The organism is Sphingobium sp. LF-16 (assembly GCF_003711185.1).
GTDB lineage: Bacteria > Pseudomonadota > Alphaproteobacteria > Sphingomonadales > Sphingomonadaceae > Sphingobium > Sphingobium yanoikuyae_A.
The window spans coordinates 1,985,001-2,212,441 of record NZ_CP029335.1 but is presented as its reverse complement, the minus strand read 5'-3'; the positions used below and the strand labels follow the sequence as shown (position 1 = coordinate 2,212,441).

Sequence of the window (227,441 nt, the reverse complement as noted above, 5' to 3'; positions counted from 1 at the left end):
AGCCTCGATCCGCGCGCTGACCAAGAAATGCCTCCAGATCGAAATCCTCTGCGGCGTCGAATATGACGGTTGGGGCTGCGAGGCGCAGGCGGGGGGCGTGCATTGATGGCAAACCGCGATCAGATCGAACTGGCGAAGGAAACCTTGAACGTCTTCGCTGATCGACGCGAAGATTTCGGCGATGCCCGTCATGTCCTTCATTTTATGGACGGCGGAAACTTCGAAGCGTTAGGCGCTTCGCTCCGTGAACTAGGTTACGCGGTAAAGCCGACAGTCAATGCAGATGGTATTATCGCCGAGCGACATGAAGCCATCGGCGAAGAATGGCGAACTACGACTCTGGCAGCGCTGTGCGACCTCTGTGACAGCTACGGCGTTGAATATGATGGCTGGGAGGCTGCAATGATGCGTCAACCTCCAGCGCCCGAACCATCGAAGCCAATCGGCTTTTTCCCCAAGATTTTTGGTAAGAAGAAATAAGATGCCCAAACGCACCGACATCTCCTCCATCCTCATCATCGGCGCTGGTCCGATCATCATCGGCCAGGCGTGCGAGTTCGATTATTCGGGCACGCAGGCGGTCAAGGCGCTGAAGGAAGAGGGCTATCGCATCATCCTGGTGAATTCCAACCCGGCCACCATCATGACCGACCCGGAATTTGCCGACGCGACCTATGTCGAGCCGATCACGCCCGAAATCGTGGCGAAGATCATCGAAAAGGAGCGGCCCGATGCGGTGCTGCCGACGATGGGCGGCCAGACCGCGCTCAACACGGCGCTGGCGCTGTTCAACGACGGCACGCTGGAGAAATACGGCGTCCAGATGATCGGCGCCGACGCCGAGGCGATCGACAAGGCGGAGGATCGGATCAAGTTCCGCGACGCCATGGACAAGATCGGCCTGGAATCGGCCCGCTCGCGCATCGCCCACACCATGGAAGAGGCGATGGAAGCGCTGGAGTTCACCGGCCTTCCCTCGATCATCCGTCCCAGCTTCACCATGGGCGGCACCGGCGGCGGCATCGCCTATAATCGCGACGAGTTCATGAACATCGTCCGCGGCGGCCTGGATGCTTCGCCGACCACCGAAGTCCTGATCGAGGAATCGCTCCTCGGCTGGAAGGAATATGAGATGGAAGTCGTGCGCGATCGCAACGACAATTCCATCATCATCTGCTCGATCGAGAATGTCGATCCGATGGGTGTCCACACCGGCGACTCCATCACCGTCGCGCCGGCGCTGACGCTGACCGACAAGGAGTATCAGATCATGCGCAACGCCAGCCTGGCGGTGCTGCGCGAGATCGGCGTCGAAACCGGCGGGTCCAACGTCCAGTTCGCGGTCAATCCCAAGGATGGCCGTCTGGTCGTCATCGAGATGAACCCGCGCGTGTCGCGCTCCTCGGCGCTGGCGTCGAAGGCGACCGGCTTCCCGATCGCCAAGGTCGCGGCGAAGCTGGCCGTCGGCTACACGCTCGACGAGATCGAGAATGACATTACCGGTGCGACCCCGGCCTCGTTCGAGCCGACCATCGACTATGTCGTGACCAAGATCCCGCGCTTCGCCTTTGAAAAGTTCAAGGGCGCCGAGCCGCTGCTGGGCACCGCCATGAAGTCGGTTGGCGAAGTCATGGCGATCGGCCGCAACATCCATGAATCGATGCAGAAGGCGCTGCGTGGTCTGGAAACCGGCCTGTCGGGCTTCAACCAGGTCGATCATCTGGTCGGCGCGCCCAAGGACGACATCATCGCCGCCCTGGCACAGCCGACGCCCGATCGTTTGCTGGTCGCTGCGCAAGCCCTTCGTGAAGGTCTGACCGTCGCGGAAATCCACAATATCGCCAAGTTCGATCCCTGGTTCCTGGAGCGCCTCAAGGAAATCGTCGAGGCGGAGAATGAGGTGCTGGAACACGGCCTGCCGCGCGATGCGGACGGCATGCGCCGCCTCAAGGCCATGGGCTTTTCCGACAAGCGTCTCGCCTGGCTGGCGCTCAAGTCCGCCAATCTGCGCGGCAATGAGCGCGGCGTCGCCCGCGGCAGCGGCCTGATCCACGATGCCGTCGTTGCCATGACCGGCGGCGTGACCGAGGATGAAGTGCGTAGTCTGCGCCACAAGCTGGGCGTGCGTCCGGTGTTCAAGCGCATCGACACCTGCGCCGCCGAGTTCGAGGCGAAGACGCCCTACATGTATTCGACCTATGAAGCCCCGATATTCGGCGAGCCGGAGAATGAGGCGCAGCCCAGCGACCGCAAGAAGGTCGTCATCCTGGGCGGTGGTCCCAACCGCATCGGCCAGGGCATCGAGTTCGACTATTGCTGCGTCCATGCCTGCTTTGCGCTGAGCGAAGCCGGCTATGAGACGATCATGGTCAACTGCAACCCGGAAACCGTGTCGACCGACTATGACACGTCCGACCGCCTCTATTTCGAGCCGCTGACGGCCGAAGACGTGCTGGAAATCTTGGCAGTAGAAATGTCGAAGGGGACGCTGGCGGGCGTGTTGGTGCAGTTTGGCGGCCAGACGCCGCTCAAGCTCGCACAGGCGCTGGAGGATGCCGGCATCCCGATCCTGGGCACCAGTCCGGACGCGATCGACCTGGCCGAGGATCGCGAGCGTTTCGCCGCGCTGATCGACAAGCTGAAGCTGCGCCAGCCGGCCAACGGCATTGCCCGCAGCCGCGAGGAGGCGATCGCGGTCGCCAATCGTATCGGCTATCCGGTGCTGATGCGTCCGTCCTACGTCCTTGGCGGTCGCGCCATGGAAATTGTCGACGGCCAGGCCCAGCTCGAAGAATATATCACTACCGCCGTGCAGGTGTCGGGCGACTCCCCGGTGCTGATCGACCAGTATCTGCGTGATGCGGTCGAGGTGGACGTGGACGCGCTGTGTGACGGCGACGATGTGGTCGTCGCCGGCGTGCTGCAGCATATCGAGGAAGCCGGCGTTCACTCCGGTGACTCCGCCTGCTCGCTGCCGCCCTACAGCCTGTCGGACGAGGTGATTGCCGAGATCGAGCGTCAGACCGAAGTGCTGGCCCGTGCCCTGTTGGTCCGTGGCCTGATGAACATCCAGTTCGCGGTCAAGGACGGCATCGTCTATCTGATCGAGGTCAATCCGCGCGCCAGCCGGACCGTGCCCTTCGTCGCCAAGGCGATCGGCACCCCGATCGCCAAGATCGCCTCGCGCGTCATGGCCGGTGAGAAGATCAAGGATCTGCCCAAGATCGATCGCAACGCGATCGACCATGTCGCGGTCAAGGAAGCCGTCTTCCCGTTCAACCGCTTCCCCGGCGTCGACCCCGTGCTCTCGCCGGAAATGAAGAGCACCGGCGAAGTCATGGGCATCGACAGCAATTTCGCCACCGCCTTTGCCAAGGCGCAGCTGGGTGCGGGTACCGTGCTGCCGACCAGCGGCACCGTCTTCGTCTCGGTCAAGGACAGCGACAAGCCGGTGATCCTGCCGGCGGTGCAGAAGCTGGCGGGCATGGGCTTCACCATCATCGCCACCGGCGGCACCGCCACCTATCTGGAAGGGCAGGGGATCGCCGTCGAGCATGTGAACAAGGTGGCCGAAGGCCGCCCGCACATCGTCGACCGGATCACCGATGGCGACGTGCAACTGATCTTCAACACCACCGAAGGCTGGCAGTCCCTAAAAGACAGCAAGGCGATCCGCACCAGTGCTCTACGCGCAAAGATTGCAAGTTTCACCACCGCGACCGCCAGCGTCGCTGCGGCGGACGCAATCGAGGCTTTGCGGGACCGCGCCCTTGAAGTGCGCTCGCTCCAGTCCTATTATCCTGGGTCGCACGCCTGATCCCCTTCACCAGGAAGCATGCTGCGGGTGGCGCCACGTTCGGCGCCGCCAAAGGGAAGTTTTGACGAAGGATTTGCAATAATGGCGACCGTCGAGAAGATGCCGATGCTGCAGGTGGGCTATGACAAGCTCAATGCGCAGCTCCGCGAGCTGAAGGCCGAGCGCCCTCTGATCGTGGACGCCATCGAGGAAGCTCGTGCCCACGGCGACCTGTCGGAAAATGCCGAATATCACGCCGCCAAGGAACGGCAGGGGCAGGTCGAGGCAACGATTTCCGACCTGGAAGACAAGCTGTCGCGCGCCCAGATCATCGATCCGACCACCCTGTCGGGTAACAAGATCGTGTTCGGCGCGACCGTGACCCTGCTGGACGAGGACGACAAGCCGGTCAAATATCAGATCGTGGGCCAGGCCGAGGCGGATGCCAAGGCGGGCATGATCAGCTATAACAGCCCGCTGGGCCGTGCGCTGATCGGCCGCGAGGTCGGTGACGAGGTGGAAGTGTCGGTCCCGTCGGGCGACAAATTCTACCTGGTCGACAAGATCGCGTTCATCTGATCCCGTGAAACTGCCTGCCGGACGCACGACCAACGCGATCGCGCTGGTCACGTTCGTTCTGTTCCTGTTGCTGCTGGCAACCGGGCAGATCGACAATGCGGCCTTGCTGGGCGGGTTCATGCCCGCCCGCATTGGTAACCCCGGCTTGCTGGACGGCATGGCGGCGGTGCCGTGGTGGCTGACGCCGCTCAGTTGCACCTTCGTCCATGCCGGCTGGCTGCATGTCGGCTTCAACCTGCTGATGCTGCTTTTCTGCGGGCGGCAGGTCGAACATGTGCTGGGCCGCACCGGCACGCTGATCCTCTATGTCGCCGGCGCCTATGCCGCCTGCTTCGCCCAATGGGCGATCACGCCGGAATCGATCAATCCGATGGTCGGGGCGAGTGGCGCGATTTCCGCGATCATCGCCACCTATGCGCTGCTTTACAGCCAGCAACAGGTGCGGCGGATCGGGCCGTTGTCGGCCAATTTCGTGCGGGTGCTGTGGCTGGCGGCCGCCTGGATCGCGATCCAGTTGATGATCGGCGTGGCGACGGCGGGGGGATTGGGCGATCTGGGTCAGATCGCGATTGCCGCGCATATTGGCGGCTTCCTGGCAGGGCTAGCCCTGACCCGGCCCTTGCTGCGCTGGCGGTTCCGCAAACGGCCCCAGGCTATCAATTGATCGTTCGATAATATGTGTTCGGGCGAAACCGGGGCATGATCCGGTCTCGCCCGAAACGGGTCATCAGGCTGCCGGCAGCTCAGGCTCCAGCAGGCGGTGCAGATGGACGATCACATAGCGCATTTCGGCGTCATCGACGGTGCGCTGCGCCGCGCCGCGCCAGGCCTTTTCGGCCGAGGCATAGTCAGGGAAGACGCCAACCAGGTCGACCTTGCTGAGGTCCTGGAATTCCAGCGTCTGCGGGTTGGTTACGCGGCCGCCCATCACCAGATGCATCTTGCTCATGGCGTTATATGTTCTCCTTTGACTGATCGCGGTGCCTTAGCATCGTCCCTGCGATCCGCCAAGGAAAGCGGCCTTTGTGTCGATTGCGTTTGCGGCAATCGCGATTAGCTTTTCGGCAATCGCGCCTTGATCGCGTCGCCCAGCGCCTCGACGCGGGTGGAAACGAGCGCGACCAGTTCGTCCGCCAGCTTCGATGCCTTGCCGCCAAGATCGGCCGATGCCGCGGCGTCACGGGCCGCTGCAGCGGTGTCGCTTGCGCTTTCCTTGGCGCTCGACAGCGCATGGCTGGCCGTTTCGCGGGCCTTGCTCAGCACTTCGCCGGCATTGTCCCGCGCACTCGCCAGTGCTTCGCCAGCATTATGGCGCAGCGACTCGCTATTCTCGCTCGCGGCGGTGCGGGCAGTGGCGGCCGCCTCCAGCACGCGGGCGCCGGCGGTGGCGGCCAGACCCGGCAACGCCTTCATCACCTTACGGCTCTTGGGGAACATCCAGGCGATGACCGCGCCTGCCGCCACCGCGCCGGCCACAGCCGCAACCGGATGCTCCTGAATGATCTCGTTGGCGCGGGCAGCGACACGCTGGCCCCGGTCGCGCGCGTCGCCATAGGCTTCACTCGCCTTGTCCTTGCCGGTCTGGATCAGTTCGCCGGCGCTTTCGCGCGCCTTGCCGGTGCTGTCCTTGATCATGTCGGTTGCGCTGCCGGCGGCGTCATTGGCCGCTTCGCGGACGCGGGTCAGTTGGGCGCGGATGTCAGCCATCATCAATCTCCGAAATTTCCGTGTTACGGTTCCTCAGTCGAACGAACAGGCGTCCGAAAAGTGCCGTGAGGGGGCGGCGGAAGAGAAACAGGACGATGCCGGTTGCCGCCGCGCCGGTTGCAACCGGCCGCTGGCGCACCTTGGCACCGACATAGGCGACGCCGTCGAGCGCAGTCGTCGTGATCTTCGCCTCGAAATCGGCCTTCAGCCGATCGGGTGCGATCCGCGCCTGGGCATCGGCAAGGCTCAGGACCGCCTTGCTGCGCAGATGCACCGCGCGTTCGGTCGCTTCGCGATAGGCCTGTTCCCGGCTCATGACTTGATCGTCTTCAACATATGGCTGATCTGTCCCTTGGCCAGCAGCAGCAGCAGGACGGCGATCAGTACAGCGCCGCCGAACACCGCCAGCGTTGCCCAGAGCGGCCCGATCGTCGCTGACAGCGCAATCACCAATCCGATCAACAGGGTCACGATCGCTGCGAACAGCAGCATCAACGCCACGATCCCCAGGATAGCGGCATTGCGGATGCCGGCGCCAGCAATGCCGGCGCGCAGCTTCTGGCGCTCGACCTCCGCCTGCGCATAGGCGCGGCCATCGGTGTAGAGGCGGGCGAATGTCGCGCGGACAGACTCCTCATTCCCCTCGGTCTGCGGCGTTGCCACCGTATCCGCTGGTTCCTGCGTCAATTGCCCCTCCGCCCCGTGAACCGGGGCCTGCGGTTAGCCGTCACGATAATCCTGTCTTGCGTTCGTCAGGCGTCGCTGTCGGACGATCCTTTGGCAAGGCGCATCAGCACAAAGCCGACCACGGCGGCCGCGCCGATGGCAACGGCCGGGCTCTTGCGCACGAAATCACGCGCCTCGGTCATCAACTGGTCCACGTCCTTGCTATCCAGCGTATCTGCAGCACTGGCCACCGATTCCGCTGCCTGGCGGGCATAATCGCCATATTGCGGGCCGAGCTTCGCATCGACCGTGCCGGCGGTGTCTGCAATCAGCTTCGACAGGCTCTGCATGGCCGAACCGGTCTTGTCCTTGGCACTGCTCGCCGCAGACTTTGCGGTCTTGCCGGCCTGCTCCTTGATCGGGTCGATATGCGCCTTCCAATCGACCGAATTGATCTTGTCGGTCGCGGCCTTGGCGGCCTTTTCGGCTTGCGCCTTGATCGGGGCGATCTGCGCGAACCAGCCATGGGTGGCCCCGTTTCCGGGCTTTGCGGGCGCCTTGCGGGTGGCGGCCTTCTTCACCGGCGCGGCCTTGACGGCCGGGGTGGAGGCCTTGGTCGACGCCGGCTTCGCCTTGGCGGCAACCGCCTTCTTCACGCGCTTGACGGGCGGGGTTTCCGGGTTGTCGGCCATTGTCCAAAGTCTCCCTAAAGCTCAACCTCATGGTCCCGCGCGGGGCGGGCTGTCATGATCCTAATGCTTGGCGGCGGCCTACAGTTCCGGCGCCGTTACTATTTTGAGCATCGGCATTTTTTGTCCGATGGCAAGTCCCCCGGATTGCCAAGTTTGGGGCTGCTGGCTAAGCGGGGCCGCGAAAAGGCCGCCCGGCGCGTGTCCGGGCCCAGATCAGGGAGCGATCATGACCGCCATTCTCGATATCCACGCCCGCCAGATTCTCGACAGCCGCGGCAATCCGACCGTCGAAGTCGACGTGATGCTGGAAGATGGCAGCTTCGGCCGCGCCGCCGTGCCGTCGGGCGCGTCGACCGGTGCCTATGAGGCGGTCGAAAAGCGCGACGGCGACAAGAGCAAATATCTGGGCAAGGGCGTGCTTCAGGCCGTCGCCGCCGTCAATGACGAGATTGCCGAGCAACTCATTGGCCTCGATGCCGAGGACCAGGGCGAAGTCGATGCTGCGATGATCGCGCTCGACGGTACCGAGAACAAGTCGCGTCTGGGCGCCAACGCGATCCTGGGCGTGTCGCTTGCCACTGCCAAGGCAGCCGCCGACGCGCGCGGCCTGCCGCTCTATCGCTATGTCGGCGGCGTGTCCTCGCATGTTCTGCCGGTGCCGATGATGAACATCATCAACGGCGGCGAGCATGCCGACAACCCGATCGACTTTCAGGAATTCATGATCATGCCGGTCGGTGCGGAGAGCATCGCCGACGCCGTGCGCATCGGTTCGGAAATCTTCCACACGCTCAAGAAGGGGCTGCACGACAAGGGTCTGGCCACTTCGGTCGGTGACGAGGGCGGCTTTGCCCCCAACATCGCCTCGACCCGCGATGCGCTCGACTTCATCATGCTGTCGGTCGAAAAGGCCGGCTACAAGCCCGGTGACGATGTCGTGCTGGCGCTGGACTGTGCCGCGACCGAATTCTTCAAGAACGGCAAGTACGAGATTTCGGGCGAAGGCCTGTCGCTCTCGCCGGTCGAAATGGCCGATTATCTCGCCGCGCTGGCCGCCGACTATCCGATCAAGTCGATCGAAGACGGCATGAGCGAGGATGATTTCGAGGGCTGGAAGGCGCTGACCGACAAGATCGGTGACAAGGTCCAGTTGGTCGGCGACGATCTGTTCGTCACCAACCCGGCCCGCCTGTCGATGGGCATCGGCAAGGGGCTGGCCAACTCGCTGCTGGTGAAGGTCAACCAGATCGGCACGCTGTCGGAAACGCTCGCCGCCGTCGATATGGCGCATCGTGCCCGCTACACGGCGGTCATGTCGCACCGTTCGGGCGAGACCGAGGATTCGACCATCGCCGACCTTGCCGTCGCCACCAATTGCGGTCAGATCAAGACCGGCTCGCTCGCCCGTTCGGACCGGCTTGCCAAGTATAATCAGCTGATCCGCATCGAAGAGGAACTGGGCGACATGGCGGTCTATGCCGGTCGTTCGATCTTCCGCTGATCCACGGCTAATTTCAGGTTAGGGATTCGGCTGGTCGCATCGGGCATATTTTTGCTTGCGACCGGCCGAATCCTGTGATTCAAGCAGTTCATGGCGCATATCGCGAAGCTCCGCATGCTATTGATGTCGGCCCTCGGGCCGGCAATCGCGGTGCTGTTGCTGCTGTTCTTCGCCGGCTATGTGGTGCTCGGCTCCAATGGCGTGCTCGCCTGGGGCGATTATTCGCGCCAACTGCGCGATGCGAAGGCTGAGCTCAAGATCGTCCAGCTGCATCGGCAGGAGTTGCGCAACCGGGTGGACCTGCTCAATCCGCGCCGCGTCGATCCCGATCTGTCTGACGAACTGATCCGTCGCCAGCTCGGCGTGATTCACCATGATGAAGTGATCGTTCCGCTGAACTGATCCGCGCGTCGATAGGGTGCGCTTTCCATTTATTTGGTAAAATCCTGTCGCGGCAACATTTTGTTGCCGGTCGTTCGCGACCCGTTTTCGACAGCGTTGTCATGGATTGTCGTTTTTGCACTCGGGACATTCATTATGCCGGGATTCCGTGGGGTCCGCCGTTGCAATCTATGCAACTCTGACGCATATCGGGCTTCCTTCCATCCTACCCACGCAAAAGGATAATAGCCTTGGCGAAACCAACCACGCCGCGCGCCGACAGCGCAAAGGCAAAGGCCGCAGTGCCGGCCGGTGCGGACCATAATCGTCCGCGCCCCGAAACGCCCACCGACTACAAGGCCAGCAAGGAAGAGCTGCTGGAATTCTATCGGCAGATGGTTCTGATCCGCCGCTTCGAGGAAAAGGCCGGCCAGCTTTATGGTCTGGGTTTCATCGGCGGTTTCTGTCACCTCTATATCGGCCAGGAAGCGGTTGCGGTCGGCATCCAGTCGGCATTGAAGCCCGGCAAGGACAGCGTGATCACCGGTTATCGCGACCATGGCCACATGCTCGCTTATGGCATCGATCCCAAGGTCATCATGGCCGAACTGACCGGCCGCGAAGCCGGCATTTCGCGCGGCAAGGGCGGTTCGATGCACATGTTCAGCGTCGAGCATAAATTCTATGGCGGCCACGGCATCGTCGGCGCCCAGGTGTCACTCGGCGCGGGCCTGGCCTTCGCCCACAAATATAACGACGATGGCGGCGTGTGCGTTGCCTATTTCGGCGACGGCGCGGCCAACCAGGGCCAGGTCTACGAATCGTTCAACATGGCCGAACTGTGGAAGCTCCCGATCATCTTCGTGATCGAGAACAATCAATATGCCATGGGCACCAGCGTCAACCGCGCCTCGTCGGAAGACCAGCTCTATCGCCGTGGCGAGAGCTTCCGTATCCCCGGCATCCAGGTCGACGGCATGGACGTTCTGGCGGTGCGCGGCGCGACCGAGGAAGCGCTCAAGTGGGTCCAGGGCGGCAATGGCCCGATCCTGCTCGAAATGAAGACCTACCGCTATCGCGGTCACTCCATGTCCGACCCGGCCAAATATCGTTCGCGTGACGAGGTTCAGGCGGTGCGCGACAACAGCGACCCGATCGAGGGCGTGAAGAAATATCTGATCGACGCCGGCGTCAGCGAGGACGAGATCAAGGTCATCGACCAGGATATCCGCAAGATCGTCGCCGAAGCGGCCGATTTCGCCGAAACCTCGCCCGAACCTGAGATGCATGAACTCTATACCGACGTGCTGGTGGAGCAATATTAATGGGTATCGAAATCAAGATGCCGGCGCTCTCGCCGACGATGGAAGAGGGCACGCTGGCCAAGTGGCTGGTGAAGGAAGGCGATGAAGTGAAGTCCGGCGACATTCTCGCCGAGATCGAGACCGACAAGGCGACGATGGAATTCGAAGCCGTCGACGAAGGCAAGATCGGCCAGATCGTGATTGCCGAAGGCACCGAGGGCGTGAAGGTCGGCACTGTCATCGCGACGATGGCGGGCGAGGGCGGGGAGGCTGCTCCGGCACCTGCGCCCAAGGCTGAAGCCCCCAAGGCCGAAGAAGCGCCCAAGAAGGCGGAAAGCGGTACCTCCAAGCTGGCGTCGGAAGCCAAGGCGACCGTGCAGGATCCGGACCTCCCGGCCGGCACCGAGTTCGTCAAGACCACCGTGCGCGAAGCGCTGCGCGACGCCATGGCCGAGGAAATGCGGTCGGACCCGCGCGTCTTCGTGATGGGCGAGGAAGTCGCCGAATATCAGGGCGCCTACAAGGTGACCCAGGGCCTGCTCGACGAATTCGGTCCCAAGCGCGTCATCGACACGCCGATCACCGAATATGGCTTTGCCGGCATCGGTTCGGGCGCGGCCATGGGTGGCCTGCGTCCGGTGATCGAGTTCATGACGTTCAACTTCGCCATGCAGGCGATCGACCACATCATCAACTCGGCTGCCAAGACCAACTATATGTCCGGTGGCCAGATGCGCTGCCCGATCGTGTTCCGTGGTCCCAACGGCGCGGCCAGCCGCGTCGGCGCACAGCACTCGCAGAACTACGGCCCCTGGTACGCCGCGGTTCCCGGCCTGATCGTCATCGCGCCCTATGACGCGGCCGACGCCAAGGGCCTGCTCAAGGCCGCGATCCGCTCGACCGATCCGGTCGTGTTCCTGGAGAATGAACTTCTCTATGGTCGCAGCTTCGACGTGCCCAAGGTCGACGATTATGTCCTGCCGATCGGCAAGGCGCGCATCATGCGTCCGGGCAAGGATGTTACCCTGGTCAGCTACTCGATCGGTGTGGGCCTGGCGCTCGACGCGGCCGAGCAGCTTGCTGCCGAGGGCATCGATGCGGAAGTGATCGACCTGCGCACGCTGCGTCCGCTCGACACCGCGACGGTTCTGGAGAGCCTCAAGAAGACCAACCGCCTGGTGGTGGTGGAAGAAGGCTGGCCGACCTGCTCGATCGCGTCGGAAATCGCCGCCGTCGTGATGGAAAAGGGCTTCGACGATCTCGACGCCCCGGTCCTGCGCGTCACCAACGAGGATGTGCCGCTGCCTTATGCCGCGAACCTCGAAAAGTTGGCGTTGATCGACGCGGCCCGCGTGGTCGAAGCGGCCAAGAAAGTCTGCTACAAGTAAGAATGAAAAAGGGGCGGTCCGATCGGATCGCCCCTTTTTTAATCAGACCTATGGTGGCCGGCTATCAGGAGCAGGTTGCCGTCTGCGAGGTGGACAGGTTGCCGGCATTTTTCATCGCCTGGTCGGTTCGCTCGCGCACGTTGAACGCGCTGGTGTAGCGGATCGTCTTCTCGCCGAAGATGCTGTTCGAAATGAGCGGCTGATATTTATAGGCGACTTCGACGAACATCACCGCCGTGCCGTTACCGGCGCTGATTTTTCGGTTGGTCGGTCCCATGCCGTCGACCATGCTGGCATCGGATGCGCCATTGCCTGTGGTGCCATAGGTGGAGGTAAAACTGCCGCTGCCATAGCAGCGCTGCCAGCGGATATATTGGCCTGTATTGGGCGCATCCTGCCTGTTCGGCTCCAGGTCCGACAGGAAGATTTTGCCATTGGCGGCGAAATTGAGTCCATTGGCGGAGAGCGCTGCGCCACTGAATATCTCGTTGATATCTGCCTCGTCGATCGAGGCACGCACGCGTGAGGCATTGTCCGCGACCAGCATGGCCAGCTGGCTCAGCTTCATATGGGTAATGGCCAGATTGGCGACTTCCAGCCCGCCTAGCGTCAATGCCAGCAGGACGGGCAGCGAATAGGCGAACTCGATCAGTGCCAGGCCTGATTGATCCTGCCGCAGCCGGCGCAGAAGGGGGTGCGAAGGCATGCGCATGTCAGGTGCAGACTTTCGTCGGGCTGATCTGGTTGGACCAGGGCTGGTTGCGAAGAATGACCGATGATGTGGCGGTCTGCGTCGCTGACCAGCCAAGGATTTTCGCCATGGGAAATAGACGCGGCATGGTGACCGTGACCTGATAATAGACGACGTCGTCGGCGCTGCCGAGGCCGGTCGCGCCGGCGCTCGTGTCATAGATGCCGTTGCCGTTGCTGTCTTCGAAACAGTCGCCCGCATTATAGGTGCCCAATGGCGCGGTATCGGTCAGGATCTTCTCGGGCTTCCCGATCCGCGAAAAATTATAATAGCTGGTCTTGGTGATATCCACGCTGCCCTTTTTCGACACGATGGGGGCCATGCGCTGATTGATATAGGTATCGATCTGGGCCGACGTCATCGTGCCGACCGAGGCTGCGCGGGCAGCCTGGTCCAGCACGCCCTTGGTGACGGCGTTGAGATAGCTTTGATATCCCAGGTCGGCGATGCCCATGATGATCAGGCAGAGCGGCCCTATGACGAAGCCGAACTCGACCAGCGTCGCACCGCGGCTGTCAGTCGCAAGGTTGCGGACAGGCAGGAGGCGCGCGATCATTGCGAGAGCCTCAGCCCGCCGATATTCTGGGCAATGGTGGTGAATTGGGTGGTCAGCGCGGCTGCGTTGGTGGACACGGCGACATGGTCGGTGCTGGAGGCGCAACTATTGAGCGTGGCATTGGACGCGCTGGCGAAGACGATCACCCAGATGGTGATACCCCTGCGCTTGGCGGCTTCGCAGGCAATCGAGAAGCGCTTGTTCTGGATCGTCACCAGATCATCGGTGCTGGTGCCGGTCGGGGCAATGCGGCCATCCAGCCTGTTGATGCCCCAGCCGTCATAATTGCCGTCCGATGCGGTCATCGCACCGTCCGTCATGAAGATGACGTGTCGCGAAATGGTGAAGCCATTGGGGGCTGCGCCGTTATTGGCGGCAAAGATCCCGTTTGGCGACATCATACGGGCACCCCAGACCATCCCGGTGGTGTGATTGGTGAAACCCCAGGGTTCCAACGAGTTCACATAGGTATTGAACGATGTGGCGCTGGGATCGTTGCTGGGCGCCGCATCCCGCGATGTATATTCCGCCAGCGGTCGTGCTGGGGCCGGGCAGGCAGCCTGATCGCCGCCCCAACTGCTCCAATAGGGCGAAGTGGCAGGCGTCGAGGTGCGATACCAGGATACGTCCGGCCAGAATGGGCGCCAGCGGGTCGCGTTGGAATCTGGGATCAGGTCGATATTCAGGTCGTTCGCGCCGGTTGGGACGGAACTGGACGAGGTGCTAGAATTGATCGTGTTGATCGTATCCGGCTCCTCGATGCAGCCGCCCCAGGTCGACGTCGTGCCGTCATTATAGGCAGGATTTGGAATGGCCGTGCCACGGACATAGTCGGAAACCGTGAGGTTGATCTTGTTATAGGACCATTTGTCGAGCGACGTATTGCCGGTGCCACCGGTCACATTGCTCGTATGCGTGGTCGTCACTTCCTGGCGAACACATTTCTTGTTGTTGTTGCCAGAAGATGGGAAGGGCGTGGTCCCATCCCACGAATAGGCGGAATAGGTGACCCTGGTGATCGTGTTGGGATAATTGCCGCTAATCGAGGTGGCGGCCTGCGCCCATGATCTGCAGGCGGCGAGGTCCACATTGCTGGAGTCGCTCTGGGCACTCCCTGAACTTGTACGGCAGTTATTGCTTCCGCTGCTCTTGTAGCCCCGATAGCAGGTGCTGGTCGAAGCCGGCGTATCATTATAATAGGTCATCTGGCGGCTGTTATAGCCCCAGGTGTCGCCAGCGTTTCCACCGACCAATGCCGTCGTGGGTAACAGGCGTCCGACATTGACGTTGCTGGCATAGGGCATGAAGCCATAGCGCACCCGCCCGGTATTGGTGTTGCCGGGGCCAAGCGTGTCGTAGAAGGCGCGCACGGCCTGTCGCAGCGCGGCGATACGTGTCGTCGTTCCGTTATTGCCGTCGCTGATATTGCTGCTCATCGAACCGGTGGTGTCCAGCACCAGCATCACATCGGTATTGCCGATGTCGAATTTCGAGCTGCAGGACACCGACAGATTGAGATATTGGAAGCCCAATATCCGCATGATCGTGGTCGGGATGCGCGTGTCGGCGGAGACCAGTACGGTTGTCGTCAGGCTCGGATCGCTGCGGATGTTCGGTGCAAATTCGTCAGTCTGAAAGGTTTTTTGCGGGAAGTTGAAATCGAAGAATTTCTTCGCTTCGTCAATGTCGGTAGAAGTCATCGCCGAGGTCGTCATGGAGCGTCGGCCAGCCAGCGCGCCAGCGTCACAGGCTTGCTGCAGACGGGCCTTGGCCATATAGGCGCGGCTCATGTCGACGCCGCCGCCGATCAGCGCTGCGAGCGGAATGACCGCTGCGGCCACCATGGCGAGCGTGTTGCCCGCCTGGTTGCGCCGAAGCCGGCCAAGGAATGTCATCGCGCGCTTGATCTGCTTGCCCATGTTCCGCATTCACCCATGTCGCCCGTTTCCCCCCAGAAATCTGGACAGGGCCATCGTCGGCTATGCAACGGGACTGGTTAGGGTCTCTATGCGAAGTCTGGTTAAAGGATTGATAAGCCATTTTTAGATCGGGATCGAAATGATGGATCGCACGGACGATCTGGCGCCGCTGGCGCGCCTGCTTTCCGGGCATGCAGGGCGCTTTGCCGAGCGGCATCGGGCGCTCTGGGCGCTGGATCAGCGCTTTGCGCAAATTGCGCGAACCACCAGCGATCCAGCGATCGGGCAGATGCGCCTCGCCTGGTGGCTGGGCGTCGTCAGTGACGAGGCGGGCGTCAAGGGACAGGGCGAGCCTGTGGTCGACTGGCTGCGCGCGATTGGTGCGCTGGCCGCGCCCGGTATCCCGGCGATGCTCGACGGTTGGGAAGTGCTGGTGGTGGAGCCGGAGATCGACCTCACCGGCCTGCGCGACTATGCCGCCGGGCGCGGCGGCGGGCTGTTCCAGGCGCTGGCCGATGTGGCCGATGCACCCGACTGGCTGATCGCGGCGGGCAAGATCTGGGCCTTGTGGGACCTGTCTGCCCATAGCGGCGACGAGGCACTGGCGGATGCGGCCATCGGTCTGGCCCGCGACCTGTTGCCGCAGGTGGGCGATCCGGTGTGGCCCAGCGCGTGGAAGCCGCTGCGCATCGCCTATCTGCTGGCACGGCATGATGTCGAGCGGGGACAGCGGGCGCCGGTCGGGCTGACGCGGAACATGGCCTGGCGACTGATGCGGATCGCGCTTGTCGGGCGCTAGTCGATCGCGATAGGTTCGCTGCCGTCACGAAGGGGGGAGCGGGCGATGGGACGGTTGCTGGCAGGTGGCATGGGGGCGTTGCTGCTGGTCGCGGCCGGCCTGTTCTGGTGGCAGGGGCGGGCGACCAACGAGCCGCCGCCCAAGGCTTTGCTCGCGCCACCGCCACCGCCAGCCAACGAAGCCCTGCCCGAAGGCGATCCCGACGCGGTAGGCGAGCCGCCGCCGATGCCCGGCGAGGCCAGTCCGCAGAGCCGCGAGGAAAAGCGCTTTGCCCGTTATGACCGCAATCGCGACGGCATCATCAGCCGGATCGAGATGCTGGGCAGCCGCACTGCCGCGTTCAAACAGCTCGATACGAACAAGGATAATCTCCTGTCGTTCGAGGAATGGGCGGTGGCCACCGCGGATCGTTTTGCCGGGGCCGATGCCGACAAGAACGGCAAGCTGACCCCGGCCGAGTTCGCCACCACCGCGCCGAAGCGGGCGGCGAAACCGCGCTGCAAATGCTGAGCCTGTCCCGGATGGATCAGGCCGGTTCCACCACCTCACCCAGCCAGCGACCGAAGGAGGCGCGGGCGCGGGCGGTATAGGCTTCCTTGCGCTGCTTCTTCTTGACGTCGTCCAGCGTCGGGAACAGGCCGAAATTGACGTTCATCGGCTGATAGTCGGCGGTCTCGACATTGCCGGTGACATGGCCGAGCAGCGCGCCCAGTGCCGTGTCGGCGGGCGGCGGCGCCAGGTCCTGGCCCAGTATCTCGGCCGCGGCGAAACGCCCGGCGATGAGGCCGATGGCAGCGCTTTCGACATAGCCCTCGCACCCGGTCATCTGCCCGGCGAAGCGGATATGCGGCGCACTTTTGAGGCGCAGCGTCGGGTCGAGCAGCTTCGGGCTCTGGATGAAGGTGTTGCGGTGCAGGCCGCCCAGCCGCGCGAACTCCGCCTTTTCCAGCCCCGGAATGGTGCGGAACAGCTCGACCTGGGCGCCATGCTTCAGCTTGGTCTGGAAGCCGACCATGTTCCACAACGTGCCCGACGCATTGTCCTGGCGCAGCTGGACCACGGCATAGGGCCAGCGGCCGGTCTTGGGATTGTCCAGCCCCATCGGCTTCATCGGGCCATGGCGCAGCGTTTCCGGCCCGCGCGAGGCCATCACCTCGATCGGCATGCAGCCCTCGAAATAGGGGGTGCTCGACTCCCATTCCTTGAACTCGGTCTTCTCGCCGTCGAGCAGCCCCTGGACGAAGGCCTGATACTGCTCCTTGTTCATCGGGCAGTTGATATAGTCCTTGCCCTCGCCACCGCCGGGGCCGATCTTGTCCCAGCGATTGGCCATCCAGCATTCTTCCATGTCGATGCTGTCGAAATGGATGACCGGCGCGATCGCGTCGAAAAAGGCGAGATGCTCCATGCCGGCGGCTTCGCCGATGCTGCTGGCCAGCGCGGCGGCGGTCAGCGGCCCGGTGGCGACGATGGTCATGCCCTCCGTCGGCAGCGTGTCGATCCGCTCGCGCACGATCTCGACATTGGGATGTTCGGCGAGTGCGCGGGTAACGCCGTCGGAAAAGACATGGCGGTCGACCGCCAGGGCAGAACCGGCCGGCACCTTGGCCGGTTCGGCGCGGTCCATGATCAGCGAGCCGAGACGCCGCATTTCCTGATGCAGCAGACCCACGGCATTCTTGTCCGCATCATCGGAACGGAAACTGTTGGAGCAGACCAGTTCGGCCAGGCCGTCGGTCTGGTGCGCCGGGGTCATCTCTCCGGTGCCGCGCATTTCCGACAGGCGGACCTTGATACCGGCCTGGGCGAGCTGCCAGGCGGCTTCCGAACCGGCGAGACCGCCGCCGATGACATGGATCTGGTGATTGGACATATTTCGCTTAACTTCGCACTTTTCCCGCACATTCGGTAATTTCCGAACGCCAGTGGGACATATTGTTATGAGATGCAATCAGTATAGCGGGGCATGGTTCAATAGGACAGGGGCGCGGAAATACTATTCCGGCGTGTAGGCCAGCCAGCCGCTGAGGCCGCTGGTTGCGATCAGGGCAAAGCTCAAATCAGGGAATTCCCCCAATAGGTCGCAGCCATAAGCCACGCCGAAGCCGACGGCGGCACCGGCGAGCAACCAGAAGGCGCGGGGGGCAAAAAGGGGACAATGATATGCCAGGACGCGCATCGACGTCGTCCCGATGATGATCGGGATGGCGGCAACCAAGGGGCCGAAGATCAACGCGAAGAGCAATATGAGGGGCAGGATGATGAGGATTCCCAGATCCACCGTAATGGCATCGGGTATGCGGCGATAGAGATCGGCGGCCAGATAGAGCGTCACGAACAACGGGCCGGCGGTCAGGATCGCGCGGGCGCCGCCGCGAAGATGGGCAGGATCGGCATGGGACATCGGAACCTCCCGGAAAGGGGGAAGGGTGGGGCGCACCCTTCCGGCTGGCGATCAGGCGGCCTGGGGATGGCCGTCGTGCAGCCAGCCATTCACCTTGCGGCCGAAATGGGCGATCGCGCCCATGTTGAAGAAATGCATGCCGCCCAGCACCAGCACGGCGAGGCCGATCTTGGCGCTGAGGAAGCGGATCGTTTCGGCATAGCTGGTCGGTTCCTTGCCCAGGCTGAGCGTCAGGGTGATGAAGCCGATATTGACGAGGTAGAAGCCGACGACGAGCAGATGGTTGGTCGATCGGGCCAGTTGCGCATCATGGCCGAAACATTGGATCAGGAAGACCTCGCCATTTTTCGACAGGGTGCGCGCGACCCAGATGGTGATGGCGAGCGTGATGACCAGATAGAGGGCATAGGCGGTTTCAACCATGGTTCATCTCCTTTTGGCAGTCAGAGGATGGCGGGCGCGACCGGCCGTTCGGCGCGCTGCTTGATGAGGACGAGCAGGTTCTTTTCGATGTCGCCCAAGAAAATTTCGCCCCACAGCCGGGAATAGCCATTGACCGGGGTCTGCATCCAATAATGGGTGTCGATGATGACGCGAGTGCGGCCGGGGCCGGCCGGTTCCATGCGATAGCCGCCGGTCGTCACCTTGAAATAGGCGCTGTCGGGCATCAGGTGCCGGTCGGTGAACTGCCAGGCGTCGAGCCCGCGAAAATCGAAGCGCCAGCCGATGCTGCGGCCCGGTTGCCAATCGATGATATGTTCGCGAAACCGCACCTGCCGGCCCCAGTCGGCCATGCGGACTGCGCCGATCCCGTCACCCAGCATATGGGCGCCGAGCGGCCGGGGTACGCCCAGCACATCCTGGGTGAAGGTCCATGTTCCGTCGCCCGGTCGGACATCGGGAATGCCGCGCAGCAGCGGCCAGATCCGGTCCGGGCTGGCCTCGACGATGATCGAGCGGCTGACGGTGGCGGTGGCGTCGGGCAGGGGGATCATCGGTTCGACCTGCATCGCGATCAGCGGCATGGCCAGCACCGCCATGCAATAGCTGGTGCCGCGATCGCCAGCACGGCCGCGCAGCCGATAGGTGGCATAGGCGCCAGCCAGCCCGCTGGCGATCCAGAGCGGGGCGAGCATGACGATGCAGATCACCCCTTCCTTCAGCACCGGGACGGACAGGAGGATGGTCGCGCCCAGCAGCCAGAGCGGCATCGTCATATAATAGCGGCGCGACCGCTCCGCCCAGGGATCGCCGACATAGGCAACGAAGGCGGTGAGCGCGGCGGGCAGGAGCAGCAGGAAGGTGAAGCTGACAAGGCCGTTCACGCGGGTGGCGTCGAGCAGCAGATAGACGCCGATCGCAAAGGCCATGGCCAGCGCGACGGCCGATGCAATGCGCAGCGGGGCCGATCCGGCGCGAACGGGCGGGGCGATGGGATCGGGATTTTCGTCGTTTTTGTCAGACATTTCTGTAAACTCCGAAATAGCTGGGTGCGATCGGGCGTCAGGGCGCATCGATTAGCAGCGACTAGTCCTTGCTCTTGCCGGTAGGAATGAAGCGGGCGACCTTGTTGCCGAGCTTCATGAGGGCGATCAGGGTCGACTTGGGCAGCTTGTTGACCTGCTCATACCAGTTGCCAAGCGTCGACATGAATTCATGCATGCGGGTGATGCGCTCGCGTACATGGGGCGGGCAGCTTTCATCCCTGGCGAGCCGCTGGGCGAGGTCGTTCAGCAGGGCGATGGTTGGGTCGATCTCGCGCCGCTTGCGCTCGGCAGCGATGCGGGTGAGCATTTCCCACAGATCGGATTCCGCGACGAAATGGTCGCGCCGGTCGCCCTCTACATGGACCCGGCGGACGATCGCATAGGATTGCAGTTCCTTGAGCGCGGTCGAGACATTGGAGCGGGCAAGGCCGAGCTGGTCGACAATCTCGTCGGCGGGCAGGGGATGGTCCGACAGATAGAGGAATGCATGGACCTGGCTGACCGACCGGTTGACGCCCCATTGCGTGCCCATCTCACCCCAGTGGAGCAGGAACGCCTTGGCATCGGGATGGTCGAGAAGTGGCATGACATTCCTTTCTGTAAAAACAGAAATAACGGAATGAAAAGAGTCGGGCAAGGGGGCGGTGACGGCGGAGGAAAAATCGTCGGAATTCGTCGAGCCCGTTGAAAAGCCGCCGCATGTCGGCAATCTGCGGGTCAGCAACGGAGCCTCTTATGTCTGCCTTTTCCGACGATCCCTTTCCCCTCGATAGCTTGTCGACGCCTTGCCTTGTGCTGGATGCCGACCGGATGGATCGCAATATCGCGCGGCTGCGGGCACATCTGGACGGGCTGGGCGTAGGGATGCGGCCGCATCTCAAGACCGCCAAGTCGGTCGAGGTCGCGCAGCGGCTGATGCCGACGGCGCAAGGACCGGCGACGGTATCGACCTTGCAGGAGGCGCGCCGCTTTGCGGCGGCCGGGGTGCGCGACATTCTCTATGCGGTCGGCATCAGTCCAGCCAAGTTGCCCGAGATACTTGCGCTGCGGGCGCAGGGCGTGGACCTGGCGATCGTGCTGGATTCGGTCGAGCAGGCAGAGGCGGTCGCGGCCGCATCGCGCGCGGCGGGCACGGCCATTCCGGCCCTGATCGAGATTGATTGCGACGGCCACCGGTCGGGCGTGCAGCCCGACGATGCGGCGCGGCTGCGGGCGATCGGCACGGCGCTGGCGCAGGGCGGCGCATTGCGCGGCGTGATGACCCATGCCGGCGGCAGCTATGGCGCGCGCGGCGCGGCGGAACTGCGCGCCTGCGCTGACGCCGAGCGGGATGCCGTGGTGTCGGCGGCGCGGGTCTTGCGGGAGGCGGGACATGATTGTCCGATGATCAGCGTCGGATCGACCCCGACCGCGCATCACGCCACGGACCTGAGCGGCGTGACCGAGGTGCGCGCCGGCGTCTTCGTCTTCTTCGATCTGGTGATGGCCGGGATCGGCATCTGTTCTGTGGACGACATCGCCCTGTCGGTGCTGGCGACGGTGATCGGGCATCAGCGGGACAAGGGCTGGATCTTGGTCGATGCCGGCTGGATGGCGATGTCGCGCGATCGCGGCACGGCGAAACAGGATGTCGATCAGGGCTATGGCCTGGTCTGCGACCGGGACGGGCGGCCCTATGGCGATCTGATCCTGGTCGATGCCAATCAGGAATATGGCATCATCGCGCTGCGGCCGGGGGCATCCGGCGCGCTGCCGGACCTGGCGGTGGGCGATCGGGTGCGAATATTGCCCAATCACGCCTGTGCCACCGGCGCGCAGCATGATCGCTATCATGTGGTGCGGGACGGCAGCGATATGGTGGAAGCGGTCTGGCCGCGATTTGGAGGATGGTGATGGACGTGCAGCGGATCGAGACCGACAAGGCGCCGGCGCCCGCCGGCCATTATGCGCAGGCGACGATTGCGAATGGCTTCGTCTTCGTGTCGGGGCAATTGCCGGTGGTGGCGGGGCAGGGGCCGCGTAGTGACCTGTCGTTTGAGGACCAGGCACGGCTGGCGATCGGCAATATGCTGGCGATCCTGGCAGAGGCAGGATGCGGGCCGGAACGGATCGCGCGCGTCACCGCCTATATCGTGGGCGTCGAGAATTGGCCGCGTTTCAACGGTATCTATGCCGAGATGATGGGGGACGCCCGGCCGGCGCGCACGGTAGTGCCCGCACCCGAACTTCATCATGGCTGTCTGGTCGAAGTGGACGCGATCGGCCTGCTACCGGGCTGATTACGACCATGGGAGCGCTATCTTTCCGTCGCCGCCTGTCCTAGCGATAGGCGAGTGAAGGAGGCAGGCGGATGAGAAACAAGGTCGGGGCACTCATCGCCCTGATGGCGCTGTCGGTGCCCGCAGCGGTGCGGGCGGAGGACCAGTATAAGTTGCTCGTCCTCGCCATCCCGAACAAATATCATTATGAATATATACCGATCGCGCGGGACAGTCTGGAGAATCTTGGCAAGCTGCATGATTTCAGCTTCACCTGGGCCAACAACACGTCCGTCTTCGATGGCGATCTCAGCCAATATGCGGCGGTGATGTTCCTCAATACGCCGGGCGAGGAACTGAACCCGGCCCAGCGCGCCAGGTTCGAGGCCTATATGCGGGCGGGCGGCAATGCCATCGTCGTGCATCGCGCGCTCATCACGCCGCCGGGCGAATGGGCCTGGTACGAGAAGATGGTCGGGCGCAGCTTCGTCATCCATCCGATGGTGCAGACGGCGGTGGTGACGCCGACCGACAAGGGTTTTCCCGCCACCTATGGTCTGCCCGATCGCTGGATCTGGACCGACGAATATTATGTCACCGCCAACCCCTATAAGGTGACGATCCATCCGGTGCTGAATGTCGAGGAAAGCAGCTACGACCCGACCAAAATCTGGCTGGGGCAGGTGGCAAGGCCGATGGGGCGGGAGCATCCCGTCGCCTGGTATCATGCCTATGAGAAGGGGCGGGTGTTCGTCACCACGCTGGGCCATAATGGCGAGATGTATCGCGATCCGCGCTATCTCGACCATCTGATGGGCGGCATCTACTGGACGGCGACCGGGCGCGGCCAGCTGCCCTGACGGCGGCGCGGAACGCCCGCGCCGCCCGGTTTTCGATCAGGCGGCGACCAGTTCGCCCTCGCCATAATAGGCGCTTTCGTCGAGAATGCCCTCGCGCTTGGCGACGATGACGCCCACCAGCACCTGGCCCGCAACGTTGACGGCGGTGCGGCCCATGTCGAGGATCGGGTCGATCGCCAGCAGCAGGCCGGCGCCTTCGAGCGGCAGGCCCAGCGTCGAGAGGGTCAGCGTCAGCATCACGATCGCGCCGGTCAGGCCGGCGGTCGCGGCCGAGCCGATGACCGAGACGAAGACGATCAGCACATAGTCGATGAAGTGCAGCGGGATGCCATAGAAGCCCGCGACGAAGATCGCTGCCAGTGCCGGATAGATGGAGGCGCAGCCGTCCATCTTGGTGGTGGAGGCGAGCGGGATCGCGAAGGCGGCATAGCCCTTGTCGACGCCCAGCCGCTCGGTCACGGTCTCGGTCACCGGCAGGGTGCCGACCGACGAGCGCGAGACGAAGGCGAGCTGGATCGCCGGCCAGGCCTTGGCGAAGAAAGGGCCGGGCTTCAGGCCATTGGCGATCAGCAGCAGCGGATAGACCACCAGCAGGACGAGGCCGAGGCCGAGATAGATGGCGGCGGTGAAGGTGCCGAGCTGCGCCAGTGCGCTCCAGCCATAGGTGGCGATCGCGGTGCCGATCAGCGCGGCCGAGCCGATCGGCGTCAGGCGGATGACCCAGCCCAGGATCGCACGGACGACGGCGAGCAGCGAGCGGACGAAGGAGAGGAAGGGCTCCGCCTTGTCGCCGACCTTCAGCGTGGCGAGGCCGACCGCGATCGTGATGACCAGCAACTGCAGGATGTTGAACGAGATGCTGGTGCTGGCGCTGCCGTCAGTGATCTTGGTGCTACCCGACAGGGCCAGGCTGTTGCCGGGGACCAGACCCTTGAGGAAATCGAGCCAGCCGCCGACCGAATCCGCCTTGCCCATGGCGAGCGCGGTGCCGTGCAGGCCCGCGCCCGGCTGAACGATCAGGCCGATGGCGAGGCCGATGCTGACCGCGATCAGTGCGGTGATCGCGAACCAGAGCAGGGTCTGGCCGGCGAGACGGGCGGCATTGTCGAGCGCGCGCAGATTGGCGATCGACGCGACAATCGCGGCGAAGACCAGAGGTGGAACGATCGCCTTCAAGAGCGAGACGAAGATCGATCCGACCGTCTTGAGCGTGGTCGCCAGCCAGTTGAGGTCGCCATCCGGACCGGCGCCAATCTGGCGCGCGACGAGACCGAGGGCAAGGCCCACGACCATGCCGAGCAGAACCTGGAAGCCGAAGCTGCGATAATTGAGGGCCATGATGGCATTTTTCCTTTGGACGACCGGCGCGCTATATCGGATGGCATCTATCCGATTGCGCGCAAGCAATTCTTTCAAGGGGTTCAGTGCGGATAAGGTGGCCCTCTTTCCGCGCGCCGTCCGATCAAACGCATGGAACGGCGCGATCCGCTATGCCACAATCGTCGCTCGGGTCCATCAGGGAGTATAAATATATGCAATTGCGGGGGATATTGCTGGCAGGGGCGATGCTGGGAGTAGGGGGGCTGGCAATGCCAGTCGGGGCGCAGGCGGCAGCGGATGCCGGCGCGGCCAAGGAGATATTGAAGCGATCGGTCGCGTTCAAGACGGTCGAGGGGGCGGGGCAGGTGCCCGCGCTCGCGACCTATTATGCGTCGGTGCTCAAGCAGGCGGGCTTTGCCGATGCCGATATCGTCATCACCCCGATGGGCGAGACCGCGACCCTGGCGGCGACGATCAAGGGGCGGGAACCCAGCCTCAAGCCGATGCTGATGATCGGTCATATGGACGTGGTGGCCGCCAACCGCGCCGACTGGACGCGCGATCCCTTCGTCCCGGTCGAGGAGGATGGCTATATTTTCGGGCGCGGGTCGGAAGATAATAAATATGACGTGGCGATGATGGTTGCGACGCTGGCGCAGCTCAAGAAGGAGGGCTGGACCCCGCGCCGCAGCGTCATCCTGCTGTTGTCGGGCGACGAGGAGACCAACATGGTCACCACCAAGGCGCTGGCGGCCAAATATAAGGATGCCGAACTGCTGCTGAACGGCGATGGCGGCGGCGGTCTGCTCGACGAGAGTGGCAAGCCCGTCCTCTACCAGTTGCAGGCGGGCGAGAAGACCTATGCCGATTTCGAGATCGGCTTCACCGATCCGGGCGGCCATTCGAGCGCGCCGACGCCAGGCAATCCGATCTATCGGTTGGCCAAGGCGATCGACCGGATCGCGGCCTATCAGTTCCCGCCGATGATCAACGAACTGACCAAGGCGTCGCTCAGCTTGTCGGCGCAGCGGATCGGCGGCGATGTGGGGGAAGCGATGCGCCTCTATGCCGCGACCCAGGATCCGGCCTCTGCGGAACTATTGTCGAGCCGGCCCGAATTTGTGGGGCAGGTGCGCACCACCTGCGTCGCGACCATGCTGTCGGGCGGCCATGCGCTCAACGCCCTGCCGCAAAGTGCCAAGGTCAGCGTCAATTGCCGCATCTTTCCCGGCGTGAAGATCGACGATGTGAAGGCGCAACTGATCAAGGTGGTGGATGATCAAAGCGTGACCTTCACCACGCTCAACGACCCCACTGGCAGCGACGCCTCGCCGTTGCGCGACGATGTGGTGAAGGCGGTGGCGGCCGCGATCAAGGCGCGCTCGCCCGCGATCACGGTGATGCCGGGGATGTCGGCCGGCGCGACCGACAGCCTCTATTTCCGCGCGCTGGGCGTGCCCAGCTATGGCGTATCCAGCCTGTTCATGAAGGCGCAGGACGGCTTTGCCCATGGCCTCAATGAACGGGTGCCGGTGGCGGGCATCGCCGCCTCGCTGGCCCAGTGGGACAGCGTGGTCCGGGCGCTGGCGAAGTAAGGTTTATCCTTAATTCGTTTGGGCTGAGCGAAGTCGAAGCCCGACACTGAGCGAAGCGAAGTGGCCTCCCGATGGTCGGCCGTGCCCTTCGACTTCGCTCAGGGCGAACGGATGGATATCAGCCTCGCACGGCCACCGCATTGGCGGCCGAGAGGACGGCCTTGACCGATGCGGTCGCGACGTCGCTGTCGGTGCCGATGCCGAAGACGGTGCGGCCGTCGGCGGTGCGGCATTCGACATAGGCGGCGGCGTTCACGTCGGTGCCGGCGCCGATGGCGTGCTCATTATAGTCGGCAACCTCCAGCACCACGCCCAGTTCGTCGCGCAGCGCAGCCAGCACCGACGAGATGAGGCCGTTGCCGCGACCCGAGATCGAGCGTTCGCCGCCTTCATGGACGATCTTGCCGGTGAAGATGCGGTCGCCCGCGCTGCCGCTCTCATGATAGTCGATCAGGCTATAGGCCTGGTCGCCGGTCTGATGATAATAGTCGTCGAACGCGGCCGAGATGTCGGCGGCGTTGAGTTCGCGGCTCGACTGGTCGGCCAGCGCCTGCACCACCTTCGAGAAGTCGGCCTGCATCCGCTTGGGCAGCTTATAGCCCTTGTCCTGCTGCAGCACCCAGGCGACGCCGCCCTTGCCCGACTGCGAATTGACGCGGATCACCGCCTCATAGTCGCGGCCCAGATCCTTGGGGTCGATTGGCAGATAGGGGACGTTCCAGAACAGGTCGTTGCGCGCTTCCTGCGCGGCAAAGCCCTTCTTGATCGCGTCCTGGTGGCTGCCCGAGAAGGCAGTGAACACCAGTTCGCCGGCATAGGGGTGGCGCGGGTGGACGGGCAGCTGGTTGCAATATTCGACGGTCTGGATGACTTCGTCGATGTCGCTGAAGTCCAGCTCCGGATCGATGCCCTGTGTGTACATGTTGAGCGCGACGGTCACCAGGTCGCAATTGCCCGTGCGTTCGCCATTACCGAACAGGCAGCCTTCGACGCGGTCGGCGCCGGCCATGATGCCCAGTTCGGCGGCGGCGACGCCGGTGCCCCGGTCATTATGGGTGTGCAGCGAGATCACCACGCTGTCACGGCGCGAGATGTTGCGGCAGATCCATTCGATCTGGTCGGCATAGATGTTGGGGGTCGCGCACTCGACGGTGGCGGGCAGGTTCAGGATCAGCGGCCGATCCGGTGTCGGCTGCAGGATGTCCATCACCGCCTCGCAACATTCCAGGCTGAAATCCAGCTCGGCGGTCGAGAAGGTTTCGGGGCTATATTCGAAATGCCAGTCGGTGTCGGGCATTCGCGCCGCATTGTCGCGCAGCAGCTTGGCGGCGTTGATCGCGATCTGCTTGATTTCCGGGCGTTCCATCTGGAACACGATGTTGCGCCAGGCCGGCGAGATCGCGTTATAGACATGGACGATCGCCTGCTTCGCGCCACGCAGGCTTTCGAAGGTGGTGGCGATCAGATCCTCGCGCGCCTGGGTCAGCACCTGGGGCATGACATCGTCGGGGATCGCGCCTTCCTTGACCAGGCCCGAAATGAAGTCGAACTCGGTCGCGCCGGCGGCGGGGAAGCCGACCTCGATCTCCTTGACGCCGACCTTGACCAGCAGGTCGAAGAAGCGACGCTTCTTTTCCGCGTTCATCGGGTCGATCAGCGACTGGTTGCCGTCGCGCATGTCGGTCGACAGCCAGCGGGGCGCCTTGGTGATGACCTTGGACGGCCATTGGCGATTGGGCAGGTCCACCTGGGGGAAGGGGCGGTATTTCTGCGAAGGATCGGTCAGCATCATGGGATCAAACTACTTCCTGGCTCGGGACGCTATTGCGCGCTCCGGGGTACGACTTGACTGTGATGAATGCCCTTAGGCGGATCGACGCTGCCCTTAGCCGGAAGGCAGCACAAAAGCCACGCCTAAGGGCGTGTAAGTCGTAGCAGGGTAAGAAGCGCGACGCTCTGCATGATGCTGTCCCATAAACGCGGACAGGAGGAGCGTAAAGCCGTTTCTTGCGAAAGGGGCGTCAGGCGCGACGGAAAATTGCGTCGATGGTCAGGTCGACCTTGTCCGACACGAAGGGGCGGCCAAAGCCCATGCCATAATGGCTGCGCTCGACGCTCATGCTGCCGGTGAAGTGCAGGATGGCGATCCCAGGCGCTTCGTCGGGCGTGACGCCGGTCAGCCGGACCGACAGGGTGACCGCGCGGGTCTGGCCATGCATGGTGAGTTCGCCCGGAATGATCGTCGCGCTGTCGCTGCCGGCCAGCGGCGCGTCCCTGGCGGTAAAGCGCACGGTCGGGAAATGGACCATGTCGAAAAAGCTCTCGCCTTTCAGTATGGCGTCGGTCGAAGGATCGCCCGTGGTCATCTTCTCGACCGGGAAGCGGATATCGACGTCGGCCCGCTCGGGCCGGGCGGGGTCGATCATCACCATGCCCTCGGGCTGGGTCAAATCGCCTTCATAGCCGCCAACCAGCGCCTTCACATGGAAGTGGACTTTGGTCGCTGCGCCATCCACCAGATAGCGGCCCGGCGCATAGAGCGCAGGGCCGCCATCCGGACTGGCCACCGCCGGCCCGCACGCGATCAGGCTCAGAAGCAGGATCGCGCGGGCCGGGCGGGGGATCATCGCATCACTTCTGGAAGGCGACGATGATCTTCAGTTCGACATTGTCGCCGACGACGGGGACGAAGCCGCCCATGCCGAAATCGCTGCGCTTGATCGTGCCGGTCGCGACGAAGCCGACATTTTCCTTCTTGTTCATCGGGTTCGCACCGGCGCCATAGAATTCGGCATCCAGCTTCACCGGCTTGGTGATGCCCTTGATGGTCAGGTTGCCGGTGATGTCCGCGCCGGTCGCGCCGTCGGGCTTCACGCCGGTCGACACGAAGGTCGCGGTCGGGAATTTGGCGGCGTCGAAAAATTCGGGCTTGGCGAGATGCTCGTTCAGCGCCGGGATGCCGGTGGTGAGGTTGGCGATCGGCAGGGTGATCGACACCTTCGATGCCGAGAGATTGGCCTTGTCCAGTGTCAGCGTGCCGGTCGGCTGGGTGATGACGCCCATATTGTTGGTGAAGCCCATATGGTCATAGGCGAAGACGATCTGGGTGTGGCTGGGCTCGACGCTGTAGGTACCGCCGGTGACCTTGGCGACATCCTTGCTGCCGGGGACGGCCATCGGGGCCTGGGCGATGACGACAGTGCCGCCGGCGACCGCGATCAGGGCAGCGGCAGAGATCAGATATTTGCGCATGGGAAACGCTCTCCAAAAGCATTCAAGGGACGCGGCACAGAATATGCCACGTCCCTCGATTGTTCCAGAGGCGTAACCGGAAACGGATCGTTCCGTTTCCGGTGCGCGAAAGGGCTTAGTTCTTGTCCTTGTTGACCAGCTTGTTGGCGCCGATCCAGGGCATCATGGCGCGCAGCTGCGAACCGGTCTTTTCGATCTGGTGGGCGGCAGCCTGCTTGCGGCTGGCCTTGAGTTCGGGCTGACCGGCGCGGTTGTCGAGGATGAAGTCCTTGACGAAGCGGCCCGACTGGATGTCGGCCAGAACGCGCTTCATTTCCTTCTTGGTTTCCTCGGTGATGATGCGCGGGCCGGTCTTGATGTCGCCATATTCGGCGGTGTTCGAGATCGAGTAGCGCATGTCGGCGATGCCGCCTTCATACATCAGGTCGACGATCAGCTTCAGCTCGTGCAGACATTCGAAATAGGCCATTTCCGGGGCATAGCCGGCTTCGACCAGGGTTTCGAAACCTGCCTGGACCAGCGCGGTGGCGCCGCCGCACAGAACGGCCTGCTCGCCGAACAGATCGGTTTCGCATTCCTCGCGGAAGTTGGTTTCGATGATGCCGCTGCGGCCGCCGCCGACGCCCGAGGCGTAGGACAGGGCGATGTCATGGGCGTTGCCGGTCGCGTCCTGATGGACGGCGATCAGGCAGGGGACGCCGCCGCCGCGCTGATATTCGCCGCGCACGGTGTGGCCGGGGCCCTTGGGCGCGATCATGATGACGTCGATGTCGGCGGGGACCTCGATCAAGCCGAAATGGATGTTGAGGCCATGGGCGAAGGCGAGCGCGGCGCCGGGGCGCAGATTGCCCTTGATGTCGGCTTCATAGATGGCGGCCTGATGCTCGTCGGGCGCCAGGATCATCAGTACGTCGGCCCACTGGGCGGCTTCCTTGTTCGGCAGCACCTTGAAACCGGCGCCTTCGGCCTTCTTGGCGCTGGGCGAACCGGGGCGCAGGGCGATGGCGACTTCGGCAACGCCGGAGTCGCGCAGATTCTGCGCATGGGCGTGGCCCTGCGAGCCATAGCCCAATATGGCGACCTTCTTGCCCTTGATCAGGCCGATGTCTGCGTCGCGATCGTAATAAACCTTCATTGGAAAACCCCTTCTCGTCCCCCCATGCAGGGGGCGTTAGACAATAGTGGTGGAAAGAAACGCCGCCTGTGACGGCGCGGAATGGAATATCAGGCCGGCTCCTTGCCGCGGATCAGGCCGGCTACGCCGGTGCGACCGACCTCGACCAGGCCGATCTGGCGCATCAGGCCGACGAAATTGTCGATCTTCTCGGTCGTGCCGGTGATCTCGAAGATGAAGCTCTCGATCGTGGTGTCGACCACCTTGGCACGGAACACGTCGGCCAGGCGCAGCGCCTCGATCCGGTCCTCGCCGGTGCCGGCGACCTTGACCAGCGCTAGTTCGCGCTCGACGAACGGGCCGGCGTCGGTCAGGTCGGTGACCTTGTGGACCGGCACCAGCCGATCGAGCTGGGCGATGATCTGGTCGATCACCTTGGGCGGGCCGTTGGTGACGATGGTGATGCGGCTGATCGCATGATCGTCGGTAATGTCGGCCACGGTCAGGCTGTCGATATTATAGCCGCGCGCGGTGAACAGGCCGGCGATGCGGGCCAGGATGCCCGCCTCGTTCGACACCGTCAGCGACAGGACGTGCCGCTCGCTCTGTTCTTCGTGGATATGCATCAGATGCTGTTCCCGTCTTCCATTTCTTCGCGCTCGGGGCGCGGCGAGATCATGCCGATAAAGGCATAGTGCCAATCATCGTCCTGCGGGTGGGCGAGGCGGACGGGAAAGGCCGTCACCGCGTCGAACATCCGCAGAAGATGTTCGCCCACATAGCGTGGGCCGGCCAGCAGCCGATCGACCTGCAGGCCATGATATTCGAACCCGCTATCCAGATGCACTTCCCATTCCTCATTGTCGGGGTCAGCATGGTCGCTGGTCCAGCCGGTGAGTTCGGTCGTGCCTGTGATCCGTTCGAAATCCCAGGGTTCGGTCACGAAAATGCGGACCTTGGCGGGGGTGGTCACACCAGTGCCTTTGCCTCGTCCGACATGACGCCTTCGATCTGGTTGGGATCGAGCAGCATTTCGGTATGGGCCGCACCCGACGGGATCATCGGGAAACAGTTGGACAGCTTTGCCACGCGGCAATCGACGATCACGGGGCCGTCGGTTTCCAGCATCTGGCGGATGCCGGCCTCCAGTTCCTGCGGTCCTTCGATGCGGATGCCGGTCCAGCCATAGGCTTCGCCCAGCTTCACGAAGTCGGGCAGGCTGTCCGAATAGCTGTTGGAATAGCGGCTTTCATAGGTCAGTTCCTGCCACTGGCGGACCATGCCCATATATTCATTGTTCAGGATGAAGATCTTGACCGGCAGGCGATACTGGCTGGCCGTCCCCATTTCCTGGATGTTCATCTGGATCGAGGCGTCGCCGGCGATGCAGATGCTGATGCTGTCGGGATTGCCCATCTGCGCGCCGATGGCGGCGGGGAAGCCATAGCCCATGGTGCCCAGGCCGCCCGAGGTCAGCCACTTGTTCGGTTCTTCAAAGCCGAAATGCTGGGCCGCCCACATCTGGTGCTGGCCGACTTCGGTGGTGATGATGATGTCCTTGCCGGTCGCGCGGGTGGCCTTGTAGAGGTCTGCGATCGCCTTTTGCGGCATGATCTCGCTGCCGCTTTCGGGGTAGGACAGGCTCTTCTTGGCACGCCATTCGGCAATCCGCGCCCACCAGGCCGACAGGTCCGCCTTTTCATGGCCGCGCTGCTTCCACAGGGCGATCATGTCCTCCAGCGCGCTGCCGACATCGGCAACGACCGGGACGTCGACATCGACGATCTTGTTGATCGAACTGCGGTCGATATCGATATGCACCTTGCGGCTGTTGGGCGCGAAGGCGTCCAGCCGGCCGGTGACGCGATCGTCGAAACGCGCGCCGATGCACAGGATCAGGTCCGCCTGGTTCATCGCCCAATTGGCTTCATAGGTGCCGTGCATGCCCAGCATGCCGACCCACTGGTCGGACGACGCGGGGAAGGCGCCCAGGCCCATCAGGGTCGAGGTGACGGGCGCGCCGGTCATCGCCGCCAGTTCGCGCAGCAGGGCGCTGGCCTGCGGACCCGAATTGATGACGCCGCCGCCTGTGTAGAAGATCGGCCGCTCGGCCGCGGCCAGCATTTCGACCGCCGTATCGATCGCGGCGGCATCCGCCTTGGTCTGCGGATGATAGCTGGCATGGACCTTCAGTTCCGGCCGGGCATAGGGCGCGGTCGCGATCTGGACATTCTTGGGAATGTCGACGACGACCGGGCCGGGGCGGCCGGTGGTGGCGATATGGAACGCCTCATGGACGATGCCGGCCAGCTTGGCCGGATCCTTCACCAGATAATTATGCTTGGTGCAGTGGCGCGTAATGCCGACCGTGTCCGCTTCCTGGAAGGCGTCGGTGCCGATCAGTTGCGTCGGCACCTGACCCGTGATGACGATCATCGGGATCGAATCCAGCAGCGCGTCGGTGATACCGGTGACGGCATTGGTCGCGCCGGGGCCAGAGGTGACCAGGACGACGCCGGGCTTGCCGGTCGAGCGGGCATAGCCCTCCGCCATGTGGGTCGCGCCCTGCTCGTGGCGCACTAGGACATGCTTGATCGTGGGGTGATTATAGAGCGCGTCATAGATGGGCAGCACGGCGCCGCCCGGATAGCCGAACACAACTTCGACGCCCAGATCAACCAGGCACTCGACCAAAATGTCCGCGCCGCTCTTTTCGGCCACGATGAAACTCCTCTTTTTTAAGATGCTGGCTCGCGGGTCTGCGCCGTCGCGCCCGCATTGGCAAGGCGCCAGCGTCTAGAGGACATAAAATGCGTGGTCAACCCCTATTGTTGTAATTTAATTGCTAATTCATTGGCAATTTCAGCATCAATCGATCTCTTTTCGCGATGCCAGTCCTGCGGCGGCTGGTTGGAGAACCAGGTATATTGGCGTTTGGCATATTGGCGCGTGGCGAGCTGGCCACGCGCCATCATCGTGTCACGATCGATGTCACCTTTGAGCCAGGCGGCGATTTCGGGCACGCCGATCGCCCGCATCACCGGTAGGTCGGGGGTGAGGTTGCGGGGCAGCAGCGCCTCCACCTCGGCAACGGCACCCTGATCGACCATCTGTTCGAACCGCCGGTCGCAGCGTTCGATCAGCCAGTCGCGGGGCGGCAGCAGGATCATCGGGGACAGGTTGATGCGGTCGGCGATGCCGCCCTGCTTGTGCTGCTGCCATATCTTCAGCGGCTTGCCGGTCGATCGCACCACTTCCAGCGCGCGGGCGACGCGGGTGGTGTCGGCCGGGGCGAGGCGGACGGCGGCTTCCGGGTCTTCGCTGCGCAGTGCTTCATGCGCCTGCGCCACCGGCATGGCGCGGACGGTGGCGCGGATATCGGCGTCTATCTCCGGCACCGGCGCGATGCCGTCGAGCAAGGTCCGTATATAAAGGCCGGTGCCGCCAACCAGCACGGGCAGCTTGCCGGCTTCATGGGTGGCGTCGATCTCCGCCCTGGCCTCGGCGGCCCAGCGTGCGGCGGAGCAGGCTTCCGCTCCATCGATATGGCCGAACAGGCGATGGGGCACGCCGCCCATTTCCTCTTGCGACGGGCGGGCGGACAGGATGGCGAGGTCGGCATAGACCTGGCTGGCATCGGCATTGATGACGACGCCGTCGGCGATCTGGGCCAGGCGGACGGCGAGCGCGCTCTTGCCGCTGGCGGTCGGCCCGGCAATAAGCGCGACCGGTGGGCGGGATTCGCCCGGCATATGTGCGGGAGTGTTCATGTTCGTCGCGACCTTAGTGGCAAAAGGTGGGTTGGACCACGACCTGCTCAGCGAAATTGCGCACCAGTTTGATCGCGATTGTACTGCGGGCGCTGGTTACTCCATATCCATGATCGACGACGGCATCGCTGCGGACATCTTCTTTGAACCGGCGGACGGTGTCGAAAAATCGGATTGCCTCGAAATTTCGCGAGCGATCAAAGAGATCGCACTTTCCATCGCGCAGGGCGGGTATGGCCGCGACTTGGCTTTGGATGTGATCGTCCAACCTGCCGCCACACGCGAGAAGACGCTGCTGATCGCCGACATGGATTCGACCATGATCACGGTCGAGTGCATCGACGAACTGGCCGATTATGCCGGGATCAAGCCGCAGATTGCCGAGATCACCGAACGGGCGATGCGCGGCGAACTGGATTTCGAAGGCGCGCTGCATGGCCGCGTCGCCCTGTTGAAAGGGCTGCCCGACAGCGCGATCGACCAGTGCCGCGAGGAGCGGGTGGTGATCATGGGCGGTGCGCGCGAACTGGTGCGCACAATGAAGGCGCGCGGCGCACGCACCCTGCTGGTTTCTGGCGGTTTCACCCGCTTCACCGGGCCGGTCGCGGCGGAAATCGGCTTCGATGTGCATGTCGCCAATGTGCTGGAAATTGCCGATGGCGCGCTGCTTGGCACCGTCACCGTCCCGATCGTCGATGCCGCGCGCAAGCGCACCGAACTGGAGGCCGCGATCGACGGCGGGATCGACCGTGCGCTGACGCTGGCGGTGGGTGACGGCGCCAATGACATTCCGATGATCGAGGGGGCTGGGCTGGGCGTCGCCTATCATGCCAAGCCCAAGACCCGCGCGGCGGCAGCGGCCGAGATCGTCCATGGCGACCTGTCGGTGCTGCTTTATGCGCAAGGCATCGCTTCGGCCGAATGGGTCCGCGACTGATCCCATATGCTCAACGGTTGGGCGCGCTTGAGGCACGCCCTGCCGTCATTGCACAAGGGTAATGGATTCCATTTCGCCCCTGAACCGTTGTCGTCGCACTGCATCCCGGCAGTGGGTCCAATTGGCGTCGCGACAGGATCGTGGCGCACAGGGAGATGGTATGAAAATCCAGACAATGGCGCTGGTCGCCGGTAGCCTGCTGGCGCTGAGCGCCTGCTCGAAAAATGATGCGCCGGTGACCAGCGCGCCGCCGCTCGGGCCGGGCGCGATTGCCGGCACGGTGGCCGCAGACCGCAACGGCGATGGCTATGTCGACGGCTATTATACGTCGGATGGCATCTATCACCCGGTCCAGGGACCGCCCTGTCCGCCGCCCCCGCCGCCGCCGGCGCCGCCCCGTTCCGGAGAACGCGGCTGAGCAATCTTCCTTTCCGGGCGCGGCATTTCCGCCGCGCCCCCCGACATCCTGTTTCCCTGATCCTCGTCATGCTGATCGCCGGTTCCGTGCCGGGGATGGTGGCTGCGCAGCCGGCTGCCAGCGACACGGCGGCGCGGTCGAGCGTGGCAGCTGAAATCCGGTCGGCGGCAAGCGGCAAGCTGCGCGATTTCTATGGCACGCGCGGCTATTGGCCGCTGTGGAGCGACAAGGGCAAGGTCCGCGCCGAACCGGCGCAAGCGCTGCTGACGCTGCTCGACAGTGCCGATCAGGACGGGCTGCGATCGCGCGACTATGATGCCAGGGGGGTGTTGCGGGCGATCAAGGAGGCCGATGCCTCGGGCGACCCCAAGGCGCTTGCGCGGGTCGACGTCGCCCTGTCGAAGGCGCTGGCCACCTATGTCGCCGATGTCCGCCGCCCGTCCAAGGCGGTGAAGATGCGCTATCTCGACCCCGAGGTGGAACCGCAGGCGCCAGATGCGGCGGAGGTGCTGCGCGCGGCGGCGGTCGCGCCGTCGCTGGCGAGCTATGTCGAGAAGGCGGGCTGGATGAGCCCGCTCTACATGAAGCTGCGCGCGGCAAGCGGCGCCTATGCAACGCGCTGGGGCGGCCTGCCGGCGGTGAACGTGCCGACCGACGTCAAGCTGCGGCCGGGCGGATCGAGTGGCGAGATCGCGATCCTGCGTCATCGGTTGGGGCTGCCCGACGGGGTCGATTATGACAAGGCGCTGGCGGCCAAGGTCAAGCTGTTCCAGGCCGATCACGGGCTGGATGCGGACGGCATTGCCGGCGCGCAGACGATCGAGGCGCTCAATCGTGGTCCGGGCCATTATGGCCGGATATTGACCCTCAATCTGGAGCGTGCGCGGCTGCTGCCCGGCCCATGGGTGCGGCATGTCGAGGTCGATGCGGCATCAGCGCGGCTCTATTATTATAGCGGCGGCGAATTGGACGGATCGATGAAGGTCGTGGCCGGCGCCAAGGAAAGCCAGACGCCGATGATGGCGGGCATGATCCGCTATGCGACGCTCAATCCCTATTGGAATGTCCCGCCCGACCTGGTCGAGCGCAAGATCGCCCCCAAGATCCTGGACGGGGCGACGCTCAGGAAGATGCGCTATGAGGCGTTGAGCGACTGGACCGCTGACGCGCAGACGCTTAACCAGAGCGAGATCGACTGGCAGGCGGTGGCAGCGGGGCAGCGCGAATTGCGCGTGCGCCAGTTGCCCGGCGGCAATAATGCCATGGGGAAGATCAAGTTCATGTTCCCCAATGACCTGGGCATCTATCTGCACGACACGCCCGACCGGGCGCTGTTCGCCAAGCCGGTGCGCCATTTCAGCAATGGCTGCGTCCGGCTGGAGGATGCGCAGCGTCTGGGGCGCTGGTTCTTCGGCAAGACGCCGACCGCAGAGAGCGACGCGCCCGAACAATATGTGCCGCTGCCCCGTCCGGTGCCGGTCTATCTTACCTATCTGACGGTGGTGCCGACGGCGGACGGGGTGCAGTTCCTGCCCGACGATTATGGACGGGACGGGGAGTGATCTCCCCGTCCTGCCGGCTCAATGGATGCTGGCAACCATCCGCGTTGTTGGATTAGTGTATGCCTGCCAGCATCCACAGGGCCATGGCGACCATCATGACATTCTCGGTGAGCGAGACGAAGCCGAGCGGCACGTTGCTGCTGCCGCCGACGCAGGCGCATTTGAGTTCGCGCTTCTCGATATAGACCGCCTTGAACACCGACACGGCGCCGATGCCGCCGATGAACAGGGCGACCGGGATCGACAGCCAGGGGGCGAGGCCGGTCAGCATCAGCGCGCCCGCGCCCAGTTCCAGGAAGGGATAGATACGGCCATAGGGAATGACGCGGCGGGCGAGCAGGTCATAGTTGAGGAACATGGTCGCGAACCGCTCCACATCCTGCAGCTTCAGCATGGCGAGCAGCATCATGGCGATGGCGATGAACCGTTCGAGTGTCAGCAGTCCGATCAGCGGCGCCAAGGTCAGCCAGTTGATCGCCAGTGCCAGCAGCGCGGCGACGGCAAAGACGGCGAGGACGGGCACATAGCTGGTCGCGCCGGGAACCGGCACCTTGAGGCCCAGGAAGCGGCGCAGATCGTCATGGCCGCCGATCCGCCGGCCATCGATGAAGATTTGCGGCGTCGTCTTTACGTCATGCTGTGCCTTGAAGGCGTCGGTCTCGGCCCGGCTGCTAAGGGCATGATCCTCGACCCGATAGCCATGGCGGCGCAGCAGCCAGCGCGCCTTGAGGCCATAGGGACAGACATGGCCGGGCATCACCATGCGGTAGAGCTGGGCCGGCTTTTCCGGGGCCGGATTTCCCGAGGCTGGGGACATTGCATCATCCTTGTTTACGCTGCGATGCCCCTCATATAGGGTCTGTACCATGGTACGGAGTCAAGGCATGAGCATGACAATTTCCGCACTGGCCCGCGCGGGCGATGTCGGGGTGGAGACGGTGCGCTTCTACCAGCGGCGCGGCCTGCTGGATGCGCCCGATCGGCCGGAGGGCAGCGTGCGCCGCTATGGCGAGAGCGACGTGCGGCGGTTGCGCTTCATCCGGTCGGCGCAGGCGGCGGGCTTCACGCTGGAACAGATTGGCGAACTGCTGCAGCTCGATGCCGGGCAGGATCGCAAGCGGGCGCGCGAGCTGGCGGCCGATCGGATCGCGGCGCTGGATGTGAAGATCGCGGAACTGGAGGCGGCGCGGGCGGCGCTGACGCGGCTGGCCCGGCAATGCCATGCCTCCGATGAAGGGCCGTGCCCGATCATCGCGGCGTTCGAGGACTGCGCTCAGACGTCCTGCGTCTGATCGTCCTGCTTCTGCGCCATCTGCCGGCGCGACATTTCCCGACGCACCGAGTAGCTGGTGGGATCACGGCGAAAATGGTCGCGCATCATGCGCCGCTGTTCGCTGATGATGTGCCAGATATCTTCCGGACTCTTGCCTTCGGTCATTGATCCGTCCGCCCTTTTCCGTTCGACTGCAGGGCAGGGAATATCGCTTTCGCAACGATCAATCCGTGAGCGCGATCACGTAAACGGCGCTTTAACGCTGTTACTTCAGATATATGCAACTCCGGCAGCGCGCGCTGGGCGGGATGACTGTTGGAAATCGCACGCTTAACTTCGCATATTTCCCGCACATTCTGACATTATGTTGCGTTCCGCTGATCCTATCGGAAAGCGGCGTGGGATCACGATGGGAAAGAGCCGCCGGGAATGTAGCGGGGCGGGACGTTGTAGGACAGGCGTGCCTATTCCAGCCCGGCGACGAGGCCGTCGATCGCGCCCTGAAGGATGTAGCTGGCGGCGAGTTTGTCGACCAGTTCGTCGCGGCGGGCGCGGCTGGCGTCCGCCTCCAGCAGGGTGCGGGTGACGGCCTGGGTCGACCAGCGCTCGTCCCAGAGCAGCACGGGCAGGCCGATATCCGCCACATTATGGGCGAAGGCGCGGCTCGCCTGGCTGCGCGGGCTGTTGGTGCCGTCGAGGTTGAGCGGCAGGCCGATGACGATGCCCTTGACCTGCTGCCGCGCCATGAAGGCTTCGAGCGCCGGCTTGTCCTTGCTGAACTTGCCGCGATTGACGGTGTAGGCGGGGCTGGCGATCGACCATTGGGCATCGCACAGGGCAAGACCGATCGTCTTCGTCCCCACATCCATGCCGATCAGGCGGCCGCCCTCGGGCAGGGCTGCGCGAAATTCCGCGCGGTCAGTCGTGACAAGTTTCATGGGTCTCAGTGTGTCTTGGTGAAAGCGGCCAGTCGCTGGCGGGCGTCGTCGCGCACATTGCCCCAGAACAGGCTGTAATCATAGACATGATAATTATTGCCCGGCAGCGTGTAGGGGCCCATGTCGACCGGCTCGCCGATCATCAGCACGCCGCTGGTGTCGCAGCGGGCAGGGACGATGCCGGCGACCAGATGAGCCGGCTTGTCGGCGGCTCGGGCGTCGAGCGTGCCGATATTGGCGCTGGCGGGCGCATTGCCGTTGAAGGTGCCGGTGATCGGATTGGTGCAGAGCATGTGCGTGCCCTTGCGCGGCTGGCCATTGAGGCCCTGCTTGCGCTCGAAGCTTTCGACCACGGCGGACGGATCGGCCGGTTCGGCATAGCTTTGCCAGCTGACGATGCAGTGCGATTGATCCCGCCTGGCACAGGCGGGGAAGCCCAATGCAGGCAGGTCGGCCTCGACCGAGATCGGCCAGCCCACGGCATAGATGGCGGCGACCCGGTCAGCGACCGGCTTGCCCGCCACCTGTTCGCGCACCAGTTGCAGCAGGTGGCGTGACCCCTGGCTGTGGCCGGCGAGGATCAGCGGGCCGGTGGGATTGGCCTTGAGGAAGGCGGCGAAGGCCTGGGTCACGTCGCGATAGGCGGCTGCGAGCGCCTGGTCGCCCTCTGCCCCGGTGGTGAGGAAGGCGCCATAATTGGCCTGGCGATAGCGCGGCGCCCAGACATTGCCGGCGGCGCTGAAGGCACTGGCCTGGCCGAGCACGAAGCGGCGCGCGGTTGCATTGCTTTCCGCATCGTCCAGCGGTGCATTCCAATGGGCATTGCCAAGCGGCGTCACATAGCTGGTCGGGTGGATGAAGAAGACCGCGGCCTTCTGCGCAGGCGGCGCGAGCCTGGCCGCGCCTTGTGGTGTCCAGAGCGCGGGATTGTCCTTGGTCAGGTCGGGGCGGGCGATCCACATTTTCGGATCGTCATAGGCGTTGGCGGGCAGGGGCTGGAGCGGCTGGAACGCTTCGCGCGGGACCATCACCGCCCGCATGATCTGCATCCCCCAGATGCGATAGGCGAGCAGCATCGCAAGCACCAGCACGACCAGGCCGGCGACGATATAGAGGAATTTGCGGGCCACTTGCTCTCGTCTCCATCCCTGTGCGGGGATCGCCCCGCCTTCGTGCGGCCTGTCTGGCCCATGCGCGGCAGTCATGCAAGATGGGGGCATGCAAGATGGGCGCATGCAAGATGGCAGATGGTGCAGCAGGACACTTGAAGCGGACTGGTGCGGGTGCTAGCGGCTTGGCCCATGTCGATAGACCTTCAGACCGTGAAAAAGATCGCCAGCCTTTCGCGCATTTCGGTGACGGATGCGGAAGCGGAAGCCATGGTGCCCGAACTCAACAATATCCTTGGCTGGGTGGAACAGCTGGGCGAGGTGGACGTGACCGGCGTGCAGCCGATGACGGCCGTCATCCCCAACCATCAACGCCTGCGCGACGATGTCGTCACTGACGGCAATGTGCGTGACAAGGTGCTGGCCAATGCGCCGCAGGCCGAACATGGCTTCTTCGCGGTGCCCAAGGTGATCGAATAATGACTAATCTGACTGATCTGACGGTTGCGGAAATCCGCGACGGCTTCCGCGCGGGCGATTTTTCGGCGCGCGAAGTGGCCGAGGGCTTCAATGCCAATGTCGCTGCTGCCAAGGCGCTGAACGCCTTCATCGTCGAGACGCCCGAAAAGGCGCTGGCAGCGGCCGACGCGGCCGACAAGGCCAAGGCCGCCGGCGAGACGCTGGGCCAGCTGGCTGGCGTGCCGATCGGCATGAAGGACCTGTTCTGCACCGAAGGCACGCAGACCACCGCCGCGTCGCACATGCTGGAAGGCTTCGTGCCGACCTATGAATCGACCGTGTCGGGCAAGCTGTGGGCGGCCGGCGCGGGCATGCTGGGCAAGCTCAACCTCGACCAGTTCGCCATGGGTTCGTCCAACGAGACCAGCTATTATGGCAATGTGATCTCGCCCTGGCGGCGCGGCGGCGGCGATAACGCCGCACTGGCGCCCGGCGGTTCGTCGGGCGGTTCCTCCTCGGCCATTTCCGCGCGGCTCTGCCCGGCGGCGACCGGCACCGACACTGGTGGCTCGATCCGCCAGCCCGCCGCCTTCACCGGCATCAGCGGCATCAAGCCAACCTATGGCCGCTGCTCGCGCTTCGGCATCGTCGCCTTCGCCAGTTCGCTGGACCAGGCCGGGCCGATGGCGCGCACCGTGCGCGACAATGCGATCCTGCTGGAAGTCATGTCGGGCTTCGATCCCAAGGATTCGACCAGCCTCGATCTGGCGGTTCCGCAGTGGGAAGCCAATTTGTCGAGCGATCTCAAGGGCAAGAAGGTCGGTATTCCCAAGGAATATCGCCCCGATGGCCTGAACGCCGAAATCTCCGCCATGTGGGATCGCGGCATCGAATGGCTCAAGGACGCCGGCGCCGAAGTGGTCGAAGTGTCGCTGCCGCATACCAAATATGCGCTGCCGACCTATTATATCATCGCGCCTGCCGAAGCCTCGTCGAACCTCGCCCGTTATGACGGCGTGCGCTATGGCCAGCGCGACCTGCCCGATGGCGCAGGTTTGCAGGACATGTATGCCGCGACCCGCGCTGCCGGCTTCGGCCCGGAAGTGAAGCGCCGCATCATGATCGGCACCTATGTGCTGTCGGCCGGCTTCTACGACGCCTATTATACCCAGGCGCAGAAGGTGCGGGCGCTGATCGCGCGCGATTTCGAGCTGGCGTTCGAAAAGTGCGATCTGCTGCTGACGCCGACCGCGCCGAGCGCCTCCTTCGCGCTGGGCGAGAAGCAGGCCGATCCGCTGGCCATGTATCTGAACGACGTCTTCACCGTGCCGGCCTCGCTGGCCGGGCTGCCGGCGATGGCGATTCCGGGCGGGCTGGATTCGGCCGGCCTGCCGATCGGCCTGCAGGTGATCGGCAAGGCGCTGGACGAACAGACCGTGCTGAACGCCTCGCTCGCAATCGAAGAACGCGCTGGTTTCAGCGCACGCCCTGACAAGTGGTGGTAATATGACTGAATCAACCTATCGCATCCAGGGCGCAACCGGCGAGTGGGAGGTCGTGATCGGCCTGGAAGTCCATGCGCAGGTGACGTCGAACGCGAAGCTCTTTTCCGGCGCCGCGACGGCGTTCGGCGCGGAGCCCAATACGCAGGTCAGCCTGATCGATGCGGCCATGCCCGGCATGCTGCCCGTGCCCAACCGCGAGTGCATCCGCCAGGCGGTGCGCACCGGCATGGCGATCGACGCGCAGATCAACAAATGGTCGCGTTTCGACCGCAAGAATTATTTCTATGCGGATCTGCCGCAGGGCTATCAGATCAGCCAGCTCTATCACCCGATCGTGGGCGAAGGGCAGATCGAGATCGTGCTGGACGAGAAGAACCCCGAAGCCAGCACCAAGGTGATCGGCGTCGAGCGCATCCATGTCGAGCAGGATGCCGGCAAGCTGATGCATGACCAGCATCCGACCAGCTCCTATGTCGACCTCAACCGGTCGGGCGTGGCGCTGATGGAAATCGTGTCGAAGCCGGACATGCGTTCGCCTGCCGAAGCAGGGGCTTATCTCTCGAAGCTGCGGACCATTCTTCGCTATGTCGGCTCGTGCGACGGCAATATGGACCAGGGGTCGATGCGCGCCGACGTCAACGTCTCCGTGCGTCGTCCCGGCGAAGAATTCGGCACCCGCACCGAGACCAAGAATGTGAACTCGGTCCGCTTTGTCATGGCCGTGGTCGAGCATGAAGCGAACCGCCAGGTCGACGTGCTGGAAGCCGGCGGCAAGATCGTGCAGGAAACGCGCCTCTATGACCCGGATCGGAACGAGACCCGTTCGATGCGGTCGAAGGAAGATGCGCATGACTATCGCTACTTCCCCGATCCCGACCTGTTGCCGCTGGAACTGGACGATGCCTTCCTGGAGGAATGCCGCCAGTCGCTGCCGGAACTGCCGGACGCGAAGTTGCGCCGCTATGCCCAGGATCTGGGCCTGTCCGCCTATAATGCCGCGACCCTGACCGCCGACGCCGACACGGCGCGCTGGTTCGAGGCGCTGCTGGCCGAAGGCGCGCGCATCCAGAAGAAGAGCGAGGGCGAGGTCGCCAAGGCATCGGCCAACTGGCTGCTGTCGGAGCTGTATGGCGCGCTCAACCGCATTGGCAAGAGCCTTGAGGAAAGCCCGGTAAGCCCCGAGGAAGGCGCCGAATTGCTGGCGCTGGTGGCCGATGGCACGATCAGCGGCACGATCGCCAAGCAGGTGTTCGAGATCATGCTGGAAACAGGCGACAAGCCCGGCAAGATCGTCGAGGAAAAGGGCCTGAAGCAGACCAGCGACACTGGCGCGATCGAGGCGGCTGTGGCCGATGTCCTCGCCAAGAATGGCGACAAGGTCGAGCAGTATCGCGGCGGCAAGGAAGCCCTGTTCGGCTTCTTCGTCGGCCAGACGATGAAGGCGATGCAGGGCAAGGCCAACCCCCAGGTCGTCAACGAACTGGTCAAGAAGGCGCTCGCCGGCTGACAGCAGGACGTCAATTGATAGGCAAAGAAGGGGTGATGGCGATGCCATCGCCCCTTTTTCTTGGTCGTAGCCACATGGTTGGACGTTGCTGCACCAAGCGACTGCGAGGGCGGAACGGAACTAGCCCATGAAAAAAGGGGCGCCGCTCGGGTGAAACCCATGCGACGCCCCTCTTTTTTGCCTTGGCGTCCCTTGGGGAGGAACATCATGCCGTGGCGCAACTGGCGGACCGGGAGGGTCTGTGGGGTGTGGCCCGCCAATTCCTTATTCAGACGTCACAGGACGAAGTTAACCGTCGCCCGGAATGAGATTGCGACGTGATTTTGTTGTTCTTCCGCACCGAACTCACCGCCGACGCGGAACGTGTCGGTGCCGCCATAGAGGCGAGCCCGGCCGGTCCAGCCGCTGGTGCGCTTGTCGGCGACCAGGACGAAATCATCGCCATCCTTGAAATGGGCGACCGTGTCGCCGAGCGACCCGCCGATCAGTTGGCGGCGTCCGCCTTCCAGTTCGAACCGTGCCCAGCCATCCTCGCGATTGAGGCTGCCGAAATCATAGCCGGCGGCGATCGTGCCGTTGGCGGTCATTTCGTCGCTGGTGCGGCCATCGACGGTCAGGTTGAACGCGTCGCCGCCGCCGCTTTCGCTATAGCCGCTTTCCTTCAGGCGATAATAGTCGAAGCCCACGCCCGGACGCAGGCTGAAGCGGTTGAACTGGAGCTGATAGGAAGCCCCGGCCGTGGCCGAATAGAGCTTGCCCGACCAGTCACCGGTCGCCTTGCGCACGACATCGTCGAGCGCGAAGTTGCGGGTGCCGTCAAAGTCGATATGCGCCGCCGAAACGCGCGCGAAGGCTTGGAGCGGACCCCAGCTGCCGCGCCAGTGCGCCGCCAGTTCGAACTGGTCGGAATCCGCCGAGCTGTTGGAGCTGTCGCTGGTGTCCCGGCCATGGATATAGGCGAAGGAACCACCGAAGGCGCCAAGATCGGTCAGATATTCGACGCCGCCGCCAGCGCCCCAGCCATTGATGTCGTAGGAAGCGGTGTCGCCGATGCTCTTGGAACTGCCGAACGCGACCTGCTGCAACCAGAAGCCCAGCTTGCCGTCCTTGGTCCGGTAGATGCCGTTGGGATCGGACAGGATGCGCGCGGTCGCCCGCGAGCCGGCGGTGACGGCTTCGAAGGTGCTGCCGGAATGTTCAGGCAGCATCTGGCGCAGCGCACCGTTCAGCGTCTGGCCGTCGGTCACGTCCAGATAGGCGTTGGCCAGCGTGCTGTCATTGTCGAGCGCGTTGAAGATCGCCGAATAGGCCCTTGAAAGCGAACCGGTCAGGCCCAGTTCCGACGTGGTCTTGGCGGCGATCGACAGGGTTACGTCACCGGTCGTGGTGTCGCTGCTGACGCTGCCCTTGAACATATAGGGCAGCAGGGTCGCGCTATCGAGCGCCGGGGTGCCGGACAGCGATGCGGCGCGGACGATGACATAGTCGCCTTCCGATCCGCCGACCTGGGTCAGCGCCACCTTCACCTTGGAACCGCTGGCGAAGCTGGCAGCGCCGGCCACGTCATAGACGGTGTTGGTGCCATCGGCGCCGTTGATGGTGACGCCCAGCGCCGAGCCGGAGGAGGCGCTGAGCGAGGCGAGCGCGACCGAACCGGTGTTGCTGACAGCCAGCGTGCCGCCGTTCAGCACCAGCGCCATATTGCCGCTGTTGCTGATCGCGCCGGTATAGCTGGAGGTGCCGTTCAGCGTCATCGTGCCGCTGGCGCCGCCAAAGTCGAGCGCGCCGGTGACGCTGGCGGTATCGGCCAGGGTCAGGGTGGCGCCGGTGCCGGCATAGCTGAGATCGCCGGTCAGGGTCGAACTGCCCGAGAGCGACAGGCTGTTGTTGCCGGCGCCCAGGCTGACATCGCCGACGATCCGGCCAGCCGATACCGTCATGACGTCATCGCCCGAGCCGAGCTTGACGTCGCCGACGATGCTGGGCGCGGTCGCGGTCGAGGAGGCGAGTGCCTGGGTCAGCGTCACGCCGCTGCTGTTGGCGCTGAGGTCAATGGCGGTGTTGGTAAGGCCGCCGGTCGCCGAGATGGTGCCGGTGTTGCTGAGGCTGGAGACGGTGCCCGAGGAATCGAGGATCGCGATCGCGCGACCCTTTTCATCATCGGCGGCGACGGCCGCGACGGTGCCGCTGACCTTGACCGAATTCACCTGTGCCCCGGCGTCGATCACCACGCCGCGCGACGTGGTGTTCGCGAGCGCCGCGCCCGATGCGGCGACGGTGCCCGAAATCTCGATCGCGTCGCTGGTCGCGCCCGAACCCAGGCGCAGCGCGGTGGCGTTGCTGTCATAGGAGATGGCGGTGATCGATCCGGCGACCAGGACGCCCTTGGCAATGTCGACATCGCCGCCCAGGCCGCCGATCACCATCGCATTGGCATCGACGCCGTCATAGATGCCATAGCCCGCGATCGCGCCGCGCACGACCACGCCATAGCCCGAACTGTCGCCCTGGACCACGCCGATTCTGGTGTCGGCCGTGGCCGAGCCGATCTGCACCGCAGCCGCCGAGCCATAGTTGATGACCGTGGCGGTGGTTTCGGTGCTGTCGAGCAGGCCGTCATCATCGATGTCGGTGTCATCTTCGTCGTCATCGTCGCTGGCGGTCGGCGCGACGTCGAACACGATGCCGCCGCTGGCATTGCCGGCGATGACGAGGGCGGGGCCGCCCTGCAGCAGGTCGTCGGCATCGAGCTTGGTGACGTCGCTCGGGCGGGTGGTGGAGCGATAGCCGGTGCTGACGATCGTGCCCTGGATCTTCACTGCGCCATCGACATCGCCCAGCAGGGCGACGGCGGTGCTGTTTGCGCCCTTGGTGCTGATCGAACCGCGGATCGTGGCGTTGCCGTCAATATCGTTGGCGACCACGCCATAGCTGTTGTCGCCGACGACGGAGATGGTGCCATAGGTCGACAGATTGCCGATCAGGGTCGAGTTGACGCGGATGCCGGCGCTGTTGTTGCCTTCGATCGAGATCGCGCCAGTGGTGTCGATATTGCCGGTGTGGGCCGCGCCGGATTCGACCAGGATGCCATTGCGGTTCGTCCCTTTGGCGAACGTCCCGTCAATGTCGCCGTCACTGTCCGTGTCCGTCGCGGTATAATCTTCCGTCAGCGTGATCGTGCCGCTGTTGGTGATGTTGCCGGTGGTGCCGGCCTTGATCAGAATGCCGGTCGCATTGTCGGCATCGTTGATGGTCAGCGAACCGGCGTTGCTGACATTGTTGTTGCTGTCCATCGTGATCGCGGTGCCGCTGGTCAGCGTGATGCTGCCAGCCGAGCTGACCGTGATCGCATCGGCCGCGCCCGAGGCGACGGTGGAGGTCTTGACGGCGGTGGTGGTGGATGAACCGATCGTGGTTTCCGCCGCGGCGTTGGTTGCGGTCAGCGCAACCAGAACCGGGGCGATGGCCGTGCAGGCCAGCAAATGTCGCATGATATCTCCTCTGAATGCCGCGCCGTTTGATGGGCACGTACATGCGGGAGGGACGCCGCCGCCGGGCCGGTTCCGTCAGGAAAAATGCCGTCCGGTGTGATTTTAGAAGGCGAAATCCAGGCCGATGCGCACGGTGCGGGGACGCAGCGGCGTATAATAGTCCGTGCTCAGGTCGAACGGCGTGCCGAGCGAGAAACGATTGCCGTCGCTGTCGAACAGGTTGGTGAGCGAAAGCGAGAGTTCGACCGGGCCGCGGGTGACGGCGGCGGACAGGGCCGTATCGACATAATCCCCCTGTTCGCGGCCCAATATCGGCCCGACGCCCAGGCGCGACTTGCCGACATAGCGGGCCGAGGCCGACAGGTGCAGGCGCATGTCGTCGCCCAATGGCGCGCGATAGTCGGCGGCAATCCGGCCGCCCAGATTGGCGACATTGGGCAGGGTCAGCGAGCGCCCTTCATAGGAAAGAGCGCGCACGAACTGGGCCGGCTGGGTCAGGCGGCTGTCATTATAGATGATCGAGCCGTCGAGCGTCAGCGGCGGGATCGGGCGGACCACGATCCGGCCTTCCACCGTATAGATGCGTCCATCGCCGATATTGGCGGTGGTCGGCAGGCCGATGCGGTCGGTGACGTCGGCCTGGATATCGCGCCAGTCGGTATAGGCGACATTGCCGCTGAGCGCGACCGTGTGGCGGCCCGGCACGCCCTTGCGGAAGCCCAGTTCCATGGTCGAGATGCGATCGTTACGGAAGCTGCGCGCGCGCTGATCGTCGACCGCCAGGCCGCCGGGACGAAAGCCCTGTTCGAACCGGGCATAGAGGGTGAGCCACTTCACCGCATCGCTGAGCAGCGAGAAGGAGGGGAGGAAGATGGTTTCGGAGCGATCGGCCTGCGCCTCGACACGGGCAAGGTCGGCGACGGCCGAAAGCATCGCCACCGGATCGATCGCCTCGCCGCTGAGGCGGCTGTTGGTGAGGCGTCCGCCGACGGTAGCGACCAGCCCCTGGAGCGGTTCGAACGAGGCTTCGCCGAACAGGGTCGCTTCCTTGATCCGGTTGCGCACGCCGGTGGCCGTGGCAGGACGTCCGCGACCATAGACCGGGACGCCCGGCAGGATCTCGATCGCCGGTGCACTCAGGGGGCCATAGCCGGTCAGCGACCGCTGGATGGTCGAGGTGCTTTCCAGATAGGAAACGCCCAGCAGCCAGCCCAGGCCATTGTCGAGGTCGCGGACCAGCCGGTTCTCGGTCGAGAAAAGTTCGACCTTGTTGCGCTGGCGGAACAGGGCGGGTGCGCCGCCCGGCTGGGTCGCGTCGTAGCTTTCGGCCAGGACATTGCGAACATAGCCGGTCGAGGAGACGAGGCGCAGATCGTCCCACTGATGCTCGATCCGCGCATTGGCTAGGATATAGTCGGAATGATAGGGCTGGGCGACGCTGGAGGCGCGTTCCAGTCGGCCGACCTCGCGGCTGGCATATTGGGCGTCGTCACCTTCGATATGCTGATAGGCGGTGCTGAGATCGATCGTCCAGTCGTCCGCCGGTGCGATCCGCAGCGTGGCGCGGCCGCCATAGGTGCGGGTGCGATTGACGTCATCCTTGTCGCGCAGGACATCGTCGATATAGCCGCCTTCCTGCACGCCATAGCCGACGACGCGCAGCGCCACCTTCTCGGCCACGATCGGCAGGTTGAGGATGGCCGACAGGTCGCCGCCCGGATCGCCATGCTGGGTTGCCGACACGCCGGTCGAGATCTGGCCGCCGAACTGCGCGAGATTGGGGGCGTTGGGGATGATGCGGATGATGCCGCCGAGCGAGCCGGCGCCGTAAAGCGTGCCCTGTGGCCCTTCCAGCACCTCGACCCCGCCGACGTCATAGAGGCGCAGGTCGGGATCGGGCGCGGCATAGTTGAGGCGCATGTCGCCCAGATATTGGCCGGTCGTCGCCTGGGTCGGCCCGGCGACGCCGGAATCGGCGATGGCGCGGATGAACAGCTTATTGCGGCCGGCACCGGCATGGGTGGAGCTGAGGCTGGCGACGCGCGAGAGCAGCGCGGCCGTGCCCTGTGCCGCGTCGGCGGTCTCGAATAGGCCGCCGGTCACGGTTTCGACCATGCCGGCATAGCGGGGCAGGGGAATGTCGCGCTTGGACGCAGTGACGATGATGTCGGCCGGCGGTTCCTGAACGACCGGCGCGAGTTGCACCGCTGCGGCTGGCGTCGGCGACGGGGGCGGAGTGCTTTTGCGGGCACGCACGATGCGCCAGGTGCTGGCGTCGATCTGCCGGGCCTTGGCGCCGCTGCCGCGCAGCAACTGGGAAAGGGCGCCTGCGGTCGACATCCGGCCCCGGATCGCTGGGGTGGCGATGCCGGCCAGTGACTGGTCCGACATGCCGATGCTGGCGCCGGTTTGACGGCCGAGCGCCACCACCGCCTCGCCCAGGCGTCCCGGAGCGAGGTCGATCGACTGTCTGTCCGCCGCTCGCGCAGGCGATGCGGCCGCTATGGCGAAGGCGGTGACGAAAAGGACGTCAGTTTTGCGACCCATCCCCTTCCTTCAGCAGCCATCCATTCCCCTGTCGGATGGCGGACAGCCCCATCAGGGGCGCGGCAGCGGCGAAGAAGCGGGACGGATCCCGTTCAAGCCGGATCGTGCCGGTAAAGCGCATGGCCTGCGCGCCGGGCGTCGCGGCCAGCGTCACGCCCAGCGAACGGGCGATATCCTGGGTCACGTCGCCGACCGGCGCATTGGCATAGATGAGTTGGCCCTGGCGCCAACTGGCGACGGCCTGGGGCGCGACGTCCATCACGCGCAGCCCTTCCGCGCCGTCGCTGAGCGCGCGGCCGGCGGGCAGCGAAATGGCTTCGGCCTGCGGATTGTAGATCACCTTGCCCTCGGACACGCCGATGCGGGTGGCGTTGCCGCTATGGACGATATTGAAGACGGTGCCAGCATCCTCGAACACGGCGTCGCCCACGGTTACGCGGAACGGATCGGCGGCATCATGGCGCACGGTGAAGGCGGCTTCGCCCGCGTCGAGCGCGGCAAAGCGCGCATTCTTGCGGTCGAGGCGCAGGGTGGTGCCGCCGTTCAGTTCGATCCGGGTGCCGTCGTCGAGCGCGATGCTGCGGGTTTCGCCGGGACGGGTGGTGATGCTGTAGATGTCGCTGCGGTTGAGCAGGCCGACCGAGACGGCGGCCACCAGCGCGGCGGCGATCGCGCCGCCGCCGATCCAGCGCAGCGGGCGGCGGTGACGTTCGCCGGCATCATTGGCGGCAACAGGCATGACGACGGGTTCTGCCGGAACCATGTCCGCCAGATCCGCGTCGGCCGCCATCAGCGCATCATAGGCGGTCGCGCGGGCGGGATCGCCCTCCAGCCAGATGGTGAAGGCGTCCCAGTCGTCAAATTCGGGATCGCGCGTGCGGATTACCCATCCGAGCGCCTCCTCGTTCATCATGGCCTGTGCCCTGTTCATTTCTTGCCCCTTGAAGAGCCAGACGCCGCCGATCCGCTCATTCCGTATCCAGACTTTGCTTGAGCGCAAGCATCGCCCGATAGGCCTTTTGCAGATCCTTCTCGACCGTGGTCAGGCTGACCCCCAATTCCTCCGCGATCAGCCGCTGGCCGACCCCCTCTATGCGGAAACGGCGGAACACCAGTTCGACGCGGGGGCCAAGATCGGCCAATATGCCGCGCGCCTGTTCCAGCCGCTGATTGAGGATCATGCGTTCGTCGACCGCCAGATCGTCATTCGGATCGGCCATCACGCCGCCGGCGCCTTCGGCCCAGTCCTGCTCGCGCCGCTCGCGCCGCGTGGCGGAGCGATAGCGATCGAGCATCAGGTTGTTGGCCATGCGATAGAGATAGGGCAGGGGATCGGCGACCGGCCCCAGATCCTTGGCCTCCAGCTTCATCCACATGTCCTGCAGCAGATCTTCCGCATCCTCCCCCGCACCGCGCGCGCGCAGGAAGCGCAGCAAAGCAGCGCGGTTCTGGAAGAAGATAGCAGAAAGGCCCGTGGCCATGCCTGTGGTGCGTCCGGTATTGGCGATCAGGCGGGTTGCCATAGAGGCAGGGGTGGGGTCTTGGCAATGGCAAGGCGCGGATCGACCGGTCATGGCCTGAAATCATTTACCTAGTGCGCGGCTTGCTCTAGCCCGTTCCGGATATGGCAGGAGCGGACATGGCGACAGCGAAGGTGACGGATGCAGCAGCGGCGCGGGCGGCGGGGATGGACCCTGACCGGCTGGATGCGCTGGTGGATCATCTGGACCGGACCTATGTGCAGAGCGGCAAATTGCCGCATATGCAGATGCTGGTCTCGCGCGACGAGGTGCCGTTGTTGTCGGTCAGCCGGGGGCAGGCGCGGGCGACTGGCGAGCCGTTGCAGGCCGATGCGCTGTTCCGCATCGCGTCCATGACCAAGCCGATCACCAGCGTCGCCTTCATGCGGCTGGTCGAACAGGGCAAGGTGGCGCTGGACGATCCGGTGACCGACGTGCTGCCCGAATTTGCCGACTTGCGCGTCGGCGCGGACGGAACCGGGCGGATTACGCGGCCGATGCGGATGATCGACCTGCTGCGCCACACATCGGGTCTGACCTATGGGTTGCAACGGCAGACGCCGATCGATGCGCGCTATCGCGAACTGGGGCTGGACGAGTTCCAGCAGAAGCGATCATCGGACGAATTCATCGCCGCGCTGGCCAGCCTGCCGCTGGAATTTTCGCCGGGCGAGCGCTGGAATTACGGCGTGTCGACCGATGTGCTGGGCGTGATCGTCGAGCGGCTGTCGGGGCAGGATCTGGAGACGCATTTTCGTCAGAATATCTTCGATCCGCTGGGCATGAAGGACAGTTTCTTCACCTTGCCTGAGGACCGGACCGACCGACTGACCGATGCCTGGGGGCTGGGCGAGGACGGGTTGCGGCTTCGTGACCGGGGCGCGGCCAGCAGCTGGCGGCGCAAGCTGCGTTTCCGATCGGGCGGGGGCGGGCTGATTTCCTCCACGGCCGACTATCATCGCTTTGCCCGGATGCTGCTGCGCGGTGGCGAGATGGATGGGGCGCGGCTGTTGCAGCCCGAAACGGTGGTGCAGATGCGAAGCAATCACCTGCCCGGCGGCGGCGATCTCGCCAGCATGTCGCAGGCGATGTTCAGCGAAGCCGATTATGCCGGCGTGGGTTTCGGCCTGGGCTTCGCGATGACGCTGGCGAACCAGCAATTTTACTGGGGCGGGGTGTTTTCGACCTATTTCTTCATCGATCCGGTCGAGCGGCTGATCGGCCTGTTCATGACCCAGCATCTGCCGTCCAGCACCTATCCGGTGCGGGCGGAATTGCGGGCCGGGATCGGGGCGGCGATCGTTACGCGACGCGGTCAGGGCTGAGGCAGGCCAAGCCCGCGGAAAGAAGCGGGAAAAGCCCATGCTGCGCTGCAAAAAATGGATTGGCATGGCGAAGCGCGCTGTGCCATCATCCCGGTGACTCATAGAGGGAGATCCCGGCCATGAATCTCAAGGGCGAGACGCAGCTTCCCAAGCCGGCACCCCGGCAGGTTGATCCGCAGATTCTGGCCCATGAGATTGTCGAGCGATTGACCTATCGCATCGGCAAGGATGCCAAGGCGGCCAAGCCGCATGACTGGCTGCATGCCGTTATCCTCTCGATCCGCGACCGGGTGATCGACGCCTGGATCGAGTCCACCCACAAGACCTATGAAGAGCAGGGGCGCAGGGTCTATTATCTGAGCCTGGAATTCCTGATCGGCCGGCTGATGCGCGATGCCGCATCCAATATGGAGATGCTGGACGATTTGCAGGCCGCGCTCGAATCGCTCGGCGTCGATCTGGACCTGATCGCCGCGCTGGAGCCGGATGCGGCGCTGGGCAATGGCGGCCTGGGGCGGCTCGCCGCCTGCTTCATGGAGAGCATGGCGACGGTCGACATCCCCGCCTATGGCTATGGCATCCGTTATGTGAACGGCATGTTCCGGCAGGAGATCAGCGACGGCTGGCAGGTGGAACTGCCGGAAAACTGGCTGGCGCACGGCAATCCCTGGGAGTTCGAGCGGCGCGAGGCAAGTTACGAGGTCGGGTTCGGTGGGCGTGTCGATCCGGCCGAGTGCGCGAATTGCGGCCCCTATCAGATGAGCTGGCGTCCCGCCGAACGGGTGATCGCCACCCCCTATGACACGCCGATCGCCGGCTGGCGCGGCAAGCGGGTCAATACGTTGCGCCTGTGGGAGGCGCAGCCGATCGACCCGATCCTGCTCGACAAGTTCAATGCCGGCGACCATCTGGGCGCGCTGTCCGAAAGCAACCGGGCCGAGGCGCTGACCCGCGTCCTCTATCCTGCCGACAGTTCGCCGGCGGGGCAGGAGTTGCGGCTGCGGCAGGAATATTTCTTCTCCTCCGCCTCGCTGCAGGACATTGTACGTCGGCACATTCAATATTTCGGCGACATCAGAACCTTGCCGGACAAGGCGGCGATCCAGCTTAACGATACCCATCCGGCGGTGTCGGTGGCGGAGCTGATGCGCATCCTGGTCGACGAGCATGGGCTGGATTTCGACGAGGGCTGGGACATTGTCCGTCGCACCTTCGGCTATACCAACCACACTCTGCTGCCCGAGGCGCTGGAAAGCTGGCCGGTGCCCTTGTTCGAGCGGTTGCTGCCACGGCACATGCAGATCGTCTATGCGATCAACAGCCGCTTGCTAGGCGAGGCGCGCAAGTCCGGCCAGTTCGACGATCATGCGATCGGCACCATCTCGCTGATCGACGAGGGCGGCGAGCGGCGGGTACGGATGGGCAATCTGGCCTTTGCCGGATCGCACAGCGTCAACGGCGTGTCAGCGCTGCATACCGACCTGATGAAGGTCACGGTCTTTGCCGACCTGCACAAGCTCTATCCCGCGCGGATCAACAACAAGACCAACGGCGTCACCTTCCGCCGCTGGCTGATGCAGTGCAACCATGGCCTGTTCGAGCTGATCCGTGAGGCGATCGGCGACCGCTTCATGGACGATGCCGAGGCGCTGCGCGAGCTTGACAATTTCGCCGACGACACCGCCTTCCAGGAACGGTTCCTGGCGGTGAAGCGCTTCAACAAGGTCGCGCTGGCCGACCTGCTGCGCAAGCGCATCAATGCGCGGATCGACGCCGACGCGCTGTTCGACATCCAGATCAAGCGCATCCATGAATATAAGCGGCAATTGCTCAACATCATCGAGGCAGTGGCGCTCTATGACCAGATCCGTTCTCACCCGGAAAAGGACTGGGTACCGCGGGTCAAGCTGTTCGGCGGCAAGGCGGCGCCCAGCTATCATAATGCCAAGCTGATCATAAAGCTGGCGGGCGACGTGGCCCGCGCGATCAATCATGACCCGTCGGTTCAGGGACTGCTGAAGGTGCAGTTCGTGCCCAATTACAATGTCTCCATGGCCGAGATGATGATCCCGGCCGCCGATCTGTCGGAACAGATTTCGACCGCCGGCATGGAGGCATCGGGCACCGGAAACATGAAGTTCGCGGTCAATGGCGCGCTGACCATCGGCACGCTGGACGGCGCCAATGTCGAGATGCGCGACCATGTCGGCGAGGATAATATCGTGATCTTCGGCCTGACCGCGGCCGAGGTGAACCAGCGCCGGGCCGAGGGCTATAATCCGCGCGCGGTGATCGAACAGAGCCGGGAACTGGGGCAGGCGCTCAATGCCATTGCCAGCGGCGTCTTCTCGCCCGACGATCCCAATCGCTACAAGGATCTGATCCAGGGCATTTATGACCATGACTGGTTCATGGTGGCGGCCGATTTCGACAGCTATGCCGCCGCCCAGCGCCGGGTCGATGGCATCTGGCAGGATCAGGCATTGTGGGCGAAGAAGGCGATCCACAATGTCGCGCGCATGGGCTGGTTCTCGTCCGACCGGACGATCCGCGAATATGCCGCCGACATCTGGAACATGGGATGATAAGAATGGCCGCGATCGGCGGAGACGGGAGATAGGAGCGTGCTGACGCCGGAGCAGATCGACCGGCTGGTCGAAGGGCGGGATGCCGATCCCTTCGCGACGCTTGGCGTGCATCCGGCCGATCCTGACAGCGGCAAGACCGGCTTTACCGCCTGCGTGCTGTTGCCCGATGCCGTCAGCGTCAGCGCGCAGACGCTGGATGGCAAGCCGGTCGGCGAACTGGCGCTGATCCACCCGGCCGGACTGTTCGAGGGCAAGGTCAAGATCCGCAAGCGCCAGCCGCTGCGCTATGAAGCGCAATATGCCGATGGCGGCACCTATGCGACGATCGACCCCTATGGCTTTGGCCCGGTGCTGGGGCCGATGGACGATTATTATTTCGCCGAAGGATCGCACAAGCGGCTGTTCGAGAAGTTGGGCGCGCATCCGATGGAGCATGAGGGGGTTGCCGGCACCCATTTCGCGGTCTGGGCCCCCAATGCCCGGCGCGTGTCGGTGGTCGGCGACTTCAATCGCTGGGACGGGCGGCGCGCGGCGATGCGGCACCGGCAGGATGCGGGCGTGTGGGAAATCTTCCTGCCCGAAGTCGGCATCGGCCAGCCCTACAAGTTCGAGATTGTCGGGCCGGACGGCGTGGTGCTGCCGCTCAAGGCCGATCCCTTCGCCTTCCGCTCGGAACTGCGCCCGTCGACCGCGTCGATCGTCAACGGTCCGCCCGCGCATATATGGGGCGATGCGGATCACCGCGACCATTGGCAGAAGGCCGATGCGCGGCGCCAGCCCATCTCCATCTACGAAGTGCATGCCGGATCGTGGCAGCGCGACGAAAATGGCGATTTCCTGCACTGGGACGCGCTGGCCGAGCGGCTGATCCCTTATGTTGTCGGCATGGGATTTACCCATATCGAGTTCCTGCCGATCAGCGAATTTCCCTATGACCCAAGCTGGGGCTACCAGACGCTGGGCCTTTATGCGCCGACCGCGCGCTTTGGCGATCCGGCGGGCTTTGCTCGTTTCGTAGATGGCGCGCACCGAGCGGGGATAGGTGTCCTCCTCGATTGGGTGCCGGCGCATTTCCCGACCGACGAGCATGGTCTGGCCCGGTTCGATGGCACCGCGCTTTATGAACATGCCGATCCGCGCAAGGGCTTCCAGCCGGACTGGAACACGGCGATCTATAATTTCGGCCGGCGCGAGGTGGCGGAATATCTGACCAACAATGCGCTCTTCTGGGCCGAGCGCTATCATGTCGACGGGCTGCGGGTCGATGCGGTCGCCTCGATGCTCTATCTCGATTATTCGCGCAAGCCCGGCGAATGGATCCCCAACGACCATGGTGGGCGGGAGAATGTGGAGGCGGTGGCCTTCCTCCAGGGGATGAACAAGGCGCTCTATGCGGACTCGCCCGGCGTGATGACGATCGCCGAGGAATCGACCAGCTGGCCGCAGGTGTCGGCGCCGGTGCATCAGGGTGGCCTCGGCTTCGGTTTCAAATGGAATATGGGCTTCATGCACGACACGCTGCGCTATCTGGCGCGCGAGCCGGTGCATCGGCAGCATCATCATGACGACATCACCTTCGGCTTGCTCTACGCCTTCAGCGAGAATTTCGTGCTGGCGCTGAGCCATGACGAGGTGGTGCATGGCAAATCGTCGCTGCTGCACAAGATGGCGGGCGACGACTGGCAGAAATTCGCGACGCTGCGGGCTTATTATGCCTTCATGTGGGGCTATCCCGGCAAGAAGCTGCTGTTCATGGGGCAGGAGTTTGCCCAGCGCGCCGAGTGGAGCGAGCAGCGGGCGCTCGACTGGAACCTGGTCGATCATGCGCCCCATCAGGGCGTGCAAATGCTGGTCGGCGACCTCAACCGTCTCTATCGCTCGCGGCCGGCATTGCATGCGCGCGATTGCGAGGCGGAAGGGTTTGAATGGGTGCTGGTCGACGGCGCAGCGGACAGCGTCTTTGCCTGGCAACGACGGGCGCCCGGCCACAAGCCGATCGTCGTCGTCAGCCATTTCACGCCGGTGCTGCGCCATGGCTATCGCATGCGGCTGCCCGTGGGCGGTCGCTGGCGCGAGATACTCAATAGCGATGCGTGTGAATATGGCGGCAGCGGAGCCGGCAATATGGGCGTGGTCGAGGCCGATGAGAGCGGATGGGCGAACATAACCATCCCGCCCTTCGGAACCTTGATGCTGGAACTGGACTATTGATACCGAGGAACGCGTGCAGGCGGTCGCGGGCATGAGAGAGGAGCCCTAATGCAACAACGCAATCAGCCGATCGCGCGCGACGCCATGGCCTATGTGCTGGCCGGCGGACGCGGCAGTCGCCTTGCCGAGCTGACCGACCGGCGGGCCAAGCCAGCTGTGCATTTCGGTGGCAAGGCGCGGATCATCGACTTTGCGCTGTCCAATGCGCTCAACAGCGGTATCCGCCGGATCGGCGTCGCGACCCAGTATAAGGCCCATTCGCTGATCCGGCATTTGCAGCGCGGCTGGAACTTCCTGCGGCCCGAGCGCAACGAGAGCTTCGACATATTGCCCGCCAGCCAGCGCATTTCCGAAAGCCAATGGTATGAGGGCACGGCCGACGCGGTGTTCCAGAATATCGACATCATCGAAAGCTATGCGCCGGAATATATGGTCATCCTGGCTGGCGATCATGTCTACAAGATGGACTATGAGCTGATGCTGCAACAGCATGTCGACAGTGGCGCGGATGTCACGGTCGGCTGTCTGGAGGTGCCGCGGATGGAGGCGGTCGGCTTTGGCGTGATGCATGTCGACGAGGCGGACGTCATCACCGCCTTTGTCGAAAAGCCCAAGGATCCGCCCGCCATTCCCGGTCAGCCCGACATGGCGCTGGCATCGATGGGCATTTATGTCTTCCGCACCCGCTTCCTGATCGAGCAATTGTTGCGCGATGCCGACGACAAGGACAGCAGACGCGATTTCGGCGGCGACATCATCCCTTATATCGTCAAGCACGGCAAGGCGGTGGCGCATCGCTTCTCCAGCAGCTGTGTGCGGGCGGAAAGCGAACTGGTGCCCTATTGGCGCGATGTCGGCACGATCGACGCCTATTGGCAGGCCAATATCGACCTGACCGACGTGGTTCCGAGCCTGGACCTTTACGACCGCAGCTGGCCGCTCTGGACCTATTCGGAGGTCACGCCGCCGGCCAAGTTCGTCCATAACGAGGATGGACGGCGCGGATCGGCGACCAGTTCGCTGGTGGCGGGCGGCTGCATCGTGTCGGGCTCCTCGCTGCATCGCAGCCTGCTCTTTTCCGAGGTGCGCACCCACAGCTTCTCGTCCATCACAGAGAGCGTCATCATGCCCAATTGCGTGATCGGGCGGGGCGCGCGGCTGCACAAATGCGTGGTCGATTCCGGGATCAGCATCCCGCCGGGCCTGATCATCGGCGAAGACCCGGCCTTTGACGCGCAGCATTTCCGTCGCACCGACAGCGGCATATGCCTGGTGACGCAGCCGATGATCGATCGGCTGGTGGCCTGAAACGAAGGATGAAGATGAAGCTTCTGTCGGTTGCGTCCGAAATCTATCCGCTGATCAAGACCGGGGGGCTGGCCGATGTCGTCGGCGCGCTGCCCGGCGCGCTGGCCGGCCATGATGTCGAGACCCGGACGCTGGTGCCCGGCTATCCGTCGATCCTGTCGAAGCTGGGCAAGGCCAAGGCGGTGCGCCGCTATGACAAGCTGTTCGGCGCCCCGGCGACGGTGCTGGCGGGGAAGGTCGGTGACCTCGACCTGCTGGTGCTGGATGCACCCGATTTCTATGCGCGCGAGGGCGGGCCCTATGGCGACCATGGCGGCAATGACTGGGGCGACAATTGGCGGCGCTTTGCCGCGTTGGCGCGGGTCGGGGCGGACATTGCGGCGGAGGGCGTGAAGGGCTGGGTGCCCGATATCGTCCATGTCCATGACTGGCAGGCGGCGATGACGGCGGCCTATATGCGCTTTGGCCCGGCCCATGCCGTGCCGCGCGTCGTCACCATCCATAACCTGGCCTTTCAGGGGCGGTTCGGACCGGAGATTTTTGCCCAGCTGGGCCTGCCGGCCGAAGCCTGGGGCATGGATGGCGTCGAATATTATGGCGGCACCGGTTTCCTGAAGGCGGGGCTGGTGTCGGCCGATGCGATCACCACGGTCAGCCCGACCTATGCCGAGGAAATCCGCTCGCCGGTCCATGGCATGGGGCTGGACGGGCTGATCAACGGGCGCAGCGACAAGCTGCACGGCATATTGAACGGAGTCGATACCGATATCTGGAACCCGGCCGAGGATGAACTGATCGCGCGGCGCTATAGTGCGCGCGCTCTGAGTGGACGCAGCGCCAACCGGCGGGCGCTGGAAAAGCGCTTCGGCCTGCAGCGTGACGATGCGCCGATCTTCGTCATCATCAGCCGCCTGACCTGGCAGAAGGGCATGGACCTGATGATGAACGCGATCGACCATCTGGTCGGGCTGGGCGCGAAGCTGGCGGTGCTGGGATCGGGCGATCATGCGCTGGAAGGCGGTTTTCTGGCGGCGGCGGACCGGCATTGCGGCCGGGTGGGCGTGCAGATCGGCTATGACGAGCCGCTGTCGCATCTGTTGCAGGCGGGCGGCGACGCGATCCTGATCCCGTCGCGGTTCGAGCCATGCGGCCTGACCCAGCTTTATGGCCTGCGCTATGGCTGCGTGCCGGTGGTGGCGCGGGTCGGCGGCCTGGCCGATACGGTGATCGACGCCAATGAGGCGGCGGTGAGTGCGGCCGTGGCGACCGGCATCCTGTTCGCCGGCGACGATACGCTGGCGCTGCACGGCGCGATTGCGCGGACGGTGCGGCTGCATGGCGAGCCCGAGGCCTGGCAGGCGATGCAGCGCGCGGGCATGCGCGCCGATTTCAGCTGGACGCACAGCGCGGCGCGCTACGCGGCCCTCTATCGCAGCCTGCTGGAGCGCGAAGCCGCATGAGCGCGGGCGGGTTCGGGCCGGTGATCGATGCCGGCGGAACCCGCTTTGCCGTCTGGGCGCCGGAGGCGACGCAGCTCTGGCTCTGCCTGTTCGATGCCGACGACCGGGAAACCCGCCTGCCGATGGCGCGGGGGGGAGAGGGTGTCTGGCAGGTCCATGCGCCGGGCGTCGGTGCCGGGCGCCGCTATGGCCTGCGCGCCGATGGCCCTTATGATCCCGATCATGGCCTGTGGTTTGACCCCGACAAGCTGCTGCTCGATCCCTATGCGCCGGCGATCGACCGGGCCTTCGTCCACGACCCGATGCTGGCCGCACCGCGCGGGCAGGGGGAGGACACGGCGCCGCTGATGCCCAAGGGCGTGGTCGCCGCGCCGTTGCCGCCGGTTGCGCCGAAGCCGCCGTGCTTCCAGCCGGGCGGGCTGATCTATGAATTGCAGGTGCGCAGCTTCTCGCTGTTGCATCCCGACATTCCCGAGGCGCAGTGCGGTACGATCGCCGCACTCGCCCATCCGGTGGTGATCGATCATCTCCAAAAGCTGGGTGTCGGCGCGGTCGAGCTGATGCCGATCAACGCCTGGATCGATGAGCGGCATTTGCCGCCGCTCGGCCTGCGCAATGCCTGGGGCTATAATCCGGTCAGCTATTTCGCGCTCGATCCGCGGCTGGCGCCCGGCGGGCTTGCCGAACTGCGCGATACGGTGGCGGCGCTGCACGACGCCGGGATCGGCGTGATCATGGACATGGTCTATAATCATGACGGCGAAAGCGACAGGTTGGGGCCGACCTTGTCGCTGCGCGGCCTCGATGCCCGCGCCTATTTCCGGCACGAGGCGGACGGACGGCTGATCAACGATACCGGCACCGGCAACAGCGTGGATTGCAACCAGCCGATGGTGCGCCGGATGATCCTGGAATCGCTGCGCCATTTCGTGGTGCAGGCGGGGGTCGACGGCTTCCGTTTCGATCTGGCGCCAGCGCTGGGGCGGCTCGCGGACGGGTTCGATCCTGATGCGCCGCTGTTGGCGGAGATGCGCGCCGATCCGGTGCTGGGCGACCGCATCCTGATTGCCGAGCCATGGGATATCGGGCCGGGGGGCTATCAACTGGGCCGGTTCGGGCCACCCTGGCTGGAATGGAATGACCGCTATCGCGACGATATGCGGCGTTTCTGGCGGGGCGACGCCGGTACGATCGGCGCCTTCGCCGCGCGGTTGGCGGGATCGTCGGACCTGTTCGATGGCATCACCCGCAGCGTCAATTTCCTCGCCGCCCATGACGGCTTCACTTTGGCCGACTGCACCGCCTATGCGGACAAGCATAACCTCGCCAATGGCGAGGACAATCGCGATGGCCATGGCGAGAATTTCAGCTGGAACAACGGCGTGGAGGGGGTGAGCGACGATCCGGCGGTGAACGCGGCGCGGCGGCGCGACATCAAGGCGCTGCTCTCCACCCTCTTCTGCTCGCGCGGGACGATCATGCTGACGGCGGGCGACGAGTTCGGGCGCAGCCAGATGGGCAACAACAACGCCTATGCGCAGGATAATGGCATCAGTTGGATCGAGTGGGACGCGCGCGACCGGGAGATCGAGGCGCATGCCTTTGCGCTGGGCCAGTGGCGGCGGAATTGTGCCGAGCTAACCGACGTGGCGCTGCTGGGCGAGGGCGATGTCGTCTGGCTGGACGAGGGCGGGCAGCCGCTGACCGTTGCCCAATGGGAAGACCCCGCGCGGCGGCGGCTGGTGCTGCATTTCCGGGCGTCGGGCCTCAGCCTGTGCATCAATGGCGCGGAGGAGGATTTTCTTTTCGAGACGCCTGGCGGTCCCCTGATGGTGCCGGGGCGCAGCGTGATGCCGCAACGCCGTAGCGTTATCCCGGAAGGCGCGACCGCGCCCGATTGATGCGCGGCGATCCAGCCGCCATCCTGCCCGCCGATCGGGGGCTTCCTTCGCCCGCCAAAGCATGGCTAAGCAGGGGGCAAAGGGAGCAGGACGACAGATGACGGAAGCAGGATCGGCGGCAGGACCGGGATCGGACGAGGAGCGGGATCTGCTGGGCGGGCGCTGGCTGACGGGCGATACGCCCTATGGCGCGATGATCGACCGGCTGCGCGACTTCCTGGATCATGTCGCGGCGGCCAAGCTGGACGACGCTACGGCGCAGGCGCTGGACGCGGACCTGGCCGCCTGGACGCAGCGTCTGACGCCGATGGTGGCGGACGAGGCGCATCGCATGTTCGGCCGGGTGCGCGACGCGCCGGGCCATGGCCAGGTGTTTGCGCCGGCCTTCATCCCCGATCAGATGGGCGATGATTCGCTCCATGCCCGCGTCACCTTTGGCGCCTTCCATCTGGGCGCCAACTATGCCGCCCATGGCGGGGCGGTGGCTTTGCTGTTCGACGAAATATTGGGGCTGCCGGCGAACATGAACGCGCAGCGCATGGCGCGCACCGCCTATCTGCATGTCAATTATCGGGCGATCACGCCGATCGACAAGGAATTGCAGGTGAGCGCCTGGGTCACCAAGGTCGAGGGGCGCAAGCGTTTCGTGCGTGGCGAACTGCGTGACGGCGATCTGCTGTGTGCCGACGCCGAGGGGCTGTTCATCGAATTGCTGCCGCATCAGCAATAAGGCGGGAACCATCGCCGCATTGGCCCGTTCTGTTGCATGAGGCCGCCGCACTTCCCCCCCCGCTCGGGCGGTCTCGCAGATCGGGCCCGTCGACATCCCCCCGTCGACGGGCCTTCTCTCTTTTCAGGACAATGTGACGAGCGCGCCATCCTGCGCGGCGGACTGGCGGATGGCGTCGAGTAGCGCCATCGCCGCGACGCCATCATGGAAGGTCGGGACCGGGACGCCATCGGGCATGGGCCGCCCTTCGACGCCGGCGCGTAGCGCTTCGCACAGGCGGATGAAGGGGGCGAGTTCGAACAGCATCGCCGCCTTGCGTGGGTCGTCGGTTTCGATCGGCGGCAGGCCAAGGTCGGCATCGACCGGCAGGTCGCGCACGCCATCCCGGTCGGCGATCTTCACCACCCCCTTGTCGACCCAGAGCGTGCCATGGGTGCCGGCGACGCGGCTGATATTTTCGGATGGACCCCAGACGCCGGCGCTGTGTTGAAGTACGCCTTGAGCGCCATTCTTCATGCCGAAGCGGACGACATAGCTGTCCTCCGCCGCGTCGGCCGGGCGGTCCGACACGGTGGGCAGGGTGGCGCTGAGGCTGTCGACCTCGCCCAACCAGACGCGCAACTGGTCGACCAGATGCGAGCCATGGGCGCCGAGCCAGCCGCCGCCGGCGCCGGCATCGAACCACCAGCGCGGCATGCGGGCAGCGGGATCGGCGACGATCGGCAGGACGCTGGACAGGGTCACATAGCGCGGATCGCCGATCAGCCCGTTGGCGATGGCGCGGCCGATCATCGCGCGATCGGGCGCCCAGCGAAACTCGTTGCCGATCAGATGCGTGACGCCCGCCTGTTCCGCCGCCGCCAGCATCGCGCGGGCCTCGGCCAGGTCGGCGGCCATCGGTTTTTCGCAAAGGATATGGCAGCCGCGCCCGATCGCGGTCAGGGCAAGCGCGGCATGGCTGGCGGGGGGCGTGGCGATCGTCACCGCGACCGCGCCGGTGCGGTCGATCGCTTCGCTGAGATCCGTGAAGATGTCAGCGATGTTGACAGCATCGGCGCGGCGGCGGGTGCGGTCCGGATCGGTGCCGATGAGGCCTGCCACCTCGAACCCGGCAGCGCGCAGTGCGGGGACATGGATGCGACAGCCAAAGCCGGTGCCGACGACGATCGCGCGGGGGCAGGGGGCATGGTTGATCCTTTCGGGCGGGTCAGGTGGCGGGGACGGCGGCGAAGAAGTCGATCCCGGCCTGGGTCGGGAAAATATATTCGAGATAATGGCCAAGCTCCGGCGCATCGACGAAACAGCTGTCCATGAAGCCCGGATTATGGCGGACATGGGGGACGGGCAGGCCGTCGGCTTGCGCGCGGGCGAGCAGGGCCTGCCACTGCGCGGCGTCGTGGATCAGGTAGCCCAGATGATGATGGCGCATCTGGAAAACATCGCCGGGGGCGAGCCGGTTCATGTAGATGTCCGATCCCGGCCCGGAGGCGGTCAGCAATTCATACATGACCGGACCGACCCAGGCCAGTTCGACGCGGATCTGGCCGCCGGCCGCCAGCGGTCCTTCGAGCCGACGAAAGGTGCCGATGCCATAGCGGTCAGCCAGGATCGCCTGCGCCCGGTCGATATCGTTGGTCGCATAGGCGATCTGGAAATGTTCGGCGCGCAGCACGCCCGATGCCGGGTCGACAAGCGGCGATGGTCGGCGCAACAACATGGGCGCTATCCTCTCGGCATGATCCCGTTCGCGGGATTCGGTATGAAGATAGTATATGCTATCTTTATGGGGCAAGGCGCGTACGCCCTGATCCGCCCCGGCGATATGGGACGATGATGATGCAGGAAATCGGCGTGGGCCTGATCGGCTATGGGCTTGGCGGGCGGGCGTTCCACGCGCCCTATGTGCTGGCGACGCCGGGCATGGCGCTGCGCGCGGTGGTCTCGCGCGATCCGGCCAAGGTCCATGCCGGCCTGCCGGGCATGCAGGTGGTGCCCGATGTCGATGCGCTGCTGACATTGCCGGGGATCGATCTGGTGATCGTGTGCAGCCCGGACGAACTGCATGCCGACCATGCGATCGCGGCGCTGCGGGCGGGCAAGCATGTGCTGGTGGACAAGCCCTTCGCCACAAGCCTAGCCGATGCGCGCCGGGTCGCGGCCGAGGCGGAAGGCGCGGGCAGGTTGCTGGCGATCTTCCAGAACCGGCGCTGGGACGCGGATTTCCGCACCTTGCGCCGGTTGATCGCCGAGGGACGGCTGGGCGAGATCATCCAGTTCGAAAGCCATTTCGACCGCTGGCGGCCGACCCCGGCGACGACCTGGAAGGATGCGCGGGCGGCGGGCATCTGGCAGGATCTGGGGCCGCACCTGATCGACCAGGCGCTGTGCCTGTTCGGCAAGCCCGAAGGGGTGAGCGCGGACATTGCCGCTCTGCGCGAAGGGGCGGTGTCGCCCGATTATTTCCATGTGACGCTGCGCTATCCGCGCCATCGCGTGCTGCTGCATGCGACCAAGCAGGCGGCGGCGCATGGTTTGCGCTTCGTCGTCCATGGCACGGGCGGCAGCTGGATCAAGAATGGGACCGACGGGCAGGAGGCGGCGACGGTCGCGGGGCAGCGGCCCGAGGGGGCGGACTGGGGCGTCGATCCGCAGCCGGGCCATCTGACCGATGCGGCGGGCGATAGCCATATGGTTATGAATGAACGTGGCGATTACCGGCTGTTCTGGCAGGCGCTGGCCGATGCGATCCGGGGCGAGGGCGCCAATCCGGTGCCGGCGAACGAGGCGATCGCGGTGATGGAAATATTGGAAGCAGGCCTGCGCAGCAGCGCGGAAAGGCGCGAAATCCGACCCTGATCCCCGGTCGGGGAAAGCCCCGATACATGGTCTGGAAATAATTTGGTAGCAAAGGGGATTAAAGCCGCCACTGAGGCGTAAGTGACGTATGAAACCCACGTCGCCCAAGGTCGTCGACCTGCTGCCCGCGCTGATGCGCTACGCCCGTCGACTGACCGGCAATGAAAGCGATGCCGAAGACCTGGTCCAGGATGCGCTGGTGCGCGCCTATGCCAATGCCGACAGCTATCAGCGCGGCCGGCCACTGCGCGTCTGGCTGTTTTCCATCCTGCATAATGTCTTCGTCAGCGGCACGCGACGGGCGGCCGTGCGCGAACGGTTCCGCGCCGACGCCGTGGCGCAGGCCGAGCCGGTAGCGGCGCCGGCGCAGGAGCAGATGGTGCGACTGCACCAGATCGAGGCGGCGCTGACCGCCCTGCCGGAGGAGCAGCAGGCCGTGCTGCATCTCGTCGCGGTCGAGGGGCTTTCCTATCAGGATGCGGCCGACGCGATCGGCATTCCCATCGGCACGCTGATTTCGCGCCTGTCCCGCGCCCGCGCGAAGCTGCGCGCACTGGAGGAGGGGGCGCCAGCCGTGTGCCCCGGCCATCTGCGCATCGTGAGGGATTGAGCCATGGCGGAACTCACCATCACCGAATGCGAACTGCACGCCTATGTCGACGACCAGCTCGACGCCATGGGGCGGCTGGAAGTGGCCGATTATCTGGTGCGCAATCCCGATGTGGCCGCGCGCGTGCTGGCCGATCTGTCGGTGCGCGACGCGATGCGGGCACTGGCGGAGCGCGACGAGCAGCCGGTGCCGCAACGCTTGCATGACAGCGCCCGCAAGGTGGAAGGCGCGCTGCACCGCAGCCGCCTGTTTCGCCGGTTGAGCGGCGGGCTGGCGATGGCGGCGGGCATCGTTGCCGCGGTGGCGCTGGGCGTGGGCAAGCTGAACATGGGCGTGGCGCCGACGGCGCAGGCGATGCCGGTGTTCATCGAGGAGGCCTTGATGTCGCACAAGACCGCGCTGGTGCGGTCGCACATGAAGTCGCAGCCCGAAATCCCGCATTTCGACCCGGCCGATGTCCGGTCGGCCACCCATATCAACGTGCCGGTACTGCCGGCGGGCTGGCGGGTGCTGGATGTGCAGCTCTTCCCGTCGGACTATGGGCCGAGCCTGCAACTGGTGATCGATGCGGGCGAAAAGGCGCCGGTATCGCTGTTCGCGGCGCGGGCTGTCACCGGCCTGCCGGAAACGCCGCGCACCCAGGTCGTCGACGGCGAGACCATCGCCTACTGGGCCCGCAAGGGCACCGTCTATGTGCTGACCGGCGTGGAATCCCAGGATTTCCTGCAGAAGCACGCGGCCGATCTGGCCAATAATCAGGACGCATGAATGAGCATTGATCTCTCGCAACAGACCGGCGCGCTGCGCCGGCAGGCAGATGTCTGCGTCATCGGCGCGGGCGCGGCCGGCATCACCACCGCGCGCCGGCTGCTGGCGGCCGGGCATCAGGTGCTGCTGCTGGAAAGCGGCGGGCTGGACTATGAGCGGGAAACCGCCGACCTCAACGCCGGCAAGAATGTCGGCCAGGCCTATTATGATCTGGACGATGCGCGGCTGCGCTTCTTTGGCGGCACGACGGCGATCTGGGGCGGGCGCTGTGCTACGTTGGACCCGATCGACCTCCAGCGCCGCGACTGGGTGGCGGGATCAGGCTGGCCGCTGTCCTGGAACGAACTGCAGGACTATTATGGCCAGGCGCGCGGCATATTCGAGATTGGCGACGAGCCGGCCAGTGCCGACGCGCTGAGCGCCCATGGCGTGCCGCTGCCGGGGTTCGATCGGTCGGAACTGCACATGCCGGTGTGGAATTTCGATCCGCGCTTCAACCGCTTCACCTTCGACGCGTGCCAGGATCTGCGCGATCATCCGCGCTGCGAGATCATCACCCATGCCAGCGTCACGCGGATCGTTACGAAGGATGGCGCGATCAGCCGGATCGAGGCGAAGGCGCTGGCCGGCGCGCATCTGCATGTCGAGGCGCGCGCCTTCGTGCTGGCGGCGGGCGGGATCGAGAATGCCCGGCTGCTGCTGGCGTCGAACATCGGCAATGAGCGCGACCAGGTCGGCCGCAACTTCATGGAACATCCCCATGCGCGCGGCGGGCGGATCGTCGATGCCAAGGCCTGGCCACTGCTCAAGGCCTTCGGCCGGCGGCACCGGATCGGCGGCCATGACATGGCAGCGCTCATCACGCCCTCTGCCGATCTGCAGCGGCGCGAGGGGCTGCTCAACAGCTCGCTCACCATCGTCGGGCGGCAACCGGCGCGGGCGTCGCAATTCTGGGGCATGCGCGCCTATGGTTCGCTCAAGCATGACATGTCGCCGACCCGCAGTGGCCGGCGGATGTGGATGATGACGAAGAAGGCGGCGACCTGGGCCCAGCGCCATGTCGATCCGCTCCGCCCCTGGCTGTTGCACAAGGCGCGCAAGCTGGAAATCGCGCTGCTGGTGCGGGCCGAACAGGCGCCCAATCCCGATAGCCGGGTGCTGCTGACGAAGGAGCGCGACGCGCTGGGCGTGCCGCGCGTGGCGCTGGACTGGCGGCTGTCGGCGATCGACAAGCATAGCGTGACGGGATTGGTCGATGGCCTGGGCCGTGAACTCAAACGGCTGGGCATGGGCCGGGTCGAGCGCGCCGACTGGCTGGACGAGCCGGGCGAGCTGTGGCGCAACGATCCGCTCATCTCGTCCCACGCGATCGGCGGCTATCATCATATGGGCACGACCCGCATGGCGACCGACCCGCGCCAAGGCGTGGTGGATGCCGACGGGCGCGTGCATGGCCAGGCCAATCTCTATGTCGTGGGCTCTTCGACCTTCCCGACGTCGAGCTGGGCCAATCCGACGCTGACCATCGCCGCGCTGGCGCTGCGCACGGCCGATCGGCTATCGGTCGTGCTTAACCGGCCAGTGGCGCAGCCGGTACGGGTGCCGGGACTGGCCAAGGCGTCGTAGCGCGCGCTTTGAGGTTCGTCGAATGGCGGCGATGCGGTGGGAACAAGACATAGCCCCTCCCTTGCAGGGAGGGATTGGGGTGGGTTGCGAGCTTCTGCCCTATCGACCGTAGACCGCCGCTACGCGGCGCACCCACCCCCGGCCCCTCCCTGCAAGGGAGGGGAGTAGGAAACGTCCGCTTCTGGTCGTTTCTCGACAGGCTCGAAACGAACGGATGTGGGTGCTGCGGGCAGAGGGCGTCAGTCGACCGGGCCGTGGAATTCGGCTTCGACGATGCCGAGGTGCCAGCCGGGCGGGACGGCGTCGGCGCCGGTGTCGCCGGCCTGGCGGGCGCTGGCCAGTTCCACCACCTTGCCGAAGGCGTCCTTGTCCTGCACCGGGCCGGTCTGGCGGATGCGCAATGACTGGCCGGTCGTGGCGGGGAAACGCAGCGTGGTGTAGCCGAGCTGCCGTTCGGTCTCGCCGCGCCAGACGCTCTTGCCGTCGATCGTCAGTTCGAGCGGATAGGCGCGCGAGCGCCAGCCGACCAGTTTCAGGTCGATTTCGCTGAGGCGCACCGGCGTGGCGAAGCGATATTCGATCCAGCCATTGTCCGGCTTGCCGTCGCTCGCCCAGCGGGTGAGTTCATTGTCGTCGACGGTGGCGCCGGCATCGGCCTGTCCTGACCCGGCGCGGATATCCTGCGCAACGAAGGTTGTGCGATGCTGCGTGAAGCTGGGAGTGGCGGGCGTCGGGCCGCGCACCAGGCTGCCGGGCTGGAAGGCGTCGGCGAAATCGGTGGAGAGCCCGCCCTTGGTGGCGGCGGGCAGCTTGGTCTGGATCGACAGGCTGGCGGCCTTGAGGCCCGGCGCGGTCGCGGTGAGCGATACGATGCCGGCCTTGGTGCCCGCGCGGATCAGGACGCGGTTAACCCCGCCCTCCAGCGGCAGGTCGGGTGAGAGGATATAATTATCCTCCTCGCGCGCGGTGCCGGCATAGGAGGTGGTGCCGTCCGCGCCATGCGCCTTGGTTACCACCGCTTCACCTTCGGTCTGGCCGGCGCGGACCTTGCCCTGACTGTCGCCCTGGGCAATGCCGCCGCGCCAGAGCGCCGGCCCCTTGAGATCGAAATGGACCTTGCTGGCGTCCACCGGCACGCGGCGGCCCTGCGCATCGACCGCCTCGACATCGACCAGCGCGATGTCGGCACCGTCCATGACGAAGCCGCGCGGCGAGACATGGGGGGTGAGTTTGAGCGCGACCGCCGGGCCGGTGGTGGAGAGGCTATATTCCGACGTCTTGCCATCGGCGTGGGTGGCGACGGCGCGCAGCGTGCCGGGGGCGAAGGCGATAGCCTTCCAGCTGAAGAGGAAGCTGTCGCTGCGCTGGCCCTTGCCGAGCGAGCGGCCGTTGAGGAACAGTTCGACGCTATTCCCATTGGACACGACGGCCATGTCCTTGACCGTGCCGGGGGCGTAGTTCCAGTGGCCGATAATGTGGGTAGCGGGAGTGACGCTGTCGACCCAGTCGTTCCACATCACCTGATGCGCGAAAAAGCCCTGCTTGGGGATGCGCACGGCGTCGACCTCACCCGAGCGGCGGTAATTATTGTCGCCGCGATAATGGGTGTTGCTGTCCGACCAGATGATGTTGACGCCGCCGGAACTGACGCGGGTGCCGGTGCCCGGCCGCATGACATAATAGTCGTTCCAGCGCTTCACATCCTCGATGGCGTGGCTGTCCTGGTTGCGATTATAGGCGGGCGCATCCTTGTGGAAGGGCGGGGTGAAATTGTCCTGATAGGCGCGGGCGGCTTCGTCGCGGCTATATTCCATCGACCACATCGGATGCTTCGCGCTCTTGTTGATATACATCATCTCGCCGCCATATTCGGCGACTTTGCTGTCCAGCATTTCGCGCGATCCGATGGCGCGGCCGCCATGGGGATCGTAGAGGTCGCGGATCGCCTTCATCTCCGCCATATGCGCTTCGCTGATATTCTCGTTCCCGCTTTCGTAGAAGAGGATCGAGGGATTGTTGCGATTATAGATGATCGCGTCGCGCATCACTTCCTTGCGCTGGTCCCAGCGGCGGCCGGTGACGTCGCTTTCGGCGTCGCCCGCCGGCATCGCCTGCATCAGGCCGACGCGGTCGGCGGATTCGATGTCCTGCTTTGACGGGGTGACGTGCATCCAGCGGACCAGATTGCCGCCGCTCTCCACCATCAGCGCGTTGGAAAAGTCGCTGATCCAGGGCGGGATGGAGGTGCCGACGGCGGGCCATTCGTTGGAGGTGCGCTGGGCATAGCCATGGACCATGATGGTGCGGCCGTTGAGGTCGACCTTGCCATCGCCGAAGCGGGTCTGGCGGAAGCCGGTCTTCGTGTCGACGCTGTCGATCACCTTGCCCTTGTCCATCAGGCTGGTCGTGACGGTGTAGAGATAGCCATAGCCCCAGCTCCAATAATGGAGGTCGGCGACCGGCGCGGCGGCGGCGAGGGTAGCGCTCTGGCCGGGCGCGATCGAGGTGGCGGCGCTGTCGAACCGGGCGACGCGGCGGCCGGCGGGATCGCGGATTTCGACGCGCAGCGACAGGGCGCGAGCGGCGGCGCTGTCGTTGCGGACCTGGCTTTCGGCATGGATATTGGCGCGGCGGCCGGCGATGTCGAAACCATCGGCCCAGACATATTGGCCGGTGGTGCCGAGCGTCGAATAGAGCGGCAGCGTCTGATAGACTGGCCCGGTCAGGTGGAGCCGGACATTCTTGGTAATGCCGCCATAATTGACGTTGAAATTGTCATTGTTCCACTGGAAGCCGCTGCCAGTGGCGCGTTCCTTGTATTTCCAGTCATTGTCGACGCGCACGGCAATGACATTGTCGCCGGGCTTGAGTGCGGCGGTAATGTCGGCGCCGAAGGCCATCACGCCATGTTCGGACAGCGCGACCGAGCGGCCATTGACCCAGATTTCGGCGGCCTGGCGCACGCCTTCAAATTCCAGGAAGGCCTTGCCGCGCGCCGCATCGGCGGGGAGGGTGATGTGCTTGCGATACCAGATGATGCCGGTGGACAGCGCCTTGATATCGCGGGCGAAGGCCTGCGTCTCGTTGAAGGCGTTGGGCAGGGTGACGTTCTGCCATCCCTTGTCGTCAAAGCCGGGCTGCTGTGCGCCGGCCTGATCGCCGGTGGTCATCAGCCAGCCGGGATTGAGATTATAGGTCTGGCGCGGCGAGGCGGTGACGGTGGAGGCGTCATGGGCGGCGGCGGGGAGCGCGGGCAGGAGCGGCGCCAGCGCCAGCAGGGCCAGGCCACCCCGCAACTGACGCACCCGCGCGCCGACAGCCGATTTCCGCTTCATGCCCTTGCCCTCTCCGAATATTGGTCAGGCCACTTTGGGCGATGCCGGGCGAGGGGTCAATAGATATCCCTAAAAATGGATATGTGATCCATATATTGGTCAGTCAGGTGGGGCGTGTGTGGCGCCGCCCACCCGATCGAGGGTCAGCGTTCGCCCTGCTTGCCGGCGCCCAGATAGAAGCTGGTGTGCGGCGGCTGGTTATAGGCGGTGTTCTGCCAGGCGACGCCGAGGCGATAGACCGGATCCTGCATCAGCGTGACGAAGCGGTGCGTGGTCGGATAGGGGGTGGTGTAGATGCGCAGTTCGCGATTGTCGGCGCTGCGCCATACCACTTCCTCGCGCCAGTCGCCGATCAGGTCCGCCTGCAGCGCTGGTGTCGCCTTGGTGCCGTTGTTGGACGACAGGCCCTCGGGCGAGAGCAGGGGGATTTCCTTGCCATTTTCCCAGTCCCATTTGGAAATGGTCGTCTTGTCGAGCAGTTCGCGCAGCAGGTCGCCATCCCACCAGATGGCGAAGTTCATCTGGCGCGGGCGCGGGCCGATCGGCTTGCCGGCGACGTCGAACAGTTCGGCCGAACTGGAATTCCAGAACTCGGCGCCCCAGTGGCGCGGATCGATATCGGCGGCGACGCCGCGGCCGGTATCCTTTTCGGCCGGGGTGGACCAGAGCATCTGGCCGGTGCGCGCGTCGAGAAGGGCGGAGCCGATCATGCCATTCTGGCGCTGATCCTCGAACACACCGAATTTTTCGAGGCCGGGGCGGGCGGGGTCGAGATCGCTGACATGCATGGTGTCGCCGTGGAAGAGCGGCTGGGTCCACAGCCCCTTGCCATCGTCGTCGACCGCCATCGAGCCGTAGATCACCTCGTCGCGGCCGTCGCCATCGACATCGGCGATCGAAAGCTGGTGATTGCCGCGCCCGGCATAGTCGCCCTTGCCCGGCTGGCTGCTGTCGAACAGCCAGCGCTGGGTCAGCTTGCCGTCGCGCCAGTCCCAGGCGGCGATCGCGGTGCGGGCATAATAGCCGCGACCAAAGACCATCGAGGGCAGATGGCCGTCGAGATAGGCGACACCGGCCAGGAACCGGTCGGACCGGTTGGCATAGCCATCGCCCCAGCTTTCGGTCAGCTGCTCGGTCGTGGGATTGCCGCCGGGATAGCGCGGCGGATCATAGGGGGCGGTGGCCAGTGCCTTGCCAGTGAGGCCGTCGAAGACGGTCAGATATTCCGGCCCCTTGACGATGCGGCCCTGCATCGGCGCGACCTTGGTGCCATCGGCAAGGACTTTGGCGCCGGTGCGGTCGCGCTGCGGCACTTCGCCATCATGGCCGCGCCAGTCGGCCTTCGCGTCGCCGATCACCGTGCCGATGCCGTCGATCGTGCCGTCGGCGGTCTTCATCGCCACTTCGGCGCGACCGTCGCCATCGAAGTCGAAGGCCAGGAACTGGGTATAATGGGCGCCGGCGCGGATGTTGCGGCCAAGGTCGATGCGCCATAGCCGCGTGCCGTCGAGCCGATAGGCGTCGAGGAAGACCGAGCCGCTATAGCCGCCCTGGCTATTGTCATGGCTGTTGGTCGGATCCCATTTCAGGATGATCTCGTAACGGCCGTCGCCGTCCAGATCGGCCGCGCTGGCATCATTGGCGGTGTAGCTGAACGACTCGCCGGCCGGGGTGACGCCGTCGGCGGGGGGCGTGAGGGGGATGGAGAGATAGGATTTGTCCCACATCATGGCGGGGGAGGGGGCGCCCTTGTCGCCGATCCGCTGCACCGCATAGCGGCTGGTCGTGCTGCCCTTCCTGTCGACGAAGGCGGTGGCTTCGCCGACGCGGCTGTCATGGATCGGCTTGCCGTCGCGCAGCAGGCGGAAGCGGATGGTGGCGGGATCATCGGTCAGTAGACGCCATGTAATAAGCATGCCGCCGCCTTGTGTTGGTAGCGCTACCGCGCCACGATCAAGTCGTTCGGCCGCTATTCGGGCGGTGGGGCCAGTTGCTAGTGCCATGGTCGAAGTCGCCAGCCCGAGCATCATGGTAAAGGCCCGAATAGTGGTGCGCATTTGCATCAATCTCCCCTCTGGATCACTACTGATCCAAATATTAGAATTGCATCCCACATATAGGTTCAGTAACTCTCCGTCTAGAAACTGATTCGACGACCGTGGGGAAACGGAGTCGGTCATGGGTGTTCTGGGAGAGAGGGGATCGGCTATGCGCGAGCATACCACTGAAAGTGCACGAAATTTTTCAAACATCGCAATGGTTCGCCGGACGCTGAAGGGCGCCTCTGCCCTCGCCATGGCGGGCGTCATGCTGATGTCGGCTTCAGCCATTGCTCAGACAAATGACGAAGGCGAAAAGAAGGAAGGCGCCGTTTCGGCCGCCGATATCGTCGTCGTCGGCACCCGTGCCTCGCTGCAATCGGCGATCAACCGCAAGAAGGAAGCGAACACCGTCGTCGACTCGATCGTCGCCGATGATATCGCCAGCTTCCCCGACAAGAATATCGGTGACTCGCTCGCCCGCATCACCGGCGTCCAGCTGAGCCGCGAATTTGGCGAGGGCAACCAGATTTCGATCCGTGGCGTCGAGCCCGACCTCAACCGCGTCGAGATCAACGGTGTCAGCCAGGTCAGCGCGCTCGGTTCGCGCGCCGGCGACTTCCGCGAAATCGCGGCCGAACTGGTCAAGTCGATCGACGTCTACAAGGGCTATGCTGTCGACCTGACCGAAGGCGGCATTGGCGGCACGGTGCGCGTCGAAACGCGCAAACCGCTGGAACTGAAGGATCCACTGATCTCGATGGTCGCGTCGGGCCAGCATCTGGATCTTACGGAAAGCTGGAAGCCGCGCCTGACCTTCTTTGCCGGTGCGCCCAAATTCCTGATCGATGGCCTGGGCATCCTGGTCAACGCTACCTATAGCGACGTCGACACACGCCAGGATTATATCAGCAACACTAATTGGCAGCGGCTGGCCGATTTCGATCATTCGACCGAGAAGACGGTCGCTAACCCGCTCTACAGCAACTATAATACATATGAGAGCTGCGCTGGCGTCGGTGGTGCGACCACCGGGGCCGCCACCGCCAACCGGCTGGCGTGCGAAACCCAGTTCTTCGACTGGGCGCCGACCGTGCCGCGCTATCGCCAATTGGTGCGTAATGACAAGCGCATCTCGGCCGATGTCACATTGCAATATCAGGTGGCGCCCAATTTCCGCGCCTATGTCAACGGCCAGGTCAATCTTCGCAACCAGAAGCTGCAGGACACCAACTATTCGGTGGATTTGGGCCGCATCGAGCGCTTCAACCTCGATCCGCAGCTGGCAGCCGGCGCGGGCGGCGGCACGTCGCGTCGCCGGGTCCAACTGGGCACTTCGACGGTCAACGGGAACCATGTCGTCACCGGCCTCACCACCGCGCTTGACGCCGTCAACATCGGCACCGCAACCAACCCCAACTGGAATGGTGCGGCGAACATCATCGGCGTGCAGCGCCGCGACTTCGATTATGACCAGGACAGCAAATATTTCTCGGGCGGCTTTACCTGGGAACCCAATAGCCGGTTGAAGATCGACGTGATGGGATCGCATGCGACCGCCCATACCGATCAGCAGACCAACCTCATTTCGCTGGGCACCAGCGTGTCGGGCATCACCATCGACCGCAACAATGACCAGGGGCTGCCGGTCTTCAGCTTCCCATCCAATTTCGACCCGGCCGATCCGGCGGTCTATGCCGACTTCACCCGCACCGGCGCCAATGGCCAGGTGCTGCCGGTCTATGGCCCCGGCCTGCAATATCGTCCGGGTGAGTTCAACAATACCGAAGATCAGTTCAAGATCGACGTCGATTGGGAAATTGATCACCCGATCGTCAGCAAGATCGAATTTGGTGCCCAGGGGCGCAAACAAAAATTCCTGAACTATCAGGGTGGTGGTTCGGTCCTGCTGAATCCGACGACGATGACCTATCAGTCGTCGGCGAATGTCTCCTACACTACCAATATCGTTGCCAATCCGACCCAGACGCGCAACGGCAATACCTGGTATATGACGCCCGCCCAATATACCGCGCTGATCGGCGCGATTGGCGGCACCACGGGTGGCGCGCCGCTCTTTTCCGGCCTGAAGGGCGCGCCGGCTGGCCTGCCCACGGGGCTCGCCTTCCCCAATTTCGATGCCGAGGAACTGGGGAAATTCTACGATCTTTCGGGCTTCGATCATGATCTGGTCCGCTTCGCCGATGGTTTCCCGCAGGTGCCCAGCGCCAAGATCGACGAAACCGTGCTGGCGGGTTATGTCATGGCGGATATCGATACCCAGATTTTCGGCATGCGCCTGACCGGCAATGCCGGCGTGCGCTGGATGCATACCAAGGATGAAGGGACCGGCACCAATGTCAGCCGTGTGACCCGCTTCACCCCGACGGGCGGCACGGAAACGGTCGTGCTGGCGGCGCAATCGGTGACGATCAGCAACAGTTACACGGACATCATGCCGGCCTTCAACGCCAATCTGGAACTGGCGCGCGACCTGTTCCTGCGGGCCAACTGGGCCAAGAATTTGGCGCGACCGCGCCCGACCGACCTGGTGCCCAACATCAATTGCTTGGATGACATCACCATCACGGGCACGGACGATACCTGCACAGCGGGTAATCCGGCGCTCAAGCCCTATCGCGCAGACCAGTGGGAAGTGAACCTGGCCTGGTATCCCAACGCCGACACGATGCTGAGCCTGGGCTATTGGAAGAAATATGAATCCAGCTTCGTCATTCCCAATGTGACCCGCAGCGGCGTGGACCTGTTCAACGACGGCTCCAGCTATACGGTGCGCCAGCCGGTCAATGGCTTTGGTGCGCTGCTCGACGGCATCGAGGCGAATGCGCAGACTGCCTTCACCTTCCTGCCCAAGCCGTTCGATGGTTTCGGGGCTAGCGCGAATTTCAGCTATTCGCGGGCGTTGCGGACCAACCTCACCAACAGTGCGACCGGGGCGGAACTCAAAGAATATCCCGGCATGTCGAAATATACTTATAATGCCAGCTTCTTCTACGACAAGGATTGGCTCAATTTCCGCCTGAGCTACAATTATCGCTCCAAGTGGATGCAGACGGTGATTGATGCCAATAACGGCAATAACCCGCTCTATCGCAAGGGTGAAGGCTATCTGGACGGCAAGATCACGCTGCGCTTCCCGCAATATCATTTCAGTGTCTTCCTGGAAGCGCAGAACCTGACCAAGGAATCCACCAAACTCTATATCAACAGCGATATGCCGGTGGAGATGGCCTATCCCGGTCAGCGCTTCTTCGTCGGTATCCAGGGCAAGTTCTGATCCCATTCCCTTGGGGAAGGGCAAAGACGCGGTTCCGGGCATGTTCCGGGGCCGCGTTTTCTTTTGCGGGTGGGCGCGACGGGGCAGGTCGGGTCATGGGAAGGTGACGCGCCCGCTTTTCGAAAACCGCGGTGTGCGCCCCGGATATTGGCAGCGGGCGCGTCGCCCGCTCGATATCATCCGGGCGCGTCCTGTCCTGTCGTTTGTCGGCACGACAGTTGTGCGCCGTGCGCAGAAATGGCGTGGATGCGCGCGCTTGATCGGCAAGGATACACAGGGATCGGTTGCTGTCGCGATGTTGGGGGGGGCAGCTGGGTTCGAGCCAGCGACCTACTGATTGAAAGCCCCGCTACATCGCGCCATTCGAGGTCAATTATGGTCATCGGGCGGCTCGCGGGCACGTAAAACCGCGACATTCAGTCATTCGGCGTCAGTCGACGGCAGTGAAGGATAGCGGCCGTTCGGTGCTCGGCGCTGTGCTTGAAAAGGAATGTCGCTTGGTCATACGCAATCTCACCGAAGCCCGCATCAGGGACCTGCCTCTCGCCTCCGGAATCTTCCGGGACGAGCAGGTCAAAGGCCTGATGGTCATATGCCACAAGACAGCGCGCTGCTATGCCGTTCAGGGCGACGTGCGTCACGTCAGGACGGTGCGGGTCAAGATCGACCGCTGCGACCGGATCGGATTGCGCGAAGCTCGTAACCGGGCGAAGACGTTGATGTCGCAGATACAATCCGGCGTAGACCCGACGGAGGGGCCGGCCGAGACAGGCATAACGTTGGCGCGGGCTCTGAAGACCTATCTGCGCGGCATCGAGGCGGGCCGCAGCAACCCATCTGGCGCCATCGTCGGCAGATTAGCAGCTGTTCTCGGTTGCCACCCGAGCGCACTGCTGGATCAAGGCACAGTGGGCTAAGTGGCCGTCTGTCTCAATCAAACTCTGACGTTAGCCTGGAAGAGAAGCCCTGGAATACGCTCGTGCGGACCTTGACCGACAGGCTCTGGCTCACAATAGTTTCCTGAACTCAATAATTTGGAAAATTCATGCCAGACGAGAATGCAAAACGGCAAGATATTGAGCAGGCAGTCAATGCCCTTCGATCACTTTCCCCCATCCAAGTTGAAGTCCTTACGGACATCATTGCCAAATTTGCGGAGGAGCAAATTAGCGAGCACATCCGTAATGATTTTCTCGATGAAGATGCATTCGAATATTTTTCTACTCGTCTTGCCGCGCATCATGCATCAAGCGGAGTGGCACTGAAAAAGGAGAACTTCGAACACATACTCGAACAATCCTTTAAACGCACCGGCCATGATGCGAAGCGAACGGATAGCATGGTCCACCGAGGCGCTGATCTTGAAGTCGATGCTCGCTTTTTCTCGCTTAAAACTGAAGCCGCCAAGGGCTTAAATCCCAAGTCGATCACGATTTCAAAGTTGATGGAGGCCCGGTGGATTAGAGACCTGAACGGTCCTGAAGATGCTCCCGAACAGGTGAAAGAACCCATTCTCTCGCATCTCCAAGAATATGAGCGAATTTTCATGCTTCGGAGCTACGGCAACGAGGAACGGGTCCGTTATGATCTTCGGGAAATCCCGAAAGATGTCTTGGCTGCGGTGGCAAACCTGGAGGCAAAAGATTTTGGGAAGATTACAAAAGCCGGTGGTACTAGCGCAGAAGTCAGATTGAACGGCCGAAAAGCGTTCAGGCTTGTCCTTGACGGCAGTGTCGAGAAAATCACAATCTCAGGCTTAGATACGGAACTATGCCCGCTGCATGCGTGGTGGGAGCTAGGCCGTCCCGGTTAGACAGATAGAGACAACTGACCGCTAGCCTGTGAAGTCGCCTCCAATTCCCCATCGATGTCAGCAAGGATTGCGCGTGCTATCTGGCCCGCCACCACCGGCGGCACAGCATCTCCGATCTGTCGGTACTTGAACGACAAGCTTCCCTTGAACTGGTAATCGGCAGGGAAGCCTTGGATTAGAGCCATCTCCCTCACTGTAAGGAGCCTGTCCTGCTCGGGATGAGAGTAGCGGCCGTTGCCGGGGTGGCTGCACTCGCGGGTCACCGTCGGCGCCTGCCGGTCCCATGCAAGCCTACCGTAAATGTCGGGGAATGACCCAGGCTTTTTCGAGTTCATGCTCGGAATGCGCAAATGAGCCAGTTTCTCTGGAATGTCGGTCCAACTCCCCCCATCCTTCGGGATGGCCTGCATCCGCGCCATGGACCCATCCGTCATACGAGGAGACACATGCATCGGGTCGTCAGGGTGCTGCTCTCCCGCCTGAACGGCAGGCAGGTGGCCGATTGCGTCCCTTACAGTCGCGAACGATTGCCGTTCCGGAACGTGCCACTCGAAGCGACCGCCCAATTTTGCAACGATCAGGGAGCGAATACGACTCTGCGGAAGGCCCAGATGTTTGAGATCGTGCACCTCGGCAAAGACGTCGTACCCAAGTTCTGTCAACCGACGATGAAGGCCCTGATAGTGGTGTTTGTGTCGTCCACGAAGCAATTCCTTGACGTTCTCGACCACCACATATTTCGGCTTCCACGCCTCCGCATAGACAGCCGTGCGCTCGACGAGGTGGTTGCGGGAATCATCGCGGGCATGGTTGCGCGATTGCTTCTGGCTGAAGCCAGTACAGGGCGCACAGGAAATGAGCAGGTCAACATCGTTCGGCTTAAACCCAAAGTGGGCGGCGACGTCTTCAGGAGAAATAACCGCAAGGTCAGCAGAGAGGGGCCGGAGCCCTAGGTTCGCCTCGTAGGTATCGTTGCAGGCAGTCGCGCCGACTGGATGGCTGGGCTTAGCTACCTCAAGGTCCACGGCACCGATCGGCGTGAAGCGCCCCGTGCGGGCAAATCCAGTGGATATTCCGCCACCGCACGAAAACAGATCAACGAACTTCAATTCCCTACCTCACAAACGGCGGTAAGCTTCCACCATCTATACCGAAGGCGAACAATTCGGGAACGATGAAAGCGCCGTTGATGGAAAATTATCACAACAGACACGAATGATGCATCCCATTGCTCCGACTTTTTCGGTGCCTATTGGGTACTCAGATGGAAGATGTCGCGCGCTACGGCGGCATAAGTGCCATCAAGATGATGTTTTATAAGGGTTAAAATGGTGAGTCCAGCTGGGTTCGAACCAGCGACCTACTGATTAAAAGTCAGTTGCTCTACCGACTGAGCTATGGACCCCCTGTCGAGACCGCTCGCACTAGTGGCGTGCGGGCGGCTGGTCAACCTCTTGTGGCACGATGATAGGACGCTTTTCGCAAAAGCGCATGCAGATGCCGCACGCTCTGCCCGGAAGGCGGGCATTTCCAGTCGGGTGCGATGGCACTGAGCGGGCGCAGGACGAAGTCGCGCTGGGCAAAGGCGGGGTGGGGGATGATGAGGTCCCGGCTGCACCAGCGTCCGCCCGACCAGAGGATGATGTCGATGTCGAGCCGACGCGCGCCCCAGCGCTGGAAACGGCGGCGGCCAAGGCCGGTCTCGATGCCCTGCAGCGCGGCCAGCAGGACGGGCGGGGGCAGCGCGCTGGCGACCAGCAGCGCGGCGTTGGCGAAGCGGCGGCGCGAGGGGCCGAGCGGTGGCGTCTCGATCGTCGGCGACAGGGCGACCACATCGCCCAACGCGCCGATCCGGCGCACCGCTTCTGCCAGCAGGCGCGGCGGCGTCAGCCGGGCCGAGAGCGGCCGGTTTGACCCGATCGAGAGGGCATAAAGGTGGCGGCTTGTGTCCGGCATGGTGCAGCGCCTATCTGAGCGCCATGATCCTGCAAAGCCCCCTATCAAGTGAACCGCCCCGCGACTGTCCGCTCTGCCCCCGCCTGGTCGCGCTGCGCGCGGAATGCCGGGCGGAACATCCCGACTGGTGGAACGCGCCGGTGCCCGCCTTTGGCGACCCGATGGCGCGGATCGGCATCATCGGCCTGGCGCCGGGCAAGCAGGGCGCGAACCGAACGGGTCGGCCCTTTACCGGCGATGTCGCGGGCGAGCTGTTCTTCGCGACGCTCAAGAAGTTCGGGCTGGCGCAGGGCAATTATGAGGCGCGGGTCGATGACGGGCTGGAACTGCGCGACGCAATCATCATCAATTCGGTCCGCTGCCTGCCGCCGCAGAACAAGCCGGTGCCGGCCGAAGTGCATGCCTGTCGGCCCTTCCTGGCCGATGGCGTGGCGCAACTGCCGCGCGCGCGGACCTTCATCGCGCTGGGCGAGATCGCGCATCAGTCGGCAGTGAAGGTGCTTGGCGGCAAGCTGCCCAAGGCCCGTTTTGCCCATGGCGCGGAGCATCGCATGCCTGACGGGCGGATGCTGATCGATAGCTATCATTGTTCGCGCTACAACCAGAATACCAACCGGCTGACGGCGGAGATGTTCGAGGCGGTGTTTGCGCGGGCGGTCGAACTGGCAGGGCTGACGTCCGCCAATTAGAGCATTTTCGAAGCAGATGGCATCATCTGCCGGCTCGGAAAATGCGGAAAACAAAAAGGCAAACAGAGGATGATCCGATTCAGTATGAACGGATCATCCTCTAGGCGCGGTGCGGGCCGAACAGGATGACGCCCGCGCCGACCAGGCTGAGCGCCACGCCGGCCATGTCCCAGCGGTCCGGCCGCACGCCCTCCACCAGCCAGAGCCAGAGCAGCGCCGAACTGATATAGACGCCGCCATAGGCCGCATAGGCGCGCCCGGCCGCCGCCGCGTCGACCAGGGTCAGCAGCCAGGCGAAGAGCAGCAGCGACCCCGTGCCGGGGATCAGCCACAGCATCGACTTGTCCATCCGCAGCCAGGCCCAGAAGGCGAAGCAACCGGCGATCTCGGCCAGGGCGGCGGCGATATAGACCAGGATCGACTGCATCAGCCGATCCGGGCCGGGTTGCGGCGCGCCATCAGATATCCTGCGCGATGCGGCCGTAAAGTTCGGGGCGGCGGTCGCGGAAGAAGCCCATGCCGGCGCGGTGGATCTTCGCCTTGGCAAGGTCCAGCGTGGCGACCAGCGCGCCATTGTCCTTGGCGTCGGACTCTGCGAGGAAATCGCCCCATTCGTCGCTGATGAAGCTGTGGCCATAGAATTTCTGGCCCTCTTCCTCGCCGATGCGGTTGGCGGCGATCACCGGCATGCAGTTGCTGACCGCATGGCCGATCATCGCGCGGCGCCACATCCGGCTGGTGTCCAACTCCGCATCATAGGGTTCGGAGCCGATCGCGGTCGGGTAGAACAGCATTTCCGCGCCCATCAGCGCCATGCAACGGGCGGTTTCGGGATACCATTGGTCCCAGCAGATGCCGACGCCCACGGTGCCATATTTGGTCGGCCACACCTTGAAGCCGGTATTGCCGGGGCGGAAATAATATTTTTCCTCATAGCCCGGACCGTCGGGGATGTGGCTCTTGCGATAGACCCCCATGATCTCGCCCTCATCATCGATCATGGCGAGCGAGTTGTAATAATGATGGCCATCCCGTTCGAAATAGCTGGTCGGGATATAGACGCCCAGATCCTTGGCCAGCTTGCGCATTTCCTGCACGGCGGGGTGCTGGTCGGTCGGCTGGGCGCGGTCGAACAGGGCTTCGTCCTCTTGCCGGCAGAAATAATGGCCCTCGAACAGTTCGGGCGGCAGGATGATCTTCGCGCCGCGGGCGGCGGCCTTGGTCACATGATCGGCGACCATGGCGATATTGTCGGCCATGTCGTCCGAAAAGGCGAGCTGCAGGGCGGCGACGGTCACGCGGGTCATTCATCACTCCATGATGGGTTCGCCGCGCGATATAGGGGCTATGGCGCCGCCGCGCTACCGGGAAGCGCCTATAGCAGGGAAGCCGATTGCTTGAGCACCATGGAGCACATCTTGCCCTTGGCATCGCCCTTCAGGCTGTCGAGCGAAATGTCCTTCTTGCCGGCATGAATGATGCCGGTCTCGCCGGACTTGAAGGCGCCCGAGCCCTTCACGCCCGGTTTCTTGTTCAGTTTGTCCAGCACGGCATTGGCGCTGGTCGCATCAACGAGCCGGTTCTTGACGCAATAGCCCAGCACGCCTGCGGCATTGTCGGCGCCCATGCCGATGATGCTGGGCAATTGGGCGGTGCCGGCGCTCGCGCCCAGCAGGATCAGTGAAGTGGCAACGATCGGACGAAACATGGGGCAATGCTCCTGAAGCCGGGCGATGCTGCGTCGCCCGGCCCGGAAATTGCGCCCGCATGCGCATCCCCGCAACGGGGGACTAACCCCTAGACCAGCGAGGGCATTTGCTGGCTGCAGCAGTGGAAGCTGCCGCCGCCCGACAGGATCGCGTCGCTGCGCAGGCCGATGATCTGGCGCCCCGGAAAGAAGGGCGCGAAGGCGTCGAGCGCCGCCTGATCATTGGGCTGGCCATAGATGGGGACGATGACGGCGGCGTTGCCGACATAGAAATTCATGTAGCTGGCCGGGATCGCTTCGCCATCGACCAGCACCAGGCCGGGCGAGGGGATGTCGACCACCTCCACGCCATGCGCCTTGGCGCGGGCGCGGGCGTCGGCATAGATGGCCGTGTTGGGATCGTCCGGCGTGGTCGCGATCGGCAGCGCCAGCTTGCCCGGCGCGACGAAGCGGGCGAGATTGTCGACATGGCCGTCGGTATGGTCGTTGAGCAGGCCATCGCCCAGCCACAGCATGTCGGACAGGCCCAGCGCGCCGGCCAGCAGCGTCTCGATCTTGCCGCGATCCAGATCCGGGTTGCGGTTGGGGTTGAGCAGGCATTGTTCGGTTGTGACGAACAGGCCGGTGCCGTCGGTGTCGATCGCGCCGCCCTCGAACACCCAATTCTGGGTGGAGGTCGCCATGCCGGTGGTTGCGGCCAGGCGCGCGCCAATATCCTCGTCACCGGGCATCTGATATTTGCCGCCCCAGCCGTTGAAGCCGAAATCGACCAGCGCGCGCTCCCCGGTCACGCCGTTCAGCACGGCGATCGGCGCGGTGTCGCGCAGCCATACGTCGCCCAGATTGTGGACGGCGATGGTGACGCCCGGCGCGACCAGGGCACGCGCAGCGTCGGCATCCGCCTCATTGGCGACGACCAGCCGCACCTCCTCGCCCTTGCCATCGGCGTGGAGCGCACTGGCGAAATCGGCGATCTGGCGACGCGCGCCGTCAAAGGCGCCGGGCCATTCGTCCGGGTTGGTCGGAAAGCCGATCCAGGTCCAGTCGTGCGGCGCCCATTCGGCAGGCATGCGAAAAGTCATAGATTTGTCCTTGCCCGGCGCGCTGGCCGGTCCGAGATAGCGGGAGAGATGTTGCGCGCTCCATAGCGCAGGGTCGCGGGTCTGGACAGAGGGTGTAGCGGGTGAAGAAGAGCGGATCGATCATGCTGGCGGCGCTGATGCTGGGCGCGGCGCCGCTGGCGCAGGCGGCGGACCTGCCCGAATGGCTGACCGGCGAATGGCAGCAGGAACGGGGCGACCGCTGGACCGAGGAGCTGTGGTCGCTGCCGCGCGGCGGGGTGATGATCGGCATGGGCCGCAGCGGGCGGGGCGAAAGCCTGCAAAGCTGGGAGGTGATGCGGGTCGTGCGGGCGGCGGACGGAACGCTGACGCTGCATGCGGCGCCGGAGGGCGGCAAGGAGACGATCTTCCCCGTGCTGGAACAGGGCGTGCGCGACATCAGCTTCGCCAATCCCGACCATGATTATCCCCAGCGCATCCGCTACTGGCGCGAAGGCCGTCTGCTGATGGCCGAAACCGCGATGATGGACGGCAGCAACGCCCAGAACTGGACCTATGCCCCGGCGGGGCAGTGAGGGGGAGCATTTTTGGGCGTAGAGAAGCTCACTGGCACCTCTTGATCGCGGCGCTTCCTGCATTCGCTAAAAGAATGGCATGATCAAGCGAGGCGAATTTATCTTGGTAACCGCAACGGCCGCGTTGACTGTCATCGCTGTTCTTACTCGTGGTCCGCTCGGTCGAACTCGACCTCACCTAGGGCCAATCGACATTCAGCCCCGACGGCCTGCAAATGGCGGTTTTCCGTGATTCCGGTGCTCACGTACTTTAAGTACGCTGCGCTTCGGGGCACGGAAAACCACCATTTTCGTCACGTCATCATCTGAATGTCGATCGCCCCTAGTACATGGTTTTCCTTCGACGGAACGCCTCTGACGTTCTCCTAGGCTCTATGACGAGTGTGGTGTGTCCCTTAAGGAAACGACTGTGTGGCGGGAGTTGAAGAAGCTGGGCTATGTCAAACTGAAGGCACGCCCACGTCACCATGCTCAGAACGAATATGCGTTCGCAGACTTCAAAAAGGGGGGTGACCTACCCCTCCCCCGGCAGTCCCTCGATCATAACGAGAGTCCAGCGGTTAAATACGATGGCCCGGACGCCTGCACAGGCGCGTCGAGCATGATGCTATCGTCCTGCACGAAGGCTCGACGCGCTTGCGGCCGCGTCGTCGGCGTACGGACAAGCCTTCCTCCCGATATGGCCGGTAGAGCTTCTTGCAGTTCATGCTCATGCCCTTGCGCTTCAGCATGACGCCGATCCGGCGATAGCCGAACCGACGGCGCTGCCCTGCGATCTCCCGCATGGCTTCGCGGATAGTTCCGTGGTCCGGCGGGTGTTCGCGCCTGGCCGTCTTGGGATCGACGCCAATCAGCACGCAGGCTCGGCGTCGTCAGCATTTGCCCACCAGGTCCTTCAGGATCGCGTTGTCCAGCATGCTATCGGCCAGGAGCAGCTTCAGCTTGCTGTTCTCGTCCTCCAATCGCCGCAACCGATGGGCATCGGAAACCTTCATGCCGCCGTACTTCGCCTTCAACTTGTAAATGCTCGCCGTGCTCAGCCTATGCTTGTGATAAACCTCCACCCTCGGAAGCCCTGCTTCCTGCTCCTTGATCATCCCGACGATCTGCGCTTCGGTGAAACGGCTCTTCCTCATGCGCCTGCTGCTTAATCGCGGGAAAACTCTACATCAGAACGAGGGACCTTTCGGGGGCGGGGGGGAGGGGCAGGGGCTTTGCAGCCGAGCAGGCAAAGATCAAAGCCGCTCTCTCGCGTGGCACGCCGATAGAGGTCTGGTTCCAGGACGAGGCCCTGATCGGCCAGGAAAACAAAAAACCGCGCTGGGCCAAGCGCGGCAGCCAGCCGTCAGCACCCAAGGACCAAAGAACGAAATCAACTTACATCTTCGGCGCCATCTGCCCGGAGCTTAGCAAGGGAGCAGGCCTGATCCTCCCGTTCCGCAACACCCAGGCCATGTCGCTGCACCTGCCGGAGATGTCGCTCGCTATCGAACCAGGTGCACACGGCGTTGTGCTGATGGAGAAAGTCGGGTGAAACATGGCCGAAAAGCTCGAAGTGCCAGAGAATATCAGCATCATTCCACTGCCGGCGAAATGCCCCGAATTCAACCCGGTCTAAAATATCTAGCTTTATGCGCAATAGCTGGCCGTCAACCCGGATCTTCACTTCATCGGCAACACGATCGCTTTTACTGCTGATACTGCTGATACTGCTGATACTGCTGATACTGCTGATACTGCTGATACTGCTGATACTGCTGATACTGCTGATCACACGGTCGCTATCTGGACGCTCTGTTCCATCTTCGCGGTGCTTTTGCCAACGTCTGATGAACCGCGGCACTCGTTGTATCAGTCCACTGTCCGCTAACCACTCAGGGCGGCTGTAATATGTGCGCCGCCTGGGGCATCGCCTTCAGCCCCAGGGGCGTTCGCGATACCATTTGGTGATGACATGCTTGACGCCGCTGCGGACCTTCATGCCGTGATGGATGCTGGCGGGGTTGAAGCGATCCGGGGTGATGCGGTTGTTCCAGGCGAGCAGCTTGCCGGTTTCGGGTTGCACCGTCTTGCCGATCTTCGTGAAGCGGGTTGCGCCGCCGGCGGCCGGTTCGTTGAGATAGACCATCAAGGTCCAGGTGCGGTTGCCCGCGACCGCGCAGAATTTGTCATAGTCCGCGCCCTTGGGTTCGAAATAATCGGTATGCGCCTTGAATTCCTGGCCGACGCCGTAGCGCTGGCCCTGGATCGGTTCGCCATATTGGGTGGCGATGCCGGCGAAGCTGTCGAGCCGGGCGTTGATGGCGGCGACGAACGGGTCGCCATGGTCGAGGTCGCAGGTCTCGCTGGTGCGGAAATAGCCATCGCCATTGGCGTCGGCGATGGTCGAGGGGCGACGGTCTGCATCGATCCGCGCGATCACCTGCGCGCATTCATCAAGACTCAGGAAATCACGCTGGATGAAGAGGGTGAGATCCTTGCTGGGCACCCGCTGGACGCGCGGATGGCTGGCGATCCAGGCCGGATCGGCGTCAGGGGCGGCGGGCGGTGACAGGATCGGGTCGGACAAGGTCATGGGCATTTCCGCGAATGACGGCGCTGCAGGCCGGTTTCCGTGGCCCTAGCTATCGTTGACCCTGCGAAATGCAAGCATCGTCGCGGCCCCATTGCTACCTGTCATATTATGGTAACATAAACGTCATCTGGCAGTAAGAAGAGTTGCCTAGCAGGCGGGCGAACCAAGGGGGACATTTCGGCTCATGCGTGTGCCGTTCGGCGACAAGTTGCAAGGGTGGCGGCGCTATGCGCGGCCGGTCGACTGGCTGGGGCTGGTCGAGAAGCTGTCGCTGGCAGTGCTGGCGTTGCAGCTTGCCCGGCTGGTGTGGGTATTGCTGACGCCGGTCGGCGCCTTCGGCCCCTGGGAAGGGCGCCAGGCGCAGGTGCTTTCCGCTAGTGCGCGACAGGCGCTGTTCGCCAGTTTCGATCCCTTTTTCCGCACGGGCGCGCCGCAGGCGGGCAATGGCGTCGTCACCTCGCTGGCGCTGACGCTCTATGGCGTGCGGCTGAACGAGGGGACGGGGCAGGGATCGGCGATCCTGGCGACGCCCGACGGCATCCAGAACAGCTATGCCGTGGGCGACGAGATCATGCCCGGCGTGGTGCTGAAGGCGGTATTGTTCGACCATGTGACCATCGATCGCGGTGGGGCGGAGGAGCAGGTGTTCCTCGACCAGTCCCAGCCGGCGTCGGCGGCCGGCGGACCGGCTGGTGGGCCGGGCGGCGCGCCTGAGGGGGATATGGCGCCGGGCGAAGGTGCGCCCTCTCCGGTGCCGGGCCGCGATGCGCCGAGCGCCGATGCGGTGAAGCGCGACATCGGCTTTTCCCCGCGCACCCAGAATGGCCGGGTGACCGGGCTGGTGCTGAGCCCCAAGGGGCCGGGCTTTCAAAATGCCGGTTTCCAGGCCGGCGACATCGTGACCCAGATCAACGGCCAGCCGATCGGATCGGCCGGTGACCTGGCATCATTGCAGAACCAGATCGTGCCCGGCGCACGCCTGTCCCTGACCGTGGAGCGCGGCGCCGTCACCGTGCCGATCAACCTGATATTGCAAGGCCAATGACCAGACATATCCTCAAATATTCCGCCGCCCTCGCGCTGGTCCTGGCTGCCCCGGTCCCCGGCCATGCGCAGCAGACGCTGAATGTGCGCGATGCCGATATCCGCGCCTTCATCCAGGATGCCGCGCGCGTCACCGGCCGCACCTTCATCATCGACAACCGGGTGCAGGGCAAGGTGTCGGTGGTGACCGACCGGCCGCTGTCCAAGTCGGAATATTTCGAGATCGTGCTGTCGACGCTGCGCGCCAATGGCCTGGTCGCGGTGCCGGCGCCCGGTGGCGCCTATCGCATCCAGCCGGCGGACGGCGCGGCCGGCCAGCCGAGCGCGGTGGGCCGGGCGGCGACCCGCAACAGCTTCGTCACCGAAGTCTTCCGCCTGCGGTCGGTCGATGCGGCAAGCGTGCTGGAAACGCTGCGCCCGCTGATCAGCAAGGAAGGCACGGTCACCGCCAATCGCGCCGGTAACAGCATCGTCGTCGCCGACTATGCCGATAATGTCGCGCGCATCCGCCAGGTGATCGCGCGGGTCGACCGCGACACCAGCTCGACGCAGATGGTGATGCTGAAAAATGCCGGCGCGCGCGAGATCGCGACATCGCTGCAGGCGCTGGTGCAGAGTGGCGGCGGCGAAAATGGCGCGCCGGCGGCCGCCAGCGTGGTGCCGATCGACAGCAGCAATGCGATTGCGATCCGCGGCGATGTGAACACCGTCACGCGCCTCGCCAATATGGCGCGCGAGCTGGACCGTCAGGCGGCGAGCGGCACGGAAATCCGCGTCTATTGGCTGGAGCATGCCGATGCGGAGAAGCTGTTGCCGGTGTTGCAGCAGTTGATCGGCCAGTCGAGCAGTTCGCCCGTTACCTCGTCGGTGCCGGCGGCGGGCGCCAGCGGCGGCGCTGGCGGCGGTGCAGCCCCGGCCAGCGCTGCGGCAGCGCCGGTCGCAGCGGCCTCCAGCGGATCGAGCGGCAGCGGCATTTCGACCCGCGGCCCGGCGATCGTCACCCGCTATGAAGGCGCCAATGCGATCATCGTTGCCGCCAACAGCGACGTGCAGCGCATGCTGGGCGAGACCATCCGCCAGATCGACACCCGCCGCGAGCAGGTGCTGGTGGAGGCGATCATCGTCGAGATCAGCGACGCGGCGGCCAAGAAGCTGGGCGTGCAGTTCCTGCTGGGCAGCACATCGACCGGCTTTGCCGCGACCAATTACAGCAATGCCTCGCCCAGCCTGATCACCATCGCCGGTGCCTATGGCGCGACCAAGCTGGGCACCACCAAGACGACGGTGGTGGCGGCCGATGGCACGACCACGACGACCGAGACGCAGACCAACAGCGACCTGGCCAGCAGCCTGACCCAGGCGGCGGTTGACAGCCTGGCCAGCGCGACCGGCATCGTCGGGGGCCTTGGCACGCAGATCGGCAAGAATGGCATTTTCGGCGCGATCATCAATGCGGTGAAGTCGGATACCGAGAGCAATCTGCTTTCCACGCCGTCGGTGATGACGCTGGACAATCAGAAGGCGTCGATCCTGGTCGGCCAGCAGGTGCCGGTGACCACCGGGGAGGCGCTGAGCCAGAATTTCGACAACCAGTTCCGCACCGTCCAGCGCCAGGATGTCGGTATCAAGCTGGAGGTGAAGCCGCAGATCAACACCGGCGGTGCGATCAAGCTGTTCCTGAAGCAGGAAGTGTCGAGCGTGGCGGGGCCGGTCAGCAATTCGAGCAGCGACCTGATCATCAACAAGCGCGAGATCGAGACCACGGTCACGGTCGATGACGGCGAAATCCTGGCGCTGGGCGGCCTGCTGGACGATAATGAGCGCAAGACGATCGAGCGCATCCCGCTGCTGTCCGACATTCCGGGCATTGGCGAGCTGTTCAAGTCGCGCAGCAAGAGCCGGACCAAGACCAACCTCATGGTCTTCATCCGCCCGACCATCCTGCGCACCAAGGAAGATGCACAGCGCCTGACCCAGCAGCGTTATGGTTATGTGCGCGGCATGCAGTTGCAGCGCAGCCCCGACAGCGAGCCGACCATCGACGAGCTGGTGCGTGACTATATGGGCGCGCAGCCGCCGATCGCGCCGCAGCCTGGCGACATGACGGTCGAGCCGCAGGCCGGTGCCGCCGCGCCGGCAACATCGCCGGCACCGGGACAGGTCCAGGTCATCGAACCCACGGTGCGGCAGTCGAGCGGCGTCGTCCGCCCGGTCGACCTGCCGCCAAGCGGAGAGCAGAAGTGAGCGAACAGGAGCATGTGACGGTAATGCCGTCGGTTCTTCCGCCACGGCCCGTCGACATCCCCTATGGCTTTGCCCGCAAGCATGGCGTGGTGATGCTGCCGCAGGATGGCGAGCGACTGTCGATCGCGGTGCGCGAGGGCAGCGATCCGCGCGTGCTGTTGGAGGTGCGCCGTCATCTCGCCCGCAGCTTCGACGTGCGCTTTGTCGAGGCGCCGCAGTTCGACCGGCATCTGTCCGATCATTATGCGATGGAGGGCAGCGCCGCCGCCATGGCCGGGTCGATCGACGTCGGCGCGGACGAGCTGGACATATTGGCCGCCGACATTCCGACCGCCGACGATCTGCTCGACAGCGCAGACGACGCGCCGGCGATCCGCCTGATCAATGGCATCATTGCCGAGGCCGCGCGCCAGGGCGTGTCGGACATTCATATCGAACCCTATGAGACGGGCCTGATCGTGCGGATGCGCGTGGACGGCGTGCTGCGTGAGACGCTGCGCATGCCGCCGCATGTCGCGCCGGTGGTGGTCAGCCGCATCAAGGTGATGGCGCGGCTCGACATTGCCGAACGGCGCGTGCCGCAGGATGGCCGTATCGGCCTGACCCTGGGTGGCAAGCTGCTCGACGTGCGCGTATCGACCCTGCCGAGCCGGGCGGGCGAGCGGGTGGTGCTGCGTATCCTGGACAAGGAAAATGCCGGCATCACGCTCGACCTGCTGGGCATGACCGGCGCGCCCGACCGCATCTTCCGCGAGGGGCTGAGCGAGCCCAACGGCATCATCCTGGTCACCGGACCGACCGGTTCGGGCAAGACCACCACGCTCTATGCCGGCCTGCGCAACCTGAACGATGGCAGCCGCAACATTCTGACGGTCGAAGACCCGGTCGAATATGCGATGGAGGGCGTCGGCCAGACCCAGGTCAATGCCAAGGTCGGCCTGACCTTCGCCGCCGGGCTGCGCGCGATCCTGCGCCAGGATCCCGATGTCGTCATGGTCGGCGAAATCCGCGACCGCGAGACCGCCGAGATCGCGGTGCAGGCATCGCTGACCGGCCATCTCGTGCTGTCGACCGTCCATACCAATGACGCGGTCGGCGCGATCACCCGCATGCGCGACATGCGGGTCGAACCCTTCCTGCTCGCCTCGACGCTGCGCGCCGTCGTCGCCCAGCGGCTGGTGCGGCGGCTGTGCCAGCATTGCCGCGAGCCGGTGCAGGCCGACAAGTCGGCAAGCGCGCTGCTGGGCTTTGACCCCGGCACGATCATCTACCGGGCGCGTGGCTGCGACGAATGCAATGGCACCGGCTACAAGGGCCGGATCGGCGTGTTCGAGGCGATCCGCGTCGACGACACGATCCGCCGCCTGATCAACGATGGCGGCGACGAGTCGCTGATCGCCCGCCATGCCTTCCTCAATGCGCCGAACCTGGGGTCGGCTGCGCGCGCGCTGGTGCGCGACGGCCAGACCACGGCCGAGGAAGCGATCCGCGTGTCGCGCCGCGATGCGACCGAGGTGGAAACCATTGCCGATGACTGATTTCGACTATGTCGCGATCGACCCGGCGGGCAAGGAACGCAAGGGCAGCATCAAGGCGGACAGCCTGGACGAGGCGCGGGGCAAGCTGGATGCGCGCAAGCTGTTCGTCGTCCGGCTGGAGCCGGGCGCGGTGTCGGTCGCGCGCAAGCGGGCTGGCCTGTCGCTGCGCGCGACCAAGCTGTCGGCCAAGGAACTGACGCTCTTCACCCGGCAGTTGTCCACGCTGATCCAGGTGAGCCCGCTGGAGGAATCGCTGCGCACGATCAGCCGGCAGAGCGAGCAGGATCATGTCCGCGCGATCGTGGGCAAGGTCCATTCGGGTGTGCTGGAGGGACGGCGACTGGCCGATGCGCTGGGCGCGGAGCCGAAAAGCTTTCCCGCCCTCTATCGCGCGATGGTGTCGGCCGGCGAAAGCTCGGGTAGCCTGCCGACCATCATGGAGCGTCTGTCGGAACTGATGGAGCGGCAGGCGATCATGCGCTCCAAGGTGCTGACCGCGATCGCCTATCCTTCCGTGCTGGCGACCTTTGCCGTGTTCGTGGTCGCGGCGCTGATGATCTTCGTCGTGCCCAAGGTGGTTGAGCAGTTCGACACGGTGGGGCAGCAATTGCCGTTGCTCACGCGGATGGTGATGGGCATTTCCGCCTTTCTGGCGGGCTATTGGTGGTTGTTGCTGATCCTGATTGGCCTCAGCGCCTTCGGCTTCTGGCGCGCGCTCAAGATCGACAGCTTCCGCTATCGCTTCGACGCGATGCTGCTGGGGCTGCCGGTGCTGGGCCGGCTGATCCGCGACCTGCACGCCGCGCGGATGGCGCGCACGCTCTCGACGATGGTGGCGAGCCGGCTGCCGCTGATGGAGGGGCTGTCGCTGACCGCCAACACGGTGCATAATCGGGTGCTGCGCAAGGCGTCGGACGAGATTGTCGAGGCGATCCGGGGCGGTGGCAGCCTGTCGGCGGCGTTGAAGCGGGCAGGGGTGTTTCCCCCGCTGCTGGTTTATCTGGCGGCGAGCGGCGAGAGTGCCGGGCGGCTCGACACGATGCTGGAACGCGCGGCCGATTATCTGGAACGCGAGTTCGACGCCTTCACCTCGGCCGCGCTCGCCATGCTGGAGCCGATCATCATCATATTGATGGGCGGCATCGTCGCCGTCATCATCCTGTCCATCCTGCTGCCGATCCTGCAGCTGCAAAGCCTGACCGGGGCTTGAAGGAGTAGAATATGCTGAAGTTGAACAAGATCCGGGCCGCGCTGATCGAACGGGAGGCGCAGCTTGCCGCCCGTCGCTCCGCCGAACAGGGCTTCACGTCTTCGAGGCGTTCCGCCGAACACGGCTTCACGCTGGTCGAACTGATGGTCGTGATCGTCATTATCGGCCTGCTGGCGACGATCGTGGCGATCAACGTCATTCCCGCGACCGACACCGCCCGCGTCGAAAAGGCCAAGGCCGACATTTCGACCATCGAGCAGGCGCTGGAGCAATATCGCCTCGACAACCTGACCTATCCTGCCGCGTCGGACGGGTTGCAGGCACTGCTCAATCCGCCCGCGTCGCTGGCGCAGCCGCAGCGCTACCGCCGGGGCGGCTATATCAAGAAGCTGCCGCAGGATCCGTGGGGTCGCGCCTATATCTACACCGTGCCGGGCAAGAAGGGCGCGTTCGACATCAGCTCGCTGGGCGCCGATGGCCAGCCGGGCGGCGAGAATGAGAATGCGGACATCTATTCCAGCGAAATGTGATGGCGCACGCGGAGTGGGGCGAGGTGCCTCGCTCCGCTCGGCAGGGGGCCTCGACAGGCTCAGCCCGAACGGTGGTGAGGCATTGGCTCCGCCACGCAACGGCTTTACCCTCATAGAACTGATGGTCGTGCTGACGATCATCGGCTTCATTTCGGCTGCCGTGGTGATCGCCATTCCCGATCCGCGCGGCCGGATCGTTGACGATGCCGACCGCTTTGCCGCGCGCGTTGCCGCCGCGCGCGACGAAGCGGTCGTTACCGCGCGCCCGATGGGCGTGTGGGTCTCCGCCTCGGGCTATGGGTTTCAGCGCCGCGAGGGCGGCCAGTGGGTGCCGATGGAGGAAAAGCCCTTCGTCAGCGCCAACTGGAAGACCGGCACGCGCGCATTGGTGGGGCAGGACGGCCGGCAACAGATTGCCTTTGACGGCACTGGCCTGCCCACCGATCCGCTGACCATCACCCTGGCGCGCGAGGCGGAGCGGGTGCAGGTCAGCGTCGACATGGCCGGAAAGGTCGCGGTCGGTGGCTGATCGGCGAAGCGAAAACGGTACCGCGCCTTCGTCGCGTTCCGCCCAACAGGGCTTCACGTCTTCTATGCGTTCCGCCCAGCAGGGCTTCACGTCTTTGAGGCGTTCCGCCGAACACGGCTTCACGCTGCTCGAAATGCTGGTTGCGCTGGCGGTGTTCAGCCTGGCGGCTTTGGCGCTGGTGCGGTTGCAGGGGGTGACGCTGCGCACCGCCGCCGATCTCGACAGCAAGGCGTTGGGCCAGATCGTCGCCCGCAACCTGATGGTCGAGGTGCAGAGCGATGTGGCCCCGCCCTCGGTCGGCGAGGAGGATGGCGAGGTCGAGAATGGCGGTCGCCGCTGGCACTGGACCCGCACCGTCAAGGCGACCGAGGACAAGCGCCTGTTGCAGGTCGATCTGGTGGTCGATGGCCAGCCGGGCGCATCGCCGGTGGTGCTCAGCTTCCTGCGGGAGGTGGAGTGATGAGGCCGGAGAAGCCACAGAGTGAACAAGGCTTCACGTCTTTGAGGCGTTCCGCCGAACACGGCTTCACGCTGATCGAGCTGCTCGTCGCGCTGATGATCTTCGCGATGCTGGCGGCGGCAGGTGTGCTGTTGCTGGGCAACAGCGTGTCGGCGCAGGCGCAGGTCAAGGCGCGGCTGGACGACATGGCGGCGATCCAGCGGGCCGCGGGGGCGTTGTCGGCCGATCTTGGCCAGGCGGTGCCGCGCATCAGCCGCACCGAGGCGGGGACGCTGGCGCCGGCCTTCTGGGCGCATCGCGATGGCGAGGAACAGCCGGTGATGCAGTTCGTGCGCGGCGGATGGGACAATCTGGGCGACCTGCCCCGGCCGTCCTTGCAGAAGGTCGAATATTGGGTGCGGCAAGGCCGGCTGGAACGGCGCGGCTATGCCCAGATCGACGGCGCGGCGGGCGACGAGCCGGCGGCGCTGCTCGACCATGTCGAGGAGGTGACGCTGCGCTTCCGCGACATTCAGGGCGAGTGGCGCGAGGAGTGGACGCCAGGCCAGCCCGACCTGATGCCGCGCGCGGTGGAGATGCTGGTCAAGCGCACCGGCGAGCCGCCGGTCACGCTGCGTTTCCTGGTGGCGCCCGGTCCCAAGGAAGCACCGCTTGACGATCAGGAGGCGGCCAATGCGGCGGCCTGATCCCAACCGGCCCGAAGAGCGCGGCGCCGCGCTGCTGACCGTATTGCTGCTGGTCGCGGTGATGGCGGTGGTGGCGGCCACGGCGCTGGAACGGGTAGCGCTGGCGACGCGGATGACCGGCAATGGCGGCGCGGTCGATCAGGGGCGGGCCTTTGCCGATGCGGGCATGGTGATCGCGCGCCTCAAGATCGGCGATCTGGTCGCGGCCAGCCCCGGCAAGACGACGCTGGCGGGCAACTGGATGGGCACGCCGCAGGCGATCCCGGTGCCCGGCGGCATGGCGACGGCGCGCGTGACCGACGGCAGCAACTGCTTCAACCTCAACAGCGTGGTCGCCGGCAATAATGAGAACAGCCTGAAGGTGCGCCCGGTGGCGGTTTCGCAGTTCCAGGCGCTGTTGCAGGCGCTGGGCGTCGATGTGCGCCAGGCGCAGGTCGCTGCCGCCTCGCTCGCCGACTGGATCGATACCGACAGCGTGCCCCAACCGGCTGGGGCGGAGGACGAAACCTATGCCCGCGCGGCGCGGCCCTATCGCTCCGCCAACCGCTTCATGGTCGACGCCAGCGAATTGCGGGCGGTGAACGGCATCACGCCGGCGGTCTATGATCTGGTCCGGCCCTGGGTCTGCGCGCTGCCGGTGTCGGACATGTCGCCGATCAATATCAATACCTTGCTGCCCGATCAGGCGCCCTTGTTCGCGATGCTGCTGCCGGGGCAGCTGAGCGTGGCGCAGGCACGGCAATTGCTGGCGCAACGGCCGGCGGAAGGCTACGGCAGCATACCGCAATTCTGGCAGGCACCCTCTCTGGTCGGGCTCAGTCCGCTTACCGAGGTGGCCGAGCAGGTCAAGTTGACGACGGGATTTTTCAGAGTGGACGTGTCGGTGAATGTAGGGGGAACGCAAGTGGTGGAGCGCGGGCTGATCGATGCCCGGCAACCGCCGATCCGGCTGGTGCGGCGCGATTGGGGGGTGGGCGCATGAGTTCGGCCGATGCCCTGATCATTGCCCTGCCCGAGGGGGCGGAGGACGCGCCGACCTGGATGCGGGTGGTGGATGGCGCGATCGTCCAGACCGGCGCAGGCGCCAACTGGCTGGCCGCCTGTGGCCTGGCCGCGCTGCCCGACAAGGCGCGGGTGATGCTGGTGCCGCCGGCCGCGCTGGTGGCGCTGCAATGGGTGTCGCATCCCGACCTGCCAGCGCGGCAGGGGCGGGCGGCGGCGCGGCTGGGCGTGCTGGCCGGCGCCATCCTGCCGTCCGACCAGCTGTTTGCCGCCGCGGACGAGAATGACGATCCCGCCCGCCCGCATATCGTGGCGGTCGCGGCGCGCAGTGACATGCAGCATTGGCTGCTCTGGGCGCAGCATCATGGGCTGGACCCCGACATCATCGTGCCGGCGGCGCTGCTGTTGCCGGAAAGCGATGATGGTTTCGTATCCGGAATGATTTGTGGGGCGTCCGTATTGCGCGGCCCTGACATGGCGCTGACCGCCGATATGGCGCTGCCTGAACTGATCGGCGATGCGCCGGTGCGGGAGGTTGGGGCGGACGAGATCGAAGCGCGGCTGGTTGCCGCACTCGATGCGCCGCCGATCGACCTGCGCCAGGGTGATTTCGCCAAGCGGGTGCGGCGGCAGATCGATACGCGGGCGCTGGGCGGGATCGCGATCTGGTGCGGCCTGATCCTGCTGGCCAGCCTGCTCATCAGCCTGGTGACCCTGGTGCGGCAGAATGTCGCCGCCAGCCAGGTTGATGGCGAGAGCCTGGCGCTGGCGCGGCAGGTGTTGCCCGAGGCGAGCGACGTGATGCAGGTCGAGGCGGAGATGGACCGGCAACTCGCCGCGCGCGGAGCCGGCGCCTATGCCTTCACCGCGCCGGTCGCCGGCCTGATGAGCGCGATGCAGGATGCGCCGGGCGTGTCGCTGACGGCGCTATCGCGCGATCCCGACGGGATGCTGCGCGCGACGCTGGCCGCCGCCAAGGCGGATGACATCAACATCGTGCTGCTGGCGTTGCAGGCGGCCGGTTACACGATCACCGCGACCCCGTCCCAGGATCCGGGCGGGCGCACGCTGGCAGATATTACGGTGCGGTCATGATGGACAGGATGAAGGCCTATTGGATCGAGCGGTCGCCGCGCGAACAATGGATGCTGGGCGTGATGTTCGCGCTGCTGGCGGTGGTCATATTGTGGCTGGGCGTGGCCCGGCCGCTGACCCATGCGCAGGTTTCCGCCCGCGATGCTTTGCGCGAGGCAACCGATCGCATCGCGGCGATTCGCGCCAAGGTGAAGCTGCTGAAACATCTGCCGCGCAGGCCCGCGCCGACCGGCCCGGCCATCCCGATCGAACAATTTGTCGGCCAGAGCGCCGGCGAGGCCGGGCTGACGTTGGAACGGGCGCAGCCGCAGGGCAATGACCGGATGGAGATCGCCATCGCCTCGGTCCGACCGGTGGCGATGATGAGTTGGATCGCGGGGCTGGAGGCGCAGGGGCTGCGCGTCGAGACGATGAGCGCGCGGCCCTCCCCGACGGCGGGCAGCGTGTCGGTGCAGGCGGTGCTGGTGCGCGGAGGCGGCCAGTGAAGGGGCTGATCCTGTCGCGCCGGATGCGCATCATCCTGATCGCGCTGTTCATATTCGGCCTGATCCTCTTCATTCCGATGCGGGTGGCGCTGGGGCTGGCGCAGTTCGACCGGCTGGGCCTGGCCGCGCGCGAGATACGCGGCAGCGTGTGGAGCGGGCGGATCGACCAGTTGATGCTGGGCGAAATACCGATGGGGTCGGTGCGTGCCGGCCTGTCGCCCCTGTCGCTGCTGGTCGGCCGGGCGCGGTTCGACATCGCCCGCCATCGCGGCCAGCCCGACGATATCCAAGGGGCGCTGACCGTCGGACTAGACCGGATCGGCATCGATGACGTGACCGGTTCGGTGCCGCTGGGCCGCACCTTCGCGCCGCTACCGGTCAGCGGGCTGATGATGGAGGATGTCAGCGGCTATTATCGCGGCGATGTCTGCGGCCATGCCGAAGGCCGGGTGCGGGCGCGGATGGCGACGCAGATTGCCGGGCTGAACCTGTCGCAGGGGCTGTCGGGCACGGTCGCCTGTGATGGTGACGCGCTGCTGCTGCCGCTGGTCAGCCAGTCGGGAATGGAAAAGATTAACCTGCGTATCTGGCGGTCCGGCCGCTATACCGCCGAAATGCGGGTGGAAACCGCCGACCCGGCGCTGGCGGGGACGCTGGGGCAGGCGGGCTTCGCGACGGTCGGCAATGCCTATGTGCTGAAGGTCGAAGGGACGCTGTGATCCATCCCTGGGCGGCCCTGGTCGGCGCGATCGCGGGTGCGATCGCGGGCAGTTTCCTTGCCACGCTGATCCTGCGCTGGCCGCAGGGGCGCGGCGTGATGCGCGGCCGGTCGGCCTGCGACGGTTGTGGCCGGCTACTGGGGCCGATCGACCTGGTGCCGATGTTGAGCGCGCTGGTGCAGCGCGGCCGATGCCGGAGCTGCGGCGCGGCGATCGATCCGCTCCATGGCCGAGTGGAGGCGGGCTGCGCCATCATCGGCGCGCTGGCGCTGGGCTTCGCGCCGGATCTGGGCGGGATCGGCTGGGCGCTGCTCGGTTGGCTGCTGCTGACCCTGGCGCTACTGGACTGGCGCCATTTCTGGCTGCCCGATGCGCTGACCCTGCCGCTGGCCTTCTTCGGCTTTACCCTGGGGCTTTGGACCACCGATGTTGCGTTGATCGATCGGGTGATCGGCGCGGCGGCGGGCTATCTGGGGCTGCTGGCGATCGCGCTCGGCTATCGCGCGCTGCGCGGGCGTGAGGGGCTGGGGCTGGGCGACGCCAAGCTGCTCGGCGCGATCGGCGCCTGGCTGGGCTGGCAGGCGCTGCCCTTCATCCTGCTGATCGCCGCCTCGCTGGGGCTGGCGGGGGCGCTGGTCGCGCTGGCGCTGGGCCGGGCCGTACAGGGGCAGAGCCGGGTGCCATTGGGGACTTTGCTGGCGATCGCGACGCTGCCGGGCTGGATCGTGCGAGGGTTGATCTAGGGACGATAGACATTCAGATGATGACGTGACGAAAATGGTGGTTTTCCGTGGTTCGGAGCACAGCGTACTTAGGGTCAGGACTCGTTGATCAAAGCCAAAAGATGACGGTGGCAGCGAGGGCGATGGCGGAGAAGAAGGCTGTCGGGCATGGATCGTAGCGGGTAGCAACCCGGCGCCAATCCTTGAGGCGTCCGAACATGATCTCGATGCGGTTGCGCCGTTTGTAGCGACACTTGTCGTATTTGGCGGGTTTGCTCCGGGATTTCCGGCCCGGGATGCACGGTTTGATACCCTTTTCCTGCAAGGCGTCACGAAACCAGTCGGCATCATAGCCCCGGTCGGCCAGCAGCCATTGGGCTTTGGGAAGCTCGTCGAGAAAAGCAGCAGCACCGATATAATCGCTGACCTGGCCCGCAGTCATGAAGAAGCAGATCGGGCGACCATTGGTATCCGTCACGGCATGAAGCTTGGTGTTCATGCCGCCTTTCGTGCGTCCGATCAGGCGGCCAGCATCCCCTTTTTTATCCGCAGGCTTGATGCCGTGCGGTGCGCCTTCAGATAGGTCGCGTCGATCATCACCGTCTTGCGTTCGGAAGACTGAGGCGCAGCCAAACCTTCCATCATCCGCAGGAACACGCCCTTATCGCTCCACCGCTTCCAGCGATTGTAGAGCGTCTTGTGCGGACCATAATCCTTCGGTGCATCCCGCCAGCGCAGCCCGTTACGGTTCACAAAGATGATCCCGCTCAACACCCGTCGATCATCAACCCGGGGCTTGCCATGGCTCTTGGGGAAATACGGCTCAAGCCGCGCCATCTGGTCGTCCGTCAGCCAATACAGGTCACTCAATTCCAGTCTCCTCACGGAGCATGAATCAGATCGCAACGCCCATATCAATGGATCCTGACCCTAACCTCCTAGCGCGTAGACTCATTACGCACTGCACCAGATGCGCACGCAGATGAGCTTGATGGCTGCGAGGAAGTTGGCAGGGTCTTTGTCATAGCGGGTGGCGATGCCCCGGAACTGCTTGATGCGGTTGAAGAATCGTTCGACGAGGTTTCGCTGTTTGTAGAGCCACGGCGAGAAGGCGAAGGGTTGCTTGCGGTTGGATCGATTGGAAATGTTGGCCCAAACGTTTCTGGCAGCAGCGGCCTGACGGATGGCGTTGCTGTCATATCCTTTGTCCCCCAGCAGGGTTGCGCCCTCGGGAATGGCCTCAATCAGCGCTTCGGCTTCACAGGCATCATGGACTTGCCCGCCGGTCAGTCTCAGGCCGACAGGGCGTCCGTCAGCATCGACAAGAGCATGGAGTTTGCTGGTGAGACCGCCCCGGGAACGTCCCATGCCACGATCGCAGCTTCCCCCTTTTTGCCCGTCGCACCATTCTGGTGGACGCGCATGCAGGTGGAATCGATCATCACCAGTTCACCATTATATCCGGCGGAAACCGCTGCCAGAAGCCGGTCCCAGACCCCGGCTTTGCGCCAGCGGACAAACCGGTTGTAGCAGGTCGTCGAGGGGCCGTAGCGCTCGGGCACTTCGGCCCACGTCGCTCCTGAGCGAAAGCGCCACATAATCCCGTTGAGAACCCGGTGATCATCCACCCGCGCCACGCCCCGTGGTTTGTTGGGCAGCAACGGCTCGATAATCGCCCATTCCCGATCTGTCAGTTCGTACCGCCGCCGTGCCATCAAGCCCTCCAACTCTCGAGGCCTCTGAATCACGTCAATCGCCAATCCTCAAGGCTTTTATGAGTTTACGGCCTAACTACTTCAAGCCGTCGCCAACCCATACATCAAAATCCTCTAAGGCCGTTTTCCGCCCGGCTGGCTGCGCTGGGCTTCGGTCAGGCTCTGGAGAGCGCGGCCTTGCATGTCGATTTGGCGCTGTTCGGAATAGCTGAGGCCATCGCGGGCGCTGCGATCGGCCTGGGCGTCGGCGCGGTCGGCCTCGCGGCGGAGCGCGCGGGCCTGTTTCTTGCTGAGCGTGCCGCTCTTGCGTCCGTCGCGTATGTCCTGACGCGCGCGATCCAGTTCATAGTCGCCCGAGGGGCGAGGCTCGACCCGGACATTGACCGGGCCGGGCGGTGCGGTCGGCTCTGTCTTGGGCGCGATTTGCGCGGGCAGCGCGGCGGGCAGGGCGAGGGCGGTCAGAAACAGGCTGGGCAGGGCAAGGGGGATGCGCATGGCGTTGCTCCTACAGGACGGGGCACGGTCGGTTCCCGGCGCTGAACCCGCGCTGAACCTTCAGCCGATGATGTGCGGCACGAAGCGCGCGGCATTGCCGGTGATCGGCCCATCCTCGCGAATGCCCATGCCGGCCGGGTCGCCATCCACCACCCAACTGCCCAGCACCGGCCGCCGGTCGCCCGCGCCGGGCAGGGTATAGAGCCGCTGGTAGATGAAGCCTTCCTCGCCATAGTCGCCGCCGCTCTGGGCGACCGTTTCGCCATCTTGGACGAGGCGGATATTGGCGCCCTCGCGCGACAGCAGCGGTTTCACCACATGGTCGCCCGTCATGGCGACGCGGCTGGCCTCCAGCAAATTGGGGTGGCCGGGGAACAGATCCCACAGGATCGGCAGGATCGCCTTGTTGCTCCAGATCATCTTCCAGATCGGCTCGATCCACAGGGTGGAGGACAGGCTTTCCACCACTTCCCGGCCAAAGGGTTCGTGGACGATCCATTCCCAGGGATAGAGGTGGAACAGGGCGTCGATCGGCCGATTGTCGAGATCGACGAAGCGGCGGCGCTGATGGTCCCATCCCAGTTGCGGGGTCTGGATCAACTGGGTGTCGATGCCCGCTTCGCGCGCCGTGTCGGCCATATAGGCGACGGTCACGGCATCCTCGCCCATATTGCCGTCGACATAGGTGAGGTGCAGCATCGACGTGCCACGCGGCGGGGCGATGGCGCGCCAGCGGTCGACCAGCCGCTCGTGCAGGCTGTTAAACTGGTCGGCGGCGGGAAAGACGGCCTCCTTCCAGTCCCACTGGATCACCGATGCTTCCAGTAGGCTGGTCGGCGTGTCGCAGTTAAACTCGAACAATTTGGGCGGACCGCTGCCGTCATAGCCGAGGTCAAAGCGGCCATAGTTGAGCGCGGCCGGCTCGCCGTCCCACGCCTCGCGGATCGCCTGATGACAGAAATCGGGAATGCCGAAGCTGCCGAGCAGATCCTGATCCAGCACATGCTGGCCGGCGGCGAGGAACAGGCGATAGAGTTCGGCGGTCGCCTGCTCGATCTCCGCGATCTCGTCCGGGCTGAAGCGATAGCAGGCGCTTTCATCCCAATAGGGCTGGGCATCGGCGCCATGCCAGACCAGGCCCAGATGCTCGACGCGGGCCTGCCAGTGCGGGCGCGGCGTGCAGGCGATCCGTTCCATCAGCTGTGGCCGCTGCGCCCCGACAGGCCAAGGCCGCCGCGCGTCACATTGGCCGAGGATGCCGGGCTGTAGCTATGGCCATAGGAAGGCGCGATCGATCCGCCGCTCACCCGTTCGCCCACGCGCGCGACTGCGCTGCCCCGGCCCAGATAATACCAGCCATGACCGCCACCGCTGCCGCCCCAGCTGCAATTGCGGTCCTCGACCCGGCGCTCCTGCGCGTCGCGGCACACACGCACGTCGCGGTCGGCCGTGTCGGGGCTGCGCGAGCAGCCGGTGGCGAGCAGGGCCGCCGCCATGGCCGATGTGATCGGCAACATGCGCCGGTCGAATTTCTGGGTCATGATCCCCCTTATAGCCCCGAAGATGAAAGGCCGGCGACAGCGTCCCCATGCTGTCGCCGGCCTTGACGATGCTTATTTGCCCGCGCGGTCCTTGTCGCGGATGGCGCGGAATTCGTCGCCATCGACCCAGTTGGGCCAGTCGGTGGTGTTGGCGAGCGCGCGGCCGACATCATAATAGAGCTTCAGGTCGGCGGCGACGCCGGTCCAGTCCCAGTTGGGATCATATTCGTCCTTGGGGCCGTGATAACGGTGCTCGGTATAATCCTCGGCTGCGGCCATGCCGGCGGCGGTGCCGCCCTTCACCAGATCCTCGCCGCCCTCGAAATAGAGCATCGGCAGGCCATGCTTGGCGAAGCTGAAATGGTCGGAACGGTAATAATAGCCCTTTTCCGGGGTCGGTTCGAGCGTCGCGACGCGGCCCTGCGCACCCAGCGCGCGGTCGAGATAGGCGTCGAGCTGCGACTTGCCCTTGCCGATGACGACGACATTCTTGGCGAGGCCCGCGACGCTCAAGGCATCCATGTTGACGCCGCCGACGGTCTTGCTGAACGGGAAGACCGGGTTGTCGCCATAATAGGCCGAACCCAGCAGGCCCGATTCCTCACCGGTGACGGCCAGGAACACCTGGCTGCGGTCGGACGGGCCGGCCTTCACATTGGCCTGGGCCAGCGCGACCAGCGCGGCGGTGCCAGTGGCATTGTCGACCGCGCCGTTGCAGATATCGTCGCCGTCGGGCGCGGCCTGGCAATGGCCCAGATGATCCCAATGGGCGCTGTAAAGCACATATTCGTCGGGCCTGGTCTTGCCCGGCAGCAGGGCGACGACATTCTTCGACGCATGCTTGCGCAGGTCATTGTCGAACGAGACATTTGCCTTGATCGCGCCCAGCGGCACGGCCTTGAAGCCCTTCTGCTTGGCGGCGGCCATCTGCTGATCGAGGTTGAGGCCGGCGTCGGCGAACAGGGCGGCGGCCTTGTCCTTCTGGATCCAGCCGATCGCGGCCGACTGGTCGGCATTGCCGCCCGGATTGTCGGCGACATGCTGTGACCCGGTCCAGCTCGACTGGACGACGTTCCAGCCATAGGCGGCCGGTTCGGTGTCGTGGATGATGATCGCGGCGGCGGCGCCCTGGCGCGCGGCTTCCTCGAACTTATAGGTCCAGCGGCCATAATAGGTCATGGCGCGGCCATTGAACGGACCGGTCAGGCCCGGCGTCTGATAATCCGGGTCATTGACCAGGATCAGCACCGTCTTGCCCTTCACGTCCAGGCCGGCATAGTCGTTCCACCCCTTTTCCGGGGCGTTGATGCCATAGCCCACGAACACGACCGGGCTGTCCTTTACCTCGATCCGGGGCTGGGTGGTGCGATAGGTGCCGATCACCATCTCGGGACCATAGGCGGCGGTGATCGGGGCCTTGCCACCGGTGAAGCTCAAGGCGGAGACGTTCTTGGCGGTGATCTCGACCAGCGGCACGTCCTGGAACCAGCTGCCCTTGTTACCGGGCTTGAGGCCCAGCTTCTCGAACTCGGCGGTCAGCAGCGCCAGCGTCTTCTCCTCGCCCACGGTGCCGGGCGCGCGGCCCTCGTAAGCGTCGGACGAAAGCTCCTTCACCAGCCGCTTCATCATGTCGATCGAGGGGGCGGCGTCGCTCTTGGCGGCCGGGGCGGCCAGCGCGACGGCGGGCGTCAGGGCGGGAGCGGAAAGGGCGAGAACGGCGGCGATCGCCGCGACGGAGCTGCGCATGGAAGGAACCCTTGTCTTTATGGAATGCGCCTGATGCCACTGCGATGGGCCGAGGGCAAGAAATGCCGATTGTCACATTTGTCGCACTTGGTTAGCAATCGGGCCGGGGAATTTTGGGGGAGCGTTTTTCCAGAATGAATTATGTTGCAAGCACGGTGCGCCTGGGCGCGCTGATGGGTTTCTGTTCGCTGTCGGCCATCGCCCATGCCGAGCCGGATGCGCTGGCCAAGGCCTTTGGCGCGCGCGAAACTGTGATTTCGGCCAGCCTGTCGCCGGACGGGCAGAAGATTGCGCTGGTCACGGCTGGCGCAGGGCGAACGACCCGCACCTATGTGCTCAATGCGCAGGAAGGTGCGGAACCCAAGGTGGTCGCCGGCGCGAGCGGGAAGCCGGAATATCTGTATCGTTGCAACTGGGCTTCGAACGATCGGCTGGCCTGCACCATCGGCGGAGAAAGCCGAGTCGGCGACGATGTCTATGGCTTCAGCAGCATCTTCGCGGTCGATGCAGCCGGCGGCAATGTTCGCCCGCTCAGCAAGCGGCATGGTGAAAATGCCTTAGATTTCGACCTGCGCGGCGGCGAGATCATCGACCTGACGGCGGGTGAGGAAGGATCGGTGCTGATGACCCGATCCTATGTCCCCGAAGCAAAGGTTGGCAGCCTGATTGATCAGAAGCTGCAGGGGCTTGGCGTCGATCGTGTCGATACCCGCACCGGTGGAACCAAGCGCATCGAACAGCCTCAGCCGTTGGCCTTTGATTATATATCGGACGGTCGTGGCGCCGTTCGGGTCATTGGCCTCCAGGAGAATAAGGGGTCGGGTTATGCCAAGGGCACATTCCGTTATCTCTATCGTTCCAAGGGCAAGAATGATTGGAGTAGCCTGAGTGTTTATGACATGCGCGATCGCACCGGTTTTGTCCCCTTCGCCGTCGATGCGGACAAGGATATTGCCTATGGCCTGGAGCAGGTTGATGGTCGGCAGGCGCTCGTCAGTATCGCGCTCAACCCAGGCCTCGAGAAAAAGGTCGTATATGCCCATCCGAACGTCGATGTTACCAGTCTGGTGCAGGTCGGCCGCGATCGCCACGTGGTTGGGGCGGGGTTCAGTGAGGATCATGGCGAGGTCGTCTATTTCGACGAGCAGGTGAAGGCTCTGGTGGCGTCGCTCGGCAAGGCGCTGGGCGGCAAGGCGGTCTATATTGGCGACATGAGCCAGGATCGGCAGCGCGTTCTGGTCTGGGCCGGCAGCGATACTGATCCGGGCCAATATTATCTGTTCGATCGCACCGCCAAGAAATTGTCGCCGGTGATGCCCGATCGCCCGGAACTGGCAGGGCAGACCTTGGCTCAGATGAAGTCGATTTCCTACAAGGCGTCGGACGGCACGGTCATCCCCGCCTATCTGACCCTGCCGCCGGGCAAGGATAGCGCGAAAGGGCTGCCGGCGATCGTGATGCCGCATGGCGGGCCGGAATCGCGTGATGAATGGGGCTTCGACTGGCTCTCGCAATATTATGCCGCGCGTGGCTTTGCCGTGATCCAGCCGCAGTTTCGCGGGTCGGCCGGTTTCGGCGAGCAATGGCTTATGCAAAATGGCTATCGGTCCTGGCGGACGGCGATCGGCGATATCGTCGATGCTGGGCGTTGGCTGGTGGCGGAGGGGATCGCCGATCCCGTGAAGCTGACCATCGCGGGCTGGTCCTATGGTGGCTATGCGGCGCTGCAGGCGCAGGCGATCGATCCCCAATTGTTCAAGGCGGTGGTAGCGATCGCGCCGGTGACCGACTTTGCCGATCGTATCCGCCGGTCGCAATATAACGCCGATTATCTGTTGCAGCAGCAGCGCATGGGCACCGGCAGCGATGCAGCGGACGCATCGCCGATCAACCATGCCGCTGAATTCCGTGCGCCGGTATTGATGTTCCATGGGACCGACGATGGCAATGTCGACATCAGCCAGGCGCGTGCGATGCAGTCCAAGCTGGAAGGTGCGGGCAAGCGCAGCCGGCTGGTCGTCTATGACGGCCTGACCCACGGGCTGAACGACAGCGATGCGCGGGCCGACATGCTTCAGCAGAGTGCAGATTTCCTGTTGCAGGCGGGGAAATAGGTAGAGGAAAAGGGAGGCTTCGAGCCTCCCTTTTTTTGGCCTGTGGCCATGCGAGGCGAGGGGCAGGAAAATGGCCAAGGAAAAAGGCCAAAAGAAAAGGGCGGTCCCTTGCGGGGCCGCCCTTCTCCAATTTCTGTCCGGAAGGACCGATTAGCGCGAATAGAATTCGACGACCAGATTCGGTTCCATCTTCACCGGGTAGGGCACTTCGTCCAGCGTCGGAACGCGGACATAGGTGACCTTGGTGGCGCCGTCGGGGGCGACATAGTCGGGGATGTCACGCTCGGGCAGGCTCTGCGCTTCGAGAACCAGCGCCATTTCCTGCGCCTTTTTGCCCAGAGTGATTTCGTCGCCCGGCTTCACCAGACGCGAGGCGATGTTGCACTTCACGCCGTTCACATAGATGTGGCCGTGCGAAACGATCTGGCGGGCCGAGAAGATGGTCGGCGCGAACTTGGCGCGGTACACGACGGCGTCCAGGCGGCGCTCCAGCAGACCGATCAGGTTCTGGCCGGTGTCGCCCTTCATGCGGCTGGCTTCGAAATAGTTCTTCTTGAACTGCTTTTCGGTGATGTCGCCGTAATAGCCCTTCAGCTTCTGCTTGGCGCGCAGCTGGATGCCGTAGTCCGACATCTTGCCCTTGCGGCGCTGGCCGTGCTGACCGGGGCCGTATTCGCGCTTGTTGACCGGGCTCTTCGGGCGACCCCAGATGTTCTCGCCCATGCGACGGTCGAGCTTGTACTTGGCGCTAGAGCGCTTCGACATACCTAATTCCTTACAACTGCATACTACGTTATCCGCCCTCCGGATCCGATGAACCGAGGTCCGCGCATTGCGGAGGACGAAGGCTTCCCGGTCATCGCCTGTTTCCATATTTCAGGGACAGGGCCGCCGCTTCACCGGGATGCGGGGCCAATCGCGAAGGCGCGCCTATGGAGAAGGTCGGATATTATGTCAAGCGCAGAGTCTGGCCTCGACAGCCGGCGGAGCGCGGCCTAATCCGGCGGCCATGAAGCCCGAAGACTATACCAGCATGACCGAGGTGCGCGCCGGTGTCGACGCCCTCGACCGCCAGCTCGTCGCCCTGCTTGACCAGCGTTTCGCCCATATGCGCGCCGCCGCCCGGATCAAGCCGGATCGCGGCGCCGTGCGGGACGAGGCGCGCAAGCGCCAGGTGATCGACAATGCCCGCGCGGAGGCCGAGCGGCTGGGTGCGCCCGGCGACGTCATCGCGGAGCTGTGGGAGCAGCTGGTCGAAGCCTCGATCGCCTATGAAATGGCCGAGTATGACCGCACGCGGGGTTAACGCTCGCGCGGTCGGTTGAGGTGCGACAGCACGCCGCGGAGCGTGCGCACCTCCAGATGGTTCCAGCCCGGCTTGGTCAGCAGGTTGCGCAGCGTCAGCTTGGTTGCGGGCGCGCGGTCGGGCGGGAAGAAATAGCCGACCTTCTCCAGCAGCGTGTTGAGCTGCAGGATCATGCCTTCCAGTTCCTCCTGCGGTGCGGGCTCGCCCAGCTCGGTCACGGTCGGCTGGGCCAGATTGGCCTGCTTGGACCATTCATAGGCGCACAGGATCACCGCCTGGGCGAGGTTCAGCGAGCCGAATTCCGGATTGATCGGCACGGTCAGGATCTTGCGGGCAAGCGCCACATCTTCCGTCTCCAGCCCTGACCGTTCCGGCCCGAACACATAGGCGCAGCGGCCCTGTGCGGCATGGATTTCCTGCGCGGCCTCCTCCGGCGTGACCACCGGCTTGGTGACGCCGCGCTTGCGCACGGTGGTGGCATAGACATGGGCGCAGTCGGCGACCGCATCGGCCAGCGTCTCATAGACCTGCGCCTTGTCCAGGATGAAGTCCGCGCCAGCGGCCGCCGGACCGGCATCGGGATTGGGCCAGCCGTCGCGCGGGGAAACAAGCCGCATCTCGGTCAGCCCGAAATTCAGCATCGCGCGCGCCGTCTTGCCAATATTCTCGCCCAGTTGCGGGCGAACCAGGACGATGACAGGGGGGAGGGGGGAGGTGTCAGTCATATTTCCGTTCGTCCTGAGTAGGGGCTGAGCCGCCTCCGCTTCCGTTCGGTTCGAGCCAGGGTCGAGCGAAGCCGAGACCCGTGGTCGAGAACGCGCAGCATCCGAGACCGCTTTCCAATCTCCCCTTATCAGGGCTTCCTTTTTCTTGCGGGACCAGTCCTTGATCTGATGTTCGCGCTCCAGGGCGTCAATCCGATCAGGAAATGTCTCGCTGAAAACCAATTCGACCGGACGTCGGTCGTGCGTGTAGCCGGCAATGGCGCCGCTTTGATGCTGGGCTATCCGGCGCTCCAGGTCATCGGTGTGACCGGTATAATAGCTCCCGTCGGAGCAGCGCAGGATATAGACCCAGAAACTCATTGCGCGCGCGGTTCTCGACAAGCTCGAACCGAACGGACCTTGGTCCTGCGGGCGAGAGTGATTTTACTCACTCCCGACCTCCTTCACCGTGCTCGCGAAATCCTCGAAGTCGCGGGCGTCGGTGAAGTCCTTGTAGACGCTGGCGAAGCGGATATAGGCGACGCTGTCGAGGCGTTTGAGCCCCTCCATCACCATCTCGCCGATCGATCGCGCCGGGATCTCGCTTTCGCCGCTGGTTTCCAGCTGGCGCTGGATGCCCGAAATCAGCTTCTCGATCCGGCTCGGGTCGATCGGCCGCTTGCGGCAGGCGATGCCGATGGAGCGGGCCAGCTTGTCGCGCTCGAACGCTTCCTTGCGGCCTTCGCTCTTCACCACCCAGATGTCGCGCAACTGGATGCGCTCGAAGGTGGTGAAGCGCGCGCCGCAGGCTTCGCACTGCCGGCGACGGCGAATGGCATTGCCATCCTCCGTCGGCCGGCTGTCCTTCACCTGGCTGTCCTCATGGGCGCAGAAAGGGCAGCGCAAGCGGGCTTACCCCTGATAGATGGGGAAGCGGGCGCAGAGCGCGGCGACACGCTCGCGGACGCTGGCTTCGACGGCGGCATCGCCATGTTCGCCATTGTCGCGCAGCCCTTCCAGAACGTCGGCGATCATGTCACCGATATCCTCGAACTCGGCGACGCCGAAGCCGCGGGTGGTGCCGGCCGGCGAACCGACGCGGATGCCGCTGGTCTTGGTCGGCGGCAGCGGGTCGCCCGGCACGCCATTCTTGTTGCAGGTGATGAAGCTGCGCTCCAGCGCCTCGTCCGCATCCTTGCCCGAAATGCCATAGGGGCGCAGGTCGATCAGGGCGAGGTGGGTGTCGGTGCCGCCCGAGACCACGGCCAGGCCGCGCTGCTCCAGCTTGCCGGCCAGCGCCTTCGCATTGGTGACGATCGCCTGGGCATAGGTCTTGAATTCGGGCTGCAGCGCTTCGCCGAAAGCGACAGCCTTGGCGGCGATGACATGCATCAGCGGGCCGCCCTGAAGGCCGGGGAAGATCGCCGAATTGATCTTCTTCGCGATCGCTTCGTCGTCGGTCATGATCATGCCGCCACGCGGGCCACGCAGCGTCTTGTGCGTGGTGGTGGTCACGACATGGGCATGGCCGAAGGGTGAGGGATGGGCGCCACCGGCGACCAGACCGGCGAAGTGGGCCATGTCGACCATGAACAGTGCGCCGACCTTGTCCGCGATGCTACGGAAGCGGGCGAAGTCGATCTGGCGCGGATAGGCGCTGCCGCCGGCGATGATCAGCTTGGGCTGGCATTCGATCGCCTGGGCCTCGACCGCGTCATAGTCGATCAGATGGGTGTCTTCGCGCACGCCATATTGCACGGCGTTGAACCACTTGCCCGACATGCTGGGCTTGGAACCGTGGGTCAGGTGACCGCCGGCGTCGAGCGACAGGCCCATGATGGTTTCGCCGGGCTTGACCAGCGCCAGCATCACGCCGCCATTGGCCTGCGCGCCCGAATGGGGCTGGACGTTGGCGAACTGGCAGCCGAACAGTTGCTTGGCGCGGTCGATGGCGAGCTGTTCCACCACGTCCGACGGGGCGCAGCCCTGATAATAGCGCTTGCCCGGATAGCCTTCGGCATATTTGTTCGTGAAGACGCTGCCCTGCGCTTCGAGCACGGCCTGCGACACGATATTTTCCGACGCGATCAGCTCGATCTGGGTCTGCTCGCGCTTCAGTTCCTGGGCGACGCCGGCGAACACGGCCGGATCGGCAGCGGCCAGGCCTGCGGTGAAATAGCCTTCCGAACGAATGTCGGACAGGTTGGGCTGGGTGAGGGTTTCGGTGCTCATCTCAAGTCCTTTCAGAGCGCGGGCTGGGACAGTTTCTCGACGCGGCCGGCATGGCGGCCACCGCCGAACTCGGTGGTGAGGAAGGCGGTGACGCAGGCCTTGGCCATGTCGACGCCGGTCAGGCGCGCACCCATGGCCAGGACATTGGCGTCATTATGCTCGCGCGACAGCGCGGCCGACAGCGGTTCGCCGACCAGGGCGCAGCGGCAGGCCGGGTTGCGATTGACGGCGATCGAGATGCCGATGCCCGAACCGCAGAGCGCGATGCCGCGTTCCGCTGCGCCCGATGCGACGGCGGTCGCGAGCTTGTAACCAAAATCGGGATAATCGACGCGGTCGGCGGTGGCCGGGCCGAGGTCGGCGACCTCATGGCCCTCGTCGCGCAACCATTGCGCAAGTTCGGCCTTCAGGTCGACGGCGGCATGATCGGAAGCGATGGCGATTTTCATGGGTGCGTTCCCCTGCGGCTTGGGGTGATTCGTTTCTGCGCGCCTCATAGGGGCATGGGCCGCCAATTGCCACAGTCCAGCTAGGCGCCTATGGACTGGCCCATGGCGGGCATGATCCTTTCGATATTGATGCTGGCGGGTATCCTGCTGACCGGTGGGGGAATTTACGCGATCGTGAAGCGCGGCGACCGCAAGCGCGGGGTGCTGATGATCGTCGCGGGGCTGGTGATGTTCGGCAATGTCGCGATCAGCGCGATACCGATGCCGCCACCGCAGCAGGCGCGCTGAACGGCGGGCAGCAAGAAGGGCGCAACCTTGCGGTCGCGCCCTGTGCTTGTTTCGAGTGGCCGGATCAGGCGGCGTCGCGATCCTTGTTGATGTCGACCAGATGGCCGCCATTCACGGCGATCTTCTTGGGCTTCATCGCTTCGGGCACTTCGCGCACCAGTTCGATCACCAGCAGGCCGTCGGCCAGGTCCGCCTTTTCGACGCGGACGAAATCGGCCAGTTCGAAGCGGCGTTCGAAGCTGCGATTGGCGATGCCGACATGCAGGAACTTGGAACGGTCGGCGTTGGTCTCGTCCTTGCGGCCGATCACCTGGAGCAGATTCTGCTGGGCGGTGATGTCGATTTCCTCGGGACGGAAGCCGGCGACGGCCAGGGTCACGCGATAGCGGTCCTCGGCCAGGCGTTCGATGTTGAAGGGCGGGTAATTGTCGCCCTGCGCCAGACGGGCATTATTCTCGATCAGGTCGAACAGACGATCGAAGCCGACGGTCGAGCGGCGATAGGGGGTAAGGTCGAAACCACGCATGCTCATAATCTCCAATAGAGCAAAATGATCCTGCCGGACCCGGTCTTCGGCGTCCGGCCTATGCTTGTGCCCAGCCCCATGTGGCGGCCGGACGGGATTGATATGGTTGGCTCTTTGCGTTGTTCAAGAGGGGGCAGGGGCGAAGCATCGTGCCGCCTGTCCTACAGCGCCCGCAGGCGATAGACTGGCGAGAAGAGGGCGCGGTAAATGGACGGAAGCGTAACAAAATTTCCGTCTTGAATCCGAAAATGCCAAGATGTGCGGGACATGTACGAAGTTAAGCGGGAAGGGCGCCCAAGAGTCTCCGAACAAAAAAGTGCCCGGACCGCTTTCGCGATCCGGGCACTTAATGGACGATTGCTCGTCTCCCCCTTGGCCTGCCTCTACCGACTTCTCAGCCCCCTAAGCTTGAAGTGGGAAGCAGTATCCCTGAACCACGGCCTTTTGCCTGTGCCTCGGGAGCCTTGCTATGACTGGCGCAGCCTGCTGTCACGGGCAAAATCCGGGCTCTGTGATTTTCTGTATCGGCCTGTGTCCCGCGTGCAACAATTCCGCAATCCTTGCCGTTAAGGCTCAGCCTGCTAGACCGGCCGCGTCACTACCAGAAGGGCCATTCGCGCCACCATGATTCTATCCCGCTACGAACGCATGATCGCCAAGCGCTATTTGCTGCCGGGCAAGGGGGAAGGCTTCATCTTCCTCGTCGCCGGCATCAGCCTGGCCGCGGTCATGCTCGGAGTCGCCGCGCTCATCATCGTCATGAGCGTCATGAACGGGTTCCGCGCGGAGCTGTTCGACAAGATCGTCGGCCTCAACGGCCATGCCGTGGTGCAGGGCTATGGCGGGCGCCTGCCCGACTGGCGCGATGTGCTGAAGGAAGCGAAGGCGACGCCGGGCGTCACCAGCGCGACCCCGCTGATCGAACAGCCCCTGCTCGGCAGCTATCAGGGTCGGGTGGAAGGCGTGCTGGTGCGCGGCATGACCGTGCCCGACATTCGCAGCAACACGACGCTCAAGGGCAAGATCGTGGCGGGCGATCTCAATGCGCTGACCGCCAATAGCGAGAAGGTCGGCATCGGCGTGCGATTGGCCGAAAATCTGGGTATCCAGGTCGGCGACCATATCAGCATCATGAACCCGGCGGGCCGGTCGACGCCGTTCGGCACCGTTCCCCGCCAGATTTCCTATCAGGTGGCGGCGATCTTCGAGGTCGGCGTCTATGATTATGACAAGGCCTTCGTGGTCATGCCGATCGAGGATGCGCAGACGCTGCTGCTGCTGGGCGATGTCGTCAGCATGATCGAGGTCGAGACGGTCAATGCCGACAAGGTTGGCCAGATATTGGAACCGCTGGCGGCCAAGGTCGCGGGCCGCGCCGTGGTGCAGGACTGGCGCCAGATGAATGCCAGCCTGTTCGAGGCGCTGGCGGTCGAGCGGGTGGCGATGTTCGTCGTGCTGTCGATCATCGTGCTGGTCGCGGTGTTCAATATCCTCTCCTCGCTGATCATGCTGGTGCGCGCCAAGACTCGCGATATCGCGATCCTGCGCACCATGGGGGCGAGCCGGAGCGGGCTGGTGAAGATCTTCATGACGGTGGGCGTGACCATCGGCACGCTGGGCATGGTTGCCGGCATGATTTTGGGCTTCACCTTCCTCTTCTTCCGCCAGAGCGTGGTAAATGTGATCCAGTTCGTGACAGGGCAGAATCTGTGGGATCCCTCGATCCGCTTCCTGACCGAATTGCCGTCCAAGCCCGATCCGGTCGAGATCGTGATCATCTGTCTGATGGCGCTGGTCTTCAGCTTCCTCGCCACCCTCTATCCGGCCTTCAAGGCTGCCAATACCGATCCTGTCCAGGTGCTGCGCTATGAATGATGTCCTCAAGGTCAGCGGCCTGTCCCGCAGCTTCACCCAGGGCGGCGTCACGATCGACGTGCTGCGCGGCGTCGACCTGACGGTTGGGCCGGGCGAGATCGTCGCGCTGCTCGGCCCATCGGGCTCGGGCAAGTCGACGCTGTTGCAGGCGGTCGGCCTGCTGGAAGGCGGGTTCGACGGGTCGATCCGCATCGCCGGCGAGGAAGCGGCGAAGCTGGACAATGACGGGCGTACCCGCCTGCGCCGCGATGCGCTGGGCTTCGTCTATCAGTTCCACCACCTGTTGCCCGATTTCAACGCGACCGAGAATGTCGTGCTGCCGCAGGTGATCAAGGACGCGACCATGGACGCGGCGCGGACCCGCGCGGAATCGCTGCTGACGGCGCTGGGGCTGGGCCATCGGCTCGACCATCGGCCGAGCCAGTTGTCGGGCGGCGAGCAGCAGCGCGTCGCGGTCGCCCGCGCGCTGGCCAATCGCCCGGCGCTGGTGCTGGCGGACGAGCCGACCGGCAATCTGGACGAGCGCACCGCCGACGTGGTGCTGGCCGAATTCCTGCGCCTGGTGCGCGGCGAAGGATCGGCGGCTTTGGTCGCCACCCATAATGAGCGGCTGGCGGAAAAGATGGACCGGGTGGTCCGCCTGCACGAAGGGCGGCTGGAAGAGGCGTCAGCCCGGTAACAGTCCCTCGCGCGCGGTCGCGACCATGATCTGGTCGCGGCCCTCGCCCTTGGCACGCAGCAGCGCGGCGTCGGCGGTGGTGACCAGTCGGACGGCGGCGCCATGGTCGGGCCAGGCGGCGAGGCCAAAGGAGGCGGTGATCGGCCCCAGTTCCTGACCGCGATGCTCGACCCGCAGGTCGCGGATGCGCTGCTGGATCTGGGCGGACCGGGTGAGCGCCTGCTCCAGCGTGAAGCCGGGCATCAGGAGGACAAATTCCTCGCCGCCCAGGCGGAAGGCAAAGCCTTGTTCGCGCAGCGAGTCGCCCAGCACCGCGCCGACCGCGCGCAGCACCGCGTCGCCGGCGTCATGGCCATAGCTGTCGTTGAACCGCTTGAAATGGTCGATGTCGACCATCAGGCAGGCGAGCGGGGCATGGTTGCGTTCCGCCTCGTCCACCAGCGCTTCGAACATGGCGTCGAAATGGCGGCGGTTGGGCAGGCCGGTCAGCGCATCGGCCATCGCCATTTCACGCAGCGCGTCGCGCAGGCGCAGATTGGCGAGCGCCAGACCGATATTCTCCGCCAGCATCTCCAGATACTTTTCCGCCCGGTCGAGATGTTCGGCATCCATCTCGCGGGTTTGTTCGAAATAGAGCAGGCCGATGCTTTCGCCCTGCGCCGCCAGCGGGATGCAGATGGTCGGGACGGCGGTTTCGCCTTCCAGATGCTCGCAGGCAATGTCGACCATCCCGCCGCGCGGCTTGTGGACCTGGCCGCGCCGCAGTGCCCAGCAGGCCGAGGCCGGGAAATCATTGCGCGACTGTTTGGGATCGAGCCAGTCGCAGGCCTGCAGCATCATGTTGCGGCGAATGTCGTGGATATAGAGGCGGCCGGGGAAGTCGGGCGTGATTTCCGGGGTGAAGCGGCGCACCACCTCGACCAGATCGGCGGTGCTGTCGCAGCCCTGCAGGCGCTGGGTCATGCGCGACAAGAGGTCGCGCATGGTGCGATCGACATCGCGCTCCTGCTCCAGCCGCTGCCGCTCCAGCCCATTTTCACGGAAAATACGGATCGCCTGCGCCATGTCGCCAATCTCGTCCACCTGCGGGAAATCGGGCGGGATCGCGGCAAAATCCTGCGCGGCAAGGCGGGTGACGACATCGCTCAGCCGCACGACCGGATGCAGGATGCGCTGCTTCAGCACGAAATAGAGGACGCACAGGAACAGCAGGGCGGTGACGCCCAGCATGATTTCCGACATGGTCCGCCACTGGCGCGCGCTATCGGTCGCGCCCTGCACTGCCGTGTCGGTGCGATGATCCAGCATATATTGGAAGCGGCCGACCTGCGCCGCCACCCGGTCCAGTTCGCGGCCATATTCGTCGCCGAAGAGGATGGTGCGGGCGGTCTTGTCGTCGCCCGCCTGCGCCGCCTTGATCGCGACATCCTGCTCGTCGGACAGGGCGTCGGCCCACTGGATCGCCTGGCGCAGCGCGTTCAGCTCATTTTCGTTGGCGCCGGCATCCTTGAGATGCTGGATCCGATCCTCGACGGAACGCAGCGCTTCCTTCTCGCGGCGATAGACGACCAGATGGCTGGGATCGCCCGAAATCACATAGCCGCGCGCCTGTTCGGTCAGGCGATAGACATCCTCCTCCAGGGTGGAGGTCAACTGGTCGAAACTGGCGCGCTGGGCGACCGCGGCGCGCTCGCGCTGTTCCGCGCCGGACGCGAACAGCATCGTCGTGCCCGACGCCAAGGTGAGCAGGACGGTGGCCCCATAGGCCCAGTTGGTGATCGTGGATAAACGCATGGTGGCGCCTAACCTAGGCCCGATAGCTTGGCAATTCGTTACGCGGGCGACTTCATGACTTTGCCTATTTTGCGGCGAGTGCGCTCAGTCGGTCGAGATCGAGCGCGTTCACCGCGGCCTTCAACTCCCCGATATCGGCGACGGTGCCCTCCGCCTCGACCATGAAGCGGTCGGCCAGCGTGGTGGCATATTTGCCGTGCCGGCTGTCCTTGTCCCATTCTTCGGTCACGATGCGGCCGTCGATCGTCTGGGTGCGCTCATAGCCGCTGGCGGTCTGGCGGTTCGACTGGACGTTGAGCGCCGCGCCGATCCCGGCAAAGGCGCCGGCCACCGCGATGTCGTTCACCTCCAGCTCGATCTCGTCGTCGCCGGCCCGGTAGCGGGCGGAGGCATGGGCACCGGCGGACATGCCGCTGCTTTCCATCTCGGTGCGGGTGAAGCGGCCGATCTTCTCGGGCAGCAGCGCCTGCAGCACATCCGGCGCGATCGCGGCGGAGCGGCCATTGTTGGTCGCTTCCTCCATCCGCTTGGCGGCCTGTTCCATCTGCTTTGTCGCGGCGTCCATCTTGTCGACGTCGATCTTGCCGATGCCCGGCACGGTGATCTCACCGCCGATCTCGTCCGGCCCGGCATGGCTGCCGGACAGGCCGCTGAACGGCATGGCGAGCAGGCTGGCGAGGATGAAAAGCAGCGCGCCCGCGACCATGGTGACGATGGTGTAGGGCAGCGCCTTCTGCTCTGGCACCTTCATCAGGCGCGGCAGGCCGAGATAGAGGAGGTAGAGGCTGTAAAGTCCGAGCAGGCCGAGCATGCCGAGGCCCGGCAGCAGCGAGAAGATGCCGGCCAGCCAGCCGGCGGTCGCCGAATAGGCGGAAATCTTGAACGCCTTCAGCTTGTCGCGCTGGCCGCCGAAACTGGGGGCGAGGAAGTTGATGATGATCGCAAGCACGGCCAGCCCGATCAGCGACAGGACATAATGGGCGATCGCCATGCCGATCGCGCCGATCAGCGGCGGGCGCCAGGTGATGCCGAACAGGCCATGGCCAAAGACCTGTCCGCCGATCAGGGTCGCGAGCGGCGGGATTGCCGCCAGGATCATGGCATAGCCGGTATAGATGCTGCCGATGCTGGCCGGTTCGGCCTCGATCACCGGCCATTCGTCCCTGGGGCGCAGGATGATCGCCTTGGCCCGATCGGCGATGCCGGGCGGGGTGGAAACCGGGTTGCTGTCCGACATGACCGTTCTCCCTGTTCTTTGGGGGCGATAGGATCAGCAAGCGCAGCCCTTGGCAAGCGACAAGTGGTGATCTTGTCCACAGCTTTTCGCCGGGCGGGACTGGCGCGCGGGCGCGGGCGTCGTTAGATTGCCGCGATGTCTCATTCCGCCTTCGTACCGCTGCGCATCTTTTCGTCCTTCACCATGCTCGAAGGGGCGATCGACCCCAAGAAGATCGCCAAGCAGGCCAAGGCCCTGGGTTTTCCGGCGGCGGCGATCACCGACCGCAACGGCCTTTATGGTTCGATGGCCTTTTCCGATGGTTGCAAGGGCGAGGGCGTGCAGCCGATCGTCGGTGCCATGCTGGGCGTGGCCCGGCCGGGCCGGCCGTCCAATGCGCCGGCGGTGCATGACTGGATCGCCCTCTATGCGCAGGATGCGGGCGGCTATGACAATATCTGCGCGCTGGTGTCGATGGCGCATCTCGACCGGCCGGTCGAGGAAGTGCCGCATGTCACGCTCGACATGCTGGAGGGGCGGACCGATGGCGTGATCGCGCTGACCGCCGGCGGGGAAGGGGCGATCGCCCGCCTGTTCGCCGAGGATCAGCCCGACGCCGCGCTCGCTTACGCCGACCGGTTGCAGGCGCTGTTCCCCGACCGGCTCTATGTCGAGATCTGCCGACGGCTGGACCCGGTCGAGGGCAAGGCGGAGCCGCAGCTGCTCGACCTGGCCTATGACCGCAATCTGCCGCTGGTCGCGACCAACCCGACCTGCTTCGCCGAGCCGGAATTTCACGCGGCGCATGACGTGATGCTGTGCATTGCCGACGGCGCCTATGTCGAGACGCCCGATCGCCGCACCAGTTCGCCCGACGCCTGGATGAAGCCGGCGGCGGAGATGAAGCGGCTGTTCGAGGATCTGCCCGAGGCGCTGGCCAACACGCTGGTCGTGGCGCAGCGCTGCGCGGTGATGGCGCCCAAGCGCAAGCCGATCCTGCCAAGCCTTGCCGGTGATATCGAGGGCGAGGGCGTCATGCTGCGCGACCAGTCGATCGCGGGGCTGGAGGCCCGGCTGGAAAAGGCCGGGATCATCGCGGACGAGGCGCGCCAACCCTATTTCGAGCGGCTGAAGTTCGAAATGGACATCATCATCCAGATGGGCTTCCCCGGCTACTTCCTGATCGTGGCCGACTTCATCAAATGGGCCAAGGATCATGATATTCCGGTGGGGCCGGGCCGTGGTTCGGGTGCCGGATCGCTGGTCGCCTGGGCGCTGACCATCACCGATCTCGATCCGTTGCAACTGGGCCTGCTGTTCGAGCGCTTCCTGAACCCGGAACGCGTCTCCATGCCCGACTTCGATATCGACTTCTGCGAAACGCGGCGCGGCGAGGTGATCCGCTATGTGCAGCAGAAATATGGCAGCGATCATGTCGCCCAGATCATCACCTTCGGTAAGCTCAAGGCGCGCGCCGTGCTGAAGGATACCGGCCGCGTGATGCAGATGAGCTATGGCCAGGTCGACCGCCTTGCCAAGCTGGTGCCCAACCATCCGACCGATCCCTGGACGCTGGAGCGATCGCTGAACGGCGTCGCCGAGTTCAAGGCGGAATATGACAATGACAATCAGGTCAAGCGCCTGATCGACTATGCGATGAAGCTGGAGGGCTTCCCGCGCCACAGCTCCACCCACGCGGCTGGCGTGGTGATCGGCGACCGGCCGCTGAGCCAGCTGGTGCCGCTCTATCGCGATCCGCGATCCGACATGCCGGTGACCCAGTTCGACATGAAGTTCGTCGAGGGCGCGGGGCTGGTGAAGTTCGACTTTCTCGGCCTCAAGACGCTGTCGGTGCTGCAAAAGGCGGTGCAGCTGCTCAAGGGACGCGGTGTCACGGTCGATCTCGACACGCTCGCCTGGGACGATGCCAAGGTCTATGAACTGCTCCAGCGCGGCGACACGGTCGGCGTGTTCCAGCTGGAATCCGAAGGCATGCGCAAGACGCTGGCCGCCGTGCGTCCGACCAATTTCGGCGACATCATCGCGCTGGTGTCGCTCTATCGTCCCGGCCCGATGGACAATATCCCGATGTTCGGGCGCCGCAAGAACGGCCAGGAAGAGATTGAATATCCGCACATCCTGCTGAAACCGATCCTCGAGGAAACCTATGGCATCTTCGTCTATCAGGAACAGGTGATGCAGGCCGCGCAGATCCTGGCCGGCTACAGCCTTGGCGACGCCGACCTTCTGCGCCGCGCCATGGGCAAGAAGATCAAGGCGGAAATGGACGCCCAGCGCCTGCGCTTCGTCGAGGGCTGCGCCAAGAGCGACATCAAGCCGGCCAAGGCGAACGAGCTGTTCGACTTGATCGACAAGTTCGCCGGCTATGGCTTCAACAAGTCGCACGCCGCCGCCTACGCGCTGCTTGCCTATCAGACCGCCTGGCTGAAGGCCCATTATCCGGCGGAATTCTATGCCGGGTCGATGGCCTTCGATATCCATCTGACCGAAAAGCTGACCGTCTTCGTCGACGACATGCGGCGCATGGGCATGACCTGCCTGCCGCCAGACCTCAACCAGAGCGAGGCCGACTTCACCGTCGAGGCGGTGCCGTTCGAGGGGGATGACCCGCGCCTGGGCTTTGCCGTGCGCTATGCGCTGGGCGGCCTCAAGGGCGTGGGCGAGAAGGCGATGGAGCAGCTGGTTGCCGAGCGCGAAGCCAATGGTCCGTTCAAGCATCTGGACGATCTGGCCGACCGGATCGAGCCGCGCCTGCTCAACCGGCGCCAGCTCGAAAGCCTGGCGGCGGCCGGTGCGTTCGACACCATCCATGCCGATCGGGCCGGGGTGCATGCGGCGGCCGAAACCCTGTTGAGCGTCGCGGCAAGCGCGGCGCAGGCGCGCGAGAGCGGGCAGGGCGGCCTGTTCGGCGATGTCGAGACGGCCCATGCCGACGTCCGCATCCCGCCGCATCAGGCCTGGACCGTGTCGGACCGGATGGCGCAGGAAAAGGAGGCGTTCGGCTTCTATTTCTCGGCCCATCCGGTCGACCGTTTCCGTCATCTGGCCGATGCGCGCGGCGCGAAAAGCTATGGCGAAATCTGTTCGCAGCCGATGGGCATGCCCAATGCCGAAGGCCGGGTGATGGGCATCATGGCGGCGATGGTCGAGGATGTGCGCTGGCGCGAGACGCGGCGGGGCGCGCGCTATGCCAACGCCACCTTCTCCGACCAGAGCGGTCAGTTCCAGGCGAGCTGTTTCGACGAGGATGCCTGCAAGCAGATCGAGGAACTGGCGCGCGAGGGCGATTGCGCGCTGCTGCATGTCGAGCTGGATCGCCTGCCGGGCGAGGAAACGCCGCGCGTCACCGTGCGCCGGATGGAGCCGTTCCGCGAGATTGCCAACGTGTCGCGCATGGAACTGGTGCTGGACATCGAGATGGTCGAGGCCGTGGCCAAGCTGGCCGCGATCCTGTCCGGCAGCCGGGGCGGGCGGTGTGAGGTGTTCGTGCGGGCGCCGATCGGCGATGGTAAGGCGGCCCGCGTCTTCCTGGGCGACGACTTCACGCTGGGCGCCGATCAGGTCGACGCGATCAGTGGCATTGCCGGGCTGACCGTCCATAATCTGGCGCGGATGGAGGCGAAGTCGGACGGCTATCGCACCCGCCATCGCCGATCGGCCATGCGGCTGGTCGGCTGATCCCGCCCATTTTCCCAATCCGAGGAGAAATCTGTGTCCGAAGCGACCCTGGCTCTGGTCCATGCCTATTATGATGCCTTCAACCGGCAGGATGCCGAGGGGATGCTGGCGCTGCTGGCCGACGATGTGCGGCACGAGCCGAGCCAAGGCGCGGCCCGCATCGGCAAGGCGGCCTTTGCCGATTTCCTGGCCCATATGAACATTTGCTATGCCGAGACGGTGATCGATCCGATCGTGCTGGCCAATGCGGAAGGGACGCGGGCGGCGGCCGAGTTCATGCTGGACGGCCGCTATCTGGTGACGGACGAAGGGCTACCGCCAGCCGCTGGCCAGACCTATCATCTGCGGGTTGGCGCCTTCTTCGACATCGTCGAGGGGCAGATAACGCGGATTTCCAACCATTATAATCTGGCCGACTGGATCGCGCAGGTCGAAGGGCGTTAAAAACCGCCGCCTGTCCCGTTGCCGTTCCATCCTGAGGTATCCTTGACCCACATCCGCGTTGCCGCCGCCCAATATCCGATCGAGCAGGTGCAGAGCTTTGCCGCCTGGCAGGAAAAGCTGACCCGCTGGGTGGAGGAAGCCGCTGCGCTGGGCGCGACGCTGGCGATCTTTCCCGAATATGCGGCGATGGAACTGGCCGGGATCGATCCCGAGCGGGCGGCCGACCTGACCGCCTCGCTCGATCTGGTGATGCAGTTTGGCGAGGCCTATGACCGCCTCCATGCCGAGCTTGCGGCGCGGCTGGACATCATGATCCTGGCGGGCAGCCGGCCGGTACGGGAAAGCGACGGCCGGATCGTCAATCGCGCCCGGCTCTTCTGCCCCGACGGCACCACCGGCCATCAGGACAAGATCATGATGACCCGGTTCGAGCGCGAGCGCTGGGGCATCAGCGGCGGCGACAGCATCAACCTCATCCACACGCCGATCGGGCCGGTCGGCATATCCATCTGCTATGATGTCGAATTTCCGATGATCGCGCGGGCGCAGGCGGAGGCGGGCGCCAAGCTGATCCTGACGCCATCGGCCACCGACACGATGCAGGGCTATTGGCGGGTGCGGATCGGCGCGCAGGCGCGGGCGATGGAAAATCAATGCTTCGTCGTCCAGTCGCCCAGCGTCGGCATGGCCCCCTGGCTGCCCTGCATGGACGAGAATTTCGGCGCCGCCGGCGCCTTTGGTCCGCCCGATGGCGCGATGCCCGACGATGGCGTGATCGCGCTGGGGCAGGCGAACGGCCCGGCCTGGGTCGTGGCGGACATCGACCTGGCCATGGTCGACCAGTTGCGTGCGGATGGCACGGTGCTGCCCTTCCGACACTGGCCCGAACAGCATGTGCCCTTCCACATCATCCAGAATGGCGCGGGATCGGACGTGATCGCGCAGATGGCCAGCGATGCCGCGCGCGACGATGCGCCGGCCGCGCCGCAAATCGAAGATCAGGAGATTGCAGAATGACCGAGCCGTCGATCATCGTCGACCGCGTGACCAGCGATGCGCAGGGACTTGAGGCGCTGGCGACGCTGCGCATCCGCATCTTCCGTGAGTGGCCCTATCTCTATGAGGGCGATGCCGCGCATGAGGAGGAATATCTCCGCGATTTCCTGGCGAGCGAGCATGCGACTTTGGTGCGGGCGCGGATCGGCGAGGAGCCGGTCGGGATCGCCACAGCCTCGCCGCTGGCCGGCCAGCCCGACAGCCTGGTCGCGCCGCTGGCGGCGGCTGGCGTCGATGTCGCGCGCAGCTTCTATTTCGGCGAGTCCGTGCTGCTGCCGGCCTATCATGGCCGCGGCATCGGCCATCTCTTCTTCGACGCGCGCGAGGGGGCGGCGCGGGAGGCCGGCGCCGATTATGCGATCTTCTGCGGCGTGGTGCGCGGCGAGGACGATCCGCGCCGCCCGGCCGACGCCCGCGACCTGGCCCCCTTCTGGCGCAAGCGCGGCTATGCGCCGATCGAGGGCGCGCTGTGCGACATGAGCTGGAAGGAAATTGGCGGCAGCGAAAAGGTCAGCCACCCGATGCAATTCTGGATGCGGGCGCTGTAAGGGGCGGGGCGGTTCCGCGCGGATGGCGGCGAAAGCTTTCCCTTGATTTCGCGCGCGGTGGGTGGTGATGGGATATCCATGATTATCTCGACCATCCCCTGGGACCAGCCTGCCACCATGATCGACCTGGATGGCAAGGCGCCGCTGATCGCGACGGTGCGCGATTGCGTTATCCATTATGGCCTGTTCAAGCCCTTCGCCAAGGAACAGGCGCGGGTGCTGTTGACCCAGCCGGTGCATCGCGAGGGGCAGAAGACCCGGACCTGGCTGCTCAATCCCGATGAAATCCAGCAACTGGCGGACAAGCTGCGCGCCGAGGGCTGAGCTAGCGGCGGCGGCCGGCCTGGATCAGGGCGTAGAAGGTCACCGCCGAAAAGCCGATCGCGCCGGTGAGGCCGATGGCGGCGCCGATCCAGGCGCCGTCCATGCCGGCCAGCAACTGGCCGGCGAGAAAGCCGATAATCGGCAATATCATCAGCAACAGGCAGCCGAGCGCCGCCATGTCAGCGGCTTGCTTCGGCGGCCTTGGCCCGCTCCAGGAAGTTGCGGGACAGGCCATGATAGAGGCGCTCGCGACAGAATATCTGCGCCGATGCGTCGGCGACCAGCGCGGCGCCCAGCAGCGGCAGCATGAAGCCGCGGCTGCCGGTGGTTTCCGAAATGATGATGACGGCGGTCAATGGCGCGCGCACCACGCCGGTGAAATAGGCGACCATGCCCAGCAGCACGACGGCGCTCGCCGGTTCGCCGGGGAAGATCCAGCGCAGCAGATTGCCGAAGCCGGCGCCGGTGGCGAGCGAGGGGGCGAAGATGCCGCCGGGAATGCCCGAGACGCTGGTGGCGAGGGTGCTGAGGAATTTGGCGGGGGCGAACCAGAGCGGCTGGTCGCCGCCCGCGATCATGGTACGGGCCGGGGCATAGCTGGTGCCCCAGGTGAGGCCGGTGGCCACGCCGATCGCCGCCACCAGCAGGCCACAGCCGCCGGCGAACAGCACCGGATGGGCGCGCATCCAGTCGGTCATGCGATTGCGCGCAGTGGCGGCATCGAGCGCCAGCCGCGCGAACAGGCCGCCGGACATGCCGCCCAGCAGCCCGGCCAGCAGCGCGACCGGCACCGCCGATTGCAGCGGCAGATGGGCCGCGACCGCGCCGAAATAGACATAGTCGCCAGCGACGCCGAGGCTGACCATGCCCGAGATGATGACTGCGGTGATGACCAGCAGGGTCATGCGCTGCTCATAGGCGGAGGCCAGTTCCTCGATCGCGAAGGCAATGCCGGCAAGCGGCGTGTTGAAGGCGGCGGCGACGCCGGCCGCGCCGCCAGCGACCATGACGGACGCGCGCAGCGGCACGTTCAGCAAAGCGTGGACGCGGGCAAGGATGGCAGCGGAAATCTGGACGGTGGGGCCTTCTCTGCCGACCGAAGCGCCGACCAGCAGGCCGGCGATGGTCAGCACGACCTTCAGCAGGGCCATGCGCAGGTCAACCAGGCAGCGGCCGACCTTTTCCGGCAATTGGGTGGCGGCGATCACCTGCGGGATGCCCGATCCGCCGGCAAAGGGCGCGACGCTGCGGGTGATCCAGGCGAGGGCGGCAAAGCCGAGCGGGGTCAGCAGCAGCGGTAGCCAGCGATTGGCGGTGGCCAGGCGATGGAAAGCCTCGGTCGCTTCGTCCGCGGCCCAGGCGAAGGCGAGCGCGGCGAGGCCGACCAGCACGGCGCCGCCGATCAGGGCGAGGCGACGGCGAAACAGCAGGGATGTCGGCCCGCTATGGCGCAGCAGCGCGCGGGCGCGGCGGCGGCTCCAGCGCTGGCCGGGGCGGCTCATGACGGACGTTGCGCGCCGGGGCGCGATTGACGCAGGACGCGGAAAGGGGGCGGCACGGATGCCATGGCGCAAAAATCGATCCCGGTGGGCTGGACGCGCCCTCCCTACCAGCAAAATGGATGATGGCCAGTATTTTCCGGCTATTTGTCCATTTTCCCGATCGACAAGCGGATCGCTCCTCAGAGCCGCTCCATCCGCAGCCAGTCGGGATCGCCGGACCAGGCGCTGGTCAGGGCCTTGCGGGCGGCGGCAGCCTCTGCCTTGTGCCCCTGGGCTGCCTCTGCGCGGGCGAGGCCGTACAGCGCCCAGCCATTATTGGGAGCCTGGATCAGTGCCTGGCGGAAGGCGGCGCTGGCTTCGTCGTGGCGGCCGGCGAGGAAGAGGGCGGCGCCGAGCGACTGATGCACCGGATAATACCAGTAGGCCGGTTCCTGATAGGGGATCTTCCGCTCCAGCGCGATCGCGGCGCGATAATGATCGGCGGCCTGCGCATAGCGGCGCTGGGCGGTGGCGAGACGGCCGCGCGCGACCGCGGTGGCGAGCGCGATCAGGTCCGGGGCTGGGACGCCCTGCGCAATCATCGGGGCCAGTGCATCGGAGCGGGCGAGCGCGCTCATTGCCGCGACCTCCGCATCGAAGCCGCGCTGGTCGCGCTGCTGGGCACGGGCGACGGCGCGGGCATAATGGCGCATGGCGATGGCATAGGGCAGGCGCGGATCGGGCGCGGGCAGGGCGAGGATGTCGGCGGGCGCGGCGAACTGCGCCATGGCCAGATAGGGGGCGGCGTCGATCGCCTGGATCCAGGCGATGGCGGCCGAGGTTTCGGGATCGAGGATGGTGCGCAGGCGCCGCGCCTCCCGCATCGCGCCATCCATGTCGCCCGCCATCTGCGCGGAGGCGACGATGAAATGGACATTGTGCGGATAATAGCCGTAGCGCACCAGGCTGTGGTCGTCGGTGGCGCGGATGAAGGCTTCGTCGGCGCGGGCGGCGGCGATGTTGACGCGGATCGAGTCGCGATAGCGGCCGACGACCTGATAGATGTGGCTGGGCATATGGACGAGATGGGCGGCGCTGGGCATGCCATCGGCGGAGAGGCGGTCGGCGGCAGATTCGGCGCGTTTTGCATCGCTCGCTTCGAGCAGGTGGATCATAAGATGCGCCGCCTGGACATGGGCGGGATTGCGGGCCTGCACCGTTTCGACCAGGCGGATGGCAGCGCCGGCGCGCCCGATCGCGGTCTTGCGGTCGGCCTCCCAATAATTCCACGGGCTGGTGTCCATCGCCGCTTCGGCGGCCAGCAGGGCGACATCGTCATCGGCCGGGAAGCGCGCCGCGAGCGCCAGCATTGCATCGGCATAGGCGCCGTCGAGCGCGGCGCGGTCGGCATCGGGATCACGGGCATAGCGTAGCGCCGCCGCCTCGATCAGGCCGCGCTCCATCGGTGACGCCCGATCGCGCAGCGTCATCGCCCGGTCCATCGCGGCAAGAGCCGCGTCCCGGTCGCCGGCATCCATCGGTGCGTTGATATTGGGGCCGAGCGCCACCGCCTCGCCCCACCAGCAGAGCGCGCAGGCCGGATCGAGCCGCTGTGCCGCACGGAAGGAGCGGACCGCGCCGGCATGGTTGAAGCCGTACATGAGGAACAGGCCCTGGCTGAAATAGCGGCGCGCCTGCGGATTGCTGGTGGTCAGCGGAAAGCGCGAATGGGTGAGATCGTCGAACAGCGGGATCGGCGGCGCGTCGGCGATCGGCTGGGCGGCGGCGGCCGCGATCAGCAATTCGCGGGCGAGGGCGGAGCCGACCTGTGGGCCGCTGCACAGGCTGCGAGTAAGGCGAACGGGATCGAGCGCGGCGAGCGTCGCGGGCGAGAAGGCAGGTTCGATCGATATGGAAGCGAGCGACAGGCCGATGCCCAGCGCGGTCGCTGCCCTTATCCAGTCAGCCATGCGTCCGGCCCTTCCCCAAAAGCCCGCCATCCTGTGAGACAGACTATATCATCGGGGAAGGGGCCGGTAAATCAGGGCGTCAATGCGCCTGTTCGAGATAGGCGTCGATGGTCGCCAGATGGGTGTCCTTGGCCTGCTGCGGCAGGAAGGAGCCGGTGATGCTGTTGCGCGCGAGCAGGGCGATCTGCTCGCGGGTCAGGTTTCGGGCTGCGGCAACGGCGCGATAATTGTCGTTGAGATAGCCGCCGAAATAGGCCGGATCGTCGGAATTGACCGTGGCGCGCAGGCCCATGTCCAGCATCCGGTCGAGCGGATGGCTGGCGATATCGTCGATCACGCATAATTTGAGGTTGGAGAGCGGGCAGACGGTCAGCACCAACTGCTCGTCCACCAAGCGCTCTACCAGGGCATCGTCCTCCAGCGCGCGATTGCCATGGTCGATCCGGTCGACCTTGAGCAGGTCGAGCGCTTCCCAGACATAGGCGGGCGGGCCTTCCTCGCCGGCATGGGCGCACAGCTTGAGGCCGGCTTCGGCTGCAGCGGCGAAGACGCGGGCGAATTTCTCGGGCGGGTGGCCGACTTCCGACGAGTCCAGCCCCACCGCCTTGATCTGCGACAGCCAGGGGGTGGCGGCGTGCAGTGTGTCAAAGGCCTCTTCCTCGCTCAGATGGCGCAGGAAGCTGAGGATCAGGTCGCTGGTGATGCCATGGCGTTCTTCCGCGTCCCGCATGGCCGACAGCAGCCCCTCGATCACATGGTCGAAGGGCACGCCGCGTGATGTGTGCGCCTGCGGATCGAACATGATTTCGGCATGGACGATATGGTCCTGCGCTGCGCGATCGAAATAGGCGGCGGCGAGATCGTGGAAATCCTGCAGCGTGCGCAGCACATTGGTGCCGGCATAATAGATGTCGAGGAAATCCTGGAGATTGCCGAAATCATAGGCCTGACGGATCTCGTCGATCGAGCCATAAGGCAAGGTCACGTCGTTGCGCCGGGCCAGCGCGAACATCAGTTCGGGCTCCAGCGTCCCTTCGATATGGAGGTGCAACTCTGCCTTGGGCAGTCCGGCGATAAATTGGTCGATGTCGGTCATGGGGCCTCTATACAGGATCGACCACCATGGCACAGCTACGGGCCGCGTGGAACGGTCGTTGCAGCGCCATGCTGGTTTGCGTGGAAGGTCTCGTGTGGAAGGCCCCGCGGTATTTATTTGGCGATCAGCGTCGGCCGCCATAGCATTCATGATCCCTGATCATGACATCATGCCGATCATCGCATGAACCTGAACGGCCTCTCCTGTGTTATCCTCCATCTGGGTAGATGGCAGGCCGGAAGACGGCCGCCAGTTTTTCTTCGATAGAGTGCGCAACCAGCGTCTGCAGGGGAGATTTTCATGGCCGATTTTCCGGATATGGGCGTGTCGCGACGTGGCATATTGGCGGGCGGTGCCGCCTCCGCGACGGTTGCCGTCATTTCAGCACCAGTGCAGGCACAGCCGTCTCCCGCTGCGCCGCCGCCGATGATGGCGGTCGATTTCATCGTGAATGGCAAGCGGCAGCAGTTGAAGCTCGACACCCGCACGACATTGCTCGACGCGCTGCGCGAACATCTCAAGCTGACCGGCACTAAGAAGGGCTGCGATCATGGCCAGTGCGGCGCCTGCACCGTGATGGTCAACGGCACCCGCATCAACAGCTGCCTAAGCCTGGCGCTGCAGCATCAGGGCGACGAGATCACCACGATCGAAGGGCTGGGCATGCCCGACAACCTCCATCCGATGCAGGCGGCCTTCATCGCCCATGATGGCTATCAGTGCGGTTATTGCACGCCGGGGCAGATCTGCTCTGCCGTCGCCGTGCTCAAGGAAATCGAACAGGGTGTGCCAAGCCATGTCCAGGCGGACATCACCCGCGCCCCGGACTATTCCAATATCGAGATGCGCGAGCGGATGAGCGGCAATCTCTGCCGTTGCGGCGCCTATTCCAACATTGCCGAGGCCATGGCGCAGGTCGCGGGAGCAAAGGCATGAAGAGCTTCACCTATGAACGGGCGAAGACGCCCGAGCAGGCCGCCGCGGCCGTGGCCGGCCGGCCAGGCGCCAAATATCTGGCTGGCGGCACCAATTTGCTCGACCTGATGAAGCTGGAGATCGAGACGCCCACTCATCTGGTCGATGTCCAGGATCTGAAGCTCGACCGGATCGAGAAGACGGCGGAGGGCGGGCTGCGGATCGGCGCGCTCGTCACCAACACGGCGCTGGCGTCGGACATGGCAGTCCGCCGCGACTATGGCGTCCTTGCCCGTGCGATCGTCGCCGGCGCCAGCGGCCAGCTGCGCAACAAGGCGACGACAGCGGGGAACCTGCTGCAGCGAACCCGCTGCCCCTATTTCTACGACACCAACATGCCCTGCAACAAACGTCGGCCCGGCACTGGCTGTGCGGCGATCGGCGGCTTTTCCCGGCAGCTGGCCGTCATCGGTTCGTCGGACCAGTGCATCGCCACCTATCCCGGCGACATGGGTGTGGCGCTGCGCCTTCTCGATGCGAAGGTCGAGACGGTGAAGGCCGATGGCGCAAAGCGCGCAATCGACTTTGCCGACTTTCATCGCCTGCCCGGCAATGAGCCGCAGCGCGACAATGTGCTGGAGGCTGGCGAACTGATCACCGCCGTCACCCTGCCCAAGCCAATCGGCGGCACCCAGCTTTATTACAAGGTGCGCGATCGGGCCTCCTATGCCTTCGCTTTGGTTTCGGTCGCGACCGTCATCCAGAAGGACGGTAGCGGACGCGTGGCATTTGGCGGCGTCGCCCATCGGCCCTGGCGGGTGGAAGCGGCCGAAGCCGCCTTTCCAGGCGGCGCGCGCGCCGTGACGGAGAAGGTCTTTGCCGATGCCCGTCCGACCGAGGACAACAGGTTCAAGCTGAAACTGGCCGAGCGGACGCTGGCGTCGCTCATGGCCCAGGCGAGGAGTTGATCCCATGAAATTCGATGCCCCCGCCAAGGCCAATCTGTTCGATCAGGCCAAGATCGTCGGCAAGTCGACGCCCCGGATCGACGGCCCGCTCAAGACCACCGGCCAGGCGCCCTATGCCGCCGAACGCCATGATGTCATCGCCAACCAGGCCTATGGATTCGTTGTCGGATCGGCCATCGCCAAGGGGCGGATCGCCGCGATGGACACAAGCCTGGCCCGCGCCGCGCCGGGCGTGATCGCGATCGTCACCGCCCCTGATACCAAGCCGGTCGGCAAGGGCATGATGAATTATGCCCCGCTGTTCGGCGGCAGCGACATCCATCATTATCATCAGGCGATCGCCTGTGTGGTGGCCGAAAGCTTCGAACAGGCGCGCGCCGCCGCGGCGCTCATCCGCACTGATTATGTGCGGGACAAGGGCGTGTTCGATTTTCCTGCCGTCGCCCCGGCCGCGCCGCTGGCCAAGGGGCAGGGGGGCAAGCCTGACACGAGCAGTCAGGGCGATTTCGCCGCCGCCTTCGCCGCGGCGCCGGTGAAGCTCGACGCGCGCTACAGCACCGCGAACGAAAGCCATTCGATGATGGAACCGTTCGCCACCATCGCCGCCTGGGACGGCGACAGGCTGACGCTCTGGACGTCCAACCAGATGATCGCCTGGGCCAAGCAGAGCATGAGCAAGATCCTGGGCATCGACCCTGCCAATGTGCGGGTGGATTCGCCCTATATTGGCGGCGGTTTCGGCGGCAAGCTGTTCGTGCGGGCGGATGCCGTGCTGGCGGCGCTGGGCGCCAAGGCAGCCGGACGGCCGGTCAAGATTGCCGTGCAGCGCCCGCTGATGGCCAATAACGCGACCCATCGCCAGGCGACGATCCAGCGCATCCGTATCGGCGCGGAGCGTGACGGGCGGATCACCGCGATCGGTCATGAAAACTGGTCGAGCAACATCAACGGCACCGATGGCGAGGATGGCACGGCCCAGACGCCCAAAGTCTATGCCGGCGCCAATCGCATGACCGCCAATCATGTCGCCATGCTCGACCTGCCGGAAGGCAATGCGATGCGCGCGCCCGGCGAGGCGCCAGGGCATCTGGCGCTGGAAGTGGCGATCGACGAACTGGCTGAAAAGCTCGGCATGGACCCGATCGAACTGCGCATCCGCAATGAGCCCGAGGGGACAGTGCCTGCCAACGCGACCCAGCGCATTTCCGACCGCAATCTGGTCCGCTGCCTGCGCGAAGGGGCGGAGCGGTTCGGCTGGGCGCAGCGTAGCGCCAGGCCGGGGCAGCGCCGCGAGGGCGCCTGGCTGATCGGCATGGGCGTCGCGGCGGGCTATCGCGGCGGGCCGACGGCGACATCCGGTGCGCGCGCGCGGCTCGGCACGGATGGCCGGATCACCATCGAAACCGACATGACCGACATCGGTACCGGCAGCTACACGATCATCGCCCAGACCGCGGCGGAAACCATGGGCGTGCCGCTCGATCGGATCCAGGTGGTGCTGGGCGATTCCGATTTCCCCGCTTCATCGGGTTCGGGCGGCCAATGGGGCGCGGCCAGTTCGACCGCCGGCGTCTATGCCGCCTGCGTGGCGCTGCGCCGGGCGATCGGCCAGAAACTGGGGTTCGACGCCGATAGCGCGACCTTCGCCGACGGCCGGATCGACGCGGGCGGTCGCCGCCTGGCGCTGACCGATGCCGGCGCCCTCACGGCGGAGGATGAAATCAGCTTCGGCGATTTCAAGAAGGGGTATGATGTCGGCACCTATGCCGGCCATTTCGCCGAAGTCGCGGTAAACGCCTATACCGGCGAAACCCGCATCCGCCGCATGCTGGCCGTGTGCGATGCCGGCCGCATCCTCAATCCGCTGTCGGCGCGCAGCCAGGTGATCGGTGCCATGGTCATGTCGGCCGGCTCTGCCCTGATGGAAGAACTGGCGGTCGACACCCGCTTCGGCTTCTTCGTCAATCACGATCTTGCCGGCTATGAAGTGCCGGTCCACGCCGACATCCCGCATCAGGAATGCATCTTCCTCGACACGCTCGACCCGGTGGTTTCGCCGTTGAAGGCGAAGGGGGTGGGGGAATTGGGCATATGCGGTCCCGGATCGGCGATCGCCAACGCCATCTACAACGCCACCGGCATCCGTGTGCGTGACTATCCCCTGACGCTGGACAAATATCTCGACCAGATGCCCGACATCGCCTGACCCTTAACCGGAGCAAGACCATGAAGCCGGACAAGACCGCTATCGTCCTGATCGAATATCAGAATGATTTCGTCAGCGAGGGCGGTGCCCAGCATGAGGCGGTGCGGGATGTGATGCGCGCCACCAGCATGCTGGCGAACAGCGTCGCGCTGCTGGATGGCGCGCGCCAGGCGGGGCTCACCATCCTTCATGTGCCGATCAGCTTTGCGGAGGGCTATCCCGAACTGTCGCCCCGGCCCTATGGCATCCTTGCCGGCGTGATCGCCGCCAGGGCCTTTCGCCGGGGTAGCTGGGGCGCGCAGATTGCCGATGCGATGGCGCCGACCGATGGCGAGATCGTGGTGGAGGGCAAGCGTGGCCTGGACTGCTTCGCCAGCACCAATATCGACTTCATCCTGCGCCAGCATGGCATGACGCACCTGGCCATTGCCGGCTTTCTCACCAATTGCTGTGTCGAATCCACCATGCGCTCCGCCTATGAACGGGGCTATCATGTCGCGACGCTGATCGACTGCTGCGCCACCATCGGCGAGGAGGAACAGCGCGTGGCGATCGCCAAGGATTTCCCGATGTTCTCGCTGCCAATGACCGGGCGGGATTTCCTCGCGCAATTTGGCTGAAGGACCGATCTGTCCCCTCCAGAGCGGGGGACTTCTGGCCGGGAGGGCAGCATTTGCCCCGATGCCTGCACCATTCTGCAAACGCTTCATAAGTTTATGTTGCTGTGCAGCATAAGCCATTGTGGGCCGTAATCGCCGCGGTTAGGGGCGCTTTCGATGAGGCTGGCAGGGAACAGGTGTCGAGTTGGCGAGTGAGCGTTTCGGCTTGCGGCAGGCGGCCGCGTGGCTGTCGGAGGTCGTCGGGCCTGACCGCAGCTATGTGAATGTCGGGATCGTCTATACGGTGGCGATCAGCCTGTTGTCGCTGGCTACCCCCATCTCCGTGCAACTGCTGATCAACTCGGTGGCGCGTACCGCTTTGGTCGCGCCCTTGTGGATCCTGTCCGGCGTGCTGCTGGCGCTGCTGCTGGTCGTGGCGGGGCTGAGCGCGCTGCGCGTCTATCTGCTGGCGATCTTCGAACGCCGCATCTTTGCGCGGGTGGTCGCGGAAATCACCGTGCGCGCGGTGCATGCGCAAAACCCCTTCTTCGTCGATGAAAGCCGGGGCAGCCTGTTCAATCGCTATTTCGACATGGTGATCGTCCAGAAATCGGTGCCCAGCCTGGTGATCGGCGCCTTCACCATCGTGCTGCAGGGGGCGGTGGGCCTGGTGGTGACCAGCTTCTACCATCCCTTTTTCCTGGCCTTCAACCTGGTGCTGGTGACGGTGTGCCTGATGATCTGGCTGGCCTGGCGGCATGGCGCGATCACCGGCGCGGTGGGTGTCAGCCATGCCAAGCATAATGCCGCGCACTGGCTGGAAAGCGTCGGCGGTTCTAACGGCTTCTACAAGTCGGCCCGCCATCTCAATTTCGCGATGGACCGCTCCGAAACGGTCATTGCCGACTATATTGCCGCGCATCGCCGCTATTTCCGCTATAGTTTCGCGCAGACGCTCGGTTATTTCCTGGTCTATGCCTTTGCGGCGGCTGCCTTGCTCGCGCTCGGCGGCAATCTGATCCTCGCCGGTCAGCTTTCGATCGGGCAGCTGGTCGCGGCGGAACTGATCCTGTCCGGCGTCTTCTACGGCATCTACCAGCTCGGTTCCTATCTCGACACCTTCTATGATCTGGTCGCGAGCAGCGAGGAATTGTCGCAGATCCTGGCCATCCCGCAGGAGCGGCTGGGCCAGCGCGGGGAGGCGCCACGCGACGGATCGGTGCGCTTCCGCGATGTCGAGATCGACAAGGCCCAGATCAATTTCGAGATTGCGAGTGGCGAGCAGGCGGTGATCCTGGCCGAACCGGGCATGGAGAGCGCTCTGGCGCTGCTGCTCAAGCGCCACGCCGCGCCCGACAGCGGCATCGTCCTGATCGGCGGCAGCGAACTGGGCAGTTTCGACATGTATCTGCTGCGATCGGCGGTGATGGTGCTCAATCGCCCGACCATCATCGATGTCACCCTGCGCGAATATCTCTCGTTCGCCGAAGGTCGCGACATGGATGGGGCGCGGATCATGAACGCGCTGGAACGGGTGGGCCTGGGCGCGCGGCTCGCCAGGCTGCCGCACGGGCTGGATACCCAACTCGCCAGCTCCGGCTCGCCGCTGTCGATCGTCGAAGTGATGCAGCTCAAGCTTGCCAATGCTCTGCTCAGCCGTCCGCGCGTGCTGCTGTTGTCGCAACTTTACGACATGATGCCGATTGCCAGCCTCAAGGCGACATTGGCCGAGTTGCGGGCAGCGGGCACGACCGTGCTGCTCAGCAGCGGGCGCCCCGAAGCGCTCGACCTCGACGCCTGGTATTGGGTCGGCGCACGCACGCAGCAACGGTTCACCGACAAGGATGAATTTGCCCGCTTCGTTGCGGCACGGGAGGCGCAGGCATGACGCTCGACCGCGCCCAGGCCGAACATTTCCCGTCGCTCGCCCAGTTGCGGCCGCCCCGACTGGTGACGACCGTCGCCTGGCTCATCCTGCTGGGCGTCCTGCTCGTGCTGGCGATCCTGTTCGTGCCCTGGCAGCAGACGGCGCAGGGCGGTGGTCAGGTCACGACGCTGAGTGCGCAGGACCGCGCCCGCGACGTATCCTCGCTGGTGAGCGGCCGCGTCGCCGAGTTCTACGTCAGGGACGGCGATCATGTCAGGGCCGGTGATCCGATCGTCCGGGTGGTCGATGTCGATCCCGATTTCCTCGCCCGGCTGGCGGGCGAAAAGGCACAGGTCGAGGCACAGATCGCGGCGGTCCAGCAGGCGCGGGCGACCGCGATGATAGACGTCAATCGCACCAGCCAGCTCTATGCCGAAGGGCTGGCCGCCCGCCGCGACTATGAGCAGACCCAGATCAAGGTTGCCGATGTCGATGCGAAGCTGGCCGAAGCGCGCGCGAATCTCAAGCAGATCGAGATCAAGCTCGCGCAAAGTTCGGCGCAGATCGTCTCGGCACCGCGCGAAGGCCGGGTGCAGGATCTGAACGCCGCAGCGGGCGGCGCGCTGATCTCGTCGGGAACGGTGCTGGCGACGATCGCGCCCGAGAATATCACCCGCGCGGTCGAACTGTATGTCGACGGGCGAGACGTGCCGCTGGTCGAGCCGGGGCGCCAAGTGCGGCTCGAATTTGAGGGCTTTCCGGCCTTCCAGTTCAGCGGCTGGCCGGCTTTTGCTGTTGGCATCTATGACGGCCAGGTGCGGTCGGTCGATCCCACGCCGCGCACCGACGGGTTGTTCCGGATCTTGGTGGAACAGGCGCCGGGCAAGACCGCCTGGCCGGAGCGACGCTTCGTCCGTCAGGGCAGCAAGGTGCTGGGCTGGGTGCAGGGCGACACGGTGCCGGTCTGGTATGAATTGTGGCGCCAGCTCAACGATTTCCCGCTCAACTTTGGCCAGGATCAGGTGGCCGGCAAGGGCGAGGCGAAAGCGCCCAAGGACGACAAGAGTTCGATCGAGAAGAAGAAGTGACGATGTGGCGCGCGATGTCGCTGCCCATGCTGGTCGCGGCCATGGGCGCGGGCACCCTGCCGTGCGCGGCTGGTGAGGCCCTGTCGGTCGATGCGACGCCCGCGCCGACCGCAGGACAGCCCTTGACGCCGCTGACGCTGGACGAGGTGCTGCAATCCTCGGCCCGCTCGGCGCCCGATATCATTGCCGCCCTGGCGCGCGCGCGTCAGGCCGAAGGGCGCGCGATCAGCGCACAGGGTGCCTTCGACACGGTGTTTTCCGTGGATGCCCGCAGCCGGGTCGAGGGCTATTATGACGGCACGCTGATCGACAGCAAGGTCGAACGCCCGCTCACCGGCAACGGCGGCTATGTCTATGGCCAATATCGCAATTCGCGCGGGGATTTCCCGGTCTATGAGGACAAGGCCTATACCAATCGCGCGGGCGAGTTGAAGATCGGCGCGCTCTATGCCCTGATGCGCGATCGCCTGATCGACGCGCGACGGTCGGCCTCGCAAATCGCCGGCAACGATATCGACATCGCGCGCTTTGAGACGCGTGCGACCGCGATCGGCGTGCAGGCGCGCGCCATAGCCGCCTATCAGAAATGGGTAGCGAGCGGCCTCAAGCTCAAGGTCTATGAGGCGCTCTATGATCTGGCGGAAAGCCGTAGCCAGGGCATTGCGCGCCAGGTGCAACTGGGCGCCAAGTCCGCGATATTGCTGACCGAAAACGAAGCCAACATGGTCAAGCGCGAGGCGCTGGTGGTGCAGGCGCGGCAGGAGTTCATGGCGGCGGCCAACAGCTTCTCGCTCTATTATCGCGATGCGGACGGACTGCCGATCCTCGTCGATGCCGCGCGCCTGCCCGCATCCGCCGCCGCGTTCGACGGCCTGCGGATCAACCCATTGTTCGCGATCGAGGATCGTCCCGACTTCGGCATCCTGCTGGAGGAAATCGATAACGCCTCGGTCAAGCTGGCGCTGGCCGAGAACGACACCCGGCCCAAGCTGGATTTCGAGGGGCAGGTCGCCAAGGATGTCGGTGCCCAGGGGCTGGGGGGCTATAGCCGCACGCCGCTGGAGGTGATCGTCGGCGTCACCTTCAAGGTGCCGCTGCAGAACCGCAAGGCGAGGGGCAAGGTGGCCGAGAGCCAGGCGAAGATCGACGAACTTACCGTCAAGCAGCGCTATCTGGCGGAAAAGATCCGCACCGAAGTGGCCGGCATCGGCATCGAGGTCGACGCCGCGCGCGTGCTGGTCGATACGACCCGCCGGCAGCGCGACCTGGCCGAACGACTGGCCCAGGCCGAGCGGCGCCGCTTCGATCTGGGGTCGAGCGACTTCTTCCTGGTCAATAGTCGCGAGGAGGCGGCCACCGATGCTGCGGTCAAGCTGATCGAGGCGCAGGCGCGCATCGCCGCGGCCCAGGCCGAAATGGCGGCGGCAACGGCCGATGACCGGGCGCTAGGACTGGATCGCAGCTAGGCGGCATATGGCTGCGACCTGGCGTCAGGTCGCCGGTCGGTCGGGAAAACGGGCCTTGATCGCCGCATAGGCGGCTCTCGCCTTCATCAGGGCGTCGAACTGGACATGGTGCCAGGGCGAGCCGATCGCGACGGCACCATCGACAATCTTCCGGTTGCTGCCCCAAAGTCGATGGCAGTGCCCGGCGCCGCGTGGGACGCAGCTGTCGAAGGACATGTCGGGGCGGCCCCCGATGCGATCCCTGATGTCGCGCATCAGAAGCTGGCCCGGCGCATAAGCGCGATAATCCTCGTCGAAAGCCATCTTGAAGCCATGGCCCCAGATGGCGGCTTCAAACCAGCTCGACATGGCGATCGCGCGGCCCCCGACCGACAGGGTGGCGAGGCGGGCGCTGCCGTTCGAATGACCGCGCTCAATCACTTCGCAAAACAGGGCCTGGGTCGCGCTGTCGCTTGCCAATGCGCTGCCGCTACGGCCTTTCCAGCCCGATGCCTCAAGGTCCAGAAACGCGTCGATCCAGGCTGTGCATGGCGCGTCCGGCGCCAGAATGTCGATCGTGACCGGGCCATGTTCCTGTTCCAGCCGCTTCGACAGGCTGCGCAGTCGGCTCCGCATTTTCGCGTCGCCGCGGCCTTCCCCTTGCTTGCCGGCGCGATAGGCTGGACGATCATGGCAATGGATGGTGTGGAATGCTCGCCTTTCCCGTTCGCAGCGGTCGAACAGGGCGATACTGACCGGATCGTCGGCATCCAGTCCGGAGACATGCAGCATGATCTCCCCGCCTGAGCGCTGGTCCAGGAAGGCGAACAGGCTCTTCCAGAACAGATCAGCGGACTGCGCGATGACCAGCGGCGTACCCAGGAATTGGTTGGTCGCCGCCCAGTTGCGCCAGATGCGCACTGGCCATCGGCCGAAGCGTGGTACGGCGATCAGCGGCATGACGCCCAGCCATGGTCCATTGATGGGGGCGACGACGGCCAGAAACACGTCAGCGCCATCAGGCGCGTGGCTCAGGGCGGCGTCCATGAACCAGTCCTGCGCGAAGACATTGGCGGCCCCGGCCAGTGCCGACAGGGCCGCCCACTGCGCGCGATCATCGGCCGTCAGATCGGCATGGCGCAGGATGCGGACGGCGGGTTGGTCGGCATCCGACAGCGGCCAGGCATGGCTGGCGTCCGGTTGGAAGCTGCCGGAGGCGGGAAGGTGGCTCATAACAGCCCGGCCTTGCGCGCCACGCGGCACCCGATCGAGCGCCATTTGGCGGCCTTGGGCCATATCGGCACGTCGCCGGTGGGCAGGCCCCATCGCCGCAGCAGCGGATTGATCTGCATGGCGTCGCCCAGCGTCTGGCTCCACTGGCTCTGCCAAGTGATCGACAGCGAAATGGACGGCTCCGAGCCCGCCCTGACCCAATGGGGCGAGGCATAGGGGATGAACAGGCCGTCGCCCGGCTGCATGGGGTGGATGTCGGCATCCGCCTCATAGGCGTCGTTCCAGGGCAGCATATTGTCGCCACCACCATAATAGGCTTCGTGCCGGTCGATCGGCAGCCATGGTGCCATCGGGCGATAGGTCGCGAACTGTTTGTCGCCCGCGATCTGGAAGAGGATATTATATTCGCAATCGAAGTGAAACGGGGTGAGCGTTCCCGGCGCGGAAATGAAGATGAACCCCCGCACCGTCAGCCCCGGACCGGTCGCTGGAGAAATTGCGGGGCCGATCTGGTCCATCAGCCTGGCCAGCAACTCGCGATAGGCGGGCAGTTGCTCGACGAAGCGGAGCATGATCCAGTTGCCGCTGGTCTGGATCGAGCGAATGACGGTGGCGACATCGGCGTCGTCGGAGCGGTCCATCGCGAATTCGCCGCCATTGGGGGCGTTGCCGATCCGGCGTTCGACAAATTGCGGTGGCAGGTCGATGCTGGCTTTTGCCAGGGCTTCGAACGAGAGCAGCGGATGGTCCGTCAGGCTATGCTGCAGCATGGTCGGTGACAGCGGATAGGCGCTGGCGAAAGGACCGAGACTGGACGGCGCAACAAAGCTCATGGAGGAAGTTCTTCCGCTATGACGAGATCAATTGCCGCAAACTTGTCATGCAAGGTTGAAGATCGCGTTAAACACGATGCGCGTATTCCAGTATATTTTCAGGCCATAAGAAGTTCAGTTTCTGTTTGGGCTGAGTTGAAATGGTGATGCGGAAATATAATTTTGGATGAAAAATGGTTGCGGCAATGATTTCTGATCTGTTTCCGCGTTGATGCGATGAAGAAGATCGTAATGCGGTGTTTCGATCGTGCCTGGTCTTAGATGCGCGCCATTCTCCCCTTGCGCGATTGTCGGATGCCGCGCTGGCGGCAACCGTGCGGCATCATGATATTGCCGGCAGCGGCGAGAGGTCTGCGCTTGATGGGGCGCCGGGGACGCACGCGCCGGCACGACGCATTTCGCCGTGGAGAAGCCTTGAGGCTCTGGTTCAACTCAGCCGGTCGATCGCGTCGCTGTCGAGGCCGCCGGGGATGATCATGATCGGGCAGGGCATCTTGCCCGCGTCCGATCCGGTGAAGTAGGATACCAGGGCGCCGGGCGGGCCGCTGGCGGCGGCGCCCAGGACCAAGGCGGCGACATCGTCCATTTCCTCCAGCGTCTTGCGCACCACAGCGACGGGATCGCCCTGGCGCACGGTGATGCTGGGGCGGATGCCGGATTCGTCGGTCAGCGTGCCGGCGGCGCTGGTCACCAGCGCTTCGGCCCGTTGCAGCGCTTCATCCTCCATCGTCGCCTGGACGCCGCCCCACTGGACGAATTCGGACGGTGGGATGAGGGCCAGGATGCGGATCGTCCCGGCCGTCTTGGCGGCGCGGCGGGCGGCGAAGCGCAGCGCGGTTTCCGCTTCGGGCGATTCGTCCACGACCACCAGATATGTCCGCATTGCTCGATATCCCCGAGAAACAAAAATCCGCCTTGCCGGCCCGTCAAAACAGCCCCGACGAACCAACGAGGTGAAATGTGGGGCATTATGGGCCCTTGCGCAAGGCGTGGCCTTGACCGTTCCGGCCAAAGGGTGAAAACGGGCTCCGAAACGGCGCGTGCCAGATAATCAAGAAGAGGCCCCGAACGCATGAGCAAGACGATCCAGATGCCTGCCCTGTCCCCCACCATGGAGGAGGGCACGCTGGCCAAGTGGCTGGTCAAGGAAGGGGACAAGGTATCGTCCGGCGACCTTCTCGCCGAGATCGAAACCGACAAGGCGACCATGGAATTCGAGGCCGTCGATGAAGGCACCGTCGCCAAGATCCTGGTGTCGGAAGGTGCCGAGGGCGTGAAGGTCGGCACCGTCATCGCGATCATCGCCGAAGAGGGCGAGGATGTCGCCGAAGCCGCCGCCAGCGGTGGCGCTGCGCCCGCCCCCAAGGCCGATGCGGTCCCCGCCAAGGCCGAAGCCGCCGCCCCCGCCGCCAAGGCTGATCCGGTGCCGGCGAAGGCGGCTGCTCCCGCCGCCGCTCCGGCGGAAGGCCGCGTGAAGGCGAGCCCGCTGGCCCGTCGCCTGGCGGAAGCCAAGGGCGTCGATCTGGCCGCTGTCGCCGGTTCGGGCCCGAACGGCCGCATCGTCAAGGCCGATCTGGACGGCGCCGCTGCCGCGCCGGCCAAGGCCGCTGCGCCGGCTGCTGCGCCGGCCGCTGCCGCGCCTGCCGCTGCCCCGGCGCCGGTTGCTGCCGCCGCACAGGATTTCGGCATCCCGCACGAAGTCATCAAGCTCAACGGTATGCGCAAGACGATCGCGCGCCGCCTGACCGAGTCCAAGCAGCAGGTGCCGCACATCTACCTGACCGTGGACATTCAGCTCGACAAGCTGCTGAAGCTGCGCGGCGAGCTGAACGCCGGCCTGTCGGGCCGTGGCGTCAAGCTGTCGGTCAACGACCTGCTGATCAAGGCGCTGGGCGTGGCCCTGATGCAGGTGCCCGAGTGCAACGTGCAGTTCGCCGGCGACCAGATGCTGCAGTTCAAGCGCGCCGATATTTCGGTGGCCGTGTCGATCCCCGGTGGTCTGATCACCCCGATCGTGACCGGTGCCGACATCAAGGGCGTCGCCGCCATCTCGAACGAGATGAAGGACCTGGCCGATCGCGCCAAGGCCGGCAAGCTGCAGCCGAGCGAATATCAGGGCGGCACCGCGTCGCTGTCGAACATGGGCATGTTCGGCATCAAGCAGTTCGAAGCCGTCATCAACCCGCCGCAGGGCATGATCATGGCGATCGGCGCGGGTGAGAAGCGTCCCTTCGTGGTCGATGACTCGCTCCAGATCGCGACCGTCATGTCGGCGACCGGCAGCTTTGACCATCGCGCGATCGACGGCGCCGATGGCGCTCGCCTGATGAAGGCGTTCCGCGAACTGATCGAAAATCCGCTGGGCATGCTGGCCTGATGGCGAAGATCGACGAGCAGCCGCCGGAGCATAGCCCGGCGGTGCGCGTCATCGCCATGCCGGCCGATACCAATCCCCATGGGGATATTTTCGGCGGCTGGCTGATGAGCCTGATGGATTCGGCTGCGGGTTCGGTTGCGGCGCGTTATAGCCACGGCCGTGCGGTGACGATCGCGGTGGAGGGGATGACCTTCCACCGTCCGGTCATCGTCGGCGACGAGGTGTCGGTGTTCGCGACGCTGAAATCGGTCGGCCGCACATCGATGAAGATCGATGTCGAGGCGTGGCGCCGTGCCCGTCACGACGACCGATCCTATCGTGTGACCCAGGCGACCTTCACCTTCGTGGCGATCGGTGAGGATCGCCAGCCCCGTTCCGTGCCGCCGCTGCCTGCCCAATAAGGGCGCGGCCTGACCAAGATATCGAAAGAACGAGAGAGACCATGGCTGATACCTATGACCTGATCGTCCTCGGCTCCGGCCCGGGCGGCTATGTTGCCGCCATCCGGGCTGCGCAACTGGGCCTCAAGACCGCGATCGTGGAGCGCGAAAATCTGGGCGGCATCTGCCTCAACTGGGGCTGCATTCCGACCAAGGCGCTGCTGCGTTCGGCCGAAATCTTCCATTATATGCAGCATGCCAAGGATTATGGCCTGGTTGCCGAGAAGATCAGCGCCGACATCGAGGCGGTGGTGAAGCGCTCGCGCGGCGTCGCCAAGCAGCTCAATCAGGGCGTCACGCACCTGATGAAGAAGAACAAGATCACCGTCCACATGGGCGATGGCAAGCTGACCGGAAAGGGCAAGCTGACCGTCACCAAGGACGGCAAGAGCGAAGAGCTGACCGCCAAGCATATCATCGTCGCGACCGGTGCTCGCGCCCGCGACCTGCCGCAGCTGAAAGCCGACGGCAAGCGCGTGTGGACCTATCGCCACGCCATGACCCCGGCGGAAATGCCGACCAAGTTGCTGGTCATCGGTTCGGGCGCGATCGGTATCGAATTCGCCAGCTTCTACAACGACATGGGCGCTGACGTGACCGTGGTCGAGATGATGGACCGGATCGTGCCGGTCGAGGATGCCGATGTCTCGGCCTTCCTCGAAAAGGCGGTTAAGAAGCAGGGCATGACCATCCTGACCGGCGCCAAGATCGAGAAGATCGCCGCGACCGACAAGGCCGTGACCGCGACCATCAAGGACAAGGCCGGCAAGGACATCACCGCCGAATATAGCCATGTCATCGTGGCGATCGGCATCGTCCCCAATGTCGAGAATATCGGTCTGGAAGAGGTTGGCGTCGAGCCCGATCAGCGCTTCCACATCAAGACTGACGCCTATGGCCGCACCAATGTCGACGGCATCTGGGCGATCGGCGACGTCACCGCGCCGCCATGGCTGGCCCACAAGGCGAGCCATGAAGCCGTCACCACGGTCGAGGCGATCGCGCAGGCGCTGGGCAACAAGGATGTCCACCCGCATGCGATGGACGTGCGCAACATTCCGGGTTGCACCTATTGCCACCCGCAGATCGCATCGGTCGGCCTGACCGAAGCCAAGGCCAAGGAAGCGGGCTATGACGTGAAGGTCGGCATGTTCCCCTTCATCGGCAATGGCAAGGCGATCGCGCTGGGCGAGGCCGAGGGCTTCACCAAGACCGTGTTCGACGCCAAGACCGGCGAATTGCTGGGTGCCCACATGATCGGCGCGGAAGTGACCGAGATGATCCAGGGCTATACCATCGGCAAGACGCTGGAGACCACCGAAGCCGAACTGATGCAGACGGTGTTCCCGCACCCGACCATCTCGGAATCGATGCATGAAAGCGTGCTCGCCGCTTATGGGCGTGCGCTCCATATCTGATCGGCAGGTCATGCTGGCAAAGGGCGCGGGGATATTCATCCTCGCGCTTTTTTGCGTGCTGGGAATCGCGCTGGCGCAGCGCAATGGGCTGCTCGACGACCTCAACATCGGCCTGATGGGCTGGGCCGGGCAGGGGCGCGAGACGGCGCTGGGCGGGCATGTGACGATGGTCATGCGGCTCGCCTCGGCGATCGGCGGCACGGCGATCCGCATCATCCTGTCGCTGATCGTGCTGGGCGCACTGGTCTTTACCGGGCGGCGCGCGGCGGCCTTGTGGTTTGCCGGTGTGGAGATTGGCGGCACGCTGCTCAACCTGATCCTCAAGCAGATCTTCGCGGCGCCGCGGCCCGACCTGCTGCCGCATCTCGACATCGTCCACAGCTATAGTTTTCCCAGCGGTCATGCGGCGGGGAACATGATGTTCTTCGGTGCGCTGGCGATGCTGGCCGGGCGGCGCTGGGCCTATGGCGCGGGCGGGGCGATGATCGCGCTGATCGGCGCCAGCCGGGTATGGCTGGGCGTGCATTGGCCGAGCGACGTGATGGCCGGATGGGTCGAGGGGCTGGGCTGGCTTGTGCTGTGCGCGGTCTGGCTACCAGCGCGGCGAGGGCAGCAGTAAGGCGCGGCCGATGCTGCTGTGCGGCGGCATGCCGTCGGCGGTGACGAAGCCATAGACCCAGAAACTGTCCCAGGCGCTGAGCATCGCGATGATGAGCAGCGTCAGGCCTGCGCCGGCGCAGAGCAGGCGGGCGCCGCGCAGCGGATCGGCCGGCATCAGCGTCAGCAGCACGAGCGGCAGCAGCGGCAGGAAATAACGGCCCTGCGTCCCCTGGACATAATCGGCGCCGAGCGGCGTGCCGGTGAGATACATGGCGGTTTCGATCAGCAGCGCGGTGCCGAGCGCGATCGCCAGCCACCAGAGCCGCTGGCCGAGGCCGGAGCGCGCGCCCGATCCGCTCAGCACGGCGCTGCCGAGCATCAGCAGGGCGAGCGGATAGGCGAGCAGCGGCAGCAGGATCGCGTTCCAGCCGAAGCGGCCGACGATCTGCAGCGCATAGACTGGCGCCCGTTCGATGATGCTGGACGCGAGGATGCGGGCATAGCCGGCCGGATCGGCCAGGATCACGGCCAGCTGCTGCGCCAGCGGGGCGGTCAGCACGCTCTCCCCGGTCTTGCGCGAGGTGATGTGATAGAGCGCCTGGCTGCCGTCGTTCGCCTTCATCCAGACAGCGAAAATTACAGCGCCCAGCAGCATCGCGCCGAGGATCAGGGCGTTGCGCGACAGGCTGGCGCGGCTTGGCCAGCGCAGGCCGGCGGCCATCAGTGGCAGATAGACGCCCTTGGCCAGCGCCAGCAGCGGCGCGGTGACCAGCGTGGCGACGGTGCTGGCGCGCTGCGGCGCCATGAAGCCGACACGCAGCGCCAGAGCGAGGCCGAGAAAGCCGATGCCGTTGATGACCGCATCGGGCGAGAGTGAGCCGATCTGATAGCAGAAGGTCGGCAGCAGCGCGGTGCCGAGCAGCGCCATCCGGCCGAAGGGAATGAGGCGCAGCGCGGCGACAAGCAGCAGCAAGGCGGTCAGCGCATTGGCGATACGGCCGGCATAAAAGGCGCCGATGCGCGGCAGGTCCAGCGCGTCGCCGATCCAAAGGCCGACGGCGCCGGGAGCATAGAGCGTCGGCGCATAGCTGGCGACATTGGGAAATTCGGCAAAGCGCGTGCCGGGGCGGGCGGCGTCGGTAGACCAAGCGCGGTCGATCATGCTCTTTTCATAGCGATGGCGTTGGCCGTCCGGCTCGGTCGGGAAATCGAAAGCATGCAGGTCGACGGCCGCACGCGGCAGTTCCGCGCCGATCCGGCCGCCATGGACTTTCGTCACCACATGACCCTGCGACAGGGCCAGCGCCTTCATATAATGCTGGTTCTCGTCTGGTGCCTGGAAGGGAGGCGTCACGGTCGCGAAGAACAAAGTCGCGAGGCAGACGGCAAGAAACACTATCCGTTCGAGACGCGACCATGGCGCGGCGACCGCCATATCGGCATAAGGATGGTGCCTGAAAGAAGATCGCTCGCTGCGCATGCCCGCCGTTCGGTTGAATATCGATACGCCCTAGATATGCCCCGTTAACATTTTGCGATGCGAAAGACGAAGGTTGAATGGCAGCGATGTCGAAGTGCCCAGCTGTACTCGCAGCGACGATATAAGGGCAGCGAGACTAACGGCCAACTGCGAACACTCCTTCTCCCGCTGGCGGGAGAAGGATACGAAGCCTTGCTGGCAAAGCCGGCTAGGCGAAGTTGGATGAGGGCTGCTTACGCCAGAAGACCCTCACCCTCCCACGCCTTCGGTGCGGGCCCCTCCCTCTCCTGTAAACGGGAGAGGAATGGCGGAACGTCTGCTCGCCAATGAATATCATCACCGTGGCGAAGGCTTGACCCTCAGGCCTCTTCCGCTTCCAGTTCCTGTTCGACCGGCGGGTGGAGCCGCAGGCGGGTGACGCGGCGGCCGTCGCTGGCCAAGACTTCCAGCTTCCAGCCGCTCTGTTCGTGCAGAATGATCTCGCCCGGTTCGGGGACGCGGCCGGCGAGCACGAAGGCGAGCCCGCCCAGTGTATCGACATCTTCCTCGATCTCGCCCAGGCGCGGGTCGATTTCCTCGGCCACATCGTCCAGTTCGGCGCGGGCGTCGGCGTCCCACATGCCGCCCTCCAGCGGCACCAGCATGGCTTCGGGCGCGTCGTCATGCTCGTCCTCGACCTCGCCGACGATTTCCTCGACCAGATCCTCGAAGGTGAGCAGGCCTTCGGTGCCTGAATATTCGTCGAGCACGATGGCCAGATGGGTGCGCTTGGCGCGCATTTCGGCGAGCAGGTCGAGCGCGCCCATGCTTTCGGGCACATAAAGCGGCTGGCGGATCAGCGGCGCCAGCGTGTCGGGCACCGGCGCCTTGCCGGCAAGGATCGCGAAGGCATCGCGGATATGGACCATGCCGACGATCGTATCGAGCGTCTCGCGATAGACCGGGATGCGGCTATGCCCGGCCTCGGCGAACAGTTCGGCCAGTTCGGAAAAGCTCGCCTTTTCCTCGATCGCGACGATATCGGCGCGAGGCAGGGCGACGTCGTCGACCGTATGTTCTGAAAAATGCAGCAGGTTGCGGACCATCTGCCGCTCAATCGCGGACAGGTCGCCCTTGGCAGGCGGGGCCGCGCCCTCTTCCTGCTCTTCCTCATCATATTCGTCGAGCGCCTCTTCCAGTTCCTTGCGGAGGCTGGGGGCTTCATTCTCGCCAAACAGGAGCGACTTCAGGCCGCTCCATAAACCGCCCTCGTTACTACTGTCCGCTTCCTTGGAACCGGCGCTATCCTTCGGGCTGCCTTCAGCCATCTTACTTCCTATTCCCCTGTTTCAGAACATTGTCGAAGCCGGTGATGGACCGGATCCGAATAAGCATGATCAACCATTGTCCCGATCCCCATAGGGATCGGCCAGACCGAGGCTGAGGAGTGCGCGGATTTCCAGCGCTTCCATCGCCTCGGCTTCATTGTCGTCCATATGGTCATATCCAAGCAAATGAAAAGTCCCGTGGACGATCAGATGCGTGGCATGGTCGGCAACCGATATGCCCTTTTCCGCGGCTTCGGCGGCGCAGACCCCCTCGGCCAGCACGATATCGCCCAGCAGAACTTCGCCATCGTCGGTATTGGCCGTCACTTCCAGCAGGTCTTCCTGCACCATCGGGAAGGACAGGACGTTGGTCGGCTTGTCCTTCTCGCGATAGGCGCGGTTGAGCTGATGCACCTCATCGTCGTCGGTCAGCTTGACCGCGACTTCATAGAGGGTGGAGTCGGTCGCGAAGGCGGCATAGGGACTGTGCGCAATGGCGGCCGACACCGCCTGTTGCGCGAGAAATTCCCAGTCCGCGCCGGGCCAGCCTTCTTCATGAAGGACAGCGACTTCGATCATAATGTTGAGATCCGTTGTGAAGATTTAGGCATCCGGCCCCTCATAGGCCTGGACGATGCGGCCGACCACCGGATGGCGCACGACGTCGCCAATGCCGAAGGGGACCATGGCGATGCCCTCGACCCCGTCCAGCCGCGCGACCGCGTCGGCCAGGCCCGAAATGCCGGGTTGCGGCAGGTCGACCTGCTTGGGATCGCCGCAGATGACCATGCGGCTGCCTTCGCCAAAGCGGGTCAGGAACATCTTCATCTGGGCGATGGTGGTGTTCTGTGCCTCGTCCAGCACGATGAAGGCATTGGCGAGCGTCCGGCCGCGCATGAAGGCGAGCGGCGCGATCTCGATCTCGCCGCTGGCGATCCGCCGTTCGACCTGTTCGGCCGGCAGCGTGTCGTGCAGCGCATCGTAGATCGGCCGGAGGTAAGGATCGACCTTTTCCTTCATGTCGCCGGGCAGGAAGCCGAGCTTCTCGCCCGCCTCGACGGCGGGACGGGAGAGGATCAGGCGGTCGACGCTGCCGGTGATGAGCTGGCTGACCGCCTGGGCAACTGCCAGATAGGTCTTGCCGGTGCCTGCCGGGCCAAGCGCGAAGATGATGTCGTTCCGGGTCAGCGCCTCCATATAGGCGACCTGTGTGGCGGAGCGCGGGACGATCGTCTTCTTGCGGGTGCGGATCATCACCTTGGGCGGTTCGGCGACGTCATGGCGGATGATGCCGTCCAGCGTCGGTTCGGCCGACATGGCGATCACGGCTTCCACCGCGCCATTGTCGATTTCCTGCCCGGCGACGATGCGGTTGTAGAGGCCGGTCATCACGTCGCGGGCGCGGGCAGCGGCTTCGGCCTCGCCCTCGATCTGCAGCTTGTTGCCACGCGCGGCGATATAGACGCCGAGCCGGTTCTCGATCGCGACCAGATTCTGATCATATTGGCCGAACAGCGCACCCAGAAGATGCGGTTTCTCGAACATCACTTCCAGGCGCGCGCGCTCGGCAATGTCGGTGCGGGGATGGTGCGGTTTCTTGCCCATTCAAAAGCCTCCCTGGCTCGTCATGCATCTCGTAAGGACCGGCAGGCGCCGTGGGTCGGGGAGATGGCTTCCCGGCTGTGCGGGAATGACGAGGCTTTGGTTCAAGCGGCTTTCCTCCTGCTGATTTCGCCGGCCAGGCTGTTCGGGCCGGCGCTGATGATATCGACATCGACCATGTCGCCAATGCCATATTCGGGCGCGGTGACATGAACGGATTGCAGCCAGGGCGTTTTGCCGATCAGCTGGCCGGGATAGCGGCCCTTGCGTTCGAGCAGGATGCTGGTGGTGCGGCCCACCGTGGCGCTGTTGAAATCGACCTGATGGCGGTTGATCGCGGCCTGCAGCCGGGCCAGCCGTTCGTCCATCACCGCCGCCGGGATCTGGTGATCCATCTCCGCCGCCGGGGTGCCGGGGCGGGGGCTATATTTGAAGGAATAGCATTGCGCATAGCGCACTTGATCGACGATCTTGAGAGTATCTTCGAACTCGGCGTCGCTCTCGCCGGGGAAGCCGACGATGAAATCGCCCGACAGGGCGATGTCGGGCCGCGCTTCGCGCACGCGCTCGATGATGCGCAGATAGCTGTCGACCGTGTGGCTGCGGTTCATGGCCTTGAGGACACGGTCATTGCCTGATTGCACCGGCAGGTGGAGGAAGGGCATCAGCTTGGGCTCGTCGCCATGGGCGGCGATCAGCCCGTCGCTCATGTCGTTGGGGTGGCTGGTGGTGTAGCGAATGCGCTCCAGTCCGCTCAGCCGTGCCAGTTCGCGGGCCAGGCCATCCATGCCCTGCATCCGGCCCCGATCATCCTCGCCGGTCCAGGCATTGACGTTCTGGCCGAGCAGGGTGATCTCGCGCACGCCGCCATCGACCAGCGCCCTGGCCTCGTCCAAGATCGCGGACCAGCTGCGGCTGATTTCCGCGCCGCGGGTATAGGGCACGACGCAATAGGTGCAGAATTTGTCGCAGCCTTCCATGATCGTCAGGAAGGCGGTCGGCCGGGCCTGCTTGGTGCGGCCGGGCAGGGCGGCGAATTTGGAATTGGCCGGCATGTCGGTGTCGACCGCATCCTCGCCGCGCTGCGCCTTGCCAATGAGGTCGGGCAGGCGGTGATAGGCCTGCGGGCCGACGACGATGTCGACATTGCGGGCGCGACGCTGGATTTCGCCGCCTTCGGCCTGGGCGACGCAGCCGGCGACGGCGATCATCGGGCGCGTGCCATCCTCGCGGGTCAGGCGGCCAATGTCGGAATAGACCTTGTCCACCGCCTTTTCGCGGATGTGGCAGGTGTTGAGGATGACGAGGTCGGCCTCTGCGCCATCGGCAGCAGCGGTCATGCCGCGCTCGCCCAGCATTTCGGCCATGCGTTCGCCATCATAGACGTTCATCTGGCAGCCGAAGGATTTGACCTGGAAGGTGGCCGGGCCCTTGCCGGCGGTATGTTCGGGGGCGTCGTTACGATTCATGCCGTCCAGCTATACAGGCGCTTGGGCCGAAGAGGAAGGTGGCAGCTGCGCGGCAATGCTTGCGGCGATACGTTGGTGCGCGGTGGCGGCCAATATCTTGCGATCGGCGCAACTGGCCGGGTCGAACGGCTCCAGGAACCGGATGGTGACGGGCAGGCGGCCCTTGCGCTCCAGCAGCCGTTTGGCGTTGGCGCCGGCCGGTTCGTCGCCGTGCCAGGCGATCTCCGTCGTGGCCGCGCCATAGTCGATATGGACCGGCTGGATCATCACCGCGCGCGGCGGCGGCATCAGCACGGCGAGCAGCGAGGGCTTGAAGGGCAGCAGGCCACTGCCGTCGCTGGTCGTGCCTTCCGGAAAAAGCGCGACCGGCTGATGGCCAGCGAGCGCGGCGCGCAACGCATCGAGCTGGCCCGACAGGCTGCCGCGTTTCTCACGCGAGACGAACAATGTGTTGTTCTGGGTCGCGAGCCAGCCGATCACCGGCCAGCTGGCAATGCCGTCATGGGCGACGAAGGCGGCGCCGGTGGCGTCGGCGAGGGCGAGAATGTCGATCCAACTGACATGATTGGCGACTAGGAACATGTCGCTGTCGACCGGGCGACCTTCCACCCGGACGCGGGCGCCGACCGAGCGGGCCGCCATCCCCAGGAAGCGGCGTGGCCAGGGGGATGGACGGCGAAACAGGCGCCACAAGAGGTGCGGGGGCAGGCAGAGCAGCAGGCTGCCCAGAAGGGCGGTGATGCGGCCTGCCCGGCGCAGTGGCGCCAAGGCGTCAGTCCTTGCGGTCGAGGGCGACGCCGTAGAGTTCCATGCGATGGTCGACCAGACGGAAGCCGAGCTTTTCGGCGATCTGCTTCTGCAGCAGTTCCAGTTCGGGATCGACGAATTCGATGACGTTGCCGGTTTCGACGTCGATCAGATGGTCGTGATGCGATTCCGGGGCGGCTTCGTAGCGGGCGCGGCCGTCACCAAAATCGTGGCGCTCCAGAATGCCGGCTTCCTCGAACAGGCGCACGGTGCGGTAGACGGTGGCGATCGAGATGCCCGGATCGATGGTGGACGCGCGCTTGTGCAGTTCCTCGACATCGGGGTGATCGGTCGCGTCGCTCAGCACCTGGGCGATGACCCGGCGCTGTTCGGTGATGCGCAGGCCCTTTTCGTGGCAAAGGGCTTCGACGTCGATCTTGCGGTTCATGCGGGGGGCTGGCTCGCTTCAAAAATGGAAAAGTCGGACATTGCCTAGCCGCTTTTGTTCCAACGGAAAAGGGGCGCATCGTCGATGCGCCCCTTTCGCAATAGGTAAATGCCGAAGTTGTGGGGCTTATTTGCCGCCACGGGTCCGGCGGCGCTTGGTGCCCAAACCAATCTTCTTGGCCAGCGAGCGGCGCTGTTCGGCATAATTGGGGGCGACCATCGGGTAATCGGCCGGCAGGCCCCACTTGGCGCGATAATCTTCGGGGGTCATCTGATAATGGGTCATCAGGTGACGCTTGAGCATCTTCAGCTTCTTACCGTCTTCCAGACAGATGATGTAATCCGGCTTGATCGATGCGCGTACCGAAACAGCCGGTTCCGGCTTGACTTCGGGGGCGGGTGCCGGGGTCGAAAGACCGGTCAGCGCGGCATGAACATTCTGGATCAGGGTTGCGACGTCGGAAACAGCAACACTGTTGTTCGAGACATGCGCAGCGACAATGTCGGAGGTCAGAGTGACGAGCAGTTCGCTCTGTGCCGATTCGTTTTCCATTTTTCTTGGTTCCTGCAAAGGCTTCTATTGTGCGACCCGCCTGAGGAAATGGATTCAGAGCGGTATATCTTGGCTAGACCCTGTGGCCTGCCTTCGCAAGAGAAGATTGCCTTAAACAAGCATGTCGATGCGAAAACTCAAGGCGTCATGAAGCTTTCCATCATTGCCCCGATAGTAACCGGGGCGACGATGTACATATTCGAAACCAATAGTCTCATAAAGTTTGACCGCCATGTTCGATGCGCGGACTTCCAGGTTCATCGACGTGATGCCACGGCGACGCGCCAGCGTCAGGCTGTGGCCCAGCAGAGATCGGCCGATCCCACGGCCACGCCATAGCGGATCGACCGCCAACAGCAGCAGTTCGCATTCGTCCAGCACCGAGCGGACCAGAGCGAAGCCGAGCGGGGCCGCATCGACATGGGCGACGGTCAGCCAGGTGCCCGGCATGGTCATGACCCCCGACAATTGGGGCAGGGTCCAGGCCTCGCCGAACAGCGGGTCGAAGGCGCGGGTCATCACTTCCATGGCGTCGGCGAGCGCATTGCGCTCGCCCTCATCATAGGTGTCGAGCGTCAGGCCGGCGGGGATCATGAAGCGGCGCGCTCCGCGATCGTCTTGGCGTCGGCCTCGCGGCCATAGAGCGGGGAGGGGGCAAGCGGCGGCAGCTCTGCAATCAGGTTGTAGCGGGCGGCTTCGGGATAGAGGGCTATCGCGGTGCCATCGCCGCGTGCGGTGACCAGCGCCTCAGCACCGGTGCCGTAAAATTGCGCCATGTCCAGTTGGGTCGCGAGCGTGGCGATCGGCGTGGAGGCGGGCTGGGTCGTGGCGGTGCGGCCATCGGTCTCGAACAATTGCCAGAAGAGTTCGCCATGGCCGCCGGTGATGGTGACGGCGACCGGGCCGTCCCGATGGTCGAGCGCCGCCATCGCGGCGATCAGCGAAAAGGCGCTATAGCCATGGAGCGGCACCGACCAGGCGAGCGCCAAAGCGCGGGCGGCGGCGATGCCGATGCGCACGCCGGTGAAGCTGCCCGGCCCGACATCGACCGCGATCGCGTCGGCGCGCCCGCCATCGGGCAGGGCGGCGATCGCGGGCAGCAGCGCCTCGGCATGGCCGCGGCCGACGATTTCATGAAAATGGCCGATTGGCTGGCCGTCTTCCAGCAGCGCAACGGACAGCGCCTGTGTGGCGGTGTCGATGACCAATATGCGCAAATTCACTCCCCCGAAGCCGCGGTGCCGATATGGATATGGCTGCGGTTAATCGATCCGGGGCGATTTGCCAAATCCGGTCATCGCAGCGTCAGACCGCGCGGACTTCCGTCACTTCCGGCACATAATGTTTGAGCAGCTGCTCGATTCCGTTCTTGAGCGTGGCGGAGGAGGAGGGGCAGCCGGCGCAGGCGCCCTGCATGCGCAGATAGACGGTGCCCTTGTCGAAGCCGCGATAGATGATGTCGCCGCCGTCATTGGCCACGGCCGGACGCACGCGGGTTTCGATCAAATCCTTGATCTGGTCGACGATCTCGGCATCTTCCGGGTCATCGGTGAAGGCCTCTTCCTCGGCCGGGACGCTGAAGCCCGCGGCGGTGCCGGCGGCGAACAGCGGCATGTTGGCCGAGAAATGGTCGAGCAGGATCGAGAGAATTTCCGGCTTCACGTCGCTCCATTCGGCGCCCGGCGCGATCGTCACCGAAATGAAGTCGGCGCCGAAGAAGACGCCGGTCACGTCACCCAGGCCGAACAGCGCATCAGCCAGCGGCGAGGCTTCCGCCTCTTCGGGGCTGGCGAAGTCGCGCGTGCCCGCGGCGCCCATGACGGCCTGGCCGGGGAGGAATTTGACGGTCGCCGGATTGGGCGTGAGTTCAGTCTCGATCAGCATGGCCGCTATGTGGCGACGTGCGCGCGCGAGATCAAGCGGTCAAACGGAACTTCGGCGGCGTCGGGCCATTTCCTTTGGTGAAGCCCCAGATAAGGAGATGGAAAGATGAGCGACGACAAGGATATTCGCGAGCGTTTCTGGACGGACCTGTCGAGCAGCCCGTTCCTGATGGTGGGGTTGCAGGGCAGCCATGCGCACAGCGTGCCGATGACCGCGCAACTGGACAAGGATGCCGATCATTGCTTCTGGTTCTACACCAGTCGCGACAATCGGCTGGCCGCCGGCGGGCCGGCCATGGCGCAGTTCGCGGCGAAGGATCATTATCTGTTCGCCTGCATCAACGGCACGCTGGTGCCGGAGACCGACGAGGCGGTGATCGACCGTTATTGGTCGAAGCAGATCGAGGCCTGGTATCCGGGCGGACGACAGGATCCCAACCTGCTGATGCTGCGCTTTGACCTTGGCACGGCGGAGATTTGGCGCGCCGATCTGTCGATCGGCGGCGTGTTCAAGATGATGTTCGGCGGCGATGTCCGGGCGGAGTTGCGCGACAAGCATGCCGAGGTCAGTCTTTAAAGGATTGGCATGATGTTGGGCGGCCGCGGGCGAAATCCCGTGGCCGCTTGCTTTTCAGCGGCATTTGCCCCATATGTGCGGCAGCGCAGCATGGCCCTTGGGGCCCGATAGCGATTGGCAGCGTGATCGTTCCCGGCTCTGACAGGCCCTGGGAACCGGCCAATGACAGTCTGCGCCAAGCTTGAGGCTTCCCTATTCACGCGGGTCGTTTCCTAACCCGCCTTGCGCCCTTGCTGCGTCCGCAGACAGGTTGGCGCCCGGCCGACTTGTGAGTTTCTCATGCATTTCAATGAACTTGGTCTTTCCGAGCCAATCATCAGGGCGCTGACCGCCAAGAAATATGCCGAGCCGACGCCGATCCAGCAAAAGGCCATTCCGGTCCTGCTGGAAGGCCGCGACCTGTGCGGCATCGCCCAGACCGGCACCGGCAAAACCGCAGCCTTCGCGCTGCCCAGCCTCGACTATTTCGCGCGCAATCCCAAGCCGACGCCGATCAAGGGCTGTCGCATGCTGGTGCTGTCGCCGACCCGCGAGTTGGCTGCCCAGATCGCCCAGAGCTTCCGCGATTATGGCCGTTTCCTGCGCCTGTCGGTGGAAACCGTGTTCGGCGGCGTGCCGGTCAACAAGCAGATCCGTGCCCTGTCGGCCGGCGTCGACATCGTCGTCGCCACCCCCGGCCGTCTGCTTGACCTGATCGACCAGCGCGCCTTCACCATCAAGGACACGGAAATCTTCGTCCTCGACGAGGCCGACCAGATGATGGACATGGGCTTCATCCACCCGCTGAAGCGCATCGCCAAGCTGTTGCCGCGCGATCGCCAGAACCTGTTCTTCTCGGCCACCATGCCCAAGGAGATCGAGGCGCTGGCCGGCCAGTTCCTCAATGATCCGGTCAAGGTCAGCGTCGCGCCGCAGTCGACCACGGCCGAGCGCGTCCGCCAGCAGCTGACCTTCGTCAACCAGGCAGAAAAGCAGGCACTGCTGCATATCGTGCTGAAGACCGAGGAGATCGACCGCGCGCTGATCTTCACCCGCACCAAGCATGGCGCCGACCGCGTCGTGCGCTTCCTGGAGGGCGCGGGCATTCAGGCCTTCGCGATCCATGGCAACAAGAGCCAGGCACAGCGCACCACCGCGCTGCAGGCGTTCCGCCACGGCCATTGCAAGCTGCTGGTCGCGACCGACATCGCCGCGCGCGGCATCGACGTGTCGGGCGTGTCCCACGTCATCAACTTCGAAATCCCGAACGTGCCGGAACAATATGTTCACCGCATCGGGCGGACGGCGCGTGCCGGCGCAGACGGTATCGCCATCAGCTTCGTGGCGGATGACGAACGGCCTTATCTGAAGGCGATCGAGCGGGCGACCAAGGTGAAGCCCGAGATCGTGCCCCTGCCAGAGAATTTCCTGGAGGCCGTGCGCAACCTTCCCAAGCCCGCGCCGCAGCGCAAGGGGCCGAGCCAGAGCCCGGCCCAGCAGGCTAAGCGTGCCGAAGGCCAGCGTCGCTATCAGGAAGGGCAGAAGGCCCAGCGCGGCGCGCCCGACAAGGCTCGCCGTGGTGAAGGGGGCCATCGTGGCGAGGGCGCGCATCGTGGCGAAGGCGATGGTGCCGGCGCCAAGAAGAATTTCCGTCGTCGTCGCGGTGGCGGCGGTGGCGCCGTCGGCACGCACAAGGGCGCGGTCCAGCGCACCGGCGCACCGCGCGGCTAATAGCTGAGGCGTTCCGGGCGTTCCCCCCATGGAGCGTCCGGGACCAACCGCTCTGGCGCGCGCAATTTTGCGTGCGCGCCATATTTTCATTGTCGCATCGCTTGGGGCGCAAGAGCGGTTCCCCCTTCTGTGTGCAATGCTCCGATGCCGCGGCGTGGCCATCATTGTCAGTGGTCATTCAGGAAAATGCCGTTAGGCTCCCCTGCCTATGCGTTTGACCTCTCGCCGTTCGGCCGCTTCGCTCACCATTCTGGCCCTGCTTCTGTCGGGCTCTCCCCTGCCGCTGGCGGCAAGAACCGATCCTTCGGTCGCCGGGGCAAAGGCCGCGCCGGGCGGCAGCCAGGCGGATATCCGCCCCTGGCTCTACGAAAATAGTGATGTGCCGATCGACACGGCGTGGCGGTTCGGCACGCTGTCCAACGGGCTGCGCTATGCCATCCGCCGCAACGGCGTGCCGCCAGGGCAGGTGTCGATCCGCCTGCGCATCGATGCCGGATCGCTGATGGAGCGTCCCGATGAGCAGGGCTATGCCCATTTCATGGAACATCTGTCGATGCGCGGGTCGCGCCATGTGCCCGATGGCGAGTCGAAGCGCATCTGGCAGCGGCTGGGCGTCACCTTTGGCAGCGACAGCAATGCCGCGACCACGCCGACCGGCACCACCTATGCGCTCGACCTGCCGCAGGCCAATCAGACGAGCCTTGGCGAAAGCCTGAAGATCCTGGCCGGCATGATGACCGACCCCAATATCGTCGACAGCGCGGTCGATGCCGAGCGGGCGGTGGTGCTGGCCGAACGGCGCGAGAGCGACGGTCCGCAGATGCGCATTTCCGACGCCAGTCGCCAGCATTTCTTTGCCGGCCAGGCCTTGGCTGACCATGCGCCGATCGGCACGGTCGCAACGCTCAACGCGGTGACCGCGGCCAAGGCAGAAGCCTTCCATCAGCGCTGGTATCGCCCTGAAAACACGGTGATTGCGATTGCCGGCGATATCGACCCGGCGTTGGCCGAACAGTTGCTCAAGGATAATTTTGCCAGCTGGCAGGATAGCGGCAAGGGCGCCGAGCAGCCCGATTTCGGCGAGCCGGACCCCAAGGCGCCGGCCACCCGCGTCGTGGTGGAGCCGGGCTCGCCGACGGGCCTCACCATGGCCTGGCTGCGCCCGTGGAAGCCGCATGCCGACACGATCGTCTATAATCAGGACAAGCTGACCGACATGCTGGCGCTGCAGATCGTCAGCCGACGGCTGGAGCAGGCGGCACGGGCCGGGGGCAGCTTCCTGGCGGCAGGCGTCGATCAGCAGGATATCAGCCGGTCGGCCGACGGCACCTTCATCACCATCACGCCCACCGGCGAGAATTGGGAGAAGGCGCTGGCCGATGTGCGCGCGATCATCGAGGATGCCAAGGCCGCGCCGCCGACCCAGCAGGAAATCGACCGCGAATATGCGCAGCTCGACACGGCGCTGGCGATCCAGGTTGAAAATGCCGACACGGAAGCCGGGGCCAAGCAGGCGAGCGATCTGGTAAGCGCAGTGGACATTCGCGAAACCACGGTCAGCCCGCAGGCGGCGCTCGACATCTTCCGTTCCGGCAAGCCGGCGATGACGCCGCAGAAGATACTGGATTGCACCCGCCGCCTCTTTTCCGCCGGGGTGTTCCGGGCGATGCTGATCACCGGCAAGGTCGAGGCGGGGCAGGACCAGAAGCTGGCCGCTGCGCTGGCCGCGCCGGTCAAGGCGGCGACCAATGCCCGCCTGGCCGACAAGGCGGTGACGATGGACGACCTACCCAAATTCGGTGCGCCCGCGACCGTCGTGTCGCGCACGCCGGTCGGGTTGCAGGGGATGGAGAGCATCACCTTCTCCAACGGCGTCAAGCTGACCTTGTTCGCCAATGATGCGGAGACCGAGAAGGTACGCATCAATGTCCGCTTCGGTCATGGCCAGCAGGCCTTCTCACCCACCAAGCCGGTGGCGAGCTGGGCTGGCGATTATGCGCTGGTAGCGAGCGGCATCGGCAAGCTGGGCCAGCGGGAACTGGACGACCTGACCAATGGCCGGCGCATGGGCATGCAGTTTTCGACCGACGATGACGCGTTCGAATTGCAGGCGGTGACGCGCCCGGCCGATTACAAGGACCAGTTGCGCCTGTTCGCCGCCAAGCTGTACCAGCCCGGCTGGGATCCCGCGCCGATCGCGCGGGTGAAGACCGGCGCCTCGGTCGCTTATGACGCGATGTCGCGCGCGCCCGATGGCGTGCTTGGGCGCGACCTCAACTGGCTGCTGCACGACAAGGATGTGCGGTTCCGCACCCCGTCCAAGGCGGAAATCAACGCGCTGACGCCCGAAAGCTTCCGCCAGACCTGGGAGCCGATCCTGGCTTCGGGGCCGATCGAGATCCAGATTTTCGGCCAGGTGAAGGCCGAAGAGGCGATCCAGGCCGTGGCGGCGACCTTTGGCGCGATGCCGGCTCGCCCGGACGTGCCCGTGCCGGCCGCGAACAAGGTGCAGCGTTTCCCCGCCCATGTCGAACAGCCGGTAATCCTGCGCCATGATGGTGACAAGGAACAGGCGGCTGCCGTCATGGCCTGGCCGACCTCGGGCGGCTTTGCGCTGACGAAGGAGGCGCGCCAGCTCGAAATCCTGACCCAGATCTTCAATGACCGGCTGTTCGACAAGCTGCGCTCGACCGAGGGCGCTGCCTATTCGCCCAGCGTGCAGAATAGCTGGCCCTTCTCCTATGATAGCGGCGGCTATATCTTGGTGACCAGCCAGGTGCGGCCCGACCGGGTCAATTATTTCTACAGCGTCGTGAAGGAAACGGCTGCCGATCTGGCGAAAACGCCGATCAGCGCCGACGAACTGCAACGGGCGGTGGCGCCGATGCGGCAGTTGCTGATGCGCGCCAGCACCGGCAATGCCTTCTGGATGGGGCAGATGGAGGGATCGACCCATGATCCCCGCTATGTGCAGGCGATGCAGACGATGAGCCAGGATCTGCTCAACGTCACGCCGGCCGATATCCAGGCGCTGGCGACCAAATATCTGGTGCCGGGCAAGAGCTGGTCGGCCGTGGTGCTGCCTCAGGGCGTCGCTGCCAAATAGACGGCTGGACGGCTTGCGCGTCCTCCGCCTGCAGCAATTGCTCGTAGAGCCGCGCATATTCCAGATGCATGTTGCGCAGCGCCGGTGTGGCCGATCGCGCCGCCAACTGGCGATTGCGGTCGCGTCGCTGCTCGAAATAGGCGCGGCCGAAATTCGCTTCCAGATCCATGAAATACCTCCCTCGATTGATCCTCCAATGGGCGGGGCGCCAACAGGTTGCGGGCAGGGCAGGGGCTTGCGGTGGACGGGGGTGAAACGGGGGTGGGCGGCGCGATGCCGCCATCCATCTTTGCCCTTGATGCTGGCGGGCTTTGGTCGCTAGGTCAGGGGCTTGGGGCAATGATGATCCGGCCATACGCGGCCCGGACATCGATCGCCCAAGGGGATTTGCATCGCATGTTGAAGACTGTCCGGGCATCGGCCATGGCCACCACCATCCTGTTGTCGCTGGCTGCCGCGCCGGCGCTTGCCGAGCAGGTGGTCGTCACCGCGGACCATATGGTCGATGTGCTGGCCGGCAAGACGGTCGATCATCCGGCCATCTTCATCACCGATGGTCGCATTACCGGCATCGCCGACGCCCGGACCGTGCGCTGGGGCAGCGACGTTCGGCATATCGACCTGTCGGGCAAGACCATCCTGCCGGGCCTGATCGACATGCACGTCCATTTGACCAGCCTGGCGGAAGTAGGCGGCTATCAGGGGCTGCGTTACACCGACAGTTTCTGGACGGCCGTGGGCGTCAAGAATGCGCGCATCACGCTGAAGGCCGGTTTTACCACGGTGCGCAATGTCGGTTCGGCCGATTTTGCCGATGTGGGCCTCAAGCAGGCGATCGAGGAGGGGCAGATTGTCGGGCCGCGGATCATTCCGGCCGGCTATGCAATCGGTGCGACCGGCGGCCATTGCGATGGCGGCGGCCTGCCGCCCTCGATGGACCGCAAGGAACCTTCGGTGGTCGACAGCCCGCAGGAGGGCCGCGCCAAGGTGCGCTGGCTGCACAAATATGGCGCCCGCGTGATCAAGATCTGTGCGACCGGCGGCGTCTTCTCGCTGGGCGACGCGGTCGGCGCGCAGCAACTGAGCTTTGACGAGATGAAGGCAATCGCCGACGAGGCGCATATGCTGGGCCTCAAGGTTGCGGCCCATGCCCATGGCAATGACGGTATCCGCACCGCGATCGAGGCCGGGATCGACACGATCGAACATTGCAGCCTGGCCGATGACGAGACGATCAAGCTGGCGGCGAGCAGGAAGACCTGGTTCGACATGGATATCTATAATGACGATTATATCCTGGCGACCGGCACGGCCAATGGCACCGAACAGGAAAGCCTGGACAAGGAGAAACTGATCGGGCGGTTGCAGCGCGAAACCTTCCGCAAGGCGGTGAAGGCGGGCGTGCCGATGCTGTTCGGCACTGATGCCGGCGTCTATCCCCATGGCGACAATGGCAAGCAGTTCGCCAAGATGGTCGAATGGGGTATGACGCCGATGCAGGCGATCCAGGCGGCGACCGTCAGCGGCGCCAAGGCGCTGGGCTGGGAGGCCGATGTCGGCGCGATCGCGGTCGGCCGCTATGGCGACATCGTCGCGGTGCAGGGTGATCCGCTCAAGGACGTCACCTTGCTGCAGCATGTCAGCGACGTGGTGAAGGGCGGCGAACTGGTGGAGTGATCCGCCGCTGCCGGTTCACGATCGGTGTGAACCGGCTTTCGCTGCGATCAGCGCACGGCCTTCAGGCCTGCCACGATCATCTGGGCGGCGCGCCGGGCCGACGCCTCCGGGCTGAGATTGGGGCGCGACAGGCTGCGATGGCCCAGGCCGAACATGCAGGCCAGGATCATCTCCTCCGCGCCGTCCAGTGCCTCGCCCGAAAGCTCAGGATTGGCGGCGCAGGCAAAGTCGCGAATATCGTCGCGGAAACGGCCGCACATGGTGCCGATCATCTCGCCGACCGTCGGATTGCGGAAGCTTTCGGCCAGGATGTCGAAGGACAGCGCCTCATCCTTTTCGTCAATGACGTGCAACATCAGTTGCTCGAACGTATCGTCGATGCTCAACTCGCCACTGTCGAGTCGTTTGCGCAGGATATCGACGTCCTCCGCCCACTGATCGGCGTCGGCATGGACGATAGCCTCGATGATATCTTCCTTTCCTTTGAAAAGCCGATATATTTGCCCCACTGATACCTGTGCGGCGGAAGCGAGTTCGGCCATGGACGTCTGGTGGAAACCATGGCTGTTGAACAGGTCTCGCGCCGCTGCAAGTACACGGTCGCGACTGCTTTTTTCATGCTGCGCTGCAACCATTTTACCCTCGGAAAATTGTTTTTCTCTTGAATTCCCTCTGACAGCTTCTTAGGTGCGCGGCAAGCGGAATGAACGTTCATTCCGGTCCTGCGATATTTATCGGATTGGGAAAATTGATGCAAAAGGGGAACTTCTTCGGATTGCTGGCCTGTGTTTCGGCCCTTGCGCTGAGCGCTTGCGGTCAGGAAGCGCCGCCCGCACCGCCGCCGCCGAGCGTGGGCGTGGTGACGCTCAAGACCGAGTCGGCACCGTTGCTGAACGAACTGCCGGGCCGCATCTCGGCTTTTGAAACGGCCGAAGTCCGGCCGCAGATCAGCGGCGTGATCCGCCGCCGCCTGTTTACCGAAGGCGGCAATGTCCAGGCCGGGCAACTGCTCTACGAGATCGAGGACGCGCCTTATCGCGCGGCGCTCGCCCAAGCCCAGGGTTCGCTGGCCAATGCCCAGGCGGCGATCCGCTCGACCGGGCTGCAGGCCCAGCGTTACAAGGATCTGGTCGGCATAAACGCGGTGTCGAAGCAGGAATATGATGACGCGGCGGCCGCGGCCCAGCAGGCGCGCGCCAATGTTGCGGCGCAGCAGGGCGCGGTACAGGCAGCGCAGGTGAACCAGAATTTCACCCGCATCCGCGCGCCGATTTCGGGCCGTATCGGCCGTTCGCTGCTGACGCCGGGCGCGCTGGTCCAGACCGGTCAGGCCGATCCGCTGACCACCATCCAGCGCACCGACCGCGTCTATGTCGACGTGACACAGTCGGCCGCGCAGATCATCGACCTCAAGCAGGCGATGAAGGCCGGCGGCATCAGCGAGGCGCAGGGCGCCCGCATCCAGCTGATCCTGCCCAATGGCAGCGTCTATCCGGGTGAAGGCCGCTTGCAGTTCGCCGATGTGACGGTGGATTCCAGCTCGGGCGCGGTCACGCTGCGCGCGATCTTCCCCAACGCCGACGGCCTGTTGCTGCCGGGCATGTATGTCCGCGCCAAGCTGATCGAGGGTGAGCGCACCCAGGCGATCCTGGCCCCGCAGCAGGGCATTTCGCGCGACGCGCGCGGCCGGGCTACGGCGATGGTCGTGGGCAAGGACAACAAGGTCGAGATGCGCCAGGTCACCGTCGACCGCGCGATCGGCGACAAGTGGATCGTCACCAGCGGCCTGAAGCCGGGCGATCAGTTGATCGTCGAGGGGCTGGTCAATCTGCGCCCCGGCACGGTGGTGAAGCCCGGCGCGCCGCAGCAGGTGACCGCGCCTGAAGGCGGCGCGAAGCCGGCCGCTGCACAAGGCGCGTCGAACGCGGGCGAGGCGCACTAAGCCATGGCCCGCTATTTTATCGACAGGCCCATCTTCGCATGGGTCATCGCCATCGTCATCATGCTGGCGGGCCTGCTCGCGATCCGGTCGCTGCCGGTCGCGCAGTTCCCGGAAATCGCCCCGCCGGCGGTGACGATCCAGACCACCTATCCCGGTGCCAACGCCCAGACGCTGGAAAGCACGACGACGCAGATCATCGAGCAACAGCTCAAGGGCATCGACAATCTGCGCTATTTCTCGTCCACCAGCGACGGGTCGGGCAATCTGAACATCACCCTGACCTTCGAGCAGGGCACCGATCCTGACATTGCGCAGGTGCAGGTGCAGAACAAGCTGTCGCAGGCGACCCCCTTGTTGCCGCAGGAAGTGCAGCAGCAGGGCCTGCGCGTGGGCAAGTCCACGTCCAGCTTCCTGCTCATCATGGCGGCCTATTCCGACGACGGCATCCATGACCAGGAAGACGCGGCGGACTTTATCGCGTCCAGTCTTCAGGATCCGCTGAGTCGCGTCACCGGCGTTGGCGATACCCAGCTGTTCGGTTCGCAATATGCGATGCGCATCTGGCTCGACCCCTACAAGATGGCCAATCTGGGCGTGACCACCGGCGACGTGAAGTCGGCGATCACCGCGCAGAATGCCCAGGTGTCGGCCGGCCAGATCGGCGGTTCGCCTTCGCCCAAGGGCCAGGCGCTCAACGCCACCGTCACCGCCCAGTCGCGCCTGCGCACGCCGGAGGAATTCCAGAATATCCGCCTGCGCAGCAACAGCGACGGTTCGGTCGTGCTGATGAAGGATGTCGCCAAGGTCGAACTGGGCGCGGAAACCTATGGTTTCGGCGTGAAGTTCAACGGCCATCCGGCATCGGGCTTCGGCATCAAGCTGGCACCGGGCGCCAACGCGCTCGACACGGTGGAAGCGGTCAAGGCGCGCGTCGACCAGCTGTCGAAGAATTTCCCCAGCTGGGTCAAATATGACTTCCCGGTCGACAACTCGACCTTCGTCAAGCTGTCGGTGGAGCAGGTGGTCCATACCCTGTTCGAAGCCGTGCTGCTGGTGTTCGTCGTCATGTTCCTGTTCCTGCAGAACTGGCGTGCGACGCTGATCCCGACGATTGCGGTGCCGGTGGTTCTGCTGGGCGCGCTGGCGATCCTCAGCGCAGCCGGCTTCACCATCAACACCCTGACCCTGTTCGGCATGGTGCTGGCGATCGGCCTGCTCGTCGACGACGCGATCGTCGTCGTCGAGAATGTCGAACGTCTGATCCAGGATGAAGGGCTCAGCCCCAAGGAAGCAGCCAAGAAGTCGATGGACGAGATCAGCGGCGCGCTGATCGGCATCGGCCTGGTGCTGTCGGCGGTGTTCCTGCCGATGGCCTTCTTCGGCGGCTCGACCGGCGTCATCTTCCGCCAGTTCTCGATCACCATCGTGTCGTCGATGATCCTGTCGGTGCTGGTCGCGTTGATCCTGACCCCGGCGCTCTGCGCCACCATCCTCAAGCCCGCCTCGCACGGGCATAGCTGGAACGGGCCGATCGGTTCGATCCTCGGCCGCTTCTTCGACTGGTTCAACCGCACCTTCGACAAGGGCGTGGTGCGCTATGGCAAGGGCGTCGAGAAGGTCGAGCGCAGCTGGGTTCGGACCATGCTGGTCTATGGCCTGGTGGTGGTCGGCATGGCCTTCATCTTCCTGCGCCTGCCCAGCGGCTTCCTGCCGGACGAGGACCAGGGCATCATCATCAACCAGGTGTCGCTGCCCGCGGGCACGACGCTGGAAGAGACCGAGCGGGCCCTCGCCCGGATGCGCGACCATTATCTGGTCGACGAGAAGAAGAATGTCTCGGCCGTGTTCACGGTCGCCGGCTTCGGCTTTGTGGGCCAGGGCCAGAATGTCGGCATCGTCTTTGCCCGCATGAAGGACTGGCATGAACGGTCGGGTGCGGACAACCGCGTCCCCGCGATCGCCCTGCGCGCCAATATGGCGTTCCAGAAGATCTCGTCGGGCATGGCCTTCGCCTTCGTGCCGCCGGCCGTGCAGGAACTGGGCAATGCGTCCGGTTTCGACTTCCAGCTGCTCGATCAGGCCAATCTTGGTCATGAGAAGCTGCTGGAAGCCCGCAACCAGTTGCTGGGCATGGCGATGGGCGACAAGCGCCTGGCGCAGGTCCGTCCCAATGGTCTGGAAGATACGCCGCAGCTGAAGCTGAATGTCGATCAGGCGGCGGCTGGTGCGCTGGGCATCGCCCAGTCGGACGTCAATGACACGATCAGCACCAATCTGGGCGGATCTTATGTCAACGACTTCATCGACCGCGACCGTGTGAAGCGCGTCTATGTCCAGGCCGATGCGCCGTTCCGCACCTCGGCCGACGCGATCAACGCCTATCATGTGCGTGGCAGCACGGGCGTGATGGCGCCGCTCTCCGCCTTCTCCACCACGGAATGGGTCCAGGGCCCGGCCCGTCTGGAACGCTATAATGGCGTGCCGTCGATGAACATCCAGGGCGCCCCGGCACCCGGCGTGTCGAGCGGTACCGCGATGCAGGCGATGGAAGAGTTCGCGGCCAAGCTGCCGGCCGGTATCGGCTATGCCTGGAACGGCATTTCCTATGAGGAACAGACTTCCGGTGGACAGGCGCCCTATGTCTATGCGCTCTCGATGCTGATCGTCTTCCTCTGCCTGGCTGCGCTGTATGAAAGCTGGTCGGTGCCGATTGCGGTCATGCTGGTCGTGCCCTTGGGCGTGCTCGGCGCGGTGATCGCGGCGACGCTGGCGGGCCTCAACAACGACATCTATCTGCAGGTGGGCCTGATCACGACCATCGGCGTGTCGGCGAAGAACGCGATCCTGATCGTGGAATTTGCCGAAGAGAAGATGCGCGAAGGGCTGCCGCCCGCCAAGGCGGCGCTGGAAGCGGGCAAGCTGCGTCTGCGGCCGATCCTGATGACCAGCTTCGCCTTCATCTTCGGCGTGCTGCCGCTGGCCGTGTCCAAGGGCGCGGGCGCGGGTGGCCAGAACGCCATCGGCTGGGCCGTGGTCGGCGGCATGCTGTCCGCCACCGTCCTCGCCATCTTCTTCGTGCCGGTCTTCTTCACCGTGGTGAAGCGGTTGTTCCGCGAACATCATGAAGGGGAAGAACAGCGTAACGCCGACGGCGAAACGCCGAACGCACCGCAGGAGGCATAAGAATGTTGCGTAATATCAAAGCAATGTCGGTCGCCTCTCTGGCGCTGACGCTGGCCGCCTGTGACATGGCGCCCAAATATGCCCGCCCCGAACTGCCGGTGCCGCAGGCCAGCCCCCAGGGGCCGGCCTATGCGGCCGCGGCGGACGGCGGCGCGGCGATCGTGCCGGCCGATACCGCCTGGCGCGATTTCTTCACCGATCCGCGCCTGGTGCGGGTGATCGAGACGAGCCTCGCCAACAATCGCGACCTGCGCATTGCGGTGGCCAATGTCGAGCAGGCACGGGCGCAATATAAGGTGCAGCGGGCCGATCTGTTGCCGACCGTCGGGGCCACCGGCACGGCGACCTATTCGGAACAGCCGCTGGTCCAGTTCGGCCAGAGCCAGCGCCTGAACACCGACGTCTATCAGGCGCAGGTCGGCATCTCTGCCTGGGAAATCGATCTGTTCGGCCGGGTGCGCAACCTGACCAAGGCGGCGCAGGAGCAATATTTCGCCTCGGTCGAAAACCGCAATGCGGCCCAGACCGCATTGGTGGCGGAAGTGGCGACGGCCTGGGTGAACATGGCCGCCGATCAGGAATTGCTGTCGATCGCGCGGACGCTGGCGACCGCGTTCAAGGAGACGCTGGACCTCAACAAGGCCCGCTTCGACAAGGGCATCGCGTCCGAACTGGAAGTGCGCGAGGCACAGACCAGCTATGACCAGGCGCGGGCCGCCATCGCCAGCGCTACCACGCTGGTCGCGCAGGACCAGAATGCACTGAACCTGCTGGCGGGCACGACGCTCGGCAGCGAGGATCTGCCCTCGGCCCTGCCGGAAGGCCATGTCACGCTCGACAATCTTCCGGCGGAACTGCCCTCGACCCTGTTGCTGCGCCGGCCCGACATCGCGTCGGCCGAGCATCAACTGATCGCGGCCAACGCCAATATCGGTGCGGCGCGGGCGGCCTTCTTCCCGCAGCTGTCGCTGACGGCGGCGCTGGGCACGGTCAGCCTTGGCCTGTCCGGCCTGTTCAAGTCGGGCAGCGATACCTGGTCGGTGGCGCCCAGTGCGACCCTGCCGATCTTCGACTTCGGCCGGAACAAGGGTAATCTGCGTTACGCCAGGGCGACCTATGACGCGATGCTGGCCACCTATGAAAAGAGCGTGCAGACCGGCTTCCGCGAAGTCGCCGATGCGCTCGCCCGGCGTGGCACGATGACCGATCAGGTCGAGGCGCAGACCTCGCAGCGGGATGCTGCGCGCAAGGCCTATGACCTGACGCAGGCCCGCTTCCGCGCGGGTGTCGACGGCTTCCTGCCGACCCTGGTGTCGCAGCGGACCCTGTCGAGCGCGGAGCAGAGCCTGGTGACGACGCGGCTGGCGCGGCTCACCAACATGATCGAACTGTATCGCGCCATGGGTGGCGGCCTGAAATGATGCGGCCTGCCGCTTGCGGACTTTGACCGCAAGCGGCAGGAAGCGGGGGCGGGGATCATCGCCTATCTCCAGCGATGACGCATGGAGGATGACGATGACCCTGGCCTGTATGACGATGCCCTCGCCGGTCGGCGACCTGACCCTGGTCGCGAGTGACGAAGGACTGATGGCGGTCCTGTGGCCCGACGATGATCCCGCCCGCGTCCGCCTGGGCGCCCGGTCCGAAGCAACCGACCATCCGGTCCTGCGCGACGCGGCTTCCCAGCTATCGGAATATTTCGCCGGCCAGCGGCGGCATTTCTCCGTCCCGCTGCATTTTCAGGGCACGGATTTCCAGCGCCAGGTCTGGGCCGCGCTGCTCGACATACCGTTCGGCGAGACGCGGAGCTATGCCGACATCGCCCGCGCCATCGGCCGCCCGACCGCGACCCGTGCCGTCGGCGCCGCCAATGGCCGCAACCCGATCTCGATCATCGCGCCCTGTCACCGGGTGGTCGGCAGCAACGGCGCGCTCACCGGCTTTGCCGGCGGGATGGAAACCAAGAAATATCTGCTCGACCTGGAGCAGGGCGGGGACAATCTTTTTTCGTTCGCGCCAATGCCGCTTGCCGATGCCGGAGCGAGATCGGTTTAGGCCGCCTCGTCATCATGCGTTGATCGCATCACGGCTCAGAAATCGACCAATCGGCGCCAGCGTTCCGTAACGCTAAAATAGGAAACTGCGCGTCAGCCAGCCGATCTATGCGAGATTTTGGTGCACCCAAGTGGATTCGAACCACTGGCCTTTGCCTTCGGAGGGCAACGCTCTATCCAGCTGAGCTATGGGTGCATGACGCTGGTCAGAAGGGGCGCTTAGCAAAGGGCTTCGAACCGCGCCAGCCACAAAATCACCTGTTCCCGAAACTTATTTCGGGGCCTTCACCATCGGCTGGAATTTGCCCAGGCCACAGCTGGCGCCCGGTTGCAGGCCCGGCCCGGCGTTGAACAGCACGGTGATGATGTCGACCGAACAGAGCTGCGAGATGCTGGTGCGATAGGAAAAGCGTCGCTCGAAGCCCAGGCTGGGGCAGCTGTTGGGCAGGCTGTTGCGGTAGATTTTCTTGCCGCTCACCTCGAAATCGATGGTGCGATCGTCGCGGACGCTGCTCGATCGGATCTGGCTTATCGAGATGCAATCGACCGGATCGCCGCTGGGCACATAGGGATCCGGTTTGTCCTTGGTCTTGGCGAAAGCAGGCGTCAGGCCACAGGCCAGCAGCAGGCCGGCGGTGAGAATGGGGCGGATGGACATTGTCTCTCTCCTTCGCGCTGAAAAGACGATTCGCGGAGCTGATTTCCGTACCGATCCTAGCACCGCTGGCCGGCGCGATCAGGCGGCTTTCGCGACGCTGCCGGGTTCCGGCGTCTTGGGCTTGAAGCGGCACAGGTCCGACACGATGCAGCGCCAGCATTCGGGCTTGCGCGCCTTGCAGACATAGCGGCCATGCAGGATCAGCCAGTGATGCGCGTCGCGGCGGAAGGGCTGGGGCACGCGCCTTTCCAGCTTGTCCTCGACAGCCAGCACCGTCTTGCCCGGCGCCAGGCCGGTGCGGTTGCCGACGCGGAAGATATGGGTGTCGACCGCGAAGGTTTCCTGCCCGAAGGCGGTGTTGAGCACGACATTGGCGGTCTTGCGGCCGACGCCGGGCAGGGTGGTCAGCGCGTCGCGATCCTGCGGCACCTCACCGCCGAAATCGCGTACCAATATCTCGGACAGGGCGATGACATTCTTCGCCTTGGTGTTGAACAGTCCGATCGTCTTGATGTGCTGCTTCAGCGCATCCTCGCCCAGATCGACCATCTGCTGGGGCGTTTCGACTTCGCGGAACAGGGCGCGGGTCGCCTTGTTGACGCCGACATCGGTGGCCTGCGCCGACAGGGTGACAGCGACCAGCAGCTGATAGGCATTGCCATATTCCAGCTCCGTCACCGGCGCCGGATTGGCCTCTGCCAGGCGGCTGAAAAAGTCGAAGATCTGCGCCTTGTTCATGGCATCAGAGCCCCAATACGCCCTTCATGTCATAGCGGCCGACCGGCTGGCCGGCGAGCCAGCTTGCGCCCTTGATCGCGCCGCGCGCGAAGATGCTGCGGTTTTCGGCGCGATGGCCAAGCTCGATCCGCTCGCCCTCGGTCGCCAGGATGACCTGATGGTCGCCCGCGACCGATCCGCCGCGCAGCGCGGCAAAGCCGATCGCGCCCTTCGCCCGTGCGCCGGTGATGCCGTCGCGGCCGCGCTCGCTATGGTCGGCCAGCGCGATGCCGCGCCCCTTCGCCGCTGCTTCGCCCAGCAGCAGCGCGGTGCCCGACGGCGCGTCCACCTTGTGGCGGTGATGCATCTCGACGATCTCGATGTCCCAATCGTCGCCCAGGCTGGCGGCGGCCTTTTCCACCAGCGCGGCGAGCAGGTTGACGCCCAGCGACGTATTGCCGGTCTGCAGCACCGGGATGCGGGCTGCCGCCTGGTCGATCAGCGCATGATGCTCAGCTTCCAGCCCCGTCGTGCCGATCAGGATCGGCTTGTTCGCGGCGATGCAGGCGTCGAGATTGGCGGAAAGCGCGGCTGGCACGGAAAAGTCGATCAGCACGTCGGCTGTCTGTGCCAGCGCCAGCGGATCGCTGGTGATCGCGACGCCCGGCGCCAACTCGCCGCTGCCGTCGCGATCGGTGCCGCCCGCCACGGTCAGCCCGGCTTCCGCCGCGGCCTGCGCGATGGCGCGGCCCATGCGCCCGGCGGCGCCGAAAATCCCGATGCTGGTCATGCCCTGATCCGTTCCTTGAAGATAAGTGAGCGCGCGATGCCAGAGCGGCGGCCCTTTGTCATCCGGCACCATGAATTTCTTGGGAAAGGCGACCGACCATGGCTAAGAGATGGCCATGCTCGATCTTCCCCGACTCTCCGTTCCGACCCTGCCGATCGACGGCAGCGCCGATCGCCTCCCCGTCCGCCGCATCTTCTGCGTCGGGCAGAATTATGCCGAACATGCGCGCGAAATGGGCGGCGATCCCGATCGCGCGCCGCCCTTCTTCTTCACCAAGCCGGCCGATGCCGTGGTCGAGAATGGCGCATTGCTGCCTTTCCCCACGCGCACGCAGGATCTGCATCATGAGGTCGAACTGGTGGTCGCGCTCGGCGCGGGCGGCACGGATGTCGCGGTCGAGGATGCGCTGGCGCTGATCTATGGCTGGGCGGTCGGCATCGACCTCACCCGCCGCGACATGCAGGCGGTTGCCAAGAAGGCGGGGCGTCCCTGGGACATGGCCAAGGGCTTTGATCGCTCCGCGCCGATCGGCCCGATCCATCCCGGCACGCCGCCGGCCAGCGGCGCCATTGCGCTCAGCATCGATGGCGACCCGCGCCAGTCGGGCGACCTGTCCGACATGATCTGGTCGGTGCCCGAAATCATCGCCACTCTCTCCACCTATGTGGAACTGGCGCCCGGCGACCTGATCTTCACCGGCACGCCTGCCGGCGTCGGCCCGATCGCGCCCGGCCAGACGGTGCAGGCGACCATCGCGGGCCTGCCGCCGCTCGACATCGCCTTTCAGAACTGACCATCAGAACAAGGACAAACAGGATGGATATCGACATTCCCCACGACCTCGGCCGTCACGAGGCGAAGCGCCGGGTCGAACAGGGCCTGCCCAAGCTGGAACAGCATATCCCCGGTGGCGGCACCATGACCGCGACCTGGCCGTCCGACTATGCGCTGGACATGGAAATCTCGGCCATGGCCCAGACCATCCCGGTCAAGCTGCTGATCGAGGAGGACAAGGTGCGCGGCACCGTGTCGATCCCGATGTTCCTCAAGATGATGTCCGGGCCGATCTCCGACTTCATCAAGACCAGCGCCCAGAAGATGCTGACCAAAGCGTAAGCCTGCTGCCGAGGTGCCCGCCATGCCGACCGACATCCGCAACATCGTCATCCTCACCGGCGCGGGCATTTCGGCCGAGAGGGGGCTTGCCACCTTTCGCGAGCCGGATGGCTTGTGGGAGGGGCATCGGGTGGAGGAGGAATGCTCTGCCCGTCTTCTCCGTTTTTGCGAGGTAGCATGAAGGATTTTCTGACGCGGCTTTTCGGAGGTGTCTCAGACGGCAGGACGGAGAAGTTAACCGTGCCTGTGAACGCCACTGGATTTGCTCCTTTCCCGAATGAGCCGGTAAGCGGGCAAATATATTCCTTCCGCACCCGGCCAGATTCGGAATTTTCCCCACCGGCGACTGATCGCTATGCCGCTATTAAAGTGGTAGGCGTTGATGATAAGCACGTCGCGGTCGCTGTGCTGGACGGCATCTGGGCTACGCCTCCGAGCATCGCTGAGGTTGGAAGTTCGTCCATTATCAATGAGCATCGCTTTGCCCATACCGGGAGGGCTGCTGTATTCGGCGTCCTCCATGATTGGTGGCGGCGGGAAGGCGATCTGGACGAATTCAGCTTCGTAGGTATGCAAGCCGTATTCCGTAGGGAGCAGCAGTTCGCCCATGAGATTGCGACTTATGCTGCGGGATCACGCTTCTCTACATTACGTGCTGCCAATCATGCAGCAGAGGGAGAATGGCGCTGGGCCAACGATCGTGAAGCCTTCGTCATCGAAAATGAGAAGAAGAATGCCAAGGACGCTGCTGACCGAGCGGCAAAGGAAGAGCGATATCGCACACGATTGAGCAAACTCACATGGGACCAGCTTCAATCCGAAACGCCCTTCGAGCGCTGGTCGCCATCACCGCCATTCCCACCGGAAGAGTTCACAACAGCCGCACGCGCAACGATCCACGATGCTTGTGCTGCCCTCAAGGAACTAGGTCCAAAACCGAAAAGGGCAGATGTTCGGGCGATCCTCAAGAAAACCGTCATCTGGTTCAATGACGCTGACGAAAAAGCTGGTGGCGTGATCGAAACCGAGGAGCGTGAAGACATCTGTGCGGTGCTGGAGGAGATGGCGCATTGCGCACGGCAGAAGGCGCTTGTGGACGAAATAGACGAATGGCGCGAATGGTGAGGCAGGATATCCAGAACATCGTCATCCTCACCGGCGCGGGCATATCGGCCGAATCCGGCATCGCGACGTTCAGAACCAAGGGAGCCGTCAGCTACTGGGAAACCGCTGACGAAAACGGAGTTCCAATTTTGCACCGGGTGGAGGATGTCTGCACGCCGCAGGCGCTGGCGCGCAATCCGGCCTTGGTGCATCGTTTCTATGACGAGCGGCGGGCGAAGCTGGCGGAGGTGGCACCCAATCCGGCGCATGAAGCCTTGGCTGCGCTCGACCGCGCCTGGCCCGGCGACCTGCTGATCGTCACCCAGAATGTCGATGACCTGCATGAGCGGGCAGGGGCGACCCGGCTGCTCCACATGCATGGGGAATTGAAGTCCGCCCTCTGTGCCGCCTGTGGCAAGGCGGTGGCCTGGGCCGATCCGCTGCCGCCCGGCAGCGCCTGCGCCGGTTGCGGCGCGCCCAGCCTGCGGCCTGACATCGTCTTCTTCGGCGAAATGCCCTATGATATGGAGCGGATCGAGGAAGCGCTGGCGCAGGCCGACCTGTTCGTGTCGATCGGCACGTCGGGCGCGGTTTATCCGGCCGCCGGTTTCGTCCAGATGGCGCGTCATTATGGCGCTCGAACGCTGGAGCTCAATCTCGATCCGTCGGCGGGCAGCAGCTATTTCGAGGAAAGCCGGCTTGGCCCGGCAAGCGAACTTGTGCCCGAACTGGTAAGCGACCTGCTCGGCTGACCGGCCTTATTCGCTGGGTGCTGCCATGATGTCGGCGCCATCGGGTTCATCGCGATAAAGCAGCATCACCGATCCATCCTCGCCATTCACCGCGCGGATCGGCAGGCTCAGTTGCAGGGCGGAGAGGAATTCCTTGCTGTCGCTGACGCGGAAGCGCCCGCCGACCCGCAGCGAGGAGACGCGGGCGTCGCCAATCAGGATCGGCGCGCGGCGATAGCGGTTGAACTCGCTCGCCGCCTGCTCGATCGTTTCCCCGTCCAGCTCGACCATCTGGTCGCGCCAGGCGGTGCGCTGGTCGATCAGCTTGGGGCTGAGATGGGTGAGGTCGATGCTGCGCGACTGGATCACGGCACCGCTGCCGGCGCTGACCTTTTCCAGCCCGCTATTGCCCGAATGGACCGTGACCGTGCCTTGCGTGACGGTCAGTTCCACCACCGACGGGCGCATGCGCACGTTGAAGGCGGTGCCGACGGCGCGGATCTGGGCCGATCGCACCTCCACGTCGAAGGGGCGGCCCTTGTCATGGGCCACGTCGAAGGAGGCTTCGCCCTTAAGCACGCGCACCTTGCGGCCGATGTCGGTGAAGCGGACTTCTGCTTCGCTGTTGCTGTTGAGGTGCAGGATGGAGCCATCGGCCAGCGCGACGTCGCGGATCTGGCCGACCGCCGTCTCATAGCGATCCACGCCGCTGAAAGTGCGGATGGTGACGATCGCGGCGACGATGAAGAAGGCGATGGCGATGCCGGCGGCAATCATGATGTTGCGCGACAGGCGGCGCTGCTGTTCCTCGCTGACGATCGCTTCGAGCGGGGGCAGGTTGACTTCGGCGGCGGCGCTCTTCAGCCGCTCGGCCGCCTCCCAGGCGGCTTCGGCGCGGGCAAAGGCCACGCCATGGCGCGGATCGGCCTCGATCCACGCACATATCTCGTCTTCGTCCTGGGGGGTAGGGTCGCTGTTAAGCCTGGCCAGCAGGCGCGCGGCTTCCAACGCGATCGCGTCCCTGTCCCCGCTGTTTGAACCTGGTCCCGACGCCTGCACGTTCGAAATCCGTTTCCTCACGTTCTGCCCAGGCCCGCATAACTATGCCGATCGCTTTGGCCAGATGTTTTTCAACAGTAGAAACGGACAGAGACATTTCCTCCGCTATTTCCAGCATCGATTTTTCGTGGATACGACGAAGAATGAAGACGCGGCGGCACTGGGTGGGCAGCGAATCGACAATCGCTTCGACCTGGCGGAGCGCCTCGCGGGCGTGGAGCTGTGCCTCGATGGTGTTTTCGCCGCCCAGCAATTCCAGATCGGCTATCGTCTCGAAGCTCACCACCTTGTTGCGGCGGGCGGTGTCGATGACGAGGTTGCGGGCGATGGTGAAGAGATAGGCGCGCCCGGTGGTGACATTTTCCCAGTTCTCCGTGGCATAGGCACGGGCAAGAACTTCGGCGACCATATCCTCCAGCTCGTGGGTGGAGGGCAAAATGCGACGCAGGCGGCCCCTCAAGGCAGCTTCCTGCGGCAAAATCACGGTCTTGAACCACTCTAGCTTGGCGCGAACCCTATGCACGTCGACCCCCTTTTATGTCAGCGCGCCTCTCCTGAATTTCTTTTTGTTGTCACATTTCAATCATGGATTCCGGGGGGTGTCCAGCACGTGATTACGCATATTCCGTAATCCGCCATAAAAAGTTCCACCCTGTTGCAAAAAAGTTTTCGGGCGCCTTCTTTTGTTGCGTGGTTACGAAATTATGTCAGGCGGAACCTCGTCCGGCGCGCTGTCGGGCTGGTCATAGTCGGGTTCTCCAGGGATGATTTCGGGCGGCTCGTTGATCGGAGTCTCGTCCGGAGTCGCGGGCGGCGGCGTTTCGGGCGGCGACTGGGGTTCGATCCGGTCGGGCGGGGGCAGGGGGTCGGGCGCTGGATCGGGCTGGGTGGCCATGCTATGCTCTCCTGCAAAGAAGAAGCTACGCGCGGGCAAGGATGCCGGTTCCATCAATGCATCCATATCCCTTGCTCTCGCCAATGCTTTTCTCTATGCCGCGCCGACCGGCGACCGATGCGGGCGTGGCGAAACTGGTAGACGCGCCAGATTTAGGTTCTGGTATCGCAAGATGTGGGGGTTCGAGTCCCTTCGCCCGCACCAGTGTCAGGCTTGGCTTGATCCGGCGCCAACGAGATTCAGCTAAGAAAGCGTTTGAGAGAAGAGATGCAGACTGTCGAGACGTTGAACGAGGGCCTGAAGCGCGCCTACACCGTGACCATCACGTCGAAGGATATCGACGCCCGCGTTGAGAAGGAAGTGCTGGCGATTGCGCCGCAGGTGCGGATGCCCGGCTTCCGCCCCGGCAAGGTGCCGGCGAACCTCGTCAAGAAGATGCATGGTGAAAGCCTGCAGCGTGACGCGCTCAACAATTCCATCCAGGAAAGCGTTCAGAAGCTGATCGCCGATCAGAAGCTGCGTCCCGCGATGCAGCCTTCGGTCGAGCTGGACGAAAGCTTCGAGTTTGGCAAGGACGCGCAGGTCAAGGTGGAACTGGAAGTTCTGCCCGTGATCGAAGCGCCGAGCATCGACGGTCTGAAGCTGGAGCGCCTGACTGCCGAAGTCAGCGACGCGCAGGTCGAGGAACAGGCCGGCCGCATCGCCACCCAGCAGGGGGCTCTGGAAGAATATGCCGCCAGCCACAAGGCGAAGGACGGCGACACGCTGGTCATCGACTTCGTCGGCAAGGTCGACGGTGAAGCGTTTGAAGGCGGTTCGGCCGAAGGCGTGAAGCTGAAGATCGGCTCGGGCCAGTTCATCCCCGGCTTCGAAGAGCAGCTCGGCGGCGTGAAGAAGGGCGAAGAAAAGACCATCGAAGTCACCTTCCCCGAAGATTATGGCGCCGCGCACCTCGCCGGCAAGGCCGCGACCTTCGACGTGACCGTGCAGTCGGTGCTGAACGCCGACAAGCCCAAGCTCGACGACGACTTCGCCAAGTCGCTGGGTCTGGAAGGTCTCGACCAGCTCAAGGATCTGCTCAAGGGCCAGATCGAGCAGGAGCATAATGGCCTGACCCGCACCTATATGAAGCGCAAGCTGCTCGACCAGCTGGCCGCTTCGCACGACTTCGACGTTCCGCCGAGCATGGTGGAAGCCGAGTTCAACCAGATCTGGCAGCAGCTTCAGCATGAAGCCAGCCACGAAGCCGATCCGGAAGCCGCTCTGGCCGAAATGGAAGCCGAGAAGGAAGATTATCGCGGCATCGCCGTGCGCCGCGTGCGCCTGGGCCTGCTGCTGTCGGAAATCGGCCAGGCCAACAATGTCGTCGTTTCGGACAATGAAATGAACCGTCTCATCATGCAGGCTGCCCAGCAGTACAGCCCGCAGGATCGTGAGCGTTTCGTGCAGTATGTCCGCCAGGATCCGATGGCCGCCGCCCAGCTGCGCGCGCCCCTCTATGAGGACAAGGTCGTCGACTTCCTGTTCGAAAAGGCGGAAGTCAGCGACCGTGCTGTCAGCCGTGAGGAACTGGAAGCCGCGATCGAAGCCGAAGATGGCGATCTGAAGCCCCACGTCCACGGTCCGGGCTGCGGCCATGACCATGACGAAAAGCCCAAGGCGAAGAAGGCTGCTGCCAAGAAGAAGGCCGAGCCCGCCGAGGCCGAAGCCGTAGCCGAGGAAGCGCCCGCCAAGAAGGCTCCGGCCAAGAAGGCTGCCGCCAAGAAGGACGAAGCCCCGGCTGAGGAAGCTGTCGCCGAGGAAAAGCCCAAGGCGAAGAAGGCTCCGGCCAAGAAGGCCGCTGCCAAGGCTGAATAAGCCTTTCCAGCCAGCAAATCGGAACGCCCGTTCTTCCCGACAGGGAAGGGCGGGCGTTTTGCATGGTGTCTCGGGTGGCGATCAGCCCTCGGCGCGAACGCCGGGATCATACGCGCTTTTCCTGATCTTTATTTTTGCGCTGCAATATATTCTGATGAAGGCCCGAAACTAGGGATCAGGCGATGAACTGATCGCGGAGGGCTTATGCAAGTCGTCAAGGGCGGTTCTGGTCGGGGTCTTGGGCAATTGCTGATGAACAGGTGGCTCCTGGTGGGCGTCTGCCTGTTCCTGTTTCTCGCCTTCTTCCTCCTGCGCTTTCCCGGTGAGCCGAACAGCGACAGCAACAGCCAATATCATCAGATCGTCACCGGCCGGTTCAACGACTGGCATCCGCCGCTGATGGCGCGGATCTGGGAAGCGCTGACCCTGTTCGGCGCGGGCACCGGGCCGATCTTTGCCTTCGACACGATCTTCTACGGCTGCGGCGTTGCGCTTCTGGCCAGCCTGCCGGCGCGACGCGGCCGGTGGCTCTGCGCCTATTGCATGATCTTCCTCGCGGCCCAGCCGATGCTGCTGATGATGAGCGTCAACATCGCCAAGGACATCATGATGGCGGTGATGCTGCTGCTGGCCGTGGCGATCATCGGGGCGGTGCAGGAAGGGCTCGTCGCCGCGCGGCCGGCCCGGACGCTGTGCTGGGTGCTGGCGCTGCTGATCGTCGTCATGGCGGCGCTGGTCCGCAACAATGCCGTGTTCCTGGTTGCGCCGATGCTGGTCTTTGCCGGCCGGCCGGCGCTGATGGCACGGCCTGTGCTGATGCTGGCGCTGTCCGCGGTCGGCGGAGTGCTGCTGGTCCCGGCCAGCAACATCGTCAATCATCGCATCCTTGGCGCATCGGATGCCGGGGCGATCCGGTCGCTGCAGATATTCGACATCGCCGGCATCATGGTGCGGGGCGGGGATGATATCCTGGCCGATCTGCCGGGCGCGCAGGCGCTGACGCAGGATGTCCATCGCTGCTACAGCCCGATCATGTGGGATACGCTGGCCTATGCCCACTGGAATTGCCATGTGCTCAAGAATGTCGAGCAGGCTATCCGGGATGGCGGGGGCGCATCGCTGTCGTCACGCTGGACTGGAGCGATCCGGCATCATCCGCTGGCCTATCTGCGCCATCGCCTGACCCATTATAATTCGACCCTCTATTTCTGGGTGCCGGTCCATCATACCGAAGCCGTGCGCAAGTTGAACACCGCCGGCAACCGGGGCGGATCGTTCAAGAACCGGTTGCTGGACCAGGTCCGCTATTCGCCGCTGACCTCGCCCGTGATGATGGTCGCCATCGCGCTGGCGCTGCTGCCTTGGATCATTGCCGCGCTGCGCGTCTCGCGCGATGCGCTGCTGCGTGTCTGCGCGATATTGATATGGCTTGCCTTGATATATACAGGCACCTTCCTGCTTGTCGGGGTGGCGACCGATCAGCGCTATTTCTTCTTTACGACATTGGCGGTTTGTCTGGCCCTGCCGCTCGCATTGTCCGATGCGACGATAAGGGCCATGATGCGGCGACATTCGGCATTGGCGGTGGCAACGGTGGGTGTGCCGTCAGCCATATTGGCGCTGACCGTCGTTGCGCGATACATGTTGCCGCCGCCGGTCTGACGGGCGACGGCCATATTTGGTCAGCATAGGTTGGGGCAATTTATGGATATGGACAATCTTTCGAACATTGGCGTCGGTCATCCGCGCGTCGCCGTTATCCTGCCCTGCTATAATGAGGCCGGGGCGATCGTGCAGACGGTGGAGGATTTCCGCCGCGCGCTGCCCCATGCCGAAATCTATGTCTTCGACAATAACAGCAGCGACGGCAGCCGCGAACTGGCGGCCGGCGCGGGCGCGATCGTTCGCCGCGTGGCCCAGCAGGGCAAGGGCCATGTCGTGCGCCGCATGTTCGCCGATGTCGATGCCGACATCTACATCATGGCCGATGGCGACGCGACCTATGAGGCCGCTGCCGCGCCGCAGATGATCGCCGCCATGCTGCAGGATAATCTCGACATGGTGGTGGGCTGCCGCCGCGACCAGGTCGAGGCAGCCTATCGGCGTGGCCATCGCTTCGGCAACTGGGCGCTCACCAGCCTGTTGAAGCAGCTTTTCGGCCGCAGCTTCACCGATATCCTGTCGGGCTATCGCGTCTTCTCGCGCCGTTTCGTCAAGAGCTTCCCGGTGTTGTCCGCCGGCTTCGAGATCGAGACCGAGATCAGCGTCCATGCCCTCGAACTGGCGATGCCGGTGTCCGAAGTGATGACCGCCTATGGCGCGCGGCCCGAAGGGTCGGTGAGCAAACTGTCCACCTATCGCGACGGCTGGCGAATCCTGCGCACGATCATCACCCTCTATCGCATCGAGCGGCCGATCCTGTTCTTCGGTATCATCGCCGCTTTCCTCGCGGCGCTCGCGCTCGGCCTGGCCGTGCCGCTGATCGTCACCTATGCGCAGACCGGACTGGTGCCCCGCTTCCCGACCGCAATCCTGGTCACCGGCCTCATGATCCTGGCGACCCTGAGCGGCATGTGTGGCCTCATCCTCGACACGGTGGTGCGCGGCCGCCGCGAAGTGCGGCGGCTCGCCTATCTCGCCTTCCGCGCGCCCAGCGACTACGCCTTGAAGGATTGAACCCGGCGGCGCAGTCGCATCGCCAGGATCAGCAGGGTGACGCCCGTCACCAGCGCATAGAAGCCGATGCCCCAGCCCAGCATGGCCACCGACACATGCGGGTTGGCAAGGGCCAGATAGAGGACGAACAGGCCTAGCAGCAGCGAGAGTAGCCCGCTCAGCGCCAGCAGCCATTCGCCCTCTATCTCCTTGCGCAGCCGGATCGCGGCGATGATTTCCAGCCCGCCGGCGATGATCGCCCAGCCCGCGATCAGGAACACGGTCAGCAGCGCATAGGTGATCGTCATCGCGATCGGAGTGACGATGAAGATGATGCCGACGGCAATGCCCAGCAGCCCGCGCAGCAGCATCGCGCCCCAGTGGCGGCCATGGCCCATCCGGCGAAAGGCGCTGATCGCCGAGAATATGCCGTCGACCAGCGCATAGACCGCGAAGATCAGCGTCAGCGCGAACAGCGCGCTGAACGGGTAGGCCAGGGCGATGATGCCCAGGATGATCGAGACCACGCCACGCAGCGCCAGCGCCTTCCAACCGAAGGAGAAGGCGGCGATCAGGCCCGGTCCGGCCCGGCCGTCATGGGGCGGAATATCGGAATGCACGTCGGAAACCATCGGCTTGTTCCCCCTGTCGCGATTTGAAACGATTGTGGAACGGTAGGGGTGACACATGGTTCCCCCTTGAACCAGTCGGGTTTTGTGCCGATGTAGGGGGTCGGGCAAAAGCACCTGACTGAAAGAGCACAATGACCAACATCATGCATGATCCCATGGCCGCGCTGGTTCCCATCGTCATCGAGCAATCGAACCGTGGCGAGCGCAGCTTCGATATTTACTCGCGTCTTCTGCGCGAGCGGATCATCTTCGTGACCGGCCAGGTCGAGGACCATATGGCCTCGCTGATCGTCGCCCAGCTTCTGTTCCTCGAATCGGAAAATCCGAAGAAGGACATCTGGATGTACATCAACTCGCCGGGCGGCGTCGTCACGGCGGGCATGGCGATCCACGACACGATGAAATATATCCGCCCCCAGGTCGGCACCGTCTGCATCGGCCAGGCCGCCTCGATGGGCAGCTTCCTGCTGGCCGCCGGCGAACCGGGCAAGCGCATCGCGCTCAGCAACGCCCGCATCATGGTCCATCAGCCGTCGGGCGGCGCTCAGGGCATGGCGTCGGATATCGAGATCCAGGCCAAGGAAATCCTTCGGATTCGCCGCCGCCTCAACGATCTCTACGTGAAATATACCGGCCAGTCGCTGGAAGCGGTGGAGCGGGCGATGGACCGCGACACCTTCCTGGAGGCTGACGAAGCCAAGGCGTTCGGTCTGGTCGACGAAGTGTTCGATCGCCGCCCGGCCGCTGCGGAATCCGCGGAAGCCTAAAGGCGATCTTTACCGGGGCGCGGTATATCACCCCTTGTGAAACCGCCGTGCCCCGGTCTAGGATGGCCTTTGGACCAGAATATCCCCGGCCAGATCCGGCATGGTGCCGACGGCGGGGAGGAAAGATTGGCGAATGACTAAGCTTACGGGCTCCGATTCAAAAAGCACGCTTTACTGCTCCTTCTGCGGCAAGTCGCAGCATGAGGTGCGCAAGCTGATCGCGGGGCCGACCGTCTTCATCTGCGATGAATGCGTGGAACTGTGCAATGACATCATCCGCGAGGAGACCAAGGGCGGTCTCGTCGGCAAGAAGGATGGCGGCGTGCCGACCCCGCAGGAAATCTGCGATGTGCTTGACGATTATGTGATCGGCCAGAAGCGCGCCAAGCGCGTCCTGTCGGTCGCGGTCCACAATCATTACAAGCGCCTCAATCACGGCTCCAAGCCGGGCGAGGTGGAACTGGCCAAGTCGAACATCCTGCTCGTCGGCCCGACCGGCTGTGGCAAGACGCTGCTGGCGCAGACGCTGGCCAAGACCTTCGACGTGCCCTTCACCATGGCGGATGCCACCACGCTGACCGAAGCCGGCTATGTCGGCGAGGACGTGGAGAACATCATCCTCAAGCTGCTCCAGGCCTCCGACTATAATGTCGAGAAGGCGCAGCGCGGCATCGTCTATATCGACGAGATCGACAAGATCAGCCGCAAGGCCGAAAACCCGTCGATCACGCGCGACGTGTCGGGGGAGGGCGTGCAGCAGGCGCTGCTCAAGCTGATGGAAGGCACGACCGCCTCGGTTCCGCCGCAGGGTGGTCGCAAGCATCCGCAGCAAGAGTTCCTGCAGGTCGACACGACCAACATCCTGTTCATCTGCGGCGGCGCGTTCGCGGGTCTGGAAAAGATCATCGGTGACCGTCTGGAAGCCAAGTCGATCGGCTTCGGCGCCCATGTTGCGGCCCCCGAAGAGCGCAAGACCGGCGAACTGCTGCGTCAGAGCGAACCCGAAGATCTGCTGAAGTTCGGCCTGATCCCCGAATTTGTCGGCCGTCTGCCGGTGATCGCGACGCTGGAGGATCTGGACGTGACCGCACTGGTCAAGATCCTGGTCGAGCCCAAGAACGCGCTGGTCAAGCAATATGGCAAGCTGTTCGACATGGAGAATGTCGAACTGAGCTTCACCGACGATGCTCTGACCGCGATCGCGAAGAAGGCGATCGAGCGCAAGACCGGCGCTCGTGGCCTGCGTTCGATCCTGGAAGCGATCCTGCTCGATACCATGTTCGACCTGCCCTCGATGGAGGGCGTTGGCGAAGTGGTGGTCGACAAGGATGTCGTCGCCGGGACCAAGGAGCCGATTCGCGTGTTCAGCGAGAAGGACAAGCGCGCGGAAGACGCTGCCTAGTTCATTCGCCGTTCAGGCTGGAACAAAAGGGGCCGGTGGACCATCCACCGGCCCCTTTTTCGTGCAAGTCTTTCGCACTGCACAAAATTTCCTGCGCCGTTGCATAATTGCACCACTGTTGGCGTGGTGTAAAATTTCGACATATTATGCAATAAAATCAATATGATAGTTTGATGTTTCGGCCTGTTTTTCAGTGCCTTGCCCAGATGTCCTTCCAATTGTGACAGTCCCGCACCTGCATTGTAACATAATTGCAATCATAGCATCACAGGGGCGTCGCCAGTGGCCGCCAGATGCGGCGCCGGCTCGAAGAGCAAAATGGTTATGGCGCCGTGGGGCGCACTCTTGAAAAAGGGACAAGGGTCAATGAAGCAGTTTCTCAAGTGCAGCGCCGCGATTCTCGCCGTCGCTGCCCCGGCTGTCGCTTTCGCGCAGTCGACCGGTTCGGACGATTTCGATTCGATCATCGTGACGGGCGCCGTCGTCAACCAGGGCGTTGGCGGCGTGAAGATCCCTGACTCGCCCAAGGCGAAGGTCGTTCTGGGCCAGGAAATCATCCAGGCGCAGCGTCCGGGTCAGTCGGTCAACGAAATCATCAACCTGGTGCCGGGCGTCAGCTTCACCAACAACGATCCCTGGGGTTCGTCGGGCGGCAGCTTCACCATCCGCGGCTTCAGCTCGGACCGTATCTCGCAGACCTTTGACGGTATCCCGCTCAATGACTCGGGCAACTATGCGATCTACACCAACCAGCAGGTTGACGCCGAACTGATCGAGAACGTCAATGTGAACCTCGGTTCGACCGACGTCGACAGCCCGACCGCCGCTGCGGTTGGCGGCACCGTCAACATCAAGACCCTTGAGCCGAGCGATGATTATGGCGTTCTGGCCAGCGTCAGCTACGGCAACATCGTCGCCGACGGTGCCGGCGATCGTCCCTATTTCCGCATGTTCGGCGTGGTGAACACCGGTGACCTCACCGGCCATGGCACCAAGGCCTGGATCTCGGCTTCGCGCATTCGCAACGATGCTGCCTTCGCCAATTATGGCAAGGTGTCGAAGCAGCAGTATAACGCCAAGATCTGGCAGGATATCGGCAGCAACGGCGACTTCATCTCGGTCGCTGCCCATTATAACCAGAACCGCAACAACTTCGGTGGTTCGCCCTTCCGCGCCAGCGCCTTCACCGGCGACAAGAGCGATCGTTTCTACGACATCGCCGGCGGCTATCCCTGCCAGGTCAGCCAGACCAGCACCCCCAACGCTTGCGGCACCGATTTCGAGCGTCGTTTCAACCCTTCGAACACCGGCAATGTCCGCGCGAATTCGAAGTTCACCCTGGCTGAACGTTTGACCCTGTCGGTCGACGGCGCCTATCAGTGGGTGAAGGCCAATGGCGGCGGCACCACCAGCGCCAACGAAACCTTCTTCACGGATTCGACCGGCTTCACCGGCACCGGCAACTATGGCGGCAGCTTCTATTTCGGTCGTGACCTGAACGGTGACGGTGTGCTGGGTCGCGTGACCCTGCTCCAGCCGAGCCAGACCAACACCCGTCGCTGGGTCGGCATCGCCAACCTGGCTTACGAGATCAGCGATGGCCAGCGCGTCCGTCTGTCGTACAGCTATGATCGCGCCCGTCACCGCCAGACCGGCTATGCTGGCTTCCTTGACAATGGTGGCACGCCGTTCGACGTGTTCCCGATCAACGATCCGGTCCTGGATGCCGCCGGCAACGCGCTGCAGAAGCGTGACCGCAAGTCGATCGCCGAACTGAACCAGATCGCCGGTGAATATCGCGGCCAGTTCTTCGAGGACAAGCTGTCGGTGCTGATCGGTGGCCGTCTGCCCTTCTTCAAGCGCGAACTGAACCAGTATTGCTTCACCACCAGCTCGGGTGGTTTCGTGAACTGCGTGCCGGAAGACCAGCAGGCCGACTATATCGCGACCCATCCTTACAGCTTCAACGAGACGACCGGCCGTGCGACCGGTTCGGCTCTGCCGCAGGCGCGCAAGCTGAAGTATGACAAGTTCCTGCCGAACGTCGGCGCGACCTTCAAGATCACGCCGGAAATCAGCATCGCGGGCAGCTATGCCAAGAACCTGTCGGTGCCCAGCACCGATGCGCTTTACAACGCGTTCATCTTCCCGGTTGATAGCGACTCCGCTTATCGTGCGCCGGAAACCTCGGACAGCTTCGACGCCAGCCTCCGCTACACCTCGTCGAAGGTGCAGGCTGCTGTCACCGGCTGGTACTCGAAGTACAAGAACCGTCTGGTCACTGCCTATGACATCGACGGTAACGGCACCGACACCAACCTGGGTCCGGTGAAGAAATATGGCGTCGACGCCAATATTTCCTACAGCCCGATCAAGGAAATCACCGCCTATCTGTTCGGTTCCTACATCAAGTCGGAAATCCAGAACGACGCCGTGACCGGCAGCTGCGCCGCGACCAGCGACATCGCTCTGGCCGGCCTGTGCTATGTGCAGGATGGCGTTGCCTATCTCCGCACCTCGGGCAAGCGTGAACGCAGCGCGCCGAAATATCTGTTCGGTGGCCGTCTGCAGGGCAATCTGGGCGACTTCACCCTGGGCGTCCAGGCGAAGAAGACCAGCTCGCGCTATCTGAACGACATCAACGGTGAAATTCAGAGCGTGACGCTCACCGATGGCACCAGCAAGATGATCTTCCCCGGTGCGAAGTTCGGTGCCTACACCGTCGTCGACCTCGACCTGCGCTACTCGCTGGCCAGCGTCGGCATGGAGAAGGGCGCGATCCAGCTGAACGTCAGCAACCTGTTCGACAAATATTATGTCGGCTCGTTCAGCGGCGGTCTGGATACGCTCGCCAGCTCGTCCTCGGCCTTCGTGAACTTCGGTTCGCCGCGCGCGATCAGCGCTTCGCTGATCATCGGCTTCTAAGCCAGACGCCGACAGGCAAAAAGGGAGGTGCGGAGCGATCCGCGCCTCCCTTTTTCATGTCCTATTCGCCGCCGCTCGATTATGATCGGGGATAGGTTAGTGCGCGCTTTCCGATAGGATCAGGACCGCGCAATAAAATGTCGAAATGTGCGGGAAATATGGGAAGTTAGGCGCCCGATTTCCTATTTTCGGGCGCCCGGCCGCTGCCTCAGTTCAGGCAGTCGTCCAGCCCGTCGCGCTGCACCACCGGGATGCGGGCGGAGATGCTGTTGCCATAGCGGCGGGTGAAGCCATGCGGGTCGATCGCCTCGCGCTTCTTGGGCAGCGGCAATACCGCCGCCAGCCGCGCCGCCTCCGCCCGGCTCAGCTTGCCCGCGCCATGGCCGAAATAGCGGATTGACCCGGCCTGCACGCCATAGGTGCCGATGCCGGTCTCCGCGACGTTCAGATAGACTTCCATGATCCGTCGCTTGCCCCAGATCGCCTCGATCAGCACGGTGAACCAGGCCTCGAAGCCCTTGCGGACGAAACCGCCACCCTGCCACAGGAAGACATTCTTCGCTGTCTGCTGGCTGATCGTGGAGCCGCCGCGAATGCGCCCGCCGCTGGCATTGTGGCGCATCGCCTGGGCAATCGCGACCGCGTCGAAGCCATGATGGCTGCAGAAGCGGCTATCCTCCGCCGCGATCGCCGCGCGCGGCATGTCCGGATCGATCGCGTCCAGGCGCTTCCATTCCTTGGTGATGCCATTGGGGTCGAGCAGCATAGTGATCGTCACCGGCGGCGGCACGAAGCGATAGATGACCACGGTGCCCACCGACAGGCCGACAAAGCCGATGGCGACCTTGAGGGGGATGCTGATCCAGCGGGAGCGACGTTTCTGGGCGGAGGCAGGCTTAGGCGCGGCTTTGGCTTTTTTCATGGGCCGCAAACTAGCGCCCCTGCGCGCCGCCGTCATCGATTCCTTCAGGCCGTGGCCAGCGTCTGCGTCCGGCCCCGGTTGATGAGCAGCACCAGCGCCGCGCCGATCAGGCACAATATGCCTGCCGCGATGAAGGCGGGCATATAGCTTTGCCAGGCGGTGCGAGACAGGCCGCCGGCCAGCGCCGCGCTCGCCGCGCCCAGCTGATGCCCGGCAAAGATCCAGCCGAACACGATATTGGCCTTTTCCGGACCGAAGCGCTGCGCGGTCAGCTTCACCGTCGGCGGCACCGTCGCCACCCAGTCGAGGCCATAGAAGATGGCGAACAGCGACAGGCTGTAGATCGAGAAATCGCTGAACGGCAGATAGAGCAGCGACAGGCCGCGCAGCCCATAATAGAAGAAGAGCAGCCAGCGATTGTCATAACGATCGCTGAGCCAGCCCGATGCCAAAGTGCCGGCAAAATCGAACAGCCCCATCATCGCCAGCATCGACGCCGCGCCGACAGCCGCCAGCCCATAATCGCCGCACAGCGAGATGAAATGGGTCTGGACCAGCCCGTTGGTGCTGGCGCCGCAGATATAGAAGGAGAAGAAGAGGATCCAGAAGGTCGGCACCTTCGCCACGTCGCGCAGCACGATAAGCGGCGTTGCCAGCAGCGCGCCCAGGCTGGCCGGCTGGGCGGGGACGGGCTGGATCGCCTGTTCGCCATAGGGGGCAAGGTTCAGGTCCGACGGCCGATCGCGCATCAACAGCATGACCGCGACGGCCGCGACCAGGATCGCGCCACACACCAGCAGCATCGCCACGCGCCAGCCATAGCTGCCGGTCATGCTCGCGAGCAGCGGCAGGAAGGCGAGCTGGCCGGTCGCGGTGCTGGCCGACAGCAGCCCCATCACCAGTCCGCGCCGCTCGCTGAACCAGCGGGTGGCGACCGTCGCGCCCAGCACCATGGCGGTGAGACCCGTGCCGACGCCGATCACCACGCCCCAGAGAAGGACGAGCTGCCACAATTGCGTCATGCCAAGCGACAGCAGCAGGCCGCCAATGACGATAGACAGCGAAATCAGCATCATCCGCCGCACGCCGAAGCGGTTCATGAAGGCGGCGGCAAAAGGCCCCATACCGCCGAACAGCAGGAAACGGATAGCCAGCGCGCCGGAAATATCCGCCGCGCTCCAGCCAAACTCCTTCTGCAGCGGCACGATGAACACGCCCGGCGCGCCGACCGCGCCGGCGACCACCAGCATGGTGAGGAAGGTCGTGCCCGCGACCGCCCAGCCATAATGGACATTGCGCGTGGCCAAGCGGCGGGCGAACATGGTGGACAGCATCGACTTCCCCTTGGACTGGCCCCAGAACTGATACTCGAGCCGGAAAACGGACTGGCGTTAAATGATAGGTATCATATATAAGATCAAGAGGCCAATTGGAGATGCAGGATCATGAAAGTCAGCCGTGAACAGGCCGAGCGCAATCGCGAGAAGGTGGTGGATGCGGCGTCGCGCCTGTTTCGTGCCCGTGGTGTGGAGGGCGTCGGCATTGGTGAGGTGATGCGCGAATGCGGCCTTACCCACGGCGGATTCTACAATCAGTTCGAATCGAAGGAGGCGTTGGCGGCAGAAGCCTGCGCCACGTCGCTCGCGCGCGGCGCGGCCAAGTGGCGTCGCCTGTCGGCCGAGGACGGGCCGGATGCGATCACTGCCGATTATCTGAGCGCCCGTAACCGCGACGCGCCCGAAACCGGCTGCGCGCTGATCGCGCTCGGCCCGGACGCTGCGCGCAAGGGCGGACCGCTCGCCGCCGCCTTTCGCGAAGGCTTCGAGGATCTGACCGCCGCGTTGCAAAATGCCGGTATCGCCGATCGCGACGCGGCGCTCGCCCGCATGGCGCAACTGGTCGGCACGATGGTGCTGGCGCGCGCGGTCGACGATCCTGCGCTGTCGGAGGAATTGCTGGCGGCCAATCGCCGTGCCCTGGGTGTCGAGGCATGAGCGGCAGCGCCCAGTGGCGACCGATGGGGCAGGAGGATGTGGACGCGGCGGCGGCCATTTCCGACCGGGTTCATGGCGCCTATACGGAGGAGCCTGCCATCTATGCCGAACGGCTGCGCCTCTATCCGGCGGGTTGCTTCCTGCTGGAGCGGGACGGGGAGGTGCTGGGCTACCTCGTCACCCATCCCTGGGCCGGCGACCGACCGCCGGCGCTCGACCAGTTGATGGGCAGGCTGCCGGACGCGGCCGACCGCTATTATCTTCATGATCTGGCGCTGCTGCCCGAAGCGCGCGGCACCGGCGCTGCTGCTGCGGCCGTGGACCTCACCATCGCGCAGGCGCGCGCCGCTGGCTTCGATCGCATCACCCTGACCGCCGTCAACGGCGCGGATGCCTTCTGGCGCCGACAGGGTTTCGTCGACGCGCCGGTTGCCGCCGACAGTTATGGCGCGGACAGCGTCTCGATGGTGCGGATGCTCTAAGGCCTGTGGGGATTTAGGATTCCCATTTACCAGCAGATGTGATTCACACTGCGGATGGATCGCTTTGTACTGACCGACGCCCAATGGGCGAAGATTGAGCCGCACTGTTTGGGGAAGATCAGCGATCCCGGACGCAGCGGTAGGAACAATCGGCTATTTATGGAGGCGGTGCTGTGGATTGTCCGAACGGGCAGTCCGTGGCGCGACCTGCCTTCCCAGTTCGGAAACTGGAATACGGTGTTCCGGCGTTTCCGTGACTGGCGCGAAGCGGACGTTTTCAAGCGGATTTTCGATGCTTTGACGCATGAGCCTGACATGGAATACGCCATGATCGATGCCACCATCGTCAAGGTTCATCGTCATGGGCAAGGCGCAAAAGGGGGACTTCGGGCCAGGCCATTGGCCGCTCTAAAGGCGGCATGACGACCAAGATACTGGCGCTCACTGATGCCTTGGGCAACCTGGTGCACTTCCGTCTGATGCCAGGCAATCGCTTCGATAGCGTCGGTGTTACGCCGTTGATCGAAGGCGTGGAGTTTGGCGCATTGCTTGCCGACAAGGCTTTCGACAACAACGACATCATTACCGATCTCAACGAACGCGGGGCCGGGATCGTTATCTCTCAGCATCCGCGCCGTGCCATACCCATCCCGCTTGACGCCGAAATGTACAAATGGCGGCACCTGATCGAGAACTTCTTCTGCAAACTCAAAGAGTTCAAACGCATCGCCATGCGCGCCTGCAAAACCGACAGCAGCTTCGAGGCCATCATCTACCTCGCCGCAGCCGTCATCAACTCTCGATGAATCCCCACAGGCCTTAAGACGAAAAAAAAGCCCCGGATCGCTCCGGGGCTTCTTCTTTTTCCTGTGTGGCCGGATCAGGCTGCGGCGAAGCGTGCCATCTTTTCCAGCTTGCCGCCCGCGATGCGCATCATCGCCTTCTGCAGCTTCTCGAAGGCGCGAACCTCGATCTGGCGGACGCGCTCGCGCGACACGCCATAGACCTGGCTCAGTTCCTCAAGGGTCTTGGGCTCCTCGGCCAAGCGACGCTCGGCTAGGATATGCTTCTCGCGGTCGTTGAGGTCGGTCATCGCCTCGACCAGCATCTCGTGACGCTGGGTGCGTTCCTGCTCCTCGGCGACGCGTTCGTCCTGCAGCGGATCGGTGTCCTGCAGCCAATCCTGCCACTGGCCATCGCCATCCTCGCGCATCGGAACGTTGAGCGAGGTATCGCCGCCCATCGCCATGCGACGGTTCATCGACACCACGTCATCTTCCGACACACCCAGATCGGTCGCGATCTTGGTCACGTCCTCGGGGCGCAGATCGCCATCCTCGAACGCCTCGATATTGTTCTTCATCCGGCGCAGGTTGAAGAACAGCTTCTTCTGCGACGCGGTGGTGCCCATCTTGACCAGGCTCCAGCTGCGCAGGATGAATTCCTGGATCGACGCGCGGATCCACCACATGGCGTAGGTCGCCAGGCGGAAGCCACGTTCAGCCTCAAACTTCTTCACGCCCTGCATCAGGCCGATATTGCCTTCGCTGATCAGTTCGCTGACCGGCAGGCCATAGCCGCGATAGCCCATGGCGATCTTCGCCACGAGGCGCAGGTGAGACGTGACGAGCTGGGCCGCCGCCTCGGGATCCTGATGTTCCTCGTAGCGCTTCGCGAGCATATATTCCTGCTCGGGGGTCAGCAGCGGAAACTTGCGAATTTCCGACAGATAGCGGTTGAGGCTGGCTTCACCGCCCAGCGCTGGAACCGCGGGGACATTGCTCCGATTGGCCATGTCACAATTCCTTCCCTTTACATGCGCGCCAGGCGAACCCGAAAGTGGCATCCGCTGGCCGCGCAAACTTGTCAGAACCTATACGTGAAGCTCGCTTAACAGTTCCTGCATATCTGCAGGCAGGGGACTGTCGAAAGCCAAGGGTTCCTCCGTCACAGGATGTATGAACCCCAGCCGTTTCGCGTGCAATGCCTGCCTTTTGAAACCCAGCGTTTCCAGTATTGATTTGAAACCTTTTCTGTCTCTACCGTAAACCGGGTCACCGATCAAGGGGTGACCCAGATGCGCCATATGCACGCGAACCTGATGGGTGCGGCCGGTTTCCAGCCGGCATTCCACCATCGCCGCGCCGCGCAGGCGCTCCATCACGCGGTAATGGGTGACGGCATGTTTGCCGCGCCCTTCCCGATGAACCGCCATCTTCTTTCGATCAGCGTCGGACCGCCCGATCCAGGCATCGACCGTGCCGGACCCCGGCGTTGGAATGCCATAGACGATCGCGGCATAGAGCCGGTCGATACTGTGATCCTTGAACTGTCGGGCGAGGCCCTCATGGGCCTTGTCCGACTTAGCAACGACCAACAGGCCAGAAGTATCCTTGTCGATGCGATGAACGATGCCGGGACGCGCCACGCCGCCAATGCCGGATAACTGACCATCGCAATGGTGCAGCAGCGCATTGACCAGCGTGCCGTCCAGATTGCCGGCCGCCGGGTGAACCACCAGGCCCGCGGGCTTGTCCACCACGATCAGGTCGGCATCCTCATGCACGATATCGAGCGGAATATCCTGCGCCACGGCGTCGAGCGCGACCGGGGCTGGCAGAGTGATGCTGTAATCCTGCCCCACCGCCACCTTCATCGACGGGTTGAGCGATCGACCGCCCGAGACGATCTGTCCCTCGACGATCAACGCCTTGATCCGCTCGCGCGACAGGTCGGGCAGCAGTTCGGCCAATGCGCGATCAAGGCGCAAACCCGCTTGGGCTTCGCCTATCGTCGTTTCAATGATGGAAACCCCCGGAATCATTGCCTAGGGATGTAGGAATGAAGGCCGAAATTTCAAGGGTGCTGCTGGAACAAATCATGGCCCTGGCCGCGGCCGAGCCGGGGGAGGTCTGTGGCCTGCTGCTGGGGCAGGGCGCGCGCATCGACGCGATCCGGCTCGCGGCCAATGTCGCGCCGGACCCGGCTCGTCATTTCGAACTGGCGCCGGCGACCTTGCTGGCCGCGCACCGGGCCGCGCGCCGGGGCGGGCCGGCGGTGCTTGGCCATTATCATTCCCACCCATCGGGCGTGCCGATTCCGTCGGAAACGGACCGGGCCTGCGCAGCGCCGGACGGCGCCTTGTGGCTGATCGTCGGCGCGGGAGCGGTGCGCGCATGGGTGGCCGGTCCGGACGGGGAGGGGGGCGTGGCCTTCGTGGAGGCGTTGCTCGATATAAGGTGATGCAAAGGGGGTGAGCCGGGCTTGCATCATCGGCTGGGGAAGCCTAGCCGGGTAGGTGTCTTTTCCCGTAAATCCGGCGGCCTCCATCTCCATGACCCATCCGATCGACAGCATCGAATTTGCCAGCCTGCTCTGCTCGCGCCTCTGCCATGACCTGCTGAGCCCCGTCGGGGCGCTCAACAATGGCCTGGAACTCATGGCCGACGAAACCGACCCGGACATGCGCCAGCGCTGCCTGGACCTGCTGGCCGACAGTGCCCGCACCTCGGCCAACAAGCTGAAATTCTTTCGCCTGGCCTTTGGTTCGGCGGGCGGCTTTGGCGATGCGGTGCCGCCGCATGAGGCGAAAGTCGCGATCGAGGGCATGTTCGCCTCGGGCCGGGTGAAGCTTGGCTGGATGGTCGAGGAACAGATGCTGGCCAAGCTCGCGGTCAAGGTGCTGCTCAATCTGGCGCTGATCGCCGGCGATGCGCTGGTGCGCGGCGGGCAGCTCGACATCGGTGCGGAGAAGCGCCCCGGCGTGACGGAGATCGTGGTGCGTGGCGAAGGGCCCAAGGTCATTCTCGATCCCGAACTGCGCGCGGCGCTGGCAGGAACCTTGCCGGCCGGTGGCCTGGCGTCGCGCACGGCGGCGGCCTGGATGGTGCGCGCGCTGGTGATGGAGGCTGGCGGCGAGATCGTGCTGTCGCCGCCGGGCGATTCGGTGCTGCTGTTTGGCGCCGCCATCCCCGACCGCGCAGAATAATTCGGGTCGGAAAAACTCAGGGCAGCAGGGCGCGCAGGGCTGCGTCGTCCTGTCCCTCCAGTTCCAGCAACGCGGCATAGGGATCGCCCGTCAGACCCAGCAGCGCGGCAAAGGCGGGCTCGGTCTTCAGGCCGCGAAGGCGCAAGGTCATGATCGCCTGCGTCAGGGTGGGGCCGCCCAGATCGAGCAGGCGGCGCTCGATTGCGAAATGGCGCCAGCCATGTTGCTGCGCGACCGGCAAGGCCTGACCGAAAATCTCGAACGGCCAGTCCCATGCGCGAAAGCGGACGATCATGGCATCAATGTCGGGCCGTGCATGGACGGAAAAATCCGGCCGATCGCCGAAATGCTCGGTCAGCAAGGTGGCAAAGGCATCGAAATCCCGCACTTCGCAGACAATATCGATGTCGCTGCCCGGCAGGTCGAGGCCAAGCGGCGGCGTGCCCGCAACATGCGGATCATAGGGCGCCAATAACGTCAGGACGCCGGTGCGTTGCAGCGCGACGTCATGCGCGACGCGGCTCATGCCTCGCGCATCTCCGCCGCGATCGCCGCGATCAGCTCTGCGGCTAGCAGGGCGCGGGCGAGGGGCGCACCCTGGCCCGCCCATTGCGCGCCATAGCCGCCTTCGCCCTGGATCTTGGCAGCCGCGTTGAGCGCCTTCCCGGCGGCATAGGCGCGCGGATAGGCGGGCACGTCGCCACCATTTTCAGTGCCCCATTGGGTGAAACGATTGGCAAGGCAGCGGGCCGGGCGGCCGGAAATGGCGCGGGTCATGACTGTGTGCTGGGCGGCCGGGCCGGCAAGGGCGGCGCGATAGGCGGCGTCGGCGCTGCTTTCCGGGCAAGCGATGAACGCCGTGCCCAGTTGCGCCGCCACCGCGCCCAGGGCGAGCGCGGCGCGGACGCCCCGTCCGTCCATGATGCCGCCGGCGGCGATCACCGGCAGGCCGGCCTTCGCCACCAGCAGGCGGGTCAGCGCAAAGGTGCCGAGCATCGCATCGGGCGCATCGGGATCGAACATGCCGCGATGGCCGCCGGCTTCAAATCCCTGCGCCACCAGAACGTCGATACCAGCGGTGCGGGCGGCGACCGCCTCGTCCAAATTGGTGACGGATGCGAGCAACAGGCAGCCCGCCTGTTTGAGCGCCGCGATCTGCTGCACACCGGGCAGCCCGAAATGGAAGCTGATCACGCGCGGCCGTGTTTCGACTAGCAGGTCGAGCATCGCCGGGTCTTCGGCAAAGCTGCGATAGATGGTCTCAAGGCCCGCGGGCGGTGCCGCATCCTGCGCGGCAAAGAGTGGCGCCAGCGCGGCCAGCCACGCCTGCTCCTCGGCCGGGCGCACACGGGGCGGCGCGTGGACGAACAGATTGACGTTGAACGGCCGGTCAGTGCGCGCGCGTGTTGCCGCAATCATGGCGCGCGCACCCGCCGCATCGGTTGCCCCCACGGCGATCGATCCCAGCGCCCCGGCATTGCTGACGGCGGCGGCCATCGCCGGCGTCGATACGCCCGCCATTGGCGCCTGGATCAGGGGAAAGGAAAGGTCTAGCGCGTCAATCGGGTTCATGCAGTTCATGTGGGCGGTGGCGATCAATCCTGCAACAGGGGGATCAGACGTCGTCGTTGCCCACCGGGCCGCCTTCGCCTTCCATGCGGTTGATCGCGCGCACGTCGCGTGCGGTGAATTTCAGTCGAACGCCAGCGCCCTGTTCGCCATCCTCCGGCAGGAAGACGGCGCCGCCCTGTTCCAGTACCAGGCGCAGCCGTGCCTTGGCATCGTCACCCGGATCGGCGCGCCCGGCTTCGAAATCGGCCAGCATCGGCGTATCGATCCCCGCAAGGCGAGCGACATGATCACGCGGCCATTCCACCAAGGCGCGAGCGGCGCGGGCAAGCTTTCCGCTGATCTGCAAGGCGAGTCTCCCTTCGTCGACGCGTGGCGCCAGAATAGAACAGCACGCCGGCCGCGCCGCAACGGAAAAGGCCCGGCCGCTTGCGCGACCGGGCCCGTCCTCCAGCAACCTGTGAAAGGATCAGGCGCTGTAATACATGTCGAATTCGACCGGCGAGGGCGCCATTTCCCAGCGATACACTTCGGGCCACTTCAGTTCGATATAGGCATCGATCTGGTCCTTGGTGAACACGTCGCCCTTGAGCAGGAACTCATAGTCGGCTTCGAGGCTGTTGAGCGCTTCGCGGAGCGAGCCGCAGACGGTCGGCACCTGGCTCAGCTCTTCGGGCGGCAGGTCATAGAGGTTCTTGTCCATCGCGGCGCCCGGATGGATCTTGTTCTCGATGCCGTCGAGGCCGGCCATCAGCAGCGCGGCGTAGCAGAGATAGGGGTTGGCCATCGCGTCGGGGAAGCGGAATTCCACGCGCTTCGCCTTGGCACCGGCGCCGTAGGGAATACGGCAGGAGGCCGAACGGTTGCGGGCCGAATAGGCCAGCAGAACCGGGGCTTCGAAGCCCGGCACCAGGCGCTTGTAGCTGTTGGTGGTCGGGTTGGTGAAGGCGTTGAGGGCCTTGGCGTGCTTGATGACGCCGCCGATGAAGTAGAGGCAGGTGTCGGACAGGCCGGCATAGCCTTCGCCCGCGAAGAGCGGCTTGCCGCCTTCCCAGATCGACATGTGGGTGTGCATGCCCGAACCATTGTCCTGCGCGATCGGCTTGGGCATGAAGGTCGCAGTCTTGCCATAGGCCTGGGCGACCATCTGCACGACATACTTGTAGATCTGCATGCGGTCGGCGGTCTGGACCAGCGTACCGAAGGTCAGGCCCAGTTCGTGCTGCGCGGCGGCGACTTCATGGTGATGCTTGTCGCAGGGCAGGCCCATTTCGAGCATGGTCGACACCATTTCGGCGCGGATGTCGGTGCAGGGATCGACCGGCGCGACGGGGAAATAGCCGCCCTTGGCGCGCGGACGGTGACCCAGGTTGCCGCCTTCATATTCCTTGCCGGTGTTGGTCGGCAGTTCGATGTCGTCGATCTTGTAGTAGCTCTGCGAGTAATCATTCTCGAAGCGCACATCGTCGAACATGAAGAATTCGGCTTCCGGGCCGACATAAATGGTGTCACCGAAACCGGCCGACTTGACGAACGCCTCGGCGCGCTTGGCGCACGAACGCGGGTCACGGGCATAGAGTTCGCCGGTGTCGGGCTCGACGATGTCGCAGAAGATGATCAGCATCGGGGTCGCGCTGAACGGATCGACATAGACGGCGTCCAGGTCGGGCTTCAGGATCATGTCCGACTCGTTGATCGCCTTCCAACCTTCGATCGACGAACCGTCGAACATCAGGCCCTGGGTCAGCTCATCTTCGCCGAGGACCGAAGACACCATGGTCAGGTGCTGCCACTTGCCCTTGGGATCGGTGAAACGGACATCGACCCACTCGATTTCCTTTTCCTCGATCATCTTCAGGATGTCTTTTGGCGTGTTGGCCATGTGCACTTGCCCTTCTCTATGGATACCCCCCCGAAGGGGTCGTTGAAGCCTGTGTCCGCCGGACCACTGTCCGCCGGCTAGAACCTGTCGAAAATCAGATGGCGTCGCTGTCGCGTTCGCCGGTGCGGATGCGCACCGCGCCCTCGATGGCGGAAATGAAGATCTTGCCGTCGCCGATGCGGCCGGTCTGGGCGGCGCTGCAGATCGCTTCGACGACCCGGTCGGCCAGCGCATCGTCGACGACGACCTCCAGCTTCACCTTGGGCAGGAAGTCGACGACATATTCGGCGCCGCGATACAGTTCGGTATGGCCCTTCTGGCGGCCGAAGCCCTTCGCCTCGGTGACGGTGATGCCGGACACGCCCACTTCGTGCAGCGCTTCCTTCACCTCGTCCAGCTTGAACGGCTTGATGATCGCCTCGATCTTCTTCATCACTTAATCCCAACCCATGACGCACGAATGGACGCGGGTTGGCCCCGCATCCTTCAACCTTCAAGCGACGATCATCATGCCCCCCGAGGCAAGCGCCGTCTCCCTTAACAATCAATTACCGTGCCAAGTGGCGAATCGCTAGGCCTGCTTTCGGCGATGCAGCAATCTTTGTCCATATTGCCCGGATTCCGGGCAATATCATGTCATTCTGCCTGTTTTTTGGGCAGTGGTTGAGCGATCCATCATGCAAAAGGCCCGCCCCGTCGACGCCGGTCAGGAATGATCCCGATAGCATGAGCGGAGCGGGCCTTTGGGACCGCCATGGGCAGGCAGAAATCAGCGCGCGTAGGGCGGGCAGTCTAGGCCGGTCGGGCTCTTGGTGAAGATCTCGCAGCCGGTTTCGGTGATGCCGATGCTGTGCTCGAACTGCGCCGACAGGGTGCGGTCGCGCGTCACCGCCGTCCAGCCATCATCCAGCATCTTCACGCCGGGCTTGCCGATGTTGATCATCGGCTCGATCGTGAAGAACATGCCGGGCTTCAGCTCCGGACCGGTGCCGGGGCGGCCGACATGGACCACTTCGGGACTGTCATGGAAGACGCGGCCCAGACCATGGCCACAGAAATCGCGGACCACGCCGTAACGATGCTTTTCGGCATGGCGCTGGATGACATGGCCGATGTCGCCCAGGTGATTGCCGGGCTTGGCCTGCTCGATGCCCAGCATCAGGCATTCATAGGTGATCTCGACCAGCCGCTTCGCCTTGATCGGGGCGTCGCCGGCGATGAACATGCGGCTGGTGTCGCCGTGCCAGCCATCGACCAGCGGGGTGACGTCGATATTGAGAATGTCGCCGTCCTTGAGCTTATAGTCGCCCGGAATGCCATGACAGATCACATTGTTGAGCGAAATGCAGCAGCTATGGGTATAGCCGCGATAGCCCAGGGTCGCCGGCACGCCGCCGCCGTCCAGCGTCATGCGGCGGACGATGTCGTCCAGTTCGCCGGTGGTCACGCCCGGCACCACATGGGGCACCAGCGCGTCAAGGATCTCGGCGGCCAGCCGGCCGGCCTTGCGCATGCCGTCGAAACCGGCCGCGTCATAGAGCTTGATCGCGGTCGAGCGGGAAACCGGCGCGTCGGCCGTCATCGTCATATATTCGGTCATGTGGTTGATATAGACCCTGCGATCCGGCATTGCGAGTGTCTTCGCTCAGCCCCTCGGTCGCTATCAGGAAAAGAGAAACGGACATGGTGATGGAAGGCGGATGCGCCTGTGGTGAGGTGCGCTATCGGGTCGATGCCGACCCCATCTTCGTCAACAACTGCCATTGCAGCTTGTGCCAGCGGCAGAGCGGTGCAGCGTCGGCCGTCAACGCCTTTGTCGAGGTCGATCATCTTCATCTCCTGTCTGGGCAGTTGAGCGAACATGTCGTGCCGACCGGCAGCGGCAAGACCCAGGTGATCGTGCGCTGTGCCAACTGCGGCACGGCGGTCTGGAGCTTCTATCCCCGTCTTGGCCGGGCGGGGGCGGCGATCCGGGTCGGCACGCTGGACGATCGCTCGGCGATCCGGCCCGATGCCGCGATCTTCGTGGCCGATCGGTCGGACTGGACTGCCTTGCCCGCCGACGTGCCGGTCTTCGAGGCCAGCTACAAGCCGGCGGACGTTCTGCCGCCCGATCGGCTGGCCCGGCTGATGGCGCTTGCCACCCGTGCGGAGCCGCTGGCATGAGCGACCGTATCTGGACCGCCGCCGTGATCGTGATCGGCGATGAAATCCTGTCGGGCCGCATCCAGGACAAGAATGTCGCGCAGATCGCCACCTGGCTCAATGTCCAGGGCATCCGCCTGCGCGAAGTGCGGGTGGTGCCCGATGTGCAGGACGCGATCGTCGAGGCGGTCAACATATTGCGCGCCCGCAACGACTATCTCTTCACCACCGGCGGCATCGGCCCGACCCATGACGATATCACGGTGGATGCGATCGCGGCGGCGCTGGGCGTCGGTGTGGAGATCCATCCCGAGGCGCGGGCGATATTGGAGCGCTATTATGTCACGCGCGGCGGCCTGACCGACGCGCGGCTGCGCATGGCGCGGGTGCCGGCGGGCGCCGACCTCATCGAAAACCGCATGTCGGGCGCGCCGGGCATCCGCCACGGCAATATCTTCATCATGGCCGGCGTGCCGCATATCACCGCCGGCATGCTCGACAGCCTGACCGGCGCGCTGGAAGGCGGCTTGCCCGTCCTGTCGGCGACGATCGGCTGCTGGGTCGCGGAAAGCGAGATCGCCGACCTGCTCGGCGCTACCGAGCGCGCCCATGACGGTGTCCAGATCGGGAGCTACCCCTTCTTCCGCGAAGGGCGCACCGGCGCCAATTTCGTCATCCGCTCGACCGACCAGGCGGTGCTGGATGCGTGCGTCACGGACCTTGGCGCCGCGCTGACCTCCGGCGGCTGGTCCCCGGTGCCGGGCGGTATCTAGCCAAGAAACATCCGTTGCGGTGACAAGAAGGCCTGGCAGCGGTACAGCGCAGTTCCACTTCTAAAAGAGAATTCTGCATGCTTACCGCGCGAACCTATAGTGTCACGATAGCGCGCAACTGGCGCGAGCTTTACGAAGCGATCTGGCAGCCGGAGATATTCCCGAAATGGGCATCGGGCCTGACCGAGGCCGATCTGCGCAGGGGCGGCACCGGATGGATTGCCGACGGTCCCGATGGGCCGATCGTGGTTCGCTTCACGCCGCACAATGAATTTGGCGTGATGGACCATTTCGTCGAGACCGGTGATGGCCGTGAGGTTCATGTCCCGCTGCGCGTCATCGAGAATGGGGATGGGGCAGAGGTGATGCTGACGCTTTTTCGCCAGCCCGGTATGAGCGACGAGGATTTCGCGCGCGACGCCAAGTGGATTACCCGCGATCTACGCGCGCTGCGCGATTATGCAAAGACGCAAGGCTAAGGGCTGATATCGATCCCGCCCAGGCGGCTCAGCTTTCCGGGCGGGTCCAGATCCAGGTGCCACCGATCAGCGCCGCGGCCAGCGGGATCAGATACCAGGGGAAGGGGGAGAAGATCAGCGCCAGGATCGCGCTGAAGGCAAAGGCGCCGAGCGCGGCCTTCTTGCCCTTGCGGCTGATCGCGCCGCGTTCGCGCCAGCGGCGGATATGCGGACCGAAATGCTTGTGATCCAGCAGCTTTGCCTCCAGTTCCGGACTGGAGCGGGCAAAGCAATAGGCGGCCAGGATCATGAAAGGGACGGTCGGCAGCAGCGGCAGGAAGGCGCCCAGCGTGCCCAATCCGATCGAGAGGAAGCCGGCAATGAGATAGAGATGGCGCCGCACCCGTCGATCCCGTCTGGAATGGGCCGATGCGGCCCGGTCTATCCTGTCTATGCTATTGATTTGCAGGAACGCAATTGCCTTTCGTCGGGCGCCCTTTGTCAGGCGGCCGGCAGGCGCAGCCGGACCAGCAACCCGCCCAGATCCTCGCTCTCCTCCAGTGCCACCGTCCCGCCATAGATTTCGGCGACGTCGCGGACGATGGCGAGGCCAAGGCCAGTGCCGGGCTTGCCCGAATCGAGCCGCACGCCGCGATCGAAGATGCGCACCCGGTCGGCTTCGGGAATGCCCATGCCATCATCCTCGACCATGATCTCGACCATCGCGCCAACCCGGCTGACCGTCGCGAACACGCTGCCGCCGCCATATTTGGCAGCATTCTCGACCAGATTGCCCAGCATTTCGTCCAGATCCTGCCGCTCGACGCGGACCGCCGCATGCTTGTCGCCGTCCATGTCGACCCGCGCATCCTGATAGAGATGGCGCACCGCGCGCTCGACCGCCTCCAGGCTAGCCCAGACCTCGGCCCGGCTCTGTGCTGCGCCGCGCCGGCCGACGGCGCGGGCGCGGGCGAGGTGATGGTCGACCTGGCGCCGCATCGTCGTCGCCTCGCGCACGACCGTTTCGCCCAGGTTCGGCGCATTGGCGGTCGCGGCGTTCATGATGACGGTCAGCGGCGTCTTGAGCGCATGGGCGAGGTTGCCGGCATGGGTGCGCGCTTCCTCTGCCTGCCGCTCATTATGGGCGAGGAGCGCGTTCAGTTCCTCGACCATCGGCAGCACTTCGGCGGGCATGGGTTCGGTCACCCGGCTCTTGTCGCCATCGCGCATCTTGATGATTTCCAGCCGCACCTTGCGCAGCGGCCGCAGGCCATAGATGGTCTGCAAGGTGGCAAGCACGATCAGGCCCAGCGCCAGCAGCGCGAAGCTCTTGAACAGGGTGGATCGCAGCGTCTTGATCTGGCCATCGAGGCCCTGGCGCGCCTGCGCCACCATGAACATCCAGCGCGCGTCGGAACCGGGCAGGATGACGCTGCGCTCCATGACGCGCAGATCCTCGCCGGGAAACTGCTTGCTGTCATAGACATGGAAATTGCGGTCGGCATGGTCGCCCGGCACCTTGAGCGCCCGGTCCCACAGCGATCGCGACCGCCAATCCTCATGCCCCTTGGCACTGATCTGGTAATAGAGGCCGCTATTGGGTTCCAGGAAGCGCTGGTCGGCCAGTTCGCGGTTGAACAGCACTTCGCCGTCCGGGCCGATCTCGGCCGCCGCAATCATCGCGGTCAGCACATAATTCATGCCGTCGTCGAAATTGCGCGTCACCGCGTCCGACAGCACCCGGTCGAGCGCGACGCCGCCGCCCAGCAGCAGCACGCTGATCCACAGCGCGGCAATGCCGATCATGCGGCGGCTGATCGACCCGGTGGACCGGACGGGGGAGGGCGACGGGCTGGCCATGCGAAATGATCCTACACCCGTTCACTGCATACGCAGTCGAGAAACATGGCCGATGGGACGGACCTGTTCGCCTGTCGACTTCGCCCGCAGCGAACGGAGGCGGATGGGGCGCGGATCAGCGCCCCGGCTCGTCCAGGCTGTAGCCAAGGCCGCGGATGGTGGTGATGACATCGGCGCCGAGTTTCTTGCGGATGCGCGTCACGAACACTTCGATCGTGTTGGAATCACGGTCGAAGTCCTGGTCGTAGATATGCTCGATCAGCTCGGTGCGGCTGACCACCTTGCCCTTGTGGTGGAGCAGATAGGACAGCAGCTTATATTCCTGCGCCGTCAGCTTCACCGGATCGCCCTTGAGCGTCACCTTGCCCGAACGGGTGTCGAGGCGGACGTCGCCGGCGATCAGTTCGCTCGACGCGTTGCCGCTGGCACGGCGGATGAGCGCGCGCAGGCGGGCGATCAGTTCCTCGCTCTGGAAGGGCTTGGCCAGATAATCGTCGGCGCCGGCATCGAGGCCCGCGACCTTGTCGGACCAGCTATCGCGCGCGGTCAGCACCAGCACCGGGAAGCTGCGGCCTTCCTTGCGCCAGCGATCAAGCACGGTCAGGCCGTCGATCGTCGGCAGGCCCAGGTCCAGGACCACGGCGTCATAATTTTCGGTCGAGCCCAGGAAATGGCCATCCTCGCCATCGGTGGCGAGGTCGACGGCATAGCCGGCACCTTCCAGCGTGTTCCTGAGCTGCTGGCCCAGACTCGGTTCATCCTCGACGATCAGCAGGCGCATAGGGTTCCGTTTCTTGTTATCGACGCAAAGAGGTTGGGCGGCGCGCGGTCAGCGCGCCCAGCCGATGATATCGCCTGTCCGGCCGTCGGCATCAACCCACATCACCTTGCCGTCCTTCACATATTTCAGGCGATAGCGATTGGTGGAGGGGTTGAACTCGCTGCCGACATAGGTGGCACCACCCACCTGGGCGTCGACCCGGCGCTTGATCATCGAAAAGGGCATGACCTGGCCGTCCAGCATCGCGCGACGCGCGGCATCCTGTTCGTCACGGCGGCCACCGGCTTCGGCGACCGGTGTCATAAGGGACAGGGCCATAATTGCGGCCAGTCCGGCAGTCAGGCTTTTGGCGATCATTGTCATGGGCATGGCATAGGCGAAGCGCATTGAACAGGTGGTGAATGACCGGTCATTCCGCGCTGGAAAGGAGCGGCCGGGCGAATTAGGCTTGCCAGCCATGCAGAATGAAGATGACAGGCCCGTAGCCGATGCGCCCTTGTGGCGCTCCGTTCCGCGCTGGTGGCGCAGCCATGTGATCCGCGGGATCGATCATCAGGCGGTGCTCGAAAGGGTCCGGGCCGATGATGGCTGGAGCCCGTCCTACGCCTTCATGATCCTGATGTCGGCGGGCATTGCGGTGCTCGGCCTGCTGCTCTCCTCGCCGGCCGTGGTGATCGGTGCGATGCTGATCTCGCCGCTGATGGGGCCGATCGTCGGGCTGGGCTTTGGCCTCGCCATGACCGATGCGCGCGAAATCCGCCGGACGATCGTCGCGCTGGCGGGCGGGGCGCTGGTGGCGATCGCGTTCACCGCCTTCATCGTCCTGCTGTCGCCGTTACAGACGGTGACCAGTGAAATCGCCGCGCGCACCCGACCCAATCTGTTTGACCTGATGGTCGCGCTCTTTTCCGCGCTAGCGGGCGCCTATGCGATGATTCGCGGCAAGGCGGGGACGATCGTCGGCGTCGCAATCGCCACCGCGCTGATGCCGCCGCTGGCAACGGTGGGCTTTGGACTGGCGACGCTTAACGCAACAGTCGCGGGCGGTGCCTTCCTGCTCTTCTTCACCAATTTCGTGACGATCGCCCTGGCTGCGGCGATCATGGCGCGCCTCTATGGTTTTGGCCGGCGGCTGTCGCCCAGCCAGAGCTGGCTGCAGATGGTTTTCATCGGTGCCATCTTCCTGGCGCTGGCAGTGCCGCTCGGCCTGTCGCTCGGCCAGATCGCTTGGGAAGCGCGGGCCGCCCGCGATGCCCGCGACGTCATCCGGCGCGAATTTCCCGATGGCGCCCGGATCGCGCAGCTCGACCTGGATTTCGCCGCTAGGCCGCTTGCCGTGACCGCCAGCGTCCTCACCAGCCATTATGAGCGCGACGCGTCCGCGCGGGCCGGCCATATTCTGGGCGACATGCTGGGCAAGCCGGTGTCGTTGGATATCGAACAGATCCGGGTGGGGGAGGGGACGGATGCCGACAATGCCCAGTTGCTCGCCGCCCAGACCGCCCGGCGTGAGGTACAGGGCCAGGTCGATCGCCTGACCGACCGGCTGGCATTGGTCGCCGGTGTCAATCCCGATGCGGTGACGGTCGATACAGCGCGCAAACGGGCGGTGGTGCGGGCGCAGCCTTTGCCGGATGCGGGCCTTGGCGCCTATTGGGCGCTGGAGCGGCGGGCGGCGGCGGCAACGCCCGGCTGGGCGATAGAGATTACGCCGCCGACCCTGCCGCTGCCGTCGCTCGCGCTGGATGATGAAGGGGCCGTGACGGACAAGGATCGGCTGGCGCTTGTGCTGTGGGCGGCGCAGCGCACCGGCCTGCCGATCGACATGTCGATCAAGGGGGAGGGGCATGAGGGGCTGCTCAAGCCCTTTGCCGATCGTGGCATCGACGCGCGGCTGGTCAAAGGCGCCAGCGCGGACCTTGCGGTGCCGCACTGGCGCGTCGAGGAATGACGGCTTAGCGTTCCAGCGCGTACTGGACCGTCAGGCTGATCGGTGCGCTGACCTGGCCGGGTTCCACCGGGGTCGGCGCGGCGTCGGCCTTGAAGCGGGCGGCCATCAGCGGCATCGGCGCATTGCCGCCGCTGCTGCTTTCCGAGATCGAGACCAGCCGGGCCGAGCGATAGCCTGCCGCCTGGGCATAGAAATCGGCCTGGGCCTTGGCCGTCTTGAGCGCGGTGGCGCGGGCCTGGGCCTGCAGCGGGCTCGGATCCTCGACCGAGAAGCTGGGGCCGTTGATGTTGGTCGCCCCGGCCTGCACCAGCGTATCGAGCAGCGCGCCAACCTTCTTCACGTCGCGTACCTTGACGCTGAGCTGGTTCGACGCCTCATAGCCCAGGAAACGCGGACCGGACGGCTGGCCGTCGCGGTTGCTGTAATCATATTGGGCGTTGAGGTTGATGCCGCTGGTCTGGATATCGGCCTTGGCGATGCCGGCCTTGGCCAGTGCCGCGATCAGCCCATCCATCTTGGCGGCATTGTCCTTCATCGCCTGGGCCGCGGTCGGGGCCTTGGTCTGGACGCCGGTGCCGATGGTCGCGACATCGGGCGCGGCCTCGACGCTTTCGGTGACGTTCAACGTCACCACCGGCGCGGTCTCGGCGATGGTGACGCTGGTCTGGGCAACAGCCGCGACAGGCAGTGCGGCGGCGCCGAGCGCCATCAGGGCGAGAGCGGATTTCATGGACATGGTCTCCTCTGTAAGTCCTGCACCCGTTTTTGGCCGGGGTGCGATGAATGGACGCTGTCCTGCGTTGAAAGCCGTCCGACAGCTTTCCGGTTCCACTCTTGCCCCGACGCCCGATAGGCCCTAGCTGCACCGCCATGGCAGCACCCATTCTCTCCTTCGAAAATCTCGGCCTCTCGCAGGGCAGCCACTGGCTGTTCCGGCATATCGACATCCATGTCGGCCAGCGCGACCGGCTGGCACTGATCGGGCGCAACGGCGCGGGCAAGACCACCCTATTGAAGCTGATCGGCGGCCAGATCGAGGCGGATGAGGGCATTCGTTCGGTGCAGCCGGGCGCGCGGGTGGTGACGCTGGAGCAGGATCCGGACGTCAGCGCCTTCAAGACGCTGCATGATTTCGCGCTGGCCGGCGCATTCGCGCCGCCCGCCCATGAGGTCGAGGCGATCGCCGACCAGCTGGGCATCGACCTGTCGCGCGAGGCCGCGACTGCGAGCGGCGGTGAGCGCCGCCGCGCCGCGATCGCCCGCGCCTTGGCGAGCGAACCCGACCTGCTGCTGCTGGACGAGCCGACCAACCATCTGGATATCGCTGCGATCGACTGGCTGGAAAGTTGGCTCGCCCGCTATACCGGTGCCTTCATCGTCATCAGCCATGACCGTGCCTTCCTGACCCGCCTGACCCGCCAGACCTTGTGGCTCGACCGTGGCCAGATGCGCCGTAACGAGATCGGCTTCGGCGGTTTCGAGGACTGGATGGAAGCGGTCTATGCCGAAGAGGCGCGCGCCGCCGAGAAGCTGGACGCCAAGCTCAAGATCGAGGCCCACTGGCTGGAGCGCGGCGTCACTGCCCGGCGCAAGCGCAACCAGGGGCGGCTGGCCAAGCTGTGGGAGATGCGCGCCCAGCGTGCCGCGATGCAGGGGCCGCAGGGCACTGCCAAGATCGCGGTGGCGAGCGATGACAGCAAGACCAAGAGCGTCATCAAGGCCGAGCATGTCACCAAGACATTTGGTGACCGCACGATCATCAACGACTTCTCGCTGCGCGTGCAGCGTGGCGACCGGATCGGCATCGTCGGCGGCAATGGTGCGGGCAAGTCGACCTTGCTGAAGCTGCTGACCGGCGAACTGGCGCCCGATAGCGGCGAGGTGACGCTGGCCAAGACGCTGGACATGATCTTCATCGACCAGCAGCGCAGCCTGATGCAGGGCGACAAGAGCGTACGCGACGTGCTGGCCGAAGGCGGCGACTGGATCGACGTGCGCGGCGTGCGTAAGCATGTCCATGGCTATCTGAAGGACTTCCTGTTCGATCCCTCGCTGGCCGAGGCGAAGGTCGGCACCCTGTCGGGTGGCGAGCGTTCGCGCTTGCTGTTCGCGCGCGAATTTGCCCGCGAATCCAACCTTCTGGTGCTGGACGAACCGACCAACGACCTTGACCTCGAAACGCTTGACCTGCTACAGGAAGTCATCGCGGATTATGACGGCACGGTGCTGATCGTCAGCCATGACCGCGACTTCCTCGATCGGACCGTTACCGTGACGCTCGGCCTCGACGGATCGGGCAAGGTCGACGTGATCGTCGGCGGCTATGCCGACTGGATCGCCAAGCGCGATCCGCGCCGCGCGCCCAAGGCGGAGAAGAAGGAGGCTGCGGCCCCGCCGCCGCCCAAGCCGGCCTCGACCAAGCTGACCTACAAGGACCAGCGCGACCTCGACCTGCTGCCCAAGAAGATCGAGGAACTGGAAGCGGCGATCGCCCGCGACGAGGAGGCGCTGGCCGACCCGGCGCTTTATACCCGCGACCCGAAGAAATTCGCGGCATTGACCGCTGCGATCGAGAAGGCTCGCGCCGAGAAGGATGCCGCCGAGGAGCGCTGGCTCGAACTGGCGGAGAAGGCCGAGGGGCTGGGCTGAGCCCCTTGCGCTGCCCCCTGCATCTGATAGCCAACGGGCTGGATGATCTGACAGGGGGCTCCATCATATGACCACGCCACGCGTCGAGCCGTCGCGACCGCATCATGCCGTCCATTATGTCAACCGGGTCGGCTGGTTGCGTGCGGCCGTGCTGGGCGCCAATGACGGCATCGTGTCGACCGCCAGCCTGATGACCGGCATCGCCGCATCGGGCGCGACGGGCGAGTCCATATTATTGTCGGGCATTGCCGCGCTGGTGGCGGGCGCCATGTCGATGGCGGCGGGCGAATATGTGTCGGTGAGCGCCCAGTCGGATACCGAGCGTGCCGATATCGCCAAGGAAAAGAAGGCTCTGGCAACGCAGCCTCATGCCGAATGGGAGGAGCTGCGCGACATTTATGTCGAGCGCGGGCTGGACTGGGACTTGGCTGGGCAGGTGGCTACCCAGTTGATGGCGACCGATCCGCTGGGCGCCCATGCCCGCGATGAGCTGGGCATTTCCGACCTCAGCACGCCGCGCCCGGTGCAGGCAGGGCTGGCCTCGGCGGCGAGCTTCGCCTGTGGCGCGGCGCCACCGGTAGTCGCCGCGGCCATCGCGCCGTCGCTGGCCGGGATCAGCGTCGTGCCGGTGTCGCTGCTCTGCCTGTTGCTGCTGGGCTATGTCGGGGCGCGGCTGGGCGGGGCGCGGCCGGGGCGGTCGATGCTGCGTACCTTCTTCTGGGGCGCGCTGGCGATGGCTGTGACGGCGGCGGCGGGGCATCTTTTCGGCGCCGCCATATGATGGCAAGGTCCGCCGCCTGATATCCAAGGGAGACGATGCATGACCGCAATTCAGCAAATACCGCTCAAGACCATCAAGGGCGCCGACGCGACCCTGGCCGATTATGCCGGCAAGGTCGTGCTCGCGGTCAATGTCGCCTCCAAATGCGGGTTGACGCCGCAATATGAGGGGCTGGAAAAGCTCTATGCCGATTATCGGGACAAGGGGCTGGTGGTCGCGGGCTTCCCGGCCAATGATTTCGGCGCCCAGGAGCCGGGCAGCAATGACGAGATCGCCACCTTCTGCACCACCAATTTCGGCGTCGATTTCCCGATGTTCGAGAAGATCGTGGTCAGCGGGCCGGACAAGCATCCGCTTTATGCCGCCCTGACGAGCGCGCAGCCCGAGGCGCAGGGCGATGGCGACAGCTTCCGCGAGCGGCTCAAGGGCTATGGCATGACGCCCAATCCGGTGCCGGAAATCCTTTGGAATTTCGAGAAGTTCGTGATCGCCAAGGATGGCAGCGTCGCGGCCCGTTTCGCACCGACGACCGCGCCCGATGATCCGGCGCTGGTTGCCGCGATCGAAGCTGAACTGGCGAAATAAGCATCCGACGGGTGGCGTGTCTGCGCGCGCCACCCGTTTTATTCTGCAGCCGTCCCAGAGCGGCCCATTTTTCCTTTGTTCCGGTGAAGTTACGAACCCATGCGACAGACTATTGTGAAGGCGGCCCTGTGCGGCGCGATGCTGCTGGCGACCACGGCGCAGGCGGCGCTGAGCCCGGCCGAACAGAAGATCGGCGCCAGCGTCGATGCCGGCCATGAGCCCGCGATCGCCCTCCTCGAAAAGATCGTGAACCAGAATAGCGGGTCGATGAATGTCGCCGGCGTCAAGGCGGTGGCCGACATGCTGCGGCCTGAGTTCGAGGCGCTGGGCTTCACCGTTAGCTGGAAGCCGATGGATCAGGTCAAGCGTGCCGGCCATTTCATCGCCGTGCATAAGGGCAAGGCGGGCACGACGAAGATGCTGCTGATCGGCCATCTCGACACGGTGTTCGAGCCGGACTCGCCGTTCCAGACCTTCAAGCGCGAGGGCGACTGGGCGGCCGGGCCGGGTGTTGGCGACGACAAGGGTGGGGTGGTGACGATGTTGCTCGCCCTGAAGGCGATGCAGGCGGCGGGCACGCTCAAGAACGCCAATATCGAGGTGGTACTGACCGGTGACGAGGAGGATTCGGGCGATCCGGTTTCGATCGCGCGCGCTGACCTGATCGCGGCCGGCAAGCGCGCCGACGTCGCGCTCGATTTCGAGGGGCTGAGCCGCGAGGACGGCAAGGATATGGGCTCGATCGCGCGCCGCTCCTCCAACAGCTGGACGCTGACCACCAGCGGCAAATCGGCGCACAGTTCGGGCATCTTCTCGGCCGCCGCCGGTGATGGCGCCGTCTATGAAATGGCGCGGATCATCACCGCTTTCCGCAAGGAATTGCCGGAGCCAAACCTGACCTTCAATGTCGGCCTGATCGGTGGCGGCCAGAGCGCGGACGTCGACAAGGACGGCGTGCGCATCGCCGTGACCGGCAAGACCAACATCATCCCGCCGATCGCCGTCGCCAAGGGCGATTTCCGCACGCTCAGCCAGGACCAGACCGAGCGGGTGCGGGCGAAGATGCAGGCAATTGTCGACAACGGCCATCTGCCCGGCACCGGTGCCAGCATCGCCTTTGATCTGGGCTATCCCTCCATGGCACCAACGGCGGGCAACCGCGCGCTGCTCGGCAGATTGAATGGCATCAACAAGGATTTGGGCCTGCCCGAAATGCCCGAGCTTGATCCGCTCAAGCGCGGCGCGGGCGATATCAGCTTCGTCGCGCAGGATGTCGACGGGCTGGTGGGGCTGGGCCTCGCCTCGACCGGCGACCATAGCCCGGCGGAAAAGGCGGACCTGTCCACCATGCCGCGCCAGGCCAAGCGGGCGGCCATATTGATGACCCGCCTGTCGGCCGAGAAGGGCCGGAAATGATCGTGCCTCGGGCGCCGGCTTCCGCTGGCGCCCGATAGCGGCTACGGAAAGCCATGCTGCCGCCGACCCCGACGATCGCCACCCATATCGGACCCGTGCTGGAGGCGTTGAGCCTGATCGGCACCTTCGTCTTCGGGGCTTCCGGCGCATTGGCTGCCGCGCGCCTGCGCCAGACATTGGTGACCTTTGCCTTCTTCGCCCTGCTGACCGGGGTGGGCGGCGGCACGGTGCGCGACCTGCTGATCGATGCGCCGGTCTTCTGGATCCATGATCCGGCGCCGTCGATTGTCTGCATGGCTGCCGCCATTACCGTCTGGATCACGCCGCGCCGCTGGTGGAGCGACCATGCGCTCGACTGGCTCGATGCGATCGGGCTGGCTGCCTTCGCGGTCTTTGGCGCGGCCAAGGCAATGAGCTTTGGCGTGCCGCCCTTTGTCGCGGGGATGATGGGCGTGGTCACAGGCTGTGTTGGCGGGATCATGCGCGACACGCTGGCGGGCGAGCCGTCGATCCTGCTGCGCCCCGAACTTTATGTCACAGCCGCAGCGTTCGCCTCCGGCCTGTTCGTGCTGTTGCGGCTGGCCGGGCTGGATGTGCCGGTCGCCGGCGTGATCGCGGCGCTGCTGGGATTTGGCCTGCGGGCGCTGGCAATCCGGCGCGGGCTGGGGTTGCCCGCCTATAAGGAGGCGGGCGAGTGATCGGCCTGCTTCGGGACCGTCACTTCCCGTTTCGATATTCCAGCGCCGGCCCCTTGTCGCCCAGCAGCGAGCGATAGACGAAATCCTTGCCGCGCCGGCGATCCAGTTCGGCCTTGGCCTCCGCCAGCGTGTCCGGGCTCTGGAACAGTTGCGCGGCGGTCAGCGCCATCGCCTTGGCGGCGACGACCGCGCCCTTGGTGCCGACGCTGGTGCCGCTGGCCGCGACTGCCTGCCAACTGTGCGGCGGGGTGCCGGGTGCCCAGGTGGCCGCGACCATGCCGACCGTCGGCGTCGTGTAGCTGACGTCGCCGACATCGGTGGAGGCGGGGGTCAGGCCGCCGCTGCTATAGGCTTCGACGCTGCCGTCGCCCATGCGCGTGCCCTTGGGGAAGCTCGACTGGATCTGGGTGATGAAGGCCTGCTCCTGCGCATTGTAGCTGGGCAGGGTCACCTGTTTCAGATTGTCATACATGACATGGCCCAGCGTGTCGTTGGGCAGCAGGTCGAAGGTGCCGCCGACCTGGTTGAACTCGACCGTGGTGCCGGTGCCCATGGCCGCGCCCTCGGCCGCCTTCTTCACCCGGTCCATGATGTCGGCGACCACCTGCTGGTTGGGGTGGCGGACATAATAATAGACCTCGGCCGTGTCTGGCACGACATTGGGCGCCTTGCCGCCATCGGTGATGACATAATGGATGCGGGTTTCCTGCGGCACATGTTCGCGCATCATGTTGACCATCGCGTCCATCGCCTCGACCCCGTCGAGCGCGGAGCGGCCGCGTTCGGGCGCGGCGGCGGCATGGGCAGCGGTGCCGTGGAAGCGGAACTTGCCGCTGATATTGGCGAGTGCCGTGTTCTGCGACGCGCTGTTGCTGTCGGCGGCATGCCAGTGGATCATCGCCGACACATCCTTGGTGAGGCCGGCGCGGACGATGAAGACCTTGCCCGATCCGCCTTCCTCCGCCGGGGTGCCATAGAGGCGCAGTTCGCCTTTGATCTTGTGCGCGACCATCCAGTCCTTGGTGGCGATGGCGGCCGCGACCGAGGCGGCGCCGAACAGATTATGGCCGCAGCCATGGCCGGCGATGCCCTCGATCGGCTTGCGCACCGGCTCGGCGGCCTGCGGCAGGCCGGGCAGCGCGTCATATTCGGCGAGCAGGCCGATGACCGGGCCGTCGCCGGTCCTGAAGCGGGCGACGAAGGCGGTCGGCATGCCGGCGATCCCGGCCTCGACCGTGAAGCCGGCGGCCTTTAGCTGCTGCTGCAACAGGGCCGAACTCTTGGTCTCCTGAAAGCCGATTTCGGCATAGTTCCAGATCTGCAGCGCGTTCTTGGCCAGCGCGTCGGCGCCGCGATCGACATCCGCCATGATCGCCATCTTGTCGCCATCGGCCAGCGGCCCGGCCAGGGCGGGCGCCGATGCGCCGAGCGCGAGGAAGGCGAGGAAGGAGCGGGCGAAGCGTGACATGGATGTATCCCCTGGCTGCATGAAGCGGGGCGGTCCGCACCATCCCCACTGGTGAAACGGCTTATCGATCAGGGCGATGGATACCACCATCACAAAAGTGAAATTTTTGATGGGGGAAATTTTCGGGCCTGCGTCTCCGACAATGAGAGGGTTTCCGGCCACGCAGCCGGACGAGGGGACAACCTCAAAAGATCAGAGCCCATCCGAAGGGATCGGATGGCGGGAGCCAGGGGAAGACATATGGGTGTGTATCGGAACAAGGGAGCCTGCGCGGCGAGCCTGATCGCCATGGGATGGGCCATGACCGCAGGCAGCGCATTGGCGCAGGACGCCGCCCCGGCGGCGGATGCGGCGGACGGCATCGTCGTCGTCGGCTCGCAGATCAAGGGCGCCAAGATCAACGAGGCGCTGCCGGTCACGGTGGTATCGACCGACGAAATCAAGAGCGCGGCTGCCGTGTCGGGCGATGAACTGTTCCGTTCGATCCCGCAATTTGGCGACGTCCAGTTCAACAGCCAATATCTGCCCGGCAGCTCCAACGGCGCGCGCGGCGACGTCGGCTCGCTCGACCTGCGCAGCCTGGGCATCGGCAACACGCTGGTGCTGCTGAACGGCCGCCGTGTTGTGGCCCACCCGACCAGCCAGGCGAACGACCAGCTGGTGCCGGTGCTGAGCTACAACACCAATGCCATCCCGGTGAACGGGCTGGAGCGGCTGGAAGTGCTGCGCGACGGCGCGGCCGCCATTTACGGCGCGGACGCGGTGGCGGGCGTGGTCAACACCGTGCTCAAGACCGACTATCAGGGCGCCGAACTGTCGCTGCAATATGGCGGCGCGGAAGGCACCGGCCTGCGCGAGTTCAACGCCAATGGCGTGATCGGCACCAACTTCGCCGAAAATCGCGGCAACATCACCCTTTTCGGCAGCTATGATCATGGCACCGGCCTGGATTCGACCGAGCAATATTATACCGAATCCTCCGACCGCCGTGGCCTGTTCGAAGGCACCGCGTTCGAAGGTTCGACCTCGCTTGACGGCCGGTCGACCACCACGCCCTTCGCCAACCTGCGCACCTATGGCAATGTGCCCGTCACCATCAATGGCACGTCCCTGACCAACGCATCGGGCCAGTTCCACCTGCAGCCGACCAGCAGTACGGGCTGCGTCGCCGCGATCGGCAATGATCGCTGCATCCAGAATGGTGCGATGGCGACGGCGGGCGCGGACCGCGACCTGCGTTATGACTCGCTGGCGCAGGGCACGTCGATCATGCCGCGCCTCAACCGCCTAAACCTGTTCATGACCGGCCATTATGACATCAGCGACGATGTCACCTTCTTCGCCGAAGCCGGCTTCTATCGCAGCAAGACCAAGGCGCAGCAGAGCCCGGTCGCTACGCTCAGCTCGATCCCCATCTATGTGCCGGCGAGCAATTACTGGAACCCGCTGGGCCAGGCCGTGTTCGCCAACGGTACCGTCAATCCCAACCGCCTGGCCGGCACCAATGCCCCGGCCGAGGGTCTGCCGCTCACCATCAACAATTATCTGTTCGAGGACTTCGGTCCTATGAACGTCACCGTGACCAACCAGCAATATCGCCTGCTGGCCGGCCTGCGCGGCGAGTTCAACGGCTTCAACTGGGAAAGCGCGATCAGCTATTCCGAAGCCTGGGCCCGCGACGTCAGCGACAATATCAGCCGCACCAAGCTGCAGGAATATCTGTCGCTGTCGACCCCGGACGCCTACAACATCTTCGGCACGTCGGTGAACAGCCAGTCGACCATCGACGCGATGCGCGAGGAACTGGTCCGCTATACCAAGTCGACCCTGGCGACCTATGACTTCCGCATTTCCAAGAGCGACCTGTTCACCCTGCCGGGTGGCAATGTCGGCTTTGCGGCCGGCATCGAGGCACGGCGCGAGACCCAGCTTGACGATCGCGATCCGCGCATCGACGGCACCATCACCTACACCGATCCGCTGACCGGCGCGGTCTCGGGCGACTTCGTCAACTCCGCGCTCAACAACGACACCAGCGGCCATCGCGAAGTGTTCGGCGCCTATGCGGAATTTGCCGTGCCGCTGGTTTCGCCGGAAATGGACATTCCGCTGGTGCGCAGCCTGGATCTCCAGCTGGCCGGCCGTTACGAACATTATAGCGATTTCGGCGATGTCGCCGTGCCCAAGATCGCCGGTGCCTGGGAAGTGGTGCGCGGCATCCGCTTCCGTGGTTCCTGGGCCAAGTCGTTCCGCGCCCCGAACCTGGAGCAGACCAACGCGACGGTCGTGACGCGCGCGAACAGCCGCACCGACTATATCATGTGCGAGGCGGACGTCCGCGCCGGCCGCATCACCGACTTCTCGCAATGTTCGCGGGCGCAGACCACCTCGGCCCGGCGCTCGGGTAACCCGGATCTCGATCCTGAACGGGCAAAGACCCTGTCCTTCGGCGTCGTGCTGGAGCCGCCGCTGCCCGACGGCATGGGCCATCTGACCTTCACCACCGACTGGTGGCGGGTGCGCCAGACCGGCCTGGTCGGCATCTTCGGCGAAGGCAATGCGCTGATCCTCGACTATCTGCTGCGCAAGCAGGGTTCGAGCAATCCGAACGTGATCCGCGCCGCGGCGACCGCTTCGGATGTCGAAGCCTTTGCCGGCACCGGCCTGACCCCGGCGGGCGAGGTTCTCTACGTCCTCGACCAATATACCAATTTGCAGCCGCAGACGGTGAAGGGCCTGGACTTCAACCTGACCTATCGCACGCCTGAAACCAGCGTCGGCAGCTTCAACTTCGCGGTCAATGCGTCGCACTTCCTGAAATATTATCAGGAACCCTCGCCGGGCATCGCCGAACTGCTGGCGGCGCAGGACGCGGGCGACATCGACGCCGCCGTCAACATCTCGGGCGGCCGCAGCCTGCTGCAGCTCGATCGCAAGCCCAAGTGGCGCGGTTCGGCCTCGCTCACCTGGTCGCTGAACAATGTGACGGTCGGCGCCTTCGCCCAATATACCGGCAAGGTCTATGACACCGGCCTGATCGACGCCGACGGCGATTACTGGACGGTCAAGGCGACCACCACGGCGAACCTCTATGGCCAGTATCGCTTCACCGAGGGATCGCTGAGCGGCACCAGCATGCGCATCGGCGTGCGCAACCTGTTCGACAAGGCACCGCCGCTGTCGTCCAGTGGCTATCAGGGCCAGCTTTATTCGCCGCTGCGTCGCTATTGGTACTTGAACGTCAGCCACAAATTCTGATGCCTCCTGGGGCACCGGCCATCCGGCCGGTGCCCATTTTTTGCTTTCGGGACATGTTATTGATGAAATCGCTGCGCGCGCTGCCGCTTGTCGCCCTGATGATCCTGAGCGTGCCGGCCGGCACCGCGCTGGCCCAGCCCGCGCCGGCGGCAAGTCCGGCCCCGGCCAGCTTGTTCACGCTGGCGGGCGGGCAGAAGATCGTCCTGCCCAAAGCGGGCGCCAATGGCGTCATCGCCCGCTATCTCTACACCCCCTCGATCGCGGGCGGCCTGGGCGCAGCCGAGATCGGCCTGGATCGCGCGCGGCTGGGCGAGACGCAGGTGCTGCTGTTCCGCAAGGTCGGCAACAAGGTGCTGGCCGAGTTCGAGAATTACCGTTTCCGCGCGCTCAACGGAGACGCCGGCGAGGAACAGGCGGTCGCGCGCTCCTTCTCCAATTCGCCGATCTGGTCGGGTGATATTGTCAGCGAAGATGACAAGGGCATCACGGTGGACCTGTCCGGCCTGCTGATGCGCGATGCCTTTGACGTCGCCGCGCGGCTGAAGGCGACCAAGGCCGGCACTTTCAAGATTGCGCCGGCGCTGTCCTATGTCGATCCGACGCAGAGCCTGGCCTTTCCCGACAATGTCGAGTTCGAGGCGTCGCTGACCTTCACCAGCGACGAGCCGGGGCGCAGCATCGAGCGGGTGCTACCCGATGCGCGCGGGCTGACGGTGCGGGTGCATCACAGCTTCATTCGTCTGCCCGACGCCAATTTCCACACCCGCGCTCATGATCCGCGCACCGGCACGTCGGTCCAGGTCATCCGCAACAATTATGCCGCCGCGCTGGACGAGCCGATCGTCACCCGGCTGGTCCGCCGGTTCCGGCTGGAAAAGACCGATCCCAATGCCGCGCGTTCGGCCGTCAGGAAGCCGATCATCTTCTATGTCGACCGTGCCGCGCCGCAGGCGATCCGCGATGCGCTGAAGGAAGGCGCCCAATGGTGGGCGCAGGCGTTCGACGCGGCCGGCTTCGTCAATGCCTTCCGGGTGGAGGAATTACCGGTCGGCGCCAATCCGATGGACGCGCGCTACAATGTCATCGCCTGGGTCCATCGCGAGACGCGCGGCTGGTCGACGGGCACCACCATCGTCGATCCGCGCAGCGGCGAAATCGTGCGCGGCGTGGTGCAGCTGGGATCGCTGCGGGCCTGGCAGGACAAACTGATCTTCGAGGGGCTGGCCGGCGCGGCGAAGGAGGGCACCGGTGCCAGCGACGACCCGATCATGCTGGTGAAGGCGCGGCTGCGCCAGCTCGCCGTGCATGAGGTCGGCCATGCGCTGGGCCTGTCCCATAATTTCGCCGGTTCGACCTTCGAGAACCGGGCGTCGGTGATGGACTATCCCGCGCCGCGCATCGCCGTGCGGGACGGTGCGCTCGACTTTTCCGACGCCTATGCCACCGGCGTCGGCGCCTGGGACAAGTTCGCGATCGACTGGCTCTATCGCCAGTTCCCGGCCGGCACCGACGAGAAGGGCGCGCTCGACGCCATGACCCGCGCGGTCCAGGCCAAGGGCTATCGCTTTGTCGCCGATGGTGACACACGCGGCGATGGCGATGCCCAGCCCTGGGGCAATATGTGGGATGATGGCACGGATGCCGCCGCGCAACTCACCCACATCATGGATGTGCGCCGGATCGCGCTCGACCGCTTCGGCCTTGACAACCTGCCCGCCGGGGCGGCTGCCGCCGACCTGCGCCGGATGATCGTGCCGATCTATCTGTTCCACCGTTACCAGGTGACGGCCGCGTCGAAGCTGATCGGCGGGGTGGATTACAGCTATGCGGTGAAGGGCGATGGCCATGAGCAGGCGCTGCCGGTCGACGCCGCGCAGCAGCGGGCGGCGCTGCGCGCCCTGCTCGCGACACTCGATCCCGCCGCGCTCGATCTGCCCGATCGCCTGTCACCTTTGCTGTCATCGATCCAGTCGGGCATGAGCGACCGCCAGACCGACATCGAACTGCTGCCCGGCCGCACCGCCGCCGCCTTCGACTGGGCGCGCGCGGCCGAAGTGGCGGCCGACGGCAGCTTCATCGCGATGCTGGCGCCCGAGCGGCTCAATCGGCTGGTGGCGCAGCATGCCGCCGATGCCGGCCAGCTGTCGCTCGACGAATATCTGGGCGCGATCGACGATCGGGTGATGGCCGCCGGGGCAATGGGCCGGCAGGCGGAAATCGCGCGACAGGTTCGTGCCCGCTATGTCCTGCGCCTCATCAGCCTGGCCGATGACAAGCAATTGTCGTCGACCGCGATCGCGATCGTGCGGGCGCATATGGAAAGCTTGGCTGGGCGCCTCGGCAAGCGCGGCGCCGCCGCCGACGCTGCGCATAATCGCTATCTTGCCACCATGCTGACGGCCTCGCCCGAGGAGCGCGCCAAGCTGGCCGAGCCGATCGCGCCGCCGCCGCCGATCCCGCCGGGTGCGCCGATCGGCAGCGATGCAGAATGCTGGTTCTGCATGCCGGCCGTGCCGGCGACCGAAGAATAATCATTGCCTTTGAGGGGGAAGTCCCATGCGTAAATCTGTTGTCACTGCTCTGCTGGCCTCGGCCATCGCCCTGCCGATCGCGCTGCATTCCGCCGCCTCCGTCTCGGCCCCGGCCGATGGTGGCACGGTCGCCATCGTCGGCGCGACCATTTTCGACGGCACCGGCGCGGCGCCCGCGCCCGGCACCGTGCTGATCCAGGATGGCCGCATCACCGCCGTCGGCGCCGATGTGAAGGTGCCGCGCGGCGCCAGGGTCATCAACGTCAAGGGCAAGGCGCTGCTGCCCGGCTTCTTCGACGTCCATACCCATTGGACCGCCGGCGGCAGCCCCAGCACTTTCCCGCAGATCGCCAATGCCTATGTCGCGGCTGGCGTGACCACGGTGAATGATTTCAATGAAGCGCCCGAGGCGTTCGCGCCGCTGCGCGCCTGGCTGGGCCAGATGAACGCCCCCATGTCCGCTTCGCCGCGCGGATCAGCACGCCCGGCGGCCATGGCGCCGACTGGGCCGATCAGGCGACCACCATCTGGGTCAACACGCCCGGCGCCGGCAAGGCCGCGATCGAGAGCCTGGTGCCCTATCAGCCCGATCTGGTGAAGATCTTCTCCGACGGCTGGCGCTATGGCGTGTCGCCCGACAATACCAGCATGGACGAATGGACGCTGAAGGCGACGGTCGAAGCGGCGCATGTCCAGAACTGGCCGGTGCTGACCCACACCGTCACCGTCGATCGCGGCCTGGTCGCGGCGCGGGCGGGCGTGGACTCGCTGGCCCATGGCCTGCAGGACCGGCCGATCACCGCCGAGGAAGTCGCCGCGATCAAGCAGAGCGGCATGGCGATGGCCCCGACGCTGGCGGTCTATGATCCCTATAAGCGCGGCGACGTGAAGGCGGACGATCCGCGCCTGAAGCAGACATTCCGCAAGTTCGGCTTTGCGCTGGGCAATGTGAAGGCGCTGTTCGATGCCGGCGTGCCGATCGCGCTGGGCACCGATGCGGGCATGCCGGGCACGCCGCATGGTCCGTCCACCCTGCACGAGATGGAATTGCTGGTGCAGGCCGGCCTGACGCCGAGCCAGGCGCTGGTCGCCGGCACCCAGACCAGTGCGAAGATCATGCGCATCGATGCCGATCGCGGCACCATTGCGGTCGGCAAGCGCGCCGACATCGTGCTGATCGACGGCACGCCCTGGACCAACATCAAGGATGTCTACAAGGTCTCGCAGGTGCTGATCGACGGCAAGCTGGCCTATGGCGCCGGCGCCCCGGCGCTTCCCGCCGCCAACAAGACCGACCGTCTGCCCTCGATCAGCGTGCCTGCGCTGATCGACGATTTCGAGCGCGACGATCGCCGCTCGTCGATCGACACGCTGCGCGTCGACACGCCCGATGGCGGCATCGACCGGTCGGTCGAGATCACCCAGACGGTGCCGCGCGACGAGGGCGGCAAGGCGCTGTCGCTGTCGGCGCGCATGGCGGTCAAGGAAGCGGCCTATGCCGGCTTCGCCATTCCGCTGAGCCGCGGGTCGATCACCCCGGCGAAGATCAGCGGCTATAAGGGCCTGCGCTTCGAGCTGAAGGGCGACGGCACCTATACCGTTCGCCTGAACGGCCTGGACGGCGTCTGGGAAGCGCAGGTGCAGGGCGGCGCCGGCTGGGCTGCGGTCGAGGTGCCGTTCAGCCAGTTCAAGCCGGTCGAGCGGCGCGGCAAGGTCGGCCCGGCCTTCACCGGTGACGGCATCACCCAGGTCGAGTTCGGCGGATCGCGCGGTCCGGGCAAGCGCATGTGGTTGCAGATCGACAATGTCCGCTTCTACTAAGGGCTGACGGCCTGTTCGAAAGGGGCGCGATGAAGCATCGCGCCCTTTCCCCTTTCTGCCCGCTTACGACCAGATATCTGGAGAGATTGCATGAAACCCCATTGGCTTTTCCTGTCGGGCGCGCTGTTGTTGCAGGCGGTTCCTGCTGCGGCTCAGACCACCGCCCAATCCGGCACGCCGACCCCGCCCGAGCGCTTCTTCAAGCAGCCGCCGGGGACCGACTATTATCTCGCCAACTACAGCGAATATGAGGCCTATCTCCAGAAGCTGGCGACCGAAAGCGACCGGATGAAGCTGGTCGACATCGGCAAGAGCGCGGAAGGGCGCAGCCAGTGGATGGCGATCGTCTCCTCGCCCGCGAACCTGGCCAAGCTGGACGAGTATCGCGCCATTGCCGAGAAGCTGGCCCGTGCCCATGGCGTGGACGAGGCGCAGGCGCGCACGCTGGCGGCGCAGGGCAAGGCGGTGGTCTGGATCGACGCGGGCATGCACGCGACCGAGACGGTGACGTCGCAGGGACAGATCCAGGTGCTTTACCGGATGCTGACCCAGTCGGACCCGGAAACGATGCGCATGCTGGACGACTGCATCATCCTGTTCGCGCATGACAATCCCGATGGCATGGAACTGGTCGCCAACTGGTATATGCGCTCGGCCGATCCCAAGAAGCGCGAGATGGCGACGCTGCCACGCCTCTACCAGAAATATATCGGCCACGATAATAATCGCGACAGCTTCATGGCGGCGATGCCCGAGACCGAGAATGTCAATCGGGTGCTGTTCCGCCAATGGTATCCCCAGATCGTCTATAACCAGCATCAGACCGGGCCGGAGGGCATGGTGGTGTTCGTGCCGCCGTTCCGCGATCCGTTCAATTTCAACTATGACCCGATCGTCATGGCGCAGCTCAACGAAGTCGGCTTCGCCATGCATTCGCGCCTGATTTCCGAAGGCAAGGCTGGTTCCGGCACGCGCAGCGCGGCGCCCTATTCGACCTGGCACAATGGCATGGAACGGTCGGTCGCCTATTTCCACAACAGCATCGGCCTGCTGACCGAGATCATCGGCGGGCCGACCCCGGCGAAAATCCCGCTGGTGCCGTCGACCCAGTTGCCCCGCGGTGACGAGATGATGCCGATCGGCCCGCGTGACTGGCATTTGCAGGATTCGCTCGACTATCAGTGGACGCTGGACCGCGCCGTCATCGACTATGCCTCGCGCAATCGCGAGCGGCTGTTGTTCAACATCTGGAAGATGGGCGCCAACAGCATCGAGAAGGGCAGCAAGGATAGCTGGACCATCACCCCGTCCAAGGTCGACCGGCTGGCCAATGCCAAGGCGCTGGACGAAGGGCGTGGCCCCAAGAAGGTCGATCCCGGCCTCTACAAGACGATGCTGCAGGCCCCGGCCGAGCGTGATCCGCGCGCCTATATCATCCCTGCCGACCAGCGCGACATGCCCACCGCGATCGCCTTCCTCAATGCGCTCATCAAGAATGGCGTCGAGGTGGAGCGGGCCGACGCGCCGTTCCAGGCGGGCGGGAAAAGCTATGCCGCCGGTTCCTATATCGTGCGCACCGACCAGGCCTATCGCCCGCATGTAATCGACATGTTCGAGCCGCAGGATCATCCGCACGATACGGATTTCCCCGGCGGCCCGCCCAAGGCGCCCTATGACATTACCGGCTATACGCTGGCCTATCAGATGGGGATCGGCTTCGACCGGCTGCTCGACGGGCTGGACCAGCATTTCACCCCGGTGCCCGACCTGCTGGCGCCGCCGCCCGGCCGGATCGTCGGCCAGGGCAAGGCTGGCTGGATCGTCGGCCATGAAAGCAATAACAGCTTCATCCTGACCAACCGACTGTTGAAGGCGGGCGTGCGTCCGGCCTGGCTGAAGCAGGCGATGAGCGCCGATGGCGAGGCGATGCAGACCGGCGCGATCTGGATCCCGGCATCGGCCGGCGCGCAGAAGATCATCGGTGACGCGGTGACGCAGTTGGGCCTGACCGCCCATGCGCTCGATGCCGCGCCGCAGGGTGATCGCATTGCGCTCAAACCCCTGCGCATCGGCCTGGTCGATCGTTATGGCGGCAATATCCCGACCGGCTGGACCCGCTTCCTGCTGGAGAAGTTCGAATTCCCGTTCGCGCCGGTCTATGCCAAGCGTCTGGATGCCGGCAATCTGGCGAAGGATTATGACGTGCTGCTGTTCGCCGACGGCGCACTGCCGCCGAGCGGCGCCTGGGGAACGGCCCGCGCTGGCAAGCAGCCGGACGTCAAGGATACGCCGGCCGAGTTCGTGCCGATGCTGGGCGATCTGACCGACGCCAAGACGGTGCCGGCGGTCGCGGACTTTGCCCGCAATGGCGGCGCGGTGGTGGCGATCGGCAATTCGGCCCGCTTCATCGACCTGTTTGGCACGCCGCTCAAGCCCGCGCTGGCACGGGAAGTGGAGGGGGCGATGAAGCCGCTCGACACCAAGAGCTTCTTCATCCCCGGATCGATCCTGCGCGCGCGCGTCGATAACCGCCAGCCGCTGGCCTATGGCCTGCCCGATCAGGTGGACATGTTCTTCAACCGTTCGCAGACCTTCGTGACGGCGAATGCCATCCCCTATGGCCAGGTGTCCTGGTTCGAGGGCCGCGACCTGCTGCGCAGCGGCTGGGCCGTGGGACAGGAGAAGCTGGCCGGCACGATCGCCGTCGCCGATGTCGATGTCGGCAAGGGCAAGCTGCTGGTGATGGGGCCGGAAGTGGCGCAGCGCGCCCAATCCTATGGCACGTTCAAATTCCTGTTCAACGCGCTGCTCTATGGCGCGGCCGATCGGAAATAAGGGAAAGACACGGGGCGTCGACAGGCGCCCCGTTCTTCCAGATCAGCCCCGGACGGCGCAGTCGCCGGGGATGATCTGGTCGCCGCGGGTCAGGACGATCCGGTCGGCGCTACGCGCTACATGCACCAGCCCCTGCTGCTCCAGCGCTTCGGCCAGGCCATCGGCATTGTCGATGTCGAACACGCCGCTGATGGCGATATGCGCGGCATCCTCCTTCACCTCCAGCCGGCCCGAGCCATAGCGGTTCATTTCCGCCGCGACGTCGGACAGGCAGCGGCCGGTGAAGACGATGCGCCCTTCGCGCCAGGCGCTTTCGCGGGTCACGTCGACCGGATCGACCGAAACGCTCTGATCCTTCTGCGTCAGCCGCATGCCGGCCGGCAACAGGGTGGCGCGGCTGCCATCGCGCGTCCTGGCGGTGGTGACGACGCGCACCAGCCCTTCGGTGGTCGTCACCTGTTCCCGGCCCGAAAGGCGCGACACGTCGAAGGCGGTGCCGACCGCCGTGGCCGTGAGCTTGCCGGCCGATACGCTGAAGGGGCGGCTCTTGTCCTTCTGAACGGCGAAATAGGCGCGGCCCGATTCCAGCGCGACCGCCCGCTTGTCGGCGGAGAAGGCAAAGCGGATCGCACTGTCGGCGTCCAGGATCACGCGCGAACCATCGGGCAGCTGGATATTGCGGCGGCGGCCGGCCGGGCTGAACAGGCGCGTGCCCGCAGCCTGCGCCACCTGTTCGCCGGACAGGGCGGGCGGCACGGGATGCTCGGCGGGGCGGCTGGTAAACCAGAGCGTCGCCGGCACCGCCAGCAGCGCGGTCAGCGAGGCTGCCAGCAAAGCCGCGCGCCACGGGCGGCGGCCGGCCGAGGGGGCGGAGGCTTCGGTCTGGCGCGCCTGCATCTGGGCGAGCATCGCCGCGATCGCATCATCCTGTTCCGCAGCGCCGGCGACGTCCCAGCCGCGCTCGACCGCGTCCATGGCCGCGCGATGCGCCGGGGCCGCGTCGCACCAGGCGGCGATCGCCGCCCGTTCGGCGGATGTCGCCGTGCCGGACTGCAACCGCGCCCAATGGGCGGCGGCGATGTCGAAGGGGTCGTCCCCGTCCTGGGTCATGAAGTGACCGCTATCCTATCGTGCCATGCGCCGGGCGATATGCGCGACGGCCTTGGCGACATGTTTCTCGATCGCGCTCACCGAAATGCCCAGCCTTTCCGCAATATCGCCATAGGCCAGCCCTTCGTAGCGCCGCATCAGGAAGATGTCGCGGGTCCGTTCCGGCAGCTCTTCCAGCGCGCGGACGACCTGGGCGATCTCTTCCCTTGCCTGTAAGACGCGGTCGGCGGTCCGTTCCTCAGCAGGATGATCCTTTTCCGTCAGTTCGTCATGCCCCTTGGCATGACGGACCTGATCGCGCCGCGCCTGATCGCGCAATACGCTGGACGCGGTGCGGAAGATATAGCCTTCCAGATTGTCGATGCCGTCGGGCGACTGGCGCACATGCATGCGCAGCATCACGTCCTGTATCAGGTCGTCGACGATATGGGCGTTGGCCACGCGACGGGCGAAATAGCGGCGCAGCGCCGGGATATAGGCGGAATAGTCGGTCGCCCTGTTTTCCGCCCCGCCCGGTTGCGGCAACGACGATCCTGATAGACGGTTCAACCCCGAAACCCCTTGTCCGCGCTTTCAAACCCCTTGCGGGCCGCCCCGGCGACCCGCATCACCAATGCCGGTCCCAGCTCAGCAGGATCGATCGCGGTCCTGAACTGAACGTTTGACCGACCCCATATCCGTTAGTCACCGCGCGCAAATTCGCGACGCGGTTGAAAATATTGCGCGCGCGCAGCGACAGGCTGGTCCGTTCCCGGCGCCAGCTCAGCCCCGCGCCGAACAGCGAGAAGCTCGACGTCTCGACGAAATCGGGATCGTCGCGGGTGAATGTGGACCAGGAACCCGACTGATATTGCCAGTCACCCTCGACCGTCAGTTGGCCATGGCCGCCAACCGGCCAGCTGCGCGCCAGGCTGGCCTGCAACCGGCGATGCGGCACGAAGGGGATGCTGTCGCCCTTGTCGGCGCCGCCGACCAGCGGCGCGGCGTCGGACACGCGGGTCAGGTCGGCGCGGATCAGGCTGGCCTCCAGTCGGGCGGTGAGACCCGGCAGCGGCCGGGCGACCAGTTCGAACTCGGTGCCCAGGATCATCGTATTGCCGACATTGACCAGATAGGCGTGCGAGCGATTTTCCGACAGCGCCCGATACTGCATGTCGCGCCAGTCGTTCATATAGGCGGTCAGCGTCATCTCGCTGTCGCGCCAGAGATGCAGGTTGAAGCCGAGTTCCGCGCCCCACAGGCTGTCGCCATCATAGGTGCGGCGATCGGGCAGCAATACCGAAGCCGTATTGACCCCGCCCGGCCGGATGCTGCGCGTCAGCTGGGTATGCCAGCTGGCGCCCGGCGCGATCGGCAGGTCGATATGGACGCGGGTGCTGAGCCCGCCCGAGCGGCTGACGGTGCGCGGCCAGGAGTCGATCGATCCGCTGAGCAGGTTGGGCACGACCACGTCATTCTGCGATGCGACGCGATAATCATCATAGCGCAGCCCGAGCGAAACCAGCAGGTCGTCCTCCCGATAGGAGAGCGTCCCGAACAGCGCCGCCTGGTCACGGCTGATTGCCAGCCGGCGCGCACCGAACAGTTCGCCGGTCACATCGGGGTCACCGCTGTAGGAGGAGAGTTCGCTGCGCAGCCGCTCGCTGCGATGATCGATCAGCACGCCCGCCACCCAGCCCAGCCCGTGAACATTGTCATGGCCTAGGCGCAGTTCCTGCAGGATGCGGGTCGACACGATCGGAATATGCAGCAGCGACGGCGCGAGGCCGGCGGCATAATCGGCGAATTGCTGCGTCTGCGCCGGATCGCAGGACGGACTGTCGAGCCCGAAATAGCGTTGGCAGGCTTCGGGATCCTGCCCCTGCAACAAGGTGGCGTTGGTCCGGTCATAACGCCGGTCGAGCGACCAGCGATAGGCGGCGGTGATGCTGGTCAGGCGGACCGGACCGCCGCCATAGCCGATCTTGAGCCGCCCCATCAGGAAGTCATGGGTGGTGGGCGCGGCGAAATAGCGATCGGTGCGATAGGGGCCGAGCGACTGGAACCAGGAGGAGGCATCGGCGATGCGGCGATGCTGCCAGGTGAGCAGCGCCGATATGTCGAGATCGGGCTGCGGCACGATCCGCGCGATCAGGCGCAGCCCCGATATGTCGTCGTCATTGACGTTGCGCGCGCCGGTGCGGACATTGTCGACATAGCCGCCGGCGCGGCTGGCATAGGCGGTCGCGCGCAGGGCCGCGCGCTGGCCCAGCGGAATATTGAGCGTGGAGGAAGCCGACAGGTCGGGCTCGCCGCCCTGCTGCATGCCCAGGCCCAGGCTGGCGCCGCCGCCCCATTGGCCCAGATGCGGTTCTTCCGGCGCGATCTCGATCTCGCCGGCAAGCGCGCCGACGCCATGTTCGGCGCTGCGTGCGGTGCGGGCGATGCGGACCTGCGCGACGTCGACCAGCGACAGGTCGCTGGTCGTGCGCGCGGCGTCGCTGCCGGTGCCGGACGGTCCGGCGATCGGCACATCACCGAAATAGACCAGGGTGGTCGATTCCCCCGCCATGCCGACGCCGCGCACGACCAGCGCCCGCTGCCCGGCATTGCCCGGTTCGCTGCTGATGCCGGGACTGGCTTCGACCAGGGTCGCGATCCCCGCCGCGCTGGGCCGTAGCCGCAGGTCGCCGGCAAAGCTGACCGGGTCGATGCGACGCTGCGCGGTGACGATCAGCGGGCGGGCGGGAGGCAGGGGGGATGGGGGGGCGGCGGCGGCAATGTCGGTCGTGCTGCGGACCGGGGAGGCCGGCTCGATCAGGATGACATGGGCGTCCGTCTCGCGGAAGGTCAGGCCGCTGCCCTTGAGCAGCCGGCGCAGCGCGCTCGAAAAGGGCATGGTGCCCGACAGCCGGTGCGACGTCGCCGAACCGGCAAGGGCGGATCGGAAGACGATCTGCCGCCCGGCCTGCAGGGCAAGCTGCTGGATCGCGGTTTCGAGCTTCTGAGGGGGTATGTCGAATGCCGTGTCGCCGCCGTTGCGGGCGAATGCCGGGGCGGGGATGAGGGGCAGGGCCAGGAATAGGGGCGCGCCGATTGTCGCGATCCGGCG

The 227,441-nt window shown here is 64.7% G+C and carries 209 protein-coding genes, 3 tRNA genes and 3 pseudogenes (2 of these 215 cut by a window edge); 111 read left to right on the top strand and 104 right to left on the bottom strand.

What is annotated here, in order from left to right; all coding sequences use genetic code 11:
• The 5 genes from DIZ22_RS10350 to DIZ22_RS10330 all read left to right on the top strand — a co-directional run.
• Positions 1-106, top strand: partial view of a ribonuclease E inhibitor RraB gene (locus tag DIZ22_RS10350; protein WP_010337196.1) — the final stretch only. It extends 263 nt beyond the left edge of the window; the window shows 106 of its 369 coding nt (coding positions 264-369); its start codon lies off the left edge, out of view; its stop codon occupies positions 104-106.
• Complete coding sequence (locus tag DIZ22_RS10345; protein WP_122928167.1) at positions 106-480, top strand: hypothetical protein; 375 nt, start codon at positions 106-108, stop codon at positions 478-480. Before DIZ22_RS10350 ends, DIZ22_RS10345 begins: the two co-directional genes overlap by 1 nt.
• Before the next feature lies 1 nt (position 481).
• A complete protein-coding gene (carB, locus tag DIZ22_RS10340; protein WP_048937320.1) occupies positions 482-3,817 on the top strand; it encodes a carbamoyl-phosphate synthase large subunit in 3,336 nt (1,111 codons plus the stop codon).
• 81 nt (positions 3,818-3,898) lie between these two features.
• A complete protein-coding gene (gene greA, locus DIZ22_RS10335; RefSeq protein ID WP_004211784.1) occupies positions 3,899-4,375 on the top strand; it encodes a transcription elongation factor GreA in 477 nt (158 codons plus the stop codon).
• Positions 4,376-4,379: 4 nt separating this feature from the next.
• Positions 4,380-5,039 (top strand): rhomboid family intramembrane serine protease, encoded by a 660-nt coding sequence (locus DIZ22_RS10330; RefSeq protein WP_048937319.1) that lies wholly within the window; start codon positions 4,380-4,382, stop codon positions 5,037-5,039.
• Between the two features lie 63 nt (positions 5,040-5,102).
• Here the strand turns inward: DIZ22_RS10330 and DIZ22_RS10325 are convergent, their stop codons facing one another.
• The 5 genes from DIZ22_RS10325 to DIZ22_RS10305 form a co-directional block, all read right to left on the bottom strand.
• Positions 5,103-5,324 (bottom strand): DUF4170 domain-containing protein, encoded by a 222-nt coding sequence (locus DIZ22_RS10325; protein ID WP_004211788.1) that lies wholly within the window; start codon positions 5,322-5,324, stop codon positions 5,103-5,105.
• A 104-nt stretch (positions 5,325-5,428) separates the two neighbouring features.
• The gene (locus DIZ22_RS10320; RefSeq protein WP_004211790.1) at positions 5,429-6,082 is read right to left on the bottom strand and encodes a hypothetical protein; all 654 of its coding nucleotides are present in this window, start codon (positions 6,080-6,082) and stop codon (positions 5,429-5,431) included.
• The gene (locus DIZ22_RS10315; protein WP_122928166.1) at positions 6,075-6,398 is read right to left on the bottom strand and encodes a hypothetical protein; all 324 of its coding nucleotides are present in this window, start codon (positions 6,396-6,398) and stop codon (positions 6,075-6,077) included. The genes DIZ22_RS10320 and DIZ22_RS10315 overlap by 8 nt, the downstream gene beginning before the upstream one ends.
• Positions 6,395-6,769 (bottom strand): phage holin family protein, encoded by a 375-nt coding sequence (locus DIZ22_RS10310; protein WP_048937317.1) that lies wholly within the window; start codon positions 6,767-6,769, stop codon positions 6,395-6,397. Before DIZ22_RS10310 ends, DIZ22_RS10315 begins: the two co-directional genes overlap by 4 nt.
• Before the next feature lie 65 nt (positions 6,770-6,834).
• Positions 6,835-7,440 carry a hypothetical protein gene (locus DIZ22_RS10305; protein ID WP_122928165.1) on the bottom strand — a complete coding sequence of 202 codons (606 nt, stop codon included), beginning with the start codon at positions 7,438-7,440 and terminating at the stop codon, positions 6,835-6,837.
• 226 nt (positions 7,441-7,666) lie between these two features.
• On the opposite strand from DIZ22_RS10305, the gene eno reads away from it, so the two are divergent.
• The 4 genes from eno (at position 7,667) to DIZ22_RS10285 (ending at position 12,014) form a co-directional block, all read left to right on the top strand.
• Positions 7,667-8,941 carry a phosphopyruvate hydratase gene (gene eno, locus DIZ22_RS10300; RefSeq protein ID WP_037521021.1) on the top strand — a complete coding sequence of 425 codons (1,275 nt, stop codon included), beginning with the start codon at positions 7,667-7,669 and terminating at the stop codon, positions 8,939-8,941.
• Between the two features lie 90 nt (positions 8,942-9,031).
• Positions 9,032-9,343, top strand: a complete 312-nt coding sequence (locus DIZ22_RS10295) for a septum formation initiator family protein (protein WP_004211795.1) — start codon at positions 9,032-9,034, stop codon at positions 9,341-9,343.
• Positions 9,344-9,573: 230 nt separating this feature from the next.
• A complete protein-coding gene (gene pdhA / locus DIZ22_RS10290) occupies positions 9,574-10,647 on the top strand; it encodes a pyruvate dehydrogenase (acetyl-transferring) E1 component subunit alpha (protein WP_004211796.1) in 1,074 nt (357 codons plus the stop codon).
• Positions 10,647-12,014, top strand: coding sequence for a pyruvate dehydrogenase complex E1 component subunit beta (locus DIZ22_RS10285; RefSeq protein WP_004211797.1), 1,368 nt, complete (start codon positions 10,647-10,649; stop codon positions 12,012-12,014). Before pdhA ends, DIZ22_RS10285 begins: the two co-directional genes overlap by 1 nt.
• 64 nt (positions 12,015-12,078) lie before the next feature.
• On the opposite strand, the gene DIZ22_RS10280 is transcribed toward DIZ22_RS10285, so the two are convergent.
• The 3 genes from DIZ22_RS10280 to DIZ22_RS10270 are packed head-to-tail and all read right to left on the bottom strand — an operon-like array spanning position 12,079 to position 15,240.
• Positions 12,079-12,726 (bottom strand): TadE/TadG family type IV pilus assembly protein, encoded by a 648-nt coding sequence (locus DIZ22_RS10280; protein ID WP_164488878.1) that lies wholly within the window; start codon positions 12,724-12,726, stop codon positions 12,079-12,081.
• A gap of 1 nt (position 12,727) precedes the next feature.
• A complete protein-coding gene (locus DIZ22_RS10275) occupies positions 12,728-13,321 on the bottom strand; it encodes a TadE/TadG family type IV pilus assembly protein (RefSeq protein WP_048937315.1) in 594 nt (197 codons plus the stop codon).
• Positions 13,318-15,240, bottom strand: a complete 1,923-nt coding sequence (locus DIZ22_RS10270; protein WP_048937314.1) for a pilus assembly protein — start codon at positions 15,238-15,240, stop codon at positions 13,318-13,320. Before DIZ22_RS10270 ends, DIZ22_RS10275 begins: the two co-directional genes overlap by 4 nt.
• 139 nt (positions 15,241-15,379) lie before the next feature.
• Here DIZ22_RS10270 and DIZ22_RS10265 point away from each other — a divergent pair, with 139 nt between their 5' ends.
• Together DIZ22_RS10265 and DIZ22_RS10260 are read left to right on the top strand one after the other, a co-directional pair.
• Positions 15,380-16,039 carry a hypothetical protein gene (locus DIZ22_RS10265; RefSeq protein ID WP_048937313.1) on the top strand — a complete coding sequence of 220 codons (660 nt, stop codon included), beginning with the start codon at positions 15,380-15,382 and terminating at the stop codon, positions 16,037-16,039.
• 45 nt (positions 16,040-16,084) lie between these two features.
• Positions 16,085-16,549, top strand: coding sequence for a hypothetical protein (locus DIZ22_RS10260; protein ID WP_048937312.1), 465 nt, complete (start codon positions 16,085-16,087; stop codon positions 16,547-16,549).
• Between the two features lie 16 nt (positions 16,550-16,565).
• Here DIZ22_RS10260 and trmFO read toward each other — a convergent pair whose 3' ends face one another.
• From trmFO to DIZ22_RS10235, 5 genes are all read right to left on the bottom strand, one after another.
• Complete coding sequence (gene trmFO, locus DIZ22_RS10255; protein WP_048937311.1) at positions 16,566-17,912, bottom strand: methylenetetrahydrofolate--tRNA-(uracil(54)-C(5))-methyltransferase (FADH(2)-oxidizing) TrmFO; 1,347 nt, start codon at positions 17,910-17,912, stop codon at positions 16,566-16,568.
• A 123-nt stretch (positions 17,913-18,035) separates the two neighbouring features.
• Positions 18,036-18,443 carry a hypothetical protein gene (locus DIZ22_RS10250; protein WP_037521000.1) on the bottom strand — a complete coding sequence of 136 codons (408 nt, stop codon included), beginning with the start codon at positions 18,441-18,443 and terminating at the stop codon, positions 18,036-18,038.
• Positions 18,444-18,494: 51 nt separating this feature from the next.
• Positions 18,495-18,866 (bottom strand): hypothetical protein, encoded by a 372-nt coding sequence (locus tag DIZ22_RS10245; RefSeq protein ID WP_037520998.1) that lies wholly within the window; start codon positions 18,864-18,866, stop codon positions 18,495-18,497.
• Positions 18,867-18,886: 20 nt separating this feature from the next.
• Entirely contained in the window at positions 18,887-19,909 is a 1,023-nt protein-coding gene (locus tag DIZ22_RS10240; protein ID WP_048937310.1) for an SRPBCC family protein, read from the bottom strand.
• A gap of 61 nt (positions 19,910-19,970) precedes the next feature.
• Positions 19,971-20,516: a MarR family transcriptional regulator gene (locus DIZ22_RS10235; RefSeq protein WP_122928164.1), complete on the bottom strand. Its 546-nt coding sequence runs from the start codon at positions 20,514-20,516 to the stop codon at positions 19,971-19,973.
• A 149-nt stretch (positions 20,517-20,665) separates the two neighbouring features.
• On the opposite strand from DIZ22_RS10235, the gene DIZ22_RS10230 reads away from it, so the two are divergent.
• The 3 genes from DIZ22_RS10230 (at position 20,666) to DIZ22_RS10220 (ending at position 23,048) form a co-directional block, all read left to right on the top strand.
• The gene (locus tag DIZ22_RS10230) at positions 20,666-21,823 is read left to right on the top strand and encodes a DSD1 family PLP-dependent enzyme (RefSeq protein WP_048937308.1); all 1,158 of its coding nucleotides are present in this window, start codon (positions 20,666-20,668) and stop codon (positions 21,821-21,823) included.
• Positions 21,823-22,209 carry a RidA family protein gene (locus tag DIZ22_RS10225; protein ID WP_048937379.1) on the top strand — a complete coding sequence of 129 codons (387 nt, stop codon included), beginning with the start codon at positions 21,823-21,825 and terminating at the stop codon, positions 22,207-22,209. The genes DIZ22_RS10230 and DIZ22_RS10225 overlap by 1 nt, the downstream gene beginning before the upstream one ends.
• Positions 22,210-22,280: 71 nt before the next feature.
• Positions 22,281-23,048, top strand: coding sequence for a ThuA domain-containing protein (locus DIZ22_RS10220; protein WP_048937307.1), 768 nt, complete (start codon positions 22,281-22,283; stop codon positions 23,046-23,048).
• Between the two features lie 36 nt (positions 23,049-23,084).
• On the opposite strand, the gene DIZ22_RS10215 is transcribed toward DIZ22_RS10220, so the two are convergent.
• A complete protein-coding gene (locus tag DIZ22_RS10215) occupies positions 23,085-24,386 on the bottom strand; it encodes a dicarboxylate/amino acid:cation symporter (protein WP_122928163.1) in 1,302 nt (433 codons plus the stop codon).
• Between the two features lie 194 nt (positions 24,387-24,580).
• On the opposite strand from DIZ22_RS10215, the gene DIZ22_RS10205 reads away from it, so the two are divergent.
• Complete coding sequence (locus DIZ22_RS10205) at positions 24,581-25,963, top strand: M20/M25/M40 family metallo-hydrolase (RefSeq protein WP_234415746.1); 1,383 nt, start codon at positions 24,581-24,583, stop codon at positions 25,961-25,963.
• A gap of 118 nt (positions 25,964-26,081) precedes the next feature.
• On the opposite strand, the gene leuA is transcribed toward DIZ22_RS10205, so the two are convergent.
• The 8 genes from leuA to miaA all read right to left on the bottom strand — a co-directional run bounded on the left by leuA (position 26,082) and on the right by miaA (position 34,099).
• Positions 26,082-27,755: a 2-isopropylmalate synthase gene (gene leuA / locus DIZ22_RS10200; protein WP_048937305.1), complete on the bottom strand. Its 1,674-nt coding sequence runs from the start codon at positions 27,753-27,755 to the stop codon at positions 26,082-26,084.
• 229 nt (positions 27,756-27,984) lie between these two features.
• Positions 27,985-28,590, bottom strand: coding sequence for a YceI family protein (locus DIZ22_RS10195; RefSeq protein WP_048937304.1), 606 nt, complete (start codon positions 28,588-28,590; stop codon positions 27,985-27,987).
• Between the two features lie 4 nt (positions 28,591-28,594).
• Entirely contained in the window at positions 28,595-29,215 is a 621-nt protein-coding gene (locus DIZ22_RS10190) for a YceI family protein (RefSeq protein WP_122928162.1), read from the bottom strand.
• Positions 29,216-29,330: 115 nt separating this feature from the next.
• Complete coding sequence (gene ilvC / locus DIZ22_RS10185; RefSeq protein WP_004211826.1) at positions 29,331-30,350, bottom strand: ketol-acid reductoisomerase; 1,020 nt, start codon at positions 30,348-30,350, stop codon at positions 29,331-29,333.
• Between the two features lie 89 nt (positions 30,351-30,439).
• Positions 30,440-30,955 (bottom strand): acetolactate synthase small subunit, encoded by a 516-nt coding sequence (gene ilvN, locus DIZ22_RS10180; RefSeq protein WP_004211828.1) that lies wholly within the window; start codon positions 30,953-30,955, stop codon positions 30,440-30,442.
• Positions 30,955-31,302: a hypothetical protein gene (locus tag DIZ22_RS10175; RefSeq protein WP_010337168.1), complete on the bottom strand. Its 348-nt coding sequence runs from the start codon at positions 31,300-31,302 to the stop codon at positions 30,955-30,957. The genes ilvN and DIZ22_RS10175 overlap by 1 nt, the downstream gene beginning before the upstream one ends.
• Positions 31,299-33,050 carry an acetolactate synthase 3 large subunit gene (locus tag DIZ22_RS10170; protein ID WP_048937302.1) on the bottom strand — a complete coding sequence of 584 codons (1,752 nt, stop codon included), beginning with the start codon at positions 33,048-33,050 and terminating at the stop codon, positions 31,299-31,301. Before DIZ22_RS10170 ends, DIZ22_RS10175 begins: the two co-directional genes overlap by 4 nt.
• A gap of 104 nt (positions 33,051-33,154) precedes the next feature.
• Positions 33,155-34,099 carry a tRNA (adenosine(37)-N6)-dimethylallyltransferase MiaA gene (gene miaA, locus DIZ22_RS10165; RefSeq protein WP_048937301.1) on the bottom strand — a complete coding sequence of 315 codons (945 nt, stop codon included), beginning with the start codon at positions 34,097-34,099 and terminating at the stop codon, positions 33,155-33,157.
• Here miaA and serB point away from each other — a divergent pair.
• From serB to DIZ22_RS10150, 3 genes are all read left to right on the top strand, one after another.
• A complete protein-coding gene (gene serB / locus DIZ22_RS10160) occupies positions 34,098-35,036 on the top strand; it encodes a phosphoserine phosphatase SerB (protein ID WP_048937300.1) in 939 nt (312 codons plus the stop codon). The genes miaA and serB overlap by 2 nt on opposite strands.
• A gap of 160 nt (positions 35,037-35,196) precedes the next feature.
• A complete protein-coding gene (locus tag DIZ22_RS10155) occupies positions 35,197-35,454 on the top strand; it encodes a hypothetical protein (RefSeq protein ID WP_010337163.1) in 258 nt (85 codons plus the stop codon).
• A 68-nt stretch (positions 35,455-35,522) separates the two neighbouring features.
• Complete coding sequence (locus DIZ22_RS10150; protein ID WP_048937299.1) at positions 35,523-37,016, top strand: L,D-transpeptidase family protein; 1,494 nt, start codon at positions 35,523-35,525, stop codon at positions 37,014-37,016.
• Positions 37,017-37,068: 52 nt separating this feature from the next.
• On the opposite strand, the gene DIZ22_RS10145 is transcribed toward DIZ22_RS10150, so the two are convergent.
• Positions 37,069-37,833 (bottom strand): MauE/DoxX family redox-associated membrane protein, encoded by a 765-nt coding sequence (locus tag DIZ22_RS10145; protein WP_048937378.1) that lies wholly within the window; start codon positions 37,831-37,833, stop codon positions 37,069-37,071.
• A 67-nt stretch (positions 37,834-37,900) separates the two neighbouring features.
• Here DIZ22_RS10145 and DIZ22_RS10140 point away from each other — a divergent pair, with 67 nt between their 5' ends.
• Complete coding sequence (locus DIZ22_RS10140; protein WP_122928161.1) at positions 37,901-38,308, top strand: MerR family transcriptional regulator; 408 nt, start codon at positions 37,901-37,903, stop codon at positions 38,306-38,308.
• On the opposite strand, the gene DIZ22_RS10135 is transcribed toward DIZ22_RS10140, so the two are convergent.
• From DIZ22_RS10135 to DIZ22_RS10125, 3 genes are all read right to left on the bottom strand, one after another.
• Positions 38,290-38,454, bottom strand: a complete 165-nt coding sequence (locus DIZ22_RS10135; protein ID WP_004211842.1) for a hypothetical protein — start codon at positions 38,452-38,454, stop codon at positions 38,290-38,292. The genes DIZ22_RS10140 and DIZ22_RS10135 overlap by 19 nt on opposite strands.
• Before the next feature lie 299 nt (positions 38,455-38,753).
• Positions 38,754-39,227, bottom strand: coding sequence for a Holliday junction resolvase RuvX (gene ruvX, locus DIZ22_RS10130; RefSeq protein ID WP_048937297.1), 474 nt, complete (start codon positions 39,225-39,227; stop codon positions 38,754-38,756).
• Positions 39,228-39,232: 5 nt separating this feature from the next.
• Complete coding sequence (locus tag DIZ22_RS10125; protein WP_122928160.1) at positions 39,233-40,357, bottom strand: DUF3089 domain-containing protein; 1,125 nt, start codon at positions 40,355-40,357, stop codon at positions 39,233-39,235.
• 171 nt (positions 40,358-40,528) lie between these two features.
• Here DIZ22_RS10125 and gatC point away from each other — a divergent pair, with 171 nt between their 5' ends.
• Genes gatC through gatB form a run of 3 tightly spaced genes read left to right on the top strand, consistent with a single transcriptional unit; the run spans position 40,529 to position 43,807 of the window.
• Positions 40,529-40,816 (top strand): Asp-tRNA(Asn)/Glu-tRNA(Gln) amidotransferase subunit GatC, encoded by a 288-nt coding sequence (gene gatC, locus DIZ22_RS10120; protein ID WP_004211845.1) that lies wholly within the window; start codon positions 40,529-40,531, stop codon positions 40,814-40,816.
• The gene (gene gatA / locus DIZ22_RS10115) at positions 40,816-42,300 is read left to right on the top strand and encodes an Asp-tRNA(Asn)/Glu-tRNA(Gln) amidotransferase subunit GatA (RefSeq protein ID WP_048937295.1); all 1,485 of its coding nucleotides are present in this window, start codon (positions 40,816-40,818) and stop codon (positions 42,298-42,300) included. The genes gatC and gatA overlap by 1 nt, the downstream gene beginning before the upstream one ends.
• Position 42,301: 1 nt before the next feature.
• Complete coding sequence (gene gatB / locus DIZ22_RS10110) at positions 42,302-43,807, top strand: Asp-tRNA(Asn)/Glu-tRNA(Gln) amidotransferase subunit GatB (protein WP_010337156.1); 1,506 nt, start codon at positions 42,302-42,304, stop codon at positions 43,805-43,807.
• A 275-nt stretch (positions 43,808-44,082) separates the two neighbouring features.
• Here gatB and DIZ22_RS10105 read toward each other — a convergent pair whose 3' ends face one another.
• From DIZ22_RS10105 to DIZ22_RS10090, 4 genes are all read right to left on the bottom strand, one after another.
• Positions 44,083-47,298 (bottom strand): autotransporter domain-containing protein, encoded by a 3,216-nt coding sequence (locus DIZ22_RS10105; RefSeq protein ID WP_122928159.1) that lies wholly within the window; start codon positions 47,296-47,298, stop codon positions 44,083-44,085.
• A gap of 102 nt (positions 47,299-47,400) precedes the next feature.
• Entirely contained in the window at positions 47,401-49,845 is a 2,445-nt protein-coding gene (locus DIZ22_RS10100; protein WP_122928158.1) for a TonB-dependent receptor, read from the bottom strand.
• Complete coding sequence (locus DIZ22_RS10095; protein ID WP_037507458.1) at positions 49,829-50,758, bottom strand: FecR domain-containing protein; 930 nt, start codon at positions 50,756-50,758, stop codon at positions 49,829-49,831. The genes DIZ22_RS10100 and DIZ22_RS10095 overlap by 17 nt, the downstream gene beginning before the upstream one ends.
• Positions 50,759-50,813: 55 nt before the next feature.
• Complete coding sequence (locus DIZ22_RS10090) at positions 50,814-51,326, bottom strand: sigma-70 family RNA polymerase sigma factor (RefSeq protein WP_029547652.1); 513 nt, start codon at positions 51,324-51,326, stop codon at positions 50,814-50,816.
• 158 nt (positions 51,327-51,484) lie between these two features.
• On the opposite strand from DIZ22_RS10090, the gene DIZ22_RS10085 reads away from it, so the two are divergent.
• The 7 genes from DIZ22_RS10085 to DIZ22_RS10055 all read left to right on the top strand — a co-directional run bounded on the left by DIZ22_RS10085 (position 51,485) and on the right by DIZ22_RS10055 (position 62,888).
• Complete coding sequence (locus DIZ22_RS10085; protein ID WP_048937292.1) at positions 51,485-52,690, top strand: serine hydrolase domain-containing protein; 1,206 nt, start codon at positions 51,485-51,487, stop codon at positions 52,688-52,690.
• Between the two features lie 119 nt (positions 52,691-52,809).
• Positions 52,810-55,275, top strand: a complete 2,466-nt coding sequence (locus DIZ22_RS10080) for a glycogen/starch/alpha-glucan phosphorylase (protein ID WP_048937291.1) — start codon at positions 52,810-52,812, stop codon at positions 55,273-55,275.
• A gap of 39 nt (positions 55,276-55,314) precedes the next feature.
• A complete protein-coding gene (gene glgB / locus DIZ22_RS10075; RefSeq protein WP_048937290.1) occupies positions 55,315-57,489 on the top strand; it encodes a 1,4-alpha-glucan branching protein GlgB in 2,175 nt (724 codons plus the stop codon).
• Between the two features lie 48 nt (positions 57,490-57,537).
• The gene (gene glgC / locus DIZ22_RS10070) at positions 57,538-58,797 is read left to right on the top strand and encodes a glucose-1-phosphate adenylyltransferase (RefSeq protein ID WP_048937289.1); all 1,260 of its coding nucleotides are present in this window, start codon (positions 57,538-57,540) and stop codon (positions 58,795-58,797) included.
• Between the two features lie 8 nt (positions 58,798-58,805).
• Positions 58,806-60,257, top strand: coding sequence for a glycogen synthase GlgA (gene glgA, locus DIZ22_RS10065; RefSeq protein WP_122928157.1), 1,452 nt, complete (start codon positions 58,806-58,808; stop codon positions 60,255-60,257).
• A complete protein-coding gene (glgX, locus tag DIZ22_RS10060; RefSeq protein ID WP_122928156.1) occupies positions 60,254-62,158 on the top strand; it encodes a glycogen debranching protein GlgX in 1,905 nt (634 codons plus the stop codon). Before glgA ends, glgX begins: the two co-directional genes overlap by 4 nt.
• Before the next feature lie 97 nt (positions 62,159-62,255).
• Entirely contained in the window at positions 62,256-62,888 is a 633-nt protein-coding gene (locus tag DIZ22_RS10055) for a PaaI family thioesterase (protein WP_048937286.1), read from the top strand.
• A gap of 123 nt (positions 62,889-63,011) precedes the next feature.
• Here DIZ22_RS10055 and DIZ22_RS10050 read toward each other — a convergent pair whose 3' ends face one another.
• Both DIZ22_RS10050 and DIZ22_RS10045 read right to left on the bottom strand, forming a co-directional pair.
• Entirely contained in the window at positions 63,012-64,055 is a 1,044-nt protein-coding gene (locus tag DIZ22_RS10050; RefSeq protein ID WP_276309033.1) for a Gfo/Idh/MocA family oxidoreductase, read from the bottom strand.
• A 40-nt stretch (positions 64,056-64,095) separates the two neighbouring features.
• Positions 64,096-64,605: a hypothetical protein gene (locus DIZ22_RS10045; RefSeq protein WP_048937284.1), complete on the bottom strand. Its 510-nt coding sequence runs from the start codon at positions 64,603-64,605 to the stop codon at positions 64,096-64,098.
• A 113-nt stretch (positions 64,606-64,718) separates the two neighbouring features.
• On the opposite strand from DIZ22_RS10045, the gene DIZ22_RS10040 reads away from it, so the two are divergent.
• The 4 genes from DIZ22_RS10040 to DIZ22_RS10025 all read left to right on the top strand — a co-directional run bounded on the left by DIZ22_RS10040 (position 64,719) and on the right by DIZ22_RS10025 (position 68,748).
• Positions 64,719-65,744 carry an oxidoreductase gene (locus tag DIZ22_RS10040; protein ID WP_122928155.1) on the top strand — a complete coding sequence of 342 codons (1,026 nt, stop codon included), beginning with the start codon at positions 64,719-64,721 and terminating at the stop codon, positions 65,742-65,744.
• An 88-nt stretch (positions 65,745-65,832) separates the two neighbouring features.
• Positions 65,833-66,354, top strand: coding sequence for a sigma-70 family RNA polymerase sigma factor (locus tag DIZ22_RS10035; RefSeq protein ID WP_122928154.1), 522 nt, complete (start codon positions 65,833-65,835; stop codon positions 66,352-66,354).
• 3 nt (positions 66,355-66,357) lie between these two features.
• Entirely contained in the window at positions 66,358-67,122 is a 765-nt protein-coding gene (locus tag DIZ22_RS10030; protein WP_004211880.1) for a hypothetical protein, read from the top strand.
• The gene (locus tag DIZ22_RS10025) at positions 67,123-68,748 is read left to right on the top strand and encodes a GMC family oxidoreductase (RefSeq protein WP_048937282.1); all 1,626 of its coding nucleotides are present in this window, start codon (positions 67,123-67,125) and stop codon (positions 68,746-68,748) included.
• A gap of 239 nt (positions 68,749-68,987) precedes the next feature.
• Here DIZ22_RS10025 and DIZ22_RS10020 read toward each other — a convergent pair whose 3' ends face one another.
• A complete protein-coding gene (locus tag DIZ22_RS10020; protein ID WP_048937281.1) occupies positions 68,988-72,083 on the bottom strand; it encodes a DUF4982 domain-containing protein in 3,096 nt (1,031 codons plus the stop codon).
• Positions 72,084-72,226: 143 nt separating this feature from the next.
• Complete coding sequence (locus tag DIZ22_RS10015) at positions 72,227-74,146, bottom strand: rhamnogalacturonan lyase (RefSeq protein ID WP_276309029.1); 1,920 nt, start codon at positions 74,144-74,146, stop codon at positions 72,227-72,229.
• Positions 74,147-74,339: 193 nt separating this feature from the next.
• Between DIZ22_RS10015 and DIZ22_RS10010 the strand changes: the two genes are divergently transcribed.
• The 3 genes from DIZ22_RS10010 (at position 74,340) to DIZ22_RS10000 (ending at position 79,233) form a co-directional block, all read left to right on the top strand.
• Entirely contained in the window at positions 74,340-77,420 is a 3,081-nt protein-coding gene (locus tag DIZ22_RS10010) for a TonB-dependent receptor (protein WP_234415747.1), read from the top strand.
• Between the two features lie 497 nt (positions 77,421-77,917).
• Positions 77,918-78,337, top strand: coding sequence for a helix-turn-helix transcriptional regulator (locus DIZ22_RS10005; protein ID WP_199909701.1), 420 nt, complete (start codon positions 77,918-77,920; stop codon positions 78,335-78,337).
• A 128-nt stretch (positions 78,338-78,465) separates the two neighbouring features.
• A complete protein-coding gene (locus DIZ22_RS10000; protein WP_164488877.1) occupies positions 78,466-79,233 on the top strand; it encodes a hypothetical protein in 768 nt (255 codons plus the stop codon).
• Here DIZ22_RS10000 and DIZ22_RS09995 read toward each other — a convergent pair.
• The 3 genes from DIZ22_RS09995 to folK form a co-directional block, all read right to left on the bottom strand.
• Positions 79,230-80,342, bottom strand: coding sequence for a DNA cytosine methyltransferase (locus DIZ22_RS09995; RefSeq protein WP_199909702.1), 1,113 nt, complete (start codon positions 80,340-80,342; stop codon positions 79,230-79,232). The two genes, DIZ22_RS10000 and DIZ22_RS09995, sit on opposite strands and share 4 nt — an antisense overlap.
• A gap of 220 nt (positions 80,343-80,562) precedes the next feature.
• Positions 80,563-80,638, bottom strand: a tRNA-Lys gene (locus DIZ22_RS09990).
• A 41-nt stretch (positions 80,639-80,679) separates the two neighbouring features.
• A complete protein-coding gene (gene folK / locus DIZ22_RS09985; RefSeq protein WP_048937276.1) occupies positions 80,680-81,189 on the bottom strand; it encodes a 2-amino-4-hydroxy-6-hydroxymethyldihydropteridine diphosphokinase in 510 nt (169 codons plus the stop codon).
• A gap of 23 nt (positions 81,190-81,212) precedes the next feature.
• Between folK and DIZ22_RS09980 the strand changes: the two genes are divergently transcribed.
• Positions 81,213-81,878: a uracil-DNA glycosylase gene (locus DIZ22_RS09980; RefSeq protein ID WP_048937275.1), complete on the top strand. Its 666-nt coding sequence runs from the start codon at positions 81,213-81,215 to the stop codon at positions 81,876-81,878.
• A gap of 100 nt (positions 81,879-81,978) precedes the next feature.
• On the opposite strand, the gene DIZ22_RS09975 is transcribed toward DIZ22_RS09980, so the two are convergent.
• From DIZ22_RS09975 to DIZ22_RS09960, 4 genes are all read right to left on the bottom strand, one after another.
• On the bottom strand, positions 81,979-82,305 hold the full coding sequence (locus DIZ22_RS09975) for a YnfA family protein (RefSeq protein ID WP_037507824.1): 327 nt from the start codon (positions 82,303-82,305) through the stop codon (positions 81,979-81,981).
• 31 nt (positions 82,306-82,336) lie between these two features.
• Entirely contained in the window at positions 82,337-83,185 is an 849-nt protein-coding gene (gene aguB / locus DIZ22_RS09970; protein WP_004211973.1) for an N-carbamoylputrescine amidase, read from the bottom strand.
• 68 nt (positions 83,186-83,253) lie between these two features.
• Positions 83,254-83,586: a DUF2501 domain-containing protein gene (locus tag DIZ22_RS09965; protein ID WP_048937274.1), complete on the bottom strand. Its 333-nt coding sequence runs from the start codon at positions 83,584-83,586 to the stop codon at positions 83,254-83,256.
• Positions 83,587-83,675: 89 nt separating this feature from the next.
• Positions 83,676-84,668, bottom strand: a complete 993-nt coding sequence (locus tag DIZ22_RS09960; protein WP_048937273.1) for an agmatine deiminase family protein — start codon at positions 84,666-84,668, stop codon at positions 83,676-83,678.
• 101 nt (positions 84,669-84,769) lie between these two features.
• On the opposite strand from DIZ22_RS09960, the gene DIZ22_RS09955 reads away from it, so the two are divergent.
• A complete protein-coding gene (locus DIZ22_RS09955) occupies positions 84,770-85,222 on the top strand; it encodes a DUF6265 family protein (RefSeq protein ID WP_048937272.1) in 453 nt (150 codons plus the stop codon).
• 632 nt (positions 85,223-85,854) lie between these two features.
• Here the strand turns inward: DIZ22_RS09955 and DIZ22_RS09945 are convergent.
• From DIZ22_RS09945 to DIZ22_RS09935, 3 genes and pseudogenes are all read right to left on the bottom strand, one after another.
• Positions 85,855-86,358, bottom strand: a pseudogene (locus DIZ22_RS09945) (transposase); the annotation flags it as partial.
• 236 nt (positions 86,359-86,594) lie between these two features.
• Positions 86,595-87,065, bottom strand: coding sequence for a hypothetical protein (locus tag DIZ22_RS09940; protein WP_164488876.1), 471 nt, complete (start codon positions 87,063-87,065; stop codon positions 86,595-86,597).
• Between the two features lie 72 nt (positions 87,066-87,137).
• A complete protein-coding gene (locus tag DIZ22_RS09935; protein WP_048937375.1) occupies positions 87,138-87,797 on the bottom strand; it encodes a 2OG-Fe(II) oxygenase in 660 nt (219 codons plus the stop codon).
• Positions 87,798-87,981: 184 nt separating this feature from the next.
• Here DIZ22_RS09935 and DIZ22_RS09930 point away from each other — a divergent pair, with 184 nt between their 5' ends.
• From DIZ22_RS09930 to DIZ22_RS09870, 13 genes are all read left to right on the top strand, one after another.
• Positions 87,982-88,842: a type II secretion system protein N gene (locus DIZ22_RS09930; RefSeq protein WP_048937270.1), complete on the top strand. Its 861-nt coding sequence runs from the start codon at positions 87,982-87,984 to the stop codon at positions 88,840-88,842.
• Positions 88,839-91,085 carry a type II secretion system secretin GspD gene (gene gspD / locus DIZ22_RS09925; RefSeq protein WP_048937269.1) on the top strand — a complete coding sequence of 749 codons (2,247 nt, stop codon included), beginning with the start codon at positions 88,839-88,841 and terminating at the stop codon, positions 91,083-91,085. Before DIZ22_RS09930 ends, gspD begins: the two co-directional genes overlap by 4 nt.
• Positions 91,082-92,623: a type II secretion system ATPase GspE gene (gspE, locus tag DIZ22_RS09920; protein ID WP_276309028.1), complete on the top strand. Its 1,542-nt coding sequence runs from the start codon at positions 91,082-91,084 to the stop codon at positions 92,621-92,623. Before gspD ends, gspE begins: the two co-directional genes overlap by 4 nt.
• The gene (gspF, locus tag DIZ22_RS09915) at positions 92,616-93,833 is read left to right on the top strand and encodes a type II secretion system inner membrane protein GspF (protein WP_122928149.1); all 1,218 of its coding nucleotides are present in this window, start codon (positions 92,616-92,618) and stop codon (positions 93,831-93,833) included. The genes gspE and gspF overlap by 8 nt, the downstream gene beginning before the upstream one ends.
• An 11-nt stretch (positions 93,834-93,844) precedes the next feature.
• Positions 93,845-94,363, top strand: a complete 519-nt coding sequence (gene gspG, locus DIZ22_RS09910; protein ID WP_048937267.1) for a type II secretion system major pseudopilin GspG — start codon at positions 93,845-93,847, stop codon at positions 94,361-94,363.
• 121 nt (positions 94,364-94,484) lie between these two features.
• Positions 94,485-94,892: a GspH/FimT family pseudopilin gene (locus DIZ22_RS09905; protein ID WP_048937266.1), complete on the top strand. Its 408-nt coding sequence runs from the start codon at positions 94,485-94,487 to the stop codon at positions 94,890-94,892.
• Between the two features lie 64 nt (positions 94,893-94,956).
• The gene (gene gspI / locus DIZ22_RS09900; protein WP_048937265.1) at positions 94,957-95,352 is read left to right on the top strand and encodes a type II secretion system minor pseudopilin GspI; all 396 of its coding nucleotides are present in this window, start codon (positions 94,957-94,959) and stop codon (positions 95,350-95,352) included.
• Positions 95,352-96,038 carry a type II secretion system minor pseudopilin GspJ gene (gene gspJ, locus DIZ22_RS09895; protein WP_048937264.1) on the top strand — a complete coding sequence of 229 codons (687 nt, stop codon included), beginning with the start codon at positions 95,352-95,354 and terminating at the stop codon, positions 96,036-96,038. The genes gspI and gspJ overlap by 1 nt, the downstream gene beginning before the upstream one ends.
• Complete coding sequence (gene gspK, locus DIZ22_RS09890; protein WP_122928148.1) at positions 96,025-97,020, top strand: type II secretion system minor pseudopilin GspK; 996 nt, start codon at positions 96,025-96,027, stop codon at positions 97,018-97,020. Before gspJ ends, gspK begins: the two co-directional genes overlap by 14 nt.
• Positions 97,017-98,135 carry a type II secretion system protein GspL gene (gene gspL, locus DIZ22_RS09885; protein ID WP_122928147.1) on the top strand — a complete coding sequence of 373 codons (1,119 nt, stop codon included), beginning with the start codon at positions 97,017-97,019 and terminating at the stop codon, positions 98,133-98,135. Before gspK ends, gspL begins: the two co-directional genes overlap by 4 nt.
• Positions 98,132-98,620, top strand: a complete 489-nt coding sequence (locus DIZ22_RS09880) for a type II secretion system protein M (protein WP_122928146.1) — start codon at positions 98,132-98,134, stop codon at positions 98,618-98,620. The genes gspL and DIZ22_RS09880 overlap by 4 nt, the downstream gene beginning before the upstream one ends.
• Complete coding sequence (gene gspN / locus DIZ22_RS09875; RefSeq protein WP_122928145.1) at positions 98,617-99,339, top strand: type II secretion system protein N; 723 nt, start codon at positions 98,617-98,619, stop codon at positions 99,337-99,339. Before DIZ22_RS09880 ends, gspN begins: the two co-directional genes overlap by 4 nt.
• Positions 99,336-100,082 carry an A24 family peptidase gene (locus tag DIZ22_RS09870; protein WP_048937259.1) on the top strand — a complete coding sequence of 249 codons (747 nt, stop codon included), beginning with the start codon at positions 99,336-99,338 and terminating at the stop codon, positions 100,080-100,082. The genes gspN and DIZ22_RS09870 overlap by 4 nt, the downstream gene beginning before the upstream one ends.
• Positions 100,083-100,170: 88 nt before the next feature.
• Here DIZ22_RS09870 and DIZ22_RS09865 read toward each other — a convergent pair.
• The 6 genes and pseudogenes from DIZ22_RS09865 to DIZ22_RS09840 all read right to left on the bottom strand — a co-directional run bounded on the left by DIZ22_RS09865 (position 100,171) and on the right by DIZ22_RS09840 (position 105,558).
• Positions 100,171-100,931, bottom strand: a protein-coding gene (locus tag DIZ22_RS09865; RefSeq protein ID WP_107917574.1) for an IS5 family transposase whose coding sequence is annotated in 2 segments (ribosomal slippage) — positions 100,171-100,595 and positions 100,595-100,931 — 762 coding nt in all. Because the reading frame shifts where the segments join, the coding sequence is not laid out codon by codon here.
• 84 nt (positions 100,932-101,015) lie between these two features.
• Positions 101,016-101,776, bottom strand: a pseudogene (locus tag DIZ22_RS09860) (IS5 family transposase).
• Between the two features lie 114 nt (positions 101,777-101,890).
• Positions 101,891-102,271: a hypothetical protein gene (locus tag DIZ22_RS09855; protein WP_048939187.1), complete on the bottom strand. Its 381-nt coding sequence runs from the start codon at positions 102,269-102,271 to the stop codon at positions 101,891-101,893.
• Positions 102,272-102,331: 60 nt separating this feature from the next.
• Entirely contained in the window at positions 102,332-103,468 is a 1,137-nt protein-coding gene (locus tag DIZ22_RS09850; RefSeq protein WP_048939186.1) for a glutathionylspermidine synthase family protein, read from the bottom strand.
• Complete coding sequence (locus DIZ22_RS09845; RefSeq protein ID WP_048939185.1) at positions 103,468-103,812, bottom strand: hypothetical protein; 345 nt, start codon at positions 103,810-103,812, stop codon at positions 103,468-103,470. The genes DIZ22_RS09850 and DIZ22_RS09845 overlap by 1 nt, the downstream gene beginning before the upstream one ends.
• Before the next feature lie 72 nt (positions 103,813-103,884).
• Entirely contained in the window at positions 103,885-105,558 is a 1,674-nt protein-coding gene (locus tag DIZ22_RS09840) for a M28 family metallopeptidase (protein WP_048939184.1), read from the bottom strand.
• Between the two features lie 134 nt (positions 105,559-105,692).
• Between DIZ22_RS09840 and DIZ22_RS09835 the strand changes: the two genes are divergently transcribed.
• Positions 105,693-107,672: a S9 family peptidase gene (locus DIZ22_RS09835; protein WP_080993706.1), complete on the top strand. Its 1,980-nt coding sequence runs from the start codon at positions 105,693-105,695 to the stop codon at positions 107,670-107,672.
• Positions 107,673-107,822: 150 nt separating this feature from the next.
• Here DIZ22_RS09835 and rpsD read toward each other — a convergent pair whose 3' ends face one another.
• On the bottom strand, positions 107,823-108,437 hold the full coding sequence (gene rpsD / locus DIZ22_RS09830; RefSeq protein WP_004211980.1) for a 30S ribosomal protein S4: 615 nt from the start codon (positions 108,435-108,437) through the stop codon (positions 107,823-107,825).
• Positions 108,438-108,681: 244 nt separating this feature from the next.
• On the opposite strand from rpsD, the gene DIZ22_RS09825 reads away from it, so the two are divergent.
• Positions 108,682-108,978 (top strand): chorismate mutase, encoded by a 297-nt coding sequence (locus DIZ22_RS09825; protein WP_017501829.1) that lies wholly within the window; start codon positions 108,682-108,684, stop codon positions 108,976-108,978.
• On the opposite strand, the gene DIZ22_RS09820 is transcribed toward DIZ22_RS09825, so the two are convergent.
• The 4 genes from DIZ22_RS09820 to rpiB form a co-directional block, all read right to left on the bottom strand.
• Complete coding sequence (locus DIZ22_RS09820) at positions 108,975-110,063, bottom strand: TrmJ/YjtD family RNA methyltransferase (RefSeq protein WP_122928144.1); 1,089 nt, start codon at positions 110,061-110,063, stop codon at positions 108,975-108,977. The two genes, DIZ22_RS09825 and DIZ22_RS09820, sit on opposite strands and share 4 nt — an antisense overlap.
• 63 nt (positions 110,064-110,126) lie before the next feature.
• Positions 110,127-110,588, bottom strand: a complete 462-nt coding sequence (gene nrdR, locus DIZ22_RS09815) for a transcriptional regulator NrdR (RefSeq protein ID WP_010337343.1) — start codon at positions 110,586-110,588, stop codon at positions 110,127-110,129.
• A 6-nt stretch (positions 110,589-110,594) separates the two neighbouring features.
• Positions 110,595-111,914, bottom strand: coding sequence for a serine hydroxymethyltransferase (gene glyA / locus DIZ22_RS09810; protein ID WP_048939183.1), 1,320 nt, complete (start codon positions 111,912-111,914; stop codon positions 110,595-110,597).
• 11 nt (positions 111,915-111,925) lie between these two features.
• A complete protein-coding gene (gene rpiB / locus DIZ22_RS09805; RefSeq protein WP_048939182.1) occupies positions 111,926-112,363 on the bottom strand; it encodes a ribose 5-phosphate isomerase B in 438 nt (145 codons plus the stop codon).
• 102 nt (positions 112,364-112,465) lie between these two features.
• Between rpiB and DIZ22_RS09800 the strand changes: the two genes are divergently transcribed.
• Positions 112,466-112,651 carry a hypothetical protein gene (locus DIZ22_RS09800; protein ID WP_026109318.1) on the top strand — a complete coding sequence of 62 codons (186 nt, stop codon included), beginning with the start codon at positions 112,466-112,468 and terminating at the stop codon, positions 112,649-112,651.
• A 64-nt stretch (positions 112,652-112,715) separates the two neighbouring features.
• Here the strand turns inward: DIZ22_RS09800 and DIZ22_RS09795 are convergent, their stop codons facing one another.
• Complete coding sequence (locus DIZ22_RS09795; RefSeq protein ID WP_010337347.1) at positions 112,716-113,183, bottom strand: Hsp20 family protein; 468 nt, start codon at positions 113,181-113,183, stop codon at positions 112,716-112,718.
• Positions 113,184-113,801: 618 nt separating this feature from the next.
• Here DIZ22_RS09795 and DIZ22_RS09790 point away from each other — a divergent pair.
• Positions 113,802-115,052: a lipoprotein-releasing ABC transporter permease subunit gene (locus DIZ22_RS09790; RefSeq protein WP_048939181.1), complete on the top strand. Its 1,251-nt coding sequence runs from the start codon at positions 113,802-113,804 to the stop codon at positions 115,050-115,052.
• Positions 115,045-115,731: an ABC transporter ATP-binding protein gene (locus DIZ22_RS09785; RefSeq protein WP_004211993.1), complete on the top strand. Its 687-nt coding sequence runs from the start codon at positions 115,045-115,047 to the stop codon at positions 115,729-115,731. The genes DIZ22_RS09790 and DIZ22_RS09785 overlap by 8 nt, the downstream gene beginning before the upstream one ends.
• Here DIZ22_RS09785 and DIZ22_RS09780 read toward each other — a convergent pair.
• Both DIZ22_RS09780 and DIZ22_RS09775 read right to left on the bottom strand, forming a co-directional pair.
• A complete protein-coding gene (locus tag DIZ22_RS09780) occupies positions 115,720-117,525 on the bottom strand; it encodes a diguanylate cyclase (RefSeq protein ID WP_048939180.1) in 1,806 nt (601 codons plus the stop codon). The two genes, DIZ22_RS09785 and DIZ22_RS09780, sit on opposite strands and share 12 nt — an antisense overlap.
• Before the next feature lie 64 nt (positions 117,526-117,589).
• Positions 117,590-118,762: a Yip1 family protein gene (locus tag DIZ22_RS09775; protein ID WP_048939179.1), complete on the bottom strand. Its 1,173-nt coding sequence runs from the start codon at positions 118,760-118,762 to the stop codon at positions 117,590-117,592.
• A 135-nt stretch (positions 118,763-118,897) separates the two neighbouring features.
• On the opposite strand from DIZ22_RS09775, the gene dnaE reads away from it, so the two are divergent.
• From dnaE to DIZ22_RS09750, 5 genes are all read left to right on the top strand, one after another.
• Positions 118,898-122,440 carry a DNA polymerase III subunit alpha gene (gene dnaE, locus DIZ22_RS09770; RefSeq protein ID WP_048939178.1) on the top strand — a complete coding sequence of 1,181 codons (3,543 nt, stop codon included), beginning with the start codon at positions 118,898-118,900 and terminating at the stop codon, positions 122,438-122,440.
• A gap of 33 nt (positions 122,441-122,473) precedes the next feature.
• Complete coding sequence (locus DIZ22_RS09765; RefSeq protein WP_048939177.1) at positions 122,474-122,884, top strand: ketosteroid isomerase-related protein; 411 nt, start codon at positions 122,474-122,476, stop codon at positions 122,882-122,884.
• A gap of 42 nt (positions 122,885-122,926) precedes the next feature.
• Positions 122,927-123,901, top strand: a complete 975-nt coding sequence (locus tag DIZ22_RS09760) for a carbon-nitrogen hydrolase family protein (protein ID WP_048939176.1) — start codon at positions 122,927-122,929, stop codon at positions 123,899-123,901.
• Complete coding sequence (locus DIZ22_RS09755; RefSeq protein ID WP_048939175.1) at positions 123,898-124,488, top strand: GNAT family N-acetyltransferase; 591 nt, start codon at positions 123,898-123,900, stop codon at positions 124,486-124,488. The genes DIZ22_RS09760 and DIZ22_RS09755 overlap by 4 nt, the downstream gene beginning before the upstream one ends.
• A gap of 78 nt (positions 124,489-124,566) precedes the next feature.
• Positions 124,567-124,812, top strand: a complete 246-nt coding sequence (locus DIZ22_RS09750; protein WP_010337356.1) for a hypothetical protein — start codon at positions 124,567-124,569, stop codon at positions 124,810-124,812.
• A 1-nt stretch (position 124,813) separates the two neighbouring features.
• Here DIZ22_RS09750 and DIZ22_RS21780 read toward each other — a convergent pair whose 3' ends face one another.
• From DIZ22_RS21780 to DIZ22_RS09735, 4 genes are all read right to left on the bottom strand, one after another.
• Positions 124,814-124,990 carry a hypothetical protein gene (locus DIZ22_RS21780; protein WP_164488875.1) on the bottom strand — a complete coding sequence of 59 codons (177 nt, stop codon included), beginning with the start codon at positions 124,988-124,990 and terminating at the stop codon, positions 124,814-124,816.
• A 1-nt stretch (position 124,991) separates the two neighbouring features.
• Positions 124,992-126,314 carry a chloride channel protein gene (locus DIZ22_RS09745; protein ID WP_010337357.1) on the bottom strand — a complete coding sequence of 441 codons (1,323 nt, stop codon included), beginning with the start codon at positions 126,312-126,314 and terminating at the stop codon, positions 124,992-124,994.
• Positions 126,315-126,493: 179 nt separating this feature from the next.
• The gene (locus DIZ22_RS09740) at positions 126,494-128,263 is read right to left on the bottom strand and encodes a tetratricopeptide repeat protein (protein ID WP_107917576.1); all 1,770 of its coding nucleotides are present in this window, start codon (positions 128,261-128,263) and stop codon (positions 126,494-126,496) included.
• 79 nt (positions 128,264-128,342) lie between these two features.
• On the bottom strand, positions 128,343-129,359 hold the full coding sequence (locus DIZ22_RS09735) for an adenosine deaminase (RefSeq protein ID WP_048939173.1): 1,017 nt from the start codon (positions 129,357-129,359) through the stop codon (positions 128,343-128,345).
• Between the two features lie 300 nt (positions 129,360-129,659).
• Between DIZ22_RS09735 and paoA the strand changes: the two genes are divergently transcribed.
• From paoA to DIZ22_RS09700, 7 genes are all read left to right on the top strand, one after another.
• Entirely contained in the window at positions 129,660-130,295 is a 636-nt protein-coding gene (gene paoA / locus DIZ22_RS09730) for an aldehyde dehydrogenase iron-sulfur subunit PaoA (RefSeq protein ID WP_048939172.1), read from the top strand.
• A complete protein-coding gene (locus DIZ22_RS09725) occupies positions 130,292-131,242 on the top strand; it encodes a xanthine dehydrogenase family protein subunit M (RefSeq protein WP_010336012.1) in 951 nt (316 codons plus the stop codon). Before paoA ends, DIZ22_RS09725 begins: the two co-directional genes overlap by 4 nt.
• 4 nt (positions 131,243-131,246) lie before the next feature.
• Complete coding sequence (gene paoC / locus DIZ22_RS09720) at positions 131,247-133,448, top strand: aldehyde oxidoreductase molybdenum-binding subunit PaoC (protein ID WP_048939171.1); 2,202 nt, start codon at positions 131,247-131,249, stop codon at positions 133,446-133,448.
• A 20-nt stretch (positions 133,449-133,468) separates the two neighbouring features.
• Positions 133,469-134,068 carry a cysteine hydrolase gene (locus DIZ22_RS09715; RefSeq protein WP_048939170.1) on the top strand — a complete coding sequence of 200 codons (600 nt, stop codon included), beginning with the start codon at positions 133,469-133,471 and terminating at the stop codon, positions 134,066-134,068.
• A 184-nt stretch (positions 134,069-134,252) separates the two neighbouring features.
• Complete coding sequence (locus tag DIZ22_RS09710; RefSeq protein ID WP_010336015.1) at positions 134,253-135,935, top strand: ABC transporter ATP-binding protein; 1,683 nt, start codon at positions 134,253-134,255, stop codon at positions 135,933-135,935.
• Positions 135,932-137,002 (top strand): HlyD family efflux transporter periplasmic adaptor subunit, encoded by a 1,071-nt coding sequence (locus DIZ22_RS09705; protein ID WP_122928143.1) that lies wholly within the window; start codon positions 135,932-135,934, stop codon positions 137,000-137,002. The genes DIZ22_RS09710 and DIZ22_RS09705 overlap by 4 nt, the downstream gene beginning before the upstream one ends.
• A gap of 2 nt (positions 137,003-137,004) precedes the next feature.
• On the top strand, positions 137,005-138,468 hold the full coding sequence (locus DIZ22_RS09700; protein WP_053094355.1) for a TolC family protein: 1,464 nt from the start codon (positions 137,005-137,007) through the stop codon (positions 138,466-138,468).
• A gap of 24 nt (positions 138,469-138,492) precedes the next feature.
• On the opposite strand, the gene DIZ22_RS09695 is transcribed toward DIZ22_RS09700, so the two are convergent.
• The 3 genes from DIZ22_RS09695 to DIZ22_RS09685 all read right to left on the bottom strand — a co-directional run bounded on the left by DIZ22_RS09695 (position 138,493) and on the right by DIZ22_RS09685 (position 141,396).
• On the bottom strand, positions 138,493-139,680 hold the full coding sequence (locus tag DIZ22_RS09695; RefSeq protein WP_048939188.1) for a GNAT family N-acetyltransferase: 1,188 nt from the start codon (positions 139,678-139,680) through the stop codon (positions 138,493-138,495).
• On the bottom strand, positions 139,677-140,513 hold the full coding sequence (locus DIZ22_RS09690) for a transcription factor jumonji, JmjC (protein ID WP_048939169.1): 837 nt from the start codon (positions 140,511-140,513) through the stop codon (positions 139,677-139,679). Before DIZ22_RS09690 ends, DIZ22_RS09695 begins: the two co-directional genes overlap by 4 nt.
• Positions 140,514-140,940: 427 nt before the next feature.
• Complete coding sequence (locus DIZ22_RS09685; RefSeq protein ID WP_048939168.1) at positions 140,941-141,396, bottom strand: universal stress protein; 456 nt, start codon at positions 141,394-141,396, stop codon at positions 140,941-140,943.
• A gap of 189 nt (positions 141,397-141,585) precedes the next feature.
• Here DIZ22_RS09685 and DIZ22_RS09680 point away from each other — a divergent pair, with 189 nt between their 5' ends.
• The 4 genes from DIZ22_RS09680 to DIZ22_RS09665 are packed head-to-tail and all read left to right on the top strand — an operon-like array spanning position 141,586 to position 145,367.
• Positions 141,586-142,890, top strand: a complete 1,305-nt coding sequence (locus tag DIZ22_RS09680; RefSeq protein ID WP_107917577.1) for a pyruvate dehydrogenase complex dihydrolipoamide acetyltransferase — start codon at positions 141,586-141,588, stop codon at positions 142,888-142,890.
• Complete coding sequence (locus DIZ22_RS09675; protein WP_004207606.1) at positions 142,890-143,291, top strand: acyl-CoA thioesterase; 402 nt, start codon at positions 142,890-142,892, stop codon at positions 143,289-143,291. The genes DIZ22_RS09680 and DIZ22_RS09675 overlap by 1 nt, the downstream gene beginning before the upstream one ends.
• Positions 143,292-143,332: 41 nt before the next feature.
• The gene (gene lpdA, locus DIZ22_RS09670; protein ID WP_010336022.1) at positions 143,333-144,748 is read left to right on the top strand and encodes a dihydrolipoyl dehydrogenase; all 1,416 of its coding nucleotides are present in this window, start codon (positions 143,333-143,335) and stop codon (positions 144,746-144,748) included.
• Positions 144,726-145,367 (top strand): phosphatase PAP2 family protein, encoded by a 642-nt coding sequence (locus DIZ22_RS09665; protein WP_048938193.1) that lies wholly within the window; start codon positions 144,726-144,728, stop codon positions 145,365-145,367. The genes lpdA and DIZ22_RS09665 overlap by 23 nt, the downstream gene beginning before the upstream one ends.
• Here DIZ22_RS09665 and DIZ22_RS09660 read toward each other — a convergent pair.
• The 11 genes from DIZ22_RS09660 to DIZ22_RS09610 all read right to left on the bottom strand — a co-directional run bounded on the left by DIZ22_RS09660 (position 145,341) and on the right by DIZ22_RS09610 (position 154,837).
• Positions 145,341-146,783, bottom strand: coding sequence for a DUF2142 domain-containing protein (locus tag DIZ22_RS09660; protein ID WP_048938192.1), 1,443 nt, complete (start codon positions 146,781-146,783; stop codon positions 145,341-145,343). The two genes, DIZ22_RS09665 and DIZ22_RS09660, sit on opposite strands and share 27 nt — an antisense overlap.
• Positions 146,784-147,187: 404 nt before the next feature.
• Positions 147,188-148,135, bottom strand: coding sequence for a hemolysin family protein (locus DIZ22_RS09655; RefSeq protein WP_048938191.1), 948 nt, complete (start codon positions 148,133-148,135; stop codon positions 147,188-147,190).
• Positions 148,136-148,204: 69 nt separating this feature from the next.
• Positions 148,205-148,714: an rRNA maturation RNase YbeY gene (gene ybeY / locus DIZ22_RS09650; protein WP_004207600.1), complete on the bottom strand. Its 510-nt coding sequence runs from the start codon at positions 148,712-148,714 to the stop codon at positions 148,205-148,207.
• Between the two features lie 24 nt (positions 148,715-148,738).
• Complete coding sequence (locus DIZ22_RS09645) at positions 148,739-149,740, bottom strand: PhoH family protein (RefSeq protein WP_048938190.1); 1,002 nt, start codon at positions 149,738-149,740, stop codon at positions 148,739-148,741.
• 101 nt (positions 149,741-149,841) lie between these two features.
• Positions 149,842-151,206, bottom strand: a complete 1,365-nt coding sequence (gene miaB, locus DIZ22_RS09640; RefSeq protein ID WP_048938189.1) for a tRNA (N6-isopentenyl adenosine(37)-C2)-methylthiotransferase MiaB — start codon at positions 151,204-151,206, stop codon at positions 149,842-149,844.
• A 9-nt stretch (positions 151,207-151,215) separates the two neighbouring features.
• A complete protein-coding gene (locus DIZ22_RS09635) occupies positions 151,216-151,974 on the bottom strand; it encodes a lysophospholipid acyltransferase family protein (RefSeq protein ID WP_048938188.1) in 759 nt (252 codons plus the stop codon).
• A gap of 4 nt (positions 151,975-151,978) precedes the next feature.
• Positions 151,979-152,401: a Fur family transcriptional regulator gene (locus tag DIZ22_RS09630; protein WP_004207596.1), complete on the bottom strand. Its 423-nt coding sequence runs from the start codon at positions 152,399-152,401 to the stop codon at positions 151,979-151,981.
• 126 nt (positions 152,402-152,527) lie between these two features.
• Entirely contained in the window at positions 152,528-152,953 is a 426-nt protein-coding gene (locus tag DIZ22_RS09625; RefSeq protein WP_004207595.1) for a MucR family transcriptional regulator, read from the bottom strand.
• Positions 152,954-153,064: 111 nt separating this feature from the next.
• Positions 153,065-153,547 (bottom strand): GNAT family N-acetyltransferase, encoded by a 483-nt coding sequence (locus tag DIZ22_RS09620; protein WP_004207594.1) that lies wholly within the window; start codon positions 153,545-153,547, stop codon positions 153,065-153,067.
• Entirely contained in the window at positions 153,544-154,170 is a 627-nt protein-coding gene (gene tsaB, locus DIZ22_RS09615) for a tRNA (adenosine(37)-N6)-threonylcarbamoyltransferase complex dimerization subunit type 1 TsaB (protein WP_048938198.1), read from the bottom strand. Before tsaB ends, DIZ22_RS09620 begins: the two co-directional genes overlap by 4 nt.
• An 88-nt stretch (positions 154,171-154,258) precedes the next feature.
• Positions 154,259-154,837 (bottom strand): NifU family protein, encoded by a 579-nt coding sequence (locus DIZ22_RS09610; RefSeq protein ID WP_004207592.1) that lies wholly within the window; start codon positions 154,835-154,837, stop codon positions 154,259-154,261.
• Between the two features lie 105 nt (positions 154,838-154,942).
• Between DIZ22_RS09610 and DIZ22_RS09605 the strand changes: the two genes are divergently transcribed.
• The 4 genes from DIZ22_RS09605 (at position 154,943) to DIZ22_RS09585 (ending at position 161,906) form a co-directional block, all read left to right on the top strand.
• Positions 154,943-155,413 (top strand): pyridoxamine 5'-phosphate oxidase family protein, encoded by a 471-nt coding sequence (locus tag DIZ22_RS09605; RefSeq protein WP_048938187.1) that lies wholly within the window; start codon positions 154,943-154,945, stop codon positions 155,411-155,413.
• Positions 155,414-155,692: 279 nt separating this feature from the next.
• The gene (locus DIZ22_RS09600) at positions 155,693-157,123 is read left to right on the top strand and encodes a DEAD/DEAH box helicase (protein ID WP_048938186.1); all 1,431 of its coding nucleotides are present in this window, start codon (positions 155,693-155,695) and stop codon (positions 157,121-157,123) included.
• Between the two features lie 208 nt (positions 157,124-157,331).
• The gene (locus DIZ22_RS09595; RefSeq protein ID WP_048938185.1) at positions 157,332-160,229 is read left to right on the top strand and encodes a M16 family metallopeptidase; all 2,898 of its coding nucleotides are present in this window, start codon (positions 157,332-157,334) and stop codon (positions 160,227-160,229) included.
• A 396-nt stretch (positions 160,230-160,625) separates the two neighbouring features.
• On the top strand, positions 160,626-161,906 hold the full coding sequence (locus tag DIZ22_RS09585) for an amidohydrolase family protein (protein WP_048938184.1): 1,281 nt from the start codon (positions 160,626-160,628) through the stop codon (positions 161,904-161,906).
• Positions 161,907-161,953: 47 nt separating this feature from the next.
• On the opposite strand, the gene DIZ22_RS09580 is transcribed toward DIZ22_RS09585, so the two are convergent.
• Positions 161,954-162,541 carry a TetR/AcrR family transcriptional regulator gene (locus DIZ22_RS09580; protein ID WP_004207585.1) on the bottom strand — a complete coding sequence of 196 codons (588 nt, stop codon included), beginning with the start codon at positions 162,539-162,541 and terminating at the stop codon, positions 161,954-161,956.
• A 116-nt stretch (positions 162,542-162,657) separates the two neighbouring features.
• Here DIZ22_RS09580 and DIZ22_RS09575 point away from each other — a divergent pair, with 116 nt between their 5' ends.
• The 4 genes from DIZ22_RS09575 to DIZ22_RS09560 all read left to right on the top strand — a co-directional run bounded on the left by DIZ22_RS09575 (position 162,658) and on the right by DIZ22_RS09560 (position 169,086).
• A complete protein-coding gene (locus tag DIZ22_RS09575) occupies positions 162,658-163,848 on the top strand; it encodes an efflux RND transporter periplasmic adaptor subunit (RefSeq protein WP_048938183.1) in 1,191 nt (396 codons plus the stop codon).
• Between the two features lie 3 nt (positions 163,849-163,851).
• Positions 163,852-167,031, top strand: a complete 3,180-nt coding sequence (locus tag DIZ22_RS09570) for an efflux RND transporter permease subunit (protein ID WP_004207583.1) — start codon at positions 163,852-163,854, stop codon at positions 167,029-167,031.
• Positions 167,032-167,033: 2 nt separating this feature from the next.
• Positions 167,034-168,452 (top strand): efflux transporter outer membrane subunit, encoded by a 1,419-nt coding sequence (locus tag DIZ22_RS09565; RefSeq protein ID WP_169861320.1) that lies wholly within the window; start codon positions 167,034-167,036, stop codon positions 168,450-168,452.
• A gap of 94 nt (positions 168,453-168,546) precedes the next feature.
• Positions 168,547-169,086, top strand: a complete 540-nt coding sequence (locus tag DIZ22_RS09560) for a methylated-DNA--[protein]-cysteine S-methyltransferase (protein ID WP_122928797.1) — start codon at positions 168,547-168,549, stop codon at positions 169,084-169,086.
• A gap of 118 nt (positions 169,087-169,204) precedes the next feature.
• Here DIZ22_RS09560 and DIZ22_RS09555 read toward each other — a convergent pair.
• From DIZ22_RS09555 to dapB, 4 genes are all read right to left on the bottom strand, one after another.
• Positions 169,205-169,281: transfer RNA gene (locus DIZ22_RS09555), tRNA-Arg, on the bottom strand.
• A 75-nt stretch (positions 169,282-169,356) separates the two neighbouring features.
• Positions 169,357-169,743 carry a hypothetical protein gene (locus DIZ22_RS09550; RefSeq protein ID WP_048938179.1) on the bottom strand — a complete coding sequence of 129 codons (387 nt, stop codon included), beginning with the start codon at positions 169,741-169,743 and terminating at the stop codon, positions 169,357-169,359.
• Between the two features lie 78 nt (positions 169,744-169,821).
• Positions 169,822-170,481 carry an endonuclease III gene (gene nth / locus DIZ22_RS09545; protein WP_048938178.1) on the bottom strand — a complete coding sequence of 220 codons (660 nt, stop codon included), beginning with the start codon at positions 170,479-170,481 and terminating at the stop codon, positions 169,822-169,824.
• Positions 170,482-170,485: 4 nt separating this feature from the next.
• On the bottom strand, positions 170,486-171,250 hold the full coding sequence (gene dapB, locus DIZ22_RS09540; protein WP_122928794.1) for a 4-hydroxy-tetrahydrodipicolinate reductase: 765 nt from the start codon (positions 171,248-171,250) through the stop codon (positions 170,486-170,488).
• Positions 171,251-171,359: 109 nt separating this feature from the next.
• Here dapB and DIZ22_RS09535 point away from each other — a divergent pair, with 109 nt between their 5' ends.
• The 5 genes and pseudogenes from DIZ22_RS09535 to DIZ22_RS09515 all read left to right on the top strand — a co-directional run bounded on the left by DIZ22_RS09535 (position 171,360) and on the right by DIZ22_RS09515 (position 174,222).
• Entirely contained in the window at positions 171,360-172,043 is a 684-nt protein-coding gene (locus tag DIZ22_RS09535; RefSeq protein WP_122928142.1) for a fumarylacetoacetate hydrolase family protein, read from the top strand.
• Between the two features lie 23 nt (positions 172,044-172,066).
• Entirely contained in the window at positions 172,067-172,366 is a 300-nt protein-coding gene (locus DIZ22_RS09530; RefSeq protein WP_122928141.1) for a polyhydroxyalkanoic acid system family protein, read from the top strand.
• Between the two features lie 22 nt (positions 172,367-172,388).
• Positions 172,389-172,514: pseudogene (locus DIZ22_RS09525) on the top strand (NAD-dependent protein deacylase); the annotation flags it as partial.
• A 29-nt stretch (positions 172,515-172,543) separates the two neighbouring features.
• On the top strand, positions 172,544-173,491 hold the full coding sequence (locus tag DIZ22_RS21775) for a hypothetical protein (protein WP_048938176.1): 948 nt from the start codon (positions 172,544-172,546) through the stop codon (positions 173,489-173,491).
• A complete protein-coding gene (locus DIZ22_RS09515) occupies positions 173,485-174,222 on the top strand; it encodes an NAD-dependent deacylase (protein ID WP_122928139.1) in 738 nt (245 codons plus the stop codon). The genes DIZ22_RS21775 and DIZ22_RS09515 overlap by 7 nt, the downstream gene beginning before the upstream one ends.
• A 6-nt stretch (positions 174,223-174,228) precedes the next feature.
• Here DIZ22_RS09515 and DIZ22_RS09510 read toward each other — a convergent pair whose 3' ends face one another.
• From DIZ22_RS09510 to DIZ22_RS09500, 3 genes are all read right to left on the bottom strand, one after another.
• Positions 174,229-175,209 carry a FecR domain-containing protein gene (locus tag DIZ22_RS09510; RefSeq protein WP_080993612.1) on the bottom strand — a complete coding sequence of 327 codons (981 nt, stop codon included), beginning with the start codon at positions 175,207-175,209 and terminating at the stop codon, positions 174,229-174,231.
• The gene (locus DIZ22_RS09505) at positions 175,178-175,783 is read right to left on the bottom strand and encodes a sigma-70 family RNA polymerase sigma factor (protein ID WP_004207570.1); all 606 of its coding nucleotides are present in this window, start codon (positions 175,781-175,783) and stop codon (positions 175,178-175,180) included. The genes DIZ22_RS09510 and DIZ22_RS09505 overlap by 32 nt, the downstream gene beginning before the upstream one ends.
• A 171-nt stretch (positions 175,784-175,954) precedes the next feature.
• Positions 175,955-176,155 (bottom strand): hypothetical protein, encoded by a 201-nt coding sequence (locus DIZ22_RS09500; RefSeq protein ID WP_122928138.1) that lies wholly within the window; start codon positions 176,153-176,155, stop codon positions 175,955-175,957.
• Positions 176,156-176,274: 119 nt separating this feature from the next.
• Here DIZ22_RS09500 and DIZ22_RS09495 point away from each other — a divergent pair.
• The 4 genes from DIZ22_RS09495 (at position 176,275) to DIZ22_RS09480 (ending at position 180,688) form a co-directional block, all read left to right on the top strand.
• Positions 176,275-176,359 (top strand) — tRNA-Leu (locus DIZ22_RS09495).
• Positions 176,360-176,422: 63 nt separating this feature from the next.
• On the top strand, positions 176,423-178,012 hold the full coding sequence (gene tig / locus DIZ22_RS09490) for a trigger factor (RefSeq protein ID WP_048938173.1): 1,590 nt from the start codon (positions 176,423-176,425) through the stop codon (positions 178,010-178,012).
• Positions 178,013-178,264: 252 nt separating this feature from the next.
• Positions 178,265-179,674, top strand: coding sequence for a hypothetical protein (locus DIZ22_RS09485; RefSeq protein WP_048938172.1), 1,410 nt, complete (start codon positions 178,265-178,267; stop codon positions 179,672-179,674).
• 42 nt (positions 179,675-179,716) lie between these two features.
• Positions 179,717-180,688, top strand: coding sequence for a glycosyltransferase family 2 protein (locus DIZ22_RS09480; protein WP_010336051.1), 972 nt, complete (start codon positions 179,717-179,719; stop codon positions 180,686-180,688).
• Here the strand turns inward: DIZ22_RS09480 and DIZ22_RS09475 are convergent.
• Positions 180,670-181,299: a DUF308 domain-containing protein gene (locus DIZ22_RS09475; RefSeq protein ID WP_010336052.1), complete on the bottom strand. Its 630-nt coding sequence runs from the start codon at positions 181,297-181,299 to the stop codon at positions 180,670-180,672. The two genes, DIZ22_RS09480 and DIZ22_RS09475, sit on opposite strands and share 19 nt — an antisense overlap.
• Positions 181,300-181,430: 131 nt before the next feature.
• Here DIZ22_RS09475 and clpP point away from each other — a divergent pair, with 131 nt between their 5' ends.
• The 3 genes from clpP (at position 181,431) to DIZ22_RS09460 (ending at position 186,393) form a co-directional block, all read left to right on the top strand.
• A complete protein-coding gene (clpP, locus tag DIZ22_RS09470; RefSeq protein ID WP_004207564.1) occupies positions 181,431-182,066 on the top strand; it encodes an ATP-dependent Clp endopeptidase proteolytic subunit ClpP in 636 nt (211 codons plus the stop codon).
• 133 nt (positions 182,067-182,199) lie between these two features.
• Positions 182,200-183,468 carry an ATP-dependent Clp protease ATP-binding subunit ClpX gene (gene clpX / locus DIZ22_RS09465; RefSeq protein WP_004207563.1) on the top strand — a complete coding sequence of 423 codons (1,269 nt, stop codon included), beginning with the start codon at positions 182,200-182,202 and terminating at the stop codon, positions 183,466-183,468.
• A 366-nt stretch (positions 183,469-183,834) separates the two neighbouring features.
• The gene (locus DIZ22_RS09460) at positions 183,835-186,393 is read left to right on the top strand and encodes a TonB-dependent receptor (RefSeq protein ID WP_048938171.1); all 2,559 of its coding nucleotides are present in this window, start codon (positions 183,835-183,837) and stop codon (positions 186,391-186,393) included.
• Positions 186,394-186,601: 208 nt separating this feature from the next.
• Here the strand turns inward: DIZ22_RS09460 and mtgA are convergent, their stop codons facing one another.
• Together mtgA and DIZ22_RS09450 are read right to left on the bottom strand one after the other, a co-directional pair.
• Positions 186,602-187,315 carry a monofunctional biosynthetic peptidoglycan transglycosylase gene (gene mtgA / locus DIZ22_RS09455; protein WP_037490228.1) on the bottom strand — a complete coding sequence of 238 codons (714 nt, stop codon included), beginning with the start codon at positions 187,313-187,315 and terminating at the stop codon, positions 186,602-186,604.
• A 44-nt stretch (positions 187,316-187,359) separates the two neighbouring features.
• Positions 187,360-188,649: an MFS transporter gene (locus tag DIZ22_RS09450; protein ID WP_122928137.1), complete on the bottom strand. Its 1,290-nt coding sequence runs from the start codon at positions 188,647-188,649 to the stop codon at positions 187,360-187,362.
• Positions 188,650-188,760: 111 nt separating this feature from the next.
• Between DIZ22_RS09450 and DIZ22_RS09445 the strand changes: the two genes are divergently transcribed.
• The 3 genes from DIZ22_RS09445 (at position 188,761) to DIZ22_RS09435 (ending at position 190,597) form a co-directional block, all read left to right on the top strand.
• Positions 188,761-189,309: a TetR/AcrR family transcriptional regulator gene (locus DIZ22_RS09445; RefSeq protein WP_007704859.1), complete on the top strand. Its 549-nt coding sequence runs from the start codon at positions 188,761-188,763 to the stop codon at positions 189,307-189,309.
• Positions 189,306-189,791 carry a GNAT family N-acetyltransferase gene (locus tag DIZ22_RS09440; protein WP_048938170.1) on the top strand — a complete coding sequence of 162 codons (486 nt, stop codon included), beginning with the start codon at positions 189,306-189,308 and terminating at the stop codon, positions 189,789-189,791. Before DIZ22_RS09445 ends, DIZ22_RS09440 begins: the two co-directional genes overlap by 4 nt.
• 54 nt (positions 189,792-189,845) lie before the next feature.
• Positions 189,846-190,597 (top strand): IS5 family transposase gene (locus DIZ22_RS09435; protein WP_122928136.1). Its coding sequence is split into 2 segments (ribosomal slippage): positions 189,846-190,176 and positions 190,176-190,597, totalling 753 coding nucleotides; the frame shifts between segments, so codons are not numbered across the junction.
• Between the two features lie 74 nt (positions 190,598-190,671).
• Here DIZ22_RS09435 and rpoH read toward each other — a convergent pair.
• Together rpoH and DIZ22_RS09425 are read right to left on the bottom strand one after the other, a co-directional pair.
• Positions 190,672-191,586, bottom strand: a complete 915-nt coding sequence (rpoH, locus tag DIZ22_RS09430; protein ID WP_004207557.1) for an RNA polymerase sigma factor RpoH — start codon at positions 191,584-191,586, stop codon at positions 190,672-190,674.
• A 78-nt stretch (positions 191,587-191,664) separates the two neighbouring features.
• Positions 191,665-192,615 carry an RluA family pseudouridine synthase gene (locus tag DIZ22_RS09425; protein ID WP_048939364.1) on the bottom strand — a complete coding sequence of 317 codons (951 nt, stop codon included), beginning with the start codon at positions 192,613-192,615 and terminating at the stop codon, positions 191,665-191,667.
• 17 nt (positions 192,616-192,632) lie between these two features.
• Between DIZ22_RS09425 and DIZ22_RS09420 the strand changes: the two genes are divergently transcribed.
• On the top strand, positions 192,633-193,034 hold the full coding sequence (locus tag DIZ22_RS09420) for a M67 family metallopeptidase (RefSeq protein ID WP_048939365.1): 402 nt from the start codon (positions 192,633-192,635) through the stop codon (positions 193,032-193,034).
• 91 nt (positions 193,035-193,125) lie between these two features.
• Positions 193,126-193,779, top strand: coding sequence for a histidine phosphotransferase family protein (locus tag DIZ22_RS09415; protein WP_010336062.1), 654 nt, complete (start codon positions 193,126-193,128; stop codon positions 193,777-193,779).
• 16 nt (positions 193,780-193,795) lie between these two features.
• Here the strand turns inward: DIZ22_RS09415 and DIZ22_RS09410 are convergent, their stop codons facing one another.
• The 6 genes from DIZ22_RS09410 to map form a co-directional block, all read right to left on the bottom strand.
• Positions 193,796-194,305 carry a DUF4269 domain-containing protein gene (locus DIZ22_RS09410; RefSeq protein ID WP_048939366.1) on the bottom strand — a complete coding sequence of 170 codons (510 nt, stop codon included), beginning with the start codon at positions 194,303-194,305 and terminating at the stop codon, positions 193,796-193,798.
• Positions 194,302-195,351 carry a nitronate monooxygenase gene (locus tag DIZ22_RS09405; RefSeq protein ID WP_206364624.1) on the bottom strand — a complete coding sequence of 350 codons (1,050 nt, stop codon included), beginning with the start codon at positions 195,349-195,351 and terminating at the stop codon, positions 194,302-194,304. Before DIZ22_RS09405 ends, DIZ22_RS09410 begins: the two co-directional genes overlap by 4 nt.
• A gap of 43 nt (positions 195,352-195,394) precedes the next feature.
• Entirely contained in the window at positions 195,395-195,697 is a 303-nt protein-coding gene (locus tag DIZ22_RS09400; RefSeq protein ID WP_048939368.1) for a DNA-binding protein, read from the bottom strand.
• A gap of 120 nt (positions 195,698-195,817) precedes the next feature.
• Positions 195,818-197,230: a type I glutamate--ammonia ligase gene (glnA, locus tag DIZ22_RS09395; RefSeq protein WP_004207550.1), complete on the bottom strand. Its 1,413-nt coding sequence runs from the start codon at positions 197,228-197,230 to the stop codon at positions 195,818-195,820.
• 94 nt (positions 197,231-197,324) lie between these two features.
• A complete protein-coding gene (locus tag DIZ22_RS09390) occupies positions 197,325-197,663 on the bottom strand; it encodes a P-II family nitrogen regulator (protein ID WP_004207549.1) in 339 nt (112 codons plus the stop codon).
• A gap of 336 nt (positions 197,664-197,999) precedes the next feature.
• Positions 198,000-198,830, bottom strand: a complete 831-nt coding sequence (gene map / locus DIZ22_RS09385; protein ID WP_010336065.1) for a type I methionyl aminopeptidase — start codon at positions 198,828-198,830, stop codon at positions 198,000-198,002.
• An 83-nt stretch (positions 198,831-198,913) separates the two neighbouring features.
• On the opposite strand from map, the gene DIZ22_RS09380 reads away from it, so the two are divergent.
• The 3 genes from DIZ22_RS09380 (at position 198,914) to DIZ22_RS09370 (ending at position 200,627) form a co-directional block, all read left to right on the top strand.
• Entirely contained in the window at positions 198,914-199,396 is a 483-nt protein-coding gene (locus DIZ22_RS09380; protein WP_122928134.1) for a GFA family protein, read from the top strand.
• Positions 199,393-200,148, top strand: coding sequence for a molybdopterin-binding protein (locus DIZ22_RS09375; RefSeq protein WP_048939370.1), 756 nt, complete (start codon positions 199,393-199,395; stop codon positions 200,146-200,148). The genes DIZ22_RS09380 and DIZ22_RS09375 overlap by 4 nt, the downstream gene beginning before the upstream one ends.
• Positions 200,149-200,225: 77 nt before the next feature.
• Positions 200,226-200,627 (top strand): hypothetical protein, encoded by a 402-nt coding sequence (locus DIZ22_RS09370; protein WP_037519987.1) that lies wholly within the window; start codon positions 200,226-200,228, stop codon positions 200,625-200,627.
• Between the two features lie 28 nt (positions 200,628-200,655).
• Here the strand turns inward: DIZ22_RS09370 and DIZ22_RS09365 are convergent, their stop codons facing one another.
• The 4 genes from DIZ22_RS09365 to DIZ22_RS09350 form a co-directional block, all read right to left on the bottom strand.
• A complete protein-coding gene (locus DIZ22_RS09365) occupies positions 200,656-201,009 on the bottom strand; it encodes a YbaN family protein (protein ID WP_048939372.1) in 354 nt (117 codons plus the stop codon).
• 98 nt (positions 201,010-201,107) lie between these two features.
• Positions 201,108-202,412, bottom strand: coding sequence for a HAMP domain-containing sensor histidine kinase (locus DIZ22_RS09360; RefSeq protein ID WP_122928791.1), 1,305 nt, complete (start codon positions 202,410-202,412; stop codon positions 201,108-201,110).
• A 169-nt stretch (positions 202,413-202,581) separates the two neighbouring features.
• A complete protein-coding gene (locus tag DIZ22_RS09355; RefSeq protein ID WP_004207541.1) occupies positions 202,582-203,247 on the bottom strand; it encodes a response regulator transcription factor in 666 nt (221 codons plus the stop codon).
• Positions 203,248-203,295: 48 nt separating this feature from the next.
• A complete protein-coding gene (locus DIZ22_RS09350) occupies positions 203,296-203,634 on the bottom strand; it encodes a hypothetical protein (RefSeq protein WP_004207540.1) in 339 nt (112 codons plus the stop codon).
• 70 nt (positions 203,635-203,704) lie between these two features.
• Between DIZ22_RS09350 and DIZ22_RS09345 the strand changes: the two genes are divergently transcribed.
• Entirely contained in the window at positions 203,705-205,198 is a 1,494-nt protein-coding gene (locus tag DIZ22_RS09345; RefSeq protein ID WP_048939374.1) for a DUF389 domain-containing protein, read from the top strand.
• A 4-nt stretch (positions 205,199-205,202) separates the two neighbouring features.
• Here the strand turns inward: DIZ22_RS09345 and DIZ22_RS09340 are convergent, their stop codons facing one another.
• Entirely contained in the window at positions 205,203-205,928 is a 726-nt protein-coding gene (locus tag DIZ22_RS09340) for an SIMPL domain-containing protein (protein WP_048939375.1), read from the bottom strand.
• Positions 205,929-206,068: 140 nt separating this feature from the next.
• Here DIZ22_RS09340 and DIZ22_RS09335 point away from each other — a divergent pair, with 140 nt between their 5' ends.
• From DIZ22_RS09335 to DIZ22_RS09315, 5 genes are all read left to right on the top strand, one after another.
• Positions 206,069-207,847, top strand: a complete 1,779-nt coding sequence (locus DIZ22_RS09335; protein ID WP_048939376.1) for an ATP-binding cassette domain-containing protein — start codon at positions 206,069-206,071, stop codon at positions 207,845-207,847.
• Between the two features lie 67 nt (positions 207,848-207,914).
• On the top strand, positions 207,915-208,628 hold the full coding sequence (locus DIZ22_RS09330; protein WP_048939377.1) for a VIT family protein: 714 nt from the start codon (positions 207,915-207,917) through the stop codon (positions 208,626-208,628).
• 39 nt (positions 208,629-208,667) lie between these two features.
• Positions 208,668-209,213, top strand: coding sequence for a glutathione peroxidase (locus tag DIZ22_RS09325; RefSeq protein ID WP_048939378.1), 546 nt, complete (start codon positions 208,668-208,670; stop codon positions 209,211-209,213).
• 99 nt (positions 209,214-209,312) lie between these two features.
• The gene (locus DIZ22_RS09320; RefSeq protein ID WP_048939379.1) at positions 209,313-210,629 is read left to right on the top strand and encodes a M20/M25/M40 family metallo-hydrolase; all 1,317 of its coding nucleotides are present in this window, start codon (positions 209,313-209,315) and stop codon (positions 210,627-210,629) included.
• A gap of 53 nt (positions 210,630-210,682) precedes the next feature.
• The gene (locus DIZ22_RS09315; RefSeq protein ID WP_004207533.1) at positions 210,683-211,327 is read left to right on the top strand and encodes a trimeric intracellular cation channel family protein; all 645 of its coding nucleotides are present in this window, start codon (positions 210,683-210,685) and stop codon (positions 211,325-211,327) included.
• A 19-nt stretch (positions 211,328-211,346) separates the two neighbouring features.
• Here DIZ22_RS09315 and DIZ22_RS09310 read toward each other — a convergent pair whose 3' ends face one another.
• A complete protein-coding gene (locus DIZ22_RS09310) occupies positions 211,347-212,795 on the bottom strand; it encodes an amidohydrolase (RefSeq protein ID WP_048939380.1) in 1,449 nt (482 codons plus the stop codon).
• Between the two features lie 240 nt (positions 212,796-213,035).
• Here DIZ22_RS09310 and DIZ22_RS09305 point away from each other — a divergent pair, with 240 nt between their 5' ends.
• From DIZ22_RS09305 to DIZ22_RS09290, 5 genes are all read left to right on the top strand, one after another.
• Positions 213,036-216,053, top strand: coding sequence for a TonB-dependent receptor (locus DIZ22_RS09305; protein ID WP_048939381.1), 3,018 nt, complete (start codon positions 213,036-213,038; stop codon positions 216,051-216,053).
• Between the two features lie 62 nt (positions 216,054-216,115).
• Positions 216,116-218,584 (top strand): zinc-dependent metalloprotease, encoded by a 2,469-nt coding sequence (locus DIZ22_RS09300; protein ID WP_048939382.1) that lies wholly within the window; start codon positions 216,116-216,118, stop codon positions 218,582-218,584.
• Positions 218,585-218,609: 25 nt separating this feature from the next.
• Positions 218,610-219,182 carry a hypothetical protein gene (locus DIZ22_RS22235; protein WP_240626838.1) on the top strand — a complete coding sequence of 191 codons (573 nt, stop codon included), beginning with the start codon at positions 218,610-218,612 and terminating at the stop codon, positions 219,180-219,182.
• Positions 219,158-220,405, top strand: a complete 1,248-nt coding sequence (locus DIZ22_RS09295) for a CIA30 family protein (RefSeq protein ID WP_240626837.1) — start codon at positions 219,158-219,160, stop codon at positions 220,403-220,405. The genes DIZ22_RS22235 and DIZ22_RS09295 overlap by 25 nt, the downstream gene beginning before the upstream one ends.
• A 90-nt stretch (positions 220,406-220,495) precedes the next feature.
• On the top strand, positions 220,496-223,240 hold the full coding sequence (locus tag DIZ22_RS09290; RefSeq protein ID WP_107917579.1) for a M14 metallopeptidase family protein: 2,745 nt from the start codon (positions 220,496-220,498) through the stop codon (positions 223,238-223,240).
• Positions 223,241-223,282: 42 nt separating this feature from the next.
• On the opposite strand, the gene DIZ22_RS09285 is transcribed toward DIZ22_RS09290, so the two are convergent.
• The 3 genes from DIZ22_RS09285 to DIZ22_RS09275 all read right to left on the bottom strand — a co-directional run.
• Entirely contained in the window at positions 223,283-224,350 is a 1,068-nt protein-coding gene (locus DIZ22_RS09285; protein WP_048938341.1) for a FecR domain-containing protein, read from the bottom strand.
• A gap of 15 nt (positions 224,351-224,365) precedes the next feature.
• Positions 224,366-224,875: an RNA polymerase sigma factor gene (locus DIZ22_RS09280; RefSeq protein ID WP_048938342.1), complete on the bottom strand. Its 510-nt coding sequence runs from the start codon at positions 224,873-224,875 to the stop codon at positions 224,366-224,368.
• An 82-nt stretch (positions 224,876-224,957) separates the two neighbouring features.
• On the bottom strand, positions 224,958-227,441 hold the 3' portion of the coding sequence (locus DIZ22_RS09275) for a TonB-dependent receptor (protein WP_053094342.1). It continues 60 nt past the right edge of the window; only the last 2,484 of its 2,544 coding nucleotides appear in the window; the start codon falls outside the window, past its right edge — the gene reads right to left on this strand; it ends in the stop codon at positions 224,958-224,960.

Coding starts and splice junctions, on each gene's coding strand:
- DIZ22_RS10345 (WP_122928167.1), top strand. CDS start 106: ATGGCAAACCGCGATCAGATCGAACTGGCGAAGGAAACCTTGAACGTC.
- carB (WP_048937320.1), top strand. CDS start 482: ATGCCCAAACGCACCGACATCTCCTCCATCCTCATCATCGGCGCTGGT.
- greA (WP_004211784.1), top strand. CDS start 3,899: ATGGCGACCGTCGAGAAGATGCCGATGCTGCAGGTGGGCTATGACAAG.
- DIZ22_RS10325 (WP_004211788.1), bottom strand. CDS start 5,324: ATGAGCAAGATGCATCTGGTGATGGGCGGCCGCGTAACCAACCCGCAG.
- DIZ22_RS10320 (WP_004211790.1), bottom strand. CDS start 6,082: ATGGCTGACATCCGCGCCCAACTGACCCGCGTCCGCGAAGCGGCCAAT.
- DIZ22_RS10315 (WP_122928166.1), bottom strand. CDS start 6,398: ATGAGCCGGGAACAGGCCTATCGCGAAGCGACCGAACGCGCGGTGCAT.
- DIZ22_RS10305 (WP_122928165.1), bottom strand. CDS start 7,440: ATGGCCGACAACCCGGAAACCCCGCCCGTCAAGCGCGTGAAGAAGGCG.
- eno (WP_037521021.1), top strand. CDS start 7,667: ATGACCGCCATTCTCGATATCCACGCCCGCCAGATTCTCGACAGCCGC.
- DIZ22_RS10295 (WP_004211795.1), top strand. CDS start 9,032: ATGGCGCATATCGCGAAGCTCCGCATGCTATTGATGTCGGCCCTCGGG.
- DIZ22_RS10285 (WP_004211797.1), top strand. CDS start 10,647: ATGGGTATCGAAATCAAGATGCCGGCGCTCTCGCCGACGATGGAAGAG.
- DIZ22_RS10280 (WP_164488878.1), bottom strand. CDS start 12,726: ATGCGCATGCCTTCGCACCCCCTTCTGCGCCGGCTGCGGCAGGATCAA.
- DIZ22_RS10275 (WP_048937315.1), bottom strand. CDS start 13,321: ATGATCGCGCGCCTCCTGCCTGTCCGCAACCTTGCGACTGACAGCCGC.
- DIZ22_RS10270 (WP_048937314.1), bottom strand. CDS start 15,240: ATGGGCAAGCAGATCAAGCGCGCGATGACATTCCTTGGCCGGCTTCGG.
- DIZ22_RS10265 (WP_048937313.1), top strand. CDS start 15,380: ATGATGGATCGCACGGACGATCTGGCGCCGCTGGCGCGCCTGCTTTCC.
- DIZ22_RS10260 (WP_048937312.1), top strand. CDS start 16,085: ATGGGACGGTTGCTGGCAGGTGGCATGGGGGCGTTGCTGCTGGTCGCG.
- trmFO (WP_048937311.1), bottom strand. CDS start 17,912: ATGTCCAATCACCAGATCCATGTCATCGGCGGCGGTCTCGCCGGTTCG.
- DIZ22_RS10250 (WP_037521000.1), bottom strand. CDS start 18,443: ATGTCCCATGCCGATCCTGCCCATCTTCGCGGCGGCGCCCGCGCGATC.
- DIZ22_RS10245 (WP_037520998.1), bottom strand. CDS start 18,866: ATGGTTGAAACCGCCTATGCCCTCTATCTGGTCATCACGCTCGCCATC.
- DIZ22_RS10240 (WP_048937310.1), bottom strand. CDS start 19,909: ATGTCTGACAAAAACGACGAAAATCCCGATCCCATCGCCCCGCCCGTT.
- DIZ22_RS10235 (WP_122928164.1), bottom strand. CDS start 20,516: ATGCCACTTCTCGACCATCCCGATGCCAAGGCGTTCCTGCTCCACTGG.
- DIZ22_RS10230 (WP_048937308.1), top strand. CDS start 20,666: ATGTCTGCCTTTTCCGACGATCCCTTTCCCCTCGATAGCTTGTCGACG.
- DIZ22_RS10225 (WP_048937379.1), top strand. CDS start 21,823: ATGGACGTGCAGCGGATCGAGACCGACAAGGCGCCGGCGCCCGCCGGC.
- DIZ22_RS10220 (WP_048937307.1), top strand. CDS start 22,281: ATGAGAAACAAGGTCGGGGCACTCATCGCCCTGATGGCGCTGTCGGTG.
- DIZ22_RS10215 (WP_122928163.1), bottom strand. CDS start 24,386: ATGGCCCTCAATTATCGCAGCTTCGGCTTCCAGGTTCTGCTCGGCATG.
- DIZ22_RS10205 (WP_234415746.1), top strand. CDS start 24,581: ATGCAATTGCGGGGGATATTGCTGGCAGGGGCGATGCTGGGAGTAGGG.
- leuA (WP_048937305.1), bottom strand. CDS start 27,755: ATGATGCTGACCGATCCTTCGCAGAAATACCGCCCCTTCCCCCAGGTG.
- DIZ22_RS10195 (WP_048937304.1), bottom strand. CDS start 28,590: ATGATCCCCCGCCCGGCCCGCGCGATCCTGCTTCTGAGCCTGATCGCG.
- DIZ22_RS10190 (WP_122928162.1), bottom strand. CDS start 29,215: ATGCGCAAATATCTGATCTCTGCCGCTGCCCTGATCGCGGTCGCCGGC.
- ilvC (WP_004211826.1), bottom strand. CDS start 30,350: ATGAAGGTTTATTACGATCGCGACGCAGACATCGGCCTGATCAAGGGC.
- ilvN (WP_004211828.1), bottom strand. CDS start 30,955: ATGCATATCCACGAAGAACAGAGCGAGCGGCACGTCCTGTCGCTGACG.
- serB (WP_048937300.1), top strand. CDS start 34,098: ATGTTCGTCGCGACCTTAGTGGCAAAAGGTGGGTTGGACCACGACCTG.
- miaA (WP_048937301.1), bottom strand. CDS start 34,099: ATGAACACTCCCGCACATATGCCGGGCGAATCCCGCCCACCGGTCGCG.
- DIZ22_RS10155 (WP_010337163.1), top strand. CDS start 35,197: ATGAAAATCCAGACAATGGCGCTGGTCGCCGGTAGCCTGCTGGCGCTG.
- DIZ22_RS10150 (WP_048937299.1), top strand. CDS start 35,523: ATGCTGATCGCCGGTTCCGTGCCGGGGATGGTGGCTGCGCAGCCGGCT.
- DIZ22_RS10145 (WP_048937378.1), bottom strand. CDS start 37,833: ATGTCCCCAGCCTCGGGAAATCCGGCCCCGGAAAAGCCGGCCCAGCTC.
- DIZ22_RS10140 (WP_122928161.1), top strand. CDS start 37,901: ATGAGCATGACAATTTCCGCACTGGCCCGCGCGGGCGATGTCGGGGTG.
- DIZ22_RS10135 (WP_004211842.1), bottom strand. CDS start 38,454: ATGACCGAAGGCAAGAGTCCGGAAGATATCTGGCACATCATCAGCGAA.
- ruvX (WP_048937297.1), bottom strand. CDS start 39,227: ATGAAACTTGTCACGACTGACCGCGCGGAATTTCGCGCAGCCCTGCCC.
- gatC (WP_004211845.1), top strand. CDS start 40,529: ATGTCGATAGACCTTCAGACCGTGAAAAAGATCGCCAGCCTTTCGCGC.
- gatA (WP_048937295.1), top strand. CDS start 40,816: ATGACTAATCTGACTGATCTGACGGTTGCGGAAATCCGCGACGGCTTC.
- gatB (WP_010337156.1), top strand. CDS start 42,302: ATGACTGAATCAACCTATCGCATCCAGGGCGCAACCGGCGAGTGGGAG.
- DIZ22_RS10105 (WP_122928159.1), bottom strand. CDS start 47,298: ATGCGACATTTGCTGGCCTGCACGGCCATCGCCCCGGTTCTGGTTGCG.
- DIZ22_RS10100 (WP_122928158.1), bottom strand. CDS start 49,845: ATGGGTCGCAAAACTGACGTCCTTTTCGTCACCGCCTTCGCCATAGCG.
- DIZ22_RS10095 (WP_037507458.1), bottom strand. CDS start 50,758: ATGATGAACGAGGAGGCGCTCGGATGGGTAATCCGCACGCGCGATCCC.
- DIZ22_RS10090 (WP_029547652.1), bottom strand. CDS start 51,326: ATGGCCACGGGCCTTTCTGCTATCTTCTTCCAGAACCGCGCTGCTTTG.
- DIZ22_RS10085 (WP_048937292.1), top strand. CDS start 51,485: ATGGCGACAGCGAAGGTGACGGATGCAGCAGCGGCGCGGGCGGCGGGG.
- DIZ22_RS10080 (WP_048937291.1), top strand. CDS start 52,810: ATGAATCTCAAGGGCGAGACGCAGCTTCCCAAGCCGGCACCCCGGCAG.
- glgC (WP_048937289.1), top strand. CDS start 57,538: ATGCAACAACGCAATCAGCCGATCGCGCGCGACGCCATGGCCTATGTG.
- glgA (WP_122928157.1), top strand. CDS start 58,806: ATGAAGATGAAGCTTCTGTCGGTTGCGTCCGAAATCTATCCGCTGATC.
- glgX (WP_122928156.1), top strand. CDS start 60,254: ATGAGCGCGGGCGGGTTCGGGCCGGTGATCGATGCCGGCGGAACCCGC.
- DIZ22_RS10055 (WP_048937286.1), top strand. CDS start 62,256: ATGACGGAAGCAGGATCGGCGGCAGGACCGGGATCGGACGAGGAGCGG.
- DIZ22_RS10045 (WP_048937284.1), bottom strand. CDS start 64,605: ATGTTGTTGCGCCGACCATCGCCGCTTGTCGACCCGGCATCGGGCGTG.
- DIZ22_RS10040 (WP_122928155.1), top strand. CDS start 64,719: ATGATGATGCAGGAAATCGGCGTGGGCCTGATCGGCTATGGGCTTGGC.
- DIZ22_RS10035 (WP_122928154.1), top strand. CDS start 65,833: ATGAAACCCACGTCGCCCAAGGTCGTCGACCTGCTGCCCGCGCTGATG.
- DIZ22_RS10030 (WP_004211880.1), top strand. CDS start 66,358: ATGGCGGAACTCACCATCACCGAATGCGAACTGCACGCCTATGTCGAC.
- DIZ22_RS10025 (WP_048937282.1), top strand. CDS start 67,123: ATGAGCATTGATCTCTCGCAACAGACCGGCGCGCTGCGCCGGCAGGCA.
- DIZ22_RS10020 (WP_048937281.1), bottom strand. CDS start 72,083: ATGAAGCGGAAATCGGCTGTCGGCGCGCGGGTGCGTCAGTTGCGGGGT.
- DIZ22_RS10015 (WP_276309029.1), bottom strand. CDS start 74,146: ATGCAAATGCGCACCACTATTCGGGCCTTTACCATGATGCTCGGGCTG.
- DIZ22_RS10010 (WP_234415747.1), top strand. CDS start 74,340: ATGGTTCGCCGGACGCTGAAGGGCGCCTCTGCCCTCGCCATGGCGGGC.
- DIZ22_RS10000 (WP_164488877.1), top strand. CDS start 78,466: ATGCCAGACGAGAATGCAAAACGGCAAGATATTGAGCAGGCAGTCAAT.
- folK (WP_048937276.1), bottom strand. CDS start 81,189: ATGCCGGACACAAGCCGCCACCTTTATGCCCTCTCGATCGGGTCAAAC.
- DIZ22_RS09980 (WP_048937275.1), top strand. CDS start 81,213: ATGATCCTGCAAAGCCCCCTATCAAGTGAACCGCCCCGCGACTGTCCG.
- DIZ22_RS09975 (WP_037507824.1), bottom strand. CDS start 82,305: ATGCAGTCGATCCTGGTCTATATCGCCGCCGCCCTGGCCGAGATCGCC.
- aguB (WP_004211973.1), bottom strand. CDS start 83,185: ATGACCCGCGTGACCGTCGCCGCCCTGCAGCTCGCCTTTTCGGACGAC.
- DIZ22_RS09965 (WP_048937274.1), bottom strand. CDS start 83,586: ATGTTTCGTCCGATCGTTGCCACTTCACTGATCCTGCTGGGCGCGAGC.
- DIZ22_RS09960 (WP_048937273.1), bottom strand. CDS start 84,668: ATGACTTTTCGCATGCCTGCCGAATGGGCGCCGCACGACTGGACCTGG.
- DIZ22_RS09935 (WP_048937375.1), bottom strand. CDS start 87,797: ATGACCTTGTCCGACCCGATCCTGTCACCGCCCGCCGCCCCTGACGCC.
- DIZ22_RS09930 (WP_048937270.1), top strand. CDS start 87,982: ATGCGTGTGCCGTTCGGCGACAAGTTGCAAGGGTGGCGGCGCTATGCG.
- gspD (WP_048937269.1), top strand. CDS start 88,839: ATGACCAGACATATCCTCAAATATTCCGCCGCCCTCGCGCTGGTCCTG.
- gspF (WP_122928149.1), top strand. CDS start 92,616: ATGACTGATTTCGACTATGTCGCGATCGACCCGGCGGGCAAGGAACGC.
- gspG (WP_048937267.1), top strand. CDS start 93,845: ATGCTGAAGTTGAACAAGATCCGGGCCGCGCTGATCGAACGGGAGGCG.
- DIZ22_RS09905 (WP_048937266.1), top strand. CDS start 94,485: ATGGTCGTGCTGACGATCATCGGCTTCATTTCGGCTGCCGTGGTGATC.
- gspI (WP_048937265.1), top strand. CDS start 94,957: ATGCGTTCCGCCCAGCAGGGCTTCACGTCTTTGAGGCGTTCCGCCGAA.
- gspJ (WP_048937264.1), top strand. CDS start 95,352: ATGAGGCCGGAGAAGCCACAGAGTGAACAAGGCTTCACGTCTTTGAGG.
- gspK (WP_122928148.1), top strand. CDS start 96,025: ATGCGGCGGCCTGATCCCAACCGGCCCGAAGAGCGCGGCGCCGCGCTG.
- gspL (WP_122928147.1), top strand. CDS start 97,017: ATGAGTTCGGCCGATGCCCTGATCATTGCCCTGCCCGAGGGGGCGGAG.
- DIZ22_RS09880 (WP_122928146.1), top strand. CDS start 98,132: ATGATGGACAGGATGAAGGCCTATTGGATCGAGCGGTCGCCGCGCGAA.
- DIZ22_RS09855 (WP_048939187.1), bottom strand. CDS start 102,271: ATGCGCATCCCCCTTGCCCTGCCCAGCCTGTTTCTGACCGCCCTCGCC.
- DIZ22_RS09850 (WP_048939186.1), bottom strand. CDS start 103,468: ATGGAACGGATCGCCTGCACGCCGCGCCCGCACTGGCAGGCCCGCGTC.
- DIZ22_RS09845 (WP_048939185.1), bottom strand. CDS start 103,812: ATGACCCAGAAATTCGACCGGCGCATGTTGCCGATCACATCGGCCATG.
- DIZ22_RS09840 (WP_048939184.1), bottom strand. CDS start 105,558: ATGCGCAGCTCCGTCGCGGCGATCGCCGCCGTTCTCGCCCTTTCCGCT.
- DIZ22_RS09835 (WP_080993706.1), top strand. CDS start 105,693: ATGAATTATGTTGCAAGCACGGTGCGCCTGGGCGCGCTGATGGGTTTC.
- rpsD (WP_004211980.1), bottom strand. CDS start 108,437: ATGTCGAAGCGCTCTAGCGCCAAGTACAAGCTCGACCGTCGCATGGGC.
- DIZ22_RS09825 (WP_017501829.1), top strand. CDS start 108,682: ATGAAGCCCGAAGACTATACCAGCATGACCGAGGTGCGCGCCGGTGTC.
- DIZ22_RS09820 (WP_122928144.1), bottom strand. CDS start 110,063: ATGAGTTTCTGGGTCTATATCCTGCGCTGCTCCGACGGGAGCTATTAT.
- glyA (WP_048939183.1), bottom strand. CDS start 111,914: ATGAGCACCGAAACCCTCACCCAGCCCAACCTGTCCGACATTCGTTCG.
- rpiB (WP_048939182.1), bottom strand. CDS start 112,363: ATGAAAATCGCCATCGCTTCCGATCATGCCGCCGTCGACCTGAAGGCC.
- DIZ22_RS09800 (WP_026109318.1), top strand. CDS start 112,466: ATGGCGGGCATGATCCTTTCGATATTGATGCTGGCGGGTATCCTGCTG.
- DIZ22_RS09795 (WP_010337347.1), bottom strand. CDS start 113,183: ATGAGCATGCGTGGTTTCGACCTTACCCCCTATCGCCGCTCGACCGTC.
- DIZ22_RS09790 (WP_048939181.1), top strand. CDS start 113,802: ATGATTCTATCCCGCTACGAACGCATGATCGCCAAGCGCTATTTGCTG.
- DIZ22_RS09785 (WP_004211993.1), top strand. CDS start 115,045: ATGAATGATGTCCTCAAGGTCAGCGGCCTGTCCCGCAGCTTCACCCAG.
- DIZ22_RS09780 (WP_048939180.1), bottom strand. CDS start 117,525: ATGCGTTTATCCACGATCACCAACTGGGCCTATGGGGCCACCGTCCTG.
- DIZ22_RS09775 (WP_048939179.1), bottom strand. CDS start 118,762: ATGTCGGACAGCAACCCGGTTTCCACCCCGCCCGGCATCGCCGATCGG.
- dnaE (WP_048939178.1), top strand. CDS start 118,898: ATGTCTCATTCCGCCTTCGTACCGCTGCGCATCTTTTCGTCCTTCACC.
- DIZ22_RS09755 (WP_048939175.1), top strand. CDS start 123,898: ATGACCGAGCCGTCGATCATCGTCGACCGCGTGACCAGCGATGCGCAG.
- DIZ22_RS09750 (WP_010337356.1), top strand. CDS start 124,567: ATGATTATCTCGACCATCCCCTGGGACCAGCCTGCCACCATGATCGAC.
- DIZ22_RS21780 (WP_164488875.1), bottom strand. CDS start 124,990: ATGGCGGCGCTCGGCTGCCTGTTGCTGATGATATTGCCGATTATCGGC.
- DIZ22_RS09745 (WP_010337357.1), bottom strand. CDS start 126,314: ATGAGCCGCCCCGGCCAGCGCTGGAGCCGCCGCCGCGCCCGCGCGCTG.
- DIZ22_RS09740 (WP_107917576.1), bottom strand. CDS start 128,263: ATGGCTGACTGGATAAGGGCAGCGACCGCGCTGGGCATCGGCCTGTCG.
- DIZ22_RS09735 (WP_048939173.1), bottom strand. CDS start 129,359: ATGACCGACATCGACCAATTTATCGCCGGACTGCCCAAGGCAGAGTTG.
- paoA (WP_048939172.1), top strand. CDS start 129,660: ATGGCCGATTTTCCGGATATGGGCGTGTCGCGACGTGGCATATTGGCG.
- DIZ22_RS09725 (WP_010336012.1), top strand. CDS start 130,292: ATGAAGAGCTTCACCTATGAACGGGCGAAGACGCCCGAGCAGGCCGCC.
- paoC (WP_048939171.1), top strand. CDS start 131,247: ATGAAATTCGATGCCCCCGCCAAGGCCAATCTGTTCGATCAGGCCAAG.
- DIZ22_RS09715 (WP_048939170.1), top strand. CDS start 133,469: ATGAAGCCGGACAAGACCGCTATCGTCCTGATCGAATATCAGAATGAT.
- DIZ22_RS09705 (WP_122928143.1), top strand. CDS start 135,932: ATGACGCTCGACCGCGCCCAGGCCGAACATTTCCCGTCGCTCGCCCAG.
- DIZ22_RS09700 (WP_053094355.1), top strand. CDS start 137,005: ATGTGGCGCGCGATGTCGCTGCCCATGCTGGTCGCGGCCATGGGCGCG.
- DIZ22_RS09695 (WP_048939188.1), bottom strand. CDS start 139,680: ATGAGCCACCTTCCCGCCTCCGGCAGCTTCCAACCGGACGCCAGCCAT.
- DIZ22_RS09690 (WP_048939169.1), bottom strand. CDS start 140,513: ATGAGCTTTGTTGCGCCGTCCAGTCTCGGTCCTTTCGCCAGCGCCTAT.
- DIZ22_RS09685 (WP_048939168.1), bottom strand. CDS start 141,396: ATGCGGACATATCTGGTGGTCGTGGACGAATCGCCCGAAGCGGAAACC.
- DIZ22_RS09680 (WP_107917577.1), top strand. CDS start 141,586: ATGAGCAAGACGATCCAGATGCCTGCCCTGTCCCCCACCATGGAGGAG.
- DIZ22_RS09675 (WP_004207606.1), top strand. CDS start 142,890: ATGGCGAAGATCGACGAGCAGCCGCCGGAGCATAGCCCGGCGGTGCGC.
- lpdA (WP_010336022.1), top strand. CDS start 143,333: ATGGCTGATACCTATGACCTGATCGTCCTCGGCTCCGGCCCGGGCGGC.
- DIZ22_RS09665 (WP_048938193.1), top strand. CDS start 144,726: ATGGGCGTGCGCTCCATATCTGATCGGCAGGTCATGCTGGCAAAGGGC.
- DIZ22_RS09660 (WP_048938192.1), bottom strand. CDS start 146,783: ATGGCGGTCGCCGCGCCATGGTCGCGTCTCGAACGGATAGTGTTTCTT.
- DIZ22_RS09655 (WP_048938191.1), bottom strand. CDS start 148,135: ATGGCTGAAGGCAGCCCGAAGGATAGCGCCGGTTCCAAGGAAGCGGAC.
- ybeY (WP_004207600.1), bottom strand. CDS start 148,714: ATGATCGAAGTCGCTGTCCTTCATGAAGAAGGCTGGCCCGGCGCGGAC.
- DIZ22_RS09645 (WP_048938190.1), bottom strand. CDS start 149,740: ATGGGCAAGAAACCGCACCATCCCCGCACCGACATTGCCGAGCGCGCG.
- miaB (WP_048938189.1), bottom strand. CDS start 151,206: ATGAATCGTAACGACGCCCCCGAACATACCGCCGGCAAGGGCCCGGCC.
- DIZ22_RS09630 (WP_004207596.1), bottom strand. CDS start 152,401: ATGAACCGCAAGATCGACGTCGAAGCCCTTTGCCACGAAAAGGGCCTG.
- DIZ22_RS09625 (WP_004207595.1), bottom strand. CDS start 152,953: ATGGAAAACGAATCGGCACAGAGCGAACTGCTCGTCACTCTGACCTCC.
- DIZ22_RS09620 (WP_004207594.1), bottom strand. CDS start 153,547: ATGATCCCCGCCGGCCTGACGCTCGACACCTATGATGAGGGCGAGCGC.
- DIZ22_RS09610 (WP_004207592.1), bottom strand. CDS start 154,837: ATGCTGATCGAGACTGAACTCACGCCCAATCCGGCGACCGTCAAATTC.
- DIZ22_RS09605 (WP_048938187.1), top strand. CDS start 154,943: ATGAGCGACGACAAGGATATTCGCGAGCGTTTCTGGACGGACCTGTCG.
- DIZ22_RS09600 (WP_048938186.1), top strand. CDS start 155,693: ATGCATTTCAATGAACTTGGTCTTTCCGAGCCAATCATCAGGGCGCTG.
- DIZ22_RS09595 (WP_048938185.1), top strand. CDS start 157,332: ATGCGTTTGACCTCTCGCCGTTCGGCCGCTTCGCTCACCATTCTGGCC.
- DIZ22_RS09585 (WP_048938184.1), top strand. CDS start 160,626: ATGTTGAAGACTGTCCGGGCATCGGCCATGGCCACCACCATCCTGTTG.
- DIZ22_RS09580 (WP_004207585.1), bottom strand. CDS start 162,541: ATGGTTGCAGCGCAGCATGAAAAAAGCAGTCGCGACCGTGTACTTGCA.
- DIZ22_RS09575 (WP_048938183.1), top strand. CDS start 162,658: ATGCAAAAGGGGAACTTCTTCGGATTGCTGGCCTGTGTTTCGGCCCTT.
- DIZ22_RS09570 (WP_004207583.1), top strand. CDS start 163,852: ATGGCCCGCTATTTTATCGACAGGCCCATCTTCGCATGGGTCATCGCC.
- DIZ22_RS09565 (WP_169861320.1), top strand. CDS start 167,034: ATGTTGCGTAATATCAAAGCAATGTCGGTCGCCTCTCTGGCGCTGACG.
- DIZ22_RS09560 (WP_122928797.1), top strand. CDS start 168,547: ATGACCCTGGCCTGTATGACGATGCCCTCGCCGGTCGGCGACCTGACC.
- DIZ22_RS09550 (WP_048938179.1), bottom strand. CDS start 169,743: ATGTCCATCCGCCCCATTCTCACCGCCGGCCTGCTGCTGGCCTGTGGC.
- nth (WP_048938178.1), bottom strand. CDS start 170,481: ATGAACAAGGCGCAGATCTTCGACTTTTTCAGCCGCCTGGCAGAGGCC.
- dapB (WP_122928794.1), bottom strand. CDS start 171,250: ATGACCAGCATCGGGATTTTCGGCGCCGCCGGGCGCATGGGCCGCGCC.
- DIZ22_RS09535 (WP_122928142.1), top strand. CDS start 171,360: ATGGCCATGCTCGATCTTCCCCGACTCTCCGTTCCGACCCTGCCGATC.
- DIZ22_RS09530 (WP_122928141.1), top strand. CDS start 172,067: ATGGATATCGACATTCCCCACGACCTCGGCCGTCACGAGGCGAAGCGC.
- DIZ22_RS21775 (WP_048938176.1), top strand. CDS start 172,544: ATGAAGGATTTTCTGACGCGGCTTTTCGGAGGTGTCTCAGACGGCAGG.
- DIZ22_RS09515 (WP_122928139.1), top strand. CDS start 173,485: ATGGTGAGGCAGGATATCCAGAACATCGTCATCCTCACCGGCGCGGGC.
- DIZ22_RS09500 (WP_122928138.1), bottom strand. CDS start 176,155: ATGGCCACCCAGCCCGATCCAGCGCCCGACCCCCTGCCCCCGCCCGAC.
- tig (WP_048938173.1), top strand. CDS start 176,423: ATGCAGACTGTCGAGACGTTGAACGAGGGCCTGAAGCGCGCCTACACC.
- DIZ22_RS09485 (WP_048938172.1), top strand. CDS start 178,265: ATGAACAGGTGGCTCCTGGTGGGCGTCTGCCTGTTCCTGTTTCTCGCC.
- DIZ22_RS09480 (WP_010336051.1), top strand. CDS start 179,717: ATGGATATGGACAATCTTTCGAACATTGGCGTCGGTCATCCGCGCGTC.
- DIZ22_RS09475 (WP_010336052.1), bottom strand. CDS start 181,299: ATGGTTTCCGACGTGCATTCCGATATTCCGCCCCATGACGGCCGGGCC.
- clpP (WP_004207564.1), top strand. CDS start 181,431: ATGACCAACATCATGCATGATCCCATGGCCGCGCTGGTTCCCATCGTC.
- clpX (WP_004207563.1), top strand. CDS start 182,200: ATGACTAAGCTTACGGGCTCCGATTCAAAAAGCACGCTTTACTGCTCC.
- DIZ22_RS09460 (WP_048938171.1), top strand. CDS start 183,835: ATGAAGCAGTTTCTCAAGTGCAGCGCCGCGATTCTCGCCGTCGCTGCC.
- mtgA (WP_037490228.1), bottom strand. CDS start 187,315: ATGAAAAAAGCCAAAGCCGCGCCTAAGCCTGCCTCCGCCCAGAAACGT.
- DIZ22_RS09450 (WP_122928137.1), bottom strand. CDS start 188,649: ATGCTGTCCACCATGTTCGCCCGCCGCTTGGCCACGCGCAATGTCCAT.
- DIZ22_RS09445 (WP_007704859.1), top strand. CDS start 188,761: ATGAAAGTCAGCCGTGAACAGGCCGAGCGCAATCGCGAGAAGGTGGTG.
- DIZ22_RS09440 (WP_048938170.1), top strand. CDS start 189,306: ATGAGCGGCAGCGCCCAGTGGCGACCGATGGGGCAGGAGGATGTGGAC.
- rpoH (WP_004207557.1), bottom strand. CDS start 191,586: ATGGCCAATCGGAGCAATGTCCCCGCGGTTCCAGCGCTGGGCGGTGAA.
- DIZ22_RS09425 (WP_048939364.1), bottom strand. CDS start 192,615: ATGATTCCGGGGGTTTCCATCATTGAAACGACGATAGGCGAAGCCCAA.
- DIZ22_RS09420 (WP_048939365.1), top strand. CDS start 192,633: ATGAAGGCCGAAATTTCAAGGGTGCTGCTGGAACAAATCATGGCCCTG.
- DIZ22_RS09415 (WP_010336062.1), top strand. CDS start 193,126: ATGACCCATCCGATCGACAGCATCGAATTTGCCAGCCTGCTCTGCTCG.
- DIZ22_RS09410 (WP_048939366.1), bottom strand. CDS start 194,305: ATGAGCCGCGTCGCGCATGACGTCGCGCTGCAACGCACCGGCGTCCTG.
- DIZ22_RS09405 (WP_206364624.1), bottom strand. CDS start 195,351: ATGAACCCGATTGACGCGCTAGACCTTTCCTTTCCCCTGATCCAGGCG.
- glnA (WP_004207550.1), bottom strand. CDS start 197,230: ATGGCCAACACGCCAAAAGACATCCTGAAGATGATCGAGGAAAAGGAA.
- DIZ22_RS09390 (WP_004207549.1), bottom strand. CDS start 197,663: ATGAAGAAGATCGAGGCGATCATCAAGCCGTTCAAGCTGGACGAGGTG.
- map (WP_010336065.1), bottom strand. CDS start 198,830: ATGACCGAATATATGACGATGACGGCCGACGCGCCGGTTTCCCGCTCG.
- DIZ22_RS09380 (WP_122928134.1), top strand. CDS start 198,914: ATGGTGATGGAAGGCGGATGCGCCTGTGGTGAGGTGCGCTATCGGGTC.
- DIZ22_RS09375 (WP_048939370.1), top strand. CDS start 199,393: ATGAGCGACCGTATCTGGACCGCCGCCGTGATCGTGATCGGCGATGAA.
- DIZ22_RS09370 (WP_037519987.1), top strand. CDS start 200,226: ATGCTTACCGCGCGAACCTATAGTGTCACGATAGCGCGCAACTGGCGC.
- DIZ22_RS09360 (WP_122928791.1), bottom strand. CDS start 202,412: ATGATCGGCATTGCCGCGCTGTGGATCAGCGTGCTGCTGCTGGGCGGC.
- DIZ22_RS09355 (WP_004207541.1), bottom strand. CDS start 203,247: ATGCGCCTGCTGATCGTCGAGGATGAACCGAGTCTGGGCCAGCAGCTC.
- DIZ22_RS09350 (WP_004207540.1), bottom strand. CDS start 203,634: ATGCGCTTCGCCTATGCCATGCCCATGACAATGATCGCCAAAAGCCTG.
- DIZ22_RS09345 (WP_048939374.1), top strand. CDS start 203,705: ATGCAGAATGAAGATGACAGGCCCGTAGCCGATGCGCCCTTGTGGCGC.
- DIZ22_RS09340 (WP_048939375.1), bottom strand. CDS start 205,928: ATGAAATCCGCTCTCGCCCTGATGGCGCTCGGCGCCGCCGCACTGCCT.
- DIZ22_RS09335 (WP_048939376.1), top strand. CDS start 206,069: ATGGCAGCACCCATTCTCTCCTTCGAAAATCTCGGCCTCTCGCAGGGC.
- DIZ22_RS09330 (WP_048939377.1), top strand. CDS start 207,915: ATGACCACGCCACGCGTCGAGCCGTCGCGACCGCATCATGCCGTCCAT.
- DIZ22_RS09325 (WP_048939378.1), top strand. CDS start 208,668: ATGACCGCAATTCAGCAAATACCGCTCAAGACCATCAAGGGCGCCGAC.
- DIZ22_RS09320 (WP_048939379.1), top strand. CDS start 209,313: ATGCGACAGACTATTGTGAAGGCGGCCCTGTGCGGCGCGATGCTGCTG.
- DIZ22_RS09315 (WP_004207533.1), top strand. CDS start 210,683: ATGCTGCCGCCGACCCCGACGATCGCCACCCATATCGGACCCGTGCTG.
- DIZ22_RS09310 (WP_048939380.1), bottom strand. CDS start 212,795: ATGTCACGCTTCGCCCGCTCCTTCCTCGCCTTCCTCGCGCTCGGCGCA.
- DIZ22_RS09305 (WP_048939381.1), top strand. CDS start 213,036: ATGGGTGTGTATCGGAACAAGGGAGCCTGCGCGGCGAGCCTGATCGCC.
- DIZ22_RS09300 (WP_048939382.1), top strand. CDS start 216,116: ATGAAATCGCTGCGCGCGCTGCCGCTTGTCGCCCTGATGATCCTGAGC.
- DIZ22_RS22235 (WP_240626838.1), top strand. CDS start 218,610: ATGCGTAAATCTGTTGTCACTGCTCTGCTGGCCTCGGCCATCGCCCTG.
- DIZ22_RS09290 (WP_107917579.1), top strand. CDS start 220,496: ATGAAACCCCATTGGCTTTTCCTGTCGGGCGCGCTGTTGTTGCAGGCG.
- DIZ22_RS09285 (WP_048938341.1), bottom strand. CDS start 224,350: ATGACCCAGGACGGGGACGACCCCTTCGACATCGCCGCCGCCCATTGG.